The sequence below is a fragment of the Cognatilysobacter bugurensis genome (genome assembly GCF_014652095.1).
GTDB classification, from domain to species: Bacteria; Pseudomonadota; Gammaproteobacteria; order Xanthomonadales; family Xanthomonadaceae; genus Cognatilysobacter; species Cognatilysobacter bugurensis.
The window spans coordinates 349,466-577,967 of the sequence record NZ_BMYD01000001.1 but is presented as its reverse complement, the minus strand read 5'-3'; the positions used below and the strand labels follow the sequence as shown (position 1 = coordinate 577,967).

Sequence of the window (228,502 nt, the reverse complement as noted above, 5' to 3'; positions counted from 1 at the left end):
GGGGAGGCATCCATTGCCGACAGGATATACGCGAGACAATAAAAAACCCGCCTTGCGGCGGGTTTTGAATTTGGTGGAGGTGGGCGGAATCGAACCGCCGTCCGAAGGCACTCCATCCCCGGCACTACATGCTTAGCTCGCCGTTGATTCTCGTCCCGGGGCAGCACGGCGTGCAAAGCGCACCCAAGGACAAGCCCGCTTTGGGTTAACCGGCGACTGACGGGCAGCCATCACCGGCGATTCCGTGATAATGACCCTACACAGCGAGCACGGACACAAGCTGTTTCGGGGCTTACGCCTTAAGCGGCGAGAGCGTAGTTGTCGTCGTTGGCAACTAGAGTTTTGCAGCTGGATTTACGAGGAAAGCTACCCCCTCGGCATGCACCAGGCAATTTCGCAACCCCCGTCGAAGCCAGTGCACCCCCGGGGACAACAATTGCTTGCTGACCGAGCCAGTATAGGCCCGCCGCGCGTGATCACAAGCGCACCGCCCTCGCCTGTCGGCGACGATTCATCGGCCCCTGTGCCGCGGCGACCCCGTGGCCTCGCCACGCGAATGACCGTGGCCGCGCACGCTCGTGATGACGCCGTCGGCGCAGATGGCGACCACCTCCCGCGCCGACGGCGCAATCGCAACGCCGCCGGTGAACGCTGAGAAGGCGGGCAGCACGGTCATACGTTCGCGCAGCCAGAACGCGGGCCAGCGCCGGGGACCGAGACCCGGCAGCCCGATGCACGGGTGCAGGTGCCCACATAGCACATGCAGCGAGGGGTGATCCTCCGGTTCGTGCCGGAGCGCGAACGGTGCGTCGTCGTGTGCCTCGCCCAGCAGTTCGATGCCGAGCCCGGCCTGCGCGAGCGCGCGGTCGTGGTTGCCGACGAGTGCTGCAACGTGGAGCTCCGGGTTCGCTTCGCGCCACGCGCCCCAGCGCGCACGCCACGCGGCGTCCGGCGCCGGCCCGTGCAGGACATCGCCCAGTACCCACAGCGCCGTGGCGCCGGTTGCGTCCACGAGCGCATCGAGGCGTTGCAGGTCGTGCGTCGTTCCGCCGCGCGGCAGGCCGATGCCCGCGCGCCGGAATACATCAGCCTTACCCAGGTGCAGGTCGGCGATCAGCAGGCGGCGGTGGCGGGGCCAGTACAGCGCCCGATCAGCGAGCAACTGCACCGGCTCGCCGGCGATATGCAGCTCAAGCGCGGCGCGCATGGCGACGTTCGAGTTGCTCCGCGGCGCGCTGCACCCGGGTTTTCCAGTCTTCGGTACTGAGCTCGCCGCGCTTGCCCTCGGCCCACAAGGGGAACGACAGCGGCGTGAGGCTTTTCGGCCGTCGCCACCGCAAGGCGCGCGACGCGCAATCGGCCAGCGCGGCCTGCAGCCGCGTGACTTCGAGCTGCTGGCTCAACACCTCGTGGTCGGCGAGCTGCAGGAGCACGTGGTCGGGGTCGTAGCGACGGAGGACGTCATACAACAGCCCGCTGGAGGCCTGCAGCTGGCGCATTGAACGGTTCGCTCGCCCCGGGAGCGAGGGCGGCAGCAGCCCCGCGACACGCGCGATCTCGCGGAACTGACGACGCGCGAGTTCCGCCAGGTTGAGGCTCTCGCGCAGGTCGTCGACCAGGCCCTCGGGATGCAGCAGACCCTGCAGTTCGGTTTCGTCGATCTGCACGGCCTCCGCGGGTGACAGCACGAAGCCGTAGTCGTTCGCGGCGTAGGCGAACGTGTTTGCGCGGATGCGCCCCCAACGCAGCGACAGCAGAGCGGCAAGCCCTTCATGCAGCCCCCGTCCGAGGAACGGGTACACGAACAGGTGCTGGCCGTCGCGCGCCTTGACGATCTCGACCAGCATCTCGCCCTGCGCAGGCAACGCGGACAGCGACGCCTGCAGATCGAGCAGGCGCGCGAGCGCACCGAGCTCCGGCGCATCGGCAGGCGTCGCCAGCAGGTGCTCGACGCCGCGCGCGAGCTCCGTCGACAACGACATCCGCACGCCGGCCCACTTCGGCACCTGCCCGTCGCCGCTGCGCACGTTGCGGACGTACGCCGTCATCTGCTCGAGGCGCACGAGTTCGAGCAGACGGCCTGCGAAGTGGAACCGATCGCGCGGCCGCAGGCGTGCGATGAAGGTCTCTTCGACCGAGCCGAGCGCCCCGCCCCGCAGCTGTTTGACCGCGACCGAGCCCTCGCTCGTGATCGTACCGATCGAGAGCCGATGGCGAAGCGCGATGCGGCGGTCGTCGATGAGCACGTAGCGCCCGTCTTCCGTGCGCACCACGCGCCGGTAGTCGGGGTAGTGCTCCAGCGCGCGACCGCCCTGCACGATGAAGTCGAGCACGGCCTGCCAGGTGTCCGGCGCCAGCGTCGAGAACGCGTGCGCGCCGCGCACTTCGTCATACAGCGCATCGCCATCGAATCCGCCGCCCAGCGCGAGGGTCACGCAGTGCTGCGCGAGCACGTCCAGGCTCAGCATCGGCGGCGGACGCGACTCGATGCGGCCGGCCTGCATCGCGCGGCGCACGGCGGCGAATTCGACGAGCTCGAGCGCGTGGGTGGGCACGCATACGACGTGCCCCGCTTCGCCCGGCCGATGCTTCGCGCGGCCTGCGCGCTGCAGCAGGCGCGCCGCGCCCTTCGGGCTGCCGATCTGGATCACCTGGTCCACGGCCGGGAAGTCGACGCCTAGATCGAGGCTCGACGTGGCCACCACGCAGCGCAGGCGGCCTTCGCGCAGGCCCGCCTCGGTCTGCGCACGCAACGCGGCGCTGATCGAGCCGTGATGCAGCGCGAGTGTGGCCGGGTCCTCCAGCCACACGGCCGACAGCGCGCGGTGCCACATCTCGGCCGACGCGCGGGTGTTCGTGAAGACCAGGCTCGTGCGGGCTGCAAACACCCGATCCACGACACGGGGCAGCTGGTTGAGCCCGAGGTGCCCGGCCCACGGAAAGCGCTCTCCGACGTCGGGCACCAGCGATTCCAGCGTGACCGCGCGCGGCGCGACACCGGAGACGATGGCCGCATCGGGGCGGTGCGGCAGCAGCACGTCGCGGGCCTCGTCGAGGTTGCCAAGCGTTGCGGACAGGCCCCAGATGCGCACACCGGGCGCCAGCGCGCGAAGCCGGGCCAGGCACAGCTGCAGCAGGACGCCGCGCTTGTTGCCGACCAGCTCGTGCCACTCGTCGATGACGATGGCCTGCAGCGACGCGAGCTGGGGCGCGGTGTCGGCGTACGACAGCAGCAGCGCGATCGACTCGGGCGTGGTGACGAGCGCATCGAGGCGGCCGTCGCGCGCAAGCCGTTTGTCGCGGGCACTGGCATCGCCTGTGCGCAGTCCGACCTCCCAGTCGAGTCCGAGTTCGGCGAACGGCTCGCGGATCGCACGCGCACTGTCAGCGGCGAGCGCGCGCAGCGGGGTGATCCAGAGCAGCTTGAGATCGCGTTGGCGGCCGCGCGAGGCTTCGCGTTGCGCTGCGTTCGGCGCGGTGCGCACGAGGCGGCCGCCGCGGCCGACGCGAAGCCGGCCCACCTCGTGTGCGGGGGTGGCGTTGTCCGGGGGCGCTGCCCGACGCGTGCGGGCAGGCGCGGCCGGCTCGGCGTTGAGTGCATCGAGCAGCACGCCGCCGAGCGCGGCGAGCGTCTTTCCGCTGCCGGTGGGGGTGTGCAGCAGGCCGGATTCGCCGGCCAGGTACCGCGCCCACACGTCGCGCTGGAACGGCAGTGGCGCCCAGCCGCGGGTCGCGAACCACGCGTCCAGCCGCGACTGCGCGTCTGTCGCCGCCTCCGGGGCCGCGCGCTTGCGTCGCACCGACGTGCTCAATGTGCAAGCGCTCTCAGCGTGTCGACGCGGTCCGCCTCAGCGACCGGCTTGTCGTGACGCCAGCGCAGGATGCGCGGGAAACGCACCGCGATGCCCGACTTGTGGCGGGTCGAGCGATTCACCGCTTCGAAGCCCAGCTCGAACACGTGGACGGGCTCGACCTGACGCACCGGCCCGAAGCGCTCCACGGTGTGCGCGCGGATCCAGCGATCCAGCGTGAGGATCTCCTTGTCGTCGAGTCCCGAATACGCCTTCGCGACCGGCACGAGCTGGTCGCCGCTCCACAGGGCGAACGTGTAGTCGGTGAACAGCGTGCTGCGCCGGCCACTGCCTGACTGCGCATACACGAGCACGGCATCGATCGTGAGCGGATCGATCTTCCACTTCCACCAGTCGCCGCGTCGACGGCCGCTCTGGTAAGACGACGCGCGGCGCTTGAGCATCAGGCCTTCGACCGCGCGCTCGCGCGCGCCTTCGCGCAGCGCCGCGGCGTCGCTCCAGGACGCGGCTTCGACATTCGGCGACACGCGGATGCGCGGATCGGGCATGTCGGCGAGTAGTGCCTCAAGGGCTGCGCGTCGCTCGGAGAGCGGGCGTTCGCGCAGGTCCTCGCCTTCGAGTTCGAGCAGGTCGTATGCCAGCACCTGCACCGGTGTGTCGGCGAGCGTCTTTGCGCCCGGCTTGCGGCGCTGGATGCGCGTTTGAAGCGCGGTGAACGCAAGCGGCCGCGAATCGTCCGCGCGCCAGCCGAGCAACTCGCCGTCGATCACGCAGTCGCGCGGCAACACGGCTGCAGCGGTTTCGATCTCCGGAAAGCGCCCGTCCAACCGTTCCTCGCCGCGCGACCACAGCGCAATCTCTCCGCCGCGCCGGATCAGCTGCAACCGGATACCGTCCCACTTCCACTCCAGCAGCCAATCGTCGACCGGGCCGAGCGTGTCCGGTTCGGATTCGAGCGGCGATGCGAGAAAGAACGGGTACGGCTGCTGCCGGTCGCTGGGCAGTTCGCCTTCGCTGAGCAAGTCGCGCAGGAAGCGCTCGGAAGGCTTCCACGCGCCCAGCATGCGCTGCGCAATGCGCGCGATGTCGACGCCCGACATCTCGGCCAGCGCCTGCTGCACGAGGCGCTGCGAAACGCCGACGCGCAGCGCGCCCGTCAGCAACTTGTTGAACACGAAGCGCTCGTCGAACGCGAGCTGCTTCCAGGCCTCGGTCACCACTTCGCGCCGCAGCGGTGGATCGCGACCCGCAAACGGCAACAGGCGACGCTCGATCCACTCGCGCAGCGGCACGTCTTCGCCGATGCCTACCGGATCGTCGAGCAGCAGCGTGAGCGTTTCCGCCAGGTCGCCCACGTGCGCATGGCTTTCCTCGACCAGCCACTCGGGCGTGCCGGTCACCTCGCCGGCCCATTGCCGCAGCTCGCGGGTGCCGGCGATGCGCGCGAGCTTGCCGCCCGAGAGCAGCCACAGCGCCCAGACGACATCGGCGGGCGGCGCGCTGCGGAAGTAGTCGATCAGCGCGGCACGCTTGTCGAGCGTCGCCGTGCTGCGGTCGAGCTCGCGATACAGCGCAGCGAAGCGCTTCATGGGCGGGCCCCTACTGGCGGCGTAGCGATCACTCGGCCTCTCCCTCGACGGCTTCTCCAAACTCCGTCTGGAAGGCCTCGGCGGCGATCCCTTCCTCGTTGAGCGCGCGTAGGATCGCCTCGGTGTTGCCGTGCGTGGCGATCACGCGACGCGCGCCCGTCTCGCGGATCGTCCGCATCAGGTCGGGCCAGTCCGCATGGTCGGACACCACGAAGCCGCGGTCGCAATTGCGCCGCCGGCGATTGCCGCGGACCCGCATCCACCCCGACGCAAAGCCCGTCTGCGCGCGGCGGAAACGTCGCATCCACGGGCTGCCTGCGGCGGACGGCGGCGCGACCACCAGCTCGCCCGCGAAATCCATCCCTTTTTCGGTCTCACTGACCAGCCGGGTTTCGAGCATGGGGATGCCGGCGCCGCGATAAACCTCCACGCCCGCGGCCACTGCGCCGTGGACAAACGCCGGGCGATCGGTAAACGCGGCGAGCTCCGCGAGCAGCCGCTGGGCCTTGCCGAGCGCGTAGCACAGGAGCACGGCGGTCTCGCCTCGCTCGCCGCAGCGGTCGCGCCACTCGACGATCTCACGCGCGACGTCCGGGGTGTAAGGCCAACGGTAGACCGGCAGGCCGAACGTGCATTCGGTGATGAACACGTCGCAGGGCACGACTTCAAAGGGCGCGCACGTCGGATCGTGCTGCCGTTTGTAATCGCCCGATGCAACCCAGACCTCGCCGCCGGCTTCGATGCGCACCTGCGACGAGCCGAGCACGTGACCGGCAGAGTGGAACGACACCCGTGCAGCGCCGATGTCGAGCGGCTCGCCGTACTCGGCGATTGCGTAGTCCTGCTCGCCTAGCCGCCAGCGCAGGACCGGCAGACCGTCGGCGACAGCGTAGTAGCGGCCCATCCCCGGGCGCGCGTGATCACCGTGCCCGTGCGTGATCACCGCGCGCGCGACCGGCTTCCACGGGTCGATGTAGAAGTCGCCCGCGGGGCAGTACAGCCCTTCGCGCCGGAGGACGACGAGGTCGGTGCGCTCGTGCATGGGTCGATAGTGGGCGGGGCTGTGTCAGCGCGCCGCATACGCCGCACCGACGTCGTGCCGACGCCGCCTTGACCGGTGCTGAGCGAGCGTGCCGGGATGAACTGGAATCACGAACTCTGGGTGGTGGCCAATACCGCCATCGCGATGGTGCTGGGCGGCCTCGTTGGGGTCGAGCGCGAAATGGCCAATCGACCCGCAGGCTTTCGAACGCACATGCTGGTTGCCGGTGCGTCCGCTTTGCTGCTCGGCATCGGCATGGTGTGGCTCACGCACAGCCGCGAGATCGCCGACGGGCTCGAGGTGCAGAGCGACCCGCTCCGCCTCGTCGAGGCAGTGATCGCGGGCGTCGCCTTCATCGGTGCGGGCACCATTTTCTCGCGCGGACAGAAGCAGACGATCGCCGGAATCACGACCGCCGCGTCGTTGCTGATGGTCGCGGTGATCGGCGTGGCCGCGGGGCTTGGTTACTACGTGCTCGCAGTCGGCGCCACGTTGCTTACGCTCGCGACGCTCACGCTGCTGCGCTGGTTCGATCGAATCGTCCGGCGTCGTGCCGGGCTACCGGTGTCCGACGAAGACAACGAGGACGACGTGCACTGACGCAAAAAAGCCGGAGCGGACCCGCCGCTCCGGCTTTCGCACTGTCAGTGTCGGCGGGACTCAGCCGCGCAGCGGAACCAGCGTGATTTCAACGCGGCGGTTCTGCGCACGCCCCATCTCGGTGTCATTGGTCGCCACCGGGCGCGACTCGCCCGCACCCGTCACGATGAAGCGATCGCGCATCAGGCCACGGCTCATGAGGTAGCTCGACACGGATTCGGCGCGGCGCATCGACAGGGCCTGGTTGTACTGGTCCGTGCCCTTGCTGTCGGTGTGCCCCGCGACTTCGACGATCGTCTGGTTGTATTCCTGCAGCGTATTCGCGAGCCGGTCGAGCACCGGGTAGAACTGCGATTGCAGGTTCGACTGGTCGAAGCCGAACGTGATGGCTTCGGGCATGTTCAACGTGATGTTGTCGCCTTGGCGTACGACCTCCACGCCCGTGCCCTGCATGCGGTCGCGCAGCACGCGCTCCTGGCGGTCCTGGTACGCGCCGACCGCGCCGCCGGCCAAGCCGCCGACACCGGCGCCGACCATCGCACGCTGGCGACGCTCGGTGGCGTCGTTGCCGCTCAGCAGGCCGGCCACTGCGCCCACGGCTGCGCCGATCGCCGCGTTGCGGCGCGTCTTGTCGTAGTCGCTCTGCTGGCCGGCTGGAGCGCCCGCCTGCGGATAGCCGCCCTGCGGCGCGCCGCCGTAGTAACCGCCGCCGGTCGTTGCGCAGCCGCTGAGCGCGGCGCTGACGGCGATCGCGGCCGCCGCGAGCTTGATATTCGTTTTCATTGCTTGCCTTCCGTCGTGGTGGACAACGGAGACGACGCTAATAACGGAACCGTAACTGCAAGGTGAGCGGCGGAAAGCGCTGTTCAGGTTCGAGTCCCCGTGGACGCATTAAGGCCCCGCGGCTCTATCCCTGCCAAGGTCGGGCGGCTGCCGCGGACGTGCCCGGGTCACGCCTCGCTGAAGCGCACGCGCCGCGTGATCGAGCACGTGAGCTCATACGCAATCGTGCCGGCCGCCTCTGCGATCCGCTCGACCGGCAGTTCTGGCCCCCACAGCACGACGGGAGAGCCCACCTTCGCCGCGGGCACGCCGCGCAGGTCGATCGTCATGAGATCCATGGACACGCGACCGATCAGCTGAGTGCCAACGCCGTCGACCAGCACGGGCGTTCCCGCGGGCGCAGCGCGCGGGTATCCGTCGCCGTAGCCGATTGCGGCAACACCCACGGGCATGTCTTCCGGGCACTCCCATGTGCCGGCGTAACCGATGCGCCCGCCCTTTTTGACGTGATTAACCGCGATGAGCCGCGTCGCGAGCGTCATGGCCGGCCGCAGCCCGAAGTCCGCACCCGTGGTGCCGGCAACGACGGACATTCCGTACAGCGCCCCGCCCGGCCGCACCCACTGCGCATGCGCATCGGGCCAACCGAGCACCGCGGCCGAGTTGGCGAGCGACCGGCCGCCGTGCAGCCCGCTCGTCGCATCGGCGAACACGCGCAGCTGCTCGAGCGTCTGCGGGTTGTCGAACTCGTCGGAACTCGCGAAGTGGTTCATCGGCACGATCTCGCCGACGACACCCGCGAGCGCGGACAGCCGCGCATGCGCCTGGCGGACGAACTCCGGCGGGAAGCCGAGGCGGTGCATGCCCGTGTCCACCTTCAGCCAACAGCGGATCGGCTCGCCCGGCTCCGCCTGCTCGAGCATCTCTAGCTGGCTGACGTGATGGACGGCCGTGTCGACCTGCAACTGGCGCAGGCGCGGGATGTCCGCCGCCTCATCGAAGCCCGACAGCAGCAGGATCGGCTGCGAGATGCCGGCAGCGCGCAGGCGCTCGGCATCGGAGAGTGCCGCGACGCCGAACGCGTCGGCGCCGGACAGGGCACGTGCAACGCGCTCCAGCCCGTGGCCGTAGCCGTCGGCCTTGACCACGGCAATGACGCCACTGTTCGGCGCGCGTGCGCGGATTTGCGCTAGGTTGTGGCGCAGCGCATCGATGTGGATGGTCGCAGAGGTCGGTCGTGCCATCGGACTAGTTTAACGGCGGCTTTCGCCGCGTACGCAGGCCAGTGGCGCGATGGCTGTGTGGCAGCTCTGCAGGACGCCGCGGCTCGGCGCTACGGGAGCACGGCTGCCATCGCTCGCGTGCATCGGCTGGCGCCACCACCTGCGTTGATGATCATGCGGAACGCCGGCGGCGCTCGCGCTGCCGGCGCGACGGCGAATCGGTGAGCCTGGCGCAGCGCTCATCCGACGTGGTGGAACCGGTAGCCGCGATTGCGGACGCGTTCGACGAAGTGCACGCCGAACGAATCGGCCTCCATCAGCGCGAGGTACTCGTGCTCCGGCACGTTGAAGTACCGGTAAACCTCGCCGCTGCGGAACTCCACTTCGAGCACGCGCTGGCCCGGGTCGTACCCGACGCCGCACAGGGCTTCCGACTCGATCGGCACGCGCTCCATGCGCGGACGTTATTCGAACGAACCGATCGCGTCGTGTGAAAGGTTGTCGAAACGCGTGTATTCGCCGAAGAACTTGAGCTTCACCGACCCGGTCGGGCCGTTACGCTGCTTGCCGATGATGATCTCGGCGAGCCCCTTGTCCGGCGAATTTTCCTTGTTGTAGTAATCGTCGCGATAGATGAACAGGATGATGTCGGCGTCCTGCTCGATTGCACCCGACTCGCGAAGGTCGGCCATCACTGGCCGCTTGTCCGCGCGCTGCTCCAACGAGCGGTTTAGCTGCGACAGCGCGATGACCGGCACATTGAGCTCTTTCGCAAGGTGCTTGAGCGAGCGCGAAATCTCCGAGATCTCGGTCGCGCGGTTCTCGGTGTTGCCCGGCACGCTCATGAGCTGCAGGTAGTCGATCACGACAAGGCCGAGGTCGTGCTCGCGCTTGAGGCGGCGCGCTTTCGCACGCAGCACCTCGGGCGAGAGGCCCGGCGTGTCGTCGATGAAGATCTTCGCCTCGCGCAGCATACGGATCGCGCCGGTCACGCGGCTCCAATCCTCGTCCTCGAGCTGTCCGTTGCGCAGGCGCTGCGCGTTGATGCGGCCGTTCGAAGAGATCAGTCGCAGCGCGAGCTGGCTCGCCGACATTTCCATCGAGAACACCGCAACCGCTTTTTTCGTGCGGATCGCGGCGTGCTCGGCGATGTTCAGCGCAAACGTCGTCTTGCCCATCGCAGGTCGCGCGGCCAGGATGATCAGGTCGGTCGGCTGCAGGCCGGCCGTCATGTCGTCGAACTCGGTGTAGCCGGTCGGAAGGCCAGTAACACTGCCGCCGCTCGCGTAACGCGTCTGCAGCACATCGAACGCTTCGGACAGCGCCTTGTTCATCGCCACGAAATCGGTGCGACCGCGTGCGCCGGCTTCGGCGATCGCGAACACCTCCTGCTCGGCCCGCGCGAGGATCTCGCCGCTTTCCCGTCCGTCGGGCTGGAAACCGTCGTTGACGATGCCGGTGCCAACCTCGATCAGCTGCCGCAGCACCGCCTTGTCGCGCACGATCTCGGCGTACGCGGCGATGTTCGCCGCCGACGGCGTCGTGCTCGCGAGTTCGACCAGGTACGCGCCGCCTGCGACGGTTTCCGACTGGCCCATCGACTCGAACCACTCGCCGAGCGTCACCGCGTCGAACGGCCGGTTTTTCTCGGCGAGCTCGCGGATCGCGCGGAAGATCAGCTGGTGGTCGCGCCGATAGAAATCGTTGTCGGTGAGCTGGTCGGCAACGCGGTCGTACGCGCTCGGATCGAGCATGAGGCCGCCGAGCACGGCCTGCTCGGCTTCGACCGACTGCGGGGGAACGCGCAGCTGGTCCACGCGCTGTTCGGCGCGGGTCTCGAAGCGTTTGTCTTTGCGGAAGCCGGAGCGGGCGTTCATCGGAGGCGGTCGTCGGAAAGGCCGTCCGTGGGGTCGGAGCGGACAGGCATCCTAGCCCCCGCACCCGGCTCCACGTTGCAGACAAGTCTGTGGATATCTCGGGATAACCGCGCGCGTTGTCGCACTCTTGGATCTCAGGGACTGCGAAACGCAAGAAGGCGCCCGGAGGCGCCTTCTCGAACCGAACGACCGACTGGAATCAGGCGGCTTCGGGCACGACGATGACCTTGACGGTCGCTTCGATGTCGGCGTGCAGGCGCACGACGATTTCGTACTCGCCGACGCGGCGCAGCGGGCCTTCGCCGAGCACGACTTCGGACTTGTCAACCTGGTTGCCGTGCTTGGTCAGCGCCTCGGCGATGTCGCGCGGCGTGATCGAGCCGTACAGCTTGCCTTCGGTCGACGAGTTGGCGCTGATCGTGACTTCGGTGCCCTCGAGCGCGGCCTGGCGGCTCTCGGCGCCTTCCAGCTGGGCCTTGGCCTTGGCTTCGAACTCGGCGCGGCGCGCCTCGAAGTCGGCCAGGTTCGCGGCGGTGGCCGGCACGGCCTTGCCCTGCGGCACGAGGAAGTTACGGCCGTAGCCCGGCTTCACGGTGACCTTGTCACCGAGCTTGCCGAGGTTGGTCACGTTCTGGAGGAGGATCAGTTGCATGGTTTTTTTCCGTATTCGTTAGCAGGGCCGCAGCCCCGCAGCGGATTTCGCTGTCCGAAAAGGGCAAGTGCCCTCACCGCTCCTCTCCCGCCGGGCAGAAGAGGAGCGAATGGCGCCGTCCCGCAGGACGGGCGCTTGCTTAGGCGTTGTGGTTGTCGGTGTACGGGATCAGCGCGAGGAAACGGGCGCGCTTGACGGCCGTTGCCAGCTGGCGCTGGTACTTCGACTTGGTGCCGGTCACGCGGCTCGGCACGATCTTGCCGGTCTCGGTGAGGTACGCGCGGAGCGTGTTGAGATCCTTGTAATCGATCTCTTTGACACCCTCGGCGGTGAACTTGCAGAACTTGCGGCGGCGGAAGAACTTGGACATGGGTGCGTTCCTGGAGAGCGGGATCAGGCGGCTTCGGCGTTATCGGCGGAGTCGGCATTGCCGACCGGGGTGTCGCTCTCGTCGTCACGACGACGGCGCTCGCCACGCTCCGGCTTGTCGCCCTTCTCGTCCTTGAACTTCATGATCAACGACTGCTCGGTGTCCGCCTCGTCACGCTTGATGACCAGGTGGCGCAGCACGGCGTCGTTGAAGCGGAAGCCGTCGACGAGCTCGTTGAGCACGTCCTGGCCGCACTCGATGTTCATCAGGACGTAGTGCGCCTTGACGAGGTTTTCGATCGGGTACGCCAGCTGGCGGCGGCCCCAGTCCTCGAGACGGTGGATCTTGCCCTCGCCGCCTTCGATCAGGGCGCGGTAGCGCTCGACCATCGCGGGGACCTGCTCGCTCTGATCCGGGTGGACCAGGAACACGACTTCGTAATGACGCATTTTGTTTTCCTTGTGGATGCCGGCCGCAGCGCGGCCTGTTCAGCCCCCCGTCGCCGTCGGCGCAGTGGGGCAAGGTCCTGCGGGCGGACCCGCGGGAGCCGCACAGTATGGCAGTCGCGCCGGCGCCGGGCAAACCCGGCCCGGAGCGCCTGCTGGCGTCAGCCGCTCTGCTTCTGGTCCGGCTTCTGATTCTGGTCGGCCCCCTGCTTCCGGCCGCCGCTCTGCTCGGCGATCCACGCATTCATGTGCGCCTCGAGTACGGCCAACGGCACGGACCCGGCCGAGAGCACCGCATCGTTGAACTCGCGCAGGTCGAAGCGCTCGCCAAGTTCGCGCGAAGCCTTCTCACGCAGCTCCGAAATCTTCAGCTGACCGATCTTGTATGCGAGCGCCTGCCCCGGCCAGCCGATGTAGCGGTCGATCTCGTTGACGACGTCCTGCTCGGTCTTCGGCGCGTTGTCCATGAAGTACTTGATCGCGCGATCGCGGCTCCAGCCTTTGCTGTGCATGCCGGTGTCGACGACGAGCCGCACGGCACGCCACATGTCGTAGGCAAGCTGGCCCATGCGGTCGTACGGGTCGTCGTACAGGCCCATGTCGTAACCCAGCCGCTCGGCGTACAGGGCCCAGCCTTCACCGTAGGCGACGAAGTAGCCGACGCGTCGGAACATCGGAACGTCCGGCAGCTCCATGCCGCGCGCGAACTGGAAATGGTGGCCTGGCACGGCCTCGTGCAGCGACAACGCCATCATTTCCCACGTCGGCCGCACTTCGGGCTTGAAGAGGTTCACGTAGTAGTAGCCGGCGCGCGTGCCGTCGACGGCGCCGGGCTGGTAGTACGCGGTGGTCGTGTCCGGCGCGATCTTGTCGGGGATCGGGCGCACGCCGTACGGCAGGCGCGGAATCGTCTTGAAGACCTTCACCAGCTCCGGATCGATCCGCTTGGAGATCGCCTGGTACGCCTCGAACAGCTCCTCGGGCGATTCGTGGAAGAACTTCGGGTCGGTGCGCAGGTGCTCGAAGAACTGCGCGAGCGAGCCCTTGAAGCCGACTTCGGCCTTCACCTTCTCCATCTCGGCGCGGATGCGCGCGACTTCCTTCAGGCCGATCGCGTGGATTTCGTCGGCCGACAGCTCGGTCGTCGTGAAGTGACCCGCGAGGAAGTCGTAATACGCCTTGCCGTCCGGGAGATCGGCGGCGGCGATGCTTTCGCGCGTGCGAGGCAGGTATTCGGTGTTGAAGAACTCGCCGAACGTGCGGTAGCTCGGGATCACCTGCTCGGCGATCACGCGACGCGCCTGCGCGCGCAGTTCTGCCTGCCGCGCGGCGGGGATCGACTCGGGCATCTTCAGGAACGGCGAGAAAAACGCGCTGCGCTCGGGGTCCGCAACGACCTGCGCGGCGATTTGCGCCGGAATGCGTTCCATCAGCACGCGCGGCGGCGTGTTGCCGGCCTTGAGGCCCTCGCGCATCAGGGCGCTTGTCTGCTCGACCATCGCCGGCACGCCTTCCAGGCGCTTGAGCCAGTCCGCATAGTCGCGCTCGTCCGCGAACGGCAGCACCTCAACGAGCTCGTCAGCGGTCTGCACGCCGCCGCGCTGGCTCAGCGGTCGCAAATGCTCGCGGTACTTCTGCCGCTCGACATCGCGCTCGAGCTGCCATGCGAACACGTCGTAATTGAGGCGGTCGACCGCGGACAGGCGGCTCCGATCAATCGCGCGGAGCTTCGCGAGCGCACCGCGGTCGGCGGCTTCACGCCGGGCGATCGCCTCGGTGCTGAGGTCGGTCCAGCGATCATTGAAGCGTCGGTCGCCGCGATAGCTGGCCGTCTCCGGGCTGTCGCGAAGAGAGCGTTCCCACTCTTCCTCGAAGAAGCGGTGCAGCGCGCGGGCCGCGTCGTCGCTTTGCGCGGTGTCGGGTGCGGCGGGCGGCGCTTGCGCGCCGACGGGTGCGGCGGAAAGTGCCGCGGCGATCGCCACGGACAGCAGGACGGTGCGAATCATGGCCAGGCTCCGGCGAAAGTCGCCCGGAGTCTAGCGCCGCGTGGGTCGAGTCCGGCCATGACCGGACTTGGCGGTGTGAGCGTGCGTCAGGCCCGCTCGGCGTCCGTGGTGAAGCTCTCGCCGCAGCCGCACTCGGCCGCGGCGTTCGGGTTGCGGAACACGAACTGCTCGCCGAGGCGCTGGCGGACGAGGTCGATTTGCGTGCCGTCGACGACCGGCAGGCTCTGCGTGTCGACGAAGATCCGCACGCCCTCGTGCTCGAACACATGGTCGCCGTCGCGCTCGTCGCGGGCGAGGTCGGCGATGTGCTGCCAGCCCGAGCAGCCGGTCTTCTTCGCACCGAAGCGCAGGCCGATCGCGTCAGGCGTCTCGGCGAGGTATCGCTGTACGCGCTCGGCGGCAGCGGGGGTGATCGTCACGGCCATGGCGGCTCCTGCAAAGGGTTTCAACGCGTCGCGAGTATAGGTGGGGGCGCCACAACGCCGGCCCAAGCGGCCGGCGCCTCGCGTGCCCCCGCGGTCCGGCAGTACACTCGCGCGTCTTTGAACCGGCCCTACGGGCGAGGAAAACGAACGATGACGGTGGTCAGCGTGCAGCACGCGCTCGCGGGCAAGATTCCCGCCGGCGGCGAAGTCACGGTGCGCGGCTGGGTGCGCACCCGGCGCGATTCGAAGGCCGGCCTGAGCTTCGTCAACGTCAGCGACGGCTCGTGCTTTGCGCCGATCCAGGTGGTCGCTCCTGCCGCGCTGCCGAACTACGACAGCGAAGTGAAGCATCTGACCGCGGGGTGCTCGGTGATCTGCCGCGGCACGCTGGTGCCGTCGCAGGGCCAGGGCCAGTCGTTCGAGATCCAGGCGGATCACGTCGAAGTCGTCGGCTGGGTCGACGACCCGGAAACCTACCCGATCCAGCCCAAGCCCCACTCGCTCGAGTTCCTGCGCGAAGTCGCCCACCTTCGCCCGCGCACGAACCTCTTCGGCGCGGTCACGCGCATTCGCCACTGCCTGGCCCAGGCCGTGCACCGCTTCTTCCACGAGCACGGCTACTACTGGATCAGCACGCCGATCGTCACGACGTCCGACGCCGAGGGCGCGGGTCAGATGTTCCGCGTGTCGACGCTCGATCTCGCGAACCTGCCGCGCGATGCGTCGGGCAACGTCGACTTCTCGCGCGACTTCTTCGGCAAGGAGACATTCCTGACCGTGTCGGGGCAGCTCAACGTCGAGGGCTACTGCCTTGCCCTAAGCAAGGTCTACACGTTCGGTCCGACGTTCCGCGCGGAAAACAGCCACACCACGCGTCACCTGGCCGAGTTCTGGATGGTCGAGCCGGAGATCGCCTTCGCCGACCTGCTCGAGAATGCGCAGGTCGCCGAGGATTTCCTGAAGTACCTGTTCCGCGCCGTGCTTGCCGAACGCGCGGACGACATGGCGTTCATCGCCGAACGCGTGCAGAAGGACGCCGTGAGTCGGCTTGAGGACTTCATCAATGCGCCGTTCGAGCGCATCGATTACACCGAGGCCGTGTCGCTGCTGCAGAAGTCCGGCCACAAGTTCGACTTCCCGGTGGAGTGGGGCCTCGATTTGCAGACCGAGCACGAGCGCTGGCTGACCGAGCAGCACGTCGGGCGGCCAGTGGTGGTGATGAACTACCCCGAGCACATCAAGGCGTTCTACATGCGCCTCAACGACGACGGCAAGACTGTCGCGGCGATGGACGTGCTGGCGCCCGGCATCGGCGAGATCATCGGCGGCGCACAGCGCGAGGAGCGGCTCGACGTGCTCGATTCGCGCATGGCGCAGTTCGGGCTCGATCCGGCGCACTATCAGTGGTACCGGGATTTCCGCCGCTACGGCACGGTGCCGCACGCGGGCTTCGGCCTCGGTTTCGAGCGGCTGGTCGTCTACGTGTGCGGCCTGTCGAACATCCGCGATGCAATCGCGTACCCGCGCGCGCCGGGCCAGGCGGAGTTCTGATGACCGCCGGACTGCGGGCATCCCCAGGGTCGGGTGACGCGCATGCGTCGTCGCAGCGCTTCAATGGACGCGCCGCCCGATGATCCTGTTCTTCGCCCTGCTCGCCCTGGCGCTCGCGATCGCGGGCGCGACGGCGTTCGTGATCTTCTGGCCTCTTGCGCTCGTGCACATCCGCGACAGGCACCCTGAGGCCGGCGCCGCGATCGGGCCGTTCCCGTTCCTCAACCCGAAGGCGCTGTGGTGGCTGCTGCGTGGCGGCTACTACGCCACGGGCGATCGCAACCTCAGTGGCCTCGCGACACCGGCGCGTGTTTCTCTCCTGACGATCATTGCAGGCCTCGTGATGTCCGGCCTGCTGTGGGCGATCGCGACCACCCTGACCGGATGACGGCCATGCACGACGACACGCAGAACGATCGACCCTCACAGGACCAGTGGTGGCTTGCCACGCTCGGACGCACGGTCGTCTGGGCCCGCCTGCGCGTGCGCGACGCGGGCACCGCAGAGGTGTTCGACAGTGACGGCGCCACCCTGCCCTACGACAGCGAAGACTCGGCGCGTGCCGCGCTCATGGACGCCGAGTTCGTCTCCTACGAGGGGCTGGACCCCGAGGACGCCGCGGAGCGCGGCTTCGCGCTCGACGAGCTCGCGCCGCCATCGGCGAAAGACGACGAGCAGCTGCGCCCCCGCATGGTCCAGCAGCTGCCGCGCCCGCGCTGATGTACGTGCCGGCGTCCTTCGCGGAGACCGACCTCACCGCCCTCGACGCGCTGATCGAACGCGACAACTTCATCACGCTGGTCGCGGTGCTCGATGGCGCACCGCACGCGACGCATCTGCCGGTGCTGTATCGCCGTGACGGCGAGCGCGTCGAACTGCGCGGACATTTCTCGCGAGCGAATCCGCAGTCGCGTCTCAGTGGCGCCGCGCTTGCGATCGTGCACGGCCCGCACGCGTATATCTCGCCGGGCTGGTATCCGGACGAGGCGGCCGCGTCGCGTGTTCCGACGTGGAACTACGCGCTTGCGCATCTGCACGGCGGGATTGAGCTGTTCGACGAGGAATCGGCGCTTGCCGAGATCGTGGACACCCTCAGCGCCCATCATGAGTCGCAGGTCGGCGGCGACTGGCGCTATGAGCACGACCGCGACGACCACCGCGTGCAACTTCGCGGGATTGTCGGCTTCTCGCTGACGGTCGAGCGCATACAACTTAACTTCAAACTCAACCAGAACCACCCGGTCGGGAACCGGCACGCGGTCGCCAGCAGCCTGGAAAGCACCGGGCGGCCGTATGACGCCGAGGTCGCTCGCCTGATGCGCGAGCGCACACCGGTTTGACGGCCGCCCCTGGAGCGCACTTTATGAAGGAGCCCCCGATGGATCTTGATCTCACTGGCCGCCACGCCCTCGTCTGCGGCGCCAGCCAAGGCATCGGGCTGGCGGCCGCAAAGGCTTTGGCCGCCCTCGGCGCCGACGTCACGGTCCTGGCGCGACGTGAGGCGACGCTGCGCGAGGTGGCCGCTGGGCTGCCTCGCACGCACGAGGCCCAGGTGCACGGCTGGATCGCGGCCGACGCAAGCGACACCGAGGCGCTACGCGCGCAGGTGGAGTCGCTCGTCGCGAACCGAACCGTGCACATCCTCATCAACAACTCTGCCGGCCCGCCGCCGGGCCCGGTGCACGGCGCCGACGTCGGCGCGTTCGAGGCAGCCTATCGCCAGCACCTGCTCGCAAACCACGTGCTTTCCGGCGCAGTGATTCCGGGGATGCAGCGCGACGGCTGGGGGCGCATCGTGAACGTGATCTCGACGTCGGTGAAGGAGCCGCTCAACGGACTCGGTGTTTCCAACTCGACGCGGTGGGCCGTCGCGGGCTGGGCGAAGACGCTGGCAACCGAAGTCGCACGCTTCGGCATCACGGTGAACAACGTGCTGCCGGGCTCGACGCAGACGCCGCGCATCGAGCAGATCATCGACACGCGCGCCTCCAAGTCGGGCCGCAGCCGCGAGGAGATCCACGCAGAGATGGTCGCGGAAATCCCGATCGGCCGATTCGCCCAACCCTCGGAAACCGCCGCCGCGATTGCATTCCTGTGCGCACCCGCCGCGGCGTACATCACCGGCGTCAACCTGCCCGTCGACGGCGGCCGAACCCGCTCGCTCTGACGATTCGCCGTACCTCCATCGCGTCGCGGTAACCCGTCACGGCCTTAGCAACGGTCGTGCAACCGCACTCCCGTCGACCGAGCCAAGGCAACCGCAGGGCGCTGCTAAGCTAATCCGATGCGACTCTGCCATTACATCGACGGCGGCTTCCGTGAGCCCGTAAGCGGCGACTGGATCGACGTGGCCGATCCGGCGACCGGCCGCGTGTTCGCGCAGGTCGCCGCCGGCAATGCAACGGACGTCTCCGACGCCATCGACGCAGCCGAGCGCGCGTTCCCGGGCTGGTCGGCGCTGCCGAACAGCGAGCGCGCGCGGTGGCTGGAGCGATTGGCCGACGGCATCGAGCGACGCCTCGACGAGTTCGCGCATGCCGAGTCACGAGATGCGGGCAAACCCCTCGCGCTCGCGCGCGAAGTCGAAATTCCGCGCGCGATCCGCAACCTGCGCTTCTTCGCGCACGCCGCAACGCAGTTCGCCAGCGAGTCGCACCATGGCGAGGCCGGGCTCAACTACACCTTGCGACAACCGCTCGGCGCGGTCGCCACGATTTCGCCCTGGAATCTGCCGCTTTACCTGCTGACCTGGAAGATCGCGCCCGCGCTCGCGGCCGGCAACACCGTCGTCGCGAAGCCGTCGGAAGTCACGCCGCTGACCGCGACGATGCTCGGCGAGGTCGCGAGCGAGATTGGGCTGCCCCGCGGCGTGCTCAATCTGTTGCACGGTCGCGGTCCGAACGTGGGCGAGCCTCTGGTGACCGATGCGCGCATCAAGGCGATCTCGTTCACCGGCAGCACCGCGGTCGGCCGCCGCATTGCCTCGATCGCCGCGCCGCAGCTCAAGAAGCTTTCGCTCGAACTCGGCGGTAAGAACGCGACGCTCGTGTTCGCCGACGCCGACTGGCGTGAACATCTCGACACCCTCGTGCGCTCGGCGTTCCAGAACACCGGACAGATCTGCTTGTGCGGCTCCCGCGTGCTCGTCGAACGACGGATTTACATCGAGTTCCGCGATGCGTTCGTGGAGGCTGCGCGCGCACTGCGCGTCGGCGATCCGATCGACAGCGATGTGCGCATCGGCCCGCTGGTGTCGGAGGTGCAATTCGACAAGGTGACTGCCGCGATCGGCGCCGCGAAGGCAGAGGGCGGGCGGGTGCTCTGCGGCGACCACGCCCTTGAACGCCCCGGCTGGTTCATCGAACCCACGGTCATCGAAGGGCTCGGACCCGATTGCAGCGCGAATCGCGACGAAATCTTTGGGCCGGTGGTGACGCTGCAGCCCTTCGACGACGAGGCCGACGCATTGGGCCTCGCAAACTGCGGTGACTACGGGCTCGCCGCATCGGTCTGGACGCGCGACCTGCACCGCGCGCACCGCCTCGCGGCGCGCCTGCGCGTGGGCATGGTCTGGATCAATACCTGGATGCAGCGCGACCTGCGCACGCCGTTTGGCGGCAGCGGGGCATCCGGTCTCGGCCGCGAAGGCGGGCTCGAGGCCATGCGTTTTTTCACCGACGCCAAGAACGTCGGTCTCAACATCGAATAGGACGGCATGAGTTCACTGACGCATCTGCTCGAGCGCAACCGCGAATGGTCCGAGCGCATTCACCAGGAAGACCCTGAGTTCTTCGCGAAACTTTCGGGGCAGCAAGCCCCCGAGTACCTGTGGATCGGCTGCTCCGACTCACGCGTGCCGGCCAATCAGATCATCGATCTGGCGCCAGGCGAGGTGTTCGTCCATCGCAACATCGCGAATGTCGTCGTCCACACCGACCTCAACTGCCTGTCGGTGATCCAGTACGCCGTGGACGTGCTCAAGGTGCGCCATATCCTCGTGGTCGGCCACTATGGATGCGGCGGCGTGCTGGCGGCACTGGAAGGCCGACGCGTCGGCCTGGCGGACAACTGGGTGCGCCACGTGGGCGACGTGTCGGTCAAGCATGCGGCCTGCCTCAGCGCCATCGGCGGTGCTGAGCTACAGCACGACCGCCTGTGCGAGCTCAACGTGCTCGAGCAGGCGATCAACGTGGTGCAGACCACGATCGTGCAGGACGCTTGGGCCCGCGGCCAGGAACTGACCGTGCACGGCTGGGTCTACGGGCTGCGCGACGGGCTGGTTCATGACCTCGGCATCGGTCTCAGTGCAGGCAGCGATCTCGCCGAGGAATACCAACGCGCGCTCGCGCTCATCTGCAACGACCGGGTGGACCGCTGATGGCAAACGTGATCAGCACGCCGGGCGCACCGCCACCCGTGGGCCGCTACCCGCACGCGCGGCGGGTCGGCGACTTGCTCTTCCTGTCGGGAATAGGTCCGCGCAGCCCGGTCGACAATTCGATCCCCGGCAACGTCGTCGGTCCCGACGGTGCGCTGGTGGCGTACGACATTGAAGCGCAAACGCGATCGGTGTTCGCCAACGTGCGTGCCGTGCTCGAAGCCAGCGGCGCGCGTTGGGAGGACCTCGTCGACGTGACGGTCTACCTCACCGACATGGCGCGCGACTTCGCCGCCTACAACGCGATCTGGGCCGAGTACTTCCCAGAAGTTGCCGCCGCGCCGTGCCGGACCACGCTCGGCATTACCGCGCTGCCGACACCGATCGCGATCGAACTCAAGTGCGTCGCCGCGGCTCCGTCCCGCTTCGTGGGGGAATGAGATGGAGCTGCTGGTTGCCAACCTGACCGCGCCCGTCGTGCTCGCGTTTGCGCTCGGGCTGTTCGCGCGGGCGATCCGCAGCGACCTCGAGATCCCGCCGCAGATTCAGGCGTACCTTTCGATCTTTCTACTGCTCGCGATCGGACTGAAGGGCGGCGTCGCCCTGCGCGGCCAGGAACCGTTGAGCCTGATCATCATGCTCGCGGTCACGCTCGCGGCCGGCGCCGTCACTGCGCTGAGCGCGTATCTCCTCGCGCGGTGGGTGCTCGGCGACATCCGTCGCGAGGCTGCCGCGATAGCTGCACATTACGGCTCGGTTTCGGCGGTGACCTTCATTGCGGCGAACCAGTTCGTCGAGCGCAGCGGCGCGCCGGCCGAGGGCGTGCTGGTCGCGCTGTTGGTCGCGCTCGAGGTGCCCGCGCTGCTGATCGGCCTGGCGTTGGGCCAGAAAGACCAGCCGGTCGGTGGCTCCAGCCATCACACCCTGCGCGAAGTGTTCACCGGCAAGACCGCCGTCCTGTTGCTCGGCGGGCTTGCGATCGGTGCGATCACTGGCCCGGGCGGCATCAAGGCCGTGGACGCCATGTACTTCGCCTTGTTCCAGGGCGTGCTGATGCTCTTCATGCTCGACATGGGCATGATCGCGGCCGGACGCCTCGCGGCACTCCGGCAGGGATGGGGGCGGCTGTTGTTGTTCTGCATCGGCGTGCCCCTGCTGCACGGCACTGCCGGCGTCGCGATTGGTCTGGCGATGGGCCTTTCGGTGGGCGGTGCCACGGTGTTCGGCACGATGCTCTCGAGTGCCTCATACATCGCCGCGCCGGCCGCCGTACGCGCCGGACTCCCCGAGGCCGACGTGGGCCGCTGCGTGACCGCCGCGCTCGGCATCACGTTCCCATTCAACCTCGCGATCGGCATTCCGCTATACGCCGGCCTCGCGCAGTTGCTCTCGCGCTGACAGAGGAATCGCCATGTTGCCCGCCCCGATCAACCTGCAGGCCTGGATCGACGAGCATCGCCACCTGCTCAAGCCGCCGGTGGGCAACAAGTGCATCCACGACGGCGACTTCATCGTGATGATCGTGGGCGGCCCGAACGCGCGCACGGACTACCACTGGGACGAGGGCCCCGAGTGGTTCTACCAGCTCGAGGGCGAGATGGTGCTCAAGGTGCAGGATGACGGCGTCGCACGCGACATCCCGATCCGCGCTGGCGAAACTTTCCTGCTGCCGGCACGCACGCCGCATTCCCCGCAACGGGCCGCTGGCTCGGTCGGACTCGTGATCGAGCGAAAGCGCACGGCCGGCGAGCGCGATGGCCTCATGTGGTTCTGCGAGCGCTGCAACCACAAGCTCTACGAAGAGTTTTTCGAACTCGGCAACATCGAGCAGGACTTTCCGCCCGTGTTCGACCGGTTCTATGCCTCGCGCGAGTTGCGCACCTGCGACAACTGCGGCCACCTGAATCCGGCGCCAGCCCGCTACGACGCCGCGATCGACTGACCGCATGCAACCGGTCGGGTATGGTGGGCGCCCCGCTTCGTTGCGACCGCCCACCGCCTGCGCCCGATGTTGAAGATCGACATCCACGCCCATTACCTGCCCCGCGACTGGCCCGACCTCGCGACGAAGTACGGCGACCCGCGTTTCCCGGTCATCCACCACACCGAGGACGGCCGGCACCGGATCTACAAGGACGGCAAGTTCTTCCGGGAAATCTGGTCGAAGACCTGGGACCCCGCCGAGCGCATGGCCGACTACGCGCGGTTTGGCGTGCAGGTGCAGGTGATCAGCACCGTACCGGTGATGTTCTGCTACTGGGCGAAGGCGCATCAGGCGCTGGCGCTGCACCAGGCGCTCAATGACCACATGAGCGAGTCCGTCCGGGCTCATCCGCGGCATTACGCCGGGATCGGCACGGTTCCGCTGCAGTCGCCGCGTCTTGCCGTCCAGGAGCTCGAGCGCTGCATCGACCAGCTCGGTCTGCAAGGCGTGCAGATCGGCAGCCACGTCGGTGCGTGGAACCTCGACGCGCCGGAGCTGTTCGAATTCTTCCAGGCTGCCAGTGACCTCGGTGCAGCCGTCCTCGTGCACCCGTGGGACATGATGGGCGCGGAATCGATGCCCAAATACTGGCTGCCGTGGCTCGTCGGAATGCCGGCCGAACAGGCGCGCGCCGCGTGCTGCCTGATCTTCGGCGGCGTGCTCGAGCGGCTGCCGAAGCTCAAGATCTGCATGGCGCACGGCGGTGGCGCGTTTCCGTACACGATCGGTCGAATCGAGCATGGCTTCAACATGCGCCCGGACCTCGTCGCCACCGACAACCCGCGCAACCCGCGCGAGTACATCGACCGGCTGTATTTCGACTCCTGGGTGGCCGACGCGCGTGCGCTTCGCTACCTGATCGACACCTGCGGCGTCTCGCGCGTGATGCTCGGCACCGACTACCCGTTCCCGCTCGGCGAGCAGGAGCCCGGTGCAGGCATCGCGGCACTGGGTCTCGACCCGGACGAGCAGGCCCGTCTCTATCACGGCACCGCGCTCGAATGGCTCGGCCTGCCGCTGTCGCGCTTCGCATGAGTCGAGGCCACCCTCCCTGCCTGCCGTGCGCACCCACGACGCGCCGCATGCCCCTGCATTCGCGATGACGATGACCGACTTCCAAGACGACACCCGCGCGCTCGCGCTCGACGCCGCCGACCCGCTCCACGCCCTGCGCGACGAGTTCCTCATCCCGCGCCACCACGACGCCGAGATGGCGTATTTCGTCGGGAACTCGCTCGGGCTGCAGCCGCGTGGCGTGCGCGAATGCATCGACGAAGTGCTCGGCAAATGGGCGACGCAGGCCGTCGAGGGCCATTTCACCGCCCCCGCGCAGTGGATGACGTACCACGAGCTCGTGCGCGGCTCGCTCGCACGGCTCGTCGGCGCGAAGCCAGTGGAAGTGGTCGCGATGAACACGCTCACGGTCAATCTGCACCTGATGATGGTGAGCTTCTACCGTCCGACGAGCGAGCGCCCCGCGATTCTCATCGAAGCCGGCGCGTTCCCGTCGGATCGGCACGCGGTCGAATCGCAGATCCGCTTCCACGGCTTCAATCCGGCGACCGACCTCATCGAAGTCGAGCCCGACGAGCCCGGCGGCACGCTGTCGATGGCCGCAATCGAGCGCGCGATCGAAACGCACGGTGCCCGCCTCGCGCTGGTGCTGTGGCCTGGCGTGCAGTACCGCACGGGACAGGCGTTCGACCTCGCCGCGATCGCGCAGCTCGCGCGCGCCCAGGGGGCCGCAGTCGGGTTCGACCTCGCACACGCGGTCGGCAACATCGAGCTCGCGCTGCATGACAGCGGCGCCGACTTCGCGGTGTGGTGCCACTACAAATACCTGAACTCCGGCCCGGGAGCGGTCGCCGGTTGCTTCGTACACGAACGACACGCCGAAGCCGACGTCCCTCGGTTTGCGGGTTGGTGGGGACACGACCCGCGCAGCCGGTTTGCGATGGGCCCGCAATTCGTACCCGCGCCGGGTGCGGATGGCTGGCAGCTCAGCAATCCGCCGGTCCTCGCGCTCGCGCCATTGCGCGCGTCACTTGTGCTGTTCGACCGCGCCGGAATGCCGGCCTTGCGTGCGAAATCGCAGGCGCTGACCGGATACCTCGAGACCATGATCCGCGAGCGCCTCGCAGACACCTTGCAGGTGCTCACGCCGCGTGAGCCGGCGCGCCGCGGCTGCCAGCTCTCCTTGCGCGTGCATGGCGGGCGCGACGCCGGGCGCGCGCTGTTCGACCACCTGGCGGCGCACGGCGTGCTCGGCGACTGGCGCGAACCCGACGTGATCCGCATCTCGCCCGCGCCGCTCTACAACACGCACACCGACGTGCTGCGCTTTGTGCGCACCGTGGAGGACTGGCGTGATGGCCGCTGACGGCGAGCGCATCGAGCGCCGCATCACGATCATCGGCGCCGGGCTCGCCGGCGCGGTTCTCGCGACGCTGCTCGCGCGTCGCGGCTGGCACGTCGACGTATTCGAGAAACGCGGCGACCCGCGGGTGCAGGGCTACGCAGGCGGGCGATCGATCAATCTCGCGCTTGCCGAGCGCGGCCGGCACGCATTGCGACTGGCCGGCGGCGACGATGCGGTGATGGCGCAGGCGGTGATGATGCGCGGCCGCATGGTGCATTTCGCGGACGGCCGCACCGACCTCCAGCGCTACGGCCGCGACGACAGCGAAGTGATCTGGTCGGTCCACCGCGGCGAGCTCAACGTGATCCTGCTGGATATCGCGGAGCGCGCCGGGGCGCACCTGCACTTCGACCGTGGCCTCGAGTCCGTCGATTTTCCCGGACGGCGCGCGACGTTCCGCGACCCGCGGACCAACCTCACCGAGACAGTCGATTTCGCGTCGCTCGTCGGGGCGGACGGGGCAGGCTCCGCGCTGAGGGCGGCGATGAGCGCAGAGGTCGACCTCGGCGAGCGCACCGAGCACCTCGGCCATGCGTACAAAGAGCTGGAGATCCCCCCCGCGCAGGACGGCGACTTCCGCATCGAGCCGAACGCGCTGCACATCTGGCCGCGCGGCCGCTACATGTGCATCGCGCTGCCGAACGACGAGCACACGTTCACCGTCACCCTGTTCCTGCCGAACGAGGGCGAGCCGAGCTTTGCGACCGTGCGCAACGGCGCCGACGCGCGCGCGCTATTCGAGCGCGATTTCCCCGATGCGCTGCCGCTGATCCCGAACCTCGAGCACGATTTCGAGCACCACCCCACGGGCATCCTCGCGACGCTCTATCTCGAGCGCTGGCACCTGGCCGACCGCGCGGTGCTGCTGGGCGACGCCGCACACGCGATGGTGCCGTTCCACGGGCAGGGCATGAACTGCGCGTTCGAAGACTGCGTCTCGCTCGCTGAGCACCTCGACCGGAACCGCGACCGCGAGGCCGCATTCGCCGAGTTCCAGGCCGAGCGGCTGCCGAATGCGCGCGCGATCCAGCAGATGGCGCTGGAGAACTACCTCGAAATGCGCGACCGCGTCGACAACGACGACTACCTGCTGCAGCGTGATCTCGAGCGTCGCCTGGCGGAGCGCCACCCCGACCGCTTCGTGCCCCGCTACACGATGGTCTCGTTCCGACGTGTGCCCTATGCCGTGGCATACGAACGCGGAACCGTGCAGCGGGAACTGTTGGTCGAACTCACGCGTGGGCACTCGAGCCTCGACACGCTCGACTGGGACCGCGTCGATGCGCTCGTCCGCGAGCGCTTGTCGCCACTCGCCTCGAACAGCTGATCCGATGGCGGGCAGCTTCCTCTTCTACGACCTCGAAACGTTCGGGGCCGACCCGCGGACGAGCCGCATTGCGCAGTTCGCGGCGATCCGCACCGACCTCGACCTCAACGAGATCGAAGCGCCCATCAACGTGTTCGTCAAACCGGCCGACGACCTGCTCCCCTCGCCCATCGCGACGCTGATCACCGGCATCGCGCCGCAGGACGCGCTGCGCGACGGCATGACCGAGGCCGATGCGTTCGCGCTGATCTTCGACGAGATGTCTCGGCCCGAAACCTGCACGCTCGGCTACAACTCGCTGCGCTTCGACGACGAGTTTGTTCGCCACGGGCTATTCCGCAACTTCTTCGACGCCTACGAACGCGAATGGCGCGGCGGCAACTGCCGCTGGGACCTGCTCGACGTGATGCGGCTCGCGCACGCGCTGCGGCCCGACGGCCTCGTCTGGCCGAAGCGTGCGGACGGCAAGCCCTCGTTCAAGCTCGAACACCTCGCCGAAGCCAACGGCGTGCGCGAGGGCGATGCGCATGAGGCGCTTTCGGACGTGCGCGCGCTGATCGGCCTGGCGCGCAAGCTCAAGGCATCGCAACCGAAGCTCTGGGCCTACGCGCTGCGGCTGCGCGACAAACGCTACGCCGGCACGCTGCTGGACGTGACCTCATTGACGCCCGCGCTGCATGTCTCGCAACGCTTTCCGGTCGACCGCCTCTGCGCGGCGCCGGTGGTTCCGCTCGCGCGCCACCCGTACATCGACAGCCGCGTGATCGTCTTCGATCTCGGGCAGGACCCCACGGCCCTGCTCGAGTGCAGCGCCGAGGAGATCGCCGACCGCCTTTACACGCCGACGGCGGACCTGCCGGAGGGCGAGACCCGCGTTGCGCTCAAGGAAGTCCACCTCAACCGGTGTCCAGCGCTGATCGCGTGGGACCACCTGCGCCCGCCGGACCTCGATCGGCTGGGCATCGACGCGGACGCGGTGCTGGACCGCGCGGCACGCCTGCGTGCGGCGGGCCCGGCGCTTGTCGAAAAGGTGCGTCGCGTCTACGGCGCGGAGCGCGCGCGCGCGCCCTGCGATCCCGACGCCTCGCTCTACGACGGATTCATCGCCGAAGGCGACAAGCGCCTGCTGCGCGAGGTTCGCTCGACGCCGCCGCAGGCACTGCGCGGACGTGCGTTCGCGTTTCGCGATCCGCGCCTGCAGGCGCTGTTGTTCCGTTACCGCGCGCGCAACTGGCCGGACACGCTCGACGCCTCCGAGCGCGCCGACTGGGATGCGTATCGGCGCCGGCGCCTGTGCGAAGACGGCGGGCTGTCGGAGTGCACGTTCGAGCGCTTTAATGGTGAGATCGCCGCGCTTCGCGTTGCGCATGCGCACGACGGTGGCAAGCTCGCGTTGCTCGATCGCCTCGAAGCCTGGGGTCGCGAGCTCGAGTCGCAGCTGGCCTGACGGAGCCGATGGGCGCCTATTTCACCGAACGCAGTTTCCGCTTCCTTCGCTCGCTGGCGCGCAACAACGAGCGCGCGTGGTTCAACGCGAACCGCGCCGATTACGAAGCGCACGTGCGCGCGCCGTTCCAGCAGTTGCTGGTTGACCTGCAGCCGGTGCTCGCATCGGTGAGCCCGCATTTCCGCGCGGACCCGCGCAACGTCGGCGGCTCGCTCTACCGGATCCAGCGCGACGTGCGCCGGTATGCCGACAAGGCGCCGTACAAGAGTTGGCAAGGCGCAGAGCTGTTCTACGAACGGCGCCACACCGCGGCGCCGTCGTTCTTCATCCACCTGCAGGACGGTGCGTCGTTCGTCGGCGCGGGGCTGTGGTATCCCGAACCCTCGACCATGCGCAGGGCGAGGCAATTCATCGTCGATAACCCGTCGGGCTGGCGAGCAGCCGCGCACGGGGTAGCGTTCCGCGACCGCTTCGTGCTGGACGACCGCAGCATGCTCGTCCGCGGTCCGCGTGGGTTTCCGGCCGAGTTCGAGTTCGCGGACGACCTGCGGCGCAAGAACCTGCTCGCCATGCGCGCCGTCGACAATGCAGGCATGACCGCTGACGACCTGCTCGCGCAGATCGAACGCGACCTCATCGTGCTCACGCCGTTCGTCGATTACCTCTGCGCGGCACTCGACTTGGAGTTCTGAGATGAAGAAGTGGCTGCTGATCGCCTTTTTCGCATTCGCCGCGATGGTCGCCTGGATCGGCGCAGGCCCGTTCCGGACCATGGATGCCATCGGCCGCGCGGTCGAGCGCGGGGATACGGCGGAGCTGTCGAGGCACGTGGATTTCCCGGCCTTGCGCGCCAGCATCCGCGCGCAATTCGACGATTACCTCGTGCGACGCGCAGGTGCCGATGCGCAGGCAAGCCCGTTCGGCGCGATCGCGCTGCGCATCGCCGCGGCGGCAAGCGGCGGCGTCGTCGAGGCGCTCGCGACGCCGGCCGGCATCGGCCTGGCGCTGCAGGGACGCGACGTCTGGCATCGCGTGAGCGGCGGCGGCATCTCGCCGCAGGACACGTATGCGCACGTGCCGCCTGAGGATCTGCTTGCCGATGCGAGCTATCGCTTCGAGTCGGCGTCACGCTTCACCGCGACGGTCCCGAACCGCGACGGGGCTCCGGTCGTGTTCGTGCTGTCGCGCGACGGGCTGCGCTGGCGCGTTACCGACGTGCGGCTGCCCCTTGCAGCGCTCGATCCGACGCTTCCGGCGCCCAGCGGATCCGCACGCGAAGCGCGCTAGCTGCGGTTTGCGACGCCGTGCGGCACGTGGCCCGCGGCGACGTGCCCTCGCGCGGAGACGATGTTGTGCTCGGAGTCGTCGAAGAAGATGTCCGCGCCAAACGCGTCCAGGAACGGGCCCTTCGCGCGACCGCCGAGGAACAGCGCCTCGTCGAGCCGGATGCCCCAGTCGCGCAGCGTCCGGATGACCCGCTCGTGTGCGGGCACCGAGCGCGCCGTCACGAGCGCGGTGCGGATCGGCGCATCCACACCGGTCGGAAACGCGGCCTGCAGGCGGTGCAACGCATCGAGGAAGCCGCGGAACGGCCCACCCGATAGCGGCTCGCCGGCGCGGGAACGCTCGTGCTCGGCGAACGCCGCCAATCCGCCTTCGCGTGACACCCGCTCGCCCTCGTCATCGAAGATCACCGCGTCGCCGTCGAAGGCGATGCGCAGCTGGTCGAAGCGGTGCTGCGCGGGCTTGGCCGGCAGCAACGTGGCCGCCGCCACGCCGGCGGCGAGTGCGCTGCGCACGTCTTCGCCGTTGGCCGACAGGAACAGGTCGGCGCCGAATGGCCGGATGTACGGATACGGCGCGGCGCCGTTGCTGAAGGCCGCGCGCTTGATCGACAAACCGTGGTGGGCTATCGAATTGAAGATGCGCAGGCCGGTGTCGGCCGAGTTGCGCGAGATGAGGATCACCTCGACGTGCGGCGCCTCGGGCGGCGCGTCGCGGTTCAGGCCGAGCAGCTTGCGTACGAGCGGGAACGCGATGCCCGGTGCGAGGACGTCGTCCTCGTGGCTGCGCTGATAGGCGGCGTACGCGTCCAGCCCCTCGCTTTCGAACAGCACATGGCTGTCCTCCATGTCGAAGAGCGTGCGCGAGGAGATCGCAACGATCAGGGGGTCGGCATCACGGTCGGGCATGGTCGATATTGTGCCCGCTGCGGACGCATGCGATGCGACCGCGCATCAGCCGCTGATGAACTGCTCGGCGAGCATGCGCTCTTCGAGGTTGTGCTCGGGATCGAACAGCAACGTGACCGTCCGGTCCTGCGACTCGCGGATGCGCACCTCGACCACGTCGCGCACTTCATGGGAGTCCGCGGTTGCGCTCACCGGACGCTTGTACGGATCGAGCACGCGAAAGCAGATTTCCGTGTCCGCGCGCAGCACCGCACCGCGCCACCTGCGCGGTCGAAACGCGGCGATCGGCGTCAGCGCGATCACGTTCGTGCCCAGCGGCAGGATCGGGCCGTGGGCCGAGAAGTTGTAGGCCGTGCTGCCGGCGGCGGTTGCCACCAGCACGCCGTCGCAGATGAGTTCGTCGAGCCGCGTCTGGCCGTTGAGCTCGATGCGCAGGTGCGCCGCCTGGCGCGTCTGACGCAGCAATGAAACCTCGTTGTACGCGAGCGACCCCATGGTCGCGCCGGACTCGGTGTGAGCGACCATTTCGAGCGGACGCAGCACCGCGGGTTCCGCGGCGTGGATGCGCTCGACGAGGCCGAGGTCGGCGACCGTCGCGCCGTCGCGCTGGTGGTTCATCAGAAAGCCGACGGTGCCGAGCTTGAGCCCGAACACCGGTTTGCCGTGCGTCCCGTGGCGGTGGAGCGTCTGCAGCATGAAGCCGTCGCCGCCCAGCGCGACGAGCACGTCCGCGTCCGCGGGCGCGTGGTCGCCGTAGTGGTCGGCGAGTTCCTTGCGCAGGCGCTGCGCGTCTTCGGCGGGGCTGGCAAGAAAGGCGAGACGGGGCGACGTCGCGGTCATCGGCGGCTCCGGTGGCATGGACCGAGGATAACCGCGCGCGGCGACGGGGATGTGGCCGCGATGTGCAGGCATCGCGGCGTCTCCAGGCAGCCGTCCGCGTGCGCCGCAATCTCCGCGCACGGCGTGAACCGTGCGCGGAGGGGATCACAACGCATCAGGCGCCGTGCGCGCCGAGCTGTGCGAGACGGCGCACGGCCACGGAGACCGTCGGGTAGTCGAGCGTCTTCTGGCTGTGCATCTCGGTGAGCATCGACATCGTGAACCGCAGGTTCGCGTCGTCGCGGCCAAGCCACGCTTCGATCTTCGCTTCGGTCGGCTTGCGGCCGCCGTCGGCGAGGATCTCGCTCACCAGCGCGCGCTGCTGGCGGCTGAGCTCGTCGCGCAGCGCGCCACGAGCCAGTGCCTGCCAGCGCCCGTCGACGGGCAGCGCCTCGATCTGCTCGTAAAGCCACGGCAGATGCAGTGCGGCGCCCAGCGTGAAGTACGCCTTCGCGATCTCCGCCGGGGCCAGCTTGCGGGCATGCGCGACCTCGACGATGTCGCAGCCGAACTCGAGCAGCGGAAGCGCGGCAAGCTCGATCGCCAGCGCGTTCGGCATGCCCTTTTCCTTCCACTCGCGCAGGCGGGCGTCGTACGCGGTGCGGCGCGCGTCCGACAGCGTCGCCGGCACGGCGTCGCGGACCGCCTGCAGCCCCTGGCCGTAGCGCGTCATTGCATCGGTGATCTCCGGCAGTCGGCCGGGACGCGACAGCAGCCAGCGCGAGATCGTCCGCATCAGGTGCCAGATCGTCTGCAGTGCGTCGAGCTGCGCGGACTCGGCGACCTTGCCGTCGAGCGCGTCGATCTGCGCCCACAGCGCGCGCGCATCGAGCGCCTCGCGGCTGATCGTGTACGCCTCGGCGACCTCGGCCGGGGTGCGGCCCGTGTCTTCCGTCATGCGCAGCGCGAACGTCGCGCCCATGCGGTTGACCATCGAGTTGGTCACGGCCGTCGCGATGATCTCGCGCTTGAGGCGGTGGCCCTGCATCGCCTTCGCGTACTTCTCCTGCAGCGGCACGGGGAAGTAGCGCACCAATTCCTTCGACAGGTACGGATCCTCGGGCACGTCGGAGTCGACGAGCTGCTGGAACAGCACCAGCTTCGCGTAAGACAGCAGCACGGACAGCTCCGGGCGCGTCAGGCCCTGCCCGCGTGTCTTCCGCTCGGCGATCTCCGCATCGGACGGCAGGAACTCGATCTGTCGATCGAGCAGCCCCTGCTGCTCCAGGCTCTTGATGAAGTGCAGCTTTGAGCCCAGACGCGTGACGCTCATCCGTTCCATCAGGCTGATCGCCTGGTTCTGGCGGTAGTTGTCGTTGAGGACCAGGTCCGCGACCTCGTCCGTCATCGACGCGAGCAGCGTGTTGCGCTCATCCAGCGTGAGCTTCTTCGCGCGCACCTGCCCGTTGAGCAGGATCTTGATGTTGACTTCGTGGTCCGAGGTGTCGACGCCGGCCGAGTTGTCGATGAAGTCGGTGTTGAGCAGCACGCCGTGCTGAGCCGCCTCGATGCGGCCGAGCTGCGTGAGGCCCAGGTTGCCGCCCTCGCCCACCACCTTGCAGCGCAGCTCACGCCCGTTGACGCGCAGCGCGTTGTTCGAGCGATCGCCCACGTCGGCGTGCGTTTCGCCCGTGGCCTTCACGTAGGTGCCGATACCGCCGTTCCACAGCAGGTCGACTGGCGCCTTGAGGATCGCGCTCATGAGTTCCGGCGGGCTCATCGCCTCGACGTCGAGGTCGATGCCGAGCGCGCTCTTGATCTCGGGCGAGAGCGGGATCGACTTCGCCGACCGCGCGAACACGCCGCCGCCTTCGCTGATGAGCGCGGTGTTGTAGTCCTCCCAGCTCGAACGCGGCAGCTTGAACATGCGCTGGCGTTCCTTGAACGACACCGCTGCGTCCGGGTTCGGGTCCAGGAAGATGTGGCGGTGGTCGAACGCCGCGAGCAGGCGGATGTGCTTGCTGAGCAGCATGCCGTTGCCGAACACGTCGCCCGACATGTCACCAATACCCACGACGGTGAACGGCTGCTTCTGCGTGTCGCGACCCATCGAGCGGAAGTGGCGCTTGACCGACTCCCACGCGCCGCGCGCGGTGATGCCCATGCCCTTGTGGTCGTAGCCGACCGAGCCGCCGGATGCGAACGCATCGTCCAGCCAGTAGCCGTGCTCGCGCGCGATCCCGTTCGCGATGTCCGAGAACGTCGCCGTGCCCTTGTCGGCCGCAACGACCAGGTACGGGTCGTCCCCGTCGTGACGCACGACGTCGCGCGGCGGAATCACGTTGCCGGCGCTGTCGAGGTTGTCGGTGATGTCGAGCAGGCCGTTGATGAAAATCTTGTAGCAGGCAATGCCTTCGGCCTGGATCGCGTCGCGATCGCCAGCCGGCGGGCGCTTGACGAAGAACCCGCCCTTCGAGCCGACCGGCACGATCACGGTGTTCTTGACCATCTGCGCCTTGACGAGACCCAGGACCTCGGTGCGGAAGTCCTCGCGACGGTCGGACCAGCGCAGGCCGCCGCGTGCGACCGGGCCGAAGCGCAGGTGGATGCCTTCCACGCGCGGGCTGTAAACGAAGATCTCGCGGTACGGGCGCGGCTTCGGCAGGTCCGGCACGAGCGAGGAGTCGAACTTGTAGCTGATGTAGCTGCGCTGCGTGCCGTCCGCGGCGTTCTGGTAGTAGTTCGTGCGGAGCGTCGCGTCCACGACGCCGATGAAGCTGCGCAGGATGCGGTCCTCGTCGAGGCTCGACACGCGGTCGAGCAGCCCGAGGATCGCCGAACGCGTCGCGGACACCTGCGCCGCGCGCTTGCCGGACCGCGCCTCGATCACGGGTCTGACGGCTGCGAGCAGGGCTTCGTCGCCGCCGGCCAGAGACTTCAGCTGGCTCGTGAAGCGCTCGACCCCGGCCTTGATTTCGGCCTTCGTCTCGCTGCCGGTGCCGGGGTGGAACCGCGCTTCGAACAGCTCGACGAGCAGGCGTGCGAGCAGTGGGTAACGTGCCAGCGTCGCCTCGACGTAGCTCTGCGAGAACGGCACGCCGACCTGCAGCAGGTACTTGAGGTAGCCGCGAACCATCGCCACTTGGCGCCACGACAGGTTCGCGGCGAGGACGAGGCGGTTGAAGCCGTCGTTCTCGGCCTGGCCCTGCCAGATCTTCGCGAACGCCTCCTCGAACTGCTCGTCGACCGAGTCGATGTCGCGCTCGGGCCCGACCACTTCGACCTCGAAGTCCTGGATGTACACCGGTACGCCGTTCGCAACTTCGATGCGGTACGGGTGCTCGGAGATCACGCGCAGGCCCATGTTTTCCATCATCGGCAGCGCATCCGACAGCGGGATGTCGTCGAACTGACGATAGAGCTTGAAGCGCAGGCCACCCTCACCCTGTCGGGCGCGGCACAGGCTCAGGCGCAGGTCGTCCGGACCCGTCAACGCGGCGAGGTGTTCGACGTCGGTCGCAGCGACCTGCGCTGACACGTTCTCGATATAGCCGGCCGGCAGCGCCTTGCCATAGAGGTTCGCGAGCGCAAGGCCGCGCTGTTCGCCGTGCCGTGCGATGAGCTGTTCGCGCAGCTCGTCCGCCCAGTTACGCACGATCCCCGCGAGCTCGGATTCGATTGCGGCGTTGTCGACGTGAATCGCCTCGCCCGAGGTGGGGCGCACGATCAGATGCAGCTGCGCGAGCGGAGATTCACCGAGCACGACGCTCGAATCCACGCGTTCGCCATGCAGCACCCGCTTGAGCATGTGCTCGATGCGCAGGCGCACGTCGGTGCTCATGCGCTCGCGCGGAATGTAGACGAGCGCCGAGAAGAACCGGCCGTAGCGGTCTCGGCGCAGGAACAGGCGGCTGCGCACGCGCTCCTGCAGGCCCAGGATGCCGGTGACCGTGCGGTAGAGCTCTTCCTCGCTGGACTGGAACAGTTCCTCGCGCGGCAGCGTCTCGAGGATGTGGCGCAACGCCTTGCCGCTGTGGCTGTTCGGCGCGAGACCGGAGCGCTGCATCACGTATTCATGGCGCTCGCGAACGATCGGGATGTCCCACGGACGACGGTTGTACGCGCTCGAGGTGTACAGGCCGAGGAAGCGCTGCTCGCCGACGGGCTTGCCGGATTCGTCGAAACGCAGCACGCCGATGTAGTCCATGTAACCCGGACGGTGCACCGTCGAGCGCGCGTTCGTCTTGGTGAGGATCAGTGCATCGACGGTGCCGGACTGCTCCACGGCGTGTGCAGCCAGCGACGTCAGCAGACGCGGCTTACCGACATCCTTCGACTGCAGCAGACCCAGGCCGCTGCCCTCGAGCGCGCAGAGCACCTCGTTGCGTCCGTCCTTCGCGACCTCGTACTCGCGGTACCCGAGGAACGTGAAGTGGTTGTCGGCCGCCCAGCGCAGGAACTCCTGCGCTTCTCGGCGCGCGTCATCGTCGATCGGAAGCGGCCGCTCGCCGAGCTCCTCCGCGATCTCGAGCATGCGTTGGCGCATGGGCGCCCAGTCGCGGACAATCGCTCGAACGTCAGCTAGAACGGCCTCGATCGCCGACTGGATCTCCGGCATCTCGTCGCTGCTCTGGCGGTCGATCTCCAGATGCATCAGCGATTCGCACTCGCCGCCCCCGACCTCGAGCAGCTTGCCGGCGCGGTCGCGGCGGAACGCGATGACCGGGTGGCCAAGCACATGCACGCCAATGCCGCGCTCGGCGAGCGCCATGGTCACCGAGTCGACGAGGAACGGCATGTCGTCGTTGACGACCTGAAGAACAGTGTGCGGCGACTCCCAGCCGTGCGTCGCCTGGCTCGGATTGAACAGGCGCACGCGCGCCGCGCCGGGTTTGCGGGTGCGCACGAACTCCAGGTAATCGGCGGCAAGCGCGGCCCACGCGTCCGCGTTGTGGTGCGGCAGTTCGTCGCCCGACATGCGCTTGTAGAAGGCGCGCGCGAAGGTTTCGACCTCCGCGTGCTGCGGCTTCGGCGTGCGCTTGCGCAGCGCATCGAGGATCGGGTCCAGCGCGACCGATTCACGCGCGGCCGCTTCAGCTGCAGCGGTGCGACGGGCAGGCGCCTTGCGGACGGCGGCCTTGGCGGACGAGGTCTCGGATTTCGGGCTCATGGGAACGGGCAGTCCAATGGAAGAGGCCCGCGCTTTCGCGCAGGCCGTCGAGGATGTCAGAGGGGGAGATACGCCGGCGTATGCACGCCACCGGGCCGCATCGCGCCCGATGCCCGTTCACACGGGCCGGCGGGCAGCGGGGCGGCGCAGCGGCGCATCGGGATCAGCGCAGACCGGTCTCGTTGCGAGCGATCACCAGGCGCTGGATCTCGCTGGTGCCTTCGTAGATCTCGGTGATCTTGGCGTCGCGGAAATAGCGCTCGATCGGCATTTCCTTCGAGTAGCCCATGCCGCCGTGGATCTGCAGCGCCTGGTGGGTGATCCACATCGCCGCTTCGGATGCCACGAGCTTTGCGATCGCGGCCTCGTTTGAGAAGCGCGCGCCGCCATTGTCGAACTGGTGTTTCTGCCACGCCGCGCGAAGCGTCAGCAGCGTCGCTGCGTCGAGCTTGCACTTCATGTCGGCGATCTTCGCCTGCGTCATCTGGAACGCGCCGATCGGCTGGCCGAACGCCTTGCGTTCCTTCACATACTCGATGGTCGCCTCGTAGGCCGCGCGCGCGATGCCGATCGCCTGGCTCGCGATGCCGATGCGACCCGCGTCGAGCACGCTCATCGCGATCTTGAAGCCCTCGCCTTCCTGGCCGAGCACCTCGTCCGCGCGGACCACGTAGTCGGTGAACTCGATCTCGCAGGTCGCCGACGCGCGGATGCCGAGCTTCGGCTCGGTCTTGCCACGGTGGAAGCCTTCGCGCGTCGTGTCGATCATGAACGCGGTGATGCCGCGCGCGCCCTTCTCCGCGTCCGTGACCGCGAACAGCACGATGTACTTCGCGACCGGGCCCGACGTGATCCAGCTCTTCTTGCCGTTGACGACGAACGTGCCGTCCGCCTGTTTGGCGGCCTTGCAGCGCATCGCGGTGGCGTCCGAGCCGGACTGAGGCTCGGTCAGCGCGAACGCGCCGATCTCACGGCCTTCGGCGATCGCGCGCACGTAGAGCTGCTTCTGCTCTTCGGTGCCGAACTTCAGGATGCCGTTGCAAAACAGCGAATTGTTGACCGACATGATCGTCGAGTGCGCCGCGTCCGCGGCCGCCACTTCAACCATCGCCAGCACGTAGGAGATCGGGTCCATGCCCGCGCCGCCGTACTCGGCCGGCACTTCGATGCCCATCAGGCCGTTCTCGCCCAGCGTGCGCATGTTCTCGAGCGGGAAGTCGCCGGTGCGGTCGTGGTGCTCGGCGCTCGGCGCGATCTTCTCCTGGGCGATGCGGCGGGCCACATCCTGGATCATCAACTGCTCTTCGGTGAAGCCAAAATCCACGTCGGCACCTCGTGCGGGTCATCGATGCAATAACCGCGGATTGTAGCCGTTCCTGCGGTCGAGCCGTGTGGCGGCGGCGCTCGATTTTCGCCGCGAGGCGCTTGAATTCACTTCCCGGCGCCCCCAACTGCGCGCGGTCGGCCGCTGTGCGCGGCCCGTTATCGAAGGAGCCCGACCATGTCCGTGGAGACCCGCAAGGAAACCCTCGGCTTCCAGACCGAAGTCAAGCAACTGCTTCAGTTGATGATCCACTCTTTGTATTCGAACAAAGAGATCTTCTTGAGGGAGCTGATCTCGAATGCCTCTGACGCCGCCGACAAGCTGCGCTTCGAGGCGATCTCGAAGCCGGAATTGCTCGAAGGCGACGCCGAGCCCCGCGTCCGCGTGAGCTTCGACGCCGACGCGAAGACGGTGACGATCGACGACAACGGCATCGGCATGAGCCGTGAGGAGGTCATTGCCCACCTCGGCACGATCGCGAAGTCCGGCACCGCCGACTTCCTCAATGCCCTGTCGGGCGACCAGCGCAAGGACTCGCAGCTGATCGGCCAGTTCGGCGTCGGTTTCTATTCGGCGTTCATCGTCGCGGACCGCGTCGAGGTGTTCACCCGCCGCGCCGGCGCGCCCGCAGCCGAAGGCGTCCACTGGTCGTCCGCCGGCGAAGGCGAGTTCGATATCGAGACGGTGGAGAAGCCCGGGCGCGGAACCCGCGTGGTGCTGCACCTCAAGGAGGACGACGTCGGGTTCGCCGACGGCTGGCGCCTGCGCGAGATCGTCAAGAAGTACTCCGACCACATCGGCGTGCCGATCCAGATGCCGAAGCAGCACCACGGCGAGGACAAGGACGCACCGGCCGAGCCCGAGTGGGAGACCGTCAACCGCGCAAACGCGCTGTGGACCCGGTCACGCAACGAAGTGTCAGAAGACGAATACAAGGCGTTTTACAAGCATGTCTCGCATGACTTCGGCGACCCACTGACCTGGAGCCACAACAAGGTCGAGGGCAAGCTGGAGTACACCTCGCTGCTGTACGTTCCGGGCCGTGCGCCGTTTGACCTGTACCACCGCGAGGCCGCGCGTGGGCTCAAGCTCTACGTGCAGCGCGTTTTCATCATGGACCAAGCGGAGCAGTTCCTGCCGCTGTACCTGCGCTTCCTCCGCGGCGTCGTCGACTCGAACGACCTCTCGCTCAACGTGTCGCGCGAGATCCTGCAGAAGGACCCTGTCATCAGCTCCATGAAGAGCGCGCTGACCAAGCGCGTGCTCGACATGCTCGACAAGCTCGCCACGGGCGAGCCGGAGAAGTACGCCGAGTTCTGGAAGCAGTTCGGACAGGTGCTCAAGGAAGGCCCGGCCGAAGACTTCGCGAACCGCGAGCGCATCGCGGGCCTGCTGCGATTCGCGTCGACGCACAGCGGCGGCGAGGCGCAGGACGTCTCGCTCGCCGACTACGTCGGCCGCATGAAGGACGGCCAGACCAAGGTCTACTACCTCACTGGCGAGAGCCCGGCGCAGGTGCGCAACAGTCCGCACCTCGAGGTGTTTCGCAAGAAGGGCATCGAGGTGCTGCTCCTCACGGACCGCATCGACGAGTGGCTGATGGGCTACCTCACGGAATTTGACGGCAAGTCGTTCGTGGACGTCGCGCGCGGCGATCTCGACCTCGGCGCGTTCGACACGGACACCGACAAGCAGGCGCAGGAAGAGGTCGCGAAGTCCAAGCAGGGCCTCGTGGAGCGGCTCAAGGCGGCGCTCGGCGACGACGTGGCCGACGTGCGCGTCTCGCACCGCCTGACCGAATCGCCCGCCGTGCTCGCGCTTGGCGAGCAGGACATCGGCCTGCAGTTGCGCCAGATCCTCGAGGCCAGCGGTCAGGCGGTGCCGGAGTCGAAGCCGGTGTTCGAGATCAACCCCGAGCATCCGCTGATCGGCCGCCTTGACGCACAGACCGACGCCTCGCGCTTCGACGCCCTCGCTCGCGTGCTGTTCGACCAGGCGGCGCTCGCGGCCGGCAACGGCCTGAAGGACCCGGGCGCGTACGTGCGTCGCCTGAACGACCTGCTCGTCGAACTCGCAGGCTGATCCCGCCACGTGCGGCGACCTGAAGCCCGCGGCAACCGCCGCGGGCTTTTTCGTGTCCGGGAGCCACCAACACGCACTGCGCGCTTGACCGCTCCGCCACACAGCCCGACACTTATCGCTATATCGCGATAAACACATAAAGGCTGTTCCGATGGATCTCGAAGGCTGGTCGTCCCGGCTCAAAGTGTTCGCCGACGCCACGCGCGTGCGGCTGCTCGCGCTGCTCGAGCGCGAGGAGCTGACCGTCGCCGAGCTCTCGTCGATCACCCGCCTCGCCCAGCCGCGCGTGTCCACCCACCTCGCCCGACTCAAGGACGCCGGCCTCGTCCGCGACCGCCGCGCCGGCGTGTCGGCCTACTACCGGTTCGACGAATCTACGCTCGACCCCGCCCAACGCGCGCTGTGGCAGACGCTGCGCGAAGGCAGCGACGACCCGCTGCTGCGCCAGGATGCCGAGCGTGTGCCGTCGGTGCTGGCCGCGCGCGCGTCCGAGCAGAACTGGGCTGATTCCGTGGCCGGCGACATGGAGCGCCACTACTCTCCTGGCCGCACTTGGGAGGCACTCGCGCGCGCGGCGCTGCCGCTGCTGCGCACGGGCGACGTGCTCGACATCGCCTCAGGCGACGGCGTGCTCGCCGAACTCGTCGCGCCGCACTCGCAGCGCTACGTATGCCTCGACTCGAGCACGAAGGTCGTGCTCGCCGCCTCGGAGCGCCTGCGCCGCCTTGAAAACGTGGAGGTGCGCGAGGGCGACATGCACGCACTGCCCTTCGAGGACGCGACGTTCGACCTCGTCGTGCTGATGCATGCGCTCACCTATGCAGAGAAGCCCGCGCAGGCCGTCGCCCAGGCGGGTCGCGTGCTGCGTCCGGGCGGCCGGCTGCTGCTCACGAGCCTTGCACCGCACGAACACCGCGGCGTGGTCGAGGCCTACGGCCACGTGAATCTTGGGTTCGATGAAGCCGCGCTGCGGGACTTCACGCACGGCGCCGGACTCGAGGTCGTCAGCGCCGGCACAGTGACGCGTGAGCGCCGCCCGCCCCATTTCGAAGTCATCGCGCTCATCGGCTCCAAGCCCGATGCGACGCGCAGCGGGAGCCGCTGACATGCACCGCCTGCCCTGGCTGAACCCCGTCCGTGCCGACGCGCTCGAACGTCTCTTGCGCGAGCGCATCCTCGTCATCGACGGCGCGATGGGCACGATGATCCAGCGCCACGAGCTCGACGAGGCCGACTACCGCGGTACGCGCTTCGCGCCCGGCTTCGACACGTCCCACGCCGCAGACCACGCGCACGGCGACAGCTGCGGGTGCGCGCACGACCAACGGGGCAACAACGACTTGCTGAGCCTGACGCGCCCGGAACTCATCGCCGGCATCCACACCGAATATCTCGATGCCGGTGCCGACTTCGTCGAGACGAACACGTTCAACTCGACGACGATCTCGCTCGCCGATTACGGCCTCGAGCACCTCGCCCGCGAGCTCAACGAGACCGGCGCGCGGCTCGCGCGGCAGGCCTGCGACGCGGCCGAAGCGCGCGATGCGTCCCGCCCGCGCTTCGTGATCGGCGTGCTCGGCCCGACGAGCCGCACGGCGTCACTGAGCCCGGACGTGAACCGCCCGGGCTACCGAGCGGTCACCTTCGACGAGCTGCGCATCGCCTACCGCGAAGCCACCGACGGCCTGATCGACGGAGGCGCCGACGTGATCATGGTCGAGACGATCTTCGACACGCTCAACGCGAAGGCCGCACTGTTCGCAGTCGAGGATGCCTTCGACGGCCGCGGCGCGCGGCTGCCGGTCATGATCTCGGGGACCATCACGGACGCCTCCGGGCGCACGCTGTCGGGCCAAACCGCCGAGGCGTTTTGGTACTCGGTGCGCCACGCCGAGCCGCTCGCGATCGGCCTCAACTGCGCGCTCGGCGCACGCGACCTGCGCGCGCACATCGACGTGCTCGCTCAGGTCGCCGATGCGTACATCAGCACGCACCCGAACGCAGGCTTGCCGAATGCATTCGGCGGCTATGACGAGACGCCCGAGGACATGGCCGCGGTGATCGGCGAATTCGCCCAGGCGGGCCTGCTCAACCTCGTCGGCGGCTGCTGCGGCACCACGCCTGCGCACATCGCCGCGATCGCGCGCGCCGTCGAAGGCGTTTCTCCGCGCATCCGCCCGGCGCTCGCCGCCGCGGCCTGACCGACCTCACGATCCGGGGTGAACCCCCACCGCAATGACCGCACATCTGCCCCGCATCACCCGCCTCGCCGGCCTCGAGCCGCTGCCGATCACGCCCGAGAGCAATTTCGTCAACGTCGGCGAGCGCACGAACGTCACCGGCAGCGCGCAGTTCAAGAAGCTCATCCTTGAAGGCCGCTACGACGACGCGGTCGTAGTCGCGCGCCAACAGGTCGAGAGCGGCGCGCAGATCATCGACGTGAACATGGACGAGGGCCTGCTCGACTCCGAGCAGGCGATGGTCACCTACCTCAACCTCATCGCCGCCGAGCCCGACATCGCACGCGTGCCGGTGATGGTCGACAGCTCGAAGTGGAGCGTGATCGAGGCCGGGCTCAAGTGCCTGCAGGGCAAGGGCATCGTCAACTCGATCTCGATGAAGGAAGGCGAAGCCGAGTTCCTGCGCCAGGCGCGGCTCGTGCACCGCTACGGCGCCGCGGTCGTAGTGATGGCCTTCGACGAGGCGGGCCAGGCCGAGACGGTCGAGCGCAAGGTCGAGATCTGCTCGCGCGCCTACCGGCTGCTGACGGAGGAAGTCGGATTCCCGCCCGAGGACATCATCTTCGACCCGAACGTGTTCGCGGTCGCGACGGGCATCGAGGAACACAACGATTACGCGGTGGCATTCATCGAAGCCGCGCGCGAGCTCAAGCGGCGCTTCCCGCACAGCCACATCTCCGGCGGCGTCTCGAACGTCTCGTTCTCGTTCCGCGGCAACGAGCCGGTGCGCCAAGCAATCCACGTGGTGTTCCTCTACCACGCGATCCGCGCCGGCATGGACATGGGCATCGTCAATGCCGGCGCGCTGCCGCTTTACGACGATCTCGATGCGGTGCTGCGCGAACGCGTGGAGGACGTCGTGCTCAATCGGCGGCCCGATTCGACGGAGCGGCTGCTCGAGATCGCCGACCGCTACAAGGGAAAGAAGGGCGAGAAGAAAGTCGAGGATCTCGCTTGGCGCGAGAAGCCCGTCGACGCGCGCCTCGCGCACTCGCTCGTGCACGGCATCGACCAGTACATCGAGGCCGACACGGAAGAAGCCCGCGCCCGGTCGACGCGCCCGCTCGACGTCATCGAGGGGCCGTTGATGTCCGGCATGAACGTGGTTGGTGACCTGTTCGGCGCCGGCAAGATGTTCCTGCCGCAGGTCGTCAAATCCGCACGCGTAATGAAAAAGGCCGTTGCGCACCTGCTGCCGTACATCGAGGCCGAGAAACTGCGCACGGGCGAAGTCGGCAAGTCGAACGGCAAGATCGTCATGGCGACCGTCAAGGGCGACGTGCACGACATCGGCAAGAACATCGTCGGCGTGGTGCTCGCCTGCAACAACTTCGACGTCATCGACCTCGGCGTCATGGTGCCGGCGCAGGTCATCCTCGACCGCGCGAAGGCCGAGAACGCCGACATCATCGGTCTTTCCGGCCTGATCACGCCGTCGCTCGAGGAGATGAGCCACGTCGCGCGCGAAATGCAGCGACAGGGCTTCAACATGCCGCTCATGATCGGCGGCGCGACGACCTCGCGCGCGCACACCGCGCTGAAGATCGACCCACATTACAAGTCACCGACCGTCTGGGTGAAGGACGCGTCCCGCGCGGTCGGCGTCGCGCAGTCACTCATCAGCCCGGACCTGCGCACGCCGTTCGTCGCTGCCAACGACGCCGATTACGCCGAGATCCGGGAGCGGCACCGAAACCGCGGCGACGGCAAGCGCCTCGTCCCGCTCGAAAAGGCGCGTGCGCAAAGGTTCGACGGCGGGTGGGACACGCACGTGCCGTTCGCGCCGAAGCGGCCGGGCCTGCACATGTTCGACGACTATCCGCTCGCCGAGCTCGTCGACTACATCGACTGGACGCCGTTCTTCAACACGTGGGAGCTCGCCGGCAAATACCCGGCGATCCTCGACGACGAGATCGTCGGCCCGCAGGCCCGCGAGTTGTACCGCGACGCCCGGGCGATGCTCGATCGCATCGTCCGTGAGAAATGGCTGACCGCGAAGGGCGTGTTCGGTTTGTGGCCGGCGAATGCCGTCGGCGACGACGTGGAGGTCGACACCGGCGACGGTGCCGCCACGACGCTCCATTTCCTGCGCCAGCAGGTGGACAAGCCCGTGGACCGGCCGGACTTCTGTCTCGCGGATTTCATTGCCCCGAAGTCAACCGGCGTGCGCGACTGGATCGGCGCGTTCGCGTGCACGGCGGGCATCGGCATCGAGCCTCACGTGGAGCGTTTCGAGGCGGAGCACGACGACTACAACTCGATCCTGCTGAAGGCACTCGCAGATCGCCTTGCCGAAGCGCTTGCGGAGCGTCTGCACGAGCGCGTGCGTCGCGAATTCTGGGGCTACGCCGCCGACGAGACGCTCGACAATGCATCGCTGATCGACGAGCGATACGTGGGCATCCGCCCTGCCCCGGGGTATCCGGCGTGCCCGGAGCACAGCGAGAAAACAACGCTGTTCCGCCTGCTGGACGCCGAGCGCCACACCGGCCTGCATCTCACCGAGAGCTTTGCGATGTACCCCACCGCGGCGGTGTCGGGCTACTACTTCAGCCACCCGCGCAGCCAGTACTTCGTGGTCGGGCGCGTGTCGAAGGAACAGGTGGCCAACTACGCGAAGCGCAAGGGCGTGGAGGTGTCGCAGGCCGAGCGCTGGCTCGCGTCGAACCTCGACTACGACCCCGAGTGACCGACCGCTCGAGGGCTAGGCTGCTTTCGCCGCTTCGCACGCGAACACGCGCCGCATTGCGAAGTCGACGATGCAGGCGGCGGTCGCGTCCGGCTCGGCCTGGAACAGGAAATGCGGCGCGTCGAACTCCGCGCGCTCGACGTTGGTGAGAACGTCGTCGAGCGTGGCCGTGGAGCGCGCGCCAATCAGTCGGTCCTGGCGACCCCGCATCACGAGCGCCGGCAGATCGACGCAGGGACCGGATCGAAGGTCCACGCGCAGGGCTTCGCAGTTGCGCAGCGAAACCACATCGGGGCGCACGCGCATCATCACCGCGCGCACCTCGTTGCGCCTCGCGAGCGAATCCCGGCCGCTCCACACCAGCCGTGACGTCAGCGCGGCCGGGACATGTCCGGGCGACACCCGTCGCGCGAGTGCGAGCAGCGCGCGCTTGAACGGCCAGCGGATCGTCGCGAACGTAGACGCCAACACCAATCCTGCGAGCCCGGGCGGACGCTGCCGGGCGAGCATGAGCGCGAGCGGTCCTCCGAACGACTCCGCGATGATCATGTGGCGCTCGCGCGGCAGCGCCGGGGCGACGCGCTTCGTGAGCCCGTCGTAATCGAGCGGCCGGTCGCGCGGATACGACAGCGACAGCACTTCGCCGTGCGGCTTCAGCAGCTGCTCGAGCACTTCCGAGTAATGGCCGGTGCCGTCAAGGCCGGGCAGCAGCACGAACCTCGGACGGAGCGAATTCACCAGACCAGATCGTCCGGCACCTGGTATTTCGGATCCGCGTACGGATCGTCCTCGGCCGGTGCATTCGGGTCGACCTTCAGGGCAACCGCGGGCGCGAAGACGCGCTCCGCTTCCGCCAGTACCTCGGCGGTTACCAGCATGTAGCGGCCCTCGACCTGCACCACGCCGAGCTCGCCCGCGTTCAACGCACGCAGCTGCTCCGCGGTGACGTACACGCGTTTGATCTTGCCGCCGTACGGGAAGTGCCTCGCGATGTCCGCGTCGGCAACATTGAGACCCTTGTCCTTGAGGAGCTCAGCAAGCTGCGCGCGCGCCTCACGTCGGCGGCACGCCTCCTCTTGCTTGGCCGCCTCGGCTGCGATGCGCTCTTCTTTCTCACGCTGCGCGCGGATTGCGTACGCCTTCGCGAGGTCGATCTCTTCCCGGGTGCGGGTGTCGCGCTTCTTCGTTGACGGAGCGCCCCCAGGCCGCCGGGCGTCGCCCGGTCGCGGTGCGCTTCGCGGCTGCGCGTGCGAGCTGCCCGGCGGACGCGGACCGGTGTTGGGCCTGCCGTCTCGAGGCCTGATGTCGCGGGGCGCGCTGTCGCGCGGGCCACCGTCCTTGGGCCTGCCGTGGTTCGGCCGGCCTTCTTTACGCTCGGGGACAGCGGCCTTGAAGCCCAGGCCGAGGAGTTGATTGCGCAGCGTGTCGCTCATGGGAATTTCGTCGGCGCGGCAGTGCGCGGGTCAGTAGTGCGGCGGGGGCGGCTCCTGCGCCGCATCGGCAGACACCGGTGCGGCCGACAGGGCCATGCGCAACTGGCGCACTTCTTCCAGGGTCCGGTGCAGCAACAGCGCCGTACGAGCTTCTTCCGAGCGTGCGGCAGCGAGCGCATCGCTCAGTTCGCCGAGGGCGTGCTCCTGGAACGCGAGCCGCGTTTCCAGGTCAACCAGTCGTTGCTCGGTGTCGGTGTTCATCCCCATCAGTGTAACGGGCCCGGCGCGTGATCGCCGGACCCGCCCCTGCGTCAGGCCGGCTGGATCGCGGCCGCGCCGGGCTGAGCCGCAGATGCGCCGGCGTTGCCGTCGGCCTCCGATGCCAGCGCCGCCGATACCGGGCGCAGCGAGCGACCGCGGCCGATGCCGTAGTAGGCGATGCCGGCCGCCTCGACTTCCGCCGGGTGGTACAGGTTGCGGCCGTCGAAGATCGCAGCGTCGGCGAGCGTGCCGCGCAGGCGGCTGAAGTCCGGGCTCCGGAACTGCTTCCACTCGGTCACCACGGCAAGCGCGTCAGCGCCCTCGAGTGCCTCGTTCGCGTGCTCGCAGAGCACAAAGTCTTCGCGGTCGCGGTAGATCGCCTCGGTCGTCTCGCGCGCCTCGGGGTCGAACGCGCGCACGCGGGCGCCCGCGCGCCACAGCTGTTCGAGCAAGCGGCGGCTCGATGCTTCGCGCATGTCGTCCGTGTTCGGCTTGAACGCCAGCCCCCACACCGCGAACGTCTTCCCGCGCAGCGCTTCGACGTCGCCGTAGTGGCGCACGATCAGTTCGAACAGGTGGCTCTTCTGCCGCTCATTGACCGCTTCGACGGCGTCGAGCAGTTCGGTGCGGTACTCGCACTTGAACGCCGTGCGGGAGAGCGCGCGCACGTCCTTCGGGAAGCACGAGCCGCCGTAGCCGGCGCCCGGGTAGATGAAGTGCCAGCCGATGCGCGGATCGGAGCCGATGCCCTGGCGCACCATCTCGACGTCGGCGCCCACGCATTCGGCGACGTTTGCGATCTCGTTCATGAAGGAAATCTTTGTCGCGAGCATCGCGTTCGCGGCGTACTTCGTGAGCTCCGCCGACCGCACGTCCATGACGAGAATGCGTTCGTGATTGCGGTTGAACGGGCCGTACAGGCGCTTGAGCCGCTCGACGGCCGTGGGGCTGTCGGATCCGACGATGATGCGGTCAGGCCGCATGCAGTCGTTGACCGCATCGCCTTCCTTGAGGAATTCCGGGTTGGAGACGACGTCGAATGCGACGTCGACCCCGCGCTTCTGGAGCTCGTCGGCGATGACGGCTCGGACGCGGTCCGCCGTGCCGACCGGCACCGTGGACTTGTTGACTACGACGGTCGGCCGGGTGATGTGCGCGCCGATCGTGCGTGCGACCTCGACTACGTAGCGCAGATCGGCATCGCCGTCGCCATCGGGCGGCGTGCCGACCGCGATGAAGACGATTTCGCCGTGCGAAATGCCTTCCGCCGCGTCGGTCGTGAAGCGCAGCCGGCCGGCCGCGTGGTTGGCCTGCACCATCGGCTGCAGGCCGGGCTCGTAGATCGGAATGACACCGTCGTTGAGCTTGGCGATCTTGCCGGCGTCGACATCGACGCAAACGATGTCGTGGCCGACTTCCGCAAGACATGTGCCCGTCACGAGACCGACGTAGCCGGTGCCGAAGAGAGTTGCGCGCATTTGGTGTTCCTGATTGTGCCGGCCCGCCTAGGCGGGCCGCGGTGGCCTGCGCGCGAGGCCGCCGGCTCAGCTGGACGGCGACTTCGCGATGTCGAGAAGCTCGACTTCAAACACCAACGTAGCGTTCGGCGGGATCGGGCCACCGGGCGTGCCCTGTTCGCCGTAGCCGAGCTTGGACGGGATCCAGAACCGGTACTTGCTGCCCACGCTCATGAGCGGGATGCCTTCCTGCCAGCCGGGCACCATCTGCGGGAGCATGAAGGTCGCCGGCTCGCCGCGCTGGTAGGAACTGTCGAACTCGGTGCCGTCGAGCAGCATGCCCTTGTAGTGCGCGCGGACGGTCGACGCCGCCGTCGGCTTCGGGCCCTGGCCTTCGGACAGCACCTGGTACTGCAGACCGGACGGGGTGGTCTTCACCTCGGGCTTCTTTGCGTTTTCGGCGAGGAACGCCTGGCCCTTCGTCTCGTTCTCCTTGGCCTGCGCCATCATCTTGCTGACCTGCTGCGCCTGCATCTTCTGGGTGAACGCCTCGCGCACCTGCTGAGCCTGCTCTTCGGTCAGCAGCGGCTTCTCGCCTGCGAGCGTCGCCTTCATCGCGCGGTTCATGGTGTCGAGGTCGATCTCGTCCTTCACCGGCTCGAGCGACTTCGCGAGGTCCATGCCGACCATGTAGCTCACGCGCTCCTTCTCGCTCGGCAGGCCCGGCACGGCGTTCGGGTCCTTCTGCTGTGCGGCGGTGGCGGCCGTGGTCGCGGCTTTCTCACCGTCGGCCTTCTCTTGGCAGCCGACGGTCATCGCGGCAACGGCCAGTGCGATCAGGGCAATGCGGGGGGTATGGCTCATTCGGCTTTCTCCATGCGTGGCGGGCAAAATGGCCCGCGCGGGGGACCCGGCCAAACGGCGGCCGGGTCGCGGTGGTGACCGAAAATCAGTCGAGGATGTCCATGAGTTCGACGTCGAACACGAGCGTCGCGTTCGGCCCGATCGGGCCACCCGGCGTGCCCTTCGCGCCATAGGCGAGGTCGCCAGGAATCCAGAAGCGGTACTTCGCACCGACCGGCATCATGCCCACGCCTTCGGTCCAGCCCGGAATCACCTGGTTGAGCGCGAACTCGGCAGGCTCGCCACGCTCGTACGAGCTGTCGAACACGGTGTCGTTGAGCAGCTTGCCTTCGTAGTTGACGCGCACGCGGCTGCCCGGCTTCGGGCGCTCGCCGGCGCCCTGGCGAAGCACCATGTACTGCAGGCCCGACGGCGTCGTGAACACGCCCTTGGTTTCCTTGTTCTTAGCAAGGAAAACCGCACCTTCAGCACGGTTGCGCTCGCCGGTGGCGGACGCCTGGGCCTGCATCTTGGTCTGCATGCGCTGGCCGAATGCGGTGAGCACCGTGCGCGCCTCTTCCTCGCTCAGTGCGGGCGTCTCGCCGGACATTGCGGCGCGAAGACCCTTGAGGAACACGGCCAGGTCCACTTCGTCCTTGATGGGGGTCAGGGACGGACCGACCATGTAGCTGCCAATCAACGTGCCGACCTTCGACTTGTCGACGGCCGGAGCGGCGGCGCCGGGCGCACTGCCGGGAACGGCCTTGCCCTCGCGCGCCGCAATGCGGGCGCGCAGCGCCTGGTCGGTCGCCTGCGCTTCCTGCTGCGACATCGTCGGCTTACCGCCGCCGAACACATGGCGCATGGCCTGCTCGAGGGCCGCCACGTCGAGGTCGGGCCCGATCGGCTTGAGCGAATTGCCGACATCGAGGCCGATGGCGTAGCTCACCTTCTCACGGTCGTTCGACAGCATGGTTTTCGTCTCCGGGTTGACGACGCCGGGACGGGTCGGGGTCGCGTGGGCAGAAGGCAGCGCAGCGGTCAGGGCCGCGGCGGTCAACAGCACGGCCGAGCCGCGCAGCAAAACGTTCATCCGGTGTCGCTCCTTTCGGTGCACCGTGGCTACGGTGCAAGCCCGCTATTGTCAGTGGCGTGTGCGATGCGGGCAATCGCATGACCCATGTCCGACCGCGCGGCCTGCGCGAGAGTTCCCCACGCTGCGCACCGCGCGCTCATCGGCACGGTGCGCTCGTGCTGCAGCAATGCGCTATTTACGCGGGCGCGGCGCGGCCAGCGCCTTTTCGATCGCGGCCACGATCTGCGGGTCATCGGGCGCCGTGCGGCTGCCCCAGCTCGCGACAAGCCGGCCGTCGCGGCCGACCAGATACTTGTGGAAGTTCCACTTCGGCGCCTCGCCCGATGCCTTAGCAAGGTCGCGGTACAGCGGCGTCACGTCGTCGCCGACCACGTGCACCTTCTCGAACATCGGGAACTTCACGCCGTAGGTCAGCGTGCAGAACTCGCGGATCTGCTTTTCGTCCTCGAACTCCTGCGCCTTGAAGTCGCCCGAGGGAAAACCGAGCACCGCGAAGCCGCGCGTCCGATAGACGGCGTGGAGCTTTTCCAGGCCTTCGAACTGCGGGGTGAAGCCGCACTTGCTCGCGGTGTTGACCACGAGCACGACGTCGCCACCGTACGCGCGCCGCAGGTCGACCTTTTCTTTGCCGGCAAGAGGCCGGTACGCGTGGCCGAGCAGGTCGGCGGCAGCCGCGGGCGCAGCCGCCACAAAGGCGGCGCACAGGACAAGCGGCGCGAGCAGGCGCGGCAGGAAGGATGAGTTCACGGCGGTCTCCGGTCGGGTCGCGGTCGAGTATGCCTTCAGTTGGGTACCGGACCTGTTGACGTCTTCCGACATGGTGTTATAGTTGCCTACAACACCGGTCTACTAACAAGCAGGACGTCCACATGAACCGCAAGCTCCACAACACCGCTTCTGCGCTGATGGTGCCCGGCACGCTGCTTCTGCTGGCGCTTGCGGCGCAGGCGAGCACCGGCGACGTCCAGCGCGCCGGCTCGGCTTTCCACTCCAACGCCACCACCGTCGGCGCCACGGCGACCGCAGCGACCGCTCTCCCGGCGCGCCCGTTCGGCGGACGCACCGGCCGGGTGCGCCACTCGGTGGCACTGCCCTTCTTTTCCTTCGCACCGCGGGGCTGAACCATGACCGCCATCCAATGGAGCGACGGCGCTCCGATCTACCGCCAGCTCAAGGAGCGCGTCATCGCGATGATGCTCGACGGCATCCTCAAGCCCGGCGACGCCCTGCCTTCGGTCCGCCAGGTCGCGGCCGAATACCAGCTCAATCCAATCACCGTCTCGCGCGCCTATCAGGAACTGGCGGACGAGGCACTCGTCGAAAAACGCAGGGGTCTGGGTATGTACGTCACGGAAGAAGCTGCACGGAAACTGCTCGTCAACGAACGCGAGCGCTTCCTGAGCGAGGAATGGCCGCTGGTCCTCGAGCGCATCATGCGCCTGGGGCTGTCGATGGACGAACTGATGAACGCCGCCCCCAAGCAGGCAGGTGCCCAATGAACGCCGCCGCTTACACCCATTCCACCGAGGCGCTCGCACCGGTCGTGATAGCCCGCGGCCTGCGCAAGGCCTACAAGAACAAGGTCGCGCTCGACAACACCGAGTTTCAGATCCCGGCCGGACGCATCGTGGGCTTGATCGGACCGAACGGCGCAGGCAAGACGACGGCGCTTAAGGCCATGCTTGGCCTGATCCCGTTCGACGGCGAACTCAGCGTCCTGGGCCGCGACCCGCGCACCGAGCGTGACGAGCTCATGCGCGACATCTGCTTCATCGCGGACGTGGCGGTGCTGCCGCGCTGGATCCGCGTGCAGGACGCGATCGAGTTCGTCGCCGGCGTGCACCCGCGCTTCGACCGCGCCCGCTGCGAGCGCTTTCTCACCGGCACACAACTCAAGCCGAAGATGAAAGTGCGCGAGATGTCCAAGGGCATGATCGTGCAGCTGCACCTCGCGCTCGTCATGGCGATCGACGCGAAGATCCTGGTGCTCGACGAGCCCACGCTCGGGCTCGACATCCTCTATCGCAAGCAGTTCTACCAGCGCCTGCTCGAGGATTATTTCGACGAGCAGAAGACGATCATCATCACCACGCACCAGGTCGAAGAGGTCGAGCACATCCTCACCGACGTGATGTTCATCCGTGACGGCAAGATCGTGCTCGACACCGAGATGGAGTCGCTCGGCACGCGCTACACCGAGGTGCTCGTCAGCGCGGACCGCATCGACGCTGCTCGCGCGCTCAAGCCGGTCGACGAACGCGCGTTGCCATTCGGCAAGACCGTGATGCTGTTCGACGGCGCGTCGCCGGATCAGCTCGAGGCACTCGGTGAAAGCCGCACGCCGGGCCTGGCCGACCTGTTCGTCGCCACCATGAAGGGGACCTACGCATGAACGCCACCATCGACACCCTGCCCCCGCGCGCACCGGTCGCGCCGCCGCACCCGACCCACACGTTCAAGTTGCTGCTCAGGCGCGAATACTGGGAACACAAGGGCGGCTTCTTCTGGGCGCCGCTGATCGCCGGCCTGATCACGCTCGTCTTCACCGTGCTCGGCGCGATCGGCGCAAGCGTCTTCAAGGCGCGCCACGCGAATCGCATCGAGATGGCGAACGCGGACCCGGACCAGATCGCGCGCGTGCTCGGCGGCGCAGGTGACGCCGCACTGCTCGGCGGCCTGGCGATCACGTCGATCGTGCTCGGCTTCGTCGTGTTCTTCTACGCGCTCGGCAGCCTGTACGACGATCGCAAGGATCGCAGCGTGCTGTTCTGGAAGTCGTTGCCGGTGTCGGATGCGAGCACGGTCGCCTCGAAGGCCGCCTGGGCGCTGATCCTCGCCCCGATCGTCACCGTCGCGATCGGACTGCTGCTCGGGCTGGCGCTGTGGGTGGTCACCGCGTTGACGACGTCGATCAACGGCCTGCCCGGCGCGAGCGGCATCTTCACGCACTCCCATCCGCTGCAGGTGATCGGAAACGTCATCGCCATGGTGCCGCTGTACGCACTGTGGGCACTGCCCGCCGTCGGCTGGCTGATGCTCTGCTCGGCTGCTGCGCCGTCCAAGCCGTTCCTGTGGGCCGTGATGATCCCGGTGCTCGGCTGCGCGCTGGTCAGCTTCTCGACGCTGATCCTGGGCCTGCAGTTCGACCTCGGCCCGCTCTGGTACACCGTCGCCTACCGCGGATTGCTCAGCGTGTTCCCCGGCACCTGGGCGCCGAAGCTGGATTCAGTGAACACGGTCCACGTGCAGGGCCCCGAGGACATCGGCCTGCTTGTCAACGCCGGAGAAAACTGGGCACTCGCCGGAACGTTCGACCTGTGGGTCGGTGCTTTGATCGGTGCCGCCATGATCTTCGCCGCCATCCGCCTGCGCCGCTGGAGGGACGAGGGCTGAGGCCCTCGTTCCCCGAACTGGAGAACCGACATGAAGACCCTCCGCACCGCCGCCCTCGCCTTTGCCGTCGTCATCGCCCTGGTGGGCTGCGGCCCCGACGGCAACGCCGCCACCGCCCAGGCGGTCGAGTCGACCGACTCGATTGCCGGCACGATCGATTCGAGCATGGCCTCGGCCATGACCGAAGTGCGCGACAAGCTCGCCACCGAGAACATCTCGCTTGACGGCCCCACCGGCGCGCCGAAGGCCGAGATCACGCCGGCAGGCGAGCTGCTGATCGACGGCCGCGCCGTGCCGGTCACCGAAGCCCAACACCGCCTGCTTCTCGACTACCGAGGGCATGTGGCCGCGGTTGCGTCAGCGGGTGCCGAGGTGGGCATCGAGGGTGCCCGACTCGCGACGCGGGCCGTGGGCGAAGCCCTGCGCGGCGTCTTCAACGGCAATGCCGACCAGGTCGAGAAGCAGGTTGAAGCCCAGGCGGAATCGGTGCGTGCCTCGGCACTGAAGCTGTGCGAGCGTCTGCCGGCGATGTTCGAGACCCAGCAGGCGCTCGCTGCCGCGCTGCCCGCCTTCGCCCCGTACGCGACGATGGACCGTAGCGACATCGACGAATGCCGGGCCGATGTACGCGACGGCAAGCCGCCTGCGGTGCCGGGCGTGCCGGCGTCGCCCCAAGCCCCGGCCGAAAACGGCAAGGCGACGGGCGCGGCGCAGACGTCGGCGTAAATCGTCTGCCGATGGGCCACAAACGCCGGCCCGGCCGCGGCTAGCCCCCGCCGCCCATGCCTTCGCGGATGCCGCCCTTCGTGAGTTCAACCGGGTCGAGCAGACGCCGCAGCTCCGCGATCGACAACCCGCTGCTCTCCGCCGCGACCTCGAGCACCGGCCGCCCCTCCCGGTAGGCCTGCTTCGCGATCGCGGCGGCTTTTTCGTAGCCGATGATCGGGTTCAGCGCGGTTACCAGGATCGGATTGCGATCCAGCATTTCCCGCACGCGCTCGTGGCGGACGACGAGTCCCTCGATCGCGCGGTCGGCGAGCAGCCTCATCGCGTTCGACAGCAACTCGATGGAGTCGAGCAGGTTGTATGCGATCAGCGGCAGCATCACGTTGAGCTGGAAGTTGCCGCTCTGCCCCGCAACCGTGATCGCCGTGTGGTGCCCCATCACCTGCGCGCACACCATCGCGACGGCCTCCGGCACGACCGGATTCACCTTGCCCGGCATGATCGAGCTGCCCGGCTGCAGCGCCGGCAACTCGATCTCCCCGAGCCCTGCGAGCGGGCCCGAGTTCATCCAGCGCAGGTCGTTCGCAATCTTCATCAGCGTCACCGCGAGCGCGTTGAGCTGACCCGACAGCTCCACCGCGTCGTCCTGCGACGCGAGACCTTCGAAGCGGTTCTCGGCCGCCACGAAGCGCGCTTTCGTCATCGTCGACAACGCACGGGCCACCTGCTCTCCAAAGCGCGGGTCCGCATTGATCCCGGTCCCGATCGCCGTCCCGCCGATCGGCAGGCGCCGCAGTCGTCCCAGGGCGTCGTCGATGCGCGCTTGCGCGGAGTCGAGCTGCGCCGCCCAGGTACCGAACTCCTGCGCAAACGTCAGCGGCATCGCGTCCATCAGATGCGTGCGGCCGGTCTTCGTCACCTTGCGCAGCCCGCGTGCGCGGCGCTCGATCGTCTGCCGAAGGTGCTTCAGCGCCGGCGACAGCGACTCGCCGATGGCCAGCTGTGCGGACACGCGAATCGCCGTCGGGATCACGTCGTTCGAACTCTGGCCAAGATTGACGTGGTCGTTCGGGTGCACGCGCGCGCGGCCGCTGCGCGTGGCAAGCGCCGCAATCACCTCGTTGCCATTCATGTTGCTCGACGTGCCGGAGCCGGTCTGGAACACGTCGACCGGGAACTGTGCGTCGTGCTCACCCTCGGCCACCTGCAGTGCCGCGCTGCGGATCGCGGCCGCGGTGTCTTTACCAAGTAGGCCGAGACGCCCGTTGACCTCGGCGGCCGCGGCCTTGACGAGCCCGAGCGCACGGATGAAGCCTCGCGGCATCGGCCGCCCGGAAACCGGGAAGTTCTCCACGGCGCGCTGGGTCTGCGCGCCCCACAGCGCATCGGCGGGCACCTGCAACTCGCCCATGCTGTCGCGCTCGATGCGCGGGGTGGATGCATTCGTCCGGGCCATCGGCGTCGTCCTCGGCGGGAAAGCCGCGAGCGTACGCACGCGGCCGTCAGTGGCACGTGGCCGGACCGCACCGCGGGCACAGGCGACGCGCCTGTAGAATCACGGCCCCGTCTCCAATGCCGCGCCCATGTCCGATCGCATCGAATCGCAGCTGCTCGCCCTCTCGCCGCTCGACGGCCGCTACGCCGGCAAGGTCGACGCGCTGCGGCCGATCTTCTCCGAGTTCGGCCTCATCCGGGCGCGCGTTCGCGTCGAGATCGAATGGCTGCTCGCGCTCGCCGCCGAGCCCGGCATCGTCGAACTCCCGCCGTTCTCAGACGCGGCCGCCGCCCGTCTGCGTGCGCTGGCCGACGGTTTCGATGTCGCGGGCGCCGCGCGCGTCAAGGAGATCGAGCGCACGACGAACCACGACGTCAAGGCCGTGGAGTACTTGATCAAGGAACGCCTGCAGGACGACGCGGACCTCGGGCCGGCGATGGAATTCGTGCACTTCGCATGCACGAGCGAAGACATCAACAACCTCAGCTACGCACTGATGCTGCGCGAGGCGCGCGACACCGTGCTGCTGCCCAAGCTCGACGAACTCGTCGAAAAACTGCGCGCGATGGCTCACGAGCACGCGGGCCTGCCGATGCTCTCGCGCACGCACGGACAGACCGCGTCGCCGACGACGGTGGGCAAGGAAATCGCAAACGTCGTGGCGCGCCTGCAGCGCCAGCGCAACGTGCTCATCGGCCTGCCGATGCCGGGCAAGATCAACGGCGCCGTCGGCAACTACAACGCGCATGTCTCGGCCTATCCCGACATCGACTGGCCGGCGTTCTCGCAGCGCTTCGTGCAGTCGCTCGGTCTCGACTGGCAGGCGTACACGACGCAGATCGAGCCGCACGATGGCATCGCCGAGCTGTGCGACGCGCAGAAGCGCATCGACACGATCGCGATCGACCTGTGCCGCGACATCTGGGGCTACATCTCGCTCGGCTACTTCAAGCAGGCGGTCAAGGCCGGCGAAGTCGGCAGCTCGACGATGCCGCACAAGGTCAACCCCATCGATTTCGAGAACGCCGAGGGCAACTTCGGCATCGCGAACGCACTGCTCGAGCATTTCGCCGCGAAGCTGCCAATCAGCCGCTGGCAGCGCGATCTCACCGACTCGACCGTGCTACGCGCGCTCGGCACCGCCTTCGGCCACGCGCTGATCGGTTACGACGCATTGCTGCGCGGCCTCGGCAAACTCAGTGCAAACCCGGACCGCCTCGCAGCCGACCTCGACGCGTCCTGGGAGGTGCTCGCCGAAGCCGTGCAGACCGTCATGCGGCGCCACGGCCTGCCGAATCCGTACGAACAGCTCAAGGCACTCACGCGCGGCCAGGGCATCAACGAGGCGTCGATGCGCGAGTTCATCGGCGGCCTCGACCTGCCCGCCGACGCGAAGGAGCGACTGCTCGCGATGACGCCCGGCAGTTACACGGGCGTTGCCGAGCAGCTCGCGCGCGGGATCTGATCACGGCGCCGGCGCGCCACGCAGGAGGACCACGATGAAGGCCTTGCTCAACATCGACGTTCCCGACCTCGGCGCCGCCGAGCGGTTCTATTACGCGGCGTTCGGGCTCGATCCGGCCCGGCGTTTCGGCATCGACGCAGTCGAGATGATCGGGCTCGAGATCGCGATCTACCTGCTGCACAAGGACGCCGGCACGCCCGGCGCCGGCGATGACGTCCGCGATTACAGCCGCCACTGGACGCCCGTGCACTGCGACCTCGTCGTCGACGACCTGGACGCCGCACTCATCCGCGCCGTCGCCGCCGGTGCCGTGCAGGAGGGCGCAGTTCGCGAGGCCGGGTGGGGCCGCATCGTGCAACTCGCCGACCCGTTCGGACACGGTTGGTGCCTGCTGCAGTTCCTCGGACGCGGCTACGACGAGATCGCATCATGAGCACGAAGAAGACCCCGTCGCGCAAGGTCACCGCGCCGAAGATCGAGATCGACGCATCGCGCCGGCCGCCACTCGGCATGCCGCCCGCGGTGTTTCTGCGCGACTACTGGCAGAAGCGGCCGCTGCTGATCCGCAATGCGTTCCCGGGCTTCGTTTCGCCGATCGAGCCCGAAGACCTCGCCGGCCTCGCCTGCGAGGAAGCCGCGCTGTCGCGCCTGATCGCGCACGACCGCGAGCACGACACCTGGCAGGTGCGCCACGGCCCGTTCGACGAGGCCGAGTTCCCCGGCATGCCCGACCACGACTGGACCCTGCTCGTGCAGGACGTCGACAAGTGGGACGCGGACGTTGCCGAGGTTCTGGAGGCGTTCGACTTCCTGCCGCGCTGGCGCATCGACGACGTCATGGTCTCGTTCGCCGCGCCCGGCGGCTCCGTGGGCGCGCACGTCGACCAGTACGATGTGTTCCTGCTGCAGGCGCACGGTCACCGGCGCTGGCAGGTCGACGCATCACCGAACCCGCCACTCGAATTCCGCCACGACGTCGAGCTCAAGCTGCTGAGCGAATTCACGCCGACGCATGAGTGGATGCTCGGTCCGGGCGACATGTTGTACCTGCCGCCCGGTGTGCCCCACCACGGCATCGCCGAAGACGCTTGCCTGACGTTCTCGGTCGGCATGCGCGCGCCGTCGGCGGCTGAGTTGCTCGGTGATTTTGTCGACACGCTCGCAAGCGGCGCGGATGAATCGTTGCGCTACCGCGACCCGGACCTCACGCCACCGCGCGATGCGGCCGAGATCGATGCCGTCTCCATGGGTCGCGTGGTCGAAGCGCTGAATGCGCTGCGCATGAACGATCCCGACCGGCTCGGCGACTGGTTCGGCCGCTTCATCACGCTCTACCGCAGCGCCGGCACGGTCATGGCCGACGACGCGCCGTTCAGTGCGGACGGCGTCGAGCAAGCGTTCGCCGGCGGCGCCACGCTGATGCGGCACCCGTTCTCACGCATGGCCTGGCGTCGCGCGACGCGCGGCGCGAGCCTGTACGTCAGCGGACAGACCTACGCCTTGCCCGTGCGCGACGCGCAGATCATCGCGAACGGGGCCGTGCTCGACGGCGCCGACTACACACGCCTGTCGAACGCCGGGCGCGCTTGTCTGGCGGAGTTGCTCGGTGCCGGGCATTACCAGCCCATCGACGACCCGGACGCGCACGGATGACCGACGGGTTCGTGGTCGAGCGCGTTGCGTTCGACGAGGCACGCGTTGAGCTGCACGCCGTGCGCGGCACGGTCTTCATCGACGAGCAGCGCGTGCCGGCCGAAATCGAGCGCGACGCCCTCGACCCGCAATGCGTGCACGTGCTCGCGCGCGCGGCCGACGGCACCCCGATCGGCGCAGGCCGGCTCACCCCCGATCGCCGCATCGGTCGGATGGCCGTGCTGCGGGACTGGCGCGGGCGCGGGGTCGGCGAGGCGATGCTCGCGGCGCTCGTGGATTCGGCGAGTGCGATGGGGTGGCCCGAAGTGCGCCTGCACGCGCAGGTGGGCGCTCTTGCGTTCTATCGGCGCCTCGGCTTCCTGCCGCTCGGTCCGCGCTTCGAGGAAGCGGGCATCGAGCACCAGACGATGGCCCGTGCGCTGGTGGGCGCGGGCGTCGTCGAAACGCGCGAGCAGGGACTCGCCGCGCTCGAAAGCATCGCCGCCGGTACCCGCCGATTGCTGCGGGTGTATTCGCGGGCGCTGGATCCGGGCCTCCTGGACCAGCCTGAAGCGGTCGCCGCGCTGCGTCGGCTCGGCACACGCGGGGGCGAGGTGCGCGTGCTCCTGCAGGACGCCGCGGCACCGCGACGCGCACTCGCGCCGCTGATCTCCCTGTCGCAGCGGCTGCCCAGTTCGTTCGCGTTCCGCGTCGTCGGCGACCCGGTCGACCTCGCCTACCCCTCGGCGTACACGGTGAACGACGCGGACGGCTGGTACTTCCGCCCGCTCGGGCACCGGCTCGACGGCGAGACCCGCATCGACTCCGGCGCACAGGCCCGCGAACTTCGCCACGCGTTCGATCCGGTTTGGGAGCGTTCACGTCCAGCCACCGAATTGCGCGCGCTGGGCATCTAGCCCGGACCCGGCAAACCCGGCCGTCCGCGGCCTGCGGCTATACTTCCGCATCTTTGGGCCCGCGCCGCGCCGCGACTGCGCAGCGGGCACTCCCGCCTTCCCCATCGAGTTTCCCGACCTCCATCGTGGACAGCCTCCTGAAGCAGTTCTCCCAGTCCTCCCAGCTCGGCGCCAACGCCGCCTACATCGAGGACCTGTACGAGCAGTACCTGGTCGCGCCGGACAGCGTGTCGCCGAAATGGAAGGCGTATTTCGACAGCTTCAAGGGTCGCGAAGCCGGTGACGTGCCGCATTCGCCGGTCATCGAAGCGATTGCCGAAGCGGGCAAGGCGGCGGCGCGCGGCACGGTCGCGGCGCCGCAAGCCGCCGGCGACGAGCGCGAACGCCACGTCGGCCGCCTCATCACGGCCTATCGGTCGCGGGGACACCTCGCTGCCGACATCGATCCGCTGCAGATGTGGCAGAAGCCTGATGCGCCGGACCTGTCGCTCGGGTTCCATCGCCTGTCGGACGCCGACCTGTCGTCGGAGTTCAGCACCGGCGGTGTCGGCGGTCGCGACCGGATGAAGCTCGGCGAGCTGCTCGAGCTGCTCAAGTCGACGTACACCGGTTCGATCGGCGCCGAGTTCATGCACATCAGCGACGTCGAACAGCGCCGCTGGATGTACGAGCGCCTCGAGCGCGCAGGCGGCAAGTTCGGCCGCAGCGCTGGGGACAAGAAGCGGATCCTCGAGCGCCTCGTCGCGGCTGACGGCCTGGAGCGCTACCTCGGCACGAAGTACGTCGGGCAGAAGCGCTTCTCGCTCGAGGGTGGCGACGCGCTGATTCCCCTGCTCGACACCACGATCCGCCGCGCCGGCGAACAGGGCGTTAAGGACGTCGTGATCGGCATGGCGCACCGCGGCCGCCTCAACGTGCTTGTGAATACGCTCGGCAAGCCGCCGCGGCACCTGTTCGACGAGTTCGAAGGCAACTTCGAGCACGTCCACAGCGACCTCGCCCACCAGGGCGACGTGAAGTACCACATGGGCTTCTCGGCGAATGTCGCCACCCCCGGCGGTCCGGTCCATCTCGCGCTCGCGTTCAACCCCTCGCATCTCGAGATCGTCGACCCGGTGGTCGCAGGCTCGGTGCGCTCGCGCCAGACGCGCCGCGGCGAGAACGGCCGCGCGCAGGTGTTGCCGATCCTCATGCACGGCGATGCGGCGTTCGCGGGCCAGGGCGTGGTGATGGAGCTGTTTCAGATGTCGCAGGCGCGCGGGTTCGCGGTCGGCGGCACGGTACACATCGTCATCAACAACCAGGTCGGTTTCACGACGAGCGAGCGCCAGGACGCGCGCTCGACGCTGTATTCGACCGACGTCGCGAAGATGATCGCCGCGCCGGTGCTGCATGTGAACGGCGACGACCCCGAGGCCGTCGCGTTCTGCGCGGAGCTCGCGCTCGACTACCGCAACGCGTTCGGTCGCGATGTCGTCATCGACCTCGTGTGCTACCGCCGCCACGGCCACAACGAGGCCGACGAGCCGGCGGCGACGCAGCCGCTGATGTACCAGAAGATCCGCAAGCACAAGACGCCGCGCGAGCTGTACGCCGACAAGCTCGTCGCCGAGGGCACGGTCACTGCCGACGAAGTGCAGGCCGTTGTCGACGGATACCGCGCGAAGCTCGACGAGGGGTCGGTGACCACCGAGCTCGCCGAAGTCACGCCCGATGAATTCGCGATCGACTGGTCGAAGTACCTGACGGGCCGGATCACCGATGCGGTCGACACCACGGTGGAGCGCGGCCGCCTTGACCGCCTCGCTGGGCAGATCAACACGATTCCCGAGCGCATCAAGCTTCATGCGCGCGTGGCGAAGATCTACGAAGACCGCCGCAAGATGGCCGCCGGCGAGCTGCCGGGCGACTGGGGCTTTGCCGAGAACCTTGCATACGCGACGCTGGTCGACGAAGGCTTCAAACTGCGCCTCGTGGGGCAGGACTCCGGCCGCGGCACGTTCTTCCATCGCCACGCGATCCTCCACGAACAGGGCAGCGACGAGTACTACCTGCCGCTGCGCGAACTCGTGCAGACCCCGTCCGACGTCACGATCATCGACTCGCTGCTCAGCGAGGAAGCGGTGATGGCGTTCGAATACGGCTATGCGAGCGCGGACCCGACCACGCTCGACATTTGGGAAGCGCAGTTCGGTGACTTCGCGAACGGCGCACAGGTCGTGATCGACCAGTTCCTGTCGTCGGGCGAAGCCAAGTGGGGCCGACTGTGCGGGCTCGCGCTGTTCCTTCCACACGGCTATGAAGGCCAGGGCCCCGAGCACAGCTCGGCACGCCTTGAGCGCTTCCTGCAGCTGTGCGCGCAGGGCAACATGCTGGTGTGCACGCCCACGACGCCGGCGCAGGCGTATCACATGATCCGCCGCCAGATGCTGATGACCACGCGCAAGCCGCTGGTCGTCATGACGCCCAAGTCGCTACTGCGCCACAAGCTTGCGGTCTCGTCGCTCGACGAGCTGGCGACCGGCAGCTTCCAGACGCTGATTCCCGACGGCTCGGCCGACCCCGCGCAGGTCAGCCGCGTCGTGCTCTGCGGCGGCAAGGTCTACTACGACTTGCTCGAAGACCTGCACAAGCGCGGCGCGACCGACGTGGCGCTGATCCGCATCGAGCAGCTGTACCCGTTCCCGCGCGCCGAGCTCCGCGCACAACTGGCCGGTTACGGCGGTGCTGCGGACGTGATCTGGTGCCAGGAAGAGCCCATGAACCAGGGCGCGTGGTACCAGATCCGCCACCACCTGACGGCCTGCCTGACGTCCGGCCAGTCGCTGCATTACGCCGGTCGCGAACGCTCGCCGTCTCCTGCGGCCGGCCACTTCGCGGACCACGTGGAAGAGCAGACGCGCCTCATCGCCGACGCGCTCGTCAACCCGCCCCGCGGCGAAGACTGCGCCGAATGACCTGCGACGCCCGGCGTGCCGCATTCGCGGCGCCGGGCGCTTCGCTGCCCCGCTTTCCGATGTCCGGACACACCTTCAAATCAAGGACGCCGTCCCCATGAGCACCGAAATCAAAGTTCCCGTCCTGCCCGAGTCGGTCTCCGACGCGACGATCGCCACCTGGCACAAGAAGCCCGGTGACGCGGTGAAGCGCGACGAGAACCTCGTTGACCTCGAGACCGACAAGGTCGTGCTCGAAGTCCCGTCGCCCGTGGACGGCGTGCTCAAGGAGATCAAGTTCGAGCTCGGCTCGACGGTGAACAGCCAGCAGGTGATCGCGATCGTCGAGGCGGGCGCGGCGCCGGCCGCCGCCCCCGCTCCAGAGGCGAAGAGCGAGCAGCCCGCAGCGGCGGCTCCCGCGCAGCCGGCCGCAGCGCCGGCTCCGTCGCCCGCGTCGAACAACGGCGCGTCGCTCCCGCCCGGTGCGCGCGCAACCGCTGCCCGCGAAGGCGTCGACGCGTCGCAGGTGGCTGGAACGGGTCGGCGCGGCGCCGTGACGAAGGAAGACATCGTCAATTACGCGAAGGCCGGCGGCGCCGGTGTCGCGGGCGGCGCACGCCCGGAAGAGCGCGTGCCGATGACGCGCATGCGCGCGCGCATCGCCGAGCGCCTGATGCAGTCGAAGAACTCGATCGCGATGCTGACCTCGTTCAACGAGGTCAACCTCGGCAAGGTCATGGAGATGCGCAAGGAGCTCCAGGACGACTTCGTCAAGGCCAACGGCATCAAGCTCGGCTTCATGAGCTTCTTCGCGAAGGCGGCCGCGAACGCTCTGCAGCGCCATCCGATCATCAACGCCTCGGTCGACGGCAACGACGTGATCTATCACGGCTACGCCGACATCTCGATCGCGGTGTCGACGGACAAGGGCCTGGTGACGCCGGTGCTGCGCAACGTCGAGCGCATGTCGTTCGCTGACATCGAAACGGGCATCGCCGACTACGCGAAGAAGGCTCGCGACGGCAAGCTCGGTCTCGACGACCTGCAGGGCGGCACGTTCACGATCACCAATGGCGGCACGTTCGGTTCGCTCATGTCGACGCCAATCGTCAACCCGCCGCAGTCGGCGATCCTCGGCATGCACGCGATCAAGGAGCGTGCGATCGTCGAGAACGGCCAGGTCATCGCCGCGCCGATGATGTACATCGCGCTGAGCTACGACCACCGCATCATCGACGGCAAGGACGCGGTCCTCTTCCTGGTCGACATCAAGAACCAGCTCGAGAACCCGCACCGCATGCTGCTGGGCATGTAATTGCCCACGGGCCCCGCCATGCGCGGGGCTCTTGCTTTGAGCGAACAAGGAAACTGAGATGAGCGAACAACAGCAATTCGATGTCGTCGTCATTGGCGCAGGCCCTGCGGGCTATCACGCCGCGATTCGCGCCGCGCAGCTCGGCCTCAAGACCGCGTGCATCGATGCCGCGCTCGGTAAGGACGGCAGGCCCGCCCTTGGCGGCACCTGCCTGCGCGTAGGCTGCATCCCGTCGAAGGCGCTGCTCGACAGCTCGCGCCAGTTCTGGAACATGCACCACATCTTCGGTGACCACGGCATCGCGTTCGACAATGCGAAGATCGACGTCAACGCGATGGTCGGCCGCAAGGACAAGATCGTGAAGCAATTCACGGGCGGCATCGCGGCGTTGTTCAAGGCGAACAAGGTGTCCGCGTTCTACGGCTTCGGCCAGCTGCAGCCCGGCAACGTCGTCACCGTGAAGCAGCACGACGGCAGCACCGTCGAGCTCAAGGGCACGAACGTCATCCTGGCAGCGGGTTCGGATTCGATCGAACTGCCGTTCGCGAAGTTCGGTGAGCACATCGTCGACAACGTGGGCGCGCTCGACTTCACCGAAGTGCCCAAGCGCCTCGGCGTGATCGGCGCCGGCGTGATCGGTCTCGAGCTCGGCAGCGTGTGGAACCGCCTCGGCGCTGAGGTCGTGATCCTGGAAGCAATGCCATCGTTCCTCGCCGCGGCCGACGCCGAAGCGTCGAAGGTGTCCCTGCGCGAGTTCAAGAAGCAGGGTCTCGACATCCGCCTTGGCGCGAAGGTCGCGACGACCGAGGTCAAGGACGACGGCGTGCACGTGGTCTACAACGACGACAAGGGCCAGCAGACGCTCGTGTTCGACAAGCTGCTCGTCGCGGTCGGTCGCAAGGCGGCGACGCGCGGGCTGCTGGCCGAAGGCACGGGCGTGCAGCTCAACGAGCGCGGCCAGATCGCGGTCGACGAGCACTGCCACACCGGCGTCGATGGCGTGTGGGCGGTCGGCGACTGCGTGCGCGGCCCGATGCTTGCGCACAAGGGCTTCGAGGAAGGCATCGCGGTCGCCGAGCTCATCGCCGGACTGCCGGGCCATGTCAACTTCGACACGATCCCGTGGGTCATCTACACCGAGCCGGAGATCGCGTGGGTCGGCAAGACCGAAGAGCAGCTCAAGGCCGAGGGCATCCCGTACAAGGCCGGCAGCTTCCCGTTCGCTGCGGTCGGCCGTGCGGTCGCGATGAGCGAGCCGGCCGGTTTCGTGAAGGTACTCGCGCATGCGGAGACCGACCGGATCGTCGGCATGCACCTCGTCGGTGCGAACGTGTCCGAGCTCGTGCACGAAGGCGTGCTGGCGATGGAGTTCAACGGCTCGGCCGAGGACCTCGCGCGCATCTGCCACGCGCATCCGAGCCTCTCGGAGGCCGTGCACGACGCCGCGATGGCCGTCGACAAGCGCGCAATCCACAAGGTGAACTGAGCCGGCTCCGGAGCGCGCGCCAGAGCGGCGCCCCGGACTCGACCAGACCACAGCGCCGGGCACTGCCCGGCGTTGTCGTTTCCACAGCTGCCCCCCGCCTGCACCGGCCGTGGATGCCGCGGCCGCTATAACCCTTTCACGTTTTGCGAGAAGACTCTGCCCCATGAAATCCGTCTGCGTGTACTGCGGCTCGAACCTCGGCAACCGCCCGATCTACGGCGAGCGCGCCGCTGAACTTGGCGCGCGGCTCGCGCGCGAAGGGCTCGCCGTGGTGTACGGGGGCGGCAATGTCGGGCTCATGGGGATCGTTGCGGACGCGGCGCTGGCCGCCGGTGGCGAGGTCATTGGTGTGATTCCTGAGCAACTCGTGACAATGGAGGTTGCGCACAAGGGCCTCACGCGACTCGACGTGGTCGCGAACATGCACGAGCGCAAGGCGCGCATGTTCGACCTCAGCGATGCGTTCGTCGCCCTGCCCGGCGGTTTCGGCACGATGGACGAGATGTTCGAGATGCTGACCTGGCGTCAGCTCGGCATCGGCGACCGCCCGTGTGCATTCCTCGACATCGACGGCTTCTACTCGCCGCTCATGGCGATGATGGACCGCATGGTCGCCGAGCGTTTCGTGCACGCGGACCAACGCCAGGACCTGTGGCACGGCGAAGACATGGACGAGATGCTCGCGTGGATGCGCGCCTACGAGCCTGCGCACGCGCAAAAGTGGCTCGACGAAAAGCGCCGCGCGTCGCTGCGCTGATGCATCCCCTCTGCGCTCATCGCCGATGCGTGACGCCGCTATCCTTCCTGCCCCTGCTGCCACGAGACCGACGATGACGCTGCCTTCGACGTTCGACGCGTTCCGCATCCACTCCGACGACGCCGGCTACCGGAGCGACATCGAACCGGTTTCGATCGATGCGTTGGCGCCGGGCGAGATCGTCGTCCGCGTCGCGTACTCGTCGGTGAATTACAAGGACGCCCTTGCGGGGACCGGCCAGGGAAAGATCCTGCGTCGATTCCCGCTCGTCGGCGGCATCGATGTCGCGGGCCACGTGGTGGCCTCCAGCGATCCCGCATACCGCGAAGGCGATGCGGTGCTCGTCACCGGCTGCGGCCTCAGCGAAACGCGCGACGGCGGCTACTCGCAGTACGCGCGCATCGAGGCGCGGTGGGCAATCGCACTGCCGCAGGGGCTGTCGCTGCGCGAGAGCATGATCCTGGGCACTGCAGGGTTCACCGCGGGCCTCGCGTTGCACCGCATGCTCGACAACCGGCAGACGCCGGATCTGGGTCCGCTTGCCGTCACCGGCGCCACAGGCGGCGTCGGCTCACTGGCCGTGGACATCTTCACGCGCGCCGGCTTCGAGGTACACGCGATCAGCGGGAAGGCCGACGAAGCGGACTACCTCACCGGCCTGGGGGCAAAGCAGGTACTTGGGCGCGATGCACTCGCGACTGCGCGGCCGATGGAGTCGACGCGGTTCGGCGGCGGGCTCGACAACGTCGGCGGCCCGATGCTGGCGAGCCTGCTGGCGCAGACCGCGCCATACGGCAACGTCGCGAGCGCGGGGCTGGCGGCAAGCGCAGAACTCGATGCCACGGTCATGCCATTCATCATCCGCGGCGTGTCGTTGCTCGGGGTGGCGTCGGCCGGGACGGCGCGCGACATCCGCGAATCGGTGTGGCAGCGTCTTGCGTCCGACTGGAAGCCCGCTCACCTCGACACGATCTGCACGCAGCAGGTCGGACTGTCGGAGTTGCCTGACGTGTTCGCGCGAATGCTGGCCGGTGGGTCCAAGGGCCGCACGCTCGTCGCCTTGTAACCGACGGCACCGCTACAATCGCCGCTCAATACCGCTTCGCAACCTGGGGACCCGACCGTGGCGCGCATCCTGATCGTCGATGATTCGCCTTCGCAGCTCATGGGCATCCGCCGCCTCGTCGAGAAGCTCGGCCATGAAGCAGTCACTGCGGAAGACGGCGCCGCCGGCGTCGAAGCGGCCAAGCGTGAGCTGCCGGACCTGATCCTGATGGACGTGGTCATGCCGAACCTCAACGGCTTTCAGGCGACGCGCTCCATCACGCGCGAGCCGACCACGAAGCACATCCCGATCGTGCTCGTGACGACCAAGGACCAGGAGACCGACCGCATGTGGGGCATGCGCCAGGGCGCGAAGGCGTACATCACCAAGCCGTTCGACGAGAGCGCGCTGGCGAATGTCATCAACGAGCTGCTGCCCGGCTGAAGTACGGCGCGTTCGTTGTCGCTCGACACGAAGGAAGCGGCGTGCCGCTTCCTTTTTTATTGTCAGCGTCCCGCCAGCGTGACGCCAAGGGCACCCCATCCCCCGCTGGACGCCCACCGCGGCACGCTCAGGCCCGGCGCCAGTCGCCTCCGAATGCGGACCGCAGGGCCTCGTACGCATCAGACTGAGCGGCCGACTGCGGCGGCGGCGCGAGCACCTCAAGTTCAACGATCTGATCGCCGGGCGCGTCGCCGGGCAGCCCGCGACCACGCAGGCGCAGCTTGCGGCCCGCCTCGGACTTCGGCGGGATCTTGAGTTCGACGGAGCCGCCCAGGGTCGGCACGCTCACGGTCGCGCCGAGAGCCGCCTCCCACGGAGCCACGGCGAGCTGATGGATCACGTTGCGGCCGTCGACCTCGAACTGCGGATGCGCCGCGTATTCGACCTCGAGCATCAGATCGCCGCGCTCGCCCTGCCCTACGAGCCGGATTACCTGCCCCGGTCGGACGCCCTTTGGCACGCGCACGTCGAGAGTGCGGCCGTTGACGTTGATCCGCACGCTCGATCCGGCATAGACGGCCTCCAGCGGCACGGCGAGCTTCGCGCGCGTGTCGCCGCGCGGGGTCGCGCCGACGCCCGGCCGCCCGGAGAACCCGCCCCCGGCACGGCGCCCTTGACCGAACAGGCTCTCGAAAAAGTCACTGAAGCCGCCCGCAGCGCCTCCGCCGGCGAAGATCTCGTCGAAATCCGGCCCGCCGTACTGGCCGCCACCAAACCCACCCGGCGGCGGCCGCACGTCGTCGCCCGGCCGATAGCCGCGCGAACGCAACTGGTCGTACGCGGCGCGCTTCTGCGGATCACGCAGCGCTTCGTACGCTTCGTTGACGGCCTTGAACTTGTCTTCGGCGCCCGCTTCCTTGCTGACGTCGGGGTGGTACTTGCGTGCCAGGCGCCGGTACGCGCTTTTGATTTCGGCTTCGCCCGCACCCGGCTCCACGCCGAGAATTTCGTAGTAATCCTTGAACTGCATCGTGATCCTTCGTGATCAGTCGGTACCGCATCGCGAAAAAACAACGGCCCGCAAGCGACGCTCGCGGGCCGTAGTGTAGACGGCTCGACCGTGACCGACGGTCTACGCCGCGCGATGACCGCCCGATGACGTGGTCTTACTGCCGGGTCGACTGTCCGTCGCCGCCGCCATTCCCGTCCCGCTGGCCGGCACCGCCCACGTGGATGCGCCGCGGCGTCGTCTCGGGGCGCTTGGGAATGCTGATTTCAAGCACGCCGTGTCGGCCGTCCGCAGTAACGCCTTCGGGATCAGCGCTGTCGGGCAGCGCGAAGCGGCGATGGAAGCTGCCGTACCGACGCTCGATGCGCGAATAGCGCTCGTTCTGCTCGGTGACTTCACTCTTGCGCTCGCCCTTGATCGACAAGATGCCTTTGTCCATCCAGATCTCGACCTCGGCGGGGTCGATGCCCGGCAGGTCGGCCAGGATCACGAAGCGGTTCGCGTCCTCGCGTACGTCGACGCGCGGCGCCCACTGGCTGGTCACCACCGACGACTCATCCCCGCCCTCGTTCATCTGGAAGAACCGCTCGAACAGCTGCTTGAACTCCTCCGGCATCGGCGCCTGACCGGAGCGGTGCTGCTGCGGAAAACGGTTGAGATTCATTGGGACCTCCACCTTGTCTCGATTAATGCGGCCGAGCCGCGACTGCGGGCGATGTAGGGACCGGCCGCGCGCCGCTCAAGCGCCCTCGTCCGCCTGAAATGCGCCCTCGCTTAGACTGCGTTCAAATTCCTCAAGGAGCCCAACATGACGATCGAGACTGGAAACCGCATCCCTGAAGTGACCGTCCAGCGCATTGGCGAAGGCGTGGAGAACCTCAATACGCGCACGCTGTTCGAGGACCGCCGCGTTCTGCTGTTCGGCGTCCCGGGCGCATTTACGCCCACGTGCTCGGAGCGTCACCTTCCGGGCTACGTCGCGAATCTCGCGAAGTTCCGCGAGCGCGGCGTGGACGTTGCCTGCATGTCGGTCAATGACCCGTTCGTGATGCAGGCGTGGGCGAAGAGCGTCGACGCACCCGCCGAGCTCATGATGCTCGCTGACGGCAACGCCGAGTTCACGCGCGCGCTCGGGCTGGACACTGACGCAAGCGCCTACGGCATGGGCACGCGTTCGCGGCGTTTCGCGATGCTCGTCGATCACGGCGTCGTCAAGCGGCTCGAGATCGAGGCGCCCGGCGAGTACCGCGTCTCGTCCGCGGAACACATGCTGAGCCAACTCGACTAGACCCGCTGGCGTGGCACGCCCCAGGGGACGCTCGTCCTGGTACGTGGGTCCGGAAACACAAACGCCGCCCTCGGGCGGCGTTTGCGTTTGACGGCAGAGGAGACTCGTCAGGCCAGCGTATCGTCGCCCGCCGCGCGGTCGTCTTGGACCACATCCGCGGACGCATCAAGCACCTCGACGACTGCGGCCTCCACTGCCAGCGCCGCCTCCCCCGTACCCGATTCGTCGGACACCTCCGCGTCCGGCTCATCGAGTGACGCGTCGAGCCGCTCGACCGCCTGCAGCTTCTCGTCCTTCGCGAGCCGCATGAGCGTGACGCCTTGCGTATTGCGGCCAACCTGCGCGATCTCGTTCGCGCGCGTCCGCACCAGCGTGCCGCCGTCGGAGATCAGCAGCACCTCGTGGTGGTCGCTGAGCTGTACGGCGCCGACGAGCTCGCCGTTGCGATCGCTGGTCTTGATCGCAAGTACGCCCTGCGTGCCGCGGCCACGACGCGGATAGTCCTCGACCGGCGTGCGCTTACCGTAGCCGCGCTCGGTCGCCGTGAGGATGTCGCCATCGCCTTCGATGACGACCATGCTGACCACGCGCGCGCCGTCGCCGCTTTCATCGTCGAGCAGGCGCATGCCGCGCACGCCCGTCGCGGTGCGGCCCATCGAGCGCACTTCGCTTTCGGCAAAGCGCACGGCCTTGCCGTTGCTCGCGAACAGCATCACGTCGTGCTTGCCGTTCGTGAGCGCGACGCCGATGAGCGCGTCGCCCTCGTCCAGGCTGATCGCGATCTTGCCGCGCTGCAGACGGAACGCGAACTCGGTGAGAGGCGTCTTCTTGACCGTGCCGCAGCGCGTCGTAAAGAACACGTAGCAGTCCTCGCGGTACTCGCGCACCGGCAACACGGCCTGCACCTGCTCCCCGGCTTCGAGCGGGATCCAGTTGATGATCGGGCGACCGCGCGCGTTCGGGCCCGCATCGGGCAACTGGTGCACCGGCAGCCAGAACACGCGGCCTGCGCTCGTGAACGTCAGCAGCGTGTCGTGCGTGTTGACGAGCCACAGCTGGTCGATGAAATCCTCTTCCTTCGTCGCTGCTGCACTGCGCCCGCGCCCGCCGCGCTTCTGCGCGCGATAGGTGCTGACTGGCTGGCGCTTCGCATAGCCCGCGTGCGACAGCGTGACCACCACGTCCTCGGGCGCGATCAGATCGAGAATGTCGAGGTCTTCCTCGCTTTCGCGGATCTCGCTGCGGCGCGCGTCGCCGAACTCTTCCTTGAGGTTGCGCAGCTCGGTGCGGATCACCTCGAGCAGCACTTCCGGGTTTTCGAGAATCTCGATCAGGCCGCGGATCGTCTCCAGCAGCAGGCGGTACTCCTCGGTGAGCTTTTCCTGCTCCAGACCCGTCAGGCGGTGCAGGCGCATCTCGAGAATCTGTTGCGCCTGCGTCTCGGTCAGCTGGTAGCCCCCGTCGACGAGGCCCACGCCGCGCGGAAGATCTTCCGGACGCGAGGCTTCGCTGCCGGCCGCGGCCAGCAGCGAACCGACGAGCCCCGGGGTCCACAGCCGCGCGAGCATGCGCTCCTTCGCGACCTGCGGGTTATCCGAGGTCTTGATCAGGTCGATCATCTCGTCGATGTTCGCGAGCGCGACCGTCAGGCCTTCCAAGATGTGCGCGCGCGCACGGGCCTTGCGCAGCTCGAAGATCGTGCGGCGCGTCACCACTTCGCGGCGGTGACGCACGAACGCTTCGAGGATCTGCTTGAGGTTCAGCAGCTGCGGGCGGCCGTCGACGAGCGCCACCATGTTGATGCCGAACACCGACTCCATCTGCGTCTGCTGATAGAGGTTGTTGAGCACCACTTCGGCCGACTCGCCGCGCTTGACCTCGATGTAGATGCGCATGCCGTCCTTGTCGGACTCGTCGCGCAGCTCCGAGATGCCCTCGAGCTTCTTTTCCTTGACGAGCTCGGCGATCTTCTCGATCAGCCGCGCCTTGTTGACCTGGTACGGGATCTCCGTGACGACGACCGCTTCGCGGCCGTTGTCCGCCACCTCGACCTCGGCGCGCGCGCGCATGCGCACGCGGCCGCGGCCGGTGCGGTACGCGGCCTGGATGCCGACCGTGCCGTTGATGATGCCCGCGGTCGGGAAATCCGGGCCCGGGATGTACTCCATGAGCCCTTCGACATCGAGCTCGGGCTGGTCGATCAACGCGATCGTCGCGTCGACGACTTCCGAGAGGTTGTGCGGCGGAATGTTCGTCGCCATGCCGACCGCGATGCCGGCCGAGCCATTGACGAGCAGGTTCGGCACGCGCGTCGGCATCACCGACGGCTCGAGCTCCTTTTCGTCGTAGTTCGGCTGGAAATTAACGGTGTCCTTGTCGATGTCCGCCATCAGCTCGTGCGCGAGGCGCGACATGCGCGCCTCGGTGTAACGCATGGCCGCGGCGGAGTCACCGTCGATCGAGCCGAAGTTGCCCTGCCCGTCGACAAGCATGTAGCGCAACGAGAACGGCTGCGCCATGCGCACCAGCGTGTCGTACACCGCCGTGTCGCCGTGCGGGTGGTACTTGCCGATCACGTCGCCCACGATTCGCGCGGACTTGTAGTACGGCTTGTTGCTGTGCGCGCCGAGCTCGTGCATCGCGAACAGCACGCGGCGATGCACCGGCTTGAGGCCATCGCGGACGTCCGGCAGGGCGCGTCCCACGATCACGCTCATCGCGTAATCGAGGTAACTGCGGCGCATCTCGTCTTCGAGATTGACGGGGATGATTTCGCGGGCGAGTTCGGCCATCGGGATTCCGTCTGGGGCAGTGGATAGACGTCCTCGTCAGTCCCGCGCGGGGTGCTGAATGCACCGAACCGGACACGGGCCGACAGGCGTCCAAAAGACGTGAAACATTAGCACGAACGGGCGCCCCGAGCCAGCTAAAACCTCTAACGGGGACAAGCACTTAGCAGCGTCTGACCGGAGCGTTCGGGACGCGTTGGGCATCCGGCCTGAATGTGGGGTTTCACGGCAGCCCTGGTGGCCGCGCCGGCAGGTCTCACGGCCTGCGGCCGTGCGTCCGATTCAGCCTGCCGCGCCGCTGCGAGCCCCGTGCTGCGCAGCCTCACGCACCACGAAGCACTGCGCGCTTTCCCACGTGCAACGCAGACCCTCCGGTCAGGAGAACGCTGCGCGCATCGCGGTTTCGTCCGGGCGCTCGATCACGCCGCGCTCGGTCACGATCGCGTCGATGAGCGTGTGCGGCGTGACGTCGAACACTGGGTTCCACGCGCTCACGCGCTCGGCTGCCGTGCGCACGCCACCGACCCCGAACAGCTCGCCCGGGTCGCGCTCCTCGATGTGGATCGCATCGCCCGACGGTGTGGCCATGTCGACCGTCGACGACGGCGCCGCCACCATGAACTTGACGCCGTGGTGCCGGGCCGCGATCGCAAGCTGGTAAGTGCCGATCTTGTTCGCGGTGTCGCCGTTGGCACAGATGCGATCCGCGCCGACGATGACCCACTGCACCTTGTTCGACTTCATCAGGTGCGAGGCGGCGGCATCGGCAATCAGCGTCGGCGCGATGCCGTCCTGCTCGAGCTCCCACACGGTCAATCGGGAGCCCTGCAGCCACGGCCGCGTCTCGCCGGCAAACACCTGTTCGATGCGCCCCTGTGCGACGCCTGCGCGGATCACGCCGAGCGCGGTCCCGAAGCCCGCCGTCGCGAGCGAGCCCGTGTTGCAGTGGGTGAGAACGCCGCTGCCGGGCTCGATGAGGGCAGCGCCGAGTGCACCCATGCGGCGGTTCGCGGCGAGATCCTCGGTCGAAATCGCCTCGGCCTCGCGCGCGATGACCTCGCGCCAATCGGCGCCGGCTTCGCCGAGCACGCGGCGCATGCGTGCGAGCGCCCAGGCCAGGTTCACCGCCGTCGGCCGCGACGCATTCAAGCGATCGATCGGGGGCTCGAGCGCCTGCGCAGCCGAGGCGCCGTCAGCGGCGTCGACGGTGCTCGCGGCGAGCACGACGCCCCATGCGGCCGCGATGCCGATCGCAGGCGCACCGCGCACCGTGAGCGCGGCAATCGCCTCGGCCACGGCGTCGCTCGTCTCGCAGCGCACGTAGGTGACCTCGAACGGCAGCTTGCGCTGGTCCAGCAGTTCGAGGGCGTCTCCGGTCCAGCGGATCGGGCGGATGCGGTCGTAACGGTCGAAGTCGAGGTCGCTCATTGCGCAATTGTATCCGCGCGCGACGCGGGGCCCTGCGCAGGCGCAACGCGCGTCCTCAGGCGCGCGCGAAATCGAACGCGAGCACGTCGGCAATCCGGTCCGTACCGAGCATCGCCATGAGCAGGCGGTCGACGCCTACGGCAACGCCGGCGCAATCGGGCAGCCCATGATCGAGCGCCGCGATCAGGCGTGTGTCGATCGGCGGCTCGACCGCAGCCCGTGCGCGCCGGACGCGTGTGTCGCGCTCGAACCGCTCGGACTGTTCGGCGCCGTCGGCGAGCTCGTGGTAGCCGTTCGCGATCTCGAGCGGACCGAGGTAGAGCTCGAAGCGCTCTGCGACAGGCGGATCACCGTCGCGTACGCGGGCGAGCGCGCACTGGGTCGCCGGGTAATCGACGATCGCGAGCAGCTGATCGACGCCGAATGTCGGTTGCAGACGATGCGTCATCAGCAGATCGAGCCAGTCATCGCGCGTGAGCCCGTCCGGGTCGATGTGCACATCGCCGAGGGCCCGCTGCAACTCGACCACGCTCGCACTCATCGGGTCCACCCCGATTTGCGTGCGATAGAGCGTTCGGTAATCGACGATGTCCAGCGCCACGCGGCGATCCACAAGCGCGAGGGCTTCGCCCACGAGCGCCGCCACCTCTTCGACCAGTTCTAAGTGGTTCCAGCCAACGCGGTACCACTCGAGCATGGTGAACTCGGGGTTGTGCCGCCCGCCCGCCTCGCCGTCGCGGAAGACGCGGCCAAGCTCGTAGCAGTCGCCAAAACCGGCTGCCACGAGGCGCTTGAGCGGGTACTCGGGCGACGTCCGCAGCCAGCGCGTACGGGATGCACCGTCGGTGCGGCCACCGAACTCAACGTGGAACGACGCGATGTTCGGCTCTGTGTTGCCGGCGAGCGACATCACCGGCGTCTCGACCTCGATGACGCCGCGCCGTTCAAAAAATGCGCGAATGACTGCGTTGAGGCGCGCGCGCAATCGAAGCGCGTCGAACATCGCGCTCGGCGTCCAGTCGGTACTCATCGCGTGCGGCGGAAGCGGCGACTGCCAAGCGCCGCGCACCGGCTTCGCGCAATGCATGGCCCGCCTTCGATCATGCGGACCGTCCGTGCTCGGCGAAGAACGCGATCAGCTTCGCCTCGTCCCAAACCGACACGCCGAGCGCGGTCGCTTTCTCCAGCTTCGAACCCGCCGCCTCGCCCGCCACGACGAAGCTGGTCTTCTTGGAGACGCTGCCGGACACCTTCGCGCCCAATGCCTCGAGGTGGGCCTGCGCAGCGTCGCGGGTCATTGCCGACAGCGTGCCGGTCAGCACCGCGGTCTGTCCGTCGAGCGGCCCTGAGCCACCGGGCGCGGCCTGCGGCGTGAGAGCATCGAGCCGCGCGATTGCCTCGCCACTCGCAGCCACCAACCGCGCATTCGTGTCGTCTTCGAGCCATGCAACGAGCGCACGCGCGGTGTCAGCCGGCAGGCCTGCTGCGACAAACGTGTGCTCGGGCAGGTCGAGCAGCGCCTGTGCATCCTTCGCCACGGCTGCGAGCTGATCCGCCCGCAGCTTCGTAATCTTCGGGATCTCCATGTCGACGAGCAGCGTCGCCACGCCGAGCTCGCCTCGCAGCTTCGCGTTTGGTGCGTGCGTGTCTGTGATCTCGACGCCGCGCGCGAGCAAGTCGTCGATGACCTGCTGGTTGCCGGGCTGCTCGAAGAAGCGCCCGATCGAGCGCGCGACTTCGCCACCGACATCCGGCACGCGCTTGAAGAGCGGCCACGGCAGACGACGGATCAGCTCGAGATCGCCGAACCATGCCGACAATGCCTTCGCCGTGCTCTCCCCGACATGGCCGATGCCGAGCGCGAACAGGAAGCGCTCCAGCGTGGTGCGGCGGCTTCGATCGACCGCCTCGATGAGGTTCTCCGCCCAGCGCGTCGCTACCTTGCCGCCCTTCACCGTAGCCGGCTCACTGCCGTCGCGCTCGTCGACGCGCCGCTTCATCTCGAGCAGATCGTCGAGCCCGAGTGCATAGAGGTCGGCGACCGACTGCACGTAGCCAAGATCGACGAGGTCCTCGATGTAGCGGTCCCCGAGCCCTTCGATGTCCATCGCGCGGCGTGCGGCGAAATGCCGCACCGCCTCCTTGCGCTGCGCGCCGCAGGTGAGCTCGCCTGAGCAGCGCCAGACGGCCTCGCCTTCCTCGCGCACGATGTCCGAGCCGCACACGGGGCACTGCGTCGGCATCTGCCAGGGCGTGGCTGCCGGGTCCCGGTCCTCGGCGACGACGCGCACGATTTCCGGAATGACGTCACCCGCGCGGCGCACGATCACGGTGTCGCCAAGGCGCACGTCGAGGCGGGCGATCTGATCCGCGTTATGCAGGGTCGCGTTCGTGACCACGACGCCCGCGACCTGCACCGGTCGCAGCCGGGCGACCGGCGTCGCCGCGCCCGTGCGGCCGATCTGGATGTCGATGCCTTCGAGCACCGTGCGCTGTTCCTGGGCCGGGAACTTGTGCGCAATCGCCCAGCGCGGCGCGCGCGAGACGAAGCCCATCTCTTCCTGCGCCGCGTAGTCGTCGAGCTTGTACACGACGCCGTCGATGTCGAACGCCAGTGCGTTGCGGCGTTCGCCGATGCGGCGGTAGTAGGCGAGCAGTCCATCGACGCCTTCGACGACGTCGCTCTCGGCACTTACAGGAAAACCCCACTCGCGCAGCTGCGCGAGCGTCGCCGAATGCGAGTCGGGGAGATCACCCTCCTCGACCGCGCCGACGCCGTACGCGTAGAACGCGAGCGGGCGCTGCGCACTGATGCGTGGATCGAGCTGGCGCAGCGAACCGGCCGCGCCGTTGCGCGGGTTTGCGAGCGGCCTGCCGCCTTCGGCGAGAATCCTTCCGTTGTAGGCCTCGAACGCGGCGATCGGCATGTACACCTCGCCGCGCACTTCGAGCACGTCGGGCCAACCCTCGCCGCGCAGCGCCATCGGGATCGCGCGGATCGTGCGCAGGTTCGCGGTCACGTCCTCGCCGGTCGCGCCGTCCCCGCGCGTCGCGCCGAGCACGAAGCGGCCGCGCTCGTAGCGCAGGCTGATCGCAAGTCCGTCGAGCTTCGGTTCCACCGAGAAACGCGGCGCGGCGACGTCGAGCTTCTGCTCGATGCGACGAACGAAGTCCGCGACTTCCTCGTCGGCGAATGCGTTTGACAGCGACAGCATCGGAAGCGCGTGGCGCACGGACGCGAACGCCCCGGAGGGCGCTGCGCCTACGCGCTGCGTGGGCGAGTCGGGCGTGACGAGTTTGGGGTGCTTCGCTTCGAGCGCTTCGAGCTCGCGCAGCAGCAGGTCGTAGTCGGCGTCCGGCAATGACGGATCGTCGAGCACGTAGTAGCGGTGATTCGCTTCGTCGATCTGCTGGCGAAGCGCGGCAATGCGGTCAGCGGCGGTCATGGGCGCTTGAATCCAGGTGCGAGCGACGCGGCGGCGGCGGAGCCTGCACGCCCACGGAGGTGCGTGGGCGTCTCGTCGGCGCGGACTTACCAGCGGCCAGGCTTGGTCAGCGGCGGTGCTTCGCGCTGGCGGTCGTACGCGCGCAGTTCGTCGCGGATATGCGAGATGCGCTGACGGCCGAGCGCGTTGCGCTGCTCGTCGAGGACGACGGCGTCGAGCAGCTCCGCCATGCGCGTCGCGGTCGGCAGCATCGTGTCCCAGGCCTCAAGAGCGGGCACGGGAGCCGGCAGCGTGAGGAAGAACGCGATCGCAGGCGTTTCGACCGTGTGGATCTGCGCCACGTCGAAACTGCCCGGCTTCATGATGTTCGCCACCGAGAAGACAGGGCCGCGCTCCGGGCGGTTCTCGACGAGGCGGTGGAACACGCCCATGTGCCCGAACACGAGCCCGGCCTTTTCCGCAGCGACGACGATGTCCGGCCCGTGCAGCTTCTGGCCCGCACGTGCTGCGAGGTACAGCGTCACGATGCGGTCGAACTCTTCGCTCACGCGCTTGCCGAGTTCCTGCGCCGGCGCCTCGGCCGTCGCGGTGCCGAGGTCCCCGTCGTGCCCGTTGGCACCTACTGCGGCGGATGCCTGCGCGTCCGCCTCGAGTTGCTCGCCGAGCGTGGGCTCGCGACGCGGGCCGGCGTCACGCGCGACGCGCTTGCCCTGCCCCGGCTTGCGTGGTCTTCCGAAATAGAAGATCGAGGCAATGAGGATGATGCCGGCGATCGCGATGCCGATGCGCAGCAGGGTCATGTCGGACATTTCGTACTCCGGGGTCGCGGATCGCGCGGCGCCGGTGCGCACGCGGATCCAGCTTCGAGAAACAGGCGATAGGGGATCAGGCTATTTAGCTCAGCTGCACGGCACGGTCCAGCCGAGCCGCGCAGTGCCGCTGGTTATTCGCAGATTTCAGGCCATACCGGCCAGGCGCGTGGCCTCGGCGAGGTCGACCGACACGAGGCGGCTCACACCCGGCTCGCGCATTGTCACGCCCGACAGCTGCTGCGCCACCTCCATTGTGGCCTTGTTGTGCGTGACGAAGAGGAACTGCACCTGCTCGCTCATCTCGCTGACCATCGCGGCGAGACGGCCTACGTTCGCCTCGTCCAGGGGCGCGTCCACCTCATCGAGCAGGCAGAAGGGCGCGGGATTGAGCTGGAAGATCGCAAACACGAGCGCCACCGCGGTCATCGCCTTTTCGCCGCCCGAAAGCAGCGAGATGTTCGACACGCGCTTGCCGGGCGGGCGGGCCATGATCGCCACGCCGGTGTCGAGCAAATCGTCGCCGGTGAGTTCGAGGTACGCGTGACCGCCGCCGAACAGCCGCGGATAGAGCTGCTGCACGCCTGAATTGACGCGGTCGAACGTGTCCTTGAAGCGCCCGCGCGTTTCACGATCGATCTTGCGGATCGCGTCCTCGAGCGTTTCAAGCGCCGAGGTGAGGTCGGCGTCCTGCGCGTCGAGATACTCCTTCCGCTGAGCCGCCTCGGCATGCTCGGCGATCGCGGCGAGGTTGACGGGCTCGAGGCGTCGCAGCTTCGCGTCCAGCTCGACCACGGCCCGCTCCCACAGCTTTGCGTCCATGTCGTCCGTGAGCGTGTTGACGACGTCCTCGAGCACGAAGCCGGCTTCGACGACGGCCGCAGCTAGCGTCTCCGCCTTCAGCACGAGCGCCTGCTGCTCGAGGCGGCGCTGACCGATCGCCTCGCGCTGCTGCAGCGCCTGCTCGTCGCGCTGCTGGCGCACCTGCTCGAAACGGCGCAGATCATGATCGATGCCGTCAAGCGCGATGCGTGCGGCGGTGAGCTTCTGCTCGGCGAGCACGCGCTGCTCCAGCGCGACCTGTCGCTGGTCCTCGAGGGTGACGACCGGCTCGTCGCCCTGCTCGAGCTGCAACGTGAGCTCCTCGAGGCGCGAGTCCAGCTGGCCGCGCTGCCCGCCCATGCGTTCGAGCGCCTGAGAAAGGCCGGCAATCTGCGTGCGCTGGCTTTCGAGCGACAACGCCAGTGCATGCACGGCATCGCGAGTTTCGCGGGCGGCGTTGCGCGCCGCGTCGCGCGCCTCGTGCAACGAGCGGCGCTCGGCCTCGAGTTCGTGGCGGGCGTCTTCGAGGTCGCCCATGCGGATGACGGCCTCCTCCTGACGCATGCGCGCCTCTCGCGACTGCTCGCGCCCCGCTTCGAGCGACGACGCCAGTTGCGCAAGCTCCGCATCGATGCGCTCGATGCGGCCGCGCGCCGAGTCGAGACGCCCCTGCTGGCTCTGCAACTGGCCCGCGAGTTCGGACACGCTGCGGTGGGCCGAGTACAACGCGCGCTGCGCTTCCTCACGCTGCTGCTCGGCCGCGAGCAGGCGTTCGCGCATCTGCGTGAGCCCCGAATCGAGCTCACGCTCGCGCGACTGCAGCGTCTCGATGTCCGCCCGCAGCGTCTGGATCTCGCGTTCGCGCAGCAGGGCGCCCTGTTTCGCCGCGCCCGAGCGCAGCACGCGAACCCAGCCGTCGCCGAGCCGCTCGCCCGAGCGGGTGATGACGGACTCCCCGGCACCGAGACGCGTCTGGAGCGCGCGCGCTTCGACAAGGTCCTCGGCCACGTGCAGCCGCGCCAGCAACTGGCGGATCGCACGCGGGCCCTGGACGCGCGCGGCGAGCGACGTCGACGGGTACTCGTCAGAATCCTGTTCCGGCGAGACCAGCGCCAGACGGCCGTCGCCCAGTTCGCCGATGGCCTCGACGAGGCTCTCTGGCGATCCGACAAGCACGCCTTCGATCAGCTGGCCAAGCGCGCTTTCGACCGTATTTTCCCAGCCGGGCTCAACGGTCAGCGCTTCGCCGACGCGCGTGGCCGAATCCAGGCCGCGGCTGCGCAGCCAATTGAGCGCGGCGCCCTGCTCCTGACCGAGCGCGGCCTGCTGCAGCGTTTCCAGCGACGACAGTCGGCCCCGCGCGCCCTGAGCCTGCTTGCGCACGTCAGCAAGCTCGGCCTGCATCCCGCGCTGCTGCTCCTGCAGCTCCGACAGCGCCGTCTTGCGCGCGTCCAGCGTCTCGTTGAGCGTGTCGAGCGACAGCCGCTGCGTTTCGTGGCGGTCCTGCAACTCCTCGAATGCCTCGGCGAGCGCCGTCAGGTCGAGACCGGTGCGCTCCGCGGCCAACGCATCACGCCGACGATCGGCGTCGAGGACCTGGCGATCGAGGCCTTCGATGCGCGCGCGTTCGACGTCGGCCGCACGCGCCGCCTCGGCCTGTGCGCGGCTGTGCGCGTCCCAGCGCTGCTGCCAGTCGACGAGGCGCGCTTCGGTGTCGCGCAACGCATCCTGGCGCGCGATGTCCTCCTCGCGCATCGTCTCGAGCTGGGGCTCGGCGTCCTCGACCGATGCAAGCAGCGCGTCAAGCCGCGCCTGGTCGCTGCCGATGTGCATCGCGATCTCGGCCAGCTGGCTTTGCGCCTCGTCGCGTGCGCGTTGCAGGCGCGTCGACATCTCGCGCTGGTGCTGGATCTGCTGCTCGATGCGCGCCAGCGCGCCGCTGACTTCGTAACTCTCCGCCTGGGCGCGACTGAGCCCCTCGGCGGCTTCCTCACGGCGCACACGGCCCGTTTCGAGCTCGCGCTCGGCCTCGCGCTGCTCCGCGATGAGCTGCTGCAGGCGCGTCTCCTGCTGATCGAGCTTCTCACGGTGCACGCGCAGCTTCTGGTCCAGGTCTCGGTGCTCGAGCGCCTTCCACTCCGCGTCCTTGATGCGGCGATCGGCCTGGATTGTCTGGTACTGCTCTGCCTGGCGCGCCTGCCGCTTCAGATGCTCGAGCTGCTTGCCGACTTCGTCGCGCAGGTCCGTCAAGCGCGCAAGATTTTCGCGCGTGTGCTTGATGCGGTTCTCGGTCTCGCGGCGCCGCTCCTTGTATTTGGAGATGCCCGCCGCCTCCTCGAGGTACACGCGCAGGTCTTCCGGCCGGGCCTCGATGATCTGGCTGATCATCCCCTGCTCGATGATCGAGTAGCTGCGCGGTCCTAGGCCGGTGCCGAGGAAGAGGTCGGTGATGTCGCGGCGGCGGCACTTCGCGCCATTGAGGTAGTACTGGCTCGTGCCATCGCGGCTGACCGTGCGCTTGACCGAGATCTCGTTGAACGCCGCGTATTCGCCGGTGATCGTGCGGTCTGCGTTGTCGAAGATCAGCTCGACCATCGCCTGCGACACGGGCTTGCGCGCCGAGGAGCCCGCGAAGATCACGTCGGTCAGCGAATCGCCGCGCAGCCGACTTGCCGAACTCTCGCCCATGACCCAGCGCACCGCATCGATGATGTTCGACTTGCCGCAGCCGTTCGGACCGACGACGCCGGTCATGTTCGTCGGCAGGTGCAGCGTGGTCGGGTCGACGAAGGACTTGAAGCCCGAGAGCTTGATCGTGGAAAGACGCATGCGGCGGAAAAGCCCCTGGGCGCGGCGGATGCCGCGCGTGGTGCCGGTGCGGGGCCCGGCGGCGGGCCGGGCGACAGCCCGGCAAAACAGCGCAGGAGTATAGCGACCGTCGATCGTCGGGCCCCGGGCGCGCGCCGGGCCGCAACGCTGCGCGTGAGCACGCGATCAGCGCCCTCGACGTTATCCTCGCCCGTCCCGCGCGCCCGGCACCCGAAAGCTGGCGCGACAGTTGCATAACTTCCAGGCATGACGCTCGACGACGATCGCCCCGCAATCGAACAGGTGCTGCCGGAGCCGAAAGCCGGCCGCTACGTGCTGCATCTGCATCGGAACGCCGACGTCTGGACCTGGGCGGTCGCGGTCGCCGTCGCGGCCGAGCTGCGCCGCGACCTGAGCGCGCATTCGCGGGCGCGGTTGGTTCTGACCGCGGACGACGTTGCGGCGCCGGTGTATCGAGCGCTGTCGAAAGCCCCGCTCGAGTGGTCGCGCATCGACCTCGCTCAGACCGACGAGCGCTGGCTCCGTCCGGACGATCCCGACAGCCACGCGTTCCGGATCAACGAACGCCTGCGCCGCGGTCATGCCATTGGCGCTCGCTTCGAATCGCTCACGTCGGTCGGACGCTCAATCGAGGAGTCGGTGTCCGTCGCGAATGCCCATGGGCGGCAGGCGGCCAGCGCGGCCGTGCTGGGGATGGGCACGGATGGACACCTCGCCTCGCTTTTCCCGCTCATGGCCGATCTCCAGCGCGTGTTCGCCACGCCCGAGGCCTACGCGGCCGTCGATGCAACCGGGAGCCCGGCCGCGCGCGACTGGCTCCGCCGCATTTCGATCACACCCTCGGGCCTGGCCCGCGCGCGCTCGCGCTTGCTGCTGCTCCGCGGCCGCGACCAGCGAGAAGCGTTCGAATACGCGATCGCCAGCGGCGACCGCGCGTCCTGGCCTGTACTGGCGGCGCTCGATGGGCCCGGGCCGCTTCAGGTTCACTGGTGCGTCTGAAGCCCTCGCTCAGCCGGCTTCGCCGGGCGTGCGCGCACGGATGGCCAGCGCATGGATGTCGGTCGCCATCAGGTCTCCGACCGCCGCGTAGACCGCGCGATGGCGCGCAAGCGGCGCCATACCCGCGAACGCGTCGCTGACGATGTCGACCCGGTAGTGCCCTCGTCCGTCGCGAGCACCGGCGTGCCCCGCGTGGCGATGGCTCTCGTCCTCGATCTCCAGCGCGCTGGGCGACAACGTGGCCTCCAGTGCCGCGCGGATCGCGTCCACGCGCTGCTCGCGCGGCAGCGGGCCGGTCACGGCAGCACCCTGCGGAACGGACGGACCTCGACGCGCGTGTACACCCCGGCGGCGAGGTAAGGGTCAGCGTCTGCCCACGTGCGTGCGTCGGCGAGTGACTCGAACTCGGCGATCACGACACTGCCACTGAAACCGGCCGGGCCCGGGTCCTCGGCGTCGATCGCGGGGCACGGGCCCGCCACGAGCAGCCGGCCTGCATCGCGCAGCGCGACAAGGCGCGCGAGATGATCCGCCCGCGCTTCGAGCCGGCGCGCGAGCACGCCGTCGCCGTCGTAGCCTTCGATCACGTACCACATGGTTTGATCACTCCATCGCGGGGGCCGCGATTGTAGGCGTCGACGACCCGCCGCATGCCCGCTGGACAAGCCTTGCGACATGGCCGTACCCTAGGGGCGTATCCCGGCCGGCAGCAACGGCCCACCGCAGGCACCGTCCGCCGCGGTCCCGTCCGCCCACCCGGCTCGCTGCACCCACGGCCCGCCCCAGACCCGCTCCGCCCGGCCCGTCGCCGCGCGACGCACCCGTCCGGGCTCGAGCAGCGATCTTGCAGTCCGCAGCACCCCGCCGTCTTCGACGGCGACGGCCGCCCCTGGCGGTCGCACCCGCATGGTTTTGATTCGACGGCCCGGAGGGGTCGCCTCCGAATGACCGACGATCTGGCGCCGCAGGCGTCCGAGCCCACAGGCCCGTCCAACGGGTCCGCGCACCCGCAGCAGCACGAGATGCCGCTGGCGATGGTGCATGGCCAACCGGTTCTGCAGATCCCGCAGGACCTGTACATCCCGCCGGATGCGCTCGAAGTCATCCTCGAGGCGTTCGAAGGTCCGCTCGACCTGCTGCTCTACCTCATCCGTCGACAGAACCTCGACATCCTGGACATTCCCGTTGCCGACATCACGCGCCAGTACGTCGATTACATCCAGGCGATGCACGAGATGCGGTTTGAACTGGCGGCCGACTACCTCGTGATGGCTGCCATGCTCGCCGAGATCAAATCGCGCATGCTCCTGCCGCGCGCCGCGAGCGAGGAAAGCGAAGAAGACGATCCGCGGGCGGAGCTCGTCCGCAGGCTGCAGGAATACGAGCGCTTCAAGAAAGCCGCCGAAGACATCGACTCACTGCCGCGGCAGGACCGCGACACGGCCATCGCCGCGGCCCACGTGCCCGACCGCGCTGCAGTCCGCCTGCCGCCCCCGGTCGAGCTCACCGAAATGCTCCTGGCGCTGCGTGACGTGCTCAAGCGTGCCGAACTTTTCACGCAGCACGCGATCCGGCGCGACGCGCTGAGCGTTCGCCAGCGCATGGGCGAACTGCTCGAGCGCATGCGCGACGGCGCGTTCCACCGCTTCGAAACGCTGTTCACGGCGGAAGAAGGCAGGCTCGGCGTTGTCGTCACGTTCCTTGGGCTGCTCACGCTGGCCAAGGAGCAGCTCATCGAAATCGTGCAAGACGATCCGCTCGCACCGATCTACGTTAAGTCCCTCGCGACGATGCAGGACGCAGGCGAGATCGAGCTGTCGAGCGAATTCGACGCGGAGCCGGCCAATGACGCCGCATGACGCGCTGATGCCGGCTCACGCAGGCCACTCACGCCCACGCTGCGCGCGGGGCCCAGCCTTGGACCTTCTGGATGTCTGATCCATTGGACGCCGGCCTGATCAGGCGCATTGTCGAAGCCGCGCTGCTCGCTTCGAACGAGCCCCTTACACTGGCGCAGCTCCAGGCGCTGTTTCCCGAGGACGAGCCGCCGCCCAACGGCAGTGTCGAACATGCGCTCGAAGCGCTGCGCGAGGACTGCGCCGACCGGGGTGTCGAGTTGGTGGAGGTCGCCTCGGGCTTCCGCTTTCAAGTCAAGGCCGACGTCCACGCCTGGGTCGCGCGGCTGTGGACCGAGCGGCAGACGCGGTACACGCGCGCCACGCTCGAAACCCTCGCGCTCATCGCGTACCGCCAGCCGATCACGCGCGGCGAGATCGAGCAGGTGCGCGGCGTCGCGGTGAGCAGCAACATCATCAAGGCGCTCGAGGAACGCGAGTGGATCCGCGTGGTCGGGCACCGCGACGTCCCCGGCAAGCCCGCGCTGTTCGGCACGACCAAGGTCTTCCTCGACTACTTCGGCCTCAAGCGGCTCGACGAACTCCCGCCGCTGTCGGAGTTGCGCGACCTGGGCGATCTCGAACCGCAGCTGCCGTTCGAAGGCGCACCGATCGCTACCAGCGGCATCGCGCGCGACTCCGCTGCGTCCGCAGACGCGGGCGCAGGCGCAGGCGCAGCCTCCGACGCCGCGGCCAACGACGATGCGCGCATCGACGACACGGACGCGGCTTCTGCCGACACGAACATCGATTCACCGACGTCCCAGCAAGCCCCCCGTGGAAACGCGGACGAAGCACCTTCGAACACCGAAACCCCCGATGCCGCGCCGGGCGAGCGCGCGGCGGACGAGAACGATCACGTAGACAACGCCGTCGAGACGACGACCGTTCCCGAGTCACAGGCCGCCGAAACCGGCGCGCCGGAGTCTGATAAACATGACTGAAGAAAAGAGCCGCAAGCTCACCCTCAAACGCATCGATCCGACTGCGAACCAGGCTCCGCGCCTCGAGGAACGCCTGCACAAGGTGCTCGCCCAGGCCGGTCTCGGTTCGCGCCGCGCGCTCGAGCAGCGCATCGCCGACGGCCTCGTCAAGGTCAACGGAGAGGTCGCGCAGGTCGGCGTGAGCGTCAAGAGCGGCGATCGCGTCGATCTCGACGGGCGCCAGTTCGTCGCGAGCGCACTGACCGACGCGCCGCGCGTGCTGATGTACAACAAGCCCGAGGGCGAAGTGACCACGCGCGAAGACCCCGAAGGGCGTCCGACCGTGTTCGAGGCGCTGCCCGCGCTCAAGGGCGCGCGCTGGATCGCGATCGGGCGGCTCGATATCAACACCACGGGCCTGCTGCTGCTCAGCACCGACGGTGAGCTCGCGAACGCGCTGATGCACCCGTCGCGCGAGGTGGAACGCGAGTACGTCTGCCGCGTGCGTGCGCCCGAAGGCGAAGACAACGTGTCCGACGCGATCGTCGACCGGCTGCGACGCGGGGTGTCGCTCGACGACGGCCCGGCGAAGTTCGATGACATCGAGCGCATCGGCCGTTCGGATTCGCACGACTGGTTCCGCGTCGTGGTGAAGGAAGGCCGCAACCGCGAAGTGCGCCGGCTGTGGGAATCGCAGGGCTGCCAGGTCAGCCGCCTCAAGCGCATTCGCTATGGCAGCGTCGACCTGCCGCGCGAACTGCTGCGCGGCCAGTCGCAGGAACTGCCGACCGACCGCGTGGAAGCGCTGCGCGGTGAGTTGGGCCTCGAGGACGGCGCCCCTTCAGCGCTCACGCTGCAGCCGGTGATTGGTCAGCGGAAGGCGACGAAGGCGACGATCGACCTCAGCGGCCGCGCCCGCAGCCAGGGCTACGTGAGCGGCCACAACACGGCCGACGAAGGCCGCGAGTTGCGCCGCTTCGACAATGTGCGCGAGGACCGCGGTCGCGGTCGCGGCGGTCCGCGCAAGCCGGGCGGCCTGACGGTGACCGGCGAAATGGCGGCGAAGCAATCGCAGCGCCCGTTCAAGCAACGCGCCGACAAGAACCCGCGCGCCTTGCCGGAAGGCAACCCCGCCGCGTTCCGCACCTGGTACGTGCCGGACGGCGTCGACACCGGTCCGACCGGTCATCGCAATCCAGACGGCGCACGCGCACGCAAACCCTACGGCGCCAAGCCCGCCGGTGCGCAGAACCGTGGACCGCGTCGTGAGGGCGGCGGTCCGGGCGGCCCCGGCGGCTTTGGTGGCGAGCGTCGCGGCGGACCGGGCGGCGAACGCCGCGGCCCGGGCGGCGGCGGTGGCGGCGGTCCGCGCAAACCGTACGGCCAGCCCGGCGGCGCGCCGAGCTTTCCGTCAGACCACGCGAACCCCGGTTTCAATCCGTACGGCGACAAGCCTCGCGGCGCGCGTCCTGCCGGACGGCCCGCGGGTGGGAAGCCCGGCGGTGGCAAGCCTGCAGGTGGCAAGCCGGGCGGCGGCGGCCCGCGACCGGGCGGCCCTCGCGGTGGCGGTCGCCCTGGCGGCGGGCGCGGTCCGCGCGGCGGCGCCTGAGTACAGGTGAGCGCACCGAGCAAAGGGCGCCGAAAGGCGCCCTTTGTGTTTGAGCCGCGTCGGCTGCGTCAGGTTTGCGGGTCGATCTGGCCGAGCGCTTCGGCAATGGCGCCGGAGTCCGTCGGCCGAACGAGGCGCGCAACTTCTTCCCCGTCGCGCAGGAACACCAGCGTCGGCCACAGCTTCACCCGGTACGAACGCCCGAGCGGGCGCCCGCGTCCGTCCTCGATCTTGATGTGCCGAACCTGTGGATGCAGACCCAACGTGCGCTCGAGCAGCGGCTGCGCCGCGATGCAGTGCCCGCACCACGAGGCGCCGAATTCGAGCAGCGTCGGCCCGTCGAGCGCGTCGACCTCCTCGCGCGCGGGTTCCGTAGCGGCGTAATCGCGGGTCATTGGCATGCGGCGCTCCTGAGCAAAGGCGGGCCGCAGCGTAGGTGCAGCGCGGTGACGGTCGCGCCATCGCAGCGGCGCTGCGCTCACTCGAGCGTGAAGCGGTCCGCGTCCAGCATCGCGGGGAAGCGATCGCGGAACGCCTTGAGCTCGGCGGCCAGCAGCGTTGTCGTCGTCACGACCTCGTGCTCACCGCACTCGCTGATCGCCTGCCCTGCGTAATCGATGACCGCACTCTCGCCCGCATAGGAATGGCCATTGCCGTCGGTGGCGACGCGATTGACGCCGGCCACGTACGAGAGGTTCTCGATCGCGCGCGCGCGCAGCAGCGTCTTCCACGGGTAATTGCGCACCGACGGCCAGTTTGCGACGTAGATGAGCAGGTCGTAATCCAGCGCGTTCTCGCGTTCGACATTGAAGCGGTTGCGCGAAAACACCGGGAAACGCAGGTCGTAACAGACCAGCGGGCAGATGCGCCACCCTTTCCACTCCACGGTCAGCCGATCGCGCCCAGCCGCGTACCGCTCGTGCTCGTTCGCGTAGCGGAAGAGGTGGCGCTTGTCGTAGGTCTGCAGCTCGCCATCCGGGGTCACGAACAGAAGGCGATTGAAGACCTTGCCGTCGACGCGCAGCTGCACGCTGCCCGTCAACGCAGCGCCGAGTTTCGCGGCCTGCTCCCGCATCCAGGCCACCGTAGGCCCGTCCATCGTCTCGGCATGCTCGATCGCGTCGTTCGAGAAGCCGCTCGTGAACGTCTCCGGCAGGATGACGAGATCGGTGATGTCGTGCAGCGGTGCAATGAGATCGCCGTAGTACTCGCGATTGCCGGCCGGGTCGTGCCAGCGGGTGTTGCCCTGGACGAGGGAGATGCGCAGGTTCTGCATGGTCGGTCCTGTCGGCCCGGCGTGGGCGCTGGCGTGGCTTGGTGGATGTCTGAAGACTCGCGTTCCGCCGTTAGAGCATGCGGAGGCGTTCGATTGCCGCGTCGAGCGTTGCCTCGTTCTTTGCGAAGCACAGCCGCGCCAGGCGTTGGCCGACTGGCGGCGTGCCGTAGAACGGCGACAGCGGGATCGCGACGACGCCCTTTTCGGTCGTAAGCCAGCGGCAGAACGCCGCGTCATCGAGGTCGCTGACGGCCGAGTAGTCGACGAGCTGGAAGTAGCCGCCGGGCACCGGCAGCGGCTGGAGCTTGGTCGTCAACAGCTGTTCGCGGAAGCGATCCCGCTTGGTTTCGTAAAACGCGCCGAGTTGTTCGTAGTGCTCGGGCTCGGCTTCGATCATCTCGGCGAACGCGAACTGGGCCGGGGTGAACGTGCAGAACGTGTTGTATTGATGGACCTTGCGGAACTCGGCGCTCAGCGCCGGCGGCGCGATGCAGTAGCCCACCTTCCAGCCCGTGCAGTGATACGTCTTGCCGAAGCTCGACACAACGAACGCACGCTCGCGAAGTTCGGCGTAGCGCAGCGCCGATTCGTGGCGCCGTCCGTCGAACACGATGTGCTCATAGACCTCATCGGACAACAGGTAGATATCCGTGCCTTCGAGCAGGTCGATCAGTGCACGCACGTCGCTCTCGTCGAGCATCGCGCCGGACGGGTTGTGCGGCGTGTTCGTCATGAGCATGCGCGTGCGCGGCGTGATCGCGCGGCGGACGGCGTCCCAGTCGGGCGCGAACGTACGCGGATCGAGCGGCACGTGCACCGCAACGCCACCGGCCAGTTCGATCGCCGGCTCATAGCAGTCGTAACAGGGGTCGAGCACGATGACTTCGTCGCCGGGCCGCACCACGGCGTGGACGGCATCGAAGATCGCTTCGCTCGCGCCCGACGTGACCGTGATCTCCGACTCCGCGTCCGGCCGCCAGCCGTAGCAACGCTCGGTCTTTTCGGCGATCGCCTGGCGAAGCGCCGGCACTCCCGTCATCGGCGAGTACTGATTGCGGCCTTCGCGCATTGCGCGGGCGAGCGCGTCGACGAGCCGCGCAGGCACGTCGAAATCGGGAAATCCCTGTCCCAGGTTGACGGCGCCGTGCTCGATCGCGAGCTGGGACATCACGGTGAAGATCGTGGTGCCGACTTTCGGCAGCTTGGTGTCGGGCGTGGGCGTCATCGCGCGTCCGGTCATGGGCAGGGCGTCGAGTTTAAGACGCGAACGCGAGAGCGGGCGCGAAGCGGTTGCACACAACGCGGCGGCTCGGGACACTGCCGTCATGCACGCCATCGTCGACACCCTCGAACTCGCCCGCACGTACGCGGCCGCCCGCTACGGCGCGACCGTGCAGGGCCAACCGATCGCATTGCACGTGGGCGTGCCCGCGGTCGAACTCGAACGCGCCTGGCCGAGCGAGCGGTATGCGTTTCTCACCGCCTGGAACCCGGCGTCGCAACCGCAATCGCGTAAGGCGAACGACCGCGCCGACGAGGCGCTGCGCGCGCGCCTCGACGAGGCCGGCGTTGCGCGGGTTGGCGCATGGGCCGAGGCGTCGGACGGCGGCTGGTACGAGCCGGGCTGGCTCGCGCACGGGCTGTCGCTGGAAACGCTCGACGCGCTGGCGCGCGAGTTCGGGCAGGCCGGGACCCTGAGCTGGATGCACGGCGAGCCCGTGCACCTGCGGATGGTGGTGCCGCGTCCGGCAAGCACGGCGGGGCTGCGCTGGGTCGACTGGGTAGAATGACGGCCCGCGGCCGCGCCGGCCGCCCGCGTCGCGCCGATGGACACTTCACACTCTGCTCCGCCGCTGCTGCAAGCACGCGGCCTGCGTTTCCTGCGCAACGATGAACCGGTGTTCGGTCCGCTCGACTTCAGTGTCGACGCGGGAGAAGCCCTGCTCGTGCAAGGCGGGAACGGCGCGGGTAAGACCACGTTGCTACGTGTTCTGGCAGGGCTGCTGCGCGCGGATGCCGGCGAGATTGATATCGACGGACGGCGCGCGCGTGCGGCCGACCGCTCGCGGGCGATCGCCTATCTCAGCCATCTACCGGGTCTCAAGGCTGATCTGGGCGCGCTGGAGAACCTCGACTTCCTGACCGGCCTCCAAGGTCGACGCCGCGCCCAGAGCGCCGAGGCCGCGCTCGCGATCGTCGGTCTTGCCGGCTACGAAGACGCCCTCGCCCGCCAGCTCTCGGCGGGCCAGAAAAAGCGCCTGTCGCTCGCGCGGCTGTGGCTCTCTCCGGCGCCGCTGTGGCTCCTCGACGAGCCATACGCGAACCTCGATCTCGAAGGCATCGAACTCGTGAACCGCATGGTGCAGGCGCATCTTCGCAGCGGCGGTGCGGCGCTCGTGACCACGCACGGCGCGTATGCGGCGCCCCCGGTGCGCACGCGGATGCTCGTGCTGGAAAAAGCCGCATGAATGCCGCCTCTGCCCTGCCCAGCCTGACCGGCGCCGCGCGCGCGCTGATGACGCGCGACCTCCGCCTGCTGTGGCGCCGGCGGGGCGACGCACTGCAGCCCGCGCTGTTCGCGCTGCTCGTCGTGGTCTTGTTCGCGCTCGCGCTCGGCGGCGAGAAGGCGCGGCTCGCGTCCGTCGCCCCGGCGGTGCTCTGGGTGGCCGTGCTGCTCGCGGGCCTGCTGGCCCTCGACACGCTGTTCCGCGGCGACGCAGAGGACGGCTCGCTCGAGCAGTGGATGCTCGCGCCCGTGCCACTGGCTTGGCTCGTCGCGGTGAGAACGTTCATGCACTGGGCCACCACGGCCCTGCCGCTGCTCGTCGCCACCCCGGCGCTAGGCGAGCTGCTTCACCTGCCGCGCGATCAGCTGCCGGTGCTGCTGGCGTCGCTCGCACTGGGGACGCCTCTGTTGAGCCTGCTCGGCGCGGTCGTCGCCGCACTGACCGTCGGCATGAGGCGCTCTGGTATTCTCGTCGCCCTGCTTGCGCTGCCGCTGTACGTGCCGGTCCTGGTGTTCGGCGCGGGCAGCGTGGCGGCGGCAGCCCAGGGATTGGATCCGGGCGGCGCACTGCTGCTGCTCGGCGCGGGACTCGTACTCGCCGTGGTGCTCGCCCCACTCGCCGCTGCTGCTGCCATCCGAATTGCATTGACCTGAACCGGACGCCGTTTCTTGCGCCCGATCAAACCGCGGCCGACTGTCGGCGCGCGACAATAGCCCTGCCCGGGGCCTGCGCCGTGAGGCGGGCCAGACCGACACATGAATCCGATCCTGCTTTGGTTCCATCAACTCGGCTCGCCGCCGACCTTCGACCGCTTCGCCGCGCGCTGGGCCCCGTGGGGCTACGGCCTCGGCGTGCTCGTCATCGCGATCGGGCTGTACGGCGCCCTGTTCCAGGTGCCGGCGGATTACCAGCAGGGCGACAGCTTCCGCATCCTCTACATCCACGTGCCGTCGGCCTGGATGAGCCTGTTCGTGTTCGGGCTGATGGCGTTCTACTCTGCGGTCGCGCTCGTCTGGCGGATCAAGCTCTGCGAGATCCTCGCGATGGCCTGCGCGCCGATCGGCGCGGGCTTCACGCTGATCACGCTCGCGACCGGCTCGATCTGGGGCAAGCCGATGTGGGGCACGTGGTGGGACTGGGACCCGCGCCTGACCACGGAGCTGATCCTGCTGTTCCTGTACCTCGGCGTGAGCGGCCTGTATCACGCGATCGACGACCGCCGCGCCGCCGCACGCGCGGCTGGCCTGCTCGCGATCGTCGGTGTAGTGCTGCTGCCGATCATCCGGTACTCGGTGGTGTGGTGGAACTCGCTGCACCAAGGTCAGACGATCCGCCTGTTCGGCTCGTCGTCGATGGACGAGAGCATGGTCGCGCCGCTGGTGTGGGTGGTGGTCGGCACGAAGCTCTGGTTCGTCGGCACGTTGCTCGCACGTGCGCGTGCCGACAACCTTCGCCGCGAGTCCGGCAAGCGTTGGGTCGCGGAGCTGGCGCATGGGGGACGCGCATGAGCTATCAGGATTACGTCGTCGCGGCGTACGCCGTGTTCGTCATCGTGCTCGGCTGGGACTTCGTCGCCGCGCGCCTGCAGATCCACCGCGAACTTCGCGCCGCGCGCCGCCGCGCCGCACGCGAGGCCCCGCGCCCTGTTTCCGGAGAACTGAGTCGATGAACCCCGTCCGCCGCCGCCGCCTGATGTGGATCGTCGCGCTTGTCGCGGCTGCCAGCCTGGCCGCCTCGCTCGTGGCCATGGCCCTGCAGCGCAACGTCGCCTACCTCTACACGCCGAGCGAGGTGCTGCGCGGCGACGCCGGCGAGCACGCGCGTTTCCGTCTCGGGGGCATGGTCGCCGCTGATTCGTTCAAGCGGACGCCGGGCTCGCTCGAGGCGCGCTTCGAAGTCACCGACGGCGATGCCCGCATGCCGGTGAGCTACACGGGCATCCTGCCGGACCTGTTCCGCGAGAAGCAGGCGGTGATCGCGACCGGCCGCGTCGTCGACGGGCGCTTCGTCGCGGAAGAAGTGCTCGCCAAGCACGACGAGACCTACATGCCGAAGGAAGTCGCCGACAAGATGGGAATCGCGCACAAGAAACACGACGTGCAGGCGCCCGCTGCCGGCGGCGCTTCGGCGCAGCCGACATCGCCGGCGGCGCCGTGACGCGCGCCCGCACGAACCGGCCGGCGCCCGCCGCGCCGGTGGACGCCGCGCGCCTGCCCGCGGTCCCGTGCGGCTGCGGAGGTCCGATCGCTTCGCTCGGAGCGCCGATTCCCGCGCCGGCGCCGCGTTCGCCGAACACGCGCCGCACACCGCGTCGCGCCGGATAACCGCCCGTGCTGCCCGAACTTGGCCAGGTTGCCCTCGCCCTCGCGCTGCTGATTGCTGCGCTGCAGTCTGCGTTGCCTCTCATCGGCGCCCAGCGCGGCATCGCCCCGTGGATGGCCATCGCGCGGCCGGCGGCGTATGCCCAGCTCGGCCTCGTCGCGCTTGCGTTCGTGATCCTGACCTGGGGCTTCGTTTCGCAGGATTTCTCGCTGCGCTACGTGGCCGACAACAGCAACTCACTGCTGCCTGTCGTCTACCGCTACACGGCGGTCTGGGGCGCGCACGAGGGTTCGTTGCTGCTGTGGGCCCTGATCCTCGCGCTGTGGACCGGCGCTGTTGCGCGGTTCTCGCAGCGGTTGCCCGCGACGGTGATCGCCCGGGTGCTCGGCGTCATGGGCATCGTGAGCGTGGGGTTCCTCGCGTTCCTGATCTTCACGAGCAACCCGTTCGAGCGGCTGCTCCCAGCTGCCGCCGAAGGGCGCGACCTCAATCCCCTGCTGCAGGACCCGGGGATGATCATCCACCCGCCGATGCTGTACCTCGGCTACGTGGGCTTCTCGGTGCCGTTCGCGTTTGCGATCGCGGCGCTGCTCGACGGTCGCATCGACGCACGCTGGCTGCGCTGGACGCGGCCGTGGACGAACGTCGCTTGGGCGTTCCTGACGTTCGGCATCGCACTCGGGTCGTGGTGGGCGTACTACGAGCTTGGCTGGGGCGGCTGGTGGTTCTGGGACCCGGTCGAAAACGCGAGCTTCATGCCGTGGCTCGTCGGGGCGGCACTGCTGCACTCGCAGGCGGTGACAGAAAAGCGCGGCAGTTTCCGCGGCTGGACGCTGCTGCTCGCGATCGCGACGTTCTCGCTCTCGCTGCTCGGCACCTTCCTCGTGCGGTCGGGCGTGCTCACGAGCGTGCACGCGTTCGCGGCGGATCCGTCGCGCGGTCTGTTCGTGCTCATCTTCCTCGGCATCGTGGTCGGCGGCTCGCTTCTGCTGTACGCGCTGCGCGCGCCGTCCGATGACGATGAGATGGCGGATCCGCGCAGCCACTTCGCCGCAAGCTCGCGCGAGACGCTGCTGCTCGCGAACAACCTGCTGCTGTCGACCGCATGTGCGATGGTGCTGCTCGGCACCTTGTATCCGCTGCTCGCGGATGCGCTCGACCTCGGCAAGATCTCGGTCGGCCCGCCGTACTTCGCGCTGATGTTCATGCTGCTGATGGCGCCGCTCGTGCTGCTGCTGCCGTTCGGTCCGCTCACCCGGTGGCAACGCGAGCAGCCGTCGAAGCCGCTTGCGATGCTGGCGCCGTGGTTCGTGCTGGCGCTCGGCGCGGGCGTGCTCGCGTTCTTCCTCGCGCCGCAGGGGCCGTGGAAGGTGGCGGCAGGCATCGCCGCTGCCGTCTGGGTGGCCGGCGGCACGCTGCGCTTCGTGTGGTCGCGTGTGCGCGCGAACGGCCGCCTGACCGCCGAGATGCTGGGCATGGCGCTTGCGCACTTCGGCGTCGCCATCTTCCTGGTCGGTGCACTGCTGGTCGAAGGCCTCAACGTGCAGCGCGAGCTCGCGGTGCGCCCAGGCGAGAGCATCGAGATTGCTGGTCGCACGCTGCGCTTCGAGGGCGTGACACGCGTGCCGGGGCCGAACTACACCGCCGACCGCGGCACCGTCACGCTGTTCGAGGACGGTCGCCCCGCCGGCACCATGTATCCCGAAAAGCGCGCTTACGCGAGCGGCGGGCAGGTCATGACCGAAGCGGCGATCGACCGTGGAGTGACGGGCGATCTGTACGTCGCGCTCGGCGAGCCGCTGGGTGACGGGGCGTGGGCGGTGCGTGCGCACGTCAAGCCGTTCGTGCGCTGGGTCTGGATCGGCGCGTTGCTGATGACGCTCGGCGGGCTCGTCGCCGCGTTCGACCGCCGTTTCCGTCGCGAACCGACGACGCGCGAGGGAACCGCGCGCGATGCGACAGCCGACGCGGTCGCGGGACGCCCGGCAGCCGATCGCGCAACGCGCTCCGGATCGCAGTCGCCGCCCTCGCCCGCCCGCGGCCCCGCAGGAGACACCGACCGATGACCCGATCGCGCTGGCTGCCGCTCGTCGTGTTCGGCCTGCTCGCCGCGCTGCTCGCGGCCGGCGTATGGCTGAGCCGCAACCCGAACCGCGACGCGCTGCCCTCCCCACTCGTCGGCAAGCCGGCGCCCGCGTTCGCGCTGCCGGTGCTCCACGAGCCGGGGCGGACGGTATCGAACGCCACCTTGCGCGGCGAGCCGTACCTGCTCAACGTCTGGGGTAGCTGGTGCCCGGCCTGCCGCGACGAGCACCCCGTGCTCACGCGCTTCGCCGAAACGCGCAAGCTCCGCGTAATCGGCTACAACTGGAAGGACGAGCCCGCCGACGCGCTGCGTTGGCTGGAACAATTCGGCAACCCGTACTGGCTCGTGCTCGCCGATCAGGAAGGGCAGTCGGCGATCGACTGGGGCATCTATGGCGCGCCCGAGACGTTCCTCGTCGACGGCGACGGCATCGTCCGCTGGAAGCATGTGGGCCCAATGACCGAAGCGACGGTGCGTGACGAACTGATGCCGCAGCTTGCGGCGCTGGAACGCCGATGATGGCCGCGCGGTCGGCCATGGGGATCGTCGGTGAGGCGCGGCTCCGCGCGCGAACCTTCGCCTGCGCAGTCTTTTTCTCTGTGCTGTGCGCGCTGCTGCCGACCCTCGTGTTCGCCCAGCCCGTGACCGACCCCGCGCCGCTGCAGTTCCAGTCCGAACTCGAAGCCCGGCGCTTCCACTCGCTCGTCGCCGAGCTGCGCTGCGTCATGTGCCAGAACCAGTCGCTCGCCGACTCCAATGCCCAGATCGCCGTCGACCTGCGCCGCGAGGTGCTCGAGCTCATCCGCGCCGACCGAAGCGATTCGGAAATCCGCGATTACCTCGTGCAGCGATACGGCGAGTTCGTGCTGTATCGCCCCCGCGTCGGCGCGGCCACATGGCTGCTGTGGTTCGGGCCGGCCGTGCTGCTGATCGGCGGCGCGCTCGTGGTCGTCGGCCTCGTGCGCCGACGCGCGCCGCGCACCGATATAGCCGCCGACACGGACCAGGAGTGGTGATGACGGCATTTGCGCTCGCCTCTGCTCTGCTTGTGTTGGCAACTCTCGCGTTCGTCACGCGCCCGCTGTGGCGGCCACGCATTGCGCCGGGCCTTGCTGTCACGCTGATGCTGGCCTGCACGACCGCGCTGCTCTATTTCGCGATCGGCACCCCGGCCGCGCTCGATCCCGCACAACGCGTCGCACCGGCCACGATGTCGGACGCGATTGCGCAGCTGCAGCTGGAACTCGAGCGCAACCCGGACCAACCGGAAGGCTGGCGCGTTCTCGCGCGTGCGCTGGCGAACGAGGGCCGCAGCCGCGAAGCGCTCGCAGCATACGCAGAGGCGATCGAACGAGCGCCCGATGCCGAGGTGCTCACGGAGGCCGCGGAGACCCGCGCCCGCGCTCATCCACAGCGGCTGTTCGACGACGCTGCCGTCGCCATGCTGCGCCGCGCGTTGCAGCTGCAGCCGGCGCACCAGCGGGCGCGTTGGTTCCTGGGTATCTCGCAGCGGCAGGCGGGCCAGGCGGCCGACGCTGCACGCACCTGGGAGCCCCTGCTCGCGGTCGTCGATCCGTCCACTGCTGCGACGTTGCGCCCGCAGATCGACGCCGCGCGCGCTGCAGCGGGACTCGATCCACTGTCCCCGGCCGACCCGGCGCCTGCCGGTGGCCTTGAGGTGCAGGTCGCGCTCGCACCGGCGCTCGCAGCGTCGCTCCCCGCCAACGCCACGGTGTTCGTCATCGCGCGTGCACCCGGCACCGTCATGCCTGTCGCGGTGGAACGCGTCGAGGCCGCATCGTTCCCGCTGACCGTGCAGCTCGACGACGGCGACAGCCCGATGCCGACGGCCCGTCTGTCGCAGCTTCCGCGCGTTGAAGTGCTCGCGCGCGTGTCGCTCAGCGGCCAGGCGTCGGCGCAACCCGGTGATCTCGCATCGGCGCCCGTCGCGATCGACAACGCGGCGGGCGCACGGGTCGAGACAACGATCGATCGCAAGGTGCCTTGAGCGCGCCCGGCCTCGACGGCGCGTGGAGTTTCGACATCGCGCCTGCGCGGCATGACGTTTTCGGGCGGCGCGAATGCAGCGCCTTAGCAGCGGGCGCTCGTACGAGCTGACGTCAGTCCTGGATAGGGCGTCGAACGATCACGCAGGCGGTGCGCCGGCGCACCTGTCGACGGGCGCTTCGACGCGCTCCGCGTGGACACGAGGCGTTAGGTCCGCGCGCTCCGCTCCGCACGCGGCGTCCTCCGCCCGTGCGCAAGCGCGTTCATGCAGCGACAATGCCCGCCCGCCGCGCCTGCGCAAGCGGCGCCGCGTTATGGAGCCTGCATCCGCATGACCGAATTCATTCCGCCCGGCACGCGCTTCATCCCGCTGCCCGACGCATTCGCGATGAAGCGCGGCGGCACGCTCGACGGCGCGCGTGTCGCCTACGAAACCTGGGGCGAGCTGTCGCCTGAGCGCGACAACGCCGTCCTGATTCTCACCGGCCTGTCGCCGGACGCGCACGCGGCTTCGAACGAAGGCAACGGGGATGCCGGCTGGTGGGAGCCGATGGTCGGCCCGGGCAAGCCGATCGATACGAACCGGTGGTTCGTGATCTGCGTGAACTCGCTCGGCAGCTGCAAGGGCTCCACGGGGCCCGCGTCGATCAACGCGTCGACCGGTGAGCTCTATCGCCTCGGCTTCCCCGAGCTTTCGATCGAGGATTGCGCCGACAGCGCCGCACATGCGGTGCGTGCGCTCGGCATCGGCACGCTCGCCTGCGTGATCGGCAATTCGATGGGCGGCATGGTGTCGCTGGCATTCCTGCTGCGCTATCCAGGCATCGCGCGCGCGCACGTGAACATTTCCGGCGCCGCGTGCGCGCTGCCGTTCTCGATCGCGATCCGTTCGCTTCAGCGCGAGGCGATCCGGCTCGATCCCAAGTGGAACGGCGGCAACTACGACGACGCAAGCTACCCCGAATCCGGCATGCGCATGGCCCGCAAGCTCGGCGTGATCACCTACCGCTCTGCGCTCGAGTGGGACGGCCGTTTCGGCCGCGTGCGCCTTGAGTCCGACCGCGTCGGCGGCGATCCGTTCGGGCTGGAATTCGAGGTCGAGAGCTATCTCGAAGCACACGCGCGACGATTCGTCCGCCGCTTCGATCCGAACTGCTATCTGTACCTCAGCCGCTCGATGGACTGGTTCGACCTCGGCGAGGCGGGGCTCGGTGCCCGCGGCGGCCTCTCCCGCATCCGGATTGAGCGCGCGCTGGCGATCGGCGTGCACACCGACATCCTCTTTCCGCTGCAGCAGCAACAGGAAATCGCGGAGGGCCTCGGCGACGGAGGCGCGAACGCACAATTCATTCCGCTCGAGTCACCTCAGGGGCACGACGCATTCCTTGTCGATATCGCGCGGTTCGGACCCGCCGTCGGCGCCTTCCTCGCGGCGCTCTGAGCGCCGCTACAATGGCTATATGGATATAACCGATTCGGCATATGCCCCGCCCTGCCCCGAGGTCGACTTTCCAGGCCGGGAGAAGTTCATCCGCGCACTCGACGAAGCCGTCGGTCGCGGGGACGAGCACGCCGTCACCGCGGCCCTTCGCGACACGCTGTGCCGCGCGATCCGCGACCCCGACGTGCAGCTGCCCGAATGCGTCTACGCGCCCATCGAAGAGCGCTACGCGCGTCGGGAGATCTATCGCAGCGTCGAGCTCGGCTACAGCGTCGTCGCGATGACCTGGGCGCCCGGTCAGGGCACTCCGGTGCACGATCACTGCGGCCTGTGGTGTGTCGAGGGCGTATGGGACGGCGAGCTCGAGATCCGGCAGTACGAACTGTGCGAGCGCGACGGTGATCGATTCCGCTTCCGCTCCGCAGGCGGCATGCAGGCCTGCCTCGGCAGCGCGGGCAGCCTGATCCCGCCGCACGAGTACCACACGATTCGCAACACGAGCCCCAACGACGTCGCGGTGTCGTTGCACATTTACCAGGCAGCGATGCACGCCTGCGCGATGTTCGTGCCGCAGTCCGGCGAGTGGTTCACTCGCGTCGACCGGGCCCTGGGCGTCGACGCGGTCCGCTGACGCTGTAGCTCGCACGGCCGGCTGCGCCGCTCCGGTCCGCGCACGGGTATACTGCGCGCCCGCTGCCGGAGTGGCGGAATCGGTAGACGCAGCGGACTCAAAATCCGCCGCCCTTAAAAGCGTGTGGGTTCGAGTCCCACCTCCGGCACCACGGCTGCTTCTCACGGCATCCCGTAGAGCGCGAACACCCCCAAAACCCGCGTAGATTCGCGGGTTTTTTGTTGCCTAACGTCCGCCAAAGTCTCATTGCATCCCGGCAAATGTGGGGCCACGATCGGGGCCATCGGGGCAAAGTGGCCCCGCAGCTCGGAGATATGGCCCCATGCCACTGACCGACACGGCCGCCCGCAACGCGAAGCCGCGCGCCAAGCCATACAAGCTCACGGACGGCGCGGGCCTCTACTTGGAAGTCATGCCGACCGGCGCGCGCTACTGGCGCATGCGATACCGCCACGGGGGGCGAGACTCGCGCGTGGCCTTCGGCGTGTATCCCGAAGTGACGCTGGCAGAGGCCCGCAAGCGGCGCGAGGAGGCGCGCGCGGCGCTACGGGAGGGCCAGGACCCCGCAGCGGTGAAGCGTGCCCGTAAGACGGCTGCTCGCGTCTCAGGGGCGGACAGCTTCAAAGCCATTGCAGACGAGTGGCTCGCCAAGCAGGCCGCCAGCCTTGCGCCCGTCACCTATGCGAAAGCCCAATGGATGCTTGGCCTTGTGCCGGGCCTGCATGCCCTGCCTATCGCCCAGATCGGGCCACCTGACGTGCTCATGGCTCTGCGCCCGCTGGAGGCCGCCGGCACGCTGGAAACCGCCCACAGGGTTAAGCAGCGCATCGGCAAGTGTTCCGCTATGCGGTCGCCACCGGACGTGCCCAGATCGACCCGACGGCCTCCCTGCGCGGTGCGCTGGCCCCCATCGTCTCTCGCTCGCATGCGGCCGTGACTGAGCCGACCGCCGTGGCCAACCTGCTGCGGGCGCTCCACGCCTACCAAGGCCAGCCGACCACGGCTGCCGCGCTCAAACTCGCGCCGTTGCTGTTCGTCCGCCCCGGCAACCTGAGGGCGATGGAATGGACCGAGCTGGACTTGGACGCGGCCGAGTGGCGCATCCCGGCCGGCAAAATGAAGATGCGCGAGGCGCACGTGGTCCCGCTCGCTGACCAAGCCGTGGCCATCCTGCGCGAGCTGCAACCGCTGACCGGACGCGGGCGCTATTGCTTTCCGTCGCTGCGGACGCCCGACCGTCCCATGAGCGAGAACACGGTTAACGCGGCGCTGCGCCGGCTGGGCTTCGACGGCGAGACCATGACCGGGCACGGCTTCCGCGCGATGGCCTCGACCCGCCTCAATGAGATGGGCTGGCAGCCTGACGTAATCGAGCGACAGCTAGCGCACGCGGAGCGCAATAAGGTGCGGGCTGCCTACAACCGGGCGTCCTACAAGTCAACGTGCCGGCGCATCGACTACTACGCAAGCCCAGCGGCGCAGGCCGCCATTGAGGCCAGGAGGGCGCGAGAGCATCCGGGCGGCGTCAACGCGACCAATAGCGCCGTGCTCGACGCCATCGTCTGCGAGTGGGCGCGACTCGCCGGAATAAACAATCAAAAAGAATCAGAGCCCATGACTCCGAGTGCCGGTGCCGGAGTTTTCCGACACATACGCGCACGCGCGAATGACTCTGGCGGCGGTCCGGAGTTACCTCACCCATCGCAGGCGCGCGCACCCGCGAACGACTTCGACGCTCATGCAGCAGTCGGAAGCAGACTGCTGCCGCCAGCAGCGTCAACCGCGCCCGTCCCTGCGCGCATGCCCTGTGGCGCTCGACGCCATCGGGACGGGCAGCCATGCCAGGCCCTGAGTGAGCCCGGTAAGCGTCGGTGTAAATGGCACGGTAGGCGAAGCACCGGGCCGCGGACGCCAGAAGGAAAAGCCAGAGCCCTCGCCAACCTGACTCGAGCTCGCGCCCCTGAGCCAGATTGATCCGCGTTGTTCTCAATGGTTTTGGCGCGTTGCGTCGTTGCAGTCTCTAGTAGCCGCAACGGTGCAACGGCCGCTCGCACTCAGGGGTCGGCATCCAGCGGACTGAGCACACCACTGGCGCCCCGGCTCAGCACATGGGCGTAGATCTGCGTCGTGGACACGTCCTTGTGACCCAGCAGCTCTTGAACGGCACAAATGTCGTGCCGGCTCTCCAGTAGGTGCGTAGCAAAGGAATGCCGCAGCGTGTGGCAGCTGGCCGCCTATGATCCCGGCCTTGAGGCGAGCCACCTTCACGGCGCGCTGGATGACCGCCTCGTCCACGTGATGCCGGCGCAGGTCGCCGGTCCCGGGATCAGGTGCCAAGCGGCCGGATGGGAACAGGTACTGCCAACCGGGCTCCTTTAGTGCCATCGGATAATTGCGTCCCACGGCATGCGGCAGCTAACCCCGAGTTCGACAGCGTTGGTCCGATATCGGCGGTCCACGTGCATAGCTTCTGATAAGGCGTCGGGCCGCTGTACCCGGCCGGCCATCTTCCGCAAGATCATGGGCCGGCTTCAACGCGATTCTTTTGCGACGCACCGCATGGAATCCGTTGGCACTGCCAGCGTTTTGTGCCTATTGCACTGTCTTGCACCTGCGCCGCCTAGCGCCTGTTCCCGTCCAATGATCCGGTGTCGCAATCGGTTCCAAGAGGTGAATCGAAGCTTCCGGGCGTCGAGACAGCCTGCTGCGTCGTTATACTGTCGCCTACTCTGGGGGGGGGAATATGTACAAGAAATGGATGGGCGCGTTCTGCGCCGCTTTCGCCGCGATCGCTCTTGTGGTCGCTGCTCCGAGCACTATTGAGCCTAGCCCAGTCGCGAAGGATGTTTTGCCCGTGTCGGAAGCTTCGGCACGGCTTTCCAGTGTGGTGGCGGGTGAGCAACCACAGGCGGAGGCGTCATCCGACACGGCGACGACCTTTTCTTTCCGCAGCCCTGTCTTTCATCTCACTCCTGGCCGATATGAGGACGGAGCGATAGGCGACGTAACGGGCGATGGTCGCGATGACGTGGTTGTCGTCACTTCCGGTGATGATGGGGACGCCCGCAACTTCGTTGTTGTGAGGTCGCAAACGGAGGCCGGGGAACTGGATAGCCGTATGTACGGCTATGTCTATCCGGGGACCATGGAGCAGGCGGGCCGCACGTTGAACTTGGCGGATATGAACAACGACGGTCTACTGGATATCGTTGTTGTGCATAACAACGGCGTGACTATTCTGGAGTCGCAGGGCGATCGGCAGCGTTTCGCGCGAACGTTTGAAACGAGCACCGGCATTACTGCGAAGGAGTCACAGATCCTCGATGTGGATCGCGATGGCTTTGGCGATGTGGCGGTAATGACTGAAACGGAGGGCGCAGCGATGCTCTACATGGGGGATGGCAACGGCGGGATCAAGGCCGCGCGACCACTACCAATTCCTAACGGAGCCGATCTGGAAGTGGCGGATGTGACCAGCGACGGCTTGCCGGATCTCCTTCTGAGCAATCCCGGTGGATACAGCAATCTGGAAGTGTATGTCCACAATGGCAAAGACGCTTTCGACCCGCCGATTGTCTATCCGACGCCCGATTCGCAATACCGACGGAATCTGGTCGTTGCAGATTTCGATGATGATGGGCGTAATGACGTCGCCATAGCACGCTATCGAAATCTTCGGGACGGCACCGGCTATTCTTACCCTGACGCGGATCTGGGCCTGTTTTTCCAAGACTCGGCGCGAGGCTTGACGTACAAGGCTGCATTGAAATTTATCGGTGCGCCGCTGGTTCCGACCGCAAGCGATCTCGATCGTGATGGTCGTAAGGATCTTTTTGCAAGGGACGTGAGTTCGAACTCGCTACGCTATTACTTGCGGACAGCAGACGGCTTCGAGGCGCCGAGGTCGATCACGACCTCTGGCGGCATCATTGGCACCGGCGACCTCAACGGGGATGCGTGCACGGATCTGGTTCTGAAGAATAATGCGACCACGGCTGAGAGGATTGAGATCCATTACGGCCAAGGCTGCATTGTTCCGGGATCGCCAACGGTAATCGACGATCTCAACAGCGATCGCAAGAGCGATCTGCTCTGGCGTGATGATGTACAACATCACCTCGCAACCTGGGCCATGGACGGTGCAAGTGTGATCGGCGGCGCGGCCTATGGGGTCGGGCCGTCGTGGAGCGTGGTCGCCCGTGGCGATTTCGACGGAAACGGACGTCTGGACCTGGTGTGGTCGGACGGTTACACCATGCAGATGTGGAAGGGGATGGAAAGCGGCTATGTCGGTGTAGGCATGCAGTCGTTTCCCACCGGTTACCGGGTGGTGTCGGTGGGCGACGTTGACGGAGACGGCCGCGCGGACCTTGGCTGGCGTGACGCCGGTAACAGCACGTACGCGCTGTGGCTGATGGACGGCGAGCGCGTGCGTTCGGGGCGTGCCTATGGTGTTTCCCAAAGCTGGCGCATTGCTGGTACCGGCGATCTGAACGGGGACCGTCGCCTGGACCTGGTTTGGACGGATGGGCAGTCGATGCATCTGTGGTCGGGAGCTGTGAACCTGCTGTTCAATACTGCGGCGATGGGAAGCTACCCGACCGGCTGGGAACTCATCGGCACGGGCGACGTGACCGGCGACGGGCGCGATGACCTGTTCTGGCGCCACGCCGGCTTGGGTTACTTTGTCACCTGGAAAATGGCCGGTACTCGTCGCGTTAGCGGTGCCCAATACAGCGTAGACGGGTCTTGGCGTGTGCTGCACGCGGGTGACCACACGGGCGATGGCCTCACCGACCTGGTGTGGACAAATGGTAATGCAATGCAGCTGTGGGCCGCGACCGACAACGGATTCGCAGGGTACGGCATGCGCGACTATCCAGTGGGTTGGTCACTGGTTACCCATTAGCTGTATAGCTATCGACTTGCCGGCATCACAGGCATTCCGGGAAGTCGCGGTGACCCTTTTATCGGGCGCTGCAAGAGTGGCAGTCTCTTGCTTTGGTTTCGGTGGTAAGCCGGGAGTTGCCTAACAATTCGTCCCAGCCGACGCCGCTTCGCGGCGCGGCTTAACTCAGGTGTTAGCTCAAGAACGATATGAAGTCTCTGCCCAACGCGCTAATAGTGGCCGCATCCCTCGCAGGCAGCCCCGCTTTCGCGAGCGCCGCTGACTATCCGGTTGCTTACTACGAGGTCTTGGGAAGCACGGTCGCGCAGCTCAGAGCCGAGCTTGCGGCAAAGGGGCCGGCCGACATGGCGGGGCGAAGGTCTCATGGCGTAACTGAGTGGACGCTCGCATGGTCTTATGGCTTCGAATCACCCGCGGAGGGCGAGTGTATGCTGACCCATTTCGCGGCTGACCTCGACGTAAAAGTGACACTTCCGAGGTGGCACTCGCCTAAACGCGGCTCAAAACGGCTCCTGCAGGAATGGGAGCGCTACGCCGCCGCTCTGCGGCTGCACGAGGACGGACATGTCGCCATCGCTCGTGCGGCGTACGACGAAGTTGAAAGGTTGAGGGACGTTTCGTGGTCCGTCATGACCTGCCCAGATTTACAGAAGAACATAGACGCGGCAGCCAACGAGATCGTGAAACGGTACGGTCAGCAGAGTAAGAAATACGATCGAGATACAGGCCATGGGAAAACTCAGGGCGCAGTACTCTAGAGCTAGCAATTCGTTCAAGCCGACGCCGCTTCGCGGCGCGGCTTAACTCAGGTGTGAGCAGTACTGAAAGCTCGAGACGTGATGCCGGAGTTTTTGGACGCATCGCGCGCGTATGACTTCGGAGCGTACGAGGACAGTGCTGCAACGCGCGGTCCATTGATAACAAGGCGGAACGGCGGGGACGGACGCCGCCGGCATTCCCGTCGGGCTGTCGGCGTCCTCAGGGCCACTGCGGGCATGGATACGCGCCCCGGGCCATCGCTCCTGTGCCTGCCGCTTCGTCATTTAGTCTTTCCCTAGCGCTCGGCGCGTGGCCGCTCTGCTTTTCGATCCATTGCTCAATGAAGCGCTTCCCTTGCCCGCACGAATCGGCGCACCCCGTGTGTGTCCACCTGCGCCAGTGGATGGTCATTTGGTAGCGCCGGCCGGCTGGCCGGACATACGCGACCGTTCGCATGTTCCACCGCAGAAAGGAGCCATCGGGGCAGTCGATCCATCGGCAAGGAGGCGGGAGCATTGCGGCATCGTTCAGCAGCATCGACTCAGGAGCTGCGACTGCCCAGCTGGCCCACTGCGGGGCCACATACGGGGCCATATAATCCCCATGCCCTTCTCAATCCTGTTCTAAATCAGAACCTTATCTATTTCTTTAGGTGCCCACCTCCGGCACCAAGCGTTGCCACACCGACGAAACCCGCGCAATGCGCGGGTTTTTTCATGCGCGCGTGGTGGAGCCCGACGGCTGATCCACGCACGCGCCGTCGCCAGCGCCGCTACCAGCGCCGCTACCCCGCTGCCTCTGGCACATCGCTTGGCGCACGGCGTCTGCACTGACCGGCTTGGTGAGATGCAGGTCGAAGCCCGCGTCAACCGACAAGCGTTTGTCGCCGTCGCCGCCCCACCCGCTGGCGGCCACGAGCAGCGTACGCTCGAAACGGGGGTCCGCGCGCAGCCGGCGCGCAACCTCATGGCCGCTCATCCCGGGCATGCCGATGTCGAGGAACACGACGTCGGGGAGGAACGCGTCGGCGACAGCCAGGGCATCCGCACCGCTGTGCGCATGGCGGGCTTCGTGGCCGTCCAGGCTCAGCAGCATCCCGAGCGTTTCGGCCGCATCGACGTTGTCGTCCACCACGAGGACGCGGCACGGTGCGGCGCCGTTCGCCGGCTCCGTCGACGACGGCCCGATCGACGGCGCGTCTGCGGCCACTGGCAGCGAAACCGTGAACGTGCTGCCGCGTCCGAGTCCCTCGCTGGCGGCACGGATCGCGCCGCCGTGCATCTCGGCAAGCCGCCGAGCGAGTGCGAGGCCGATGCCGAGTCCGCCTTGTGCCCGATCGAGCGTCCGGTTGACCTGCGCAAACATCCCGAACACGTCCGCGAGCGCGTCAGGCGGAATGCCGAGGCCGGTGTCGCGCACGCTGACTTCCGCATCGCCGTCGACGTTGGATGCGGCGAGGTGGATGTCGCCGCCGTCGGGCGTGTACTTCGCGGCGTTCGTCAGCAGATTACCGAGCACCTGCGCGATGCGCGTGGGATCGGCGTCGACCCACAGCGGCTCCGCCGGCAGGCTGACGTGCAGCCGGTGCTGCGCTGCCTCCACCATCGGGCGAGCGGACTCGATGGCCGCCCGGACGGCGTCCTGCAGCGCGATGCGTTCGCGCCGCAGGACCACCTTGCCGCTGGTGATGCGCGAGACGTCGAGCAGGTCGTCGATCAGCCGCACCATGTGTGCGAGCTGGCGCTCCATCATCTCGCGAGTGCGGCGCGCGGTGTCGGCGTCGTTGGTGAGGTTGAGGACCTGCAGGCCCGTGCGCACCGGCGACAGCGGATTGCGCAGCTCGTGCGCGAGCGTGGCGAGGAACTCGTCCTTGCGACGATCCGCCTCGTGCAGCGCGTGCTCGGCCTCCTTGCGTTCGGTGATGTCCATCGACGCGCCGATGTAGCCGAGAAAGCCCCCGTCCGCCGCGCTGCGCGGTCGCCCGGACACCAGCAGCCAACGGTACTGCCCGTCCCAGCGTCGCGCGCGGAGCTCGCAGTTGAAGGCGTCGCGGTGCACGCCGCCGCCGGCATGCATCCGGTGCAACTTCGGTCGGTCATCGGGGTGCACCGACTCCAGCCAGCCCACGCCGAGCTCCGCATTCGAGAGCCGCCCGGTGAATTCCGACCAGCGGCGGCTCACGTACGAGCATGCGCCGTCGGCTTCACAGACCCAGACCATCATCGGCGCGGTGTCAGCCATCTGCCGGAAGCGGGCCTCGGACTCGCGAAGCGCGGCGACGGCCTTCGCGCGCTCGATGGCAGGCCACAGGCGTGCGACCACTTCGCGCAGCAGCTGGAGCTCATCGGTGCGCCACGCACGCGGCACGCTCGAGGCCATCGTGAGCGTGCCGGCGAGGCGCCCCTCGGACACATACGACGCGGCCGCAAGCGCAGCCGTGCCGAACGGGAGGTAGTTATCTGCGTGCGCAGCGGTCAGCGGGTCGGTGCGTACGTCCGCCACGGCCACCGCGTCGCCCGACGCGAGCGTGCGCCCGAGGTCGGACGTGAAGAATTCACGCGCATCGTGCACGCCGCTCACGCGCGGCGCGCCGTCCGTCCATTCGGACAGCGTGCGGATGCGGCTACGCTCGAGGTCGATGTCCGACAACGTGCAGCGCATGAGCTGCAGATGCCCGCCCAGCAGTTCCAGCGTGGCCGCGGCGATCCGGTCCGCGGAGCCTGCCTGCGCAATCGCGCGATCGACGCTGCCGAGGAAGCGCGTGTTCGATTCCACGCGCTTTCGCACGGTGATGTCGGTGTGCGTCTGCAGCACCGACTCCGGCCTGCCGAGCGCATCGCGGTTGAGCACCCAGCGCGCGTGCACGTTGACGAGGCGGCCGTCGCGCGCAGTGTGCGACATCTCTCCGGTCCAGCGGTCGTGGGCGAGCAGAGTCGCCTCGATGCGCTCGATCGGCTCCGGGAAGTCGGTGCTCAGCAACGACCTCACCTCGCGGCCGATCGCTTCCTCCGCCGAGAAGCCGTACATCTCGACCGCACCGTTGTTCCAGTAGGAGATCCGCCCGCGCAGGTCGCGGACGATGATCGCGTCGGTCGCGAGGTCGAGCAGGCGCGCCTGGTCGGCGAGCTTCAACTCGTCCCGTTTGCGCTCGGTGATGTCGGTGATCGTGCCGAGCATGCTGCCCGCGTGCGCATCGGCATCGAACTGAGCACGCCCGCGCGCCTCGATCCACACCACGCGCCCTTCGGGGTGCACGAGCCGGAACACGGACTCGAACAGCGCACCGCTCTGCATCGCCTCCCAGAACGCGGCGCGTAGAGCCGGTTGGTCATCGGGGTGGACGCGCTGCATGACGCCCGAGCGCGTGGGTTCGACGTCATCGGGCGAGAGGCCCGTGATGGTGGCGCACTCCGGCGAGAACGTCATTGCGCTGGACGGGATGTCGAGCTTCCACAGGCCCGTGCGCGATGCCTCGAGTGCCAGTCGCAGCCGCGCCTCGCTCAACGAGAGCAGCTTCTGTGCGCGGCGCTCGTCCGCGACCACGGCGAGCGCCATCGTCACTGACGAAAGAACCGCCACGAACAGCTGCAGATCAATGAACCGCGTGCTGGGGCTCGACACCGAGAACGGGCCCAGCCCGACCGTCGTGCCGCACACCGCCAGCCCGACGACCACCAGCATCACGGCAGTCGCGCCTCGCATTCGCAAGGACAGCGCGGCCCAGATGAGCGGGACGAAGGCGAGGAAGGTGAGGCGACGGTGCGAGCCGTCGGTCAGGAACACGGCCCCGCCCACGGCGCCGGCAATCGCCAGGCAGACCGCGAGCTGCAGCCACCAGCGCCGCGACCGCGGCAGGCGCCCGTGGGTCCACGTGAGCACCAGCGATGCGATCACGAGCACCCCGGTGAAGTCGCCGAGGTACCAGGTGACCGCCATCATCGCGGTCGACGAGCCGTCCAGTCCCATCGCGTGCGCGATGGCGACTGCGCCGATTGCCGCGGCAATGCACGCGGTGGCCGCCGCTGCGATGACGAACGTCAGCACGTCGCGGGAGCGATCGAACGCGCGGCTGAATCCCCAGCGCCTCATCAACCAAGCGCCTGCCACAGCCGAGCCCGCATTGCCCGCGGCGATCAGCAGGATGACCCAGCCCGCCTGCGGCAACTGGTTGAACCATGCGGCCGCGAGGTAACCGGCGAGGATGGCCGGAACCTGCCGGACTCCCCCGAGGGCAACCGCCGCGAACGCGATGCCGGCGGCAGGCCACACCGGCGACGCCGCACCCTGCGCCACGGCCCAGCGCAGCCCCAGGTGCGCGAACAAGGCATACACCGTCGCGAACGCCAGGAACTGCAGAGCAGCGACCCGCAGCGGCACCGAGTGTCGATCGTTCTGCGCACCCAGATCGGGCTTGACGGGGTGGACCAGACTCGGCTGCACAGCGTGGGATGGCTCGGGCGCGGTGCGCAACGGTAGCATCGCCTGCGCTGGGGCCGCACGCGCCGGCGCCCGGCCGCCCTGTCAACCGTGTGCCGGACCTCGCGGCGACAGTGGTGAAGCCCCGCTCGGCGTTGTCGGCGGACGCCTCGCGGCTGCACGACGCCTGCCCCGACGCGTCCCCGAGGGCTTACACCTTCGGCCCGCTCCAAGGCCACCAGCCGCGCCCGGTGCGCGCGTACCGGTCTGCAGCGCGTTCGAAGCGGTTACGCACGCTGACGCCGCCGCAAATCAAGTACAGCGGCAGAAACAACGGACCGAGAACCATGTACTGAAACACGTGGGCACGCTCGTGTGCGGCGAGCGAGACCGCGGGTTCGACACACAACCCCGCGCGGTGCGCGTAGGTGTGGCAGCCCACGTCAAGATCCGCGCCGGTATGCACGATCACGTTGCCGAGCGTCATCGCACCGCCGGGACGACCCCAGGGGAAATGCTGAAAGACGAGCGCGAAATCATCCCGGCGCCAGCGCGGGCGCGCTCCGAAGAGCGTGCCCAGGCCCCCGAGCAGCAGGCCGATTGCGGTGTTCGGCGCGGTCCAGACCGCCCCGAGCGCCATCAGCGCGGCATGCCTCAGCGGGTTTCTTCCGGCATCAGAAGCCACAGCAGCAGGTACACGAGGATGCCGGGAAATGCGGCAGACGCGATCGAAACGATCACGAAGACCAAGCGCAGCAGGCCGGAGCTCCAGCCGTAGCGACGCGCGATGCCGCCGACCACGCCGGCAATCATGCGGTCGTGCCTCGATCGCACAAACGGTCTCGCATCGGACATGGTGTTTCTCCGGTCGCGGTGGCATCGAGTGTCGACGCCGGGCGGTGAGCGCGGCGTCGGCACCCCGGCCACCGAGTTCCGCGATCAGTTACGTCTTCGAACGCTTTGCGAGCCAGTCGTGAATCGAGCTGGGCACTTCCTTCTGCGCGCGACCCGACACATAGATGCCGATGTGCCCGCCGCGGAAGGACAGTTCGCTGTAGTCGTCCGTGCCGGCGAGCCCGCCCAGCGCCTGCGATGCCGCCGGCGGGACCAGGTGGTCCTGCTGCGCGAACACATTCAGCACCGGCATCGTAAGGTTCTGCAGGTCGACCTCGCGCGGTCCGATGCGCACGCCGCCGTTGACGAAACCGTTCGCCTGGTAGAACTGCTTGACGAACTGGCGGAACGCCTCGCCGGCCTGGTCGGGAGAATCGAAGATCCACTTCTCCATGCGCAGGAAATCCTCGAGCGCCTGGCGGTCGTCCAGGATGTCCACGAGCCCGACGTATTTCTGCACGAACAGACGCCAGGGCTTGAGCATCAGATAGCTCAGGTTCATCAGGTCAGCCGGCACGTTACCGAGCGTGTCGACGAACAGGTCGACGTCCACGCCGCGGGCCCAGTTCGCGAGCATGTTGTCCCCGGTGTGGAAATCGACCGGCGTGACCATCGTGACGAGGTTGCGGACCTTCTGCGGGTTCAGCGCCGCATAGCACAGCGAGAACGCGCCGCCCTGGCAGATGCCGAGCAGGTTGATCGAATCGAGCCCGTTTGCCCGGCGCAGGTAGTCCACTGCACCGCCGAGGAAACGCTCGATGTAATCCTCGAGCTCGAGGAAACGGTCGGAACGATCCGCGTAGCCCCAGTCGAGGATGTAGACGTCTTCCCCGCGCTCGAGCAGGCCGCGCACGATCGACTTGTCGGACTGCAGGTCGACCATGTACGGCCGGTTGACGAGTGCGTAGCAGATCAGCAGCGGCACGCGCGCCGTCGATTCCTTGTCGCCGCGAAAGCGATACAGCACCACCTTGCCGTCGCGCCAGACTTCCTCGCGCGCGCTCGCGCCGTAGTCGTAATCACCCACCGAGCGCAGCGTCTCGAACGCGGCGCCGAGCTTGGCCTGCATCTGCGCGGACTCGCGCGCAAGCGCCTCGGGGGTGAGATTGAGGGGGCCTTGCACCGGAGTCGTCTCCATCACCGCGCCTTCTTCGTGTTCGATGCGCCCTTCGTGGGCTTGCGCTTGTCATCCGCCTTCGCGCTCGCAGATGCTTTTCCGCCTGTAGACGATTTGCCCGCGGACGCGTCCGCCTTCGAGGCACTCTTCGCCACCGGCTTCGACTTCGATGGCGCGTCCGGTTGCGCCGCAGTGCTCTTCTCGGCGCCCGCCTTGGGCTGAGCAGCGCGCGGCTGATCGTCGACGCCGCCCGCGGACGCGTTCGCCCGCAGTCCTTCCACGGCGTCGCGCAGCCGACGCAGTTCGCGTTCGAGCTGCACGATTTTCCGGTGCGCGGCGTCCACCTCAGTCCGCGTCGGTGTCCCGAGCATTTCGCCCATAAGTTCGATTTCGCGCTGCACAGCGGCGCGCAGGCGCATCTGCGAGTCGACGAGGGCACCGTAAGCTTCGCGGAATCGAGGCGACAGGGCGATCTCGGCGTACGACTCTTCGGCCGCGTCCACCCACAGGTCGAACAGTGCGCGCGTCGATTCGAGTTGCTGGCCCGCCTGGCTGCGTTCTGCGAGCTTGCGCTCGAACGCGCTGAACGCCTGCTGCGCGGCCTCGTTCATGAGCTCCGCAAACGCGCGGCTGCTGTCCTGATGGTCGATCTGGGCAAGCGCGAGCTTCTGCCAACGCGCCTGATGCTCGCGCGCGAATCCGAACGTCGGCAGCCCCATCATTGAGCGCGCATCGGCCTGCGGCTGTGCGCCCTGCGTGACCTGGAGCATCTGCAGGAACGGCTGCACCTGGGCGAGCCACTGCTCCATCCCCTGTCCGCCGGGGCGGGACATCGATGCAAACACATCGGTGAAAGACTGCGCCGCGTGGCCGCCGAGCATCTGCTTCCACGCCGCTGCGATGTCCTTGGCGCTCGCATCGCGTCCGGCAAACTGGGCTGCAAGCCGCTGCATCTGCGCGAACCAACCGCCTGCCTGGTCGCGGAGCCCGCGCAGCAGCGCGTCGCCCGGCTGTTCGGGTGCGGGCGCCGGTGCACCGGCCATCTGGACCCACCACGCGGCCGGGTCCGACCACGCCGGCGCAGCGGGCGGTGGCGTCATGCCCGCGCCCCGCATGAGGTTGCCCCACGCGGTCCACGCCTGGCGCACCGAGTCGTTGAAGTCACCGCCGGGCGCGGCGCCCGTTCCGAATCCTTGCATTGCGCTCGGCACTCCTGTCCTGCCATGTGATCGGCCGGATGATAGCAACGGCGCCGGTGAGGTCTGTCGTCATCACGGCTTCGGGATGTGCAGCGTCTTGCTGATCATCAGCGAGCCCGACAACGCGAACATCAGCACCAGCGGATGGAATTGCCACGGGCCGAGGTGCCACACGCCGAACCACAGGTCTCGGCCGATCGCGCCCTGCGCCACCGCGACCGCAAGCACGATCACCAGCAGCAGGCTGGTCGGGATCGGCGTGCCCTCGAAGTACTTGACCTTGCCTTCGTCGCCCGCGAGTTGCTCGGCAGTGACGTTGTAGCGCGCAAGTCGGCTCACGCCGCAGCCGACGAAGTAGCTCAGCACGATCCAATCCCAGCCGCCCTGCAGTCCGCAGGCGTACGCCAGCGCGGCGGGCGCAACGCCGAAGCTGATGATGTCGGCGAGCGAATCGAGCTCTCGGCCCAGCGTAGAAGCGGACTTGCGCCATCGCGCAACGCGGCCGTCGAGCGCGTCGAAGATAAACGCGAGCGGGATCAGCGCCATGCCGATGAGCAGGTCGTCGACCCGTCCCTCCTGCAGAAACCGCATTGCCGCGAAGATCGCTCCGGTGCCGCAAAAAGCGTTCGCGAGCGTGAACCAGTCGGCGAGATGGAAATCGCGGAGCATCGAAAAATGGCGAGGCATGCGCGGCTCCGTTGAACGGTGAGATGCCACCAGCGTGCCAAGCGCGCGTGTGACGGGCAAGTCGGCATTCACCAATCCCTGCTCGAGCCCTGTCCTCACGCAGCGTGACCGCACGCGTGGCGAGAATCGGGCACGTCCGTTGCTGCCACGCCCGGGATGCCGACCCTCCACGTCCTGACCGTCAATGCCCACATGGGCTTCGACCTGCTCAACCGCCGCTTCGTGCTGCCAGAACTGCGTGATGCAATTCGCAGCGTCGGCGCCGACATCGTCTTCCTGCAGGAGGTGATGGGCGCGAACGCGCGCCATGCCAAGCGGCATCCCAACTGGCCGCAGGGCACGCAGTACCAGTTCCTTGCCGACCAGATCTGGCCCCACCACGCGTACGGCTGCAACGCGATCTATCCCGATGGCCACCACGGCAACGCGCTGCTGTCGACGTTCCCGATCCTGCGCTACGACAACCGCGACGTGTCCGTGCACGGGCACGAAGGCCGCGGGCTGCTCCACGCGGTGCTCGCACTGCCCGACGGACGCGAGCTGCATGCGGTGTGTGTGCACCTGGGCCTGCGTGAAGCGCACCGGCAGCGGCAGCTCGCGCTGCTGGGCGAGCTCGTCCGCGATGAAATCCCGGAAGACGCGCCGCTGATCGTCGCCGGCGACTTCAACGACTGGCGCCTGCGCGGGCATCCGCACCTGCGGCGTTTCGGCCTGGGCGAAGCGTTCGAGACCCACTGCGGCCGCCTTGCGAGGTCGTTTCCCGCGCGATACCCGACGCTGAGGCTCGACCGCATCTACCTGCGCAACGTCCGGGTCGAACACGCCGAGGCGCTCTCCTCGCGCCCGTGGTGCCACCTGTCGGACCACGCGCCACTCTCGGCCCGCGTGCACGCATGACGCGGCGGCGCGCGCACGTCGCGGCTTCCGCGCCGCACTGGCGGGCCGGCAACCGCGTGCGCCTGCTCGAAAACGGCGACGAGTTCTTCCCGCGCGCGTTCGCGGCGATCGCCGCCGCCGAGCACGAGGTCCTGCTCGAGACGTTCATCCTGTTCGAGGACAAGGTCGGCCTGGAGCTGCACCGCCATCTCGTCGACGCCGCGCGCCGAGGCGTCCGCGTCGAGCTCACTGTCGACGGCTGGGGCTCGCCGAGCTTCTCGCACCGCTTCGTGGCCGGCCTCGTCGACGCCGGCGTCCGCTTCCACGTGTTCGACCCGGGCCCGAAGCCATTCGGGCTACGGCTGCATGTGTTCCGACGCATGCATCGCAAGCTGCTGGTCGTCGATGGGCGTGTCGCGTTCGTCGGCGGCATCAATTTCTCCGCGGACCATCTGATGGACTACGGCTCGGAGGCCATGCAGGACTATTCGGTCGAGCTCACGGGCCCGATCGTCGATGACATCCGCGCGTTCACTGCGACGCAGGCGCGCGTGCCCGCGCCGTCGCTTCCAGGCGACGCGTCGGGCACGGCGCATGGCGACGCCCGAGTCAAGCTCACCGTGCGCGACAACGCGCACTGCCGCACGGATATCGAACGCGCCTACCGCACCGCGATCAGGGGCGCGAAGCGCGAGGTCGTCATCGCGAACGCGTACTTCTTCCCGAGTCACCGGCTGCTCAGCGAGCTGCGCCGCGCAGCGCGTCGGGGGGTGTCCGTGACGCTGATCGTCGCTGCTCGCTCGGACGAACCGATCGCGACGCTCGGCGCGCGAGCGCTGTACAAGCACTTGATGCAGGCCGGCGTGCGCGTCTACGAGTACATGCCGCGGCCGTTCCACGGAAAGGTCGCCGTCATCGACGACGAATGGGCCACGATCGGTTCGAGCAACCTCGACCCGCTGAGCCTGTCGCTGAACCTCGAAGCGAACGTCTTCATCCGGGACGCGGAATTCAACGCCGTGCTGCGTGCGCGCCTGCAAGAGCTCCGCGATGCCCATTGCTTCCGCATCGATCCGTCATCGCTGCGCGGCGGCATCTGGCAGGCCGTGACCGGGCCGATCGCCTACCACCTGATGCGACGCTTTCCTCGCTGGGCAGGCTTGCTGCCGGCACATGCGCCCACGCGCCTGCTGCTGCGGCCGCGCCGCGTGCAGGAAGCACCCGCATGACGCCGGAGGCGCGCGCGCGTTGGACCCGCGTAGGTCGCGGGGCGATGGTCGTGTTTCTGGTGCTCGTCGCAGCGCTGCTCGTGCGCTACGCGCGCGCGATCAATTGGGACCGCGTGCTCGCATCGCTCGCCGATTACCGAGCCAGCGAGCTCCTCACGGCCGCGGCGCTCGCCGCGACGAGCTATCTGTTCTATTGCAGCTACGACCTCGCGGCCCGCCGCTACACCCAGCACGGCCTGCGGACGCCGAGGGTCATGGCCGTGGCGTTCGTCAGCTACGTCATGAGCCTCAACCTCGGCGCGCTCATCGGCGGCGGCGGCTTCCGGCTGCGGCTTTACAGCCATGCGGGCCTTACACCGTCGCGCATCGTCCGCGTCGCCGCTTTCAGCATCTTCACGAACTGGCTGGGCTACGCAGTGCTCGCAGGCGTCATCCTGCTGACCGGGGTTCTGCAGATACCGCCGGACTGGCCCATTCCGCCGTGGTTGCTGCGCACTGTGGGCGGCGCGCTCGTGTCCTTTGCGTTCGCGTACTGGGTCGCGTGCGCGCTGTTCCACGGCAGGCACCTGCGCCTGCGCGGCCGCGTTTTCCACCTGCCGACGCTGCGCATGGCCCTGCTTCAGACAGCGCTTGCGTGCGGCAACTGGTCGGTGATCGCCGGCATCATCCACGTGTTGATGGACGGGCGCATCGCGTATGCCGAGGTGCTGGGCGTCCTTCTGTTGAGCGGCATCGCGGCGGCGCTGGTCCACGTGCCAGCGGGCATCGGCGTGCTCGAAGCCGTTTTCATTGCGATGCTCGATTCACAGATGCCGCGCTTCGAAATTCTTGCGGCACTGCTCGCGTATCGCGCCGTCTATTACCTAGCGCCGCTGCTGCTTGCCCTGCCGATGTACTTCTCGCTCGAGGCGCACCATCGGATTCGCGGCCCGCGCGTTGCAGCGCCCGATACGCCCGGCTGACGGCGGCACACCCTGTTCCATGCGCGGGAGCGCCACTGGCGTCCACGGCGCGCATGCTCGACGCACCGCCACAGGAGACACGCCATGCTCGATCTCTACTATTGGCCCACGCCGAACGGCCTGAAACTCAAGCTCTTCCTCGAAGAAACCGGCCTGCCGTACCGCACGATTCCGGTCGACATCGGCAAGGGCGAGCAGTTCGATCCCGCATTTCTCGCTATCGCGCCGAACAACCGCATCCCCGCCCTCGTCGACCACGCGCCTGCAGGCGGCGGCGACCCGTTAGCGATGTTCGAGTCTGGCGCGATGCTGCTGTACCTCGCCGAGAAAACAGGAAGGCTGCTGCCCTCCGACGCCCGGCGCCGGGCCGAGGCGCTGCAATGGCTGTTCTGGCAGATGGCGGGCCTTGGTCCCATGGCCGGCCAGAACGGGCATTTCAACATCTATGCGCCCGAGCCGGTGCCATACGCGATCGCGCGCTACGAGAAGGAGACGGGCCGGCTCTACGGTGTCCTCGACCGCCGGCTCGAGGGGCACGAATTTATCGCAGACGAATATTCGATCGCCGACATCGCCTGCTACCCCTGGATCGTCCCGTACGAGTCACACCGGCAGAACCTCGACGATTTCCCCCACCTCAAGCGCTGGTTCGAGGCGATACGCGACCGGCCTGCGACGCAGCGTGCGTACGAAGGGGTCGCGACGGGCAAGCGGCCTCCGCTCACTGACGAGGAACGTCGAATCCTGTTTGGGCAGGCGCCAGAGCCACGGCAGTCCTGACCGCGCAGGACGCCCGCGGCGGCGCACGCGCGTCGTACGCGACGGAGCCGACCTAAAGAAAAAGCGGGCCGAAGCCCGCTTTTTCACTACCGGTGAAAGCTGCCGCGCCGATTACTCGGCCGCTGCGCCCTCGCCTTCCTCGACAGCCTTCATCGACAGGCGGATACGGCCCTGCTTGTCGACCTCGAGCACCTTGACCTTGACCACATCGCCTTCCTTGAGCTTGTCGCTGACCTTCTCGACGCGCTCGCTGGAGATCTGCGACACGTGGACCAGGCCGTCCTTGCCGGGGGAGATCGTGACGAACGCACCGAAGTCCATGATCTTCGCGACCTTGCCTTCGTAGATCCGGCCCGGCTCGACGTCGGACGTGATCTGCTCGATGCGCGCCTTCGCGGCCTGGCCGGCAAGTGCGTTGACCGAGGCGATCGTGATCGTGCCGTCGTCCTGGATGTCGATCTGCGTGCCGGTTTCCTTCGTGATCGCCTGGATTACGGAACCGCCCTTGCCGATCACTTCGCGGATCTTGTCCGGGTGGATCTTGATCGTCAGCAGGCGCGGCGCGTACTCGCTGAGCTCGCTGCGCGGCGACGTGAGCGCGTTCGCCATCTCGCCGAGGATATGCAGACGACCGGCCTTGGCCTGGGCCAGTGCGGTCTTCATGATCTCTTCGGTGATGCCCTGGATCTTGATGTCCATCTGCAGCGCGGTCACGCCGTTCTCGGTGCCGGCAACCTTGAAGTCCATGTCGCCGAGGTGATCTTCGTCGCCGAGGATGTCACTCAGCACCGCGAAATCATCGCCTTCCTTGATCAGTCCCATCGCGATGCCGGCCACCGGCGCCTTGATCGGCACACCGGCGTCCATCAGCGCAAGCGAGCTGCCGCACACCGAGGCCATCGAGGACGAACCGTTCGACTCGGTGATCTCCGACACGATGCGGATCGTGTACGGAAACTCTTCCATCGTCGGCATCACGGCGAGCACGCCGCGCTTGGCCAGGCGGCCGTGGCCGATCTCGCGGCGCTTCGGCCCCATCATGCGGCCCGCTTCGCCGACCGAGTAGGGCGGGAAGTTGTAGTGGAACAGGAAGTGTTCTTTGTATTCGCCGCCCACGGCGTCGATGATCTGCCCGTCGCGCGCGGTGCCGAGCGTGGCGACCACAATCGCCTGCGTCTCGCCGCGCGTGAACAGCGACGAGCCGTGGGTGCGGGGCAGGATGCCGACCTTCGAGCTGATCGGCCGCACCGTGTCGAGGTCGCGACCGTCCATGCGGGTGCGGGTCTGCAGCACCGAACCGCGCATGGTCTGGTACTCGAGCTCGCCGAACTCCTTCGACAGCTCAGCATTCGTCCAGCCCTTCGCTTCGATCTGCGGCGCGAGCTGCTCGATGACATCCTTGCGCAGTGCCGAGATCGCGGTGCGGCGGTCGGCCTTGACACGGATTTGGTACGCATCGGCGAGGCGGCTGCCGATCGCGCCCTTCAGCGCGTCGATCATGCCGTCGCTCTTCGCGGCCGGCTGCCAGTCCCACTTCGGCTTGCCGGCTTCGGCGACGAGCTCGTTGATCGCGTTGATCGCGACCTGCATCTCGCGGTGGCCGAACATCACGGCGCCGAGCATGACCTCTTCCGACAGCACCTTCGCTTCGGACTCGACCATCAGCACCGCGTCCTGCGTACCGGCGACCACGAGCTCGAGATCCGAGTCGACGAGCTCGCTAACGGTCGGGTTGAGCAGGTACTGCCCGTTCTTGTAGCCGACCTTCGCAGCGCCGATCGGGCCCTGGAACGGGGCGCCGGTGAGCGCGAGCGCAGCCGAGGCACCGAGCAGCGCCGGGATGTCGCCGTCGATGTCGGGGTTCAGCGACATCACGGTGGCGATGATCTGGACTTCGTTACGGAACTCTTCCGGGAACAGCGGGCGGATCGGACGATCGATCAGGCGCGAGATCAACGTTTCCTTCTCGGTCTGGCGACCTTCGCGCTTGAAGAAGCCGCCCGGAATACGGCCACCGGCGTAGAACTTCTCCTGGTAGTCGACCGTCAGCGGGAAGAAGTCCTGGCCCTCACGTGCGGTCTTGGCAGCCACGGCGCTGACCAGCAGCACGGTGTCTTCCATCTTGACGATGACGGCGCCGCCGGCCTGGCGGGCGATTTCACCGGTTTCCAGGGTCACCTGGTGCTTGCCGAACGTAAAGGTCTTGGTGATTTTTGCCACGTTGTCTGTTCCCTTGTATCGATGCGTTCCGGCCTCGGCCCTTGCCGTGTCCGGTCGGTGGACGACACTCCACCGGGTGTCCTGCCGCGAGCTTTTCGGCCCGCCAAAAGCAAACCGCGGCGCATCACTGCGCCGCGGCGGGTACTTCGATCAGCGACGGAGACCGAGCTTCTCGATCAGCGCCTTGTAGCGGTCGTTGTCTTTGCGCTTGAGATAGTCGAGCAGGCTGCGACGGCGATTGACCATCATCAGCAGGCCGCGGCGGCTGTGGTGGTCCTGCTTGTGGGTCTTGAAGTGACCCGTCAGCTGCTCGATGCGCGCCGTGAGCAGGGCAACCTGGACTTCCGGCGAACCGGTGTCGTTCTCGGCGCGCTTGTGTTCTTCAATAACCTTGCTGGTGTCAATGGACATGCTGTTCTCGTGATGCGTGGCCTGCAGAAGCGAATCGATCGCTGCGGATCGATGCACCGCCTGGCTCGCCGTTTGCTGGATAGAGGGTGAGTGCCTGATGCGGTGGAAGCGCAAAAAGCGCCGGAATTGTAACAGCGGCCCTGCCCGATTGCGACCGCGCAACCGCGCCGACCGTGAAAACTCCGTGATGCGAGCTCAGCCGTTCCACGCGGCCCGGAACACTCGCTGGGGCGCAAGCGATGCGCCCCGCTGTTCGGCGAGGCCAAGGCATCTGCCATCGGCGTCGAAGACTGCGATCGTGCCCTCGGTGCGCAAGCCCGCAGCGTCGAACGGCACCGTTTGCCCGTGTGCGAAGCCGCGCCGCGACTCGTCGCTCAACACGGCGCGGGGAAATGACTCGAGCCCGGCCTCGATCGGCAGCAGGCACGCCAGCAGGGCGTCATCGCCTTCCATCGCGAGCGCGTGCAGCGCATCAAGAGTGAACATGCGCGGGGCCCGGAAAGGCTCGACCCATGTGCGACGCAGGACGGCCACGTGCGCACCGCAGCCGAGCGTCTCGCCAAGGTCACGCACGAGGCTGCGGACGTAGGTGCCCGACCCGCATTCGACGTGGAGCCTGAGTCGGTTTCCGTTCCGTTCGATCAACTCGAAGCGCTGCACTTGAACATCACGCACGGGCGCCTCGATCGTCTCGCCCCGACGGGCTTTCGCGTACAGCGGCTCCCCGCCCTGCTTGAGCGCCGAATACACCGGCGCGCGCTGCCGCAAAGCGCCGCGAAAGTGTGCGAGCGCGGATTCGATCGCGGCATCATCGATGTCGGGCACGGCGCGCTCGCGCAGTGGGACGCCGTCCGCGTCGTCGGTATCCGTGGTGACGCCGAGCACGGCGACGGTCTCGTACGCCTTATACGAGCCCAGCAATAAGCCGGCGATCTTCGTCGCCTCGCCGAAGCACAGCGGCAGCAGCCCGGTTGCGAGCGGATCCAGGCTTCCGGTGTGGCCGCCCTTCTCCGCGCGGAACAGCCGGCGCACCTGTTGCAGCGCCTGGTTCGAACTCAGCCCTGCCGGCTTGTCCAGCAGCAGCAGGCCGTCAAGCTGGCGGAAGATGATGCGGGGTTTCGGGCTCATCGCGTCGTGGCGAGCAAGCGCAGAGATGGACCGTTAGACGCCCACTGGGAGCCGCCCGATCGTCGGCGCTGTAACCGGCTCAGACGTTCGACGGCGCGCTGTCGTCGCCGCCGTCGCCGTCCGCATCCGCGGATAACGGGTTGCGCAGCAGATTCTCGATCCGCTCGCCCCGGTCGACGGAATCGTCGTAGTGGAAATGGATCTCCGGCACGTGCCGGAGCTTCATCGCACGCGCCAGCGCGTAGCGAATGTCCTTCCCCATCGCATTGAGCCCTTTGACCGCAGCCTTCGACTGGTCGGGCATCAGGGCCGTCACGAACACCTTTGCATGCGCGAGGTCGCGCGTGACCTCCACGTCCGACACGCTCACCGACGGGAGCCCGCCCTCGCGTACCGCCTCGTGCACAAGCGTGCCGAGTTCACGGCGGAGCTGGGCGGAGACGCGGTCGCTGCGGTGGAAGGACTTGGAAGGCACGTGTCGGGGAACTCCGGTTCAAAACAGTGAAAGCGTCGGACAGCGATAGCTGTCCGCGCGAGTACGTCGTCGATCGGTGATCCGATCCGCTGTTGCGGCGCAGAATCACCGACTAGGACGCTGCGCATCAGAGCGTGCGCTGGACCTCGATGCGCTCGAAGCACTCGATCTGGTCGCCCGGCTTGACGTCGTTGTATGCCTTGACGCCGATGCCGCACTCCGTGCCCTGACGCACTTCGTCGACGTTCTCCTTGAAGCGACGCAGCGACTCGAGCTCGCCTTCGAAGATCACGGTGTTCTCGCGGAGCACGCGGATCGGCTTGCTGCGCTTCACCACACCCTCGGTGATCATGCAGCCCGCAACCGCACCGAACTTCGAGCTGCGGAACACGTCGCGCACCTCGGCGATGCCGATGATCTCTTCGCGGATCTCGACGCCGAGGATGCCGGACGCCACCTGCTTCACCTGATCGATCACGTCATAGATGATCGAGAAGTAGCGCAGGTCGACGCCGTTGCCCTCGATCACCTTGCGGGCCGAGGCGTCCGCACGGACGTTGAAGCCGATGATCGTCGCCTTCGACGTGGCTGCAAGTGTCGCGTCGGACTCGGTGATACCACCGACACCGCCGCCGATGACGTTGATGCGGATTGCAGGGGTGGAGAGGCCGGTAAGGGCCTCGCGCAGCGCCTGCACGGAGCCGTGCACGTCCGCCTTGACGACGAGGTTGAGCGTCTGCTGACCGGCGCCCTCGCCCATCTGCGCCATGATGTCTTCCATGCGGTTGCCCGCCTGGGCGACGAGGCGCGACTCGCGACGCTTCGTGTCGCGCTGCTGCGCGACGTCCTTGGCGAGCCGCTCGTCGTCGACGACCACGAAGTCATCGCCCGAGTCCGGCACGCCCGACAAGCCGAGCACCTGAACCGGAATCGACGGCCCGGCCGACTGCACCTGCGAACCCGTCTCGTCGAACAACGCACGGACACGGCCGTACTGCACGCCGCACACGAGGTAGTCGCCCTTGCTGAGCTCGCCCTGCTGGACGAGCACCGTCGCAACCGGGCCGCGGCCCTTGTCGAGCGAGGATTCAATCACCACGCCCGTGGCGCGACCGGTCGGCACGGCGCGGAGCTCGAGCACTTCGGCCTGCAGCGAAATCGAGTCGAGCAGGTCATCAACGCCGTCGCCGGTTTTCGCCGACAGCTCGACCATCTGCGTGTCGCCGCCGAAGTCCTCGGCCACGACCTCTTCGCCGAGCAGCTCGTTCTTGACGCGCATCGGATCCGCGTCGGACTTGTCGATCTTGTTGATCGCGACGATGAGCGGCACGCCGGCCGCCTTCGCGTGCTGGATCGCTTCCTTCGTCTGCGGCATGACCCCGTCGTCGGCCGCGACAACGAGCACAACGATGTCCGTGAGCTTCGCGCCGCGCGCGCGCATCGAACTGAACGCGGCGTGGCCCGGCGTGTCGAGGAAGCTGATGACGCCGCGCGGCGTTTCGACGTGGTACGCGCCGATGTGCTGCGTGATGCCGCCCGCCTCGCCCGAAGCGATCTTGGTGCGACGAATGTAGTCGAGCAGCGAGGTCTTGCCGTGGTCGACATGGCCCATGATCGTGACGACGGGCGGACGCGTCGTCTTCTCGCCCTGGGCGTCCTCGACATGCGCGAGCAGCGCGTCTTCAGCCGACGAGTCGCCTGCCTTGACCGCGTTGTGCCCGAGCTCTTCGGTCACGAGCACCGCGGTGTCGTGGTCGATCGCCTGGTTGATGGTCGCCATGACGCCCATCTTGAACAGCGCCTTGACGACATCGCCGCCCTTCAGCGCGAGCTTCTGCGCGAGGTCAGCCACGGTGATCGTGTCGCCAATCGCAACCTCACGCACGATCGGCGCGGTCGGACGCGAGAACCCGTGCGGACCAGCGCCTGAGCGCGACGGCTCCGCCGAGCGCCGCATCGGCTTGCCCTTGCCGCGCGCATTCGTCGAACGACGTGCACGATCGGACGCACTGAGGTGCATCTGCCCGGCAAAGCGACTGGCGCGGTCGTCGTCCTCGACGCCGGCCACCATGGCATGCGAGCCGCGCGTCTTGTGGCGCGGGTCGGCTGCACGCGGCGCCTCGCGGCCCGGCGCGGCGGCGGGTTTCGGCGCGCTCGGCTGGGCAGGCTTACGGGCGGCTTCCTCAGTCGATTCGCCCGCCGGCTCAGCAGACGCGGCCTTCGCCGCCTCCGCAGCGCGCAGACGCTCCGCTTCGGCGTCCTGGCGCGCACGCTCGGCCTCTTCGGCGCGGCGGCGGTCGGACTCCGCAAGAGCTTGCTGCTCCGCGATGTTGCGCTGGCGGGATGCCTCGAGCTTGCGGAGAATCTCCGCGCGATCGTCGCCAGCAGCCGCAGCAGCGCGCGCCGTGCCTTCGGCCGGCTTCACGACCGTCACCTTCTTGCGCACGACCACGTCGACCGTCTGGCGGTTCTTCCCGCCACCAACGGTGATCTCCTGCTTGCGGCTGCGGTTGAGCGTGATCTTCTTCGGCGCGTCCAGCGGATCGTCCGCCTGGTCGCTCTTGCCATGCGCACGCTTGAGGAAGCCGAGAAGCTTCACTTTCTCGATGCTGGTAACGACCTGGTCGGGACCGCTGAACTTCATGCCGGCCTCGGCCAGCTGCTCCAGCAGTTTCTCGACCGGCGTGTTCACCAGTTCGGCCAGCTTGCGGATGGTGGTCTGTTGCGACATTCGGATTCCGTTTCGTCAGGTCGGCGGCGGGGCCACGACCGAGGTGGGCGATTCTAGCGGGTGACGGCGTCGAAGGCAGGTCCGCGCGATTCAGCGCGACCGGAGCGGACTCCGGTCGCGCCATGAATCACTCGAACCAGTGCTTGCGCGCTTCCATGATGAGAGCAGCTGCGCGAGCCTTGTCGACGCCTTCGATCTCGATGAGTTCGTCGGTTGCCATGTCAGCCAGGTCGTCGCGCGTCACGACGCCACGCGCAGCGAGCGCATAAGCCGTCGCCTCGTCCATGCCTTCGAGTTCGAGCAGGTCGGCCGCAGGCTGATGCTCCTCGAGTTGCTCTTCCGCCGCGAGCGCTTCGTTGAGCAGCGCGTCGCGTGCACGGGCACGCAGCTCTTCGACGATGTCCTCGTCAAAACCCTCGACGGCAAGCAGTTCACCGACCGGCACGTAGGCGATTTCTTCGACCGTGCTGAACCCTTCGCTGACAAGGATGCCGGCGATTTCCTCGTCGACCTCGAGCTTGTCCTGGAACAGCTGACGCGCAGCGTTCTGCTCAGCTTCGGACTTCGCGGTGACCTGATCTTGCGTCATCACGTTGAGCTGCCAGCCCGTCATGCGGCTTGCCAGCCGGACGTTCTGGCCGCCCTTACCGATCGCCTGGGCGAGGCGCTCCTCGGCGACGGCGAGGTCCATGGAGTGCTTATCTTCGTCGACGACGATGGACTGCACTTCGGCGGGCGCCATCGCGTTGATGACGAACTGCGCCGGGTTATCGGAGAAGAGCACGATGTCGACGCGCTCGCCGTTGAGCTCGTTGCTCACGGCCTGCACGCGCGAACCGCGCATGCCGATGCACGCGCCGATCGGATCGGTGCGATTGTCGTGTGCGACCACCGCGATCTTCGCGCGGTCGCCCGGATCGCGTGCGCAGGCGCGGATGGACACCAGACCCTGCCCGACTTCAGGCACTTCGAGCTTGAACAGTTCCATCATGAATTCCGGCGCAGCGCGGCTGATGAACAGCTGCGGCCCACGCGGCTCGGAACGCACGTCGTAGAGGTAGCCTCGCACCCGGTCACCGGTGCGCAGCACGTCGCGCGGAATGCCCTTGTCCTTCGAAATGATCGCCTCGGCGTTGCCGCCCAAGTCGACATAGATGTTCCCGCGCTCGACGCGCTTGACGATGCCGGTGACCAGCTCGCCCACGCGATCCTTCCACGCGTCCACGACCTGCTGGCGCTCGGCCTCGCGCACGCGCTGCACGATGACCTGCTTGGCCGCCTGCGCCGCGATGCGGCCGAAATCAGGGTTCTCGATCTGCTCTTCGATGTAGTCGCCGACTTCGACGCCTTCGACCTCATCGACGGCGTCCATCATGCGGATCTGCCGGTCCGGCGATTCCATCACGACGTCATCGGCGACAACTTCCATGCGACGGAACGTCTCGTAGCTGCCGTCCTTGCGGTCGATTGCCACGCGCACAAGGACGTCCTCGTCCTGATAGCGCTTCTTCGCAGCGGACGCGAGCGCGGCCTCGATGGCCTCGAAGATCACGTCGCGCGGCACGCCCTTCTCATTGGCGACCGCGTCCACGACCAGCAACAATTCCTTGCTCATCTCGTTACTCCGCCGCGCTCGGCCCATCGGCCGCCGGCTTGTGGGTTGGATTCTTGTTGGGCGACTTGTGGCCCGGCTTGCCCTTGCCGGGCTTGCTCGGCGCGAGGCCCAGTGCCGCCCAGTCCGGCACCAGCCGTGCCTTGTCGATATTGTCGGCGGCCACCGTGAACTCGGTGCCATCCATGTCAAACGTAATCGTGCCGCCATCAACACGAACGATGCGCCCCGAGAACCGCCGGCGCCCGTCCTGCGGAACGCGCAGCGTCAGCTTGGCGGACTCACCCACGAAGCGCTCGAACTGCGCCGCGCCGAACAACGGACGATCGAGACCCGGCGACGACACCTCGAGCGTGTAGTGCACGCTGATCGGGTCCTCGACATCGAGCTGCGCCGAGACTTCCCGGCTCACCGCCTCGCAGTCCTCGATCGTCACCGCGCGGCCCTCTTCGGCTGCGGGCACGTCGATGTACAAGCGCAACACCGCGCTGCCGGAACCCGGTAGATATTCGACGCCCAACAACTCGAGCCCAAGCGCGGACACTGTCGGTGCGAGCAGCTGCGAAACTTCGGTTGCCTTATCGGTCATGAATGCCTCTCCCGCGGCGCGGCCGCATCGCCAGTCACGCCCAATCGGCGCGGCAAGCGCCAGAAACAACAAAGGGCCCGAAGGGCCCCTTGTCCGGTACTGCTGGATTTCGGTGTACCCGCGCGAGCAGAGCGCGGATACCAAGCCCGAGCCAGGTCTGCGGAAAGTCTTTTCAGACCGTCCGCCAGCTGCCGAAGCAGCTAACGACCGAAGCTGGTAGCGGGGGCAGGATTTGAACCTGCGACCTTCGGGTTATGAGCCCGACGAGCTGCCAGACTGCTCCACCCCGCATCAGGCCGCTCATGATAACGGCCGACTTACTCCTCCGCAAGCCCGATTCATACATCGGACTCAACTTTTCTTTAACTCAGCCGACAAACGCCCGCTGACACCACACCATGATCGGATTCCAAGCGAACCCGAGCGCGAGCAATGCAAGCGCGTTGACGCTAAATACAATGCGTACAGGACGGTCGGCGACCATCTCGTGCGTCGTGCGATCTTCAGGCTCGTCGAAGTACATGGCCTTGACGATGCGCAGGTAGTAGAACGCGCCGACCACCGCGAACACGACGCCGACGATCGCGAGCCACATGAGCCCGCCTTCGAGCGCAGCACGTAGCACGGCAAGCTTCGCCCAGAAGCCCAGGAACGGCGGCAGGCCGGCGAGCGACGCCATGACACACAGCACCAGGCCAGCGAGCCACGGGTTACGCGCGTTGAGCCCCCTGAAGTCGTCAATGCGGTCCGACTCGAAGCCGCGTCGCGCAAGGACGACGATCGCGCCGAACGCAGCGGTCGACATCAGCGCGTAGCTGATCGCGTAGAACATTGCAGCGGCCAGGCCCTGCTCGCCTCCGCCCGCGAGGCCAACGAACAGGAAGCCCACGTGTGACACCGTCGAGTACGCAAGAAGACGCTTGACGTTGTCCTGCACCATCGCGGTCAGATTGCCGATCGCGAGCGACGCCACCGCGATCGCCGCGATCATCAGGCGCCACGTGTCGTCGAGGCCGCCGGCGCCGACTTCCAGGAGGCGGTACGCCATCCCGAATGACGCGAGCTTCGGCGCGGAGCCGATGAACAGGGTGATCGGCGTCGGCGCGCCGTGATAGACGTCCGGCAGCCACATGTGGAACGGCGCGCCGCCGAACTTGAATGCGATGCCCGCAACCATGAAGACGACACCGGTAATGAGCATCGTCGACGTCTGCAGGGCGGACCCGGCGGCTCCGATCGTCGCGAGGTCCAGCGTGCCCGTCGCGCCATACACCAGCGACATGCCGTACAGCAGCAGGCCCGACGCCAGCGACCCGAGAATGAAGTACTTGATCGCCGCCTCGGACGCGAGCGGGCTGTCGCGATCAATCGCGACGAGTGCGTAAGAGCACAGCGCGAGCATCTCGAGTCCGAGATAGACCATGACCAGACTGCCCGCCGAAACGAGCAGCATCATGCCGGCCGTTGCGAACAGGATCAGAACGGCGATCTCGCCCTTGTAAAGACCGCGGTCGCGCAGGAACGGCCAGCCGTAGATCAGCGAAACCGCGCCGACGAGCGTGATCGCGATCTTGAGCAGATCGGCTGCGGTGTCCCGTACGAACATGCCGCCAAGCACCGTTCCCTGACCGCCGACGCCGCCGGCGATCATCGCGGCCACCACGACCAGCGTCGCAACTGAGAGCACATGCGTGACGACACGCCGCCGCTCGTCGAGGAACAGGTCAAGCAACAGGAGCGCGAACGCGGCTCCCACGAGCACGAGCTCGGGCAGCAGAGGAAGCAGTTCGGAGGCGGTCGGCACGGTCAACATGTCGGGTCCTTGTCACCGGCGCATCGTGCGGCCGGCCGGCAGGCCGTGGCGTTCAAGCGCCGCGGCGATAGGAAATCAGAGCTTGCTGCTCGCGATCTGCATCGCGAGGTTCGCAATCGAGGGTTCCATCAGGTCGGTCAGCGGCTTCGGCCACACGCCGAGGAGCAGCACCCCTACGGCGAAGGCACCCAGCACGAATGCCTCGCGCCCGTTGATGTCCTTGAGCTCGGCGACGTGCGCATTGCCCACCTCGCCCCAGATCGTTCGCTTGACGAGCCACAACGTGTAGCCCGCGCCAATGATCAGGGTCGTCGCGGCTGCAAACGCGATCAACGGGTGCTTCTGGAAGCTCGCGATGATCACCATGAACTCACCGACGAAACCGGACGTGCCGGGGAGGCCGGAGTTCGCCATCGCGAACAGCACCACGAACGCAGCGAACCACGGCATCACGTTCGCAACGCCGCCGTAGTCGCGGATCATGCGGCTGTGCATGCGGTCATACAGAACGCCGACGCAGGTGAACATCGCACCCGACACGAAGCCGTGGCTGATCATCTGCACCATTGCGCCCTGCAGGCCGAGACGCGCCGCGTCGTAGTTGCTGTAATCGCGCACCAGCGACAGCGCGATGAACGTGCCGAGCGTGACGAAACCCATGTGGGAGATCGACGAGTAGGCGATGAGCTTTTTCATGTCCTCCTGCACGAGCGCAACCAGGCCGACGTAGATCACCGCAATCAGGCTGAGCGCGATGACCAGCCAGGCCCACTCGTGGCTGGCGTCCGGGACGATCGGCAGGTTGAAGCGCAAGAACCCGTAGCCGCCGATCTTGAGCATGATCGCCGCCAGCACGACCGAGCCGGCGGTCGGCGCTTCGACGTGCGCATCCGGAAGCCATGTATGCACGGGGAACATCGGCACCTTGACCGCGAACGCGAGCAGGAAGGCGAAGAAGAGCCACGTCTGCTCAGTCGCGCTGAGCGGCAGCGCGTACATGTCCGCAAGCTGCCAGCTGCCGCCCTTGAGGTACAGGTAGATCAACCCGACCAGCATGAACAGCGAGCCGAGGAACGTGTACAGGAAGAACTTGATCGACGCGTAGACGCGCCGCGGACCGCCCCAGACACCGATGATGATGAACATCGGAATCAGCATGCCTTCGAAGAAGACATAGAACAGCATCGAATCGAGCGCGGCGAAGACGCCGACCATCAAGCCTTCGAGGATGAGGAAGGCAGCGTAGTACTGGTGCACGCGCGAATCGATCGAGCCCCATGCGCCGATCAGCACGAGCACCGAGGTGAACGTCGTCAGCCCGATCAGCGCGGCCGAGATTCCGTCGACGCCGAGGTGGTAGCGGATGTCGTACGCGGGGATCCACGCTGCGTTCTCGACGAACTGCATCGCGGGCGTCGTGTAGTCGAAACCGGTGAACATCAGCAGGCTGACGGCAAGGGTCAGCAGCGCAACGCCGGTCGCGAACCAGCGGGACGCGTTCATACGCGTCTCGCCGAAAGCGAGCGTGATTGCGCCGCCGATGATCGGCAACCAGACCAGCAGGCTCAGCAAGGGAAACATTCCGTTCAAGGGCTCGGGGCTCACAGCGCGGTCCTATGCCAACTCACTGCCAAGGCCGCAGCACGGCCAGAAGCGCGATGAGGCCGAGGATCATCGCGAATGCGTAATGGTAGAGGTAACCCGACTGCGCTTGGCGCACGCCGCGTGCGATCAGGCCCACCGTGTGGGCGCTGCCGTTCACCGCGGCGCCGTCGATGAGATGCGTATCAACGGCGCGCGAGGCGCGACCCAGCATCACGCCGCCGCCGGCGAAACCGTCGATCCACAAATGGTCGAACCCGTACTTGTTCTCGAGGATGCGCGCGGGCAGCTCGAAGATCCGACGTGCCCTTGCAGCGAGGTGCGGCTTCCACCAGTACATGACCGTGGCGAGTGCGAAGCCTGCGAACGCCAGCCAGAACGCCGGGGTCTGGAAACCGTGAAGCGCGAACGCCACCGGCCCGTGGAATTCCGTCGCAAGCGCTGCCATCGTGTCGCGTGCAGGCGCCAGGTCGATCGCCCCCAGGAAGAACGGCAGCTGCTTCTCGTGACCCATGACGTCCGTGCCGAACAGCATCGGGCCCACGGTGAAGAACCCGACCAGGATCGAAGGAATGGCCAGTAGCACGAGCGGCAGCGTGACGACCCACGGCGATTCGTGCGGCTCGACCGGACCATGGTGTCCGTGGCCGTGGTCGTCCGCGTGGACGTGCTGACCGTGACCCTGCTCTTCGGTCGAGTGCTGGTCCGCCGCGTGACCCTCGTGCTGCTGCAACGCGTCCGGAGACTCGTGGTGACCCGCGTCCACGTGACGGAAGCGCTCCTCGCCGTGGAAGGTCAGGTACAGAAGGCGGAAGCTGTAGAACGACGTCACGAATACGCCAGCCAGGACCGCCCAGTAGGCGTAGGTCGCGATCCAGCTCGGCGAGGCATGCGCAACGTGACCGGCTGCCTCGATGATCGAGTCCTTCGAGTAGAAGCCACTGAAGAACGGCGTACCCACGAGCGCCAGCGTGCCAATGAGGCTCGTCCAGTACGTGATGGGCATGTACTTGCGCAGGCCGCCCATCTTCCGCATGTCTTGCTCGTGGTGCATGCCGATGATCACCGAGCCCGCGGCAAGGAACAGCAGCGCCTTGAAGAACGCGTGCGTCATCAGGTGATAGACCGCGGCCGAGTACGCGGACACGCCCAGCGCGACGGTCATGTAGCCGAGCTGCGAAAGCGTCGAATATGCGACGACGCGCTTGATGTCGTTCTGCACGATGCCGATGAGGCCCGTGAACAAGGCCGTCGTGGCGCCGATGAACAGCACGAACTGCAGCGCCGTTTCGCTGAGTTCGAACAGCGGCGACATGCGCGCGACCATGAAGATGCCCGCGGTCACCATCGTGGCGGCGTGGATCAGCGCCGAGATCGGCGTGGGGCCTTCCATCGAGTCAGGCAGCCACACGTGCAGCGGCACCTGGGCGGACTTGCCCATCGCACCGATGAACAACAGGATGCAGATCACCGTGGCGACCGACCACGCATACCCGTCGATGATCGTGATCGAGACGCCCGCAATGGTGGGCGCGTTCGCAAACACCGTCGCGTAGTCGAGCGAGCCGAACATGAGCAGCACGCCGGCGATGCCGAGCAGGAAGCCGAAGTCGCCCACGCGGTTGACGATGAAGGCTTTCATGTTGGCGAACACCGCCGTCGGCTTCTTGAACCAGAAACCGATCAGCAGGTACGAGACCAGGCCCACTGCTTCCCAGCCGAAGAACAGCTGCAGGAAGTTGTTGCTCATGACGAGCATGAGCATCGAGAACGTGAACAGCGAGATGTAGCTGAAGAAGCGCTGGTAGCCGTCGTCGTCGGCCATGTACCCGATCGTGTAGAGGTGCACGAGCAGCGAAACGAACGTCACCACGACCATCATCATCGCGCTGAGCTTGTCGACCATGAAGCCGACATGCGCGTCGATCTGTCCGACCTGGAACCACGTGTAAAGGTTTTCGTTGAACGGCGGCGCGCCCTGCCCCACCAGCTGCCAGAGCACGTAGCACGACAGCACGCAGCTGACGGCGACGCCGAGGATCGTCACGGTATGCGCACCCGCTCGACCGATGTGGCGTCCGAAGAGACCGGCGAGGATCGATCCAAGCAACGGTGCGAGCACGACCGCGAGCAGGACGGACTTGCTGATGGCGATGCTGCTGTGAAGTATTTCGGCACCCGGCATCGGATCAGCCCTTCATCGAATCGATTTCGGCGACGTTGATCGTGCGCCGGTTGCGGAACAGCGTGACGAGGATCGCCAGGCCGATGGCGGCCTCGGCAGCCGCGACAGTCAGGATGAAGAAGACGAAGACTTGCCCTGACGGGTCACCGAGTTCGCGCGAGAACGCGACAAAGTTGATGTTGACCGCGAGCAGCATCAGCTCGATCGACATCAGCAGGATGATCACGTTGCGGCGGTTGAGGAAGATGCCCGCGACGCTGATGCAGAACAGCACCGCACCGAGCACGAGGTAGTGGCCGAGGGCCACGCCAGCGAATGCACCGCTCATTCCATCGCCTCCCCGTTGGCGTTCCGATCGCCCGGCCGCGTGACCACGGCGTCGACCTTGACCATGCGCAGCCGGTCCGACGCCCGCACGCGGGCCTGCTCGCCCGGATCCTGCTGTTTGACGCCTTCGCGGCGCCGAAGCGTCAGCATCACGGCGGCGATCACCGCCACCGTCAGGATGACGGCCGCGGTCTCAAAAGGAAGGAGGAACTGGGTGAAGAGCGTACGCGCCAGCCAGGTTGTGTTCGGCACGTCGCCTGCGGCCGCGTTCATCTCGAACGGGATCATGCGGGCCTTCACGCCGATCAACGTCACGATCTCGGCGAGCATCACGCCGGCCACCACGACCCCTACCGGGAGGTATCGGACGAAGTTCTTACGCAGTGGCCCCAGATCGATGTCGATCATCATGACCACGAACATGAAAAGCACCATGACCGCGCCGACATAGACCAGGATCAGCACGATGCCGAGGAACTCGGCGCCGGCGACCAGCCACGTGCAAGCGACGGAGAAGAACGTGAGCACGAGGAACAGCGCGGCGTGCACCGGGCTGCGAACGGTAATGACCGCCGCCGCCGATGCGACAGCCGCAGCTGCAAACACGTAGAACGCGAGTTGGACGAGATCCATGGGCGTTTCCTCAGCGGTACGGCGCGTCGGCCGTGCGACGGGCGGCGAGTTCCGCCTCGAGCCGGTCACCGATCGCAAGCAGCTGCGGTTTCGTCACGATGTTCTGTCCGCGTTGATCGAAGTGGTACTCGTGCACGTGCGTCTCGACGATGGAATCCACCGGGCAGGACTCTTCGCAGAATCCGCAGTAGATGCACTTGAACAGGTCGATGTCGTACCGGGTCGTGCGGCGCGTGCCGTCGGAGCGCTTCTCGGAATCGATCGTGATCGCAAGCGCCGGGCACACCGCCTCGCACAGCTTGCACGCGATGCAGCGTTCCTCACCGTTCGGGTACCGACGCAGCGCGTGGACACCGCGGAAGCGGTGCGACTGCGGGATCTTCTCGGCCGGGTACATGACCGTGTACTTCGGCTTGAACAAGTACTTGAACGTCAGCCCAAGGCCCTGCATCAGCTCGATGAGCAGAAGGCTTTTGAAATAGGAGGCGATGCGGTTCATGGCCGTGTCACTGCCCCGGCGTGAAGACGTTGAAGAATGCGAGCAACGCGGTGACTGCAATCCACGCGATGGTCAGCGGAATGAACACCTTCCAGCCGAGCCGCATGATCTGGTCGTAGCGGTAGCGCGGGAACGAAGCGCGGAACCAGATGAACGCGCTCGCGAAGAAGAACACCTTGACCAGCAACCACCACCAGCCGTTGGCCGATAGCAGCGGAATGCCGAGGCCCTGGAACGGGCTGAGCCAGCCGCCCAGGAAGAAGATCGAGACCAAGAAGCTGATCAGGATCATGTTCGCGTATTCGGCGAGGAAGAACAGCGAGAACGCCGAACCCGAGTACTCGACCATGTGGCCCGCAACGATCTCGGACTCGCCCTCGACGACGTCGAACGGCGCGCGGTTGGTCTCGGCGACGCCGGAGATGAAGTACACGACCATCAGCGGGAACATCGGCCACATGAACCACTCGAACAGGCCCGCGTCACCGGCCTGCGCGAGCACGATCGCGCTGAGGTTGAGGCTGCGTGCGCCGATCATGACGCCGACCATCGCAAAGCCCATCGCGATCTCGTAGCTGACGACCTGCGCGGCAGCGCGCATCGCACCAAGGAACGCGTACTTGGAGTTCGACGCCCAGCCCGCGAGGATGACGCCGTATACGCCGAGCGAGGTCATCGCCAGGAGATACAACAGGCCTGCATTCGCGTTCGAGAGGACGAGCCGGTAATCGAACGGCACCACCGCCCATGCGGCGAACGCCGGAGCGAGTGCGATCAAGGGCGCCAAGCGATAGAGGAACGGGTCCGCCTTCGCCGGCTGGATCACTTCCTTGAACAGCAGCTTGAACACGTCGGCGAACGCCTGGAGTACGCCCATGCCCACGTACATGGGTCCGTGGCGCACGTGCATCCAGCCGATGAGCTTGCGCTCCCACACGACGTAGAACGCGACCGCAATGATCACGGGCATGATGATCACGAGGATCTTCAGCACAATCCAGGCCGCTTGGCCCGCATAGCCGAACGACGTCATGAGGTCGTGCAGCGGGCTGACGAGGTAGGTGTCGAACACGGGTCAGGCTCCCCCGATCTGAATTCGGGCCGCGCCGATCGGCGCCGTTGCACCGTGGCCGCTCTCGACCCACACCGTGCCCGCCGCGACCTTCGAGCTCACTTCAAGCGGAAGCGTCGCCGTTCCGGCAGCCGTCGTGAGCTTCGCCGACGCGCCCTCGTTGAGTCCGAGGCGCCCGGCGTCGTCCGGGTGGACCACCGCGCGGGGCGGCAGGTTCAGCGGGTGAGCTTGCAGAGCAGCAGCGCGGCGCACCGTGGCGTCACTGCGGTAGATCGCAGTGGTCATCGCGACTTCGAACCCCTCGCCCGCTGCGGGCGCGTCGGAGCGAACCGCGTTGACCGCGCGCGGGGACATCCAGCCGCGCAGGCCGGCGAAGTCCGTGAAGGCAAACGCCGCGGGGTCGAGCTCGCCGCCGAGTGCGCGAAGCACGCGCCAGCCCGGTTGTGCGATCCCCGGCAGCTTCCCGCCCGCTCGCGCGTCCTGCGTGATGCCGTCGAGGTTGGTGAGCGATGCATCGATCTCGGGCAGCAAGCCGATCGGCAGGATCACGTCTGCGACCGCACGCGTCGAGGCGCATGCGTACTGGCTGAATGCCACGACCTGCGCGTCGCCGAGCGCGCGCATCGCACGGCCCGCGTCCGCGAAGTCGAGGCCAGGCTCGACGCCATACAGCAGGTACGCGCTGCGCGCATCACCGAGCATCAGGTTCGCGTCGCGGCTGGCCGGCAACACGCCGTGGCGAGCCAGCCCGACGGCGTTCGCGCCCTGCGGAATACGGCACAGGCGAGCGCCGGTGGCGTCGCAGAACGAACGCGCCGCGGCGCGGATCTGCGCCGCGTGCACGCTGTTCTCCGCGATCGCGCCGATCAGCAGTGCCACGCGCGTGCCGGCCGCAGCCGCGTCACGCAGCGCGGGATCAGCAAGCGTCGAGGCGAGCTGCGAGGGCGCGACGATGCGGCGGCTCGTCGCGTCGAACGCAAAGTCGAAGTCAACGGGGTTGACAACGTGGACCTTCGCACCGGACTTCCACGCCGTGCGCACGCGCGCATGCACGAGCGGGAGCTCGTGGCGCAGCTGCGAGCCGACGATGACGACAACGTCAGCGGTCGACAGCTCGGCGACCGGCATCTCGAACGCCGTCGCTGCTGCGCCGTCTGAGAGGTCGCACTGGCTGATCCGGTGATCGAGGTTGCCGGTTCCGAGCACCTCGGCGAGGCGCGCCAGCAGCGCGCCCTCTTCATTCGACGTCGACGGGTGCACGAGCATGCCGAGACGATCGGCGCCGTTGTCGCGCAGGATCCGGGCAGCACGTGCGAGCGCCTCATCCCAGCTGGCGTCACGCCATTCGCCCGCGTCCTTGATCATCGGCTGGAGGGCACGGTCAGCCGCGTACAGGCCCTGCCGTGCGAAACGGTCGCGGTCCGACAGCCAGCACTCGTTCACCGCTTCGTTCGCACGCGGCACCGTGCGCAGGATCTCGCCGCGGCGGACGTGGTGGAACAGGTTGCTGCCGAGCGCGTCGTGGAACGACAGCGACTCGCGCGCGATCAGTTCCCACGGACGCGCCCGGTGCTGATAGACCTTGTCGACGAGAGCGCCGACCGGGCACACGTCGATGACGTTGCCCGAGATCTCGGTGGTCAGCGGCTTGCCGTCGTAGGTGCCGATCTGCAGATTTTCGCCGCGGTACATGCCGCCGAGCTCATACGTGCCGGCGACCTCCGCGGTGAAGCGCACGCAGCGCGTGCACTGGATGCAGCGGGTCATCTCGGTTGCGACGAGCGGACCGATGTCCTCGTCGGGCACGACGCGCTTGCGCTCGGCAAACCGGCTGATCGATCGGCCGTAGCCCATCGAAAGATCCTGCAGCTCGCACTCGCCGCCCTGGTCGCAGACCGGGCAGTCGAGCGGATGGTTGATGAGCAGGAACTCCATGACGTTGCGCTGCGACTTCAGCGCCTTCTCGGTGCGCGTGTGCACCGTCATGCCGTCCATGACCGGCGTCGCGCACGCGGGCGACGGCTTGGGCATCTTCTCGACTTCGACCAGGCACATGCGGCAGTTCGCCGCGACGCTGAGCTTGTCGTGATAACAGAAGCGCGGGATCGGAATGCCAGCCTTGTCGGCGGCCTGGATGATCATCGAGCCCTTCGGCGCGGTCATCGCGACGCCGTCGATCTCGATCGCGACGTGATCGGGCGGCACGTTCGGATTCACGGGCTGGGCGCTCATGCGGCCTCCCGCACGGCACCGGCGGCCTGGTCGTCGACGAGGAAGCGCTTGTTCACGATCGCGTACTCGAACTCGCTCCAGTAATGACGCAGGAAGCCTTGGACCGGCCACGCCGCGGCTTCGCCGAACGCGCAGATCGTGTGACCCTCGATCTGACCCGCCGCGGCTCGCAGCATCTGCAGGTCCTCAAGCGTCGCTTCCTTGTGCACGATGCGCGTGAGCATGCGATACATCCAGCCGGTGCCTTCGCGGCACGGCGTGCATTGGCCGCAGCTCTCCTTGAAGTAGAAGCGCGCGATGCGCTGGCACGCACGCACCATGCAGGTCGTCTCGTCCATCACGATGACCGCGCCCGAACCGAGGCCGGAACCGGCCTTCTGGATCGAGTCGTAGTCCATCGTCAGCTCGAGCATCGTGTCGCCCGGCAGCACCGGCATCGACGAGCCGCCCGGAATCACGGCCTTGAGCTTGCGGCCGGCGCGCATACCGCCCGCCATCTCAAGCAGCTCGGAGAAAGGCGTGCCGAGGCGAATCTCGTAGTTGCCCGGCTTGGCCACGTGGCCCGACACCGAGAACACTTTCGGGCCGCCGTTGTTCGGCTTGCCGAGGTTGAGGAACCACTCCGCGCCGTTGCGGATGATCGCGGGCACCGACGCATACGTCTCGGTGTTGTTGATCGTCGTCGGCTTGCCGTACAGCCCGAAGTTCGCCGGGAACGGCGGCTTGTAGCGCGGCTGGCCCTTCTTGCCTTCGAGTGACTCCATCAGCGCCGTTTCTTCGCCGCAGATGTACGCGCCCGCACCGAGTGCGCCGTAGATGTCCACGTCGACGCCGCTGCCAAGCAGGTTTTTGCCGAGCCAGCCGTTCTCGTACGCTTCCTTCAGCGCCTGCTCGAAATGCTCGAACGGCTCGTGATGGAACTCGCCACGCAGGTAGTTGTACGCAACGGTCGAACCCGTCGCGTAACAGGCGATCGCCATGCCTTCAACCACGGAATGCGGGTTGAAGCGCAGGATGTCGCGGTCCTTGGCCGTACCCGGCTCGGACTCGTCCGAGTTGCAGAGGATGTACTTCTGCGTGCCGCTGCCCTTGGGCATGAAGCTCCACTTCAGGCCGGTCGGGAAGCCCGCGCCGCCGCGGCCGCGTAGACCGGACTGCTTGACCATGTCAATCACTGCTGCCGGCTCGATCTTCTCTTCGAGGATCTTGCGCCAGGCGCTGTAACCGCCGGTCTTGAGGTAATTCTCGTACGACCACGGCGTGTCGAAGTGCAGCGTCGTGTAGACGACGTTGTGCTCCTGCGGCGCCGGGCCGACGGGGCCGTAGCCCTTTGAATAGTCGTGATGTGCCATTGCGTTCGGCCTCACTTCAGCCCGTCGAGCAGCTCGTCGACCTTCGCGGCGTCGAGCTTCTCGTGGTAATGCCCATTGATGACGACGACCGGCGCGCCGCAGCACGCGGCGAGGCATTCTTCCTCACGCTTGAGGAACACCCGCCCATCGGCGGTCGACTGGCCGAGCTTGCAGCCGAGCTTTCGCTCCGCATGCTCGACAAGCTGCTCTGCGCCGTTGAGCCAGCAGCTGATGTTCGTGCAGAACGCGACGTTGTTGCGGCCGACCTGCTCGGTCTCAAACATCGAGTAGAAACTCGCGACCTCGTACGCCCACACCGGCGGGATCGACAGGTACTTCGCGACCGCGGCGATGAGTTCGTCGCTGAGCCAACCCGCGTTCTGTTCCTGCGCGGCGTGCAGCCCCTGCAGCACCGCCGAACGCTTGCGGTCGGGCGGAAACTTCGTCAGCCAATGGTCGATGTGCGCTCGAGTCTCGTCGGACAGCGCGACCATGGGGTCGACGTGCTGGCAGGCCTCGAAATTTCCGGTGGCTTTCATGGATGCAGGGTTCGAATAGTGGGGCTGCTGGAGTGCCGTCGCGCATCGCGCGGCACGGCGCCGGGACGCTCAGCGGCCCGGAGTGCGACGCCGGACGTTCAACGGTCGATCTCGCCGAACACGATGTCGTAGGTGCCGATCATCGCCACGACGTCCGCGAGCATGTGGCCCTTGACGATCTCGTCCATCGAAGACAGGTGCGCGAAACCTGGCGCCCGGATCTTCAGGCGGAACGGCTTGTTTGCACCGTCCGAGACGATGTAGCAACCGAACTCGCCCTTCGGCGCCTCGACAGCCGCATAGGTCTCGCCGGCAGGCACGCAGTAGCCTTCGGAGAACAGCTTGAAGTGATGGATCAACGCTTCCATGTCGTCCTTCATCTCCTCCCGGCTCGGCGGCGCAACTTTGTAGTTGTCGACCATCACCGGACCGGGATTCGCGCGCAGCCACTTGATGCACTGCTGGATGATGCGATTGGACTCGCGCATCTCCGCCATGCGCACGAGGTATCGGTCGTAGCAGTCGCCGTTCGTGCCGACGGGGATGTCGAAATCGACCGCGGAATAGCGCGCATACGTCTGCTGCTTGCGCAGGTCCCATGCGATGCCGGAGCCGCGCAGCATCGGGCCGGACATACCCCACGCGTACGCCTGCTCCGGGGTAATGACCCCGACGCCCACCGTCCGCTGCTTCCAGATGCGGTTGTCCGTCAGGAGCGTCTCGTATTCGTCGACGCGATGCGGGAAATCTGCGGTGAACCGCTCGAGGTAATCGAGCATCGTGCCCTCGCGCGCCTCGTTGGCGCGCTTGAGGGTCTTGCCTTTGCGCCACTGCGATTCGCGGTAGCGCGGCATGCGGTCCGGCAGGTCGCGGTAGACGCCGCCCGGGCGGTAGTACGCCGCGTGCATGCGCGCGCCAGAGACGGCTTCGTACACGTCCATGAGCTCTTCGCGCTCGCGGAACGCGTACAGAAAGACCGCCATAGCGCCGAGGTCAAGCGCGTTCGAGCCCACCCACATCAGATGGTTCTTGAGACGCGTAATCTCGTCGAACATCGTGCGGATCCACTGCGCGCGTTCCGGCGCTTCGATCCCGAGCAGCGTCTCGACCGCACGCACGTAGGCGTGCTCATTGCACATCATCGACACGTAATCGAGCCGGTCCATGTACGGAACCGACTGATTGAACGGCTTGGTTTCCGCGAGCTTCTCGGTGCCGCGATGCAGCAGCCCGATGTGCGGATCCGCGCGATAGACCACCTCGCCGTCCATCTCGAGAATCAGGCGCAGCACGCCGTGGGCCGCCGGGTGCTGCGGTCCGAAGTTCAGCGAGTAGTTACGGATTTCGGGCGCTTGGCTGGCAGGCGCGCCGATCTCTTCGGTCAGCACAGCGGGGACGACGCTCACTTCTTCACCTCCGCGCGCTGCGCGGCTTCACCCTGCGCCGTTGCGTAACGCGCGTCGTCGCGGATCACGCGCGGCACCAGCACGCGGGGCTCGATCGACACCGGCTCATAGACAACGCGCTTTCGCTCCGCGTCGTAGCGCACTTCGACGTTGCCGATCAGCGGGAAGTCCTTGCGGAACGGGAAACCGACGAAACCGTAGTCGGTCAGGATCCGGCGAAGGTCAGGGTGACCTTCGAAGATGATCCCGTACAAATCGAATGCCTCGCGCTCGAACCAGTTCACGCCACGCCACACCGGCATCAACGACGCAACGACAGGCAGGTCGTCGTTCTCGGCAAGCGTGCGCACGCGCAAGCGCTGGTTGTGCTTGTACGACAGCAGGTGCACGACCACCGCAAAGCGACGCGCCGGCGCGTTAGCTGCACCGTTGGGCAGCTCACCCCAGGCGAAACGTCCGACCGTCTTGCCTTCCACGCCGCGCGAGAAGCCCTCGGACGAGACCGTGGTGTCCCACTCGTCACTGCCGTAGCTCAGGTAATCGACGCCGCAGAGATCCACGAGCTGCTCGAAGCCGAACTCGTTGCGCAATGCATGCCCGGTCTCGAGCCACGCTGAAGAGGCGACGTCGAGCGTCACCTCCCCGCGCGGCTCGACGACCACCACCGAGCCGCCTTCAAAGCGTGCGCGAAGGCGATCGGCAAACTCGTGTGCCGACTCGACCATCAGCCGACTCCCTGGCGCGCTGCGCCAAAGTTCGTACCACGACGAATCTTCTTCTGCAGCTGCAGGATCCCGTAGGTCAACGCCTCGGCCGTCGGCGGGCAGCCGGGGACGTAGATGTCGACCGGGACGATGCGATCGCAGCCGCGCACCACGGAATACGAATAGTGGTAATAGCCGCCGCCGTTGGCGCAGCTGCCCATCGAAATGACCCACTTCGGGTCCGGCATCTGGTCGTAGACCTTGCGGAGCGCAGGCGCCATCTTATTGACCAGCGTGCCGGCGACGATCATGACGTCGGACTGGCGCGGCGACGGGCGGAACACGACGCCATAGCGGTCGAGGTCGATGCGCGCCGCGCCGGCGTGCATCATCTCGACCGCGCAGCATGCGAGCCCGAACGTCATCGGCCACATCGAACCGGTGCGCGCCCAATTCCACAGCGTGTCGAGGTTCGTGGTCACAAAGCCCTGCTGCATGACCGGGTTGCGGTCTTCGGGCAGCAGAATGTCGTCCAGCCGCCCTTCGGGCAGCGGGTTGTGCATGAGGTTGGAGACGGTCTTGAGCACGCTCACGGCATCACTCCCATTCCAGCGCGCCTTTCTTCCACACGTAGATGAAACCGAGGAACAGCATCCCGACGAAGAGACCCATCGTCACGAGCGAACGCGGCCCGATCTCGGTGAACACGAGCGTCCAAGGCACGATGAAGATGATTTCCAGATCGAAGACGATGAACTGGATCGCGATCAGGTAATAGCGCACGTCGAACTGCATGCGCGCGTCACCGAAGGCTTCGAAGCCCGACTCGTACGGGGAGAGCTTGGCTGCCGTCGGGGTCTTGGGCCCGAGGAGATTGCCCACCACGAGCAGGGCGATGCCGATACCGCCGGCAACGATCAGGAACAGCAGGGTCGGCAGGTATTCGGCCAGCACTCGGTTGTTCTCGCGGCTTAGAGGGCTACGGCCGCGCCGGGCGGCCTTGGCAGCGCATCGGCGCCCGGGTTACCCGCAATTCGCGGGTGCTCCGCAGCGGGTGGCACCCGGTTTTCCGGTGCGTGACTCTTGTTGCTCGGTATGGTGCCCAAGGGGGGACTCGAACCCCCACGACCTAAGTCGCTACCACCTCAAGGTAGTGCGTCTACCAATTCCGCCACCTGGGCTTATTACCGTGTCTTCCTGACACTCTTCGCAGCCTCTCCGGCGTTGAAGTCTGGGCCGGCCCGTCTTGTCGGCCGACCCATCCACGCGGTCTCCGCCGGTGGATGGAACGTTGTGAATGATACAGGGTTACTTCACCGATCAGAAGCCTGTTCAGGCATCTGATTTGTTGCCGGAGCTGCCGGCGTCGCATCGACCGGCACCTGCGGGACTGCGCCTGCCGGCGCGGTCGGAACGACCGGAACCGATGCTTCGCCAGCCGGCACCGTCGGGACCTGCGACATCACGCCGAGGTCCGAGCCCGCCGCGACGTCGCCCGTGGCGAGATTCGTTGCGTACCACGCCATGAACAGGCTGATCGCGAAGAACGTAACCGCGAGCCACTTGGTCGCCTTGGACAGGAAGTTCGACGAGCCGCGCGCGCCGAACACCGTCGACGATGCGCCGCCGCCGAACCCTGAGCCCGCCTGCGCGCCTGCGCCGCGCTGCATCAGGATGAGCGCGATCATCGAAATCGCGATCAGCACGTAAGCGATGTTGAGCAAAAGCAGCATCGGCAGGATCCGAAACCAGGGGTGGAGACCTCAACGAGCCGCGGCGTTGACGATGGCGAGGAAGTCGGACGCCACGAGGGACGCACCGCCAATCAGACCGCCGTCGACGTCCGGCTGCGCGAACAGCGCGGCGGCATTATCGGCCTTCACGCTGCCGCCGTACAGGATCGGCAGCGAGTCGGCAATTCTAGCATCGCGCCCGCCGATTTCGCCACGGATGAACGCGTGCACTTCCTGCGCCTGCTCCGGAGACGCGGTGCGCCCGGTGCCGATGGCCCAGACAGGCTCGTAGGCCACGACCGCGCCGTCAAATGCCTGCGCGCCGCAGAGGTCGAAGATAGCGCCGATCTGCTGCTCGAGCTTCCACCAGGTCTGGTCGTCCTCGCGCTCCGCGAGCGACTCGCCGACGCACAACATCGGGATCAGGCCGGCGCTCTTCGCTGCCTGGAACTTGTGCGCGACGAGCTCGTTACTCTCGGCGTGGTACTCGCGCCGCTCGGAGTGCCCGACGAGCCCGTAGCGCGCACCCACGTCGTGGAGCATCGCCGCTGAAACCTCGCCCGTGTACGCGCCCTTTTCATTTGCGCTCACGTCTTGCGCGCCGAACACGACACCGCGGCCGCCCGTGCGCTCTATGAGCTCGGCAAGGTATGGCATCGGCGGCAGGACAACGCAATCGACGCCCGCGGGAGGGGTCTGCGCGGCGATGGCATCGACAAGCTCGTTCGCGAAGCGGCGATCGCCGTGCAGCTTCCAGTTTCCGGCAACAATCCTGCGGCGCATGCGCGGTTCCTGTTCATGAAGGGGCGGCAGTCTATCGCAAGCGTCCCCCGGGCCCTACGCGCGGTTTTCACCGCGGAATGCGGGGACGGCGGCGAGCATGCACGGGAACCGGAGACCGCCGATGCCTGTCCTGCAGGGACTTCCCCCGATCGAAAACCCCGATGCCCGCGTGCTGATCCTGGGCAGCATGCCGGGCGGGATGTCGCTGGAGCTCGGGCGGTATTACGCGCACCCGCAGAACCGCTTCTGGCAGTTCATGCAGTCAGTGTTGGGCGTCGATGCGCGCGCGCCCTACGAAGCGCGCATCGCGGCCATGCGAGGGTCCGGGGTGGCGCTTTGGGACGTGCTGGCCGAGTGCGAGCGCGAAGGCAGCCTCGACAGTGCAATCCGCGCGGAGGTGGCGAACGACTTCGAAGGATTTCTTTCGGCGCACCCGCATCTCAAGCTCATCGCGTTCAACGGGGCCAAGGCCGAACAGAGCTTTAGGCGCTCTGCCCTGCCCCGCCTGGGCACGAACGTGCCGGAGTTGCGGCGCCTGCCCTCGACGAGCCCGGCGAACGCGTCGCAGAGCGAGTCCGCCAAGCTCGACGCCTGGCGCGACGCGCTTCGCGACGCCGGCATTGCGGTTACTTGAGCTTGATTTCGCGCAGGCGCTCTTCGAGATACCCCTGCGCCGTGATCGCCTCCGGGTAGCGACTGGGGTTGTCGGGCGTCACGCACGACGGCAGCACGTCGATCACGAAGTCGGGATTGGGATGCAGGAAGAACGGCGTCGAGTAGCGCGGCTGGCGCGCCTTGTCGCCCGGCGGGTTGACGACGCGGTGCGTGGTCGACGGATACACGTGGTTCGTCAGGCGCTGCAGCATGTCGCCGATGTTCACGACGATCGTGTCGGCATCGGCGGTGAACGGCACCCACTCGCCCTTGCGCGAGCGTACTTCGAGACCCTCGGCGCTCGCGCCGACGAGCAATGTGATGAGGTTGATGTCCTCATGTGCGCCGGCACGAACGTTGGGGACGTCCGGCGTTGTGATCGGCGGGTAGTGGATCGGCCGCAAGATCGAATTGCCCTGGTCGGTCTTGTCGACGAAATAGTCCGCCGGAAGTCCGATGTGCAGTGCGAGCGCCGACAGCACCTTCGAGCCGAGGTGATCCAGCGCCTGGTAGAGGCCATAGCCGACCTCGCGGAACTGCGGTACTTCGTCCGGCCATAGATTCGGCGGCATGACGTCCGCGTACTTCGAATCGCCCGGAATCTCGCGACCGATGTGCCAGAACTCCTTGAGATCGAAGTGCTGGGCGCCCTTCGCGGTCTCGACGCCGAACGGCGTGTAGCCGCGCGCGCCGCCGCCGCCCGGCACGTGGTACTTGCGCTTGACCTCGTCCGGCAGCGCGAAGAACTCGGCGAACACCCGATACGCGTCATCGATCAGCGACTGCGCGATGCCGTGGTTGCGGATGCCGGCAAAGCCCCATTCGCGATACGCCGCGCCGAGTTCGGCGACGAACGCTTCGGCGTCGGCCGTACTGGTCGGATCGATGAAGCGGCGGATGTCGAGGGTCGGGATCTGGCTCATTTGCAGTCGGACTGAAAAGTGAAACGTGCAGCGCCGGGTATGCGCTGCGCGCGGGTTAGCCGCGGGCCCGGCAACGCGGACCCGCGACCCTCTGACTCACGCAGCCGCGCTTCGCACCGCAGCCGAGAGCCGCTCGAGCGTGCTCTGCATGAGCGCCGCATCGTCAGCCTCGACCGTCACGCGCACCACCGGCTCGGTGCCCGACGGGCGCAGGAACGCGCGCCCACGGCCGTCGACCGCCACCTGTGCTTCGGCGAGCGCTTCCTGGACAGACGCGGCCTCCACGGGCTTCTTGCCGGCACCGAAACGCACGTTGACGGTCTTCTGCGGCACCTTTGCAAGGCCCGACAGCGCTTCGCGCAGTGAGAGGCCTCGGCGCGACAGCACTTCGAGCACCTGCAGCGCGCTGACGATGCCGTCGCCGGTGCTCGACCGGTCCAGGCACAGCAAGTGCCCCGAGGTTTCGCCACCCAGGACGCCGTCGTGTGCGATGAGCTGCTGATGCACGTAGCGATCGCCGACCTTCGCGCGGATGAAGCCGATCCCGCGCTCGCGGAACGCGCGCTCGAGGCCGTAGTTCGTCATCAGGGTGCCGACGACGGGCCCCTTGAGGCGGCCGTGCTGCTGCCAGTCGTTCGCCAGCAAGTACAGCAGGTCGTCGCCGTCGCGCACCGTGCCCTCGCCGTCGACGAACAACACGCGGTCGCCGTCGCCGTCGAACGCGATGCCGAGGTCAGCGCCCGTTTCGAACACGCGTGCCGCGAGCTTCTCCGGATGCGTGGAGCCCACGCCTTCGTTGATGTTGACGCCGTTCGGATCGATGCCGATCGCGTCGACGCGCGCGCCGAGTTCGCGCAGCACGAGCGGGCCGAGCTGGTACGTGGCACCGTTCGCACAGTCCATGACCACGCGCATGCCGCCGAGGTCGAAGCCGCGCGGTACGGAGTTCTTGCAGGCCTCGACGTAGCGACCGATCGCGTCGCGCGTGCGCACGGCCTTGCCGAGCTCTTCGGAGGACACGGTGCGGAACGGCTTCTCGAGCGCAGCCTCGATTGCGAGTTCGGTCTCGTCGTCGAGCTTTTCGCCCTCGGCCGAGAAGAACTTGATGCCGTTGTCGTGGTGCGGGTTATGCGAGGCCGAGATCACGATGCCGCCGTCGGCACGCATCGAGTGCGTGAGATGCGCGACCGCGGGCGTCGGCATCGGGCCCATGAGCTGCACGTCGACGCCGGCGGCGACCAGGCCGGCCTCGAGCGCCGCTTCGAACATGTAGTTCGAGATGCGCGTGTCCTTGCCGATGATCACGACGGGGTTGCGCCAGCCACGGCGGCGCAGCGCGTGGCCGTAGGCGTTGCCCAGGCGCAGCACGAAGTCGGCGGAGATCGGGCCTTCGCCCACGCGGCCGCGGATGCCGTCGGTGCCGAAATACTTGCGGGTCATTCGTTCGTTGCCGCCTCTTCGCGGGGTTGGGGGTGCTTCATCAACAACGCCAACAGCTGCCCCAACCGGCTGCGGAGCTCGCGGCGATCGCAAATCTGGTCGATCGCGCCGTGCTCCACCAAGAATTCGCTGCGCTGGAACCCCTCGGGCAGCGTCTCGCGGACGGTCTGCTCGATGACGCGGGGGCCGGCGAACCCGATCAGCGCTTCGGGCTCGGCGATGTTGATGTCGCCGAGCATCGCGAACGACGCCGAGACGCCGCCGGTCGTCGGGTGCGTGAGCACCGAGATGTACGGCAGGCCCGCGGCGCGGAGGCGGCCAAGCGCCGCGGACGTCTTCGCCATCTGCATCAGCGAGAACAGGCTTTCCTGCATGCGTGCACCGCCGCTGGCGGAAAAGCACACGAACGGACAGCGCATCTCGAGCGCGGTTTCGGCCGCGCGGGTGAAGCGTTCGCCGACGACGGAGCCCATCGAGCCGCCCATGAAGGCAAAGTCGAATGAGCAGGCAACAAGCGGGTTCCCGTAGAGCTCGCCGCGCAGCGCGATCAGCGCGTCGCGCTCACCGGTGCTCTTCTGCGCCGCACGGATGCGATCGCTGTAGCGCTTCTGGTCGCGGAACTTGAGCACGTCGGTCGGACCAAGCTCGGCTGCGATCTCCTGCGTCGAGCCGGGATCGAACAGCGAAGCCAGGCGCGCGCGGGCGCGGATCGGCATGTGGTGGTTGCACTTCGGGCAGACCTCGAGGTTTTCCTCGAGCTCGGGCCGGTACAGCACGGCCGCGCACCTGTCGCACTTTTCCCAAAGGCCTTCCGGCACGCTGCGCCGCTTGGCGTTGGCGCCGTCGGTGCGGATGCCGGACGGCATGAGTTTCTTGAGCCAGGACATGCGTGCGGGGACCCTCGTTCAGGCAATCGAACGCCGGCCCCAAGGGCCGGCCAGCGCGCCAGTGTAGCCGCGTGACCGCGGCTCAGGCATCCAGAGCCGCGCGGAGCGGCTGCAGGAACGTGCGCGCCGCAGCGGCCGGATCGGCAGCGTCGGCAATCGCGGCGACCAGTGCGCTGCCCACCACGACGCCGTCGGCCTCGCGTGCCATCGCGGCAGCGCTTGCGGCGTCCTTGATGCCGAACCCCGCCACGACCGGAACGGGGCTGTGGGCGCGGATCGTCTGCAAGCGCTGACCCGCGACGCCGGTGTCGAGCCGGTCGGCGCCGGTGACGCCAGCAAAGCTCACGTAGTACAGGTATCCGACCGCCTGCGAGCACAGGTGCGCGATGCGCGCATCGTCCGTCGTGGGCGCGGCCAGCAGGATCAGGGCCAGCCCGTGTCCTGCGAACGCGTCCCGGAACTCGCCCGCCTCTTCGGGCGGGAGGTCAACCAGGAGGACACCGTCGACGCCGGCGGCCACGGCATCGGCGGCGAAGCGCTCTGCGCCCCGGATCTCGACGGGATTGAGGTAGCCCATCAGGACCACCGGCGTGTCGGCATCGGTTTCGCGGAAGCGGCGCACGCACTCGAACACATATGCGAGCCCGGCCCCGCGTGCGATCGCGCGCTCGGAGCTGCGCTGGATCGTCGGACCGTCGGCCATCGGGTCCGAGAACGGCACGCCGAGCTCGAGCACGTCGGCGCCGGCTTCGGCGAGTGCACGCATCACCGGCACGGTCGCGTCCAGCGATGGGTCACCGGCGGTGATGAACGGCACCAGCGCCTTGCGGCCTTGCGCACGGAGCTGCGAGAAACAGGCGTCGATTCGGGTCATGGCGCGGCCGGGACGGTGGAAATCAGTGAAGGGGCAAGAGCGAAACGCAACACGCCTTAGGTCCGCGCGGCACATGCCTGCGGCCTGGCTGGCTCGGGACGGCGCTTCAGAACGTCAAACCGTCGCGTGATGCGATGGTGTGCACGTCCTTGTCGCCGCGCCCAGACAGGTTGCACAGCACGAGCGCATCCTTCGGCAACTCGCGCGCGAGCTTCTCCGCCTGCGCGATTGCGTGGCTGGACTCGAGCGCGGGCAGGATGCCTTCGGTGCGCGCCAGCCTGTGGAACGCGGCGAGCGCTTCGTCGTCTGTCACGCCGACATACTCGGCCCGGCCCATGTCCTTGAGGAACGCGTGCTCGGGCCCGACGCCCGGGTAATCGAGGCCGGCCGACACCGAGTGCGTCTCGATGATCTGGCCGTCGTCGTCGCACAGCACGTAGGTGCGGTTGCCGTGCAGCACGCCGGGGCGACCTGCCGCAAGAGACGCGGCGTGCAGGCCAGAAGCGATGCCCTCGCCCGCTGCTTCAGCACCAACGATGCGCACGCCGGCGTCGTTGAGGAACGCGTGGAAGATGCCGATTGCGTTGCTGCCGCCACCGACGCAGGCGGTCACGGCATCTGGCAGTCGGCCGTATTCGGCCAGCATCTGCGCACGGGCCTCGCGACCAACGACGGAGTTGAAGTCGCGCACCATCCGCGGGTACGGGTCGGGGCCCGCGACGGTGCCGATGATGTAGAACGTGTTGTCGACGTTCGTGACCCAGTCGCGCATCGCTTCGTTGAGTGCGTCCTTGAGCGTCGCCGACCCGCTCGTCACCGGGACCACCGTCGCGCCGAGCAGCTTCATGCGGTAGACGTTGATCTTCTGGCGCTCGATATCCGTCGCGCCCATGTACACGATGCACTCGAGCCCGAGGCGGGCCGCGACCGTCGCCGACGCGACGCCGTGCTGGCCTGCGCCGGTCTCCGCGATGATGCGCGGCTTGCCCATGCGCGATGCGAGCAGCGCCTGCCCGATCGTGTTGTTGATCTTGTGCGCGCCGGTGTGGTTCAGGTCTTCGCGCTTGAGCAGGATCTGCGCGCCGCCGACTTCGTCGCTGAGGCGACGTGCGTGGTAGATCGGGCTTGGGCGGCCGACGTAATGCGCGAGGTCACGCTCGAACTCGGCGATGAACTGCGGGTCCACGCGCGCCGCGTCGTACGCGGCCGCGAGTTCCTGCAGCGGGCCGATCAGCGTCTCGGCAACGAAGCGTCCACCAAAGCGACCGAAATGGCCGTTCGCATCGGGAAAAGCGTGGAAATCGGTCGGAGAGTTCATCGACGTACGGGCGGCGTGGCCGACCCCGGTGTGGCAGCGGGGGGCCAGTGTAGGCCAATCGCCGAGCGCGCCGCCTCGCCGCAGCGGGCGGTTGGCGGTCAGTCGGCGTTGCAGTCGGCGCGACGCACTTCCTCGACGAAGCGACGCATGCGATCGCCGTCCTTGACGCCGGGCGCAGCCTCGATGCCGCTCGAGACGTCGACGCCCCACGGCATGGTGTCGCGGACGGCCTGAAACACGTTGTCGGGCGTGAGCCCGCCCGCGAGCACGAACGGCTTTTGTAATCCGGCCGGCAGCCGGCCCCAGTCAAACGTGCGCCCGCTGCCGCCGCTCTCGCCGCCGCCGTGGCTGTCGAACAGAAAGCCCGCGGCGCTTGGATATCGGCGATGCAGCGCGATGCCGTCCTCGCGAGAGCCATTGCCTCCCATAGGCACGGCCTTGAGGTACTGCACGCCGAACCCGCGGCAGAACGCGTCATCCTCGTCGCCGTGGAACTGAAGCAAGCTCGGACGCACCTGTCGCACGACTTCGCGCACTTCGTCCTGCGAGTTGTCCATGAACAGCGCGACCACGTCGACCAGCGGCGCGAGCGCCTGCCGCATCGCACGCGCCTCTTCGGCTTTCAGCCGGCGCGGGCTCTTCTCGGCGAACACGAAGCCGACGGCGTCCACACCGAGCTCGCTGGCAAGACGCACGTCGCCGGCGCGGGTGAGGCCACAGAACTTGATGCGGGTGCGAAAAGGGGTTCGATTCACAGGGTTACCTCTGCAGGCAACTTCCATTGGGCGGGGTACCGCGGGCCAAGGAACACGAGGCCTGCGGCCGGAGCGGTCGGACCGGCGACGGTGCGATCGCGTCCGGCCAGCAATTCACCGATCCACGATTCGTCTCGTTCTCCACGTCCGACCATGAGCAGGCTTCCGACAATATTTCGCACCATGTGATGGAGGAATGCATTGGCCTGCACCTGCACTTCCACGATGTCGCGCTCGCGTCGCACCACGATGTCCTGCATTTCGCGCCGCGCGTGTGCCGCCTGGCAATGCACGGTACGAAACGCGGAGAAGTCGTTTTCGCCGAGCAATGCCTGCGCTGCGCGGTGCATCGCATCGGCATCGAGCGATCGCCGCTCCCAGCTCAGGTACTGCCGTTGCAGCGCGGGCCGGACCGGTCGATTGAGGATGCGGTAGCTGTAACGGCGCGCGCGGGCGGAAAAACGCGCGTGAAAATCACCTTCGACAGGCAGGCACCACCGCACGCACACCGCAGGAGGCAGGCGCGACGTCACACCGAGCGTCCAGCCGCGCGGATCGCGGTGCACGGGGCTGTCGAAATGCACGACCTGCCCGGCCGCGTGCACGCCTGCATCGGTGCGTCCGGCGCAAACGACGTCGATGCGGGCACCGGCCACCGACGAGACGGCGTCCTCGACGGCCGACTGCACCGTCGGCTCGTTGCGCCGATCCGGCTCACCCGGCCGCGTGAGCCGCTGCCAGCCTGAGAATTCGCTTCCGTCGTACTCGATGCAGAGCGCGATCCGCTGAATCGCGGTATCGCCCGAACCCGTGTCTGACTCCACCGCTATTCGATCTCACGGAGCATGCGCATTGCGCGCTGCTTTGACGCATGGTCACCAATCACGGCGACCTCGCCGAGCAGCTGGCGTGCGCTGTCGGTATCGCCGAGATCCAGATAAGCCTGCGCGAGCTCAATTCGCTCGTTGACGGGAGCATCCGCGAGCGGATCGGGAGTCGGTTCGATCTTCGACTCGTAAGGATCGACGACCAGCTCCGGCTCCGGCTCCGGCTCCGGCTCCGGCTCGGGCTCGGGCTCGGGCTCGGGCTCGGGCTCGGGCTCGGGCTCGGGCTCGGGCTCGGGCTCGGGCTCGGGCTCCGGCTCCGGCGGCAAGCCGGTCGGCGGCATCGGGGTCGAGTGCGGCGCGTGCCACGGCGGCAGCCCGGTGTCATCCTGTTCGCGCGGCGCGTCCTCCTCCGCGAGGTCCGGACCGGTCCAGTCGTCGGCGTCGGCGTCGGCGTCGGTGCCGGGCTCGGTGCTGGCCGCGGCGTCGCGAGCTGGCGGCTCGTACACAGCACGAAGTTCGTCTTCAAACCCCACGGGCGCGGCTGCCGGCTCCTGCTCGTCGTGGGCTTCAGGCTCCACAACGCGGATTACCGGGGCCGGCGCAACGGGGGCGAACTCGCGCTCGTCGACGACTGCGTCCGCATGCTCGTCGTTGCGCGCATGCTCGGCCTCAAGCGCCGGCTCCTGTGGCGGGGCTGCTTCGTGCTCGAGTCCGGACGACCCGATCGGTGCAATCCCGCCCTCGTCGACGCCGCCCGGCGCGACCACGAGCCGATCGTCGTCCTGCCCGCGCAAGGGAAACGCGGCGGCGAGGTCGCTGGCGGCCGAGCCGGCGGGAGCACGGAACGGCGCTGGCGCGGGGCGTCTGCGGGCCCACCATGCGGCAAGGGCGATCGCGAGCAGCGCAGCTGCGCCGAGGATCCACGGCAGCATGCCGCCCTCGGCCTCGCGCGCCTGCGGGGGCGGCGTCGCGGTCGCGGCGGGCGCGGCCATGCGCTGCTGCGCGGCCGCCAGCTCGGCGTTCTTCAGTGCGAGCAGGCGCTGCTGGTCGGACTGCAGCTTCTCAAGCTCCGCAACGCGGCTCTTAAGGTCCTGGAGCTCGGCGTCGCGGGCCGCGAGCGTTTCGCGGGTCTGCTGGAGTTCCTGTCGAAGCATCGTGCCCTCGCCGCCGGCCTGCTGACCGGACTGGGTGCCCGCCTGGGTCGCGCGGTTCGCGGCAGGCGGGACAATTTCAAGACGTGCGTCAGCGCTGGCACGTGGCGCTGTGGCGGGCTTCGCAGTGGGCGCTTGCGGAGTGCTGGCCTGCCGTTGCTGCGCCTGCGGAGTGGCTGTGGAGTCAGCCTGTGGTGGGCCAGCGTCGACGACGGCCTGGCGGCGCGCCTCGCGCCACTGGCGCATGCGATCGCGCACGATCTGCGACGCCTGCGCGGCATCCACGGCAGCCACCTGGGCGGCCGCGGGCACACGCAGAACCGCGCCACGGCGCAGCCGGTTGATGTCACCCTCGATGAACGCATCGGGGTTCGCGCGCAGCATCGCGATCATCGCCTGATTCAGCGATGTTCCGTCGTCGAGCCCGAGACGTGACGCAATCGCTGCGAGCGTCTCGCCGCGGCGCACGGGGCCGTACTCATTGGGCGTCGGCGACGGCGCGTCACCGGGGGGCGGTCCGGCAGCGGGCTGCACCCGGTCGGTTTCGGCGGCCTGCTGCGGTGCGCTGACGGGACGCTGGATCGTATTCGACGGCGCGGCAATCGGTGCCTGGATCGGCGGCTGCACGGGCGCGGCGATCGCGCTCGGCGTGTCGATCAGCGCCGAGTACTCGCGCACGAGGCGGCCCTGTCCCCAGTCGACCTCGACGAGGAATGTGAGCAGCGGCTGGTCGATCGGTCGATCACTGGTGACGCGGATGACGGGCCGGCCATTGCGATCGCGGGTGACGTCGAAGCGCAGATCGGTGACGGCGCCCTGCGGCGGCTGGAGGCCGATCCGCGCAAAGGTTTCAGGCGATGCGAGGCGCGCCTGCAGGTCGTCGAGCTCGCCGGGCGTGGTGCTGATGATCGGGATTTCGGCGATCAGCGGCTGGCCGGCACGCGAGCGCACCTCGATCTGGCCAAGCCCCAGGGCAGCCGCCGTGCCGCTCGCGAGTGCGAGCGCGGCCGACACGGCCAGCGTCAACGTCGGATGCCGCAGCCAATGCTTCAAGACGGATCCCTGCAAATCTCCAATGGCCGCGACTCTAGCCGCGGCCACCGGGAAGGCGCAACGCAAGCGGTGCTCAGCGCTCGGCCAGCACGAGCTCCGCGAGCTGGACCGCGTTGAGCGCAGCGCCCTTGCGGATGTTGTCGGCAACGATCCACATCGACAGCCCGCGCGGGTGCGAGATGTCCTCGCGGAGGCGGCCGACGTAGACCGGATCCTGACCCGACGCATGCGTGACGGCGGTGGGATAGCCACCACCGACGCGCTCGTCGACGATCTCGAGTCCGGGCGCCTGCTCGAGCAGCTCACGGGCGCGCTCGACCGTGATTTTATCGCGCGTCTCGATGTGGACGGCCTCGGAATGGCCGTAGAACACGGGCACGCGCGCCACGGTGGCATTCACGCCGATCGACTCGTCGCCGAGGATCTTGCGCGTCTCCCAGACGAGCTTCATTTCTTCGGTGGTGTAGCCGTTTTCCGTGAAGTCGCCGCCGTGTGGGATCACGTTGAACGCGATCTGCACCGGATAGACCTCGGGCTCGGCGTCCTGGAAATTCAGCAGGCGTGCGGTCTGCTTGCCAAGCTCCTCGAGCGCGCGGCGCCCGGTGCCCGACACCGACTGATACGTGGCGACATTGAGACGCGTGATGCCCGCCTCGCGGTGGATCGGTGCAAGCGCGACGAGCATCTGCATCGTCGAGCAGTTCGGATTGGCAATGATGCCGCGCGGGCGGTTGCGCACCTGCTCGGGGTTCACTTCGGCGACGACGAGCGGGATGTCGTCGTCGTATCGGAATGCCGAAGAGTTGTCGATCACGACGGCGCCCGCGGCCGCGAACTTCGGTGCGAACTCCTTCGAAACGCTGCCGCCGGCCGAGAACAGCGCGATGTCGACGCCGCTCGGGTCGAACGTCGCAAGGTCCTCGACGGCGATCTTGCGGCCGTTGAACTCGACTTGGCTGCCGGCCGAGCGCGCGCTTGCGAGCACGTGCAGGCGCGCGATCGGGAACTTGCGCTCGGCGAGGATGTTGAGAAGGGTTTCGCCGACGGCGCCGGTCGCGCCGACGATGGCGACGGTGACTTGCTGGGTCATGGTGTGCGGGTCCGGATGAGGTCTCGGCAGGCGCCCAAGGGTGCGCCTGCCCGGATGCATCGCGCGAATGGTCGCCGATGCAGGTAGGGGGGCAAACTCGTGGTGCGGCGCAGTCGCGCGTTATCGCCCGCAGGCGAGCGCAGCGGCTGGCCGCTATCGTTTCACGTCGGGGTCAATGCCGTCGGCGATCGCGCCCGGCACGCGCGGTGACACGTCGCCGACATCGCCGCACTGCGCGCGATGGCGCAGCGCCTGGTCCATGAGTACGAGCGCGACCATCGCCTCGCAGATCGGCGTCGCGCGGATGCCGACGCAGGGGTCGTGGCGCCCGGTGGTAATGACCTCGACCGGGTTGCCGTGCACGTCGAGCGTGTCGGCGGGCAGCCGCAGGCTGGAGGTCGGCTTGAACGCGACCGAGCACCGCAGCGGCTGGCCCGTGCTGATGCCGCCGAGCACGCCGCCGGCATGGTTCGACGCGAAGCCGCCCTGCCCCATGAGGTCGCGATGCGCACTGCCTTTCTGCGAGACGCTCGCAAACCCGTCGCCGATCTCCACGCCCTTGACCGCGTTGATGCTCATGAGCGCGGCCGCGAGTTCACCGTCGAGCTTGCCGTACACCGGCTCGCCCCAGCCCGGCGGCAGCCGGTCGGCGATCACGTCGACGCGCGCGCCCACCGAGTCGCCTGACTTCCGCAGCACGTCCATGTAGGCCTCGAGCTCGGGCACCTGCGCGGCGCACGGCCAGAAGAATGGGTTCGATTCGATCTCGTCCGCGAAGAAGCGTGCCGGCACGATTTCGCCGAGCTGCGACAAGTGCCCCTGCACGCGCACGCCATAACGCTCGGCGAGCCAGCGCTTGGCAATCACTCCGGCTGCGACGCGCATCGTCGTCTCCCGCGCGCTCGACCGCCCGCCGCCGCGCGGATCGCGCGTGCCGTACTTCTGCCAGTAGGTGTAGTCCGCGTGACCCGGCCGAAACTGCTCGGCGATCGCCCGGTAGTCCTTGCTGCGCGCGTCGGTGTTGCGGATCAGGAGGGCGATCGGCGTGCCGGTCGTATGCCCTTCATAGACGCCGCTCAGGATCTCGACTTCATCCCCCTCGCGTCGTTGCGACGTGTGCCGGCTGCGGCCGGTCGCGCGGCGTTCGAGGTCCGCGGCGAAATCGTCGGCCGCGATCGCCAGGCCCGGCGGACAGCCGTCGATCACGCAGCCAATCGCCGGCCCGTGGCTTTCGCCAAAGGTCGTCACGCGCAGCAGGTGTCCGAAGGTGTTCACGTCGGGGTGGCTCAAGGGTGGAGGCGCAGCATGCATTCGACAGCGGGCGCTGTCGAATGCCGTCTGGTCATCACTGCATCACAGGCGGATGCAGCGGCTTTGCGCCCTCAGCGTTTCGACGGGTCGCGCGCGTCGGCGAGTTCGCGGATGCGGTCGGCATGCGCGACGAGGTCGGTGCGCTCGGCGACGAAGATGCCCATCTGCCCGACCTTGAACTCGACCCACGCGAGCGGCAGTTCCGGCAGCAGCTCGACGAGTGCGCGCTCGGCCTCGCCGATCTCGCAGATCAACACGCCGTCGACGCTGAGGTGCTTCGGCGCGTCGCGCAGGATGCGCAGCGCGAGGTCCAGACCATCGTGGCCCGCGCGCAGGCCGCGGTCGGGCTCGTACGAGTACTCACGCGGCAGTGCGTCGGTCTCGTCGTTCGTGACGTATGGCGGGTTCGTCACGATGAGGTCGTAAACCTCGCTCTGCAGGCCGTCTAACAGGTCGGACTTGCGCAGCGTGACGTTGTCGGTGTGCAGGCGCGCCTTGTTCTCGTGCGCGAGCGACAGCGCGTCGTCGTCGATGTCCGCGCCGGTGACATCCCAGTGCGGGTGGTAGTGCGCCGTCGCGATCGCGATGCACCCCGAGCCGGTGCACAGGTCGAGCACGCGCTCAATTTCGCGGCCCCCGAGCCACGGCTCGTAGCCGTGCGGGATCAGCTCGGCGATCGGCGAACGCGGCACGAGTGCGCGGCTGTCGCTCTTGAAGCTCAGGCCCGCGAACCAGGCCTCGCCCGTGAGATACGCGGCGGGCACGCGCTCGTCGATGCGGCGGCGGAACAGTTCGAGCACCTTCGCCTTCTCCTGCGCGGTCACGCGCGAGGCGCCGTACACCGGGCTGAGATCGTGCGGCAGGCGCAAGGCGTGCAGCACCAGCTGCGTGGCCTCGTCGAGCGCGTTGTCGTAGCTGTGGCCGAACGTGAGCCCGGCCTCGCCGAAGCAGCTGCCGCCGTAGCGGATCAGGTCGATGATCGAGACCTGTTCGAAGGTGGCATCGGCGGTCATGGCGGTACGCGCGGCAGCGCAGGTGAAAACGGGGCGGCGATTATAGCGGCGGGCGCCCGCTATCATGGCCGCGCACCTTCGCTGGACCCGACATGTTCAATCGCACGACGCTCATGATCCTCATTGCCGCGCTTGGCGCCGGTCTTGGCCTGCTCGTCGCGCAGCGCGTGTTCGATGCGCCCCCGGCGGCCGCGGACGCCCCGGCCCTGCAGGCCGCCCGCCTGCTGCCGCCGCGGGAACTGCCGGCGTTCTCGCTGCGCCAGTCCGACGGAACGCCGCTCGTGCCGGGCGAGCTGCGCGGCCATTGGACGGTCGTGTTTCTCGGGTTTACGCACTGCCCCGACGTGTGCCCAACCACGCTCGCGCAGCTCTCGCAGGCGCAGAAGCGATGGGAAACGCTGCCCGAATCGGTGCGCCCGCGCGTGCTGTTCGTGTCGGTGGACCCCGAGCGCGACACGCCCGACCGCATCGGCGAGTACGCGCACGGCTTCCACCGCGACACGCTCGCCGCCACGGCTGACGTGCCTGCGCTGGAGCAGTTCACGCGCTCGCTGAGCCTGGTGTTCGCAAAGGTTGCGGCGGGCGAAGGTCGTCCGGAAACGGAGTACACGATGGATCACAGCGCGACCCTGGTGCTGCTCGACCCGCAGGGCCGCATGGCCGGCATCGTGCAGGCGCCGTTCGATCCGAATGCCGTCGGCACCGATCTGCTTACGCTCACGAAGGAAGCGGCGCGATGAGTCTGATGACCCAACTCACCTACGTGCTGCCGCACCGGCTTCTGTCGTCGGTCGCGCGACGGCTCGCGTATTCCGATCACCCGCGCATGAGCGCGTGGCTGATCGACACCGTGACGCGCAAGTTCGGCGTCGACCTCACCGAAGCGGCGCAGCCCGACGCGCGCCAGTACAAGACGTTCAACAGCTTCTTTACGCGCGAACTTCGCCCCGGCGCGCGCTCCCCGGATCCCGACCCGCGCGCGCTGGTGATGCCCGCCGACGGCCGCATCAGCCAGTGCGGCCGCATCGAAGCCGGCCGTATCCTGCAGGCCAAGGGCCAATCGTTCACGGCGGCCGAATTGCTCGGTGACGTCACCGCGGCCGAGCCGTTCCTGCACGGCCTGTTTGCGACCGTCTACCTGTCGCCGAAGGATTACCACCGGGTCCACATGCCGTGGACGGGCACGCTGCGCGAGACCGTGCACGTGCCGGGTCGACTCTTCAGCGTGGGCCCTGCGGCGGTCGCTAAGGTGCCCGGCCTGTTCGCGCGCAACGAGCGTCTGGTGTGCCACTTCGACACCGACTTCGGCCCGATGGCAGTCGTCATGGTCGGGGCGCTGCTCGTGTCGGGCGTCGAAACCGTGTGGAGCGGCGAGGAGATCCCGCACTACGGCACGAAGATCACGGTCAAGGACTACCGCGGCGCCGGCATCACGCTCGGCCGCTTCGCGGAGATGGCGCGCTTCAATTACGGCTCGACGGTGATCGTGCTGCTGCCGCCGGGCGTGGCCGAGCTCGCGCCGGACCTGTGCGCGGAAGGCGCCGTGCGGCTCGGGCAAAAGCTCGCACGGCTCGTCGATTAAGCGAAGCCCCGCCGCTCGAGGCGGGGCGCGGCGTTTCTCAGGCCTCCCTGCGGTGGGCCTCAGCCCTCGCCGTCGCAGCCGTCGAGCTTGAGCCGCTGGCCCGGGCGGATCATGTAACGCGGGCCTTCAACGCGGTTCGCATCGGCCAGCGTGCCGATGCGGCATTCGAACTTGCTTGCGATCGACGTCAGCGTCTCGCCGCGCTGCACGCGGTACTCGCGCGGCGCCGGCGACTTCTTCTTCGAGTCCTTTGCCGCTGCCGTCGGGACGGCGGGCGCCGCGGCCTCCGGCTGCGCGGGTGCAGGCGCGGGTGCGGTTTCGGTGATGGCGGGCTTAGCCGCCGGCACCGGTGCACCGGTGCGCACAATGGCGCGGCCCGGATCGCTTGCGACGAGCGTGCGCGCCAGGTCCGCGCGTTCGCCCTGCGCGCACCAGCGGTTGTAGAGGCCGACCATCTTAGTGGTCACGTTGAGCGTCGTGCCCGCCGGGATCGCCTGATCCGCCTCGTAGCGCGGGTTGAGGTTGCGCAACACGCGCATGTAGCCGTCGCGAGTGCCGCCGTTGCCCAGGCAGATCGTGAGTTCGTAGATCGATGCGGTGCGCGCAAGCTTCAGCGTCGCCTGGCGCGTGTCGACCTTCGGGAACGTGAGGCCGTATTCCTTCGGATGCAGGTACAGCCACGCCGCGGCGATGACCATTGGGACGTAGTCCTTGGTCTCGGCCGGGAACTGGTTGTAGACGTCCGCGTCCCAGAAGCTGCGGCCGCCGCTCTCGCGGTAGACGCGGCGCGCGCGGCCTTCGCCGCCGTTGTACGCGGCGAGCGACATCTCGATGTTGCTGTCGAGTTCGCGGAAACGCTCGTTCAGATACGCCGCTGCCGCGTTCGCCGCCGACTGCGGGTCGTAGCGCGTGTCGAAACCCGTGCCGTCCGGACCGAGCCCGAAGCGCTTGCCGGTGGCCGGCATGAACTGCAACGGCCCGACCGCGCCCGCGCGCGAACCCACGTGCACCTTGCCGTTGGATTCCTTCGCCATGATGCCGAACAACAGCGCCTCGGGCAGGCCGCTGCGCTTGAACGCCGGCGACATCAGGTGCTGCATGTGCTGGTAGTTCTCGTGGCTCTGGATCAGCGTCACGCGCATGTCCGTGAGCCAGCGGCGGATGCCCGCCTGCACCGCCGGGTTGTACTGGACCATGCGCTTGAAGCGCTCGTTGTCCTCGGTGAGCAGCGAAGCCGCTTCGGCGGCGTTCGGCACGCCACCTCCGATGGACTCGTCGACCAGCGTCGTATCGACGTCCTCATCGACCGGCGAGGCATCCGCGTTCGACTTGAGCAGTCGCTTGAACGCGGCGAGCATGTTTGGCATCGAGCAGCCGCGCTGCTTGCCGCAGGCCGTGATCACGTCCTCCATGTCCTCGAGCGCGCCATCGGCGGCCTGCCGGGCGCCCGGGTCGTCGTTGCGTGCCGCGACGGTCGCTTCGCGATAGCGCGCCTCGGCGGCTTGCATCCGCTGGCTCAAGGCACCGACGGCGGCCTGGTCACGGCGCGACAGCGCGGCGGCGTCGAACGAAAGCACGACGAGCGTGGCGAAGGCGAGTGGCGCGAGACGCGCAGGAGAGCAAACCGGAAGGGGCATGGCGACAGGCACGACGGGGGAGCCGGGAGGGTAGCGATCGCATATGCGCACCCGCAAGGCGACGCGCCCTATTCATGCCCGTTGCGCGGACGCCATTCACCTGCGGCCTCGCAATGCGTGACCGGCTTCACGGGGCAACGGCGCGCATGGCTAGAATCGAAGCAACCTCCGCTGGACCCCGCCATGCACGACGCCGCTTCGCCCGTCTCCGGTGTACTGCTCGGCAAGACGGACACAGGTCACGAACCCGTGGTGCTGCACGCCCGGCTCGCCAACCGCCATGGGCTCGTCGCGGGCGCGACCGGCACCGGCAAGACGGTCACGTTGATGACGATGATCGAGGGCTTTTCGCGGCTCGGCGTGCCGGTGTTCGTGTCCGACGTCAAAGGCGACGTCGCCGGGCTGGCGATGGCGGGCGGCGCGAACGAGCGCGTGCAGGCGCGCGTGGCACAACTCGGACTCGACGACCATGCGCCGGCAGCAAACCCCGTCGTGTTCTGGGATGTCTTCGGCGAGCACGGCCACCCGGTGCGCACGACGATCAGCGAGATCGGCCCGTTGCTGCTCGCGCGCATGCTCGAACTCAACGACACACAGGCCGGCGTGCTCGACATCGCGTTCAAGCTCGCGGACGACCGGGGACTGCTGCTGCTCGACCTCGCGGACCTGCGCGCCCTGCTTTCGCTGATTGCCGACGAGCGCAAGATGGTGTCGTCCGAATACGGGCTCGTCAGCTCGCAATCGATCGGCGCGATCCAACGCGCGTTGCTGCGCTTGGACAGCGAAGGCGGTGAACAGTTCTTCGGCGAGCCCGCATTGGAACTTGCGGACCTCGTGCGCACCGCGCCCGACGGCCGAGGAGTCGTCAACATCCTCGCGAGCGAAAAACTCGTCCAGCGCCCACGTCTTTATTCCACGATGCTGCTCTGGCTGCTGTCCGAACTCTTCGAGCAATTGCCGGAGGTCGGCGACCTCGACCGCCCGCGCCTCGTCTTCGTGTTCGACGAAGCGCACCTGTTGTTCGACGACGCGCCCCCCGAATTGCTTCGCCGCGTCGAGCAGGTCGTGCGCCTGATTCGCTCGAAGGGCGTTGGCGTGTACTTCTGCTCCCAGTTTCCCGACGACGTGCCCGACGCGGTGCTGGGCCAGCTCGGCAACCGCGTGCAGCACGCACTGCGCGCATTCACGCCACGCGACCAGAAAGCGGTTCGGACCGCGGCAGAAACGTTTGCGTTGAACCCGTCGCTCGACGTCGCCAGCGCGATCGGCACGCTCGCAACGGGCGAAGCCCTGGTGTCCACCCTGCAGCCGGATGGCACGCCGATGCCGGTCGAGCGCACGCTCATTACGCCGCCGCGCTGCCGCATCGGGCCGATCAGCGCGGATGAGCGATCGCGCCTGCGCGCCAGCAGCCCGGTCGGACTGCAGTACGACACGCCCGTTGACCGCGAGTCCGCCGCTGAAATGCTGGCGCGCAAGGCCGAAACGCGTGCGAGCGAGACCGATGCGCCACCGGTGCGCAATCCGGTCTCCACGGACGCCACCGTGGAGCCTGCACGTGGCAGGGCCGACACGATTCGTGATGCGGTGTTTGGCACTGGACGGCGGCAAGGTCTGGTCGAAACCGTGGCCAAGCAGGCGGCGCGCACGGTCGGGAGCCAGATCGGTCGACAGCTGGTGCGCGGCGTGCTCGGGGGGCTGTTCGGCGGTCGACGCCGTTGACGCATCGCGCGCGTCGCATCGAGACATTCAATTCCACATTGCCGGAGACACGAGATGATCCGATCCATCGCCACCCTGACCTGCCTGGCCCTGTCCCTGGCCGCGTGCAATCGCGACGAGCCAGCGCCCGCTGCGGAGACGCCGGCTCCGGTCGCCGCCCCCGCCGTCGAGGCGCCACCCGCGGAAGTCGCCCCCGCCCCCGCGGCCCCGGCGGCGTTTGAGATGCGCGATTACGCCGGCACGTTCGTCGCAGGCGGCGACCGCTTGGAACTCGGCGCGGACGGTGTCTACCGCCTCTCCGAAGGCGGCGCGATGCGCGACGGCACGTGGACCGTCGAAGAAAACGACACCCGCGTCCGGCTCGACCCGAACAGCAAATCCGAGGCCGACCGCGTGTTCGCGATGGACGGCCGTGACCGCCTCATGGTGCTCGACGAGGCGGGCCAAACGCGCGCCGGCGCCGCGCCATGGGCGCGCGAGGCTGTGCCCGCGCAGTAATCGATCAGCGGACCGCCCCTTGGCAAGGACGTGACGGCGATCGCACAATGCGGCGGCACTTACGCCAGGACGGCTCCGGACACGCACGGATTGCGCACGCCGCATTGAATGCGGCGCGTCGACACCGCAGCGCCCTGCCGTGACGACTCGCCGCAGGGGGCGGCCCGCCATGACCTACGCACGCACCACCCGGACCCGCCCGGCGCACACGCCTGAGCCTTTCTGGCAGCGGCTCCGCCCGATCATGCTGTACCCCGTGCATGGCGCGGCGCTGTACACGCTGATCGCGCTGACGCTCTTCAGCCTGCTCACCTTCATTCCGGGCATCGGCACGATGATGCGGGGCCTGCTGTGGCTCACGGCATACAAGTACGGCTTCGAGATCTTGCGGGCCACCGCCGACGGGCGCCCCGAGTCGCCCGAAGGGCCACTGAGCTTCGACAACGGCGTGGTGTGGCGCCTCATCGGGCTGCAGGTGCTTGCGGTCGTCGCGGTGCTCGGGGTGTTGGCAGCGTTTGGCCCGGGTGCCGCGTTGTTCGCACTGGCGGCGGTCGCGTTCCTGCAGCCCGGTTGCATCATGTCGCTCGCAATGGACGGCAGCCTGCGCCGTGCACTGAACCCCGCCGTTTCGTTCGGCGTAGTGGCGCGAATCGGCTGGCCTTATCTGGCCGTGGTGGGCCTGCTGTTCGTAATCCAGGCGAGCGCCGGCTCCGCGTCCGAACTGCTCGGCGGCCGCATGCCGCCGGTGATCGGCGACCTCGTCATCACCTTCCTGTCGCTGTGGGCGCTGTTCGCAACGTTCCACCTCATGGGCTACCTCGTGTTCCAGTACCACGACGCCCTCGGCTACTCGCCCGAAGCGCTGCACGACGCCCTGCCCGACCTGCACCGCCCCGACGCGGCCCTGCTCGAGGAGGCCGAATCGCTGGTACGCGACGGACACACGCTGGCTGCGATCGAGCGTTTACGCGGTGAGCTGCGCGTTCGCGCGATCAGCGTCGATGCACATGAACTCTTGCACCGGCTGCTGCGTCAGTCCGGGGACGCTGCTGCCGTGAGCGAACACGGCGCGACTTATCTGAACCTCTTGCTGCTCGAGCGGCGCGAGCGCGAGGCGCAGACGCTGCTGCGCACACTGATCGACCTCGACCGCGACTTCGTCCCGCTGCAGACGGCGCACGTTGTGCTGCTGGCCTCGCGTGCGCGCGACGCAGGCCAGTCCCAGCTCGCGGCTGACGTGTTCGACGCAGCGCTGCGCCGACATGGGCGCGACGCGGACGCACCCCACTGGGGCCTGGATCTGGGGATGCTTCTCCTGGATCGCCTCGGGCGCGACGCCGACGCACGCGCCGTACTCGAGCAGGCACGCGAGCGCTGCGAAGACGACGCACTGCGCGCGCGGATCGACACCGCACTCCAGCTCGCCCGCGCGCTGCCCGCCTGACCGCGACTCAAGGATTGTCGAGCAGGAACTGCGCCTTCGCCGCTTGCGGCGAGCCGACGAAGCGCTCGGCCACCGTGCGCAGTGCCGGAAGCCCCGCGTCACGCGGCCCATGCGCGAGCGCGAGGCGGAACCACAGAGCCGCAAGCTCTTCGGATGCCTCGCACTGAAGCCCCGCCAGCGCGGCTTCAGCGGCGTCGAGCGCGCCGGAGTCGATCCAGCGCGCCGCGAGCGCCCGGCGCTGGGGCTCGGGCACGCCGTGGCCCGAGGCATCGAGTTCACGCAGCACCGCGAGCTGCGACGCGATGCCTGCCGCATCGCGGGCGTCGACGGCGAGCGCGTCCCAGCCACGCTCGGCGACCTCGGCGCGCGCGCCGTTGCTCGCGACTCGGTAGCGGGCCAGACGCAGGTCCAGCCGCTGCGGTTGCTCGGCCGCGAGCTCGGTCAGCAGCGCGTCCGCCTCGTCGAGCCGCATCCGCCCTAGCAGCGCCTGGGCCCGCGTCCAGCGGTCGTCTGCGATATCGCCGGACGCCGCGTCTTCGATGAACGCGCTTCGGACCTGCCCCGTCGCCGCGAACGCGAGCCCGACGAGAGCCCCGGTCACCAGACCCCCCGCATGCGCGTCGAATGCGATCCCGGCATCGGGTTGCATCATGAGGTTCAGCACCTCCCAGCCGAGCCAGGCCGGCAGCAGCCAGATAGCGGGCGCACGCACGTAGTCGAACACCACGAGCAGCCAGTAGAAAAAGCGCACCGGGCGCCGGCCCCAGACAACGCAGAACGCGCCCATCAGCGCCGCGACCGCCCCCGAGGCGCCCAGGCCGCCCGATGGGTCTCCCCATCGCCAGGCGAGCGAGGCCGCGCTCGCGCCAAGTGCGCCGAGCAGGTACAGCGCGAGAAGGCGCGGTGGGCCGAGCGCGCCTTCGACCAACAGGCCGAGCGCAACGAGGAACACGAGATTGCCGATCAGATGCGCTGCATCGGCATGCAGGAACGCGGAGGCCAGCATGCGCCACGGATCCACCTCGTTGCTCCGCAGCAGGTGTCGCAGCGTGAACACGCGATCGACATACGGCGCAAAGGCCGCGCGCAACTCGCGATGACGCGCGGTCACCGCGGCATCGTCGAACAAGGCGCCGCGGTCGAGTTCCGCACGGAACCCCACATCCGTCTCGGCCTCGGCGAGCGCCGCGCCCGGCTGGGCCGCTTCGGGAAGCGCCTGCCAACGAGCCTGCGCATCGCGCACGCGCCCGCGCTCGAGATGGCGTTCGTACGCCTGCGTCTCGATCGCGGCCAGGCCGGACTCGACATAACGGCGCGTCGCAGCCTCCATTGCCGCCTCGTCACGACGCTGCGGACCGAAAAACACGAGCAGGTTGGCGAGCACGAGCAGCGCAGTCACGAATGGAAACGTCGCGCGCGTCAGCGGACGGTGCAGTGGCAGGATCAGCATGTCGGCCCCCAGGCGATGCACCAGCGTCGCGGCTGCGCACCATGCATGCAAGCGTCTGTATGCAGTGCAGGCGGCCAGCGCATTACCATCGCCGGCCCGCCGTAGCACGACGTCGCCCATGAGCCGCTGGCGCCCACCTGCCGAAAGCAGCACCGCCCTGATCACCCGGGGCGGCCACGAGCGCCTGAAAGCCGAGCTCGACGAGCTGTGGCGCGTGCGGCGGCCCGAGGTCGTCAAGGCGCTCGCGGCCGCCGCGGCCGAAGGCGATCGCTCGGAGAACGCAGAGTACACCTATCGCAAGAAGCAGCTCGGCGAGATCGACCGACGCGTGCGCTACCTCAGCAAGCGCGTCCCCGCATTGCGCGTGATCGAGACGGCGCCCAGCGACCCCGAGAGCGTGTTCTTCGGCGCGGTCGTCGAACTCGAGAATGCCGCCAGCGGCGAATGCCACCGTTATCGCATCGTTGGCCCGGACGAGACCGACGCGAAGCAGGGCTGGATCAGCATCGATTCGCCGCTCGCGCGCGCGATGCTCAAAAAGCGCATCGACGACGAGTTCGACGCGCAGTTGCCGGCGGGACCGCAGCGATTCGCGATCGTGGACGTGCAGTACCCCGGCTGAGCCGCGGGGTCAGTCGTCGAACGCGACCTCGCCGTACAGGTCGTGCTCGTCGCTGCCCATGATCTCGACATCGACGAACTCGCCCGGCTTCAACCCGGCTTCGAAGCCATTCTGGATCTGCACGAGGCCGTCGATCTCGGGCGCGTCGGCCATCGACCGCGCGATTGCGAGGTCGCCGTCCACCGCGTCGACGAGGCAGCGCTGCACGGTCCCGACCTTTGCTTCCAGTCGCGCCGCGGAGATGTCCGCCTGGCGCTCCATGAAGCGCGCAAGCCGCTCCTGCTTCACCTCGTCCGGCACCGCGTCGGGCAGCGCGTTCGCGGTGGCGCCCTCGACCGGCGAGTAGGCGAACGCGCCCACGCGATCGAGCTGCGCCTCGTCGAGGAAGTCGAGCAGCTGCTCGAACTCGGCCTCGGTCTCGCCCGGGAATCCGACGATGAACGTCGAACGGATCGTGAGCTCGGGGCAGATCGACCGCCAGCGCTGGATGCGCTCGAGCGTCTTGTCGACCGCGCCCGGCCGCTTCATGAGCTTGAGGATGCGCGGGCTCGCGTGCTGGAACGGGATGTCGAGGTACGGCAGCAGTTTGCCGTCGGCCATCAGCGGGATGATCTCGTCGACGTGCGGATACGGATAGACGTAGTGCAGTCGCGTCCAGATCCCGAGCTCGCTCAAGCCCTCGCACAGCGACTTCATGCGGGTTTGGTACGCGCGATCGCGCCAGGTGCGCTCCGCATAGCGCACGTCGACACCGTACGCCGACGTGTCCTGCGAGACCACGAGCAGTTCGCGTACGCCGCCACGCGCGAGGCGCTCGGCCTCGCGCAGCACTTCATCGACCGGACGTGAGACCAAGTCGCCCCGCATCGACGGAATGATGCAGAAGCTGCAACGGTGGTTGCAGCCTTCGGAAATCTTGAGATACGCGTAATGCTTCGGCGTGAGCTTGATGCCGATGTCGTCTTCGGCCGCCGCGCGCCGCGGCACAAGGTCGATGAACGGATCGTGCTTCGGCGGCAGGGCGGCATAAATCGCGTTCATCACGCTTGCGTAGTCCTGCGGGCCGCTGATCGCGAGCACGTCCGGATGCGCCTCGCGGATCTGCTCCGGGCGCTTGCCGAGGCAACCGGTCACGATGACCTTGCCGTTCTCGGCAATCGCCTCGCCGATCGCATCGAGCGATTCGGTCACGGCGGAGTCGATGAAGCCGCAGGTGTTGACCACGACGACGTCCGCGTCGTCGTACGTCGGCACGATGTCGTAGCCCTCCACGCGCAGCTGCGTGAGGATGCGTTCGGAGTCGACGAGCGCCTTCGGACATCCGAGGCTGACGAAACCGACTTTGCCGCTGCGAGGCGGCGCGTCGTTGAGGGACATAAAAACTCGACCGTAGAAAACGGGCGCCGCGGCGGGTGCCGGGCGCGAAGCGGATGCGGGAACGCGGCGGATTATAGGCGCGCGGCTAGAATCCCCGCCCAACGCCACACGGAACGGGGACGCACCGCACATGGGCACGTGGATGGGACTGGACACGCCGCACGGCAACGTGCGCGCCTGGCGCGAGGCGCCGGCGACCGCGCCGCGCGGTGGGATCGTGGTGCTGCAGGAGATCTTCGGCGTCAACGCGCATATCCGCGCGGTGACAGGCCGGTTCGCTGCAGCCGGTTTCGTCGCGATCGCGCCGTCGCTGTGCGATCCGGTCGAGCCTGCGGTCGAACTGGCGTACGACGACGGCGGTGTCGCGCGCGGCCGCGAACTCGTCGCGGCGCTCGGGTTCGAGCGCGCAATCGACATCGTGGCCGCCGCTGCGGACCCGATTCGCGAGGACGGCCTGCGTGTCGGCGCGGTCGGCTTCTGCTGGGGTGGCAGTCTTGCGTTCCTGTCGAACACCCGGCTTGGGCTGCCGGCCGTCTCGTACTACGGCGCGCGCAGCATCCCGTTCATCGACGAGCCCGCGCGTGCGCCGATGCTGTTCCACTTCGGCGAGCTCGACCCGACGATCCCGCCCGGCGACATCGAGCGCCACCGCACGTCGCAGCCGGACGCGCAGGTTCACGTGTACCCCGCGAAGCACGGCTTCAACCGCGACATCAGCTCGCACGTGCACGAGCCCGCAAGCGCCGCGCTCGCCTGGCAGCGCACCCAGGCGTTCTTCGCCGAGCACCTCGCATGAACGGCGCCGACGCCGCTTGGTCGCTGAACCCGAGGCTCGAGGCCGACACGCACCCTGTCGCGCGCTGGCCCCTGTGCGATGTGCGCCTGATGGAGGACGCCCGATATGTGTGGCTCATCCTGGTGCCGCGCATCGCGGATGCAGTCGAGATCGTCGATCTACCCGCCGACGTGCAGCAGCAGCTGACCGTCGAGGTCGCGCGGGCAAGCGCGGCGCTGCGCGCCGTGGCGTCGCCGCACAAGCTCAACGTGGGCGCACTGGGTAACGTGGTGCGGCAGTTGCACGTGCATGTGGTGGCGCGCTTCGAAGGCGACGCCGCCTGGCCAGGTCCCGTCTGGGGCCACGGCACCGCCGAGCCTTACACGGCCGCCGCGCGTTCCGCGCGACTTCAGGCGCTTCGTGCAGCATGCGCAGCAGACTGAGCCGTTATCCACGGAGACGCCGATGCGCACTGCCGCCGTTGCCCCGCTGATCGCCCTCGCCCTTGCCACATCGTTCGGAGCGCCGGCGAAGGCTTCGCTGTTCGACAAGAAGCCCGAGGACGTCGCCGCCGAAGCGGCGCGCGCGGGCATGCAGGACGTGTCGATCTGGGTCGACGTGAGCTGGGGGTTCCGCAACCAGGGTGCGGCGAACAATCTCAATCGCTCGCACCAGGTATTCGCCGCCAAGGGTTACCGCGTGCTGTCGGTCGAGCCGTACATCGAGAACGGCGACCTGCAGGGATTTTTCGTCACCTATCGCAAGCCCTGATCGTCGACGGGCGGGCCGGCGATTACGTGCGCGGCAACGTGACGCCGGTCTGGCCCTGGTACTTGCCGCCGCGATCGCGATAGGACGTCTCGCAGACCTCGTCGGACTGGAAGAACAGCATCTGCGCGACGCCTTCGTTCGCGTAGATGCGCGCCGGCAGCGGCGTCGTGTTCGAGAACTCCAGCGTCACATGCCCTTCCCACTCCGGCTCGAGCGGCGTGACGTTCACGATGATGCCGCAGCGCGCGTACGTGCTCTTGCCGAGGCAGACGACCAGCGTGTCGCGCGGAATGCGGAAATATTCGACCGTGCGAGCGAGCGCGAACGAGTTCGGCGGGATGATGCACACGTCCGAATCGATGTCGACGAAGCTGCCGCTGTCGAAATGCTTCGGGTCGACGATCGTCGAGTTGATGTTCGTGAACACCTTGAACTCGCGCGAGCAGCGCACGTCGTAGCCGTAGCTCGACGTGCCGTAGCTCACGATGCGCTGGCCGTCCGCCGCGGTCTTGACCTGGCCGGGCTCGAACGGCTCGATCATGCCGTGCTGCTCGGCCATGCGTCGGATCCAGCGGTCGGACTTGATGCTCATCGGGTGGCTCGTTGGCGGTAAAGCGCAGGATTCTAGCCTTCGCGCGGCAGGTTGGCCCGGCGAACAAGCCTCAGCGCCATCGCAAGCACAGGCGCCGCGTGCCCGTCGGGCGCCCTTATTGGCCCAGCAACGACACCGACAACGGCGTCGCCACCCGCGGCCGCTTCGCGAGTTCGACCGCGAGCCGCATTGCAGTTGCGCGGTACGCCCGTCCCGCCGCCGAGTCGGGGTCGCTGACGACGATCGGGCGGCCCGCGTCGCCCTGCTCCCGGATGCCGATCTCCAGAGGCAGGCTGCCAAGCAGCGGCACGCCGTACTGCTCGGCCATGCGGTCACCGCCTCCCTGGCCGAACAGGTGCTCCGCGTGCCCGCAGTTCGAGCAGGTGTGCACCGCCATGTTCTCGACGATGCCGAGCACGGGCACGTTGACCTTCTCGAACATTTTCAGCGCCTTGCGCGCGTCCAGAGTCGCGATGTCCTGCGGCGTGGTTACGATCACCGCGCCGGCGACTGGAATCTTCTGCGCGAGCGTGAGCTGGATATCGCCCGTGCCCGGCGGCAGGTCGACGATCAGGTAGTCGAGGTCGCCCCAGCGCGTTTCGGTCAGCAACTGCGTGAGCGCCGACGTCGCCATCGGCCCGCGCCAGATCATTGGCGTGTCGTTGTCGACGAGCAGCCCGATCGACATCGCCTCGACCCCGTGTGCGCGCATCGGTTCGATCGACTTGCCGTCCGGGCTGTCCGGCCGGCCCGACAGGCCCAGCATCATCGGGACGCTCGGGCCGTAGATGTCGGCGTCTAGCACGCCCACCTTCGCGCCGTCGAGCGCCAACGCGAGCGCTAGATTCACTGCAGTCGTCGACTTGCCCACTCCGCCCTTGCCGGAGGCGATCGCGATGAGGTTGCGCACGTTCGCGACCGGCTCGACGCCGGGCTGGGGGGCATGGGTCCCGATGCGCTGGATGATCTCAATTGCGCCTGGCAGACGGCCCACCCGGCGGATCGTCGCCTCTACGGCCTCGCGCATTTGATGCTGCAAAGCAGCAATGGGCACCGGAACAGCTATCCGGACGGCACAAAGACCGGACGCATCGACGGTTTGAATCCGTGCGCCCACTTGACCAAGTGTGGCGGTGTCAGCGCCAACACATACCGCATTTAGCGCTTCTTCGACGTTCGTCACGATTAATCCCCAATTGGAGGTCTGAAACATGATTAAACGGGTGTGACAGCTTGGTTAACGCGGTGTTAACTTCGAGCCGCCACTCGACCGAGGTTTGGCACTTGACATGCCGCTTCAGCGACGGCAAACGCGTCCTAATTACTTAAGGCTCAGTATGATCTCTCGAGCCACTCGACTGCAGCGCAATCACCTGACTGCAGCGCTCGTTACTGTCTTGGTGGCACCACTTGGCGCCACTGCGGTGGCACAGGAAGCGACGACGGCGACCCCGACCACGGGTCAAGCAGCGACCAACCTCGATAAGGTGACGGTCACCGGCACGCGTATCGCGCGCCAGGGCTTCGTCACCCCTTCGCCGGTGACCTCCGTCAGCGCCGCGGAGATCCGCGCGACCGGCGCCGTGACGATCGGCGACCTGATGACGAAGTTGCCGTCCCTCTCGCCGAGCTACACACTCGGCAACTCGTCGCGCTTCATCGGCACGGTCGGCCTCGGCCTGCTTGACCTCCGCGGAATGGGCACGGCGCGCACGCTCGTGCTCGTCAATGGCCGCCGCCATGTCGGCAGCAGCCCGGGTTCGACCGCCGTTGACGTCAACACGATCCCGGTGGACTGGATCGAGCGGGTCGAAGTCATCACCGGCGGCGCGTCCTCGGTCTACGGCGCCGACGCCGTTGCGGGCGTGGTCAACTTCATCCTGCGCAAGTCGTTCGACGGCTTCGAAATGCGCGGCCAGACCGGTCAGGCGGATGAAAGCGACTTCTCGCGCTCGTTCGTGAGCTTCTCGGGCGGCAGCGATTTCGCCGACGGCCGCGGCACCGCGGCGTTCTCGGTCGAACACAGCGAGCAGGACCGTTTTGGTCGTGGCAACCGCGAAATCGGCCAGGAATTCCTGACCCAGATCTCCAATCCGAACTATGACCCGACGCAGCCGCCGAGCCAGGACAACCCGCAGCGCATCTTCCTGGGCCCGGGCGGCACCTCGGCGTTCTCCAATGGAGGTACGTTCATTCTCGGCGGCGTGCGGTACCTGTTCAACGACGACGGCACCTACCGCCCCGTCCGCTACAGCGGACTTCGTGACACCGCCAATCCGGCGAACTGCGTGGACTGCGACTTCCTCGACCTTAATTCGGTCGCCGATCTCGAACCTGCCTACGAGCGCAACAGCCTCAACACCCTGTTCCGTTTCGACCTAAACGACAACCACTCGATGTTCTTCGAGGGCAAGTACGTTCAGGCAAAATCTCAGTTCTTCGGGCAGCCGGCGTTCGATGCGCCGCTCCGCCTGCTGCGCGACAACCCCTTCATCTCGCCTCAGCTGCGGGCTGAAATGGTCGCCCGCGGCCAGACCCAATTGCTGATCAACCGCTTCAACGTCGACGCCGGTCGCCGCGGGGAAGACGTCGAACGCCAGACCTTCCGCACGGTATTCGGCCTCGAGGGCTACCTCAGCGACGACTGGAAGTACGAGACTTCGGCGGTGTACGGCCAGACGACGATCGACCGCCTCAACGTCAACAACCGCATCAACGAGCGCTGGCAGGCCGGTCTCGACACCACCCGTGATGCCAATGGCAACATCGTGTGTCGCGCCACCGTCAACCCGCTAGCGATCAATCCGCATACGGGCCGCACGTACAGCAGCTTCGCCACGGCGGGGTGCGTGCCGTTTAGTGTGCTCGGCGAGGGCGCGGTGAGCGCTGAAGCCGCCGCTTGGTTCAATACGAACTCGCTGAACCAGTCCAAGCTCACCCAAACCGTGTTCAGCGCGTCCGTCTCGAACAGTGCCCTGTTTGAGCTGCCGGCCGGTGGCCTCGGCTTCGCGGGCGGCGTCGAGTACCGCAAGGAAACCAGCCGTGAGAACACCGACGCCCTGGCGGCGGCCGGCCTGACGTTCCTCAATGCGATCCCGAGCCGGGGCGGCGCCTACGATGTGAAGGAAGTCTTCTCCGAGGTCAGCATCCCCGTGCTGGCGGATCTTCCGGGCATCGATCGACTGACGGTCGATCTCGCAGGTCGCTATTCGGACTACAGCACGATCGGTTCGACCAGCACGTGGAACCTCGGTCTCGACTGGAGCATCATCCCGTCGCTTCGGTTCCGCGGCACTTATGCGCAGGCCGTTCGTGCGCCGAGCATCGGTGAACTGTTCAACCCGCAGTCGCAGAACTTCGCCTTCATCAGCGACCCCTGCAACGCCACGGGCGCTAACAGCCTGGCAACCGCGCCTGACCGCGCACTACGTCAGGCTAACTGCAACGCGCTCGGCATCCCGACCGGTTACCAGGACACCTACACCGCCAACCGCCCCGGCGTGAGCGGCGGCAACCCGAATCTGGATCCAGAAGAAGCAAAGTCGGTTTCGCTCGGCTTCGTGTGGCAACCGGAGTTCATCGAAGGCTTCGGCCTTTCGATGGACTACTACCGCATCACGCTGACCGACGCGATCGGCTCGGTGACTGCGCAGACCAACGCGACTCGCTGCGTCGACGCTCCCGGCGGGATTAACAACCCGTTCTGTGAGGCGATCTTCCGTGCTCCGGCTGGCGGCTTCACTGACGCACAGGGTCGTGTCTTCCCGGGCTACTCGATCACCAACTGGCAGGCACTGGCGGAGAACCTGGCGAAATCGCGCCGGGTTGGCGTGGACGTCGAAATGGACTACCGCTTCGACCTGCTCGGCGGTAACACCACGCTGCGCTTCGTCGGTACACGCATCCTCCAATCGCGTGAGTTCGCATTCCAGGACTTCCCGAACGAGTTCGTCGAATACGTCACGTACGTGACGGATCCGCGGTGGCGGGCTACGCTCAACGCCGGGTACAAATTCGGTGACTGGCGGGTGCAGTGGGACATGCGCTACGTGGACGGCAACCTTCGCGTGGTCCCGAACAGCTACCAGGCCAACCCGGGACAGGTTGCTCCGATCTTCAACCCGTCGTACACCTACCACAACACCCAGATTGGGTACGCGGTCGGCGAGACCGGGCTGGACGTCTATGTCGGTGTCGACAACGTGTTCGACAAGGATCCGCCGCTGAACTACTTCGGCACGGACGCCGGAACCTCGATGTATGACAGCGTCGGCCGGTTCTTCTACGTCGGTGCGACGTACAAGTTCTGATTCAAGGTCGAGTTTTGAAAAGCCCTGGGCTGACCCTCGGGGCTTTTTTTTGAATAGATTCCGGACGTGCCAAGACGCAGGTGTCTCCGTACGCCCGCGGATGCGGTATAAAAGTCACGTCACCGGCCAGCCCGGCCACCTGTTACTTCTGGAGATATTCATGCGCAAGACCCTGTTCGCCCTGGCGCTTGTGTCCGTGTCGTGCACGGCGTTTGCGCAATCCCCCGCCTCGCCGGTCGGCCGCTGGAAGACAATCGACGACGAGACCGGCAAGGCGATGTCGATCACCGAGGTCTACCAGGCTAAGAACGGCACGTTCGCGGCGAAGGTCGTCGAGGCGCTTGACCCGAAGGCGGCCACCTGCACCGCGTGCAGCGGAGACAAGAAGGGCAAGCCCACCGCCGGCATGGTCGTGCTGTGGGACCTCAAGCCCGCCGGCAACGCCTGGGGCAATGGCCAGGGGTTCAAGCCCTCGACCGGCGACAACTTCAAGGTCAAGAGCGTGAAGCTCGTCGACGGCGGCCAGAAGCTCGAGATCACCGGCTGCAAGATGTCCTTCCTGTGCCGCACGGCAACGTGGCAGCGCGCGAACTGACGCAGGTCTCGCAATGTCTGCAGAAGGCCCGGGCGACCGGGCCTTTCTTTTTTCGCGGTCCCCATCTGCAGAGTTGAACCTGCTGCCGGCCAGCGCCGGCACCTCATCGACACGACGCGACGTGATTGCTGCGGCGGAACACCCGGCATGATTGAGCGGGCGGGCGCGAAAGGCTCGGCAAAGGCACGTCGGTCCTTGAAAGTGCGCCCGCACGTCCGGGGGCTTCGTGGCAGCGCATGCGATAATCGCGCCCCTTTGGCCCGCCCCTCTCCCATGACCCGCGAGTTCGTCGTCACCTGCGCCCTGCCGTACGCGAACGGCCCGCTGCACCTTGGCCACCTCGTGGGCTACATCCAGGGCGACGTCTGGTGCCGCGCGCAACGGCTGTCCGGTCACACCGCGCACTTCGTCTGCGCCGACGACACCCACGGCACGCCGATCATGCTCGCCGCCGAGAAAGCGGGTACGACCCCCGAGCAGTTCATCGCGGGCATCCAGGCCAGCCACGAACGCGACTTCGCCGACTTCGGCGTCGCATTCGACCATTACGACTCGACGAATTCCGACCGCAATCGCGCGCTCACCGAAGCGATCTACACCAAGCTCGACAACAACGGGCACATCAAGCGCCGCTCGGTCGCGCAGCTTTACGACCCGGTCAAAGGCATGTTCCTGCCCGACCGCTACGTCAAGGGCAGCTGCCCGAACTGCACCGCACCCGACCAGTACGGCGACAACTGCGAGGTGTGCGGCGCGACGTACGCGCCGACCGAGCTCAAGCAACCGCAGTCGGTCCTCAGCGGTGCACCGCCGGAACTGCGCGAGTCGGAGCATTTTTTCTTCGAGGTCGGCGACTTCGAACGTTTCCTGCGCGACTGGCTCGCCGGCGACGTGGCCCTGCCGGGCGTCAAGGCCAAATTGCTCGAATGGCTCGACGCCGAAGGCGGCCTACGCGCGTGGGACATCTCACGCGACGCGCCGTATTTCGGTTTCCAGATCCCCGGGCACCCGGGCAAGTATTTATACGTCTGGATCGACGCGCCGATCGGCTACCTGTCGAGCTTCCAGGCGCTGTGCGAGCGAGCCGGGTTGGACTTCTTCAGCTACCTCACGCCCGACAGCCAAGCCGAGCTGCACCACTTCATCGGCAAGGACATCGTGAATTTCCACGGCCTGTTCTGGCCGGCGGTGCTGCACGGGGCGGGCTTCCGTGCGCCGACGCGCCTGCACGTCAACGGGTACCTGACCGTCGACGGCGCGAAGATGTCGAAGTCCCGCGGCACGTTCATCATGGCGCGGACCTACCTCGAAGCCGGGCTCGATCCGGAGGCGCTGCGTTACTACTTCGCCGCCAAGACGAGCGGCGGCGTCGACGACGTCGACCTCAACCTCGCCGATTTCATCGCGCGCGTGAACTCGGATCTCGTCGGCAAGTTCGTCAACCTGGCCAGCCGCTGCGCCGGTTTCGTTGGCAAGCGCTTCGACGGCCTGCTGTCGGACGCCCTGCCCGACGACGCGATGTACGCGCGTTTCGTGTCGCAGCTCGAGCCCATTGCGCAGGCATACGCACGCAACGAGGCTGCGACCGCGCTCCGCCTGACGATGGCGCTCGCTGACGAAGCCAATCGCTACATCGACGAGACCAAGCCGTGGGTGCTCGCCAAGCAAGACGGCGCCGATGCCGAGCTGCAGGGTGTGTGCACGCAGGGCCTCAACCTGTTCCGCGTGCTCGCCGCCGCGCTCAAGCCGGTGCTGCCACGCGTCGCCGCGCAGGCCGAAGCGTTCCTGGCTGCGCCCGTGTGCGCTTGGAGCGATCTCAATGAACCGCTCCGCGCCCACCGCATCGAAGCGTACGCCCCGCTTTTCACCCGTATCGACCCGAAGCAGATCGACGCCATGACCGACGCATCCAAGGACACCCTCGCCGCCGCCGCACCGGCGCCCGCTGCTGCAAACGCGGCGCCCGCGCAGAGCGCGCAAGCAGCCCCTGCCGCAAAGGACCCCTCGCCGGCCGGCGCCTCGACGATCGGCATCGACGACTTCGCCAAGCTCGACCTGCGCGTCGGCAAGGTCCTCGAGTGCGGTTTCGTCGAAGGTTCGGACAAGCTGCTGCGCTTCTTGCTCGATGCAGGCGACCTCGGTCAGCGCCAGATCTTTTCCGGCATCCGCGGGTCGTACGCGGAACCGGAGAAGCTCGTCGGTCGCAGCGTCGTGTTCATCGCGAACCTGGCACCGCGCAAGATGCGATTTGGCCTGAGCGAGGGGATGATCCTCTCGGCCGGTTTCGACGGCGGCGGCTTGTTCCTGCTCGACGCCGACAGCGGCGCCGCACCCGGCATGCCGGTGCGCTGAGCAGCCCGGAACTCACGGCGTCCGGACACCGGCGCGGCGCGCTCTCCGGCTGCGGAGTTGCGTCGGGTTCGACTCGACGCAGGCCTGGGTGAAAGCGCCGCCTGATTGCCGTCGCGGCCACACACCCTTGTGGCGCGCCTCCTCCGCAGCCTACGTCCGGACCACGCGAGACCATGGACCTCGTCGAACGCCTCGACCGTCTGCTGCCGCAGACGCAATGCGGCCAGTGCGGCTTTGCAGGCTGCCGCCCGTACGCGGACGCGATGGCGCGCAGTGAAGTGGGTGTCGAGCGCTGCCCGCCCGGCGGCGATGCAGGCGCGCTGGCGCTGGCGCGCGTGCTCGACGTCGAGCCCCGGCCGTACGACCGGTCCCGTGGCGCACATGCCCCACCGCAGGTGGCGTTGATCGTCGAGGCGGACTGCATCGGCTGCACCAAGTGCATCCAGGCCTGCCCGGTCGGCGCCATCATCGGCGGCTCCAAGCACATGCACACCGTCATCGAGCCGCTCTGCACCGGGTGCGAGTTGTGCGTCCCGGCGTGCCCGGTGGATTGCATCGTGTTGGTGGATCCGGAGTCGGGCCGCCCGGACTGATCGATCACTTGCAGGTCCGCATCGGCCGCCGCGTCCGCTCCGCAATCGCCGAGCAGCGGGCCCTCTCGGTGACATGGCAGCGGGCCGTCTACACCCGTGATTCGTTCAAGCCACGAGGGGTCCCGCAGGAATCCGACTCAGCGGCCCCGGACCGAGTTGCAGGTCTCGCACACGCGCTCAACGCGCAGCCCCTGAGCGCGCAGCTGCTCCACCAGCCCGTCATCGCCGAGCAGGTGCATTGCGCCGACCACGACCAGCACGTCGTCACGGGGGTCCGCGAGCTGCGCGCGAATCGCCGGCATCCAGGCCCGATTGCGCTCGACATTGACGATTCGGTACGTCTCGGGCGTCTCGCGCTGCATTTCAGAGCGAGTGAGCCGGTCGAGCTCGTCCGCGTCCCCGCGCCGCCATGCATCGTGGAGTCGCGTCAGCAACGCACGGGTGCCGTCGGGATCGTCGACGAAGTCCTCGAGTGCCGCAAGCTGCTCGTCCAGCGGCGTCGAATCGAGCGCCTGCATTTGTGCCGAAACGGTTTCGAGACCCAGCGCCGGCTTGCCCGCAGTCGCCGCTTTGCGCATCAGATGCTGATCGAGCCCATGCTCGGCGCTGAAGCCGAGGGTGTTCGACAGCCCCATGACCAGTGTCAGGTTCACGAACCACGGCTCGAATCCGTCGTACTGGGCCAACGTGGCGCCGCGCTCAGCGAGAAGCGCTTCGAACTTCTCGCGCAGCGGGCCCGGCAGGACCGCACTCAGGGTCGACCCGTCGGCGTACCGCGCGGCGGCCAACGTCTGCTGCGCCACGTCCGGGCGAGCGAGCTCTTCGGGCGAGATCTCGAAGACCAGCCGCTCCGCATCGACGAACGCCGCCTCGACTTCGCGCGGCAGCGGATAGTCGTCGGGCTTGAGCAGATGGAAGGAGCCGAGCAGATACACGGTGCTGTCCGCGTCGGACACTTGCCAGAGCAGCGGCGCTGGCGAGGTGCGCCGTGCACTCGCTTCGTCGGCACGCACGGCGGACGCCGCCGTGAGCACGAGGCCCAGGGCAGCAGCAGCGATGAAGCGAAGGACGGGCATTGCAGGCTCGCGTCAATGGCGTCGCGCTTGACGACGCAGATAGGAGATGCCACCGCAGTCTGCGCGGTTGCCGGTGAACGAATCGCAACGATTGCACAGCGATTTCGGTGCGGCGGAACAGCCTTCAGCACGCCGAACAGAACGAATTCAGGTCGGCGGCACGCGCATCGCGCCTTTCGCGAACCGGGCGCCGCTCGGACGCGCGATGCAGTCCGCGCGTTCGCTGCGCTGTTGTGGGCGCGCGCGTTCTCACTGCAACCACGCCGGCTCAATGACGTCGGGCCTCGGTACATGGGCACGTGCAGCGCCGTCGGCATTCGACCGTTATCGTTTGCCCACCCACACGAGGACTTTGCCTTGCGCCTGTATCACAACGCCCGCTGTTCGAAATCCCGCGCCGCGCTCGACCTCCTGCGCGCGCGGGACGTAGAACTCGACGTCGTCGACTATCTCCAGAGCCCGCCTACGTCGGCAGAGTTGCGCGAACTGCTCGAGCGTCTGGGCATGTCACCGCGCGAGCTGTTGCGTACGGGCGAAGCGGAGTACGCGTCGCTGGGCCTCGCCGCCGCCGACGTCGGCGACGACACCTTGATCGCCGCGATGAGCGCGCATCCGAGGCTTATCGAGCGACCGATCTTCGTGTGCGGCAACCGCGCGGTCGTCGGGCGTCCACCCGAACGCGTGCTCGAACTGCTCGAAGCGTGCTGAGAATGAGTCCTCGACGCGCGCGATCTAGGCCGCGCGCGTTGGTGCCCGGAGCCGGAGTCGAACCGGCATCGCCTTGCGGCGGGCGGATTTTAAGTCCGCTGCGTCTACCGATTCCGCCATCCGGGCGCTCGGCGCGAATAGCTTACGCGACGGCGCGCCGGCTTGAAATTTGACCCGCACGGCTCGGCTCGATGGCCGCCCGCGGCCGCGCAAGGCGGGATTGAACAAGGGTGAGTTCGCGCGGCCGCAGCCGGGTGCGCGTGCCTCGCGTCGGAGCGGCTACGCGCGAGCTTCGCCCGGTTTGCGTACAGCCGCGCGTCCTATGAGCCGGCATGCGGGAAGGTGTAGATGCTCTGCACGCACCGCACGATGGGCAAAAAAAAAGCCTCGCCGAAGCGAGGCATTGAAACTTGGAGGCCGAGGTCGGAATTGAACCGGCGTACGCGGATTTGCAGTCCGCTGCATAACCACTCTGCCACCCGGCCGGTGACGTGTTTCGCGGAAGTCCGCGACGGCGATCAATATCGCCGAAAAAAACAAAACCCCGTCGCGCGGGGTTTTGATCGGGTCACCCCGTGAATCTGGAGCGGGAAACGAGACTCGAACTCGCGACCCCGACCTTGGCAAGGTCGTGCTCTACCAACTGAGCTATTCCCGCAGAGGAAGCGACATTTTAGGCACCGACTCGAAACTGTCAACACTTTGTTTCGATTCGTTCGAAGTGCATGCCGTGCTGCACTTCCTGCCTTGCTGCCACGCCGTGTGATCGGCGTGCCTTATTTTAACGGTTGAGTTTCATTGCGCAAGGCCGGCCATGCAGCTCGCAGATAGGCAGCGCCCGACCACAGGGTCAGCAGCGCAGCCGCGGCAAGCAGCCACTCGCCAATGCGGAACACGTCGAGCCCGAGAAGCGGCACGCCATAGAGCAGGAAGATCAACGCAAGCATCTGCACGATGGTCTTGATCTTGCCCACCGCCGCAACTTTGACACGCGAGCGCTGGCCGATCTCCGCCATCCACTCGCGCAGTGCCGACACCGCGATCTCGCGACCGACGATGACAGCAGCCCACACGGTCATCCAGATCGTCGGATGCTGCTGCACGATCAGCAGCAGCGCGATCGCGACCATGAGTTTGTCGGCAACGGGATCGAGAAAGGCGCCAAACGCCGAGTACTGGTCGAACCGGCGCGCAATCCAGCCGTCGAGCCAGTCGGTCAACGATGCCAGTGCGAACACGAACGCAGCCGCGAAGTTCGTCCACTTGAACGGCAGGTAGACCACCACGACGAGCACGGGGATCAGCACGATCCGCAGCAGCGTCAGCATGGTCGGGACGGTCAACTTCATTCGAGACTCCGGGCGCCGCCGGCGCGGCGGGCTGGCTCTGCCGTTTCGAGGCCGTGCAGGGTCGCATAGATCCGCTCGGCGAGCGCCTCGTTGATGCCCTCCACGCGGGAGATTTCCTCAACGCCCGCGCCCTTGAGACCGCCCAGGCCGCCAAAGTGCTTGAGCAGCGCGGCTCGGCGTCGCGGGCCGATGCCGGCGATGTCTTCCAAGCGGCTGCTCGTGCGCGCTTTCTGCCGGCGCCCGCGGTGACCGGTGATCGCAAAGCGGTGGGCCTCGTCTCGCACCTGCTGGATCAGCTGCAACGCCGGCGAGTCCGCCCCCGGACGCACGCAGCGTCCGTCCGGCAGCAGCAGCTCCTCGTCGCCCGGCCGTCGCGCGGGGCCCTTCGCGACGCCCACCAGCGCGACGCCGACGACGCCGAGCGCGTCGAGCACTGATCTGGCCTGGGCAACCTGCCCGGCTCCGCCGTCGATCAGCAGCACGTCGGGAACGATGCCGTTCTCCTCGACCGCACGCTTGAAGCGGCGATGGATGGCCTGGTGCATCGCGGCGTAGTCGTCGCCCGGCGTGATGCCGGCGATGTTGTAGCGGCGGTACTGGCCGCGCGCGGCCCCCTCGGCATTGAACACGACGCACGAGGCGACGGTCGCCTCGCCCATCGTGTGGCTGATGTCGAAGCATTCGATGCGATCGGGCGGCTCAGCGAGGGCAAGCAGTTCGCGAAGGGCGTCCAGGCGCGCCTTCTGCGCACTCTGGCTCGTCATCTCGCCCGCCAGCGCGATCTCCGCATTGCGGCGCGCGATATCGAGATAGCCGGCGCGTTCGCTGCGCACGTTGCAGCGGATCTGCACCTTGCGATCGTTTGCGCGGCACAGCGCCTCTTCGATCAGCGCGCGCTCCGGAATGTCGCGATCAAGCACGATCTCCTTCGGCGGGTTCTGGTCGATGTAGTACTGAGAGACGAATGCCCCGAGGACTTCAGCGGGCACGTCGATGCCGTTCGTCTTCGGGAAGAACGCGCGCGTGCCCAGGTTTCGCCCGTCGCGGAATGCAAGCAGGACGACGCACGCCGACGCGCCCTGCATCGCGATCGCGAGCACGTCGAGATCGGCAGCGCGACCGTCGACGTACTGGCGCGCCTGCAGCGTTCGGATCGATGAGACGAGATCGCGCAGCCGCGCGGCCTCCTCGAAGTCGAGCCGCTCGCTCGCAGCCTCCATCAGCCGCCCGAGTTCTCCGGTGAGCTCGTCGCTGCGACCTTCGAGCAGCAGTGTCGCGCGCCGTACGCTTTCGCCGTATTCGGGTCCTGACACGAGGCCGACGCACGGCGCGCTGCAGCGGCCGATCTGATGCTGGAGGCACGGGCGCGACCGATTCCGGAAGACGCTGTCTTCGCAGCTGCGCAGCTTGAACAGCTTGTGCATCAGGTTGAGCGTGTCTCGCACGGCGAGGCCGCTCGCATACGGGCCGAAGTAGCGCGCGGGCACCGAGCGCGGCCCGCGGTGCGTGCCGATGCGGGGCCACGCCTCGTTCGTCATCAACACATACGGGTAGCTCTTGTCGTCGCGCAGCAGCACGTTGTAGCGCGGCTTGAGCGACTTGATGAGCTCGTTCTCGAGAATCAGCGCCTCGGCCTCGGTGCGCGTGACCGTGACCTCCATGCGCGCGATCTGCGACACCATCGACGCGATGCGCGTCGACTTGGGCGTGTTGTTGAAATAGCTCGATACGCGATTCTTCAGCGCGCTCGCCTTGCCGACGTACAGCACGGTGTCGTCGGCGGCGAACATGCGGTACACACCGGGCGCGGTGCTGAGCGCACGGACGAATGCCTTGCCATCGAATGCTGTCGTGGCGCTCACGCGTACGCTCGCCCGGCGCGTGCAGGCGCGCGCATGGAGTCAGCTGGGCAGGAGCAGCGCGGCGGCATGTGCACGGGCATCGGCGGTCGAGATGGGGCCGATTATCGCCGGGGGCAAGCGCGGAGCGCCGTGAGCGCCGGGGTGCGGTCAGTTGGCAGCGAGGCGCGCCTCGGCGCGAACCAGGTCCTCGGCGGTGTCCACGCCCGGTGGAAACAGCGCCGGGGTCGGCGCCACGGCAATCCGAAACCCGGCCTCGAGCACGCGCAACTGCTCCAGCGACTCAACCGTCTCCAGGCGACCCGGCGGCATGGCGGCAAAACGCTGCAGGAACCCGGCGCGGTACGCGTAGATGCCGATGTGGCGCAACCATGCGTCGACACCCTCGGGCAGTCGCGCTCGGTCGGTGGCAAACGCGTCGCGCGGCCAGGGCAACGGCGCGCGGCTGAAGTACATCGCATCGCCGCGCGCGTTGCGCACGAGCTTGACGGCGTTTGGATCGAACAGCGTCTCGACGTCGTCGATCGGAGCGGCGAGCGTGGCCATTTCGGCACCTGACTCCACGAGCAGTGCCGCAACCGCGCGGATGCCCTCGGCCGGCGCGAAGGGTTCGTCGCCCTGCAGGTTGACGACAACCGTGTCATCGCTCCACGCGGCAATCCTCGCGCACTCGGCCAGCCGGTCGGTGCCGGAAGCATGGCCGGTCGACGTCATCGCGACGCGGGCGTCGCTGCCCTCCAGCGCGTCCGCAATGCGCGAGTCGTCCGCTGCGACCCAGACCTCGCGCGCGCCGGCCGCCAGCGCGCGACGCGCGACGTGGCACACGAGCGGCTCGCCGCCGAGCTCCCGGAGCGGCTTGCCCGGCAAGCGGGACGCCGCGTAACGCGCGGGGATTGCGACGACGAAATCGACGGACGTCATGCGGCGGGGGCTCCGGGGGCGGCCGCAGCGGCGCGTAGGCGCTCAACGAGAGCCACCCAGAACGCCTCGGGCAATGCAGCGCGCACGGGCACGCTGAAGCAGCGTTCGACAGGGAACCCCCCGCTGCGCGCGGGGGGGATCTTGACGGCGTCCTTCTCGGTCATCAGCACCGGCAGCGGGCTACCAAACGCGAAGTCCTGAGGCTCGTACGCGTGGTGGTCGGCGAACGCGTGCGGCACCACGCCGATGCCGAAGCCGCGCAACATCGAGAAGAACCGCTCGGGATCGCCGATCCCGGCGACCGCGTGGACGCGGCGTCCAGCCAGCGATTCGAGCGTCTGCGGTCGGCCGCCGGCGATTGGCACTGCGCGCTCTGCGTGCAACCGCATCGGCCACTCCCCGAAACCGCACTCCGCACCAGTCGCTTGGGACGGCAGGTTGAGGACGCGAAACGCGCACTGCGCGCCGCGCTCGGGCGGTTCGCGCAGCGGTCCGGCCGGCAGCAGGCGGCCGTTGCCGTAGCGGCGCCGGCCGTCGATCACCTCGATCTCGATGTCGCGCCGCAACCGGTAGTGCTGCAGCCCGTCGTCGCAGATCACGAGGTTGCAGCCGGCTTGAGCGAGCGCGCGGGCCGCTGCCGCACGGTCGCGGTCCACCCGCACGGGCACACGCGTCTGCCGCGCGATCAGCAGCGGCTCATCACCCACTAGCGCCGCGTCGCTGGCGGCCTCAACCCAGTGGGACCGCTCCATATCGACGCGGCCGTAGCCGCGGCTTGCAACGCCGGGCGTCCAGCCCTCGTCCCGCAGGCGCTCGGCCAACGCGACAGTCAGCGGCGTCTTGCCAGCGCCGCCCGCGGTGAGGTTGCCGACGACGATCACGGGCACGCCGGGGTGCGACGAACGCAGCAGCCCGCGCGCGTACAGGCGTCGGCGTGCGTCCGCCGCTGCGCCGTAAGCAGCGGCCAGCGCGCGCGCAGCCCCTGGAACCGGGCCCTCGTCGTACCAGTACCGCGGCGGTGAATTGAATCGGCTCATGCGTCGTGAAACTGCATGCGATGCAGGTGCGCGTAGAGCCCACCGCGCGCGATCAGCTCGGCATGCGTGCCCTGCTCGACGATGCGTCCGTGGTCGAGCACCAGCACGCAGTCGGCATGTTCGATGGTCGACAGGCGATGCGCGATCACGAGCGTGGTGCGATCCGGCATCAGTCGGTTCAGCGCGTCCTGCACGAGTCGCTCGGACTCCGTGTCGAGCGCGGCGGTCGCCTCGTCGAGGATCAGGATCGGTGCGTCCTTCAGCATCGCGCGGGCGATCGCGAGGCGCTGGCGCTGCCCGCCCGAGAGCCGGCCTCCCTTGCTGCCGATGCCCGTATCCAGCCCGTCGGGGAGGCGCTCGACGAACTCCATCGCGTTCGCGCCGCGGACGGCGTCTTCGAGCCGCTCGCGCGGCGCGGCCTGCATTTCGCCGTACGCGACGTTGTCGGCGACTGTGCCGTCGAACAGCATGACCTGCTGCCCGACGAGCGCGATCTGGCGTCGCAGGTCGGCGAGGCGGTACTCGCGAACCGGCACGCCGTCCACGAGGATCTCGCCCGCTTCGACGTCGTAGAAGCGCGGGATCAGCTTGATCAGCGTCGACTTGCCACTGCCCGAGCGGCCGACGATCGCGGTGACCGTACCGGGGCGTGCGACGAAACTGATGTCGTGCAGCGCAGGCGCCGGCTGGTCGGGATAGCGCGCCGTGACGTTCCGGAACTCGAGCAGGCCGTGGGCCCGGTCGACCGAGTGCGTGCCCGTGTCCGGCTCGTCTTCGGCGTCAAGCACCGTGAACAGGCGCTGCGCCGAGGCCACGCCACGCTGGAGCATGCCCTGCACGTTGGTGAGCTGCTTGAGCGCTGGAATGATCGCCATCATCGCGACCATGAGCGAGACGAACCCCCCCGCGGTGAGGCGGCCGGCCATCGCCTCGCGCCCGGCGAAGAACAGCAGCAGTGCGAGCCCGATCGCGCCCATCAGCTGCACGAGCGCGGACGAGATGCTGCGCGTCGCCTCCACCTTCATGCTCAGGCGCAGGTTCGTGTTTGCGAGTTCGGTATAGCGCGAGAGCTCGACGCCCTGCGCACCGTAGACCTTGACCTCATGCTGACTCGACAGCGCCTGGTCGGCAGCCTGAAGCAGGTGTCCGCCGCTTTCCTGGATACGATGGCTGAACATGCGGTAGCGGCGGCCAACGCGGTCCATGACCCACGCAAGCGGCGGGCCGAGCAGGAAGATGGCCAAGGTCACGCGCCAGCTGAAGTAGAGCATCACGGCGAGCGAGCCGATCACTTGCAACGACTGCTGCACCATCACGCGAAGCGCGTCGATCGCCGCCTGCGAGACCTGGTCGCTGTCGGAGCCAAGGCGGATCAGCATCGACGGCACGGGCTCGGCGTCGAAACGCGCGCCCGGCAGTCGCAGGTACTTGCCGAGCACGCCTGTGCGCATGTCGCGAGCGATGCTGCGGCCCGCCTTCGCCATGCGCGTGTCGGCGATGAAGCCGGCGATGCCGCGCAGAACGAACAGGCCGATGATGCCCGCGGGAAGCCACAGGTCGACACCGGTCGACGACGGATCGAAGGTCTCGTCGATGATCGGTTGCATCAGCGCGGTGAAGTACGCGCCCGCTGCAGCTTCGATCAGCATGCCGACCGCCGCGACGCCGAGCAGCGGGTGATAGGGCTTTGCGAAGCCCAGCAGGCGCCGGTAGGTCACCCAAGGCGATGCGTCGCCGTCGCCGCCGTTCAACGCGTGCCCTCGTCTGTCGTGCCCGTCGGTGGCGCCGTCGCGATCGTGATCCGGCGAAAGCCGAGCTGACCAAGCGCTTCATACGCCGTGACGACCGCCTGGTGCGGCGTGCGGCCGTCCGCGCGCAGCAGCACGGTGCGTTCGCGATCCGTGCCTGCAGCCTCGGACAGCGCCGACTTCAGCGCTTCCACGTCGGTGCGCAGCACTTCGTGGTCGCCGACGAAATAGCGGCCCTCCGCGTTCACGAGCACGCTAAGCGGCGGCGTGGTCTCGGTCGCCTCGCCGGTTGCACGCGGCAGTTCGATCTTGAGGCCGGTTCGCGCATCGAACGTCGCGGTGATCACGAAGAAGATGATCAACACCAGGATGACGTCGATGAGCGGGACGAGGCTGATCTCCGGCTCGTCCGAGGCCCGGTGGTCGCGGATGCGCATGCTCAGCCCGACGTCGCCGGCGCCGACGCATGCCCCTTGCCGCCTCGTGCCGCCGCCGCGGGCGGTTCGATCGCGTCGAGCAGCTGGATCGCCTCGTGCTCCATTTCGACGACGTATTCGCTGACGCGACCGCGGAACCACCGATGCGCGACGAGCGCGGGGATCGCAACGATCATGCCCGCCGCGGTACTGATCAGCGCCTTGCCGATGCCGCCGGCCAGCTGGTTCACGTCGCCGATGCCGTGATCCACGATGCCGAGAAACATTTCGATCATGCCCACGACGGTCCCGAACAGGCCGAGCAGCGGCCCGGCCGCGGCGATCGTCCCGAGCGTGTTGAGGTAGCGCTCCATGCGGTGCACGAGGTGCCGACCGACGGCCTCGAGCCGCTCACGAATCTCGTCGCGCGGGCGGTGTCGCACGTCGAGCGCGGCCGCGAGCAATGCGCCGAGGGGCGCCGTCGCGCGAAGGGAGTCGATATGGGCGGGATCGAGACGGCCGCGGCGCGCCCAGGAGCGCACTTCCATGCCGAGGCCGGGCGGCAGCACCGCGCTGCGACGCAGGGTCCACGCACGCTCGACGATGAGCGCAAGCGCAAGCGCCGACAGCAGCAGCAGCGGAATCATTGGCCAACCGCCCGCCATCACCAGTTCCAACACGGAATCGACCCTCGGCCCGCGGCCCGCTCATCAAGGCCCGTAGGATACCCCGGCCTCCGGCGGCTTCGATCGCGCAACCGCGTCCCACAGGCGCGGCTGTGCGTGGCGTCGCGTTTCGATCTCGATGCCCGCGCGCTCGATCGAGACACGCAGCGCGCCGCCCACCGCGGTGTCGTGGACCCGCGCGCCGGCGTCACGCCAGCGCTCGACGACGGCGGGCTTCGGATGGCCGAAGCGATTGCCATGCCCGCTCGACACGAGGGCGTGCCGCGCCCCGGTCGCCGCAACGAACGCGGGATCCGATGAGCCGGCACTCCCGTGATGCCCGACGAACACGACATCGGCCCGGACATACGACGCGGCCCGGCGGACGAGTCCACGTTCGATCACGTGGCCGATATCGCCCGTCAACAGCGCCGCGCCATGGCGAGTTTCGATGCGCAACACGCATCCGGCCTCGTTGCCGAGGTAAGGGAAGTGCGGCGTGGGGTGCAGCGTGCGAAAGACCACGCCGTCCCACTGCCAAGCCTGCCCCGCCACGCATGGGAGCGTGCCGTCCATGCCGGACCCTTCAGGCGCGTAGGCGCGCGCGATCGGAATCGCGCGCCGCACGGCGTCGAAGCCGCCGGCATGGTCGCTGTCAGCGTGGCTGACGATCGCACGATCGAGTCGGGATATTCCCAGCGCGTGCAGCGCTGGCACGACCGCCCGCTCGCCGGCATCGAAGCCGTCGGGCACGGCTGGACCCATGTCGTACAGCAACGTGTGCCGCGCCGTGCGCACCACAACTGCCAGTCCCTGCCCGACGTCGAGCGCGACGACCTCGACCTCGCCATCCGCCGGAAACCGCCGATCCGGCCACAACAAGGGCAGCCAGAGAAGCAGCGCCAGGCCGCGTCCGGGCAGCCCGCGCGGCAGCAGCAGCCAGACCGCGCCGGCCAGCGCCAGCGGTACGGCAACCGCGGACGCTTCGGGCAGCCACCACAGCGCGAGCGGGCTTGCCGCAAGCGCGTCAAACAGTGGCCAACTGAGGTCGAACGCGGCCGCGGCGAGCCGCCATGCATACGCGCCGGCGCCAGCAAACAACGACTCCAACGCGAGCCCGATCAGTGCGAGCGGGACAACCACCAGGCTCCACCACGGCACCGCGAGCAGGTTCGCGAACGGCCCGGCCAGCGAGGCCTGCCCGAAGAACGCAACGCACAACGGCAGCAAACCCACCGTTGCCACGCCCTGCGCCGAAACGAACCCGGCCACCCATGCGCGGGGGCCGCGCTCGGCCGTGCCGGGCAGGCACCACACCAGCCACGCAACGCCTGCAAAGCTCAGCCAGAACCCGGCCTGCAAGAGGGCCAGCGGGTCGACGAGCACCACGGCCACGGTCGCGAGCGCCAGCGACTGCACTACGGGCGCCGACCGACGCACCATCCGCGCGCCTGCGACCGCACCGATCATCAGCAGGGTGCGTACGGTCGGGAGCGAGAATCCCGCTGCAGCCGCGTACATTCCGGCGCCGACGACGGCGGACGCCGCGGCGAGCACCGGCGTCGGCCAGCGACGCACGAGCGCAGGACCAAGCCTCGCGAGGCCGCGCGCGAGCAACGCGAAGAACCCGGCGACGAGCCCGACGTGGAAACCTGAGATCGCGATCAAGTGCGTTAGGCCGTTCGCACGAAGCACGTGCCAATCGGCTTCATCAAGCCCGCGCGTGTCGCCGAGTGCAAGCGCACGGACAAATCGCGCCGACGCATCGGGGACAGCGTCGTCGATGCGCTCGGACATGCGTTCACGCCATGCGCCGACCCCACTCGCGGGATCCAGCTGCCGGGCCGCGGACGGCACGTGCACGTACCCGGTTGCCGAGACTCGCTGTGCCAGCGCGTGCTTCTCGGCGTCCGCGCCCCCGGGGTTGCGCAGCCCGCGCGGCGCACGCACGCGGACCCGGAACGTCCAGCGCTCGCCTGCGCGAATGACGGGGCGCGCCGACCGGCGGCCGTGGTCGTACCACGACAGTCGAACCGTTCGGCCGCGCAGCGGACCGGCCTCCGCGTCCGCGTCCACCTGCAGCGTGAATCTCGTACGCCGCGGCTCCACCATCGGAAGGTCGACGATGCGGCCGGTGACCGCCAGCTCCGCGCGTTCCAAGTCGGCGGGCAGCTGGATCGCGAGCGCATACGCGGCGTGCAGACTCGCGAGCCCAAAACCGAGCAGCGCGGCCGCAAGCGCCGGGCGGCCCCGCCCCACGGCAATCGCTGCTACTGCGCCGCCCAGCAGCACAAGCGCGATCGGCCAAGGCACCACGCGCGGGAGCAGCAGCGCCGCCAGAGCGCCGGCCGTGAGCATGGCTGCGCTCAGCGGGGTGATCAGCGGCGTCCTTGCCGCGGGCTGCATGCGCTAGACCTCGTCCGGCGCGACCTCGCGCAACCGGCCCTCGTGCAGTTCGAGAATGCGGTCGAGCCGGCGCGCAAGGCTGCGGTCGTGGGTAACAAGCACCAGGCTCGTGCGCTGCTCGCGGTTGAGATCGAGCATCAGATCGAACACCGTCGCAGCGGTTTTCTCGTCGAGGTTTCCGGTTGGCTCGTCGCCAAGCACGCAGGCCGGGCGGTTGACGAGCGCGCGCGCCACCGCCGCGCGCTGGCGCTCTCCGCCCGACAGTTCGCCCGGCTTGTGGTGAAGGCGGTGGCCCAGACCGACGGACTCCAGCAGCACTCGCGCGCGTTGCGTCGCCTCGGGCACGGACTCACCGCCGAGCAGCACCGGCAGCATCACGTTCTCGACCGCCGTGAACTCGGGCAGCAGGTGATGGAACTGGTACACGAAGCCGAGCGCGCGATTACGCAGCGCACCGCGCGCCGCGTCCGACATCGCGCTCATCTTCTGGCCCGAGACGAAGACCTCACCGCTCGTCGGTGTGTCCAAGCCCCCGAGCAGATGCAGCAGCGTGCTCTTGCCGGCGCCCGAGGCGCCGAGGATCGCCACGGTTTCGCCCTGTGCGACCGACAGCTCGAGGCCGTCGAACACCGGCGTGCGCAGCTTGCCCTCGGCGTAGGTCTTGCCGAGGTTCTCGCAATGGATCACGACACCGTGCGTCATCGAATCATTCATAACGCAGTGCCTCCGCGGGCGGTGTGCGCGCCGCGCGCCAAGCCGGATACAACGTGGCGAGGAACGCCATCGTCAGCGCGACGAGTGCGATCGTCACCACGTCTTCCGCCTGCAGGTCGGTCGGCAGTCCGGTGATGTAGTAGACGTCCTCCGGCAGCACGACGATCCCAAACACGCTTTCGATGCCGCGCAGGATGTACTCGAGATTGAGCGTGAGCACGATGCCGCCGATCACGCCGGAAAGCGTGCCGATCACGCCGATGAGCGTGCCCTGCACCATGAAGACCTGCATCACCGCGCGCGGCGTGAGTCCGAGGGTGCGCATGATCGCGATGTCGGCCTGCTTGTCGGTGACGAGCATGACCTGCGAGGACACCAGATTGAACGCGCCCATCGCGATGATCAGCGACAGCAGCACCGCCATGATCGCCTTCTCCATCTTGAGTGCGCGGAACATGTTCGCGTTCTCCGTGGTCCAGTCGCTGACGCGGTAGGGGCCACCAAGACTGCGCGCGAGGTCGCGGGCCACGTCACCTGCGAGATCCATGTCGTGCAGGCGCAGGCGGACTCCGGTCACGCCGTCGCCGGTGCGCTGCAGCCGCTGCAGATCGCGCATGTTCACGAAGGCCATGCCGCGGTCGAATTCGTTATAGCCGGCTTCGAACAGACCACTCACCGTGAAGCGTTTGAGCTGCGGCAGCGCACCCATGGGCGTCGCGCGCGCCTCGGAGGTCATCATGACCACGCTGTCGCCGAGCTCGACACCGAGCCACATCGCCAGTTCGCGCCCGAGCACGATGTTGAACGTGCCCGGCTTTAGCGAATCGAGCCGCCCGGCCACCATCTTCTCGGCAAGCACCGAAACCTGTGCTTCTTCGCTCGGCAGCACCCCGCGCACGATCGCCGGCTGGTTGCGCGAACCCCGGAGGAGGGTCTCCGTCTCGACGTAGGGCGCAGCGCCCGCGACGCGCGCGTCGGATTTCGCGAGCGCCGTGGCCGCCGGCCAATCGCTGAACGGTTCGCCGTAACCGCTGACAGTCGCATGCGCGACCATCTGCAGCATGCGATCGCGGATCTCGCGCTGGAAACCGCTCATCACCGCGAGCGTCGTGATCAACGCAGCGACACCGAGCGCGATGCCGAGAATCGAGGCAAGCGAGATGAACGAGATGAAGCCGTTGCGCCGTTTCGCCCTGAGGTAACGCAGGCCGATCGCGACGGGTAAAGGTTTGAACATGCGGGTGCGGCCCTCGTGGGTCGGCTATGGTGCCACTGCGGCGTCGTCCCGCGCAGTCGTTGCGTCGCTCCATGCAAGGCGCAGTTCACGCCGTGATGCAGGCGACAGCGCGTCGGGCGTTAGAACCCGTCGCTGGGCCCGGCCCCGGGCGTCGCGCCACTCGACGAATGCGACTACGCCGCGCCAGCGGACACGGACCGCGTGCACCGGCGTGCCGTCTACCGTTGCTTCGGCGTTGCGGGCGAACGTCAGGCCTATGGGCACCCTCACCCATTCCCGGCGCGCGAGTCGCGCGCCATGCAGGACCGAGACGATGCCCGCGGGCCATGCCAGCCACGACGGCATATCACTTAACGACACTGAGAGCGCTGCCAGGCCACCGAGCAGCGCGAACGCGCCGGCGAGCGCGCGGGAGCGGCGCAGCTCAATGCGGCAGGGCGCGGATGCGTTCGACCAGGTGCGCGAGCTCGACATCGGGCGGTGTGTCGTAACCGAGGAACCAACGCCAGAGCTTATCGTCCTCGCTTTCCAGCAATCGTAGGAAAACACCGCGTTCGACGAAGCCGGCCTCGAGCCAGCAACGATCGAGATAGCGCTCCAACAGCTGATCGAGCTCGCGCATGCCACGTCGGCACCGCCAGCGCAGGCGTCGAAGCTCGGTCGCATCGGCCTCGTTCATCGCGCGAACAGGCCCGCGGCCAGTACGCCCCACAGCGCCACGAGGGCAGCCCAGCCGCCGATGTAGGCGTAGAAACGGTGCATGACCTTGTTGTACGTGCAGTGGATCACGCTGTGCGCGATGCGCAGCGCGACGAACGCCCACGCGATCGCGAGGAGCGTCGGCGTGACCAGTCCGGCCATGGCGGCGACGACGGTCGCGAGGTAGAACAGCACCGGCAATTCGAACAGGTTGCGGAAGTTGTCCGCGACGCGGCTGTCGGGCATGCGCGCCGCCATCGCAGCCGCAGTAGCAACGGACTGCGGATGAATGCGTTCGCGCTTCATGGCACTGACGCGCGTAAATAGCAGGCGTACCGACACGGCGAAGGTCAGTGCAACCATCGCGACGGCGGGCTGGAAGATGCTGGTGTCGATCATCGCGGCTCCTTGGCATGCGCCCGGGCGGGCCTATCGATTATCGCCAGGCGTGGCGATGCCAGCGCGGCCCGCCTGCGACCGCAACCGACCGACCTGATCGCGCCGCCAGCTGGCGAACCGGCACGCAGTGGCGATCGAGCCGACGGGGCTGCGATCTCTCGCAGCCGCCTGTCGGCAATCCAGCTTTAGGCGCGACGCGCCATCATCAGCTTCTTGATCTCGCCGATCGCCTGCGCCGGGTTCAGCCCCTTCGGACAGGTACGCGCGCAGTTCATGATCGTATGGCAGCGATAGAGCTTGAACGGGTCCTCAAGATCGTCGAGGCGCGCACCGGTGTCCTCGTCGCGGGAGTCGACGATCCAGCGGTACGCCTGCAGCAGGATCGCCGGCCCGAGGTAGCGGTCGCCGTTCCACCAGTAGCTCGGGCAGCTCGTCGAGCAGCAGGCGCAGAGGATGCACTCGTACAGGCCGTCGAGCTTCTTGCGGTCTTCCGGCGACTGCAGGCGCTCACGATCGGACGGCGTCGCGCTTTGCGTGCGCAGCCAGGGCTTGATCGACGCGTACTGCGCGTAGAAGTGCGTCAGGTCCGGGACCAGGTCCTTGATCACCGGCATGTGCGGCAGCGGATAGACGGGCACGTCGCCGGTGCGGCAGTCGTCGATCGCCTTCGTGCACGCGAGCGTGTTCGTGCCGTCGATGTTCATCGCGCACGATCCGCAGATGCCCTCGCGGCAGGAGCGACGGAACGTGAGCGTCGGGTCGATCTCGTTCTTGATCTTGATGAGCGCGTCGAGAACCATCGGGCCGCAGCTGGCCAGGTCGACCTCGTACGTGTCGACGCGCGGGTTCTGGTCGTCCTCGGGGCTCCAGCGGTACACCTTGAACGTGCGCGGCTGCTTCGCCCCGGCCGCAGGCCAGTGGCGACCCTTGAGGACCTTCGAGTTCTTCGGGAGGGTAAATTCGGCCATGGCGGCTTCCGGGGGTTCTTGATTGGCGATTCGCGGTTGGCGCAACTGGAGACTCGCGCGTGTCGAGCCTCAGCCACGAATCACAGCGTCAGTAAACGCGCTTCTTGGCGGGCACCACGGCAACGTCGTCGGTCAGCGTATACATGTGCACGGGGCGGTAATCGATGCGGGTGTTGCCCTTTTCGTCGACCCAGCACAGCGAGTGCTTCTGCCAGTTGGCGTCGTCGCGATCCGGGAAGTCCTCGCGGGCATGGGCGCCGCGCGACTCGGTGCGATTTTCCGCCGATACGATCGTCGCCAGCGCCTGATCGAGCAGGTTGCCGAGCTCGTAGGTCTCGAGCAGGTCCGTGTTCCAGATCATCGAACGATCCGCCACGCGCACATCCTCGAATGAGGCGCGGATCTCGCGCATCTTGCGCACGCCATCCGACAGGGTCTCGCCGCTGCGGAACACCGCGGCGTCGGCCTGCATCGTGCGCTGCATCTTGTCGCGGATAACGGAGGTCGGCGTGCCGCCGCTCGAATTGCGCAGACGATCGAGACGCGCAAGCGCGACGTCGCATGCATCGCGCGAGAGCGTGCTGTGGGTCGCGCCGGGCTTGATCGTCTCAGCGCAGCGGTTCGCGACGGCGCGGCCGAACACCACGAGGTCGAGCAGCGAGTTCGAGCCGAGGCGGTTCGCGCCGTGCACGGATACGCAGGCGGCTTCGCCGATCGCGTAGAGACCCGGCACCACCGCGTCCGGATCGCCATTGCGCAGCTGCACGACTTCACCGTGGAAGTTCGTCGGGATGCCGCCCATGTTGTAGTGGACCGTCGGGATGACCGGAATCGGCTGCTTCTCGACGTCGACGTTCGCAAAGATGCGTGCGGACTCGGCAATGCCCGGCAGCTTCTCGTGGATCACTTCCGGGCCGAGGTGCGTGAGGTCGAGCAGGATGTGGTCCTTATGCTCGCCGACGCCGCGGCCTTCGCGGATTTCGAGCGTCATTGCACGGCTGACCATGTCACGCGGCGCGAGGTCTTTGACGCTCGGCGCGTAGCGCTCCATGAAGCGCTCGCCCGCCGCGTTGCGCAGGATGCCGCCTTCGCCGCGCACGCCCTCGGTGATCAGGCAGCCCGCGCCGTAGATGCCGGTCGGGTGGAACTGCACGAACTCCATGTCCTGCATGCCGAGGCCGGCACGCAGCGCCATGCCGCCGCCGTCACCGGTCGACGTGTGCGCGGACGTCGCGGAGAAATACGCACGCCCGTAACCGCCCGTGGCGAGCACCGTGCCCTGGCCACGGAACAGGTGCAGCGTGCCTTCCGACATGTCGAGCGCGAGCACACCACGGCACACGCCGTCGGCGTCCATGATCAGGTCGAGCGCGAAGTACTCGATGAAAAACTGCGCGTCATGCGCAAGCGACTGCTGATAGAGCGTGTGCAGGATCGCGTGGCCGGTGCGGTCGGCGGCGGCGCAGGTGCGCTGCGCCGGCGGACCCTCGCCGTAGCGCGTGGTCATGCCACCGAACGGGCGCTGATAGATCTTGCCTTCCATCGTGCGCGAGAACGGCACGCCCTGGTGCTCGAGCTCGATGATCGCCGGGATCGCCTCGCGGCACATGTACTCGATCGCGTCCTGGTCGCCCAGCCAGTCCGAGCCCTTGACGGTGTCGAAGAAGTGGTAGCGCCAGTCGTCCTCGCCCATGTTCCCGAGCGCGGCGGAGATGCCGCCCTGCGCGGCAACGGTGTGCGAGCGCGTCGGAAAGACCTTGGAGATGCACGCGGTCTTCAGCCCCTTCTGGGCGAGACCGAACGTCGCGCGCAGCCCGGCGCCGCCGGCGCCGACGACGACCATGTCGAACTTGTGTTCCTGGATCGAATAAGCAGCCGGCACGGCGTCAGGCTCCGAGAGCGATGCGAACGATGGCGAGCACGCCGGCGATCGCCGCGAGTGCACAGACAAAAACGTTGATGAGGTGCAGCGTCACCGCCCAGACGGGCGTATGGACGTAGTCCTCGATGACGACCTGGAAGCCGAGCTTCGAATGCCAGAACGTCGCGATCGTGAACGCAACCAGCAGCGTCGCGTGCAGCGGATGCGCGACCGTCGCGCGTACGGCGAGGTAGTCGTCGCCGACGAGCGAGATCACGAGTGCGATCACGTAGATCGACAGGAACAGAAGCGCGATCGAGCTGATGCGCTGCGCGATGAAATGGTCGGTGCCGCCCTTCGCGGAGCCGAGGCCGCGCGCACGCTTGAGCGGGTGGCGAAGTGTCGCCGGGCCGTTCGGATCCTGGCTCATGCCCCGCCCTCCTGCATCATCGCGATCACCCACACGAGCGCGGTCACGAGCAGGCTGCCGATGATGGTTGCCCAGCTGCTGCGGATCACGGACTCGATCTTCATGCCCACGCCCGCGTCCTGCGCGAGGTGGCGGATACCGGCAAACGAGTGGAACGCGAGCGCCCACGTCCAGACGAAAAGCACGATGAAGCCGAGCGGCGAGCGCACGAGCTCGACGAATTCGAGCCATGCGGCATCACCCGCCGCGAGCGCGACAAGTCCGGCCGTGAACAGGAACGCCGCGAGCCCGGCGATGATGCCGGTAGCGCGCGTCAGGATGGACACCACCATCTGGACCTGCCAGCGGTAGACCTGCAGGTGGGGCGACAGGGGGCGTGGTCGATGCGCCATGAAATGGCAGTCTCGGCTGGGCGGCGGTGCCGCGTGGCGGGTGCGACACACCGCGCGTGCGGAACGCGCGGTGTGGACAGGTACGTGTGATGCCTAAAAATCGATGCAGCGGCCGTTCTTTTCCCAGTCGCCATAGCGCGTCGGATCAGGACCGTCGCGACCGCCGATCTCCTCGGGCTTCGCATCCTGCGTCGAGCCACTATCAGCTGCCGGCGCGGACTGAGCGTCCGGGTCGGCATCGTCGGGGATCGGAGTGGTTTCGCCTATCATCACAACGTTAAAGCTTAAGTCCGCGCCCTCATGCCTGACAACCCGCCGCACGTGCCGAAACAGCCCTTTGCCCTGACAGGACACCGCGTCGTCACGCTGATTGGCGCGGACGCCACGTCTTTTGCGCAAGCCCAATTCATGAATGACGTCGCCGCGCTGGAACCCGAGCGATGGCAGTGGAACGGCTGGCTCACGCCAAAAGGGCGCCTGATCGCGCTGTTCGCGCTCGTCCGGATCGACGCCGAGACCTTGTGGCTCGTGTTGCCTGACGCTGAAGTGGGTGCGTTTGCGGCGGAACTCAAGCGGTTCGTGTTCCGCGCGAAGGTGAACGTTTCAGTCCGGGACGATCTGGTCGCCTGCGGCGCCTTCGATGCGCCGGCGGCGGCGCAGGCGAACGCGGTTGCCCCGCTCCCACACGGCGGGGTCGAGCTCGACGTCGGCACGGCCACGGCGCCGCGCACCCTCGTGATCCTGCCCCGGGACGAGGCCGCCGAGCCGGACGAGGCACTCAACGCTCACTGGTCGTGCTTCGACATCGAGCATGGGGTGCCCCGTCTTCCGGCGTCGCAGGCGATGCAATGGACGCCGCAGCAGCTGTCGCTCGACCGGCTCGGCGCCTTCAGCGTCCGGAAGGGCTGCTACCCCGGCCAGGAGATCGTCGCGCGGACGCACTTTCTCGGAAAGGCGAAGCGCGGCTTGGCGCTGCTCGATACCGACGCCTTGGTTGAGCCCGGTGCCGAGGCGTCCAATGGCGATGCGGCGCTGGGCACCGTCATCGCGGCGGCCTCGCCGCCGGGGCGCCACGTCGCGCTCGCTGTCGTGGGCCTCGGTCGCGCCCAGCCGGCCGAACGGGCCGGCGGGGTGGCGGTGCGCGAGGTGCCTCTGCGAGACGGGCTGGAACGCTGACCGCCTCGCGAGATTCGGCCTAGGCGCACGCAGGCGACCGGGATAGAGCGGCCCGATCGCCGGAGCAAGCGACCGGCGCCGGTTCTCCTACTCAGGGTCGGGAGAGCCGCTCCGCGGCGGCCACGATGTCTTCCTCGCCTGGAATCACGAGGAACGCGGCGCCTGCGAGCGGCGTGTAGGTATCCGCGCCGACGACGCGCTGCAGCGGCACCGCGCCGAAGCCGGCCTCGCTGAGCGCCGTGATCACGCCCTCGCCCACGCCTGCGCTGCGGCGTCCCTCGTCGACCACGATGACGCGCTTCGCTCCGCGCGCCTGTTCCGCAATGTAGGCGTCGTTGAGCGGGACCAGCCAGCGCAGGTCGACGACCTTGACGTTCCAGCCGTGTTTCGCCTCGATTGCTCGCGCAGCGCGCAGGCTCATCGGCACGCCGTTCCCGTACGTGAACACCACGAGATCGTTGCCCTCCCCGTACGCACGACCTTCGCCGAGCGCCATCGCTTCGCCCGGCGCGGGGTACGTCGTCAGCCAGCCGCCGTCGCCGGGCTCGTGCAGATCCTTCGCCATGTAGAGCGCGATCGGCTCGAGAAAGACGCAGACGCGGCCATCGACCTTCGCGAGCGCCATGAGCGTGCGCAGCATCGTCGCCGCGTCGTCGCCGCGCGACGGGCAACCGACGACGAGTCCCGGGATGTCGCGCAGCGCCGTGATCGAGTTGTCGTTGTGGAAGTGCCCGCCGAACCCGCGCTGGTAGCCAAGGCCCGCGATGCGCACCACCATCGGGTTGCGGTACTGATCGTTGCTGAAGAACTGCAGGCTGCAGGCCTCGCCGCGGATCTGGTCGCAGGCGTTGTGGAAGTACGCGAGGTACTGGATCTCGGGCACCGGCAACAGGCCGACATTCGCGAAGCCCTGCGCCATGCCGAGGATCATCGTCTCGTCGAGCAGGGTGTTGAACACGCGGCGCGCGCCGAACGCCTTCTGCAGCCCCTTGGTGACGGTGTACACGCCGCCCTTCTGTGCGACGTCCTCGCCGAACAGCAGCGCCTCCGGATACTTCGCGAACAGGTCGTGCAGTGCCTGGTTGATTTGGATCGCGAGGTGCTTCGGCGGCTGCCGCTCGGGGAGCTTTTCCTCGCTGCCGAACGCGGCGAGGCGGCGCTCCGGGTAATCGGCGCGACGCGCCTCCGCGTCGACGGCGTCGGCGGTGTAAGGGGCGAGTGGTGCGACCACCGCGTCGAGCGACTGCAGCCGGGGCCGGCGATCCGCGTCTTCCGCCGCGGCGAAGCAACGCTGGCGCATCGATTCGTACAGCTCGAGGATTTCATCCCTCGACATCAGCCCCGATTCGAGCGCGATCGCCGCGGAACGCAGCAGCGGGTCGCTCGCCTCGACCGCGCACAGCTCTTCGATCGAACGCCACTCGATCTCGAAGTCCGTGCCCGCATGACCCATTACGCGTGTCGTGCGCAGGTGCAGGAAGGTCGGCCGGCGCGTCCGACGGCAGTGCTCGACCGCGCGCTGGACGTCCGCGTAGCCCGACGCGAGGTCGAGGCCATCCGCGTAGAAATAGTCGAGACCGTCCATGCTCCGGAAGCGGTTGCCGATCCAGCCCGTCGGCGTCTTTACCGAAATACCGATGCCGTTGTCCTCGCAGACGAACAGCACTGGGGCGGGCAGCTTCTGGTACGCCGTCCAGGCGGCGGCGTTGAACGCGGTCTGCGCCGTCGCGTGGTTCGCGGACGCATCACCGAACGAGCAGATTGCGATGCTGTCGCCGGGGATGGGGAGCGTGTGGCCGAGGCGTCGGCCGGCCTCGATCGCGATCGCGGTGCCCAGCGCCTTCGGCAGGTGCGAGGCGATCGTCGAGGTCTGCGGCAGCACCCACAATGGTTTGCTGCCCCACACCTTGTGGCGACCGCCGCTCGCAGGGTCCTCCGCGCTTGCAGCGAAGCTCAGCGCCGAGTCCATGACCGGATCCATGCCCGGCAGCTTGCGGAAGCGCTCGGCCATGAAGCCGCCGGAGCGGTAATGCAGGAACGCGGGATCGGTGTGGCGCGTGAGCCGCGCGACCATCGCGTTGCCTTCGTGGCCGCTGCTGCCGATCGTGTAGAAGACCTTGTTCTGCACGCGCAGTACGCGCGCCATGAGGTCGAGATGGCGGCTGATCAGCTGCGACTCGAACAGTTCACGGAACCCGCGTGCGTCGAGTGCGCTGCCGTCGAGGATCGCCTCGTCCGGTGCGGGGCGCGCATCGGGCCGTCCGTCCCATGCCTTCACGAACTCGCTGAAGTTGACGTCGCAGATCTCGGCCCGGTTCAGGCCTTTCATGCGGGCGGGGATGGGATTGGGGATCGTGGCGAACATGTAGGGACCGGCGATGCGGGCAGTGCCCGCAGTGGAAGGAGGATGGAAAACCGCGACGGACTAGGCCGACGCGTCGATGCGCCCCTGGGCCGCGGCATCGGGCGCCGGCATCGGCACGAAACCGGGCGTGGCCTGGACGCGCGTGATCCAGTCGCGGATATGCGGGTACGGGTCGAGCGACACGCCGCCGTGCGGGGCTACGTGCGTGTACGCGAACAGTGCGACGTCGGCGACGCCGTACTGCCCGCCGGTGAACCATGGATGCGCAGCCAGATGCCGCTCCATCACCCGAAGCGCGTCGTGCGAGCGCTCGCGCAGGCGCGGTAGGTCGTCGCGTCGGGGCGAGTCGGCCGGCGTCCAGCCGCAGATGAAACGCGCGACTGCAACGTACGGCTCATGGCTGTACTGCTCGAAGAACATCCAGCTCAGCGCCTGTGCGCGTTGCCATGCGTCGGCCGGCAGATATGGCGTGGCGTCGGCGAGCCAGCACAGGATCGCGTTCGACTCGACAAGCACGCGCCCATCGTCGAGTTCGAGCATTGGCACCTTGCCGTTCGGATTCTTGGCCAGGTACTCGGGCGTGCGCGTCGCGCCGATGCTGCTGTCGGTTTCGACCCAGCGGTACTCACGCCTGAGCTGCGCGAGCAGCAGACGCACCTTATGGCAGTTGCCGGAAGGCGAAAAGCCGTAGACGGAGGTCATGCTGCCGCGCCCCGGCGTGCACGCCACTGCTCCCGCGTCTGGCCCCACACCTCGACGTCCAGCGTGTCGAACGGCGGCGGCAGCACTGGCCCGCTCCGCTGCCGGGTGGAGCCGAGGCGTTGGGCGAGCACGAGCGACGGTGCGTTGTCGGGGTCGATCGTGTGGATGACGTCCGTCCAGCCCAGCGTCTCGAACGCCCAGTCGATCGCGGCGACCGCGGCCTCGTGGGCATATCCCTTCCCGGTCGCTTCGCGAGCCAGAGTCCAGCCGACCTCGGTGCCCGGCCAGCCTTCGGGCGACCACGGGCCGATGCGCCCAAGCCAACGACCGCTCGATGCTTCGACCACCGAGAACATGCCAAACCCGTGCGCCGCCCAGCATCCGATCATGGTCATGAGCCCCCGCCAGGCCACCGCCCTCGGCTGCACGCCGCCGATGTAGCGGACGTGGTCGGCGTCCGCCATGAGGGCCGCCCAGCTTTCGAAGTCCTCTGCAGACGGCGGGCGCAGGACCAGCCGATCGGTGCGGAGCGTGGGCCCGAGGGCCGTCGGAGGCAGCCCGCTCATACGAGCTTCTCCGCGCGCCGGGCGCGCCAGTCGCTGCGCGTCTGACTCCAGATTTCAATCACCTGCGCATCCAGCGGCGCCGGGAACACGCCGCGGCCGCGATTGGTCGCGCCGAGACGCCTCGCGACGTTCTGCGAGGCGGTGTTCTCTGGCGAGATCGAGTGGATCACCTCGTCCCAACCGAGCACATCGAAGGCCCAGTCGATCGCAGCGGCGCAGGCTTCTGTCGCGTACCCACGGCCCCACGCCTCGGGGTGCAGGGCATAGCCGACTTCCGTGCCTGGCCAACCGTCCGGCTGCCACGGCCCGGCCTGGCCCATGAAGCGGCCGCTCGCCTTCTCCTCGACGGCGAACATCGCAAAGCCCTGGAGGGCCCACGCGCCCGGCATATGCAGGAAGCGACGCCATGCATCCGAACGAAGCAGCGGCCCGCCGATGTGGCGCGTCTCGGGCGCCGCGAACATCTCGGCGTAGCGCTCGAAGTCGTCGCGCTGCCACGGACGCAGGATAAGGCGGTCGGTTTCCACCCGCGGGCCGGTCATGTGCACGGCGAACTCCGTTTCGATGGCGACCACGCGCCGGACGACGGTGGCCGCGGGAATCGGCGTCGCATGCGACGCCTGCTTCGATCAGGCAAGCCCGATCAGAACGCGTTGATGCCCGTGAGCTCGCGGCCCACGACGAGCTGGTGCACGGTCTCCGTGCCCTCGTACGTGATGACCGACTCGAGGTTGAGCGCGTGGCGGATCGGCGAGTGCTCGGTCGTGATGCCGGCGCCGCCGAGCAGGTCACGGCACTCGCGCGCGATGTCGATCGCCATGCGGCAGTTGTTCCACTTCGCGAGCGAGACCTGCGTCGGCTGCATCGTGCCGGCGTCCTTCAGGCGGCCGAGCTGCACGACGAGCAGCTGGGCGAGCGTGATGCGACGTGCCATCTCGGCCATCTTGATCTGCGCGCTCTGCGTCGCCGCGACGGAGCGCCCGAACAGCATGCGCTCCTTCGTGTACTTGAGCGTCTCGTCGAGGCAGGCGATCGCCGCACCGATCGGGCCCCAGGTGATGCCGTAGCGGGCCTGCGTGAGGCAGCCGAGGGGGCCCTTGAGGCCCTTCACGTTCGGCAGGCGGTTCGCGTCGGGCACGCGTACGTTGTCGAAGAACAGCGACGACGTCACCGACGCGCGCAGGCTCATCTTGTGCTTGATCTCCTGCGCCGCGAAGCCCTTCATGCCCTTCTCGACGAGGAAGCCCTGGATGCCGTCCTCGGTCTGCGCCCACACGATCGCGATGTCGGCGAGGTTGCCGTTCGTGATCCACATCTTCGAGCCGTTGATGACCCAGTCGTCCCCGTCACGCTTGGCGACGGTCTTCATGTTGGCCGGGTCGGAACCGCCGTGCGGCTCGGTGAGGCCGAAGCAGCCGATGACCTTGCCCGCAGCCATGTCCGGCAGCCAGCGCATGCGCTGCTCTTCGCTGCCGTAGGCGTAGATCGGGTACATGCAGAGCGAACTCTGCACCGAGACGAAGCTGCGGATGCCACTGTCACCGCGCTCGAGCTCTTGGCAGATCAGGCCGTAGCTCACCGCGTTGAGGCCGGCGCACCCGTACTGTTCGGGCAGCGACGAACCCAGCAGGCCGAGTTCCGCAATTTCGCCGACGAGTTCCTTTGGAAAGCGCCCCTGGTCGAACGCGTCGCCGATGATCGGCAGCACCCGCTCGTCGGTGAACCGCGCGACGGTGTCCTGCACGGCGCGCTCTTCTTCGGTGAGCAGGGAGCGGACGTCGAACAGATCGTAGGGCTGCAGGGCCATGGTGCACTCGGCAAAAGTAAAGTGCTCGATTGTACAAGCCGCCCTCGCCCGCACCACCCGTTTTTTTGCATTTCGCCAACAAAAAAACGGGGCCGGTCGCCCGGCCCCAATCGTGTACTAGCGCAGTGGAACGCGCGTCAGCCGCGCGGCGCAGGCTCGAATGCAGCCGCGGTCTGCGTCACGACCTGCCCGTCGATGACGGGCAGGCGCGGGCCGGGACGGTCGTCGAGGCGCACGGTGTCGACACGGCCCTGGTAACGGTAGCTCACGTCGTAGCCGACCACGTGGTCCTCGCTGCCGAGGCGCACGCGGTTGCCCGGGCGGCTCGCCATCTGCATGGTGCCGGTCGTGCCGTCCGAATTGCGGTAGGTCACGTTGTAGCCGACCACGCGGGAGGACTTCGAATCCGAGTACACCGTGCGGCACTGGCGGTCGGTGCGAGTGACCACCTGGCCGCCGACGTGGTTGCGGTCGACGCGGTTGCCCACGAAGCCACCGGCCACCGCGCCCGCCGCAGTCGCGACTTTCTTGCCGTTGCCGCCGCCGACCTGATTGCCGACCAAGCCGCCGATGAGCGCACCTGCCACCGTGCCGCCGACGTTGCCGTCGCGCTCGGGCATGCGGTCCTGCACGACCACGTCCTCGCAGACCTCGCGCGGAACCGAGGTCGTGCTCGTTTCACGCACCGGGTCCGTCGCGATGACGGTCGCGTACAGCGGGCGCTGCTCGCGCACGGGGTCGACTTCGACGATGTCGGCGTACTCGATGCTCGGCGTTTCAGGCTGAGTGGCGACGCGCGGATCGATGAGGTTGGTCTGCGCCATGTCGAGTGGCGCGCCTTGCACTGCCGGGGCGGGCGCAGCGGTCACGAGGGGCGACGCTCCGGTCGACGGAGTGCGGAAGCTGTCGTACGCGGCAACGGCCACGCCTCCTACGAGCATCGATGCGACGGCGACCGCGATGATGTTCTTGTCCATATGAAGCTCCTGCGTCCGCGCTGGCGGCTTGTTGAGGGTACGGCCGCATTCGAGCACTGCGAAGCTGAACGGGCACCCGAATTTTTAACGTCAAGCTGTCGTCAGAATGAACCGAGGCCTGCGTGATAGCGTCCTTGGCTTCTGTATGCCGGGGATTCCAGATGCGCTTTCTCGTGCTTCCACTGCTCAGTCGCGTGCGTCGGCTGCGTCATCCGACGCTGTTCAAGCTGACGTTGATCGCGTTCGCCATCAGCGTGCTGCTGCCCGACCCGATCCCGCTCGTCGACGAGATCGTCCTCGGCCTCGCAACTGCATGGCTCGCGAGCCGCAAGCAGGCGCGCGAGCCGATCGACGTCACGCCGGACCGCTGAGCCGGTGTACGTCGACACCCACAGCCACGTTGACGTCGACGCGTTCGACGCGGACCGCGGCGCTGTGCTCGATCGCGCGTCGGCAGCGGGTGTGCTGCGCCACGTGGTGCCGGCGATTGACGCCGCCGGATGGCCGCGGTTGCGCGAGGTCTGCCAGGAACACGAGGGGCTTTTCCCTGCCTACGGCCTGCACCCGATGTTTCTCGACGCACACAGGGATTGCGACGTCGACAGCCTGCGCGATTGGCTCGCGCGCGAACGGCCAGTGGCCGTTGGAGAGTGCGGTCTCGATTTTTTCGTCGACAGCCTGGATCGCGACCGGCAGAGCCGGCTGTTCGACGCCCAACTGCGGCTCGCGCGGGAGTTCGACCTGCCTGTGATCGTGCACGCGCGCCGCGCGGTGGACGCGGCGATTGCGGCGCTGCGCCGTGTGGGCGGTCTGCGCGGCGTGGTGCACAGCTTTTCGGGCAGCCTGCAGCAGGCCGAGGCGCTCGCGAAGCTGGGGTTCCTGCTAGGTCTCGGAGGCCCCGTGACGTACGAACGCGCGAACCGCTTGCGCCGACTTGCTGCGGATGTACCGCTGGAGTGGCTGGTGCTCGAAACAGACGCGCCGGATCAACCGGACTGTTGCCACCGCGGCGAGCGCAACGAGGGGATGCATCTGCCGTTCGTTGCGGCGACGATCGCCCGGCTCCGCAACGAGGCCGTCGAGCGCATTGCAGCCGTCACGACTGCGAATGCGGAGCGATTGTTCGCATTGAACGCCGCGGAGGTTCGACAACGCGTCACCTGACCTGACCCGCGGCAACACACTTCAGGCGTCCTGAGAGCGCGCGTCGCCGCCGACCTCGACCTTCGCGCGCACCTTGAGCAGCAACTCGATCGCCTTCCCGGCGGCAACGAAGGCAAATGCGCCGGTGATGTGTGTCGCCGCACCGAGTCCGGTGCCGCAATCGAGCTTGAGCGCCGCATCCGGCCCTGCGCTTGGACGAACGCCACAGACGGTTCCGTCCGCCTGCGGATAGCGCACGTTCTCGAGCGAATACACCGCCGGCACGCTGAAATAGCGCCCCGCGTTTTTGGGGAAATTGAACTCGCTGCGCAGCTTCTTGCGGATCAACGCAAGCATCGCGTCGTGCTCGGTGCGCGATAGATCGCGGATGCGGACGAGTGTCGAGTCGGTCCGTCCGCCGGCTGAGCCGACGACAACGATCGGCAGCTTGCGGCGGCGGCACCACGCGATGAGCTCCACCTTGCTCCGGAAGCTGTCGCAGGCGTCGAGCACCAGGTCGAAGCCTCGGTCGAGCAGCGCCTCGATGTTACTGGCCGTGAGAAAGCTCGCGACCGGGTCGACATCGATCTGCGGATTGATCGCACGGCAACGTTCGGCCATCGCGTCGACCTTCGCACGCCCGTACTGCCCCGCGAGCGCAGGCAGCTGACGATTGGTGTTCGACACACAGATGTCGTCGGCATCGATGAGCGTGATGTGGCCCACTCCGCTGCGCGCGAGCGATTCGACGAGCCACGACCCGACGCCGCCCATGCCGACCACGGCGACGCGGCACTGTGCAAGGCGCGCGTACGTGCCTGCACCATAGAGTCGGTCGATGCCTGAAAAACGCTCCTGCCAGGCCGGATCTTGTGCGTGATTGCTCATGTGCGCATTGTAATCGTGCGCGCTGCGCAGCCGCCCGACGCGTGCAAACGACCGTTTGGAGGTGCGTGCTAAGGTGCGGCGGTAGCCCGCAGGGAGTGCCGCGATGAGTACCGAAACCCCTTCCATGTCCCGCTCGACCCAGGCCCGTCGCTACTTGGCATTGTTCCTGGTCGGCCTGCTCGTCGGCGCGATTGCGACCACCATGGCGCTGCGCGCGATCGAGGCGCGACAGGACCACTTCGACCAGGCCGTGATGCGGGTGCAGCAGTGGCACGTGAACGAGCTTGCGGCCAACATCGAGAGCAACCGCTGTGCGGCAACGGACACGCTGCCTCACCTGCGCACGCTGCGCGCGCTGGCGGATGACCTCGAGCCCGCGTTCCCGGACCTGCGCGACGACGCGCGTTACATGCAGCATGCGAGCAGCATGCGTGCCGCGGTCGACAATGCGCTGGCATCGCCTCCGATGAACTGCCCGGGCCTCAGCGCAACGGTGCAGAACGTGCGCGAGGCGTGCAAGGCCTGCCATCAGGACTTCCGCGGCAGCTGAACGGCGTCCGCACGCAGGCGGTTCGGTTGATGACGCATTCACGAGGCCGCGCCTAGCGTGGCGGCGCGTGGCGGATGCACCGCCGCTCCACTGCAGGAGGTCCCATGAAGACGGGTATTCGTTTGGCTGGCATCGCGTTTGCTTCCACGCTCGCATTGTCCGGCTGTGCAACGCACGGCGGCGCCGGTGTCGGCGCGTCGGGATACGGCGCCTCGGGCGGCGGTTACGGCGCATCGGCCGGCGGCTACGGCGCATCCAACACGAGCTGTTATGACTGCGGCACCGTCGTGCGCATCGAGCAGTCCGGTGGCAGCGCGGTGCCGAACGCGGCAGGCGCCGTGATCGGCGGCTTGGTCGGCGCGGCGGCAGGCCGTGAGATCGCCGAAGACAAGAGCGACGGCCGCCGCAACACCGCCACCGTTGCTGGCGCGGCAGCGGGTGCCCTCGCCGGCAACGCGATCCAACGCAATGTCGCCGGTGCCACGTACAACGTGCACGTGCGCATGAACGATGGACGCGTCACGGTCGTGACCCAGAACGATCTCGGCGGCGTCCGTGAGGGGTCGTACGTCCGCGTCGCAAACGGGCGTGCCTGGTTGCGTTGAGTTCAAGTGCCTCGTGTTGAACGAACGGCCCGCTTCGGCGGGCCGTTCTTCGTTTACGCACGTGGCAAACCCGGCCGCAGCCCGGTTTCCCCACCCAGCCGAGCGATCGTTACAACGGCTGCACGGACTCGGCTTGCAGGCCCTTCTGGCCCTGCGCCACAGTGAAGCTGACCTGCTGACCTTCCTGCAGGCTCTTGAAGCCCTGGCTCTCGATGGCGCGGAAATGCACGAACACGTCTTCACCGCTCTGGCGGCTGATGAAGCCGAAGCCCTTGGCATCGTTGAACCACTTGACCGTTCCGGTTTCACGGTTCGACATTGACCTTCTCCTTGTAACGTTGCGTTGGAATGCGCGGCGGTCGCCGCATGCTGGTTGCAAGGAGGAAGCGGTGCAACGATGTAGCGATCAACGATCATCCGCATCGGGCCACGATTCAGGGTGACCCTTGGCAACAACAGCGCAGGCAACGTAACGGTCGCCTGTTCGAATTGCAATCGGGCCGTGGCCCCCTTCATTCGCGAGGATGCGATGGACTTGCAGGTCGTGTGGTACGCGGTGGCGGCACTTCTCGTCCTGGTCGGACTGGCGGGCATCGTGCTCCCTGCCCTGCCCGGCGTCCCGGTCATCTTCGCGGGCCTGTTGCTCGCGGCGTGGGCCGACGGCTTCGAACAGGTCGGGACCGTAACGCTGGTGATACTCGGTGTGATGACCGTCGTCTCCCTCGGCGTCGACCTCGTCGCGACGGCGATGGGGGCCAAGCGCGTCGGCGCCAGCCGGCTTGCACTGATCGGTGCGGTCGTCGGCACGTTTGCGGGGCTGTTCTTGGGGATCCCGGGCCTGATCGTCGGCCCGTTCGCGGGCGCGCTCGTGGGCGAGCTGATTCACGGCCGCCAGGTCGGCCAGGCGGCGAAGGTGGGCTTCGGCACGTGGTTCGGCATCCTGCTCGGTGTCGCGCTCAAGATCGGGCTCGCATTCGCGATGCTTGGGCTGTTCGCGTTTGCGTGGTTCGTCTGACGCGCGTGCGACGCGAGCGGCCGTGACCCAGGCGGCACTTCACATCCCTTTGGTCGAGCCAGCGCCACAGTAGCGTTTGGCGGCCGTGTGAGCCGCTGGAGCCGTGCCCATGCTGTCGACGATCGTTGCGACCGTGCTGGTGACCGTGCTGGTCGTGCTCATCGCACTCAACGTCGCCGCGCCCGAACGCAAACTTCAACGCCGGATCGCGCATCGCTACGCGACCGAGGATGAGCAGTTCCTGCGCGAAATGTCGGTGCTGCTCGGCCCGGCGATTCTCCCGGGAAATCGCGTCGTCGCGCTGCAGAACGGGGACGAGATCTTCCCCGCCATGCTCGAGGCCATCCGCGGCGCGCAGCGGACGATCACGTTCGAGACCTACATTTACTGGGCCGGCCACATCGGCACCGAAGTGGCGGAAGCGCTGGCCGAGCGGGCGCGGGCGGGTGTCGCCGTCCATGTCACCGTGGACTGGGCCGGCGCATTCAAGATGGACGACGAACTGCTGGACTGCATGCAGTCCGCAGGCGTCGAGCTGCACCACTACCGGCCGCTGCGCTGGTACAGCCTGAGCCGTCTCAACAACCGCACGCACCGAAAGTTGCTGATCATCGACGGCGTCGTGGCGTTCACCGGCGGCGTGGGCATCGCGGATCCGTGGCTGGGGCATGCGCAGGACAGCGACCACTGGCGGGACATGCACTTCCGCATCGAGGGCCCGGTGGTTGCGCAGGTGCAGGCCGCGTTCAACGACAACTGGATCAAGACCACCGGCGTCGTCCTCAACGGAGAGGACTACTTCCCGCCGCTGGAGCCTGCGGGCAATAGCCCGGCGCACATGTTCATCTCCTCCCCCGCCGGCGGCAGCGAGAGCATGCACCTGATGTACCTGATGTCGATCGCGGCGGCGCAGCGCACGATCGACCTGTGCGCCGCGTACTTCGTGCCCGACCATCTAATGCGCAAGGCACTGATCGACGCGCGCGAGCGCGGTGTGCGCGTGCGCGTGCTGGTGCCGGGTATGTACATCGACTCGATCTCGGTGAAGATCGCGTCGAAGACGTGCCTGGGCGAGCTGCTGCTGGCCGGGATCGAGATCTACCACTACTGCCCCACGATGCTGCATCTCAAGATGCTGATCGTCGACGGCGCGATGGTGTCGGTGGGCTCGACGAATTTCGACCGGCGCTCGTTCCGTCTCAACGACGAGGCAAGCCTGAATATCTACGACGCGGAATTCGCCGCGCAGATGTCCGCGATCTACGAAACGGACCTGCAACGCGCGGAGGCGTATACCTACGACGATTGGAAACGTAGACCGCTGCGACGGCGCATCTTCGAGCAGCTGGTCCAGCCCTTCCGATCGCAGCTGTAGCTTTCGAACCACAAGGAGCGTGACATGCAGGCGAGGCGCATTCTTTCGCTGGACGGCGGCGGCATCCGCGGGCTGGTCACCTGCCGCTGGCTCGAGAACGTTGATGCTGCGCTCGCGGCTGCCGGCAAGGGCGGCCTGAGGGATCGGTTCGACCTGTTCGCCGGCAGCTCGACAGGGGCAATGATCGCCTGCGCGCTGGGCCTTGGCCTGCCGCCCGCCCACATTGCCGAGCTGTATCGCGTGCATCGGCACACGATATTTCCGGGCATTGCACGACGCCTGTGGTCGCGCTTGGGTCGCACGTTCGAGCACGGCACGTCCGCACCGCGCTACGACGGGCGCGGGCTCGAGCGCGTGTTGCAAGACGTGTTCGGCACGGCGCGGATGGGCGACCTTGCCAAGCCGACGCTGGTCACGGCCTACGACACGATCGGCCGCCGGCCGGTCATCTTCAAGAGCTTCAAGCCGGAGCACGCCCAGCTGCCGGTGTGGGAGGTGTGCCGCGCGTCGTCGGCCGCTCCGACGTACTTCCCCGCACACGGGATAACGTTCAATGGCCGGCTGCACGCCCTCATCGACGGCGGCGTGGTGGCGAACAATCCCACGACCTGCGCAATCGCCGAGGCGCTGCGCAAGGACAAGCGTGTCGACCGCAGCGGCGAGCTCGTGGTGCTGTCGGTCGGCAGCGGCGAGCGCAACCGCGCGATCGACCTCGCATCGGCGCGCGAATGGGGCGCGCTCGAATGGGCGATCCCGATCATCGACGTGCTCTTCGACGCGAGCAGCGACTCGGTCGACTACATCGCGCACCAGCTCGTCGGCGACGGCTACTTCCGGCTGCAGACCGAACTCGTCGTCGGCCTCGACGACCTGGACGACACGAGCGACACGAACCTGCTCGCGCTCGAGACGCTGGCGCGCGACTACCTGGCGCGCCCAACAACGCGCGGTATCGTCGATCGGCTGGTTTCGATGCTCTGAGCGTGCGTGCGCGGCGCTGGCGCATGTCGCGTCGCCCCGTGCCTGCCACTTCAGCGTCGGCTTGTCCCGCTGGCGGGCTGCCCGCCCCGCGCCGTGCGGTCACACTGTGGCGAGGCGCGCGGCACGAGGAGCGGCCACACCGCTCCCGTGATGCATGCGCGCCGGATGCCCTAGTGCCGTCAGGCCACCACGACCGGAATCTTGCCGATGCGCGCCTGCCATTCCTTCGGACCGGTGCGGTGCACCGATTCGCCCTGGCTGTCGACGGCGACGGTCACCGGCATGTCCTCGACCGTGAACTCGTAGATCGCCTCCATGCCGAGGTCGGCGAAGCCGACCACGCGCGACTGCTTGATCGCCTTCGACACGAGGTACGCCGCGCCGCCGACGGCCATCAGGTAGACCGACTGGTGCTCGCGAATCGCGTCGATCGCCGCCGGGCCGCGCTCGGCCTTGCCGACCATGCCGAGCAGGCCGGTCTGCTCGAGCACCTGCGCGGTGAACTTGTCCATGCGCGTCGCCGTGGTCGGGCCGGCCGGGCCCACGACCTCGTCGCGCACCGGATCGACCGGGCCGACGTAGTAGATGAAGCGGCCGCGGAAATCGACCGGCAGCGGCTCGCCCCGGTTGAGCATGTCGACGATGCGCTTGTGCGCGGCGTCGCGGCCGGTGAGCAGCTTGCCGTTGAGCAGCAGCACTTCGCCGGGCTTCCAGCTTGCAACGTCCTCGGGCGTGACCGTATCGAGGTCGACGCGGCGGCCCTTGCTCGCGTCGTACGTCAGCTCCGGCCAGTCGGACAGCGACGGCGGGTCGAGCATCACCGAGCCGCTGCCGTCCAGGGTGAAGTGCGCATGGCGCGTGGCGGCGCAGTTGGGGATCATCGCGACCGGCAGGTTGGCCGCGTGCGTCGGGTAATCCTTGACCTTGATGTCGAGCACCGTGGTCAAACCGCCCAGGCCCTGCGCGCCGATGCCGAGCGCGTTGACCTTCTCGTACAGCTCCAGGCGCAGTTCCTCGGCTCGATTGCTCGGCCCGCGCGCCTGCAGGTCGGTGATGTCGATCGGCTCCATCAGCGCTTCTTTCGCGAGCAGCATCGCCTTCTCTGCGGTGCCGCCGATGCCGATGCCGAGCATGCCCGGCGGGCACCAGCCGGCGCCCATCGTCGGCACCGTCTTGAGCACCCAGTCGACGATCGAATCGGACGGGTTGAGCATCGCGAACTTGGTCTTCGCCTCCGAGCCGCCGCCCTTCGCCGCGACGATGACGTCGACCGTGTTGCCCGGGACGACCTTCATGTTCACGACGGCCGGCGTGTTGTCCTTCGTGTTCTGGCGCTTGCCGGCCGGATCCGCGAGCACGCTTGCGCGCAGCTTGTTGTCCGGGTGGTTGTACGCGCGGCGCACGCCCTCGTTGACCATGTCTTCCACGCCCATGGTCACCCCGCCCCACTGCACCTCCATGCCGATCTCGAGGAACACGGTGACGATGCCGGTGTCCTGGCAGATCGGCCGGTGGCCCTCGGCGCACATGCGCGAATTGATGAGGATCTGCGCGATCGCATCCTTCGCGGCCGGCGACTCCTCGCGCTCGTACGCGGCGGCGAGGTTCTTGATGTAGTCGACCGGGTGGTAGTAGCTGATGTACTGCAGCGCGTCGGCGACGGACTGGATGAAGTGCTCTTGCTGAATGAAGATCACGGCGGCGCCGGGTGACGGAAAGTCCGCGATTTTACCGCGGCCGCGGACCCGCGCGGCTTACACCATGCGCCGGAAATCCGCGGGCAGCCCGTCGCGCAGCAGCGCCGGCAGTTGCTCCGCCGGCAGCGGGCGGCTGAACAGGAAGCCCTGCATCTCGGTGCAGCCAAACGAGGCGAGGATGTCGGCCTGCTCGTGCGTCTCCACGCCTTCCGCGACGACGCGGTAATCGAGCGCCTGCCCCATCGCGACGATCGCCTGCACGATTGCCAAGTGCTTCGGATCCGGCAGGCCCGAGACGAAGGTGCGGTCGATCTTGAGCGTGTCGAACTTGTACTGCACGAGGTAGTTCAGGCTCGAGAACCCGCGCCCGAAATCGTCGACCGCGACCTGCACGCCCAGCTGCTTGAGCTCGGCAATGACCTGCTGGCCCCGGTCCTGCTGCGCAAACATTTGGCTTTCGATGAATTCGATCTCGAGGCTGCGCGCGTCGGCGCCGGTCTCTTGCAGCACGCTGCGCACGTGGTTGACGAGCCGCTCGGGGTCGAAACGCGCGAGCGAGATGTTTACGGAGATCGGCACGATGGGCAGCCCCATCGCATGCCATTCGCGACCCTGTCGGCAGGCCTCGTGCATCACCCACTCGTCGATCTGGACGATCAGGCCGGTCTGCTCGGCGACCTCCAAGAACTCGTCGGGCGCCACGACGCGCCCGTCTGGGCGCTGCCAGCGCAGCAGGGCCTCGAAGCCAATCACACGTCGATCGCGCTGATCGACGCGGGGCTGGTAGTACAGCCGGAAGTCCTCGTTACCGAGCGCGATGCGCAGGTCGTGCTCGGTGCGCATGCGCGCCTCGGCCCGCTCGCTCATCACGTCGGTGAAGTAGCTGTAGCGGCAGCGGCCGGCCTCCTTCGCGCTGTAGAGCGCGGTGTCGGCCTGTTTCATCACGGTGGGCACGTCGCGCCCGTCCTGCGGGAACAGCGCAATGCCGATGCTCGCCGACACGTGCAGGTCCTGCCCCTGGTAGGGGATCGGCTCTTCGATCGAGCGGATGAGTTTTTCCGCGACGCGCGCGGCGTCGCGCGGATCGGCCAGGCGGTTGAGCAGCAGCACGAACTCGTCGCCGCCCTGCCGGCTGACGGTGTCGTCGTCGCGCACGCCGGCCACGAGCCGCTGCGCGACTTCCTGCAGCACGTGGTCGCCCGCCGGATGACCGAGCGAATCGTTGATGTGCTTGAAGAAATCGAGGTCGAGATACAGCAGCGCGCCCTTGCCGCCGCGCGGGATCGCCGCGACGGCCTGGGACAGGCGGTCCTGCAGCAAAACGCGGTTCGGCAGCTTGGTCAGCGCGTCGTGCTGCGCCATGTGCGACAGACGATTGGCCAGCGCGCGCGCCTGGCTGACGTCGTGCAGCAGCATCACGCCGCCCACCACGACGCCGTGGCGGTCGCGCACCGGCGACGCCGAATCTTCGATCGGGTGTTGCTTGTCGTCGCGATCAAGGACCGCGCGATCGTCCTGCGCGCGCGAAATCACGCCGTCCTTGATCGCCTGGCGCATCGTCGGCGGGCGCGGCGCCCCCGTCACCGGATCGACGATGCGCACGACCTCTTCGAGCGGCCGGCCGATCGCGTCGCGCTCGTTCCAGCCGCACAGCCGCGCGGCGGCCGGGTTCATGAGGGTGATGCGCATCCCACTGTCGCAGGCGACGAGCGGCTCGCCGAGGGAGTCGACCGCCGTGCGCGACTGCGCCCGCGCGTCCATCAGCGCCTGCTCGGCGGCCCGCAGCGGGCCGAGGTCGCGCAGCGTGGCGACGAGCCGCGAAGGGTCTTCGCCCGGGACGCCAGTCACGGTGAGCTCCACCGGGAACGCGTCGCCACCCGCGCGTTGCGCTTCGACCGGCGACGCGAGCCCCATGGAATGCATGCCCGGCTGGGCGCTCGCGAGGTCGACCAATGCAGCCCACTGGATGCGTGATTCGGCGTCGAGCCAACGGTCGAGCGGCTTTCCGACCAGCGCGTCGCGGGTGACGAGCAGGCAGTCGCGGAGGCGGTCGTTGATCGCAACCACGGTGCCGGCCGCGTCGAGAAGCGCGCTGGGCTCACAGGCGGCATCGAGCATCGACTGCAGGCGGCGCGTCGACTGGTCACGCCAGGTGACGTCCTGTCCGAAGAACTGGAAGCCGTCCACGGTGCCGTCGGCGGCGAACTCGGGTTCGAGGGCGACGTCGAGCTGCCGCGCGCCAACGCGCACCTGCGCGCGTTGCGACTGGCCCGCGAGCACGCGCTGCACGCTGCTGCCGAGCGCGCCCGCGGCCTGCTCGCCGTAGATTTCGAGGATGGAGTAGCCGAGCACCTGATCGGTCGGGCGCGCGTGCCAGTCGAGATAGGTCGGATTCGCGGTGCGATGTCGGAGATCGCGGCCGAAGCGCGCGATCAGCGCAGGCGTGCGTTCGACCAGTCGGTCGAGCCGCTCGGTCGTCGAGCGCGCCTGCCGCGCCGCGCCGGCGCGTTCGCGGCCGAAGATCGCCAGGGCGTGCCCGCCGGCGAGCAACGGAACCGCCACGAGTGCCGCGGCGACGAAGTCGACGCCGCGCCAAAGGTCAATCGACGCTCCCAGCGCCACGACGACCGCGAGCGCGACTGCGGTTCCGATCGCGAGCGCCCCGGCCGCGCGCGGTCCGCCCCGCAACGCGCCGAGCCAGAGCGGCACGGCGATCAGCGCAAAGCCGCCCGGCCACAGCGCCAGCCAGCCGGCGGTGCCGAGTGCGGCCGCGCCGCCGACGGCAGCGAGAACGCCGACCGAAGGCGCGTCGTCGGGCCGCGGGGTCATCAGCGTCGGAAGTGCAGCCACCAGGCCGAGTGCGAGGCCGGCACCGCATGCGAGCGCTTGAAACCCGGCAGGCCCCACGAGCACCGCGCACAAGGCCGCCAGCGGCGGCAGGGCGAACGCGACGACGGCGCTCGCGGCAAGCCCGTCCGCCGTCGTCTGGCGCCGGTGCGCGAAGGCGCGAATGATCACGACGCCGACGGCAAGCACCGCCGCGCAGGCCGTCATCGCCATTCGATCGGCATCGAGCCAGGCGGGCGCGACAAGCGCGGCCGCTCCGGCCCCGCCGAACACGGCGATCGCGGCGGCCGAGTGCGCCGAGCGCCACAGCCCCGCAAAGAGGATCGCCGCGGCCAGCCCGATCAGGACGGCCGACACGAGCGCCCCTGGCGCGAACGTCGCGGCGACCGCGAACAACGCGGTGCCGCACACGGTCACGGCGAGAGCACGCACGTCGAAGCGCGCCGTGGGGTCGGGCGGTGTCGAGACTTCGCGGTGGGGTGCGGCTGCTGCCATGCGGCGTCACGGCCTCCGCGCCGTGCGCCCGTCGGACCCGGCTCCGTGGCCGGCACTTCCGACAGTGTGGAGGTGGGGGACCCCATCTTGCGCATTCCGCATCGTCGCGTTCTGTGCGCGCAGTTCAAAGTCGGCCGCTGCGCCCGGACGCCGGGAACAATTCCGAGACGGAGGCATCAGGCCGGACGGGTCGGCGCGGCCCCACGCGCTGGCGCAACCGTCGTTTCACAACCGGTTGCGACAATTCGACATGCCCCCTTCGACCGCGACACCCCCTAGAGACCCGGCCCGCATGAGCCTGCGCGCCCGGCTGGACGCGCTGCGCAACCTGCCGCCGTTCCTCCGCGCGGTCTGGGCCGCAAGCCCGGCGCTCACCGCGGTCACGCTGGGCCTGAGGCTGGTCCGCGCGCTGTTGCCGGTGGCGACGCTGTACGTCGGCAAGCTGATCATCGACGAAGCCGTGCGCCTCGCCGGTTCGGGCATCGCCTTCGACGACCCGATGGCGGCCTTCGCGCGCGGCCAGCTCGACGGCCTGCTCGCCCTGGTCGCGATCGAGCTCGCGCTGGCGGTCACGGCCGACCTGCTCGGCCGCGTGATCGCCTACGGCGACACGCTGCTGTCGGAGTTGTTCACCAACGCGACGAGCGTGCGGCTCATGGAACACGCCGCGACGCTCGACCTAGAGGACTTCGAGAACCCCGACATCCAGGACCGCCTCGACCGCGCGCGCCGGCAGACGATGGGGCGGATGAGCCTCATGAGCCAGCTGTTCGGGCAGGCGCAGGACGCGATCACCGTGATCGCGTTCGCCGCCGGCCTCGTGGCTTATGCGCCCTGGCTGATCGTGCTGCTCGTCGTTGCGCTGGTGCCGGCGTTCGTCGGCGAGGCGCACTTCAATGCACTCGGCTACTCACTCGGCTATGCATGGACGCCGGAGCGTCGCCAGCTCGAATACGTGCGACAGACCGGCGCGAGCGTCGACACGGCAAAGGAAGTCAAACTTTTCGGCCTGCACCGCTTCCTCATCGAGCGCTACCGCACGCTCGCCGATGCGTTCTTCCTCGCCAACCGCGCGCTGGCGCGGCGGCGTGCCATGTGGGGCGCGCTGTTCGCTGCGCTCGGCACGCTGGGTTACTACGTCGCGTTCGCGTACATCGCGTGGCGCACCGTGCGCGGTGATTTCAGCATCGGCGACCTGACTTTCCTCGCCGGCAGCTTCCTGCGGCTGCGGCAACTGCTCGAAAGTTTGCTCGTGGGCTTTACGCAGGTGGCCGGCCAGGCGCTCTATCTCGATGACTTGTTCTCGTTCTTCACGATCGAGCCCGAGATCCGCTCACGCCCGGGCGCAGTGCCTGCGCCGCAGCCGATCCAGCGCGGCTTCGTGTTCGAGAACGTCGGGTTCCGCTACCCCGATACCGAAGGCTGGGCGCTGCGCCATCTCGACTTTCAACTGCGCGCCGGCGAGGTGCTCGCACTGGTCGGCGAGAACGGCGCCGGGAAAACCACGCTCGTAAAGTTGCTTGCGCGCCTGTACGACCCCGACGAGGGCCGCATCCTGCTCGACGGCCGCGACCTGCGCGAGTACGACCTCGACGACCTGCGTGGGCAGATCGGCGTGATCTTCCAGGACTTCGTGCGCTACCACCTGACCGCGGCCGAGAACATTGGGGTCGGCCGGGTCGATGCGATGCACGACCGCAACCGCGTGCGCAGCGCCGCGCACCGGGCGGCGGCCGACGCGATGGTCGAATCGCTGCCCGAAGGGTACGACCAGATCGTCGGGCGTCGCTTCCGCCAAGGGGTGGACCTCTCAGGGGGCCAGTGGCAGAAACTTGCGATCGCACGCGCTTACATGCGCGACGCCCAGGTCATGATCCTCGACGAGCCGACCGCCGCGCTCGACGCACGCGCCGAGTTCGAGGTGTTTCAGCGGTTCAAGGCGCTGTCGGCAGGCCGCACCGCGGTGCTGATCTCGCACCGGTTTTCCAGCGTGCGCATGGCCGACCGCATCCTCGTGCTCGCCGACGGCCGCCTCGAGGCCAGCGGCACGCATGAGGAACTGCTCGCGCAAGGTGGCCGCTATGCGGAACTGTTCGAACTCCAGGCGGCCGGCTACCGCTGATTTCCGAGGCGCCAGGGCGAATCGCCCGGTCCGGCCATGCCAGGCGCAGCCGACCATGCGACGCTTGTGCGCATTGCAACCGGGAACCGACGCCATGCGCCATGCCGCCCTCTCCTCTGCCCTGGCCCTCGTGATCGCCTTGAGCCTGGCCGCCTGCGATCGCGCGCCCGGTGCCGCCGCCGAAGCGTCCGCGCCGCCCGCGACCGCGCCAGCAGCAACCACCGCCCCGCCGACGCCCGGCAAGCAACTGCAGGTCCGCGAGATCGCCACCGGGCTCGAGCACCCGTGGGCCGTCGCGCCGTTGCCGGAAGGCGGTTTCCTCGTCACCGAGCGCCCCGGGCGCCTCCGCCGCGTGTCCGCGACGGGCGAGCTGTCCGAACCGGTCGCGAACGTTCCCGCGGTGTGGGCGAAGGGCCAGGGGGGGCTGCTCGACGTGGTGCTCGCACCGGATTTCGCAACGAGCCGCCGCATTTTCCTGAGCTACGCCGAGCCGGGCCCGGGGGACACCGCCGGCACGGCCGTCGCCACCGCTGTTCTCGACGGCAACGCGCTCACAGACGTGAAGCGCATCTACCAGCAGCAACCGAAGCTGGAAGGGCCGAACCATTTCGGCTCGCGCATCGCGTTCGACGGCAAGGGGCACGTGTTCATCAGCCAGGGCGACCGGAACGACCGGCCGACCGCCCAGAAGCTCGACATGCTGCAGGGCAAGATCGTGCGCTTGAACCTCGACGGCAGCGTGCCGCAGGACAACCCGTTCGTCGGCACGCCGGGCGCCCGTCCGGAGATCTGGAGCTACGGGCACCGCAACGCACAGTCGCTCGCGGTTGACCCCCGCACCGGCACGCTGTGGGAAGCCGAACACGGCCCGCGGGGCGGCGACGAGATCAACCTGCCCGCCCCTGGCAAGAACTACGGCTGGCCGGTGGTGACGCACGGCATCAATTATTCGGGTCTGCCGATTCCGGAGGCCGTCGGCAACGAGGCCCCTGACATGCAGCCCCCGCACCACGTGTGGGAGAAGTCACCGGGCCTGGCGGGGATGGCGTTCTACACCGGCCGCCCGGACTCGGCATGGAACGACAGCCTGCTGCTCGGCGCCCTTGCCGATGGCAGCCTGATCCGCGTGACGCTGGACGGCGATCGCATCGCCGGCGAGGAGCGCCTGCTCAAGGACATCGGCGCGCGCATCCGCGACGTGCGGGTCGGGCCGGAGGGCCACGTCTACGTGATCACCGACCAAGAAGACGGACGTCTGCTGCAGCTGATCCCTCCAGTGCGCTGAGAGGCGCACACGGCGGGCGCTTTCCAATCGTCTAAGGCCTCAGAACAACGCGCCCTGCGCATCCGGCGGCGCGGTGTACGTGAGGCGCCCGTCCTCGATGCGCGCCGCCGACGTGTACGGATGCTCGTCGACGCGCCTCGGCGCGAGAATGTGCAACACGGTCCAGCCCGCTGCCTTCAGATCATCGGAGATCAGGCTGCGGTGGCACTGCCACCACATGGCCTCGGCGCACATCACCGCGGTGCGCCGTTCGAGCGCGAGAGCGACCAGACGTGACCTAGCGTTCGCATAGGCGGCCGTGTCCATGTAGTCGGCGTAACCGCGGAAGCTCGCATTGCGCCACGCGGTGTGGGGTGTGTCCTCACGCGCCTGGCGCCGCCCGCCGAGGTCGGGCATCGCGACGTACTCGAAGCCCGCCGCCGGCAGCGCGCGGGCCATCGACTCGCTCGAGTACTGCGGGTTCCGCCGCGAGCCGGCAAAACGGCGCACATCGACGAGCACCTCGATGCCCTCGCCCTGCAGCAGTTCAAAGAAGAGCTCCAGCGGCCGCGTCGAATGACCGACGGTCCACAGCGTTCCGGTCCGTTCCATGCCTGAATGCTGCGGTTACTTCGGTGAAAAGCCGTTGACGCGAGCGTCGATACGCTGGCCGCGCAATGGAGACTCCCGTGAAAGACGCCCCCCGCGGCCTCGCCCGCACCGCGCAGATCGTGCGCTTTCTCCTGAAGTACCGCAGCGCAGGCGTCTTCACCGGCCTGGACCCGGACGCGCTGGCACCGGCCGACGAGCCGGTGCCAGCGGCGGGCAAGCCCGAGGAGTTCGTCCGCGACCTCGAGGCGCTCGGGCCCACCTTTGTAAAGATCGGCCAGGCGCTGTCGACCCGGCCCGACATGGTCCCGCCCGCGTACATCGCCGCGCTCGAGCGCATGCAGGACGACGTCTCGCCGATTCCGTTCGATGAAATCCGGGAGGTTGTCGAAAGCGAGCTCGGCGCTCGCATCGGCAAGCTCTTCGAGTACTTTGAAGAGACCCCGCTCGGCGGCGCATCGCTCGCCCAGGTGCACCGCGCGCGGCTGCGCAACGGGCGCGAGGTGGCAGTGAAGGTGCAGCGCCCCGGCATCACCGAGCAATTGCACTCCGATCTCGACTCGCTGAACTCGGTTGCGACGCGGATCGATCGTGCCACCGACCTCGGCCGGCGCGTGCAGTTTGCCGATTGGGTGCACGAGTTCCGCAAGACCCTCATCGCCGAGCTCGACTACCGCACCGAGGCCGAGAACCTCGAACGCTTCGGCGAGCGCTTCCAACCGTATCCACAGCTGTGCGTGCCACAGCCCGTGTGGGACTACACGCGCAAGCGCGTTCTCACGATGGACCTCGTGCACGGCGTCAAGGTGACCGACATCTCCGGCCTTCGGCGCATGGAACAGGACCTCGAGAGCCTCGCCAGCGCGCTGATGCGCGGCTATCTCGATCAGGTCCTCGTGCACGGCCAGATCCACGCCGACCCGCATCCGGGCAACCTGCTGCTCACGCAGGATGGGCGGCTCGCGCTCTTCGACCTCGGCATGGTTGCGCACATTCCACCGCGCCAACGGGACCGGCTGTTCCAGCTGCTGTTCGCCGCGGTCGACGGCCGCGGCGAGGACGTCGTGCGCGAAGCCATCGCAATGGGTACGCGCCTCGAGGACTTCGACGAGACGCGCTACCAGCGCGAGGTCAGCCAGCTGGTTGCGAAGTTTTCCGCGCACCGCAGCCACTCGCGCGGTCTCAGCGAAGGCCGGCTCGTGCTCGAACTCACGCGGCTCGGTACGGCGTGCGGTCTGCGTACGCCGTCGGAACTCAGCCTGCTCGGCAAGACCCTGCTGAACCTCGAAATCGTCTGCAGCGCGCTCGCGCCGGAGCTCGACGTCAAGTCGGTCGTCGAAGGCCATCTGAACCAGGTGATGCAGGACCGCATGCGGCAATCGATGTCGCCCGCGAAGCTCGCCGGCGATCTGATGGACATGCAGGCGCTGATGCGTGATGCACCGCGCAAGGTCTCCGACGTGCTGGGCCTGCTCGCGGAAAACCGGCTTCAGATGCGCGTGACGGGGCTCGAAGAGTCCCATCTCATGGAGAACCTGCAGAAGATCGCAAACCGCATCACGGCGGGTCTGGTCACCGCCGCGCTCATCGTTGCGTCGGCGCTCGTGATGCGCGTCGACGTCGGCCCGACGTTGTTCGGTTATCCGGCGATCGCGCTCGTGATGTTCCTGATCGGCAGTGCGCTCGGGCTCACCATCGTCATCAGCGCGCTGATGCGCGACCGACGCGCGCCGCGCGCGGAGCAAAACGGGCCGCGCTGAGCGCAGCCCGTGGGGGCGGGTTCAAATGACGAGGCTGCGTCCCGGCAACGGGGCCGCCGCCGGCGCCGTGCATTCGACACGGTGCCGGCGCAAGCCAAAGCGCGTCAGCTCTGACGGTCGCCGCGGTCGCCCTGTCCGGGTTTCACGTCGTTCTTGGAATGCTTGCGCGCGTCCTGCGACAGCGAGCGCGAAACATCATCCGATTCCTTGAATCGACCGTGCTCGTCGCGACGCACGTAGCGCTTGTCGCCATTGGGTTCGATCAATTCGCGTTTGCTGCTCATCTCGGCCTCCTGGGTTCGCGGTGAACCGTCTGCAGTGTCGAAACGACGCGATGAACGTTTCGCAAAAAGGGCGCTGGTTTTAGCCTCGAAACGAACGCGCGACTGAACGGCCGCGCGCGTGTTGCACGGGTTTCACGGGGCATGCGGCCCCGCTTGCGCAGGATGAAGGCATCCGCTCTCGAGGACTGCCCCATGCGCCGATTTCACGCCCTCCTGCCGCTCGCATTGGCCTGCGCATTCGCGTCTGGCACTGCCCTGGCCGCACCGACGCTCGACATCGAGACCGTCAACTCGGCCGACGCGACGGCCCAGAAATCCGACAAACCCGACAAGTCCGGCAAGTCGGAAAAGTCCGCGAGCCCCGCGATTCTGCGCCTGCAGGTGCTGCTTGATCGCGCGCGTTTCTCGCCCGGCCAGATCGACGGCTTTGACGGCGGTAACACGCGCACGGCGCTGGCCGGCTACAAGGCCGCGCACGGTCTCGGCGATGGCGACTCGCTCGACGCCGAGACCTGGACTGCGTTGACCGGGGCGGGCGGGCCGGCACTGGTCGAGTACACCGTGACCGAGCAGGACGTGGCCGGGCCCTTCGTCGACATCCCGAACGGGATGATGGCGCAGGCCAAGCTTGATCGCCTCGCATACACGTCCCCGACCGAAGCGCTCGCCGAGAAGTTCCACGCGAACCCGGCGCTGCTGAAGACGCTCAATCCGAATGTCGATATCACGAAGCCCGGCACGAAGATCGTGGTGCCGAACGTGCACAACCTTCCGGCGCTCACGAGCGTATCCAAGGTGGTGGTCGACGACTCGGACAAGACCGTGAGCGTCTTCGACAGCACCAACAAGAAAATCGCCCAGTTCCCGGCGACCACGGGCAGCTCGCACGATCCGTTGCCGATCGGCGAATGGAAGATCAAGGGCGTCGCGAAGGAGCCGGTGTTCCACTACAACCCCAAGCTGTTTTGGGACGCGGACCCGTCGCATTCGAAGGCGAAGATCGCACCGGGCCCGAACAACCCCGTCGGACTCGTCTGGATCGACCTGTCGAAGGAGCACTACGGCCTGCACGGCACGCCGGAGCCCGCGCTGATCGGCAAGACGCAGTCGCACGGTTGCATCCGTCTGACCAACTGGTCGGCGCAAACCCTCGCCCAGGCCGTCTCGCCGGGAACGCCGGCCATCCTGCAGGAGTAAGGCGAACACGATGACGACAGTGCGCGGCGTCCTCCTGTTTCTGGCCGGCCTGCTGCTCGGCGCGAACTTGTTGTACTTCTGGATGACGCGGGGCGGCGGGCGGCCTGAGCCGGACGCCCCACCCGTCGCGGCGGCCACGCCTCCTGCCGCAGACGTGCCGGGCCCGGTTCCCCCGCCCCCGCTGGCGCCGACGGACGTGCCCGTGTTGCCGCGGGCGGAAACAGCCGCCGCGCCGGGCTCTCTGATGGTGCCAGTGCAGGGCGTCACACCGGACCAGCTCAGCGACACCTTCGGCGATTCGCGTGGCACCGATCGCGTCCATGAAGCGCTGGACATCCTGGCGCCGGCGGGCACGCCGGTGGTGGCCGTGGCAGACGGGCCGGTCGCGAAGCTGTTCGACAGCAAGGCCGGCGGCCTGACGATCTACCAGTTTGACCCGACGGGCACCTACTCCTACTACTACGCACACCTTCAGAGCTACGCGCCGGGGCTCGAAGAAGGCCAGGTGCTGCAGCGCGGCCAGGTCATCGGCTACGTGGGCAGCACCGGAAATGCGGATCCGACCGCCCCGCACCTGCACTTCGCGGTGTTTGAGCTCGGCCCGGAGAAGCAGTGGCACGACGGGACGCCCGTCAATCCGTATCCGCTCATGCAGTGATTGCCCGCTCCGCCGGCCCGTCGCACAGGGGCCGGCGGAGCTGATCGGCTAAAATCGCCGACCCCTCTGCAGTGCCCTTTCCCGATGTCCTCCGCTTACGGCACCGAAACCGTGCTGGACGTCCGCCACTGGACGGACGACTACTTCAGCTTCACCACGACGCGCGACGACGGCTTCCGCTTCGACAACGGCCAGTTCGTGATGATCGGGCTGCCCGTCGAACAGCCCGACGGCTCGACGCGTCCGCTGCTGCGCGCGTATTCGATCGCAAGTGCAAACTGGGAAGAGCAGCTCGAGTTCTTCAGCATCAAGGTGCCCAACGGCCCGCTGACCTCGCGCCTGCAGCACATCAAGCCCGGTGACCACGTGCTGATCGGCCGCAAGCCGACCGGCACGCTGCTGATCCATGACCTGCACCCGGGGCGCAACCTGTACCTGCTCGGCACGGGCACCGGCTTCGCGCCGTGGCTGTCGGTCATCAAGGACCCGGAGACGTACGAGCGCTTCGAGCGGGTGATCCTATGCCACGGCGTGCGCAACGAGAAAGACCTCGCCTACCGCGACTACATCGTCAACGAGCTGCCGCGGCACGAGTTCCTCGGAGAGCAGATCGCGCAGAAGCTGCGCTACTACCCGGCGGTGACGCGCGAGGATTTCGCTTTCGACGGCCGCGACCAGCGCGGCCGCCTCACGCAGATGCTCGAATCGGGCCGCATGGCCGAACAGCTCGGAATCGAGCCGCTCGACGCCGAGCACGATCGCGCAATGATCTGCGGCAGCCCGCAGATGCTTGCGGATTTCCGGGCGCTGCTCGACTCGCGTGGGTTCGAGGCGGCGCCGCGCATCGGCGTGCCGGGCCAGTACGTCTACGAGCGCGCGTTTGTCGAAAAGTAATGGGCGGCGCGGGGCGCAGTCCGGCAGCGGAGAGCCGCTGCCGACTTGGCTCAGCGCTCGCCGTGGCGCAGCCAGGTGTGCGCCATGCGCTCATCGGTGAACGCCCGGGCTTCAAAGCCTGCTTCCACCGCAAGGATTTCCGCGGTCTCGACTTCGCGCCAACCGGCGTCCTGCTGATACACGTAGGCAATTCGCAGCCGCTCAAGCCCGAGCCCGCGCATGGCCCGGACAAAGCCGTCGACCTGTTCGAGCGTCAGCGGCGCACCGCGGACCTCCGACACGACCAGCACCGATTCCGGCGGGCTGCGCTGCACTTCCGCAGCAATGGCGCGCCAGGCTTCGAGTGTGTCGTCGAAGTCACGCTCGCCGCCGCTCAGCGCGACGCGGAGCGTCTGCGGGCTGCGCTCGAACGCAACGCGGTAGCTCACGCCCCGGCGCCCAGCGCCGCCTCGATGTCAGGGGCGATGGACTCCGGCGTGTCGCCCGGCGCGTACCGCCGCAGCGCGCGTCCGTCGCGGCCCACGAGAAACTTCGTGAAGTTCCACTTGATCGCCTCGGTGCCCAGCACCCCCGGTCGCTCGTGCTTGAGCCAGCTCCACAGCGGGTGCGCGTCGACGCCGTTGACGTCGACCTTCGAGAACATCGGGAACGTGACGTCGTACTTGACCGAGCAGAACTCGCGGATCTGGGCCTCATCGCCCGGCTCCTGTCGGCCGAACTGATCGCACGGGAAGCCCAGCACGGCGAATCCGCGATCCCGATAGCGTCGCCACAGCTGCTCAAGGCCACTGTACTGCGGCGTGTAGCCGCACTGCGACGCGACGTTGACGATCAGAAGCACCTGGCCGCGGAACGCGTCCAAGTCGCGCGTCGTGCCGTCGATGTCGACGGCGGAAAACCGGTAGACCGAATCCATGCGGCGCCTCGCCTGCCCTTTTGAAGACGGAGTGCACCCGATCCGGCCCCTCTGCCGCAAGCCCCGCACGTCGCTGCCCGCGCGGTGGCACTGTCGCAGCACCTGCAGCCGCGTCGAAACGGCCTGCGTACAGGGACCGCAATAAAAAACCGCGCCCGTCGTGCGACAGGCGCGGCTTCGGTCGAGTGCGTCGCCGCGGTGCACCGCGGCGCGCAATCGTCAGTGGCGGTTGCCGGGCTTCGACACTTCCTCGACGACGTTGCCGGTCTTGCGATCCTTGCCGGTCAAGGCGACGTCGGCCTGCGCGACGATGCCGGCGAGCTTGCCGTCGAGGTCGACGACCGGCACGCGGCGGATCTGCCGGCTCTCCATCACGTCGATGACGTCGGAAAGCTTGGCGTCGGTGCTGACGGTGGTCGGCGGCGTCGACATGACCTCGCGCACCTTCACTTCGTTCGTGTCGCGGCCTTCGGCGACCACGCGCACGACGATGTCGCGATCGGTCACGACGCCGAGAACGCGCTTGGATTCGTCGACGACCGGAATCTCGCCGCAGTCGTTGTCGAGCATGAGGCGGGCGATTTCGCGCAGCGAAGATTCCGGACCGCAACAGGCCGGATTCGGGGTCATCACGCTGGTCACATCCATCGGTCGCTCCTTTGCCGGATAGGCGGGTGGGAAAGTCCTTACCCTGCCCCGCGCACGGTTTGGCACACGTGAATGCAGGCGCGAGCGCGGCCGAGCGTTCACCTCATGAAACCGCCGTGCCCGGCACAGCGGGGGATGGCTTTTGTCATGGGCCCGCTCATCTCGGTTGCGCTAGGCTCCACGGGTTCACCACCGAGAGGTCGTCACGATGAAGCATCCCCTTGCGCTGGCCCTTGCCGTCGCGCTTGCCTCGACCGGCGCACCGGCATTGGCCCAGAAGTCCGCCAAACCCGAGGCCGCGATGAGCCAGCCCCAGTCCAATCCGTCCCAGTCGAACCCGTCCGCTTCGAACGCGTCCGCGTCCAATGCGTCCGAGTCGAACCCATTCTTCACCGAAAGCACGCTGCCGCTGAAGTACCCGCACTTCGATAAGGTCCAGGACAGCCACTTCGGTCCGGCTTTTGACCGCGGCATGAGCGAGCACCTCAAGGAAGTCGAGGCGATTGCGAACAGCGGCGAAAAGCCGACGTTCGATAACACCATCGTCGCGATGGAGAAAGCCGGCCAGACGCTCAACCGCGCTGCCTCGGTGTTCTTTAACCTCGTGGGCGCCGACACGAATCCCACGCGCGAGAAGATTCAGGCGGAATACGCGCCGAAGTTCTCCGCGCACAGCGACGCGATCAACCTCAATCCCAAGCTGTTCGCGCGCATCAAGACGCTACACGACAACCGCACCAGCCTCGGCCTCGATCCCGAAAGCGTGCGCCTGATCGAGCGCTACTACACGAACTTCGTCCGCGCCGGCGCGAACCTGTCGGAAGCCGACAAGGCGAAGCTCAAGAAGATGAATTCCGAGCTCGCGCAACTGGGAACGAAGTTCAGCCAGAACGTGCTGGCCGAGGTCAACGACTCGGCGATCACGGTCGATTCGCGCGAAGAACTCGCGGGCATGTCCGAGGAGGCGATCGCAGCTGCCGCGGAGGCCGCGAAGAAGCGCGGGCTTGAAGGCAAGTACGTGATCGCGCTGCTCAACACCACGGGCCAGCCGCCGCTGACGGATCTTGAAAACCGCGCCCTGCGCGAGCGCCTGTACAAGGCCTCGATCGTACGCGGCAGCCGCGGCAATGAGTACGACAACACCGGCATCGTCTCGCGCGTGACCAAGCTGCGCGCCGAACGCGCGAAGCTGCTCGGGTACCCGACGCATGCGGCATACGTGCTCGAGGACGAGACCGCGAAGACGCCCGAGGCGGTCAACAAGATGCTCGGCCAGCTCGCACCGGCCGCCGTCGCGAACGCCAAGCGCGAAGCCGCCGACCTGCAGGCGATGATCGACAAGGAACAGAAGGCCAAGGGACAGCCGACGTTCAAGCTCGAGCCGTGGGACTGGGCGTATTACGCGGAGAAGGTCCGCCAGGACAAGTACAGCTTCGACGAGAGCCAGCTCAAGCCGTACTTCGAGATGAAGAACGTGCTGGAAAACGGCGTGTTCCATGCCGCGAACGAGTTCTACGGGCTGACCTTCAAGCAGCGCACCGACCTGCCGACCTACCACCCGGACGTGCTCGTCTACGACGTCTTCGATAAGGACGGCAAGCCGCTGTCGATCTTCCTGTTCGACCCGTACGCACGCGCCTCCAAGCGCGGCGGTGCGTGGATGAACTCGTATGTCGACCAGAGCGAGCTGATGGGCACGCTGCCAGTTGTTGCCAACCACCAGAACATCCCCAAGCCGAGCGAAGGCAAGCCGACGCTGCTCACGTGGGATGAAGTGACCACGATGTTCCACGAGTTCGGCCATGCGCTGCACGGCATGTTCTCCGACGTGAAGTACCCGATGTTCTCGGGCACCAGCGTGCCGCGTGACTTCGTCGAGTACCCCTCGCAGGTCAACGAGATGTGGGCCGACTGGCCGAGCGTGCTCGCGAACTACGCGAAGCACCACGAGACCGGCAATCCGATGCCGAAGGAACTGCTCGACAAGGTCGTCGCGGCGTCCAAGTTCAACCAGGGCCACGCGACGACCGAGTACCTCGCCTCGGCGATGCTCGATCAGAAGTGGCACCAGGCCACCGCGGACCAACTGCCTGACGCGAAGGGCGTGATGGACTTCGAGGCCAAGGCGCTCGCCGCCGACGGCATTGACTTCTATGCCGTGCCGCCGCGTTACCGCACGCCGTACTTCAGCCACATCATGGGCGGCTACTCGGCGGGCTACTACGCGTACATCTGGTCGGAAGTGCTCGACGCGAACACCGTCGCCTACATCAAGAACAACGGCGGCCTGACCCGTGAGAACGGCGATCGCCTGCGCGAGAAGCTGCTCTCGCAGGGCGGCAGCAAGGACGCGATGGTCCTGTTCCGCGACTTCGCGGGCGCGGACCCGAAGATCGAGCCGCTGCTCGAGCGTCGCGGTCTCGTCTCGGGTGTGTCGGACGACAGCAAGGCACCGGATGCGACATCGCCAGCGCCGGCGGTTGACCAGCGCCGCTGATCCGAAGCAACCGCTTCTAAGCCACAACGTCACGCAAACCGCCCGGGCCTACCCGGGCGGTTTGCGTTTTGGCGGCCGCAGCGAGCGCACCCCTGCGGCTGCGTCGCGCCATTCGCGGGCGCGGAGCGCCCGCTCAGCCGTCCTCGAACTCCGTGAGCAGTGCGAGGTCAGCCACGAACCCACGGTACGCGCGCTCGCGCTCGTCGCTGCCGCGCTGGCGCAGCACCCACGACGGATGCACGGTCGCAAAGCCTCGCGAGCCGTCGTCGAGCAATTGCCACTGACCGCGCTGCTTCATGAGGCCGAACTTGCGACCGAACACCTGCTTCGCAGCCGTCGCGCCGAGGCAGACGATGACCTCGGGCTTCAGCCGCTCGCGCTCACCGTCGAGCCACGGTCGGCAGGCGCGCTGTTCTGCGGCGTTCGGGCTCTGGTGCAGCCGCACTTTGCCCCGCGGCACGAACTTGAAATGCTTGACCGCGTTCGTGACGTAGACGCCGCCCCGGTCGACGCCAAGCTCTTCGAGCGCCTCGTCGAACAAGCGCCCGGACGGTCCCACGAACGGGCGGCCCGCCAGGTCTTCCTGATCACCGGGCTGCTCGCCCACGACCATGATGCGCGCCTTCGCAGGCCCCTCGCCGAACACCGTCTGCGTGGCCGGCCGCCACAGATCGCAGCGCTTGCAGGCCATCACGGCCGCGCGCAACGCGGCGAGCGTGCCGTCGACGGGCTCCGGCGCGCTGCCCTCGGGCACCTCGTCGAGCGCGACGGGCGGTTCGGTACGGGGCCCCCGCGCAGTGCGCGGGGTTGTCGGCGCTTTTTTCG

207 protein-coding genes, 6 tRNA genes, 1 other RNA gene and 4 pseudogenes (1 of these 218 only partly in view) are annotated in these 228,502 nt (G+C 67.8%); 92 read left to right on the top strand and 126 right to left on the bottom strand.

Going from position 1 to position 228,502, the window contains the following annotated elements:
- The 6 genes from IE075_RS02800 to IE075_RS02775 all read right to left on the bottom strand — a co-directional run.
- A protein-coding gene (locus tag IE075_RS02800) for a CHASE domain-containing protein (RefSeq protein ID WP_189453078.1) crosses the window boundary here: on the bottom strand, positions 1-14 show its 5' portion. It extends 2,188 nt beyond the left edge of the window; 14 of the gene's 2,202 nt are visible here — the first part of the coding sequence; its start codon is at positions 12-14; the stop codon falls past the left edge of the window.
- Between the two features lie 57 nt (positions 15-71).
- Positions 72-425, bottom strand: a transfer-messenger RNA (tmRNA) gene (ssrA, locus tag IE075_RS02795).
- 86 nt (positions 426-511) lie between these two features.
- Positions 512-1,207 carry a ligase-associated DNA damage response endonuclease PdeM gene (gene pdeM, locus IE075_RS02790; protein WP_189453074.1) on the bottom strand — a complete coding sequence of 232 codons (696 nt, stop codon included), beginning with the start codon at positions 1,205-1,207 and terminating at the stop codon, positions 512-514.
- On the bottom strand, positions 1,191-3,800 hold the full coding sequence (locus IE075_RS02785) for a ligase-associated DNA damage response DEXH box helicase (protein ID WP_229792275.1): 2,610 nt from the start codon (positions 3,798-3,800) through the stop codon (positions 1,191-1,193). Before IE075_RS02785 ends, pdeM begins: the two co-directional genes overlap by 17 nt.
- Positions 3,801-3,808: 8 nt before the next feature.
- Positions 3,809-5,401, bottom strand: a complete 1,593-nt coding sequence (locus IE075_RS02780) for an ATP-dependent DNA ligase (RefSeq protein ID WP_189453073.1) — start codon at positions 5,399-5,401, stop codon at positions 3,809-3,811.
- 28 nt (positions 5,402-5,429) lie between these two features.
- Positions 5,430-6,443 (bottom strand): ligase-associated DNA damage response exonuclease, encoded by a 1,014-nt coding sequence (locus IE075_RS02775; RefSeq protein ID WP_189453071.1) that lies wholly within the window; start codon positions 6,441-6,443, stop codon positions 5,430-5,432.
- A gap of 96 nt (positions 6,444-6,539) precedes the next feature.
- Between IE075_RS02775 and IE075_RS02770 the strand changes: the two genes are divergently transcribed.
- Positions 6,540-7,043: an MgtC/SapB family protein gene (locus IE075_RS02770; protein ID WP_189453069.1), complete on the top strand. Its 504-nt coding sequence runs from the start codon at positions 6,540-6,542 to the stop codon at positions 7,041-7,043.
- Positions 7,044-7,103: 60 nt separating this feature from the next.
- Here the strand turns inward: IE075_RS02770 and IE075_RS02765 are convergent, their stop codons facing one another.
- From IE075_RS02765 to IE075_RS02725, 9 genes are all read right to left on the bottom strand, one after another.
- Positions 7,104-7,826 carry a YiaD family glycine zipper/OmpA-like lipoprotein gene (locus IE075_RS02765; RefSeq protein ID WP_189453067.1) on the bottom strand — a complete coding sequence of 241 codons (723 nt, stop codon included), beginning with the start codon at positions 7,824-7,826 and terminating at the stop codon, positions 7,104-7,106.
- A 167-nt stretch (positions 7,827-7,993) separates the two neighbouring features.
- Complete coding sequence (gene alr, locus IE075_RS02760; protein ID WP_189453065.1) at positions 7,994-9,070, bottom strand: alanine racemase; 1,077 nt, start codon at positions 9,068-9,070, stop codon at positions 7,994-7,996.
- 218 nt (positions 9,071-9,288) lie between these two features.
- Complete coding sequence (locus IE075_RS02755) at positions 9,289-9,504, bottom strand: KTSC domain-containing protein (protein ID WP_189453063.1); 216 nt, start codon at positions 9,502-9,504, stop codon at positions 9,289-9,291.
- A gap of 9 nt (positions 9,505-9,513) precedes the next feature.
- The gene (locus IE075_RS02750; RefSeq protein ID WP_189453061.1) at positions 9,514-10,926 is read right to left on the bottom strand and encodes a replicative DNA helicase; all 1,413 of its coding nucleotides are present in this window, start codon (positions 10,924-10,926) and stop codon (positions 9,514-9,516) included.
- A gap of 199 nt (positions 10,927-11,125) precedes the next feature.
- The gene (gene rplI, locus IE075_RS02745) at positions 11,126-11,578 is read right to left on the bottom strand and encodes a 50S ribosomal protein L9 (RefSeq protein ID WP_189453059.1); all 453 of its coding nucleotides are present in this window, start codon (positions 11,576-11,578) and stop codon (positions 11,126-11,128) included.
- Positions 11,579-11,717: 139 nt separating this feature from the next.
- Positions 11,718-11,948 (bottom strand): 30S ribosomal protein S18, encoded by a 231-nt coding sequence (gene rpsR / locus IE075_RS02740; protein WP_189453057.1) that lies wholly within the window; start codon positions 11,946-11,948, stop codon positions 11,718-11,720.
- Positions 11,949-11,971: 23 nt separating this feature from the next.
- Positions 11,972-12,397 (bottom strand): 30S ribosomal protein S6, encoded by a 426-nt coding sequence (gene rpsF, locus IE075_RS02735; protein ID WP_189453055.1) that lies wholly within the window; start codon positions 12,395-12,397, stop codon positions 11,972-11,974.
- A gap of 158 nt (positions 12,398-12,555) precedes the next feature.
- Entirely contained in the window at positions 12,556-14,400 is a 1,845-nt protein-coding gene (locus IE075_RS02730) for a DUF885 domain-containing protein (protein WP_189453052.1), read from the bottom strand.
- An 86-nt stretch (positions 14,401-14,486) separates the two neighbouring features.
- On the bottom strand, positions 14,487-14,825 hold the full coding sequence (locus tag IE075_RS02725; RefSeq protein ID WP_189453050.1) for a HesB/IscA family protein: 339 nt from the start codon (positions 14,823-14,825) through the stop codon (positions 14,487-14,489).
- Between the two features lie 150 nt (positions 14,826-14,975).
- Here IE075_RS02725 and asnS point away from each other — a divergent pair, with 150 nt between their 5' ends.
- The 16 genes from asnS to IE075_RS02645 all read left to right on the top strand — a co-directional run bounded on the left by asnS (position 14,976) and on the right by IE075_RS02645 (position 29,218).
- Positions 14,976-16,376, top strand: coding sequence for an asparagine--tRNA ligase (asnS, locus tag IE075_RS02720; RefSeq protein WP_189453048.1), 1,401 nt, complete (start codon positions 14,976-14,978; stop codon positions 16,374-16,376).
- Positions 16,377-16,455: 79 nt separating this feature from the next.
- A complete protein-coding gene (locus tag IE075_RS02715) occupies positions 16,456-16,764 on the top strand; it encodes a hypothetical protein (RefSeq protein ID WP_189453046.1) in 309 nt (102 codons plus the stop codon).
- Positions 16,761-17,096 carry a hypothetical protein gene (locus IE075_RS02710; RefSeq protein WP_425489331.1) on the top strand — a complete coding sequence of 112 codons (336 nt, stop codon included), beginning with the start codon at positions 16,761-16,763 and terminating at the stop codon, positions 17,094-17,096. The genes IE075_RS02715 and IE075_RS02710 overlap by 4 nt, the downstream gene beginning before the upstream one ends.
- Complete coding sequence (locus IE075_RS02705; RefSeq protein ID WP_189453042.1) at positions 17,096-17,716, top strand: FMN-binding negative transcriptional regulator; 621 nt, start codon at positions 17,096-17,098, stop codon at positions 17,714-17,716. The genes IE075_RS02710 and IE075_RS02705 overlap by 1 nt, the downstream gene beginning before the upstream one ends.
- A gap of 38 nt (positions 17,717-17,754) precedes the next feature.
- Positions 17,755-18,543 carry an SDR family oxidoreductase gene (locus tag IE075_RS02700; protein WP_189453040.1) on the top strand — a complete coding sequence of 263 codons (789 nt, stop codon included), beginning with the start codon at positions 17,755-17,757 and terminating at the stop codon, positions 18,541-18,543.
- A 117-nt stretch (positions 18,544-18,660) separates the two neighbouring features.
- Positions 18,661-20,085, top strand: coding sequence for an aldehyde dehydrogenase (locus IE075_RS02695; RefSeq protein ID WP_189453038.1), 1,425 nt, complete (start codon positions 18,661-18,663; stop codon positions 20,083-20,085).
- A gap of 6 nt (positions 20,086-20,091) precedes the next feature.
- Positions 20,092-20,754: a carbonate dehydratase gene (can, locus tag IE075_RS02690; protein ID WP_189453036.1), complete on the top strand. Its 663-nt coding sequence runs from the start codon at positions 20,092-20,094 to the stop codon at positions 20,752-20,754.
- Positions 20,754-21,194, top strand: coding sequence for a RidA family protein (locus IE075_RS02685; protein WP_189453034.1), 441 nt, complete (start codon positions 20,754-20,756; stop codon positions 21,192-21,194). Before can ends, IE075_RS02685 begins: the two co-directional genes overlap by 1 nt.
- 1 nt (position 21,195) lies before the next feature.
- The gene (locus IE075_RS02680; protein ID WP_189453032.1) at positions 21,196-22,152 is read left to right on the top strand and encodes a sodium-dependent bicarbonate transport family permease; all 957 of its coding nucleotides are present in this window, start codon (positions 21,196-21,198) and stop codon (positions 22,150-22,152) included.
- A 13-nt stretch (positions 22,153-22,165) separates the two neighbouring features.
- Entirely contained in the window at positions 22,166-22,696 is a 531-nt protein-coding gene (locus tag IE075_RS02675; protein WP_189453030.1) for a 3-hydroxyanthranilate 3,4-dioxygenase, read from the top strand.
- A 66-nt stretch (positions 22,697-22,762) separates the two neighbouring features.
- Positions 22,763-23,773 (top strand): amidohydrolase family protein, encoded by a 1,011-nt coding sequence (locus IE075_RS02670; RefSeq protein WP_189453028.1) that lies wholly within the window; start codon positions 22,763-22,765, stop codon positions 23,771-23,773.
- A 70-nt stretch (positions 23,774-23,843) separates the two neighbouring features.
- On the top strand, positions 23,844-25,118 hold the full coding sequence (gene kynU, locus IE075_RS02665) for a kynureninase (RefSeq protein WP_189453026.1): 1,275 nt from the start codon (positions 23,844-23,846) through the stop codon (positions 25,116-25,118).
- Positions 25,108-26,484, top strand: a complete 1,377-nt coding sequence (locus IE075_RS02660; protein ID WP_189453024.1) for an FAD-dependent oxidoreductase — start codon at positions 25,108-25,110, stop codon at positions 26,482-26,484. Before kynU ends, IE075_RS02660 begins: the two co-directional genes overlap by 11 nt.
- A 4-nt stretch (positions 26,485-26,488) precedes the next feature.
- On the top strand, positions 26,489-27,931 hold the full coding sequence (gene sbcB, locus IE075_RS02655; RefSeq protein WP_189453022.1) for an exodeoxyribonuclease I: 1,443 nt from the start codon (positions 26,489-26,491) through the stop codon (positions 27,929-27,931).
- Between the two features lie 8 nt (positions 27,932-27,939).
- Positions 27,940-28,623, top strand: coding sequence for a TIGR02453 family protein (locus tag IE075_RS02650; RefSeq protein WP_189453019.1), 684 nt, complete (start codon positions 27,940-27,942; stop codon positions 28,621-28,623).
- 1 nt (position 28,624) lies between these two features.
- Positions 28,625-29,218 (top strand): DUF2939 domain-containing protein, encoded by a 594-nt coding sequence (locus tag IE075_RS02645; RefSeq protein WP_189453016.1) that lies wholly within the window; start codon positions 28,625-28,627, stop codon positions 29,216-29,218.
- Here the strand turns inward: IE075_RS02645 and IE075_RS02640 are convergent.
- From IE075_RS02640 to IE075_RS02625, 4 genes are all read right to left on the bottom strand, one after another.
- Positions 29,215-30,123, bottom strand: coding sequence for a 5'-nucleotidase (locus tag IE075_RS02640; RefSeq protein ID WP_189453014.1), 909 nt, complete (start codon positions 30,121-30,123; stop codon positions 29,215-29,217). The two genes, IE075_RS02645 and IE075_RS02640, sit on opposite strands and share 4 nt — an antisense overlap.
- A 45-nt stretch (positions 30,124-30,168) precedes the next feature.
- Positions 30,169-30,963, bottom strand: a complete 795-nt coding sequence (locus tag IE075_RS02635; protein ID WP_189453012.1) for an NAD kinase — start codon at positions 30,961-30,963, stop codon at positions 30,169-30,171.
- A gap of 154 nt (positions 30,964-31,117) precedes the next feature.
- Positions 31,118-36,112: an NAD-glutamate dehydrogenase gene (locus tag IE075_RS02630; protein ID WP_189453010.1), complete on the bottom strand. Its 4,995-nt coding sequence runs from the start codon at positions 36,110-36,112 to the stop codon at positions 31,118-31,120.
- Positions 36,113-36,275: 163 nt separating this feature from the next.
- On the bottom strand, positions 36,276-37,436 hold the full coding sequence (locus IE075_RS02625; protein ID WP_189453008.1) for an acyl-CoA dehydrogenase family protein: 1,161 nt from the start codon (positions 37,434-37,436) through the stop codon (positions 36,276-36,278).
- Positions 37,437-37,613: 177 nt separating this feature from the next.
- On the opposite strand from IE075_RS02625, the gene htpG reads away from it, so the two are divergent.
- The 4 genes from htpG (at position 37,614) to metH (ending at position 44,447) form a co-directional block, all read left to right on the top strand.
- A complete protein-coding gene (gene htpG, locus IE075_RS02620; protein WP_189453006.1) occupies positions 37,614-39,518 on the top strand; it encodes a molecular chaperone HtpG in 1,905 nt (634 codons plus the stop codon).
- Between the two features lie 151 nt (positions 39,519-39,669).
- Positions 39,670-40,623: an ArsR family transcriptional regulator gene (locus IE075_RS02615; RefSeq protein ID WP_189453004.1), complete on the top strand. Its 954-nt coding sequence runs from the start codon at positions 39,670-39,672 to the stop codon at positions 40,621-40,623.
- Position 40,624: 1 nt separating this feature from the next.
- Entirely contained in the window at positions 40,625-41,719 is a 1,095-nt protein-coding gene (locus IE075_RS02610) for a homocysteine S-methyltransferase family protein (RefSeq protein ID WP_229792274.1), read from the top strand.
- Positions 41,720-41,753: 34 nt separating this feature from the next.
- On the top strand, positions 41,754-44,447 hold the full coding sequence (gene metH / locus IE075_RS02605; RefSeq protein ID WP_189453000.1) for a methionine synthase: 2,694 nt from the start codon (positions 41,754-41,756) through the stop codon (positions 44,445-44,447).
- Positions 44,448-44,462: 15 nt separating this feature from the next.
- Here metH and IE075_RS02600 read toward each other — a convergent pair whose 3' ends face one another.
- The 7 genes and pseudogenes from IE075_RS02600 to IE075_RS02570 form a co-directional block, all read right to left on the bottom strand.
- Entirely contained in the window at positions 44,463-45,185 is a 723-nt protein-coding gene (locus IE075_RS02600; protein WP_189452998.1) for an alpha/beta fold hydrolase, read from the bottom strand.
- Complete coding sequence (locus IE075_RS02595) at positions 45,182-45,880, bottom strand: DUF2058 domain-containing protein (protein ID WP_189452996.1); 699 nt, start codon at positions 45,878-45,880, stop codon at positions 45,182-45,184. Before IE075_RS02595 ends, IE075_RS02600 begins: the two co-directional genes overlap by 4 nt.
- A gap of 30 nt (positions 45,881-45,910) precedes the next feature.
- The gene (locus IE075_RS02590; RefSeq protein ID WP_425489330.1) at positions 45,911-46,141 is read right to left on the bottom strand and encodes a SlyX family protein; all 231 of its coding nucleotides are present in this window, start codon (positions 46,139-46,141) and stop codon (positions 45,911-45,913) included.
- Between the two features lie 143 nt (positions 46,142-46,284).
- Positions 46,285-47,619, bottom strand: a pseudogene (locus tag IE075_RS02585) (UDP-glucose dehydrogenase family protein); the annotation flags it as partial.
- Positions 47,620-47,685: 66 nt separating this feature from the next.
- Positions 47,686-48,462, bottom strand: coding sequence for an FKBP-type peptidyl-prolyl cis-trans isomerase (locus tag IE075_RS02580; protein ID WP_189452990.1), 777 nt, complete (start codon positions 48,460-48,462; stop codon positions 47,686-47,688).
- 85 nt (positions 48,463-48,547) lie between these two features.
- On the bottom strand, positions 48,548-49,534 hold the full coding sequence (locus IE075_RS02575) for an FKBP-type peptidyl-prolyl cis-trans isomerase N-terminal domain-containing protein (RefSeq protein WP_189452988.1): 987 nt from the start codon (positions 49,532-49,534) through the stop codon (positions 48,548-48,550).
- A gap of 174 nt (positions 49,535-49,708) precedes the next feature.
- A complete protein-coding gene (locus IE075_RS02570; protein WP_189452986.1) occupies positions 49,709-50,356 on the bottom strand; it encodes a glutathione peroxidase in 648 nt (215 codons plus the stop codon).
- 50 nt (positions 50,357-50,406) lie between these two features.
- Between IE075_RS02570 and IE075_RS02565 the strand changes: the two genes are divergently transcribed.
- The 5 genes from IE075_RS02565 to IE075_RS02545 are packed head-to-tail and all read left to right on the top strand — an operon-like array spanning position 50,407 to position 53,656.
- The gene (locus IE075_RS02565; protein WP_189452984.1) at positions 50,407-50,658 is read left to right on the top strand and encodes a hypothetical protein; all 252 of its coding nucleotides are present in this window, start codon (positions 50,407-50,409) and stop codon (positions 50,656-50,658) included.
- A 3-nt stretch (positions 50,659-50,661) separates the two neighbouring features.
- Positions 50,662-51,036 carry a GntR family transcriptional regulator gene (locus IE075_RS02560; protein WP_189452982.1) on the top strand — a complete coding sequence of 125 codons (375 nt, stop codon included), beginning with the start codon at positions 50,662-50,664 and terminating at the stop codon, positions 51,034-51,036.
- Complete coding sequence (locus IE075_RS02555; protein ID WP_189452980.1) at positions 51,033-51,929, top strand: ABC transporter ATP-binding protein; 897 nt, start codon at positions 51,033-51,035, stop codon at positions 51,927-51,929. Before IE075_RS02560 ends, IE075_RS02555 begins: the two co-directional genes overlap by 4 nt.
- Entirely contained in the window at positions 51,926-52,930 is a 1,005-nt protein-coding gene (locus tag IE075_RS02550) for an ABC transporter permease (protein WP_229792272.1), read from the top strand. Before IE075_RS02555 ends, IE075_RS02550 begins: the two co-directional genes overlap by 4 nt.
- A gap of 30 nt (positions 52,931-52,960) precedes the next feature.
- Complete coding sequence (locus IE075_RS02545; RefSeq protein ID WP_189452978.1) at positions 52,961-53,656, top strand: hypothetical protein; 696 nt, start codon at positions 52,961-52,963, stop codon at positions 53,654-53,656.
- A 40-nt stretch (positions 53,657-53,696) separates the two neighbouring features.
- Here IE075_RS02545 and IE075_RS02540 read toward each other — a convergent pair whose 3' ends face one another.
- A complete protein-coding gene (locus IE075_RS02540; protein WP_189452976.1) occupies positions 53,697-55,112 on the bottom strand; it encodes a class II fumarate hydratase in 1,416 nt (471 codons plus the stop codon).
- A 127-nt stretch (positions 55,113-55,239) separates the two neighbouring features.
- On the opposite strand from IE075_RS02540, the gene purB reads away from it, so the two are divergent.
- The 10 genes from purB (at position 55,240) to pilH (ending at position 67,148) form a co-directional block, all read left to right on the top strand.
- A complete protein-coding gene (purB, locus tag IE075_RS02535; RefSeq protein WP_189452974.1) occupies positions 55,240-56,616 on the top strand; it encodes an adenylosuccinate lyase in 1,377 nt (458 codons plus the stop codon).
- A gap of 34 nt (positions 56,617-56,650) precedes the next feature.
- Positions 56,651-57,049, top strand: a complete 399-nt coding sequence (locus IE075_RS02530) for a VOC family protein (protein WP_189452972.1) — start codon at positions 56,651-56,653, stop codon at positions 57,047-57,049.
- On the top strand, positions 57,046-58,269 hold the full coding sequence (locus tag IE075_RS02525; RefSeq protein ID WP_189452970.1) for a ribosomal protein uL16 3-hydroxylase: 1,224 nt from the start codon (positions 57,046-57,048) through the stop codon (positions 58,267-58,269). The genes IE075_RS02530 and IE075_RS02525 overlap by 4 nt, the downstream gene beginning before the upstream one ends.
- Positions 58,266-59,165 (top strand): GNAT family N-acetyltransferase, encoded by a 900-nt coding sequence (locus tag IE075_RS02520; protein WP_189452968.1) that lies wholly within the window; start codon positions 58,266-58,268, stop codon positions 59,163-59,165. Before IE075_RS02525 ends, IE075_RS02520 begins: the two co-directional genes overlap by 4 nt.
- 125 nt (positions 59,166-59,290) lie before the next feature.
- Entirely contained in the window at positions 59,291-62,122 is a 2,832-nt protein-coding gene (locus tag IE075_RS02515; RefSeq protein WP_189452967.1) for a 2-oxoglutarate dehydrogenase E1 component, read from the top strand.
- 97 nt (positions 62,123-62,219) lie between these two features.
- Positions 62,220-63,416: a dihydrolipoyllysine-residue succinyltransferase gene (gene sucB, locus IE075_RS02510; protein WP_189452965.1), complete on the top strand. Its 1,197-nt coding sequence runs from the start codon at positions 62,220-62,222 to the stop codon at positions 63,414-63,416.
- A gap of 58 nt (positions 63,417-63,474) precedes the next feature.
- Positions 63,475-64,902 (top strand): dihydrolipoyl dehydrogenase, encoded by a 1,428-nt coding sequence (lpdA, locus tag IE075_RS02505; protein WP_189452963.1) that lies wholly within the window; start codon positions 63,475-63,477, stop codon positions 64,900-64,902.
- A 163-nt stretch (positions 64,903-65,065) separates the two neighbouring features.
- A complete protein-coding gene (locus tag IE075_RS02500) occupies positions 65,066-65,659 on the top strand; it encodes an LOG family protein (RefSeq protein ID WP_189452961.1) in 594 nt (197 codons plus the stop codon).
- Between the two features lie 73 nt (positions 65,660-65,732).
- On the top strand, positions 65,733-66,725 hold the full coding sequence (locus IE075_RS02495) for a YhdH/YhfP family quinone oxidoreductase (protein ID WP_189452959.1): 993 nt from the start codon (positions 65,733-65,735) through the stop codon (positions 66,723-66,725).
- Between the two features lie 57 nt (positions 66,726-66,782).
- Positions 66,783-67,148: a twitching motility response regulator PilH gene (gene pilH, locus IE075_RS02490; RefSeq protein ID WP_189452957.1), complete on the top strand. Its 366-nt coding sequence runs from the start codon at positions 66,783-66,785 to the stop codon at positions 67,146-67,148.
- Positions 67,149-67,275: 127 nt separating this feature from the next.
- On the opposite strand, the gene IE075_RS02485 is transcribed toward pilH, so the two are convergent.
- Together IE075_RS02485 and IE075_RS02480 are read right to left on the bottom strand one after the other, a co-directional pair.
- Entirely contained in the window at positions 67,276-68,178 is a 903-nt protein-coding gene (locus IE075_RS02485) for a DnaJ C-terminal domain-containing protein (protein ID WP_189452955.1), read from the bottom strand.
- Positions 68,179-68,314: 136 nt separating this feature from the next.
- A complete protein-coding gene (locus IE075_RS02480) occupies positions 68,315-68,821 on the bottom strand; it encodes an Hsp20/alpha crystallin family protein (RefSeq protein ID WP_189452953.1) in 507 nt (168 codons plus the stop codon).
- Positions 68,822-68,965: 144 nt separating this feature from the next.
- Between IE075_RS02480 and IE075_RS02475 the strand changes: the two genes are divergently transcribed.
- Complete coding sequence (locus IE075_RS02475; RefSeq protein WP_189452951.1) at positions 68,966-69,445, top strand: peroxiredoxin; 480 nt, start codon at positions 68,966-68,968, stop codon at positions 69,443-69,445.
- 107 nt (positions 69,446-69,552) lie between these two features.
- Here the strand turns inward: IE075_RS02475 and gyrA are convergent, their stop codons facing one another.
- The 7 genes and pseudogenes from gyrA to smc form a co-directional block, all read right to left on the bottom strand.
- The gene (gyrA, locus tag IE075_RS02470) at positions 69,553-72,237 is read right to left on the bottom strand and encodes a DNA gyrase subunit A (RefSeq protein ID WP_189452949.1); all 2,685 of its coding nucleotides are present in this window, start codon (positions 72,235-72,237) and stop codon (positions 69,553-69,555) included.
- A 372-nt stretch (positions 72,238-72,609) separates the two neighbouring features.
- The gene (gene mtnA, locus IE075_RS02465; protein ID WP_189452947.1) at positions 72,610-73,662 is read right to left on the bottom strand and encodes an S-methyl-5-thioribose-1-phosphate isomerase; all 1,053 of its coding nucleotides are present in this window, start codon (positions 73,660-73,662) and stop codon (positions 72,610-72,612) included.
- Positions 73,663-73,717: 55 nt separating this feature from the next.
- Positions 73,718-74,692: an EF-P lysine aminoacylase EpmA gene (epmA, locus tag IE075_RS02460; protein ID WP_189452945.1), complete on the bottom strand. Its 975-nt coding sequence runs from the start codon at positions 74,690-74,692 to the stop codon at positions 73,718-73,720.
- A 70-nt stretch (positions 74,693-74,762) separates the two neighbouring features.
- Positions 74,763-77,108 carry an NAD-dependent DNA ligase LigA gene (ligA, locus tag IE075_RS02455; RefSeq protein ID WP_189452943.1) on the bottom strand — a complete coding sequence of 782 codons (2,346 nt, stop codon included), beginning with the start codon at positions 77,106-77,108 and terminating at the stop codon, positions 74,763-74,765.
- An 86-nt stretch (positions 77,109-77,194) separates the two neighbouring features.
- A pseudogene (gene zipA / locus IE075_RS02450) lies at positions 77,195-77,677 on the bottom strand (cell division protein ZipA); the annotation flags it as partial.
- A gap of 95 nt (positions 77,678-77,772) precedes the next feature.
- Positions 77,773-77,917 (bottom strand): annotated as a pseudogene (locus tag IE075_RS15905) (cell division protein ZipA); the annotation flags it as partial.
- Between the two features lie 147 nt (positions 77,918-78,064).
- On the bottom strand, positions 78,065-81,568 hold the full coding sequence (smc, locus tag IE075_RS02445; protein ID WP_189452939.1) for a chromosome segregation protein SMC: 3,504 nt from the start codon (positions 81,566-81,568) through the stop codon (positions 78,065-78,067).
- A 246-nt stretch (positions 81,569-81,814) separates the two neighbouring features.
- Here smc and IE075_RS02440 point away from each other — a divergent pair, with 246 nt between their 5' ends.
- Positions 81,815-82,567 carry a 6-phosphogluconolactonase gene (locus IE075_RS02440; RefSeq protein ID WP_189452937.1) on the top strand — a complete coding sequence of 251 codons (753 nt, stop codon included), beginning with the start codon at positions 81,815-81,817 and terminating at the stop codon, positions 82,565-82,567.
- 9 nt (positions 82,568-82,576) lie between these two features.
- Here the strand turns inward: IE075_RS02440 and IE075_RS02435 are convergent, their stop codons facing one another.
- A complete protein-coding gene (locus IE075_RS02435) occupies positions 82,577-82,867 on the bottom strand; it encodes a BolA family protein (RefSeq protein ID WP_229792271.1) in 291 nt (96 codons plus the stop codon).
- Entirely contained in the window at positions 82,864-83,163 is a 300-nt protein-coding gene (locus IE075_RS02430; RefSeq protein ID WP_189452935.1) for a YciI family protein, read from the bottom strand. Before IE075_RS02430 ends, IE075_RS02435 begins: the two co-directional genes overlap by 4 nt.
- Before the next feature lie 348 nt (positions 83,164-83,511).
- Here IE075_RS02430 and IE075_RS02425 point away from each other — a divergent pair, with 348 nt between their 5' ends.
- From IE075_RS02425 to IE075_RS02415, 3 genes are all read left to right on the top strand, one after another.
- Complete coding sequence (locus tag IE075_RS02425) at positions 83,512-84,426, top strand: segregation and condensation protein A (protein WP_189452933.1); 915 nt, start codon at positions 83,512-83,514, stop codon at positions 84,424-84,426.
- Positions 84,427-84,509: 83 nt separating this feature from the next.
- Complete coding sequence (gene scpB / locus IE075_RS02420; RefSeq protein WP_189454743.1) at positions 84,510-85,406, top strand: SMC-Scp complex subunit ScpB; 897 nt, start codon at positions 84,510-84,512, stop codon at positions 85,404-85,406.
- Positions 85,399-86,994, top strand: coding sequence for a pseudouridine synthase (locus IE075_RS02415; protein ID WP_189452931.1), 1,596 nt, complete (start codon positions 85,399-85,401; stop codon positions 86,992-86,994). Before scpB ends, IE075_RS02415 begins: the two co-directional genes overlap by 8 nt.
- Positions 86,995-87,062: 68 nt before the next feature.
- Here the strand turns inward: IE075_RS02415 and IE075_RS02410 are convergent, their stop codons facing one another.
- The 3 genes from IE075_RS02410 to IE075_RS02400 form a co-directional block, all read right to left on the bottom strand.
- Positions 87,063-87,395 carry a thioredoxin family protein gene (locus IE075_RS02410; RefSeq protein WP_189452929.1) on the bottom strand — a complete coding sequence of 111 codons (333 nt, stop codon included), beginning with the start codon at positions 87,393-87,395 and terminating at the stop codon, positions 87,063-87,065.
- Positions 87,396-87,472: 77 nt separating this feature from the next.
- Positions 87,473-88,270: an amidohydrolase gene (locus IE075_RS02405; RefSeq protein ID WP_189452927.1), complete on the bottom strand. Its 798-nt coding sequence runs from the start codon at positions 88,268-88,270 to the stop codon at positions 87,473-87,475.
- Between the two features lie 70 nt (positions 88,271-88,340).
- Positions 88,341-89,510 carry a pyridoxal phosphate-dependent aminotransferase gene (locus tag IE075_RS02400; RefSeq protein ID WP_308427804.1) on the bottom strand — a complete coding sequence of 390 codons (1,170 nt, stop codon included), beginning with the start codon at positions 89,508-89,510 and terminating at the stop codon, positions 88,341-88,343.
- 85 nt (positions 89,511-89,595) lie between these two features.
- On the opposite strand from IE075_RS02400, the gene IE075_RS02395 reads away from it, so the two are divergent.
- The 15 genes from IE075_RS02395 (at position 89,596) to IE075_RS15535 (ending at position 101,238) form a co-directional block, all read left to right on the top strand.
- The gene (locus IE075_RS02395) at positions 89,596-90,060 is read left to right on the top strand and encodes a DUF3293 domain-containing protein (protein ID WP_189452925.1); all 465 of its coding nucleotides are present in this window, start codon (positions 89,596-89,598) and stop codon (positions 90,058-90,060) included.
- A 36-nt stretch (positions 90,061-90,096) separates the two neighbouring features.
- The gene (gene ccmA, locus IE075_RS02390; protein ID WP_189452923.1) at positions 90,097-90,738 is read left to right on the top strand and encodes a heme ABC exporter ATP-binding protein CcmA; all 642 of its coding nucleotides are present in this window, start codon (positions 90,097-90,099) and stop codon (positions 90,736-90,738) included.
- On the top strand, positions 90,735-91,430 hold the full coding sequence (ccmB, locus tag IE075_RS02385) for a heme exporter protein CcmB (RefSeq protein ID WP_189452921.1): 696 nt from the start codon (positions 90,735-90,737) through the stop codon (positions 91,428-91,430). The genes ccmA and ccmB overlap by 4 nt, the downstream gene beginning before the upstream one ends.
- A 102-nt stretch (positions 91,431-91,532) precedes the next feature.
- Complete coding sequence (ccmC, locus tag IE075_RS02380) at positions 91,533-92,285, top strand: heme ABC transporter permease CcmC (RefSeq protein WP_189452919.1); 753 nt, start codon at positions 91,533-91,535, stop codon at positions 92,283-92,285.
- Positions 92,282-92,446 carry a heme exporter protein CcmD gene (ccmD, locus tag IE075_RS02375; RefSeq protein ID WP_189452915.1) on the top strand — a complete coding sequence of 55 codons (165 nt, stop codon included), beginning with the start codon at positions 92,282-92,284 and terminating at the stop codon, positions 92,444-92,446. Before ccmC ends, ccmD begins: the two co-directional genes overlap by 4 nt.
- Positions 92,443-92,934 carry a cytochrome c maturation protein CcmE gene (gene ccmE / locus IE075_RS02370; RefSeq protein ID WP_189452913.1) on the top strand — a complete coding sequence of 164 codons (492 nt, stop codon included), beginning with the start codon at positions 92,443-92,445 and terminating at the stop codon, positions 92,932-92,934. The genes ccmD and ccmE overlap by 4 nt, the downstream gene beginning before the upstream one ends.
- 173 nt (positions 92,935-93,107) lie before the next feature.
- On the top strand, positions 93,108-95,165 hold the full coding sequence (locus IE075_RS02365) for a heme lyase CcmF/NrfE family subunit (RefSeq protein ID WP_189452911.1): 2,058 nt from the start codon (positions 93,108-93,110) through the stop codon (positions 95,163-95,165).
- Entirely contained in the window at positions 95,162-95,704 is a 543-nt protein-coding gene (locus IE075_RS02360; RefSeq protein WP_189452909.1) for a DsbE family thiol:disulfide interchange protein, read from the top strand. Before IE075_RS02365 ends, IE075_RS02360 begins: the two co-directional genes overlap by 4 nt.
- Positions 95,705-95,721: 17 nt before the next feature.
- Positions 95,722-96,201 carry a cytochrome c-type biogenesis protein gene (locus IE075_RS02355; protein ID WP_189452907.1) on the top strand — a complete coding sequence of 160 codons (480 nt, stop codon included), beginning with the start codon at positions 95,722-95,724 and terminating at the stop codon, positions 96,199-96,201.
- Positions 96,201-97,193, top strand: coding sequence for a tetratricopeptide repeat protein (locus IE075_RS02350; protein WP_229792270.1), 993 nt, complete (start codon positions 96,201-96,203; stop codon positions 97,191-97,193). Before IE075_RS02355 ends, IE075_RS02350 begins: the two co-directional genes overlap by 1 nt.
- 330 nt (positions 97,194-97,523) lie before the next feature.
- The gene (gene metX, locus IE075_RS02345; protein WP_189452903.1) at positions 97,524-98,633 is read left to right on the top strand and encodes a homoserine O-acetyltransferase MetX; all 1,110 of its coding nucleotides are present in this window, start codon (positions 97,524-97,526) and stop codon (positions 98,631-98,633) included.
- 19 nt (positions 98,634-98,652) lie between these two features.
- Positions 98,653-99,264: a cysteine dioxygenase family protein gene (locus IE075_RS02340; protein ID WP_189452902.1), complete on the top strand. Its 612-nt coding sequence runs from the start codon at positions 98,653-98,655 to the stop codon at positions 99,262-99,264.
- 64 nt (positions 99,265-99,328) lie between these two features.
- Positions 99,329-99,415, top strand: a tRNA-Leu gene (locus IE075_RS02335).
- A 171-nt stretch (positions 99,416-99,586) separates the two neighbouring features.
- Positions 99,587-100,201 carry a tyrosine-type recombinase/integrase gene (locus tag IE075_RS15540; RefSeq protein WP_229792269.1) on the top strand — a complete coding sequence of 205 codons (615 nt, stop codon included), beginning with the start codon at positions 99,587-99,589 and terminating at the stop codon, positions 100,199-100,201.
- A 14-nt stretch (positions 100,202-100,215) separates the two neighbouring features.
- Entirely contained in the window at positions 100,216-101,238 is a 1,023-nt protein-coding gene (locus IE075_RS15535) for a site-specific integrase (RefSeq protein ID WP_229792268.1), read from the top strand.
- A gap of 80 nt (positions 101,239-101,318) precedes the next feature.
- Here IE075_RS15535 and IE075_RS15810 read toward each other — a convergent pair.
- Positions 101,319-101,679, bottom strand: a pseudogene (locus IE075_RS15810) (tyrosine-type recombinase/integrase); the annotation flags it as partial.
- A 328-nt stretch (positions 101,680-102,007) separates the two neighbouring features.
- On the opposite strand from IE075_RS15810, the gene IE075_RS02320 reads away from it, so the two are divergent.
- Entirely contained in the window at positions 102,008-104,173 is a 2,166-nt protein-coding gene (locus tag IE075_RS02320; protein WP_189452900.1) for an FG-GAP repeat domain-containing protein, read from the top strand.
- Between the two features lie 188 nt (positions 104,174-104,361).
- Positions 104,362-104,931, top strand: a complete 570-nt coding sequence (locus IE075_RS02315) for a DUF922 domain-containing protein (RefSeq protein WP_189452898.1) — start codon at positions 104,362-104,364, stop codon at positions 104,929-104,931.
- A gap of 715 nt (positions 104,932-105,646) precedes the next feature.
- Here the strand turns inward: IE075_RS02315 and IE075_RS02310 are convergent.
- From IE075_RS02310 to IE075_RS02285, 6 genes are all read right to left on the bottom strand, one after another.
- Positions 105,647-109,372 carry a PAS domain S-box protein gene (locus IE075_RS02310; protein WP_229792267.1) on the bottom strand — a complete coding sequence of 1,242 codons (3,726 nt, stop codon included), beginning with the start codon at positions 109,370-109,372 and terminating at the stop codon, positions 105,647-105,649.
- A 187-nt stretch (positions 109,373-109,559) separates the two neighbouring features.
- The gene (locus tag IE075_RS02305; RefSeq protein ID WP_189452894.1) at positions 109,560-109,988 is read right to left on the bottom strand and encodes a hypothetical protein; all 429 of its coding nucleotides are present in this window, start codon (positions 109,986-109,988) and stop codon (positions 109,560-109,562) included.
- Between the two features lie 14 nt (positions 109,989-110,002).
- A complete protein-coding gene (locus IE075_RS02300) occupies positions 110,003-110,203 on the bottom strand; it encodes a PspC domain-containing protein (protein ID WP_189452893.1) in 201 nt (66 codons plus the stop codon).
- Between the two features lie 88 nt (positions 110,204-110,291).
- Complete coding sequence (locus IE075_RS02295) at positions 110,292-111,365, bottom strand: class III poly(R)-hydroxyalkanoic acid synthase subunit PhaC (protein ID WP_189454736.1); 1,074 nt, start codon at positions 111,363-111,365, stop codon at positions 110,292-110,294.
- Between the two features lie 14 nt (positions 111,366-111,379).
- On the bottom strand, positions 111,380-112,558 hold the full coding sequence (gene phaE, locus IE075_RS02290; RefSeq protein ID WP_189452892.1) for a class III poly(R)-hydroxyalkanoic acid synthase subunit PhaE: 1,179 nt from the start codon (positions 112,556-112,558) through the stop codon (positions 111,380-111,382).
- A gap of 72 nt (positions 112,559-112,630) precedes the next feature.
- A complete protein-coding gene (locus IE075_RS02285) occupies positions 112,631-113,245 on the bottom strand; it encodes a CDP-alcohol phosphatidyltransferase family protein (protein WP_189452890.1) in 615 nt (204 codons plus the stop codon).
- A gap of 156 nt (positions 113,246-113,401) precedes the next feature.
- Between IE075_RS02285 and IE075_RS02280 the strand changes: the two genes are divergently transcribed.
- The 4 genes from IE075_RS02280 (at position 113,402) to IE075_RS02265 (ending at position 117,092) form a co-directional block, all read left to right on the top strand.
- Positions 113,402-114,142: an endonuclease/exonuclease/phosphatase family protein gene (locus tag IE075_RS02280; RefSeq protein WP_189452888.1), complete on the top strand. Its 741-nt coding sequence runs from the start codon at positions 113,402-113,404 to the stop codon at positions 114,140-114,142.
- Entirely contained in the window at positions 114,139-115,350 is a 1,212-nt protein-coding gene (gene clsB / locus IE075_RS02275) for a cardiolipin synthase ClsB (protein WP_189452885.1), read from the top strand. The genes IE075_RS02280 and clsB overlap by 4 nt, the downstream gene beginning before the upstream one ends.
- The gene (locus IE075_RS02270; protein WP_189452884.1) at positions 115,347-116,312 is read left to right on the top strand and encodes a lysylphosphatidylglycerol synthase domain-containing protein; all 966 of its coding nucleotides are present in this window, start codon (positions 115,347-115,349) and stop codon (positions 116,310-116,312) included. Before clsB ends, IE075_RS02270 begins: the two co-directional genes overlap by 4 nt.
- An 84-nt stretch (positions 116,313-116,396) precedes the next feature.
- Complete coding sequence (locus IE075_RS02265; RefSeq protein ID WP_189452882.1) at positions 116,397-117,092, top strand: glutathione S-transferase N-terminal domain-containing protein; 696 nt, start codon at positions 116,397-116,399, stop codon at positions 117,090-117,092.
- Positions 117,093-117,203: 111 nt separating this feature from the next.
- Here the strand turns inward: IE075_RS02265 and pnp are convergent, their stop codons facing one another.
- The 25 genes from pnp to tpiA form a co-directional block, all read right to left on the bottom strand.
- On the bottom strand, positions 117,204-119,312 hold the full coding sequence (pnp, locus tag IE075_RS02260) for a polyribonucleotide nucleotidyltransferase (RefSeq protein ID WP_189452880.1): 2,109 nt from the start codon (positions 119,310-119,312) through the stop codon (positions 117,204-117,206).
- Positions 119,313-119,462: 150 nt separating this feature from the next.
- Positions 119,463-119,723 (bottom strand): 30S ribosomal protein S15, encoded by a 261-nt coding sequence (gene rpsO / locus IE075_RS02255; RefSeq protein ID WP_189452878.1) that lies wholly within the window; start codon positions 119,721-119,723, stop codon positions 119,463-119,465.
- A gap of 195 nt (positions 119,724-119,918) precedes the next feature.
- Positions 119,919-120,851, bottom strand: a complete 933-nt coding sequence (truB, locus tag IE075_RS02250) for a tRNA pseudouridine(55) synthase TruB (protein ID WP_189452876.1) — start codon at positions 120,849-120,851, stop codon at positions 119,919-119,921.
- A 79-nt stretch (positions 120,852-120,930) separates the two neighbouring features.
- A complete protein-coding gene (gene rbfA, locus IE075_RS02245) occupies positions 120,931-121,326 on the bottom strand; it encodes a 30S ribosome-binding factor RbfA (protein WP_189452874.1) in 396 nt (131 codons plus the stop codon).
- A 127-nt stretch (positions 121,327-121,453) separates the two neighbouring features.
- Positions 121,454-124,057: a translation initiation factor IF-2 gene (gene infB, locus IE075_RS02240; RefSeq protein WP_189452872.1), complete on the bottom strand. Its 2,604-nt coding sequence runs from the start codon at positions 124,055-124,057 to the stop codon at positions 121,454-121,456.
- Positions 124,058-124,184: 127 nt separating this feature from the next.
- Complete coding sequence (gene nusA, locus IE075_RS02235; protein WP_189452870.1) at positions 124,185-125,672, bottom strand: transcription termination factor NusA; 1,488 nt, start codon at positions 125,670-125,672, stop codon at positions 124,185-124,187.
- A 4-nt stretch (positions 125,673-125,676) separates the two neighbouring features.
- Complete coding sequence (rimP, locus tag IE075_RS02230; protein ID WP_189452868.1) at positions 125,677-126,258, bottom strand: ribosome maturation factor RimP; 582 nt, start codon at positions 126,256-126,258, stop codon at positions 125,677-125,679.
- Between the two features lie 214 nt (positions 126,259-126,472).
- Positions 126,473-126,549, bottom strand: a tRNA-Met gene (locus IE075_RS02225).
- 76 nt (positions 126,550-126,625) lie between these two features.
- Complete coding sequence (gene nuoN / locus IE075_RS02220) at positions 126,626-128,071, bottom strand: NADH-quinone oxidoreductase subunit NuoN (RefSeq protein ID WP_189452866.1); 1,446 nt, start codon at positions 128,069-128,071, stop codon at positions 126,626-126,628.
- Positions 128,072-128,146: 75 nt separating this feature from the next.
- Positions 128,147-129,652 carry an NADH-quinone oxidoreductase subunit M gene (locus IE075_RS02215; protein WP_189454734.1) on the bottom strand — a complete coding sequence of 502 codons (1,506 nt, stop codon included), beginning with the start codon at positions 129,650-129,652 and terminating at the stop codon, positions 128,147-128,149.
- Between the two features lie 43 nt (positions 129,653-129,695).
- Positions 129,696-131,858 carry an NADH-quinone oxidoreductase subunit L gene (gene nuoL, locus IE075_RS02210; protein WP_189452864.1) on the bottom strand — a complete coding sequence of 721 codons (2,163 nt, stop codon included), beginning with the start codon at positions 131,856-131,858 and terminating at the stop codon, positions 129,696-129,698.
- Between the two features lie 4 nt (positions 131,859-131,862).
- Positions 131,863-132,186 (bottom strand): NADH-quinone oxidoreductase subunit NuoK, encoded by a 324-nt coding sequence (gene nuoK / locus IE075_RS02205; protein ID WP_189452862.1) that lies wholly within the window; start codon positions 132,184-132,186, stop codon positions 131,863-131,865.
- Positions 132,183-132,818 carry an NADH-quinone oxidoreductase subunit J gene (locus IE075_RS02200; protein WP_189454732.1) on the bottom strand — a complete coding sequence of 212 codons (636 nt, stop codon included), beginning with the start codon at positions 132,816-132,818 and terminating at the stop codon, positions 132,183-132,185. Before IE075_RS02200 ends, nuoK begins: the two co-directional genes overlap by 4 nt.
- Positions 132,819-132,828: 10 nt before the next feature.
- Positions 132,829-133,317: an NADH-quinone oxidoreductase subunit NuoI gene (nuoI, locus tag IE075_RS02195; RefSeq protein WP_189452860.1), complete on the bottom strand. Its 489-nt coding sequence runs from the start codon at positions 133,315-133,317 to the stop codon at positions 132,829-132,831.
- 7 nt (positions 133,318-133,324) lie between these two features.
- Positions 133,325-134,350 (bottom strand): NADH-quinone oxidoreductase subunit NuoH, encoded by a 1,026-nt coding sequence (nuoH, locus tag IE075_RS02190; RefSeq protein WP_189454729.1) that lies wholly within the window; start codon positions 134,348-134,350, stop codon positions 133,325-133,327.
- Positions 134,351-134,392: 42 nt separating this feature from the next.
- Entirely contained in the window at positions 134,393-136,621 is a 2,229-nt protein-coding gene (gene nuoG / locus IE075_RS02185) for an NADH-quinone oxidoreductase subunit NuoG (RefSeq protein ID WP_189452858.1), read from the bottom strand.
- The gene (gene nuoF, locus IE075_RS02180) at positions 136,618-137,973 is read right to left on the bottom strand and encodes an NADH-quinone oxidoreductase subunit NuoF (RefSeq protein ID WP_189452856.1); all 1,356 of its coding nucleotides are present in this window, start codon (positions 137,971-137,973) and stop codon (positions 136,618-136,620) included. Before nuoF ends, nuoG begins: the two co-directional genes overlap by 4 nt.
- Before the next feature lie 11 nt (positions 137,974-137,984).
- Entirely contained in the window at positions 137,985-138,512 is a 528-nt protein-coding gene (gene nuoE, locus IE075_RS02175) for an NADH-quinone oxidoreductase subunit NuoE (RefSeq protein WP_189452854.1), read from the bottom strand.
- Positions 138,513-138,610: 98 nt separating this feature from the next.
- The gene (locus IE075_RS02170; RefSeq protein ID WP_189452852.1) at positions 138,611-139,918 is read right to left on the bottom strand and encodes an NADH-quinone oxidoreductase subunit D; all 1,308 of its coding nucleotides are present in this window, start codon (positions 139,916-139,918) and stop codon (positions 138,611-138,613) included.
- Positions 139,915-140,643 carry an NADH-quinone oxidoreductase subunit C gene (locus IE075_RS02165; RefSeq protein ID WP_189452850.1) on the bottom strand — a complete coding sequence of 243 codons (729 nt, stop codon included), beginning with the start codon at positions 140,641-140,643 and terminating at the stop codon, positions 139,915-139,917. Before IE075_RS02165 ends, IE075_RS02170 begins: the two co-directional genes overlap by 4 nt.
- Positions 140,643-141,185 carry a NuoB/complex I 20 kDa subunit family protein gene (locus IE075_RS02160; protein ID WP_425489349.1) on the bottom strand — a complete coding sequence of 181 codons (543 nt, stop codon included), beginning with the start codon at positions 141,183-141,185 and terminating at the stop codon, positions 140,643-140,645. Before IE075_RS02160 ends, IE075_RS02165 begins: the two co-directional genes overlap by 1 nt.
- Positions 141,186-141,219: 34 nt before the next feature.
- Positions 141,220-141,576, bottom strand: a complete 357-nt coding sequence (locus IE075_RS02155; protein WP_189452846.1) for an NADH-quinone oxidoreductase subunit A — start codon at positions 141,574-141,576, stop codon at positions 141,220-141,222.
- A gap of 142 nt (positions 141,577-141,718) precedes the next feature.
- Positions 141,719-141,803 (bottom strand) — tRNA-Leu (locus IE075_RS02150).
- A gap of 132 nt (positions 141,804-141,935) precedes the next feature.
- Positions 141,936-142,355: a preprotein translocase subunit SecG gene (secG, locus tag IE075_RS02145; RefSeq protein WP_189452844.1), complete on the bottom strand. Its 420-nt coding sequence runs from the start codon at positions 142,353-142,355 to the stop codon at positions 141,936-141,938.
- Between the two features lie 30 nt (positions 142,356-142,385).
- Positions 142,386-143,138 (bottom strand): triose-phosphate isomerase, encoded by a 753-nt coding sequence (gene tpiA / locus IE075_RS02140; protein ID WP_189452841.1) that lies wholly within the window; start codon positions 143,136-143,138, stop codon positions 142,386-142,388.
- 121 nt (positions 143,139-143,259) lie between these two features.
- On the opposite strand from tpiA, the gene IE075_RS02135 reads away from it, so the two are divergent.
- Entirely contained in the window at positions 143,260-143,772 is a 513-nt protein-coding gene (locus IE075_RS02135) for a DNA-deoxyinosine glycosylase (protein WP_189452839.1), read from the top strand.
- Here the strand turns inward: IE075_RS02135 and IE075_RS02130 are convergent.
- The 11 genes from IE075_RS02130 to prmB all read right to left on the bottom strand — a co-directional run bounded on the left by IE075_RS02130 (position 143,765) and on the right by prmB (position 156,434).
- On the bottom strand, positions 143,765-144,715 hold the full coding sequence (locus IE075_RS02130; protein WP_189452838.1) for an isopenicillin N synthase family dioxygenase: 951 nt from the start codon (positions 144,713-144,715) through the stop codon (positions 143,765-143,767). The two genes, IE075_RS02135 and IE075_RS02130, sit on opposite strands and share 8 nt — an antisense overlap.
- Positions 144,716-144,811: 96 nt before the next feature.
- A complete protein-coding gene (gene glmM / locus IE075_RS02125; RefSeq protein ID WP_189452836.1) occupies positions 144,812-146,155 on the bottom strand; it encodes a phosphoglucosamine mutase in 1,344 nt (447 codons plus the stop codon).
- Positions 146,152-147,042 (bottom strand): acetyl-CoA carboxylase, carboxyltransferase subunit beta, encoded by an 891-nt coding sequence (gene accD, locus IE075_RS02120; protein WP_189452834.1) that lies wholly within the window; start codon positions 147,040-147,042, stop codon positions 146,152-146,154. Before accD ends, glmM begins: the two co-directional genes overlap by 4 nt.
- An 82-nt stretch (positions 147,043-147,124) precedes the next feature.
- The gene (gene trpA, locus IE075_RS02115; protein ID WP_189452832.1) at positions 147,125-147,916 is read right to left on the bottom strand and encodes a tryptophan synthase subunit alpha; all 792 of its coding nucleotides are present in this window, start codon (positions 147,914-147,916) and stop codon (positions 147,125-147,127) included.
- Between the two features lie 106 nt (positions 147,917-148,022).
- A complete protein-coding gene (gene trpB / locus IE075_RS02110) occupies positions 148,023-149,234 on the bottom strand; it encodes a tryptophan synthase subunit beta (protein WP_189452830.1) in 1,212 nt (403 codons plus the stop codon).
- Between the two features lie 98 nt (positions 149,235-149,332).
- A complete protein-coding gene (locus IE075_RS02105; protein ID WP_189452828.1) occupies positions 149,333-149,989 on the bottom strand; it encodes a phosphoribosylanthranilate isomerase in 657 nt (218 codons plus the stop codon).
- Positions 149,986-150,780, bottom strand: a complete 795-nt coding sequence (gene truA, locus IE075_RS02100) for a tRNA pseudouridine(38-40) synthase TruA (RefSeq protein WP_189454727.1) — start codon at positions 150,778-150,780, stop codon at positions 149,986-149,988. Before truA ends, IE075_RS02105 begins: the two co-directional genes overlap by 4 nt.
- A 35-nt stretch (positions 150,781-150,815) precedes the next feature.
- On the bottom strand, positions 150,816-153,020 hold the full coding sequence (locus IE075_RS02095) for a FimV/HubP family polar landmark protein (protein WP_189452826.1): 2,205 nt from the start codon (positions 153,018-153,020) through the stop codon (positions 150,816-150,818).
- A 73-nt stretch (positions 153,021-153,093) separates the two neighbouring features.
- Positions 153,094-154,110: an aspartate-semialdehyde dehydrogenase gene (locus IE075_RS02090; RefSeq protein WP_189452823.1), complete on the bottom strand. Its 1,017-nt coding sequence runs from the start codon at positions 154,108-154,110 to the stop codon at positions 153,094-153,096.
- Between the two features lie 153 nt (positions 154,111-154,263).
- Positions 154,264-155,400 (bottom strand): chorismate synthase, encoded by a 1,137-nt coding sequence (aroC, locus tag IE075_RS02085; RefSeq protein ID WP_229792266.1) that lies wholly within the window; start codon positions 155,398-155,400, stop codon positions 154,264-154,266.
- Positions 155,401-155,492: 92 nt separating this feature from the next.
- Complete coding sequence (gene prmB, locus IE075_RS02080) at positions 155,493-156,434, bottom strand: 50S ribosomal protein L3 N(5)-glutamine methyltransferase (RefSeq protein ID WP_189452819.1); 942 nt, start codon at positions 156,432-156,434, stop codon at positions 155,493-155,495.
- A 92-nt stretch (positions 156,435-156,526) separates the two neighbouring features.
- Here prmB and IE075_RS02075 point away from each other — a divergent pair, with 92 nt between their 5' ends.
- Together IE075_RS02075 and asd are read left to right on the top strand one after the other, a co-directional pair.
- Positions 156,527-157,174 (top strand): SCO family protein, encoded by a 648-nt coding sequence (locus IE075_RS02075; RefSeq protein ID WP_189452817.1) that lies wholly within the window; start codon positions 156,527-156,529, stop codon positions 157,172-157,174.
- A complete protein-coding gene (gene asd / locus IE075_RS02070; protein ID WP_189452815.1) occupies positions 157,171-158,016 on the top strand; it encodes an archaetidylserine decarboxylase in 846 nt (281 codons plus the stop codon). The genes IE075_RS02075 and asd overlap by 4 nt, the downstream gene beginning before the upstream one ends.
- Before the next feature lie 59 nt (positions 158,017-158,075).
- Here the strand turns inward: asd and IE075_RS02065 are convergent, their stop codons facing one another.
- The gene (locus tag IE075_RS02065) at positions 158,076-159,653 is read right to left on the bottom strand and encodes a transglycosylase SLT domain-containing protein (protein WP_189452813.1); all 1,578 of its coding nucleotides are present in this window, start codon (positions 159,651-159,653) and stop codon (positions 158,076-158,078) included.
- Between the two features lie 183 nt (positions 159,654-159,836).
- On the opposite strand from IE075_RS02065, the gene IE075_RS02060 reads away from it, so the two are divergent.
- The 3 genes from IE075_RS02060 to IE075_RS02050 all read left to right on the top strand — a co-directional run bounded on the left by IE075_RS02060 (position 159,837) and on the right by IE075_RS02050 (position 163,317).
- Positions 159,837-161,375, top strand: coding sequence for a helicase HerA-like domain-containing protein (locus tag IE075_RS02060; RefSeq protein ID WP_189452811.1), 1,539 nt, complete (start codon positions 159,837-159,839; stop codon positions 161,373-161,375).
- 54 nt (positions 161,376-161,429) lie between these two features.
- Positions 161,430-161,873, top strand: a complete 444-nt coding sequence (locus IE075_RS02055) for a hypothetical protein (protein WP_189452809.1) — start codon at positions 161,430-161,432, stop codon at positions 161,871-161,873.
- 169 nt (positions 161,874-162,042) lie between these two features.
- On the top strand, positions 162,043-163,317 hold the full coding sequence (locus tag IE075_RS02050) for a hypothetical protein (protein ID WP_189452807.1): 1,275 nt from the start codon (positions 162,043-162,045) through the stop codon (positions 163,315-163,317).
- Between the two features lie 7 nt (positions 163,318-163,324).
- Here IE075_RS02050 and IE075_RS02045 read toward each other — a convergent pair whose 3' ends face one another.
- On the bottom strand, positions 163,325-164,767 hold the full coding sequence (locus tag IE075_RS02045; RefSeq protein WP_189452805.1) for a rhomboid family intramembrane serine protease: 1,443 nt from the start codon (positions 164,765-164,767) through the stop codon (positions 163,325-163,327).
- A 118-nt stretch (positions 164,768-164,885) separates the two neighbouring features.
- Between IE075_RS02045 and greB the strand changes: the two genes are divergently transcribed.
- Positions 164,886-165,389, top strand: coding sequence for a transcription elongation factor GreB (gene greB, locus IE075_RS02040; protein ID WP_189452803.1), 504 nt, complete (start codon positions 164,886-164,888; stop codon positions 165,387-165,389).
- Between the two features lie 9 nt (positions 165,390-165,398).
- Here the strand turns inward: greB and rimO are convergent, their stop codons facing one another.
- Positions 165,399-166,766 carry a 30S ribosomal protein S12 methylthiotransferase RimO gene (gene rimO, locus IE075_RS02035; RefSeq protein WP_189452801.1) on the bottom strand — a complete coding sequence of 456 codons (1,368 nt, stop codon included), beginning with the start codon at positions 166,764-166,766 and terminating at the stop codon, positions 165,399-165,401.
- Between the two features lie 130 nt (positions 166,767-166,896).
- Between rimO and IE075_RS02030 the strand changes: the two genes are divergently transcribed.
- The 3 genes from IE075_RS02030 to IE075_RS02020 are packed head-to-tail and all read left to right on the top strand — an operon-like array spanning position 166,897 to position 168,312.
- Entirely contained in the window at positions 166,897-167,562 is a 666-nt protein-coding gene (locus IE075_RS02030) for a dienelactone hydrolase family protein (protein ID WP_189452799.1), read from the top strand.
- Positions 167,559-167,984 carry an HIT domain-containing protein gene (locus tag IE075_RS02025; protein ID WP_189452797.1) on the top strand — a complete coding sequence of 142 codons (426 nt, stop codon included), beginning with the start codon at positions 167,559-167,561 and terminating at the stop codon, positions 167,982-167,984. Before IE075_RS02030 ends, IE075_RS02025 begins: the two co-directional genes overlap by 4 nt.
- Before the next feature lie 22 nt (positions 167,985-168,006).
- Complete coding sequence (locus IE075_RS02020) at positions 168,007-168,312, top strand: hypothetical protein (protein WP_189452795.1); 306 nt, start codon at positions 168,007-168,009, stop codon at positions 168,310-168,312.
- Positions 168,313-168,334: 22 nt separating this feature from the next.
- Here IE075_RS02020 and dcd read toward each other — a convergent pair whose 3' ends face one another.
- Positions 168,335-168,904, bottom strand: coding sequence for a dCTP deaminase (dcd, locus tag IE075_RS02015; RefSeq protein ID WP_189452794.1), 570 nt, complete (start codon positions 168,902-168,904; stop codon positions 168,335-168,337).
- 115 nt (positions 168,905-169,019) lie between these two features.
- Entirely contained in the window at positions 169,020-170,087 is a 1,068-nt protein-coding gene (apbC, locus tag IE075_RS02010; protein WP_425489329.1) for an iron-sulfur cluster carrier protein ApbC, read from the bottom strand.
- A 154-nt stretch (positions 170,088-170,241) separates the two neighbouring features.
- On the opposite strand from apbC, the gene IE075_RS02005 reads away from it, so the two are divergent.
- The 4 genes from IE075_RS02005 (at position 170,242) to rnfB (ending at position 176,754) form a co-directional block, all read left to right on the top strand.
- Positions 170,242-173,214 carry a TonB-dependent receptor gene (locus IE075_RS02005; RefSeq protein WP_189452793.1) on the top strand — a complete coding sequence of 991 codons (2,973 nt, stop codon included), beginning with the start codon at positions 170,242-170,244 and terminating at the stop codon, positions 173,212-173,214.
- Positions 173,215-173,374: 160 nt separating this feature from the next.
- On the top strand, positions 173,375-173,809 hold the full coding sequence (locus IE075_RS02000) for a DUF2147 domain-containing protein (protein WP_189452791.1): 435 nt from the start codon (positions 173,375-173,377) through the stop codon (positions 173,807-173,809).
- A gap of 273 nt (positions 173,810-174,082) precedes the next feature.
- Positions 174,083-176,161, top strand: a complete 2,079-nt coding sequence (metG, locus tag IE075_RS01995; RefSeq protein WP_189452789.1) for a methionine--tRNA ligase — start codon at positions 174,083-174,085, stop codon at positions 176,159-176,161.
- Between the two features lie 173 nt (positions 176,162-176,334).
- Positions 176,335-176,754, top strand: a complete 420-nt coding sequence (rnfB, locus tag IE075_RS01990; RefSeq protein WP_189452787.1) for an Rnf electron transport complex subunit RnfB — start codon at positions 176,335-176,337, stop codon at positions 176,752-176,754.
- A 137-nt stretch (positions 176,755-176,891) separates the two neighbouring features.
- On the opposite strand, the gene IE075_RS01985 is transcribed toward rnfB, so the two are convergent.
- Complete coding sequence (locus IE075_RS01985) at positions 176,892-177,830, bottom strand: TraB/GumN family protein (protein ID WP_189452785.1); 939 nt, start codon at positions 177,828-177,830, stop codon at positions 176,892-176,894.
- A 27-nt stretch (positions 177,831-177,857) separates the two neighbouring features.
- Here IE075_RS01985 and arsC point away from each other — a divergent pair, with 27 nt between their 5' ends.
- On the top strand, positions 177,858-178,538 hold the full coding sequence (arsC, locus tag IE075_RS15530) for an arsenate reductase (glutaredoxin) (RefSeq protein ID WP_229792264.1): 681 nt from the start codon (positions 177,858-177,860) through the stop codon (positions 178,536-178,538).
- Positions 178,539-178,577: 39 nt separating this feature from the next.
- Here arsC and IE075_RS01975 read toward each other — a convergent pair.
- The 20 genes from IE075_RS01975 to IE075_RS01880 form a co-directional block, all read right to left on the bottom strand.
- A tRNA-Leu gene (locus IE075_RS01975) sits at positions 178,578-178,664 on the bottom strand.
- Positions 178,665-178,949: 285 nt separating this feature from the next.
- Positions 178,950-179,023, bottom strand: a tRNA-Cys gene (locus tag IE075_RS01970).
- Between the two features lie 97 nt (positions 179,024-179,120).
- A tRNA-Gly gene (locus IE075_RS01965) sits at positions 179,121-179,196 on the bottom strand.
- Between the two features lie 118 nt (positions 179,197-179,314).
- Positions 179,315-179,887, bottom strand: coding sequence for a CDP-diacylglycerol--glycerol-3-phosphate 3-phosphatidyltransferase (gene pgsA, locus IE075_RS01960; protein WP_189452783.1), 573 nt, complete (start codon positions 179,885-179,887; stop codon positions 179,315-179,317).
- Positions 179,884-181,749 (bottom strand): excinuclease ABC subunit UvrC, encoded by a 1,866-nt coding sequence (uvrC, locus tag IE075_RS01955; RefSeq protein WP_189452781.1) that lies wholly within the window; start codon positions 181,747-181,749, stop codon positions 179,884-179,886. The genes pgsA and uvrC overlap by 4 nt, the downstream gene beginning before the upstream one ends.
- A 147-nt stretch (positions 181,750-181,896) precedes the next feature.
- Positions 181,897-182,667, bottom strand: coding sequence for a 3-deoxy-manno-octulosonate cytidylyltransferase (gene kdsB, locus IE075_RS01950; protein ID WP_189452779.1), 771 nt, complete (start codon positions 182,665-182,667; stop codon positions 181,897-181,899).
- Entirely contained in the window at positions 182,664-183,704 is a 1,041-nt protein-coding gene (gene lpxK / locus IE075_RS01945) for a tetraacyldisaccharide 4'-kinase (RefSeq protein WP_189452777.1), read from the bottom strand. Before lpxK ends, kdsB begins: the two co-directional genes overlap by 4 nt.
- Positions 183,701-185,455: a lipid A export permease/ATP-binding protein MsbA gene (gene msbA, locus IE075_RS01940; protein ID WP_229792263.1), complete on the bottom strand. Its 1,755-nt coding sequence runs from the start codon at positions 185,453-185,455 to the stop codon at positions 183,701-183,703. The genes lpxK and msbA overlap by 4 nt, the downstream gene beginning before the upstream one ends.
- Complete coding sequence (locus IE075_RS01935; RefSeq protein ID WP_189452776.1) at positions 185,452-185,889, bottom strand: ExbD/TolR family protein; 438 nt, start codon at positions 185,887-185,889, stop codon at positions 185,452-185,454. The genes msbA and IE075_RS01935 overlap by 4 nt, the downstream gene beginning before the upstream one ends.
- A gap of 2 nt (positions 185,890-185,891) precedes the next feature.
- Complete coding sequence (locus IE075_RS01930) at positions 185,892-186,548, bottom strand: MotA/TolQ/ExbB proton channel family protein (RefSeq protein WP_189452774.1); 657 nt, start codon at positions 186,546-186,548, stop codon at positions 185,892-185,894.
- 30 nt (positions 186,549-186,578) lie between these two features.
- Entirely contained in the window at positions 186,579-188,939 is a 2,361-nt protein-coding gene (locus IE075_RS01925) for a DNA internalization-related competence protein ComEC/Rec2 (protein ID WP_189452772.1), read from the bottom strand.
- A gap of 3 nt (positions 188,940-188,942) precedes the next feature.
- On the bottom strand, positions 188,943-189,653 hold the full coding sequence (gene lolD, locus IE075_RS01920) for a lipoprotein-releasing ABC transporter ATP-binding protein LolD (protein ID WP_189452770.1): 711 nt from the start codon (positions 189,651-189,653) through the stop codon (positions 188,943-188,945).
- Positions 189,646-190,890 carry a lipoprotein-releasing ABC transporter permease subunit gene (locus IE075_RS01915; protein ID WP_189452768.1) on the bottom strand — a complete coding sequence of 415 codons (1,245 nt, stop codon included), beginning with the start codon at positions 190,888-190,890 and terminating at the stop codon, positions 189,646-189,648. The genes lolD and IE075_RS01915 overlap by 8 nt, the downstream gene beginning before the upstream one ends.
- Positions 190,891-191,314: 424 nt before the next feature.
- Positions 191,315-191,569, bottom strand: coding sequence for an FAD assembly factor SdhE (locus IE075_RS01910; protein ID WP_189452766.1), 255 nt, complete (start codon positions 191,567-191,569; stop codon positions 191,315-191,317).
- A complete protein-coding gene (locus tag IE075_RS01905; RefSeq protein WP_189452764.1) occupies positions 191,566-191,988 on the bottom strand; it encodes an MAPEG family protein in 423 nt (140 codons plus the stop codon). The genes IE075_RS01910 and IE075_RS01905 overlap by 4 nt, the downstream gene beginning before the upstream one ends.
- Positions 191,989-192,173: 185 nt before the next feature.
- Positions 192,174-192,956, bottom strand: a complete 783-nt coding sequence (locus IE075_RS01900) for a succinate dehydrogenase iron-sulfur subunit (protein WP_189452762.1) — start codon at positions 192,954-192,956, stop codon at positions 192,174-192,176.
- 88 nt (positions 192,957-193,044) lie between these two features.
- Positions 193,045-194,799 carry a succinate dehydrogenase flavoprotein subunit gene (sdhA, locus tag IE075_RS01895; RefSeq protein ID WP_229792363.1) on the bottom strand — a complete coding sequence of 585 codons (1,755 nt, stop codon included), beginning with the start codon at positions 194,797-194,799 and terminating at the stop codon, positions 193,045-193,047.
- 43 nt (positions 194,800-194,842) lie between these two features.
- A complete protein-coding gene (gene sdhD, locus IE075_RS01890; protein WP_189452757.1) occupies positions 194,843-195,247 on the bottom strand; it encodes a succinate dehydrogenase, hydrophobic membrane anchor protein in 405 nt (134 codons plus the stop codon).
- A complete protein-coding gene (gene sdhC / locus IE075_RS01885) occupies positions 195,244-195,639 on the bottom strand; it encodes a succinate dehydrogenase, cytochrome b556 subunit (RefSeq protein WP_189452755.1) in 396 nt (131 codons plus the stop codon). The genes sdhD and sdhC overlap by 4 nt, the downstream gene beginning before the upstream one ends.
- 93 nt (positions 195,640-195,732) lie before the next feature.
- A complete protein-coding gene (locus IE075_RS01880; protein ID WP_189452753.1) occupies positions 195,733-195,909 on the bottom strand; it encodes a DUF1674 domain-containing protein in 177 nt (58 codons plus the stop codon).
- A gap of 30 nt (positions 195,910-195,939) precedes the next feature.
- Between IE075_RS01880 and ygfZ the strand changes: the two genes are divergently transcribed.
- Entirely contained in the window at positions 195,940-196,815 is an 876-nt protein-coding gene (gene ygfZ / locus IE075_RS01875) for a CAF17-like 4Fe-4S cluster assembly/insertion protein YgfZ (RefSeq protein ID WP_189452751.1), read from the top strand.
- Between the two features lie 91 nt (positions 196,816-196,906).
- On the opposite strand, the gene IE075_RS01870 is transcribed toward ygfZ, so the two are convergent.
- The 6 genes from IE075_RS01870 to IE075_RS01845 all read right to left on the bottom strand — a co-directional run bounded on the left by IE075_RS01870 (position 196,907) and on the right by IE075_RS01845 (position 203,232).
- Complete coding sequence (locus IE075_RS01870; RefSeq protein WP_189452749.1) at positions 196,907-199,180, bottom strand: thiamine pyrophosphate-dependent enzyme; 2,274 nt, start codon at positions 199,178-199,180, stop codon at positions 196,907-196,909.
- 60 nt (positions 199,181-199,240) lie between these two features.
- Positions 199,241-199,882: a glutathione S-transferase family protein gene (locus IE075_RS01865; protein ID WP_189452747.1), complete on the bottom strand. Its 642-nt coding sequence runs from the start codon at positions 199,880-199,882 to the stop codon at positions 199,241-199,243.
- On the bottom strand, positions 199,879-200,448 hold the full coding sequence (locus IE075_RS01860) for a GNAT family N-acetyltransferase (protein ID WP_189452745.1): 570 nt from the start codon (positions 200,446-200,448) through the stop codon (positions 199,879-199,881). Before IE075_RS01860 ends, IE075_RS01865 begins: the two co-directional genes overlap by 4 nt.
- Positions 200,445-200,990: a GNAT family N-acetyltransferase gene (locus IE075_RS01855; protein ID WP_189454719.1), complete on the bottom strand. Its 546-nt coding sequence runs from the start codon at positions 200,988-200,990 to the stop codon at positions 200,445-200,447. Before IE075_RS01855 ends, IE075_RS01860 begins: the two co-directional genes overlap by 4 nt.
- A gap of 101 nt (positions 200,991-201,091) precedes the next feature.
- A complete protein-coding gene (locus tag IE075_RS01850; RefSeq protein WP_189452743.1) occupies positions 201,092-202,255 on the bottom strand; it encodes an acyl-CoA dehydrogenase family protein in 1,164 nt (387 codons plus the stop codon).
- Positions 202,256-202,392: 137 nt separating this feature from the next.
- Positions 202,393-203,232, bottom strand: a complete 840-nt coding sequence (locus tag IE075_RS01845) for a glycine zipper 2TM domain-containing protein (protein ID WP_308427802.1) — start codon at positions 203,230-203,232, stop codon at positions 202,393-202,395.
- 161 nt (positions 203,233-203,393) lie between these two features.
- Here IE075_RS01845 and IE075_RS01840 point away from each other — a divergent pair, with 161 nt between their 5' ends.
- Both IE075_RS01840 and IE075_RS01835 read left to right on the top strand, forming a co-directional pair.
- The gene (locus tag IE075_RS01840) at positions 203,394-203,603 is read left to right on the top strand and encodes a DUF6116 family protein (RefSeq protein ID WP_189452741.1); all 210 of its coding nucleotides are present in this window, start codon (positions 203,394-203,396) and stop codon (positions 203,601-203,603) included.
- 4 nt (positions 203,604-203,607) lie between these two features.
- Entirely contained in the window at positions 203,608-204,396 is a 789-nt protein-coding gene (locus IE075_RS01835) for a TatD family hydrolase (protein ID WP_189452739.1), read from the top strand.
- Positions 204,397-204,417: 21 nt separating this feature from the next.
- On the opposite strand, the gene IE075_RS01830 is transcribed toward IE075_RS01835, so the two are convergent.
- Positions 204,418-205,263: a tRNA threonylcarbamoyladenosine dehydratase gene (locus IE075_RS01830; protein ID WP_189452737.1), complete on the bottom strand. Its 846-nt coding sequence runs from the start codon at positions 205,261-205,263 to the stop codon at positions 204,418-204,420.
- Positions 205,264-205,387: 124 nt separating this feature from the next.
- On the opposite strand from IE075_RS01830, the gene IE075_RS01825 reads away from it, so the two are divergent.
- Positions 205,388-205,813, top strand: coding sequence for a cytochrome c (locus IE075_RS01825; protein ID WP_229792262.1), 426 nt, complete (start codon positions 205,388-205,390; stop codon positions 205,811-205,813).
- A 104-nt stretch (positions 205,814-205,917) separates the two neighbouring features.
- Positions 205,918-206,418, top strand: coding sequence for a glycine zipper 2TM domain-containing protein (locus IE075_RS01820; protein ID WP_189452732.1), 501 nt, complete (start codon positions 205,918-205,920; stop codon positions 206,416-206,418).
- A gap of 109 nt (positions 206,419-206,527) precedes the next feature.
- Here IE075_RS01820 and IE075_RS01815 read toward each other — a convergent pair whose 3' ends face one another.
- A complete protein-coding gene (locus IE075_RS01815) occupies positions 206,528-206,737 on the bottom strand; it encodes a cold-shock protein (RefSeq protein WP_189452730.1) in 210 nt (69 codons plus the stop codon).
- Positions 206,738-206,947: 210 nt separating this feature from the next.
- On the opposite strand from IE075_RS01815, the gene IE075_RS01810 reads away from it, so the two are divergent.
- From IE075_RS01810 to IE075_RS01800, 3 genes are all read left to right on the top strand, one after another.
- The gene (locus tag IE075_RS01810; protein WP_189454715.1) at positions 206,948-207,433 is read left to right on the top strand and encodes a DUF456 domain-containing protein; all 486 of its coding nucleotides are present in this window, start codon (positions 206,948-206,950) and stop codon (positions 207,431-207,433) included.
- A gap of 109 nt (positions 207,434-207,542) precedes the next feature.
- Positions 207,543-208,808: a phospholipase D-like domain-containing protein gene (locus IE075_RS01805; protein WP_189452728.1), complete on the top strand. Its 1,266-nt coding sequence runs from the start codon at positions 207,543-207,545 to the stop codon at positions 208,806-208,808.
- A 24-nt stretch (positions 208,809-208,832) separates the two neighbouring features.
- Positions 208,833-209,789, top strand: coding sequence for a patatin-like phospholipase family protein (locus IE075_RS01800; protein WP_189452726.1), 957 nt, complete (start codon positions 208,833-208,835; stop codon positions 209,787-209,789).
- Between the two features lie 179 nt (positions 209,790-209,968).
- On the opposite strand, the gene IE075_RS01795 is transcribed toward IE075_RS01800, so the two are convergent.
- On the bottom strand, positions 209,969-211,486 hold the full coding sequence (locus IE075_RS01795) for a fumarate hydratase (protein WP_189452724.1): 1,518 nt from the start codon (positions 211,484-211,486) through the stop codon (positions 209,969-209,971).
- Between the two features lie 57 nt (positions 211,487-211,543).
- Entirely contained in the window at positions 211,544-214,828 is a 3,285-nt protein-coding gene (locus IE075_RS01790; RefSeq protein WP_189452722.1) for an EAL domain-containing protein, read from the bottom strand.
- A gap of 250 nt (positions 214,829-215,078) precedes the next feature.
- Between IE075_RS01790 and IE075_RS01785 the strand changes: the two genes are divergently transcribed.
- Both IE075_RS01785 and IE075_RS01780 read left to right on the top strand, forming a co-directional pair.
- Positions 215,079-216,950, top strand: a complete 1,872-nt coding sequence (locus tag IE075_RS01785; RefSeq protein WP_189452720.1) for an ABC transporter ATP-binding protein — start codon at positions 215,079-215,081, stop codon at positions 216,948-216,950.
- A 94-nt stretch (positions 216,951-217,044) separates the two neighbouring features.
- Positions 217,045-218,235, top strand: coding sequence for a PQQ-dependent sugar dehydrogenase (locus tag IE075_RS01780; RefSeq protein WP_189452718.1), 1,191 nt, complete (start codon positions 217,045-217,047; stop codon positions 218,233-218,235).
- A 39-nt stretch (positions 218,236-218,274) separates the two neighbouring features.
- Here IE075_RS01780 and IE075_RS01775 read toward each other — a convergent pair whose 3' ends face one another.
- Positions 218,275-218,826, bottom strand: a complete 552-nt coding sequence (locus IE075_RS01775) for a DUF488 domain-containing protein (protein ID WP_189452716.1) — start codon at positions 218,824-218,826, stop codon at positions 218,275-218,277.
- A 77-nt stretch (positions 218,827-218,903) separates the two neighbouring features.
- On the opposite strand from IE075_RS01775, the gene IE075_RS01770 reads away from it, so the two are divergent.
- A complete protein-coding gene (locus IE075_RS01770; RefSeq protein WP_229792261.1) occupies positions 218,904-220,583 on the top strand; it encodes an ABC1 kinase family protein in 1,680 nt (559 codons plus the stop codon).
- A 104-nt stretch (positions 220,584-220,687) separates the two neighbouring features.
- Here the strand turns inward: IE075_RS01770 and IE075_RS01765 are convergent, their stop codons facing one another.
- Positions 220,688-220,867, bottom strand: coding sequence for a hypothetical protein (locus IE075_RS01765; RefSeq protein WP_189452713.1), 180 nt, complete (start codon positions 220,865-220,867; stop codon positions 220,688-220,690).
- Between the two features lie 192 nt (positions 220,868-221,059).
- On the opposite strand from IE075_RS01765, the gene IE075_RS01760 reads away from it, so the two are divergent.
- From IE075_RS01760 to IE075_RS01750, 3 genes are all read left to right on the top strand, one after another.
- Positions 221,060-222,064 (top strand): L,D-transpeptidase family protein, encoded by a 1,005-nt coding sequence (locus IE075_RS01760; protein WP_189452710.1) that lies wholly within the window; start codon positions 221,060-221,062, stop codon positions 222,062-222,064.
- 19 nt (positions 222,065-222,083) lie between these two features.
- Positions 222,084-222,722 carry a M23 family metallopeptidase gene (locus tag IE075_RS01755; protein ID WP_425489347.1) on the top strand — a complete coding sequence of 213 codons (639 nt, stop codon included), beginning with the start codon at positions 222,084-222,086 and terminating at the stop codon, positions 222,720-222,722.
- An 84-nt stretch (positions 222,723-222,806) separates the two neighbouring features.
- Entirely contained in the window at positions 222,807-223,616 is an 810-nt protein-coding gene (locus IE075_RS01750; RefSeq protein ID WP_189452706.1) for a ferredoxin--NADP reductase, read from the top strand.
- A 50-nt stretch (positions 223,617-223,666) separates the two neighbouring features.
- Here IE075_RS01750 and IE075_RS01745 read toward each other — a convergent pair whose 3' ends face one another.
- From IE075_RS01745 to IE075_RS01735, 3 genes are all read right to left on the bottom strand, one after another.
- Complete coding sequence (locus tag IE075_RS01745) at positions 223,667-224,044, bottom strand: hypothetical protein (RefSeq protein WP_189452704.1); 378 nt, start codon at positions 224,042-224,044, stop codon at positions 223,667-223,669.
- Positions 224,041-224,532 carry a glutathione peroxidase gene (locus IE075_RS01740; protein ID WP_189452702.1) on the bottom strand — a complete coding sequence of 164 codons (492 nt, stop codon included), beginning with the start codon at positions 224,530-224,532 and terminating at the stop codon, positions 224,041-224,043. The genes IE075_RS01745 and IE075_RS01740 overlap by 4 nt, the downstream gene beginning before the upstream one ends.
- Positions 224,533-224,751: 219 nt before the next feature.
- The gene (locus tag IE075_RS01735; RefSeq protein WP_189452700.1) at positions 224,752-225,180 is read right to left on the bottom strand and encodes a CBS domain-containing protein; all 429 of its coding nucleotides are present in this window, start codon (positions 225,178-225,180) and stop codon (positions 224,752-224,754) included.
- Between the two features lie 226 nt (positions 225,181-225,406).
- Between IE075_RS01735 and IE075_RS01730 the strand changes: the two genes are divergently transcribed.
- Complete coding sequence (locus IE075_RS01730) at positions 225,407-227,677, top strand: M3 family metallopeptidase (protein ID WP_425489346.1); 2,271 nt, start codon at positions 225,407-225,409, stop codon at positions 227,675-227,677.
- 133 nt (positions 227,678-227,810) lie between these two features.
- Here IE075_RS01730 and IE075_RS01725 read toward each other — a convergent pair.
- Positions 227,811-228,502: UdgX family uracil-DNA binding protein (locus tag IE075_RS01725; RefSeq protein WP_229792260.1), on the bottom strand; the 692-nt coding region annotated here is incomplete at its 5' end.

Coding starts and splice junctions, on each gene's coding strand:
- IE075_RS02650 (WP_189453019.1), top strand. CDS start 27,940: ATGGGCGCCTATTTCACCGAACGCAGTTTCCGCTTCCTTCGCTCGCTG.
- IE075_RS02555 (WP_189452980.1), top strand. CDS start 51,033: ATGAACGCCGCCGCTTACACCCATTCCACCGAGGCGCTCGCACCGGTC.
- IE075_RS02065 (WP_189452813.1), bottom strand. CDS start 159,653: ATGCCCCTTCCGGTTTGCTCTCCTGCGCGTCTCGCGCCACTCGCCTTC.
- nuoI (WP_189452860.1), bottom strand. CDS start 133,317: ATGAACCGCATCGCCTCCTATTTCAAAAGCCTTCTGCTCATCGAGCTG.
- IE075_RS02030 (WP_189452799.1), top strand. CDS start 166,897: ATGGGCACGTGGATGGGACTGGACACGCCGCACGGCAACGTGCGCGCC.
- lpxK (WP_189452777.1), bottom strand. CDS start 183,704: ATGAGCCGATTCAATTCACCGCCGCGGTACTGGTACGACGAGGGCCCG.
- prmB (WP_189452819.1), bottom strand. CDS start 156,434: ATGACCGCCGATGCCACCTTCGAACAGGTCTCGATCATCGACCTGATC.
- sbcB (WP_189453022.1), top strand. CDS start 26,489: ATGGCGGGCAGCTTCCTCTTCTACGACCTCGAAACGTTCGGGGCCGAC.
- IE075_RS02165 (WP_189452850.1), bottom strand. CDS start 140,643: ATGGTCGAGTCGGCACACGAGTTTGCCGATCGCCTTCGCGCACGCTTT.
- ccmE (WP_189452913.1), top strand. CDS start 92,443: ATGAACCCCGTCCGCCGCCGCCGCCTGATGTGGATCGTCGCGCTTGTC.
- IE075_RS02405 (WP_189452927.1), bottom strand. CDS start 88,270: ATGCAGAACCTGCGCATCTCCCTCGTCCAGGGCAACACCCGCTGGCAC.
- dcd (WP_189452794.1), bottom strand. CDS start 168,904: ATGAGCATCAAGTCCGACCGCTGGATCCGACGCATGGCCGAGCAGCAC.
- IE075_RS02685 (WP_189453034.1), top strand. CDS start 20,754: ATGGCAAACGTGATCAGCACGCCGGGCGCACCGCCACCCGTGGGCCGC.
- smc (WP_189452939.1), bottom strand. CDS start 81,568: ATGCGTCTTTCCACGATCAAGCTCTCGGGCTTCAAGTCCTTCGTCGAC.
- secG (WP_189452844.1), bottom strand. CDS start 142,355: ATGCTGCTTTTGCTCAACATCGCTTACGTGCTGATCGCGATTTCGATG.
- IE075_RS02725 (WP_189453050.1), bottom strand. CDS start 14,825: ATGGCCGTGACGATCACCCCCGCTGCCGCCGAGCGCGTACAGCGATAC.
- IE075_RS01805 (WP_189452728.1), top strand. CDS start 207,543: ATGCTGTCGACGATCGTTGCGACCGTGCTGGTGACCGTGCTGGTCGTG.
- ccmA (WP_189452923.1), top strand. CDS start 90,097: ATGGACACTTCACACTCTGCTCCGCCGCTGCTGCAAGCACGCGGCCTG.
- purB (WP_189452974.1), top strand. CDS start 55,240: ATGTCCGATCGCATCGAATCGCAGCTGCTCGCCCTCTCGCCGCTCGAC.
- IE075_RS02695 (WP_189453038.1), top strand. CDS start 18,661: ATGCGACTCTGCCATTACATCGACGGCGGCTTCCGTGAGCCCGTAAGC.
- IE075_RS02520 (WP_189452968.1), top strand. CDS start 58,266: ATGACCGACGGGTTCGTGGTCGAGCGCGTTGCGTTCGACGAGGCACGC.
- IE075_RS01925 (WP_189452772.1), bottom strand. CDS start 188,939: ATGCAGCCCGCGGCAAGGACGCCGCTGATCACCCCGCTGAGCGCAGCC.
- IE075_RS02580 (WP_189452990.1), bottom strand. CDS start 48,462: ATGAGCCATACCCCCCGCATTGCCCTGATCGCACTGGCCGTTGCCGCG.
- IE075_RS02545 (WP_189452978.1), top strand. CDS start 52,961: ATGAAGACCCTCCGCACCGCCGCCCTCGCCTTTGCCGTCGTCATCGCC.
- gyrA (WP_189452949.1), bottom strand. CDS start 72,237: ATGGCCGAACTCGCCCGCGAAATCATCCCCGTCAATCTCGAAGACGAG.
- IE075_RS01915 (WP_189452768.1), bottom strand. CDS start 190,890: ATGTTCAAACCTTTACCCGTCGCGATCGGCCTGCGTTACCTCAGGGCG.
- IE075_RS02680 (WP_189453032.1), top strand. CDS start 21,196: ATGGAGCTGCTGGTTGCCAACCTGACCGCGCCCGTCGTGCTCGCGTTT.
- nusA (WP_189452870.1), bottom strand. CDS start 125,672: ATGAGCAAGGAATTGTTGCTGGTCGTGGACGCGGTCGCCAATGAGAAG.
- htpG (WP_189453006.1), top strand. CDS start 37,614: ATGTCCGTGGAGACCCGCAAGGAAACCCTCGGCTTCCAGACCGAAGTC.
- metH (WP_189453000.1), top strand. CDS start 41,754: ATGACCGCACATCTGCCCCGCATCACCCGCCTCGCCGGCCTCGAGCCG.
- IE075_RS02480 (WP_189452953.1), bottom strand. CDS start 68,821: ATGAATCTCAACCGTTTTCCGCAGCAGCACCGCTCCGGTCAGGCGCCG.
- IE075_RS02005 (WP_189452793.1), top strand. CDS start 170,242: ATGATCTCTCGAGCCACTCGACTGCAGCGCAATCACCTGACTGCAGCG.
- IE075_RS01790 (WP_189452722.1), bottom strand. CDS start 214,828: ATGGCAGCAGCCGCACCCCACCGCGAAGTCTCGACACCGCCCGACCCC.
- IE075_RS01935 (WP_189452776.1), bottom strand. CDS start 185,889: ATGCGCATCCGCGACCACCGGGCCTCGGACGAGCCGGAGATCAGCCTC.
- IE075_RS01775 (WP_189452716.1), bottom strand. CDS start 218,826: ATGGAACGGACCGGAACGCTGTGGACCGTCGGTCATTCGACGCGGCCG.
- IE075_RS01900 (WP_189452762.1), bottom strand. CDS start 192,956: ATGGCCGAATTTACCCTCCCGAAGAACTCGAAGGTCCTCAAGGGTCGC.
- IE075_RS02560 (WP_189452982.1), top strand. CDS start 50,662: ATGACCGCCATCCAATGGAGCGACGGCGCTCCGATCTACCGCCAGCTC.
- IE075_RS02765 (WP_189453067.1), bottom strand. CDS start 7,826: ATGAAAACGAATATCAAGCTCGCGGCGGCCGCGATCGCCGTCAGCGCC.
- IE075_RS02700 (WP_189453040.1), top strand. CDS start 17,755: ATGGATCTTGATCTCACTGGCCGCCACGCCCTCGTCTGCGGCGCCAGC.
- IE075_RS01825 (WP_229792262.1), top strand. CDS start 205,388: ATGTCCCGCTCGACCCAGGCCCGTCGCTACTTGGCATTGTTCCTGGTC.
- IE075_RS02400 (WP_308427804.1), bottom strand. CDS start 89,510: ATGACCGGACGCGCGATGACGCCCACGCCCGACACCAAGCTGCCGAAA.
- IE075_RS02610 (WP_229792274.1), top strand. CDS start 40,625: ATGCACCGCCTGCCCTGGCTGAACCCCGTCCGTGCCGACGCGCTCGAA.
- IE075_RS02045 (WP_189452805.1), bottom strand. CDS start 164,767: ATGCTGATCCTGCCACTGCACCGTCCGCTGACGCGCGCGACGTTTCCA.
- truB (WP_189452876.1), bottom strand. CDS start 120,851: ATGAGCCCGAAACCCCGCATCATCTTCCGCCAGCTTGACGGCCTGCTG.
- alr (WP_189453065.1), bottom strand. CDS start 9,070: ATGGCACGACCGACCTCTGCGACCATCCACATCGATGCGCTGCGCCAC.
- phaE (WP_189452892.1), bottom strand. CDS start 112,558: ATGCAAGGATTCGGAACGGGCGCCGCGCCCGGCGGTGACTTCAACGAC.
- nuoH (WP_189454729.1), bottom strand. CDS start 134,350: ATGACGTCGTTCGGCTATGCGGGCCAAGCGGCCTGGATTGTGCTGAAG.
- IE075_RS02285 (WP_189452890.1), bottom strand. CDS start 113,245: ATGCCTCGCCATTTTTCGATGCTCCGCGATTTCCATCTCGCCGACTGG.
- IE075_RS01760 (WP_189452710.1), top strand. CDS start 221,060: ATGCGCCGATTTCACGCCCTCCTGCCGCTCGCATTGGCCTGCGCATTC.
- ligA (WP_189452943.1), bottom strand. CDS start 77,108: ATGACCGCCGCTGACCGCATTGCCGCGCTTCGCCAGCAGATCGACGAA.
- IE075_RS02320 (WP_189452900.1), top strand. CDS start 102,008: ATGTACAAGAAATGGATGGGCGCGTTCTGCGCCGCTTTCGCCGCGATC.
- accD (WP_189452834.1), bottom strand. CDS start 147,042: ATGTCCTGGCTCAAGAAACTCATGCCGTCCGGCATCCGCACCGACGGC.
- IE075_RS02215 (WP_189454734.1), bottom strand. CDS start 129,652: ATGTTTCCCTTGCTGAGCCTGCTGGTCTGGTTGCCGATCATCGGCGGC.
- sdhC (WP_189452755.1), bottom strand. CDS start 195,639: ATGGCGCATCGACCACGCCCCCTGTCGCCCCACCTGCAGGTCTACCGC.
- ccmB (WP_189452921.1), top strand. CDS start 90,735: ATGAATGCCGCCTCTGCCCTGCCCAGCCTGACCGGCGCCGCGCGCGCG.
- IE075_RS02430 (WP_189452935.1), bottom strand. CDS start 83,163: ATGTGGTACGTGATCGAAGGCTACGACGGCGACGGCGTGCTCGCGCGC.
- IE075_RS02315 (WP_189452898.1), top strand. CDS start 104,362: ATGAAGTCTCTGCCCAACGCGCTAATAGTGGCCGCATCCCTCGCAGGC.
- IE075_RS01750 (WP_189452706.1), top strand. CDS start 222,807: ATGTCCTCCGCTTACGGCACCGAAACCGTGCTGGACGTCCGCCACTGG.
- kdsB (WP_189452779.1), bottom strand. CDS start 182,667: ATGACGTCCGTCGATTTCGTCGTCGCAATCCCCGCGCGTTACGCGGCG.
- IE075_RS02575 (WP_189452988.1), bottom strand. CDS start 49,534: ATGAACGTTTTGCTGCGCGGCTCGGCCGTGCTGTTGACCGCCGCGGCC.
- IE075_RS01800 (WP_189452726.1), top strand. CDS start 208,833: ATGCAGGCGAGGCGCATTCTTTCGCTGGACGGCGGCGGCATCCGCGGG.
- IE075_RS02755 (WP_189453063.1), bottom strand. CDS start 9,504: ATGGAGCGCGTGCCGATCGAGTCGGAAGCCCTGTGCGGCGTCGGGTAC.
- IE075_RS02300 (WP_189452893.1), bottom strand. CDS start 110,203: ATGTCCGATGCGAGACCGTTTGTGCGATCGAGGCACGACCGCATGATT.
- IE075_RS02475 (WP_189452951.1), top strand. CDS start 68,966: ATGACGATCGAGACTGGAAACCGCATCCCTGAAGTGACCGTCCAGCGC.
- IE075_RS02730 (WP_189453052.1), bottom strand. CDS start 14,400: ATGATTCGCACCGTCCTGCTGTCCGTGGCGATCGCCGCGGCACTTTCC.
- pdeM (WP_189453074.1), bottom strand. CDS start 1,207: ATGCGCGCCGCGCTTGAGCTGCATATCGCCGGCGAGCCGGTGCAGTTG.
- clsB (WP_189452885.1), top strand. CDS start 114,139: ATGACGCGGCGGCGCGCGCACGTCGCGGCTTCCGCGCCGCACTGGCGG.
- IE075_RS01735 (WP_189452700.1), bottom strand. CDS start 225,180: ATGGATGTGACCAGCGTGATGACCCCGAATCCGGCCTGTTGCGGTCCG.
- IE075_RS02660 (WP_189453024.1), top strand. CDS start 25,108: ATGGCCGCTGACGGCGAGCGCATCGAGCGCCGCATCACGATCATCGGC.
- ccmC (WP_189452919.1), top strand. CDS start 91,533: ATGAATCCGATCCTGCTTTGGTTCCATCAACTCGGCTCGCCGCCGACC.
- IE075_RS02280 (WP_189452888.1), top strand. CDS start 113,402: ATGCCGACCCTCCACGTCCTGACCGTCAATGCCCACATGGGCTTCGAC.
- IE075_RS01855 (WP_189454719.1), bottom strand. CDS start 200,990: ATGACCGGCCCGCGGGTGGAAACCGACCGCCTTATCCTGCGTCCGTGG.
- IE075_RS01830 (WP_189452737.1), bottom strand. CDS start 205,263: ATGAGCAATCACGCACAAGATCCGGCCTGGCAGGAGCGTTTTTCAGGC.
- IE075_RS02565 (WP_189452984.1), top strand. CDS start 50,407: ATGAACCGCAAGCTCCACAACACCGCTTCTGCGCTGATGGTGCCCGGC.
- IE075_RS01880 (WP_189452753.1), bottom strand. CDS start 195,909: ATGATAGGCGAAACCACTCCGATCCCCGACGATGCCGACCCGGACGCT.
- IE075_RS02550 (WP_229792272.1), top strand. CDS start 51,926: ATGAACGCCACCATCGACACCCTGCCCCCGCGCGCACCGGTCGCGCCG.
- IE075_RS02410 (WP_189452929.1), bottom strand. CDS start 87,395: ATGCCAATGACCCGCGATTACGCCGCTACGGAACCCGCGCGCGAGGAG.
- ygfZ (WP_189452751.1), top strand. CDS start 195,940: ATGCCTGACAACCCGCCGCACGTGCCGAAACAGCCCTTTGCCCTGACA.
- IE075_RS02640 (WP_189453014.1), bottom strand. CDS start 30,123: ATGCCCGACCGTGATGCCGACCCCCTGATCGTTGCGATCTCCTCGCGC.
- IE075_RS01740 (WP_189452702.1), bottom strand. CDS start 224,532: ATGGATTCGGTCTACCGGTTTTCCGCCGTCGACATCGACGGCACGACG.
- IE075_RS01850 (WP_189452743.1), bottom strand. CDS start 202,255: ATGGCCCTGCAGCCCTACGATCTGTTCGACGTCCGCTCCCTGCTCACC.
- nuoG (WP_189452858.1), bottom strand. CDS start 136,621: ATGAGCGCCCAGCCCGTGAATCCGAACGTGCCGCCCGATCACGTCGCG.
- ccmD (WP_189452915.1), top strand. CDS start 92,282: ATGAGCTATCAGGATTACGTCGTCGCGGCGTACGCCGTGTTCGTCATC.
- IE075_RS02770 (WP_189453069.1), top strand. CDS start 6,540: ATGAACTGGAATCACGAACTCTGGGTGGTGGCCAATACCGCCATCGCG.
- IE075_RS02630 (WP_189453010.1), bottom strand. CDS start 36,112: ATGAGCCCGAAATCCGAGACCTCGTCCGCCAAGGCCGCCGTCCGCAAG.
- trpA (WP_189452832.1), bottom strand. CDS start 147,916: ATGACCCGAATCGACGCCTGTTTCTCGCAGCTCCGTGCGCAAGGCCGC.
- greB (WP_189452803.1), top strand. CDS start 164,886: ATGAGCCGCTGGCGCCCACCTGCCGAAAGCAGCACCGCCCTGATCACC.
- IE075_RS02540 (WP_189452976.1), bottom strand. CDS start 55,112: ATGGCCCGGACGAATGCATCCACCCCGCGCATCGAGCGCGACAGCATG.
- rimO (WP_189452801.1), bottom strand. CDS start 166,766: ATGTCCCTCAACGACGCGCCGCCTCGCAGCGGCAAAGTCGGTTTCGTC.
- IE075_RS01910 (WP_189452766.1), bottom strand. CDS start 191,569: ATGAACGAGGCCGATGCGACCGAGCTTCGACGCCTGCGCTGGCGGTGC.
- IE075_RS01820 (WP_189452732.1), top strand. CDS start 205,918: ATGAAGACGGGTATTCGTTTGGCTGGCATCGCGTTTGCTTCCACGCTC.
- asd (WP_189452815.1), top strand. CDS start 157,171: ATGAGTCTGATGACCCAACTCACCTACGTGCTGCCGCACCGGCTTCTG.
- IE075_RS01810 (WP_189454715.1), top strand. CDS start 206,948: ATGGACTTGCAGGTCGTGTGGTACGCGGTGGCGGCACTTCTCGTCCTG.
- IE075_RS02775 (WP_189453071.1), bottom strand. CDS start 6,443: ATGCACGAGCGCACCGACCTCGTCGTCCTCCGGCGCGAAGGGCTGTAC.
- asnS (WP_189453048.1), top strand. CDS start 14,976: ATGACGGTGGTCAGCGTGCAGCACGCGCTCGCGGGCAAGATTCCCGCC.
- metG (WP_189452789.1), top strand. CDS start 174,083: ATGACCCGCGAGTTCGTCGTCACCTGCGCCCTGCCGTACGCGAACGGC.
- rpsO (WP_189452878.1), bottom strand. CDS start 119,723: ATGTCCATTGACACCAGCAAGGTTATTGAAGAACACAAGCGCGCCGAG.
- IE075_RS01845 (WP_308427802.1), bottom strand. CDS start 203,232: ATGGACAAGAACATCATCGCGGTCGCCGTCGCATCGATGCTCGTAGGA.
- IE075_RS02485 (WP_189452955.1), bottom strand. CDS start 68,178: ATGCAGTTCAAGGATTACTACGAAATTCTCGGCGTGGAGCCGGGTGCG.
- IE075_RS02710 (WP_425489331.1), top strand. CDS start 16,761: ATGACGGCCATGCACGACGACACGCAGAACGATCGACCCTCACAGGAC.
- nuoK (WP_189452862.1), bottom strand. CDS start 132,186: ATGAGCGGTGCATTCGCTGGCGTGGCCCTCGGCCACTACCTCGTGCTC.
- rpsF (WP_189453055.1), bottom strand. CDS start 12,397: ATGCGTCATTACGAAGTCGTGTTCCTGGTCCACCCGGATCAGAGCGAG.
- lpdA (WP_189452963.1), top strand. CDS start 63,475: ATGAGCGAACAACAGCAATTCGATGTCGTCGTCATTGGCGCAGGCCCT.
- rpsR (WP_189453057.1), bottom strand. CDS start 11,948: ATGTCCAAGTTCTTCCGCCGCCGCAAGTTCTGCAAGTTCACCGCCGAG.
- infB (WP_189452872.1), bottom strand. CDS start 124,057: ATGTCGCAACAGACCACCATCCGCAAGCTGGCCGAACTGGTGAACACG.
- IE075_RS01905 (WP_189452764.1), bottom strand. CDS start 191,988: ATGATCGACACCAGCATCTTCCAGCCCGCCGTCGCGATGGTTGCACTG.
- epmA (WP_189452945.1), bottom strand. CDS start 74,692: ATGAGTACCGACTGGACGCCGAGCGCGATGTTCGACGCGCTTCGATTG.
- IE075_RS02780 (WP_189453073.1), bottom strand. CDS start 5,401: ATGAAGCGCTTCGCTGCGCTGTATCGCGAGCTCGACCGCAGCACGGCG.
- IE075_RS02025 (WP_189452797.1), top strand. CDS start 167,559: ATGAACGGCGCCGACGCCGCTTGGTCGCTGAACCCGAGGCTCGAGGCC.
- IE075_RS02750 (WP_189453061.1), bottom strand. CDS start 10,926: ATGAACGCCCGCTCCGGCTTCCGCAAAGACAAACGCTTCGAGACCCGC.
- IE075_RS02305 (WP_189452894.1), bottom strand. CDS start 109,988: ATGGCGCTCGGGGCGGTCTGGACCGCGCCGAACACCGCAATCGGCCTG.
- IE075_RS01865 (WP_189452747.1), bottom strand. CDS start 199,882: ATGACCTCCGTCTACGGCTTTTCGCCTTCCGGCAACTGCCATAAGGTG.
- IE075_RS02705 (WP_189453042.1), top strand. CDS start 17,096: ATGTACGTGCCGGCGTCCTTCGCGGAGACCGACCTCACCGCCCTCGAC.
- IE075_RS02440 (WP_189452937.1), top strand. CDS start 81,815: ATGACGCTCGACGACGATCGCCCCGCAATCGAACAGGTGCTGCCGGAG.
- IE075_RS02525 (WP_189452970.1), top strand. CDS start 57,046: ATGAGCACGAAGAAGACCCCGTCGCGCAAGGTCACCGCGCCGAAGATC.
- IE075_RS02355 (WP_189452907.1), top strand. CDS start 95,722: ATGGGGATCGTCGGTGAGGCGCGGCTCCGCGCGCGAACCTTCGCCTGC.
- sdhA (WP_229792363.1), bottom strand. CDS start 194,799: ATGGTCGTCGTCGGCGCCGGCGGCGCCGGGCTGCGCGCGACGTTCGGT.
- IE075_RS02495 (WP_189452959.1), top strand. CDS start 65,733: ATGACGCTGCCTTCGACGTTCGACGCGTTCCGCATCCACTCCGACGAC.
- IE075_RS01870 (WP_189452749.1), bottom strand. CDS start 199,180: ATGTTCGCCACGATCCCCAATCCCATCCCCGCCCGCATGAAAGGCCTG.
- IE075_RS02200 (WP_189454732.1), bottom strand. CDS start 132,818: ATGGATCTCGTCCAACTCGCGTTCTACGTGTTTGCAGCTGCGGCTGTC.
- IE075_RS02425 (WP_189452933.1), top strand. CDS start 83,512: ATGACCGACGATCTGGCGCCGCAGGCGTCCGAGCCCACAGGCCCGTCC.
- mtnA (WP_189452947.1), bottom strand. CDS start 73,662: ATGAGCGACCTCGACTTCGACCGTTACGACCGCATCCGCCCGATCCGC.
- IE075_RS02135 (WP_189452839.1), top strand. CDS start 143,260: ATGCCTGTCCTGCAGGGACTTCCCCCGATCGAAAACCCCGATGCCCGC.
- IE075_RS02060 (WP_189452811.1), top strand. CDS start 159,837: ATGCACGACGCCGCTTCGCCCGTCTCCGGTGTACTGCTCGGCAAGACG.
- IE075_RS02160 (WP_425489349.1), bottom strand. CDS start 141,185: ATGCACAACCCGCTGCCCGAAGGGCGGCTGGACGACATTCTGCTGCCC.
- sucB (WP_189452965.1), top strand. CDS start 62,220: ATGAGCACCGAAATCAAAGTTCCCGTCCTGCCCGAGTCGGTCTCCGAC.
- sdhD (WP_189452757.1), bottom strand. CDS start 195,247: ATGAGCCAGGATCCGAACGGCCCGGCGACACTTCGCCACCCGCTCAAG.
- IE075_RS02590 (WP_425489330.1), bottom strand. CDS start 46,141: ATGAACACCGACACCGAGCAACGACTGGTTGACCTGGAAACGCGGCTC.
- IE075_RS02090 (WP_189452823.1), bottom strand. CDS start 154,110: ATGACCCAGCAAGTCACCGTCGCCATCGTCGGCGCGACCGGCGCCGTC.
- nuoN (WP_189452866.1), bottom strand. CDS start 128,071: ATGTTGACCGTGCCGACCGCCTCCGAACTGCTTCCTCTGCTGCCCGAG.
- IE075_RS02670 (WP_189453028.1), top strand. CDS start 22,763: ATGTTGAAGATCGACATCCACGCCCATTACCTGCCCCGCGACTGGCCC.
- trpB (WP_189452830.1), bottom strand. CDS start 149,234: ATGAACTCTCCGACCGATTTCCACGCTTTTCCCGATGCGAACGGCCAT.
- IE075_RS02350 (WP_229792270.1), top strand. CDS start 96,201: ATGACGGCATTTGCGCTCGCCTCTGCTCTGCTTGTGTTGGCAACTCTC.
- glmM (WP_189452836.1), bottom strand. CDS start 146,155: ATGACCCGCAAGTATTTCGGCACCGACGGCATCCGCGGCCGCGTGGGC.
- IE075_RS02270 (WP_189452884.1), top strand. CDS start 115,347: ATGACGCCGGAGGCGCGCGCGCGTTGGACCCGCGTAGGTCGCGGGGCG.
- pgsA (WP_189452783.1), bottom strand. CDS start 179,887: ATGAAGTTGACCGTCCCGACCATGCTGACGCTGCTGCGGATCGTGCTG.
- IE075_RS01780 (WP_189452718.1), top strand. CDS start 217,045: ATGCGCCATGCCGCCCTCTCCTCTGCCCTGGCCCTCGTGATCGCCTTG.
- IE075_RS02360 (WP_189452909.1), top strand. CDS start 95,162: ATGACCCGATCGCGCTGGCTGCCGCTCGTCGTGTTCGGCCTGCTCGCC.
- IE075_RS02500 (WP_189452961.1), top strand. CDS start 65,066: ATGAAATCCGTCTGCGTGTACTGCGGCTCGAACCTCGGCAACCGCCCG.
- IE075_RS02130 (WP_189452838.1), bottom strand. CDS start 144,715: ATGAGCCAGATCCCGACCCTCGACATCCGCCGCTTCATCGATCCGACC.
- IE075_RS01765 (WP_189452713.1), bottom strand. CDS start 220,867: ATGAGCAGCAAACGCGAATTGATCGAACCCAATGGCGACAAGCGCTAC.
- IE075_RS02000 (WP_189452791.1), top strand. CDS start 173,375: ATGCGCAAGACCCTGTTCGCCCTGGCGCTTGTGTCCGTGTCGTGCACG.
- IE075_RS01840 (WP_189452741.1), top strand. CDS start 203,394: ATGCGCTTTCTCGTGCTTCCACTGCTCAGTCGCGTGCGTCGGCTGCGT.
- IE075_RS02615 (WP_189453004.1), top strand. CDS start 39,670: ATGGATCTCGAAGGCTGGTCGTCCCGGCTCAAAGTGTTCGCCGACGCC.
- IE075_RS02675 (WP_189453030.1), top strand. CDS start 22,166: ATGTTGCCCGCCCCGATCAACCTGCAGGCCTGGATCGACGAGCATCGC.
- IE075_RS02050 (WP_189452807.1), top strand. CDS start 162,043: ATGACCTACGCACGCACCACCCGGACCCGCCCGGCGCACACGCCTGAG.
- IE075_RS01860 (WP_189452745.1), bottom strand. CDS start 200,448: ATGAGCGGGCTGCCTCCGACGGCCCTCGGGCCCACGCTCCGCACCGAT.
- IE075_RS02055 (WP_189452809.1), top strand. CDS start 161,430: ATGATCCGATCCATCGCCACCCTGACCTGCCTGGCCCTGTCCCTGGCC.
- metX (WP_189452903.1), top strand. CDS start 97,524: ATGACCGAATTCATTCCGCCCGGCACGCGCTTCATCCCGCTGCCCGAC.
- lolD (WP_189452770.1), bottom strand. CDS start 189,653: ATGAATGATTCGATGACGCACGGTGTCGTGATCCATTGCGAGAACCTC.
- IE075_RS02530 (WP_189452972.1), top strand. CDS start 56,651: ATGAAGGCCTTGCTCAACATCGACGTTCCCGACCTCGGCGCCGCCGAG.
- rplI (WP_189453059.1), bottom strand. CDS start 11,578: ATGCAACTGATCCTCCTCCAGAACGTGACCAACCTCGGCAAGCTCGGT.
- IE075_RS01985 (WP_189452785.1), bottom strand. CDS start 177,830: ATGCCCGTCCTTCGCTTCATCGCTGCTGCTGCCCTGGGCCTCGTGCTC.
- IE075_RS01785 (WP_189452720.1), top strand. CDS start 215,079: ATGCCCCCTTCGACCGCGACACCCCCTAGAGACCCGGCCCGCATGAGC.
- IE075_RS02595 (WP_189452996.1), bottom strand. CDS start 45,880: ATGAGCGACACGCTGCGCAATCAACTCCTCGGCCTGGGCTTCAAGGCC.
- IE075_RS02265 (WP_189452882.1), top strand. CDS start 116,397: ATGCTCGATCTCTACTATTGGCCCACGCCGAACGGCCTGAAACTCAAG.
- tpiA (WP_189452841.1), bottom strand. CDS start 143,138: ATGCGCCGCAGGATTGTTGCCGGAAACTGGAAGCTGCACGGCGATCGC.
- IE075_RS02645 (WP_189453016.1), top strand. CDS start 28,625: ATGAAGAAGTGGCTGCTGATCGCCTTTTTCGCATTCGCCGCGATGGTC.
- IE075_RS02415 (WP_189452931.1), top strand. CDS start 85,399: ATGACTGAAGAAAAGAGCCGCAAGCTCACCCTCAAACGCATCGATCCG.
- IE075_RS02395 (WP_189452925.1), top strand. CDS start 89,596: ATGCACGCCATCGTCGACACCCTCGAACTCGCCCGCACGTACGCGGCC.
- nuoE (WP_189452854.1), bottom strand. CDS start 138,512: ATGAAAGCCACCGGAAATTTCGAGGCCTGCCAGCACGTCGACCCCATG.
- IE075_RS02020 (WP_189452795.1), top strand. CDS start 168,007: ATGCGCACTGCCGCCGTTGCCCCGCTGATCGCCCTCGCCCTTGCCACA.
- IE075_RS15540 (WP_229792269.1), top strand. CDS start 99,587: ATGCCACTGACCGACACGGCCGCCCGCAACGCGAAGCCGCGCGCCAAG.
- can (WP_189453036.1), top strand. CDS start 20,092: ATGAGTTCACTGACGCATCTGCTCGAGCGCAACCGCGAATGGTCCGAG.
- kynU (WP_189453026.1), top strand. CDS start 23,844: ATGACCGACTTCCAAGACGACACCCGCGCGCTCGCGCTCGACGCCGCC.
- IE075_RS02340 (WP_189452902.1), top strand. CDS start 98,653: ATGGATATAACCGATTCGGCATATGCCCCGCCCTGCCCCGAGGTCGAC.
- nuoL (WP_189452864.1), bottom strand. CDS start 131,858: ATGCCGGGTGCCGAAATACTTCACAGCAGCATCGCCATCAGCAAGTCC.
- IE075_RS01815 (WP_189452730.1), bottom strand. CDS start 206,737: ATGTCGAACCGTGAAACCGGAACGGTCAAGTGGTTCAACGATGCCAAG.
- rnfB (WP_189452787.1), top strand. CDS start 176,335: ATGGACCTCGTCGAACGCCTCGACCGTCTGCTGCCGCAGACGCAATGC.
- IE075_RS02715 (WP_189453046.1), top strand. CDS start 16,456: ATGATCCTGTTCTTCGCCCTGCTCGCCCTGGCGCTCGCGATCGCGGGC.
- IE075_RS02075 (WP_189452817.1), top strand. CDS start 156,527: ATGTTCAATCGCACGACGCTCATGATCCTCATTGCCGCGCTTGGCGCC.
- nuoF (WP_189452856.1), bottom strand. CDS start 137,973: ATGGCACATCACGACTATTCAAAGGGCTACGGCCCCGTCGGCCCGGCG.
- rimP (WP_189452868.1), bottom strand. CDS start 126,258: ATGACCGATAAGGCAACCGAAGTTTCGCAGCTGCTCGCACCGACAGTG.
- IE075_RS02635 (WP_189453012.1), bottom strand. CDS start 30,963: ATGACCGCGACGTCGCCCCGTCTCGCCTTTCTTGCCAGCCCCGCCGAA.
- IE075_RS02570 (WP_189452986.1), bottom strand. CDS start 50,356: ATGTCGGAAGACGTCAACAGGTCCGGTACCCAACTGAAGGCATACTCG.